The following is a 230,686-nucleotide window of genomic DNA, read 5'->3' on the forward strand; positions in this document are numbered from 1 at the left end:
TCAGCTATAATAGGAGTTGCAGCTTTAATAATATTATTTAAAGTGATTGCAAGTCTTAAGAAAGAATAGATTAGTGAATAAATCATAGAAATGTTAAATTGATTATTTAATTTTTCTATGGTTTATTGTTATGCATAATAAATACTAGTATAAAGAGGTGAATTTAAGTGGTTAAAAATATTATTTTATTTTTAAGCTCTACGTATTATGGAAGTTAAAGAATGGTTATTAAATAAAGATGAATATGAACCAGTTAAAGACAAAGAAAGATTTTTAGATAAAAGTATAATTGGAATTGTAACAATACTTTCAAAAATAAAGCGAGATAATAGTAAAGAAAGTGGAATGATATACAATATAAATCCACTTGTGAAATTATCATCTATGATATTACTTATTATATTTTTATCATTATCTAAGAATATGTTTTTTGTATACATTATGATAGCGTATTCATTAGTATATTTATGTCTTTTAGATGGAGAAGCTATAAAGAAAATATTAGCGGTAAGTTTTATAGTTCCTGTATTTACTTTAATTATCCTATTACCTTCAATATTTTTTATGGGAAATAAACAAAGCAGTATAATGCTAATTTTAAAAATATTTATAACAGTTATTCTTGTTAATATACTTTCATATACAACTAAATGGAGTGATATAACTAAATCACTGAAAATATTTTTTGTGCCAGATATATTTATATTAGTGTTTGATATTACGATAAGGTATATATATGTACTTGGAGATTTTTCATTAAATATGCTATATTCATTGAAATTAAAGTCTGTTGGAAAGAACAAAGAAAAAAGAAATTCATTATCAAGAATTATAGGGAATTTATTTCTAAAGTCTAAAGTAATGGGAGAAGATATGTATTCAGCTATGGAATGTAGGGGTTTTACTGGGGAGTATGTATCATATACAAAATTTAAATTTACAATAATGGATGCATTATATATTATAATCAGTATTTTTATGGTGATTATATTTTTTGTAGTATAGATAGAAAGTAATTTGAAGAAAGAGATGGATTTTATGATAAGATTAGAAAACTTGCAATTTTCATATAAAGATAAGGTGGCGCTTAAAGATATAAATATTAAAATAAATGAAGGTGAATCTGTAGCATTAATTGGACCTAATGGATGTGGCAAATCTACATTATTAAAAATTTTAAATGGAATTTTAATAGCTAAAAAAGGTAAATATATATTCAATGGAGATGAGATTACAGAGAAGAAATTAAATGATAGTAAATTCTCAAAAAAATTTCACAAAAAAATTGGATTTATATTTCAAAATTCCAATGCACAACTTTTCTGTTCAACTGTATATGATGAAATTGCCTTTGGTCCAAGACAAATGGGGGCTAGTGAAGAGGCAGTAAGAAGTAGGGTTATGGATTGCTTAGAGCTATTAGATATAGAAGATATTAAAGATAGGGAGCCATATAATTTAAGTGGAGGAGAAAAGAAAAGGGTTGCAATTGCAAGTGTACTTTCATTAAATCCTGAAGTTCTTGTATTAGATGAACCATTAAATGAGATAGATCCTAAAGGTAAGAGATTTTTAAGAGAACTACTTATAAAACTTAATGAAAGTGGAAAAACAATAATATGTTCTACTCACGAATTTGGATATATAAAAGGAATTTTTAAAAGAGGAATAGTTTTCTCCGAAAATCATGAAGTTATAAGAGATGATGATTTTACAAAAATACTTGATGATGTAGAATTTTTAGAAGAAAATAATATATTATAGTTTGTTAGGAATATAAGTAATCTAAATAGAATACTATATAGTAATACAAATAACCTCATCTTATATTAGGAGATGAGGTTTTATTAATATCAATCTAAATTTTATATTACATAATTAAAATAAGAAAGAGAATGAAAATAGAAGAATAGTAAGGATAAATTAATCTAAAAGCACAATATATAATGATAATCATTTTCAATTAAAGAAGTTTTGTGGTATTATAAGGCCATAGAAATACTTTATATAGGAGGTTTACTATGGAAAAGATGAGAGGCCCAAGATTTAAAATGTGCAGAAGGCTTGGCTTGAATGTAATAGGTCATCCTAAAGCAATGGATCGTGCAGTAAAGGGCAGTAGTAGAGCTGATAAAAAGTTATCAGAATATGGAATAAGATTATTAGAAAAGCAAAGGTTAAGAGCATATTATGGAGTGCTTGAAAAGCAGTTTTGTAGATATGTAGAAAAAGCTTTTAAGTCAAAAGAGCTTCCAGGCGAAGCTTTAATTCAAATGTTAGAATCAAGATTAGATAATATGGTTTATAGAATGGGATTTGCTCCATCAATAAGAGCAGCAAGACAAATGGTTAACCATGGACACTTTTTAGTTAATGGAAAGAAGGTTAATATACCATCATACCAATTATCAGTTGGAGATGAAGTAGTTCTTAGAGAAAAATCAAGAAATACTAATATTTTCAAAGAAACATTTGAAAACAATAGTCTAAATGTATTACCGTATATACATAAAGATATAGAGAGTTTTAAAGCAACCTTTAGCAGAAGACCATTAAGAGAAGAAATTCCAATAGTTATTAATGATAACTTAATTGTTGAGTTTTACTCTAAGTAAAATATTATAAATAGTAAATAAAATAAAGTATATCTTGCCAAAAGATTAAAGGCTATATTAATGTGCAGATTAATATAGCCTTTATTTTTATGTATATAAACTTTAAATATTTAATAAAAGAACTGTAACAATTAATAATGTGTATAGGAATTTCTTATAAAATGTCGAAAATGCATGGTATAATATTTTTAAAATAGATAAAATTTACAATATATATTAAATAGATTAGGGGTAAGAAAATGTTCAAAGAAATTTTATTTGGAATTTCATCTGTAAAGGGGCCAGAATTTATAAAAGAGTTTACTACAGATAATAAGCAATTAGAAGATTTAAAAGAATTAAGTGATAAGGTTAAAAATAATGATAAGAAGAAGTATATTGATAAAGATATAGCTATTTTAAAGTATGGAATAGATGGAGAAAAGAATACAGACTATGAACTTAAAAATTCTTTTATACCAATGTTAATTCTTCATGATATAAGATTAGAATCAGAAGATTATGTAGCTCAGATGGATTATATAATAATAACCAAGTATTTTATTATGATATTAGAAACAAAGAAATTAAGCGGAGACATTTCTATAAATGAATCAGGAGAATTTATAAGAAGTTTTAAAAGTAAATATGGAAAAGTATATAAGAGAGAGGGGATATATAGTCCTGTAACGCAAAATGAAAGACATATAAGAATATTAAAAAAAATACTTAAAGATAATAATGTGTGCAAGAATATTCCTATATATTCATGTATAGTAATGGCTAATCCTAAAAGTATTATAAATAAAAGTAGGGCACCTAAAGATATAAAAGAGCAAATAGTAAAATATGATCAATTAGCTAAGTTTATAAAAGATAAAATAGATTGTGAAAAAAAGAAGAACGATGGAATAGTATTTGATAAGAAAATGTATTCTATTGCAGAGTATCTAAAGACAAATAATAAAGAAGCTAATTTTGATTATATAAAGAAATATTCACTTACAGAAGAAGACTTTAAAGAGCACAATAACAATGAATGTTTAATAGAGAAAGAAATAGATGAGGATATAGAAAAGCTCAAAGAAATAGATAATAAGATCATAAATGATATGATTTATGAAAAAGATTCAAATGAAAATTTTAAGCATGAAGATATAGATAATATTAGAAAACAATTAAAGAAATTTAGACTAGAAATTTCAAAAATTAATAGAATTCCACCTTACTATGTTTTTAATGATGCTACTTTAGAAGAGATACTAGAAAAAATGCCTAAATGCAATGAAGATTTAATTAAGATAAGAGGATTTGGAAAGGTTAAAGTAGAAAAGTATGGCGAAAATATAATAGAAATAGTAAATAGTTAAGCTTAGAAATAGTTTATTAGTATGTATATTCTAGTAAACTATTTTTTTATAAATGAATAAAAATATCAATTTGTAAAGATTCATTATAGTTTCAGTTAAACTTAATTCAAAGATGTTTTTTTATAAAATTATCTTGATATAATATGAGTATAAAAAATATTAAAAATAATAAATTTTTAATTTAGGAGGGTTTTTTTATGAGCAAAAAAAATATTGAAGAATTAAAAGAAGAAATAAAAAATAAGGCTGAAGTAGATCTTAATGTTGTTGATGAAAATAGCAAAAAATATAGAGAAGATCAAAAAGAAGCAGATGTTCTTGGAAAGAAAATAAATCAAGAATTAGATAGAGAAATAAAAGAAGAAGCTTCAATGGAAAAAGAATTTGCAAAAGAATTAGAAGCAGATATGAAATCAAGAAAATAATTATATGCTTTGCATAATATTTTTAAAAGAAAAGTTGAAAGTATTATAGAAAGTATAAGAACTATTAGGATAATCCTAGTAGTTCTTTTTCTTTTAACTTTAAAAAATATATTTTAAATAAGGTTGACTATTAAAATATATTAAAATAGAATATATTTGCGAACGAAAAATATTTTTTTTGGCATTATATTTGCGCACGCAATAATATTAATTATTATAATAAATTATTTGAATTTGAAGAAAATAAAATGTAGGGAGGATAACATATGATAAAAGAAAATAGTAAATCAGAACAAAAATATAATATTTGGCTTATGCTAATTGCAACTTGTTTATTTACATTTATGTCCACTTTAGATGGAAGTATTGTCAATATAGCAATGCCAGTAATATCACAAGATCTATCAATAAATATGAATCAAGCAGAATGGATTGTTTCTTTATATATAGTTGTAATATGTATGCTTTTAATATTCTTCGGAAAAATAAGTGATACAAAAGGAAAAATTAAAGTTTTTAGAATTGGAACAGTTATATTTGTAATAGGATCAATTTTATGTGGTATAAGCAATAGTTTAACTTTTCTTTTAATATCAAGAGCAGTGCAAGCAATTGGTGCTAGTATGACTATGGCAACTAACTATGGAATAATCACAGAGTATTTTCCAAGAGAGATGAGAGGAAAAGGACTTGGAATCCTAGGTAGTTTTGTATCCTTAGGAAGTATTGCAGGACCAGGAATTGGTGGGCTTATAATAGAAAATTATTCATGGCAGTATATATTCTTAATAAACATACCAATTGGAATTTTAGCTATACTTTTAGGGTATTTTGCATTTCCAAAAGAATTTAAAGAAAATATCAAGACTAGAATTGACTATAAAGGATTTATTTTATTCAATATTAGTATAGTTTCATTATTTATGGCTATATTTATAGGACAACAAATTGGGTTTACTAGACTCACAGTTATAATACTATTTGTAATATTTATAGTTTCATTAATTTTATTTATAATAACTGAAAATAGAGTTGATGATCCATTAATTGATATGAAATTATTTAATAATTTCTCATTTTCATTAGGATTATTTTGTGCACTTTTAGTATTTTCATCTAATCTTTTCTTTAATGTTTTAATGCCATTTTATCTTCAAAAAACATTAGGCTTTTCATCACTTACATCAGGATTTATATTGATGTCTGTACCAATTGCAATGATGATTGTTGCGCCTATTAGTGGAAGCCTTTCAGATAGAATGGGATCAGAAATTTTAACATTTATAGGATTAGTAATAGTTACAATAACACAGTTTTTATTTATATTTATGGATCAAAGCACTTCAGTTCCATATTTAGTTTCAATAACAACAATGACAGGAGTTGGGGTAGCACTTTTCCAATCACCTAATAATTCAATTATAATGTCATCTGTAAAGCCAAATAAACTTGGAATAGCAGGAAGTTTAAATTCACTTGCAAGAAATTTAGGTATGATTATTGGTATATCATTATCAACTACAATACTATATATTGCAATGAGCCATAAAGCTGGATTTAAAGTTATAACTTATATAGACAATATGCCTATGTTATTTATATATGGTATGCATGTAGCTTTTGCAGTTTCATTTATATTATGTCTTATTGCTTGTATAATTTCAGCATATAGATTATTTAGAAAATAATAGATTTTATTAAATAAATGTCTTATTATTAAAGTTAAGTAAAGGCTAATAATGGGGGCGTAAATAATGAATGAATTAATTAAATGGATTTCAATAGCTGATAGACATAGTAAAATTTATTTAGATAAAAAGTTAAAAGAAATAGATTTAAATAGTAGTCAGCACTTTTATATAATAAAAATTTTTGAAAATCCCGGAATAACACAAGATAAGTTAATGGATAGTATTCATTTAAATCCAAGTAATATAACAAGAGCTTTATGTCAGTTAGAGAAGCTTAAGTTTATAGAAAGAGTGCCTAAGAAAGAGGATAAAAGAACTTATCATCTATATCTTACAGATAAAGGGAAAAAGGTTTATCCTTTAGTTAACAAAACTATAGATAATTGGTGCAAAGAAATTCTTAGTGATTTTTCAGAGGAAGAATCAAAATGTTTATTAAAATTAATAAAGAAAGTTGCAAATAATTCACTAATTGCAACTGAACTATAAAAACAATAATATTAAATGAAAAAATAGCTATGCATAATATGTATAGCTATTTCTCGTTTAATTATATTTTATAAAGCAATGGGATTTATTAAAGATGATACTAAATATGATAAATCAGAGGAATCTGTATTTATGACAAAGAATATGAAATTTTTAGGCAATTGAATTAATTCGAAAAATATGTATAATATTATTGCAAAATAAAAATTTATCCTTTATGTGAAAATCAATGTAATTTTTATGGAATAATAAGTAAAATAATATGTATATATCTTTTAATTATATTAAAATTATTGTTACATTTATAAGTCACCATTAAGGAGTATTATATAAGTAAGAACTGATTCGACTTTATCTAGTATATATAATATATGGTTTTATGAAGTTTTCTCAATACTACAATAGTAAATACTAATGCACTGATTTTTAACTGCTTTAGGTAAAGTTTAGGAATAGTTTTACAATAAGATTTTGCAATAGGGGAGCAGAATCTTATTTTTTTATGAGAAGAAAGAGTGAAGGAAGATAAGACGGTTGGGTAGATTAAACAATGCACTAACGATGTTGCTTTTACTAAGAAGCAAACAGAAGATGAGTAGGAAAGAACTAGCAGAAAGACTTGAAGTAGACATAAGACAAGTGAGTAGGTATAAAGATGACCTGTGTGCTGCAGGTATATGGATTGAAGAAGAACGTGGAAGATATGGTGGATATATTCTTAAAAGTCCTTCAATATGTTTTGATATTGGACTTAATAAAGATGAGATAAACGCATTAGAGCTTACTGTAAAATTCGTTCAAAATGGTACTTTCCCTTTTAAAAGGGATTTTAGTACAGCGGCAATTAAAATATTATCAAAATATAATAATGTTAACTTCTGGCATGAAAATACATCAGCCCAATATAGAAGAATAAGTAAAGATAATGATGAGATTAAAGAAAAATGGATTAAAATTAATGAATGTATAACTAATAAGAAAAAAATAAAAATAGATTATACAAATCTTAGAGGTGAAAGAAAAAAAAGAACTGTGCATCCATATGCCCTGTATGTTTATGAAGGTGCAAATTATATGGTTGCGTATTGTGAATATAAGAAATCAATAAGAAATTTTAAATTAGTTAGAATTAGTAATATTATAGAAACTAATGATTTGTTTAAGAAAAATGGATTCAATATGAAAAAATATCTTGGAAATAGACTTGGAATATATAGTGATAATAAGAAATTTAAAGTTAAGCTTAAAGTTTATTATCCTTATGCAAGATGTTTTAAAGAACATAAATGGGTATATGAAGAATCAATAATAGATAGTCATAAAGATGGATACTTAATTTATGAAGGATATATTGCAGGTAAAATTGATATTGTTAAATGGATAATGGAAATGGGGAGCTCAGTAGAAGTATTAGAACCAAAGGAAATAAAAGAAGCTGTAGTTAGTGAATTAAAAAATACATTAAAATATTATTCTTAATACCTAAATTAATACATGTTGAATAATAATTCCAATTTTTTAATTATCAATAAACAAACAATTAAATATATATATAAGTACTTTTATTAATTTTCTAAAGGTGTATTATATGAATCAAGGAATAAATTATTTTAGAATTTGGGAGGTACTTATAATGAAAAGATTTATGTGTACAGTATGTGGTTATGTTTATGAAGGAGAAGAAGCACCAGAAAAATGTCCAGTATGTGGAGCTCCAAAAGATAAATTTGTAGAACAAGCTGGAGAAATGGCTTGGGCTGATGAACATAGAGTTGGAGTTGCTAAAGGTGTTGATTCAAGAATAATTGAAGGATTACAAGCTAACTTTACAGGAGAATGTACAGAAGTTGGTATGTATTTAGCAATGTCAAGACAAGCAGATAGAGAAGGATATCCAGAAGTTGCTGAAATGTATAAGAGAGCTGCTTTTGAAGAAGCAGAACATGCTTCAAAATTTGCTGAACTTTTAGGTGAAGTATTAGAAGCAGATACTAAGAAAAACTTAGAAGCTAGAGTTGCTGCTGAATTTGGAGCTTGCCAAGGAAAGAAAGAATTAGCTACTTTAGCTAAACAATTAAACTTAGATGCAATTCATGACACAGTACATGAAATGTGTAAAGATGAAGCTAGACATGGAAGAGCTTTCAAAGGATTATTAGATAGATACTTTGCATAAGAATTTTAAAAAAGCCTTGCAGAAGTTATTTCTGTAAGGCTTTTTTTATATAAAATTAATAACTTTATGATAGCATAGATTATATACTAAATTAAGGAGGAATGATATGAGCTGTATTGGAAATATTATTTGGATTATTTTGGGCGGACTTGTTAATTCTTTAGTATGGCTATTTTGGGGAGTATTATGGTGCTTAACAATAATAGGAATACCTGTAGGATTACAATGTTTTAAGATGGCAAAACTTCAATTAGCCCCATTTGGAAAAGAAGTAGTTAGCACAAATGAAAGTGGAACTAATTTTATTTTGAATATATTATGGATAATCTTTGGGGGATTTTCTCTTTGTATTGCAAATTTAATTAGTGCAGTATTACTTTGTATATCAATAATAGGAATACCATTTGCTATACAAAGTCTAAAAATTGCAAAGCTTTCACTTATGCCTTTTGGTAAGGAAGTAATATAACTAAATTAAACCTAATGAAAGGTCGTTTTATAACGGCTTTTTTATATACAATAAAAATATATATTTTATTAATATGGTTTAATAAAGTTAAAAATATTATAAAAATTATGAAAAATAATAAAGAGATTATTATTTTTTCACAAGAAATTTCTAGCAATTTTTTAAATTAAAGTATATAATACATTAAAAGATAAATTTTACAAGTTCGTATACATATAATGAAAATTAGAGATAATTTTCTAAAATAGATAAAAAATTTTTTAAAAAAGGGTTTACAACGGATAATTATTATTATATAATAATAAATGCAAAGAGGAACAAACAAAAAATAAAAATTAGATTTAAAACAAAATTTAAATATAAATAAAATGTGTGTTGAAAATTAGGAGGAAATTAATTATGAAAAAATTTGTATGTCAAGTATGTGGATATGTATATGAAGGAGAAACTGCACCAGAAAAATGTCCAGTATGTGGAGTAGGTGCTGATAAATTTGTAGAACAAGTTGGAGAAATGGCTTGGGCTGACGAACATAGAATCGGAGTAGCTAAAGATGTAGATCCAAGAATCATAGAAGGATTACAAGCAAACTTCATGGGAGAATGTACAGAAGTTGGAATGTATCTTGCAATGTCAAGACAAGCTGATAGAGAAGGATTCCCAGAAGTTGCAGAAGCTTATAAGAGAATAGCATTTGAAGAAGCAGAACACGCTGCAAAATTTGCAGAACTTTTAGGAGAAGTTGTAGATGCTGATACAAAAGTAAACTTACAAAAGAGAGTAGACGCTGAATATGGAGCTTGCCAAGGAAAGAAAGATTTAGCAACTTTAGCTAAACAATTAAACTTAGATGCAATCCATGATACAGTACATGAAATGTGTAAAGATGAAGCTAGACACGGAAAAGCTTTCAAAGGATTATTAGACAGATACTTTGCTTAATAATAAATAAAAGAAACTCCCAGAGATAGATGGGAGTTTCTTTTTTTTGTAAAAATATAGTTTAAAATTACTTACAAATAACAAAATATTGGTATAATTATGTAAAAGGGGGAGTGACTATGTTATATGTGTATATAATTATAGGAATTATATTAATTATTGCCAGTTATATTTATGAGTATTTTAGAAAGATTAACAAAATAAAGAAGGATATTTTAAATTCTTATGGTAAGAAAGTAGATATAAAGAAGAATAAGACAGATATTAATTATGCTGCAAACTATTTTAAAAATACTAAGGATAATAAAAAATTTTATATAGATGATATTACTTGGAATGATCTTAGCATGGATAAGTTTTTCTTATCTATAAACAATACTAGAACATCAATTGGGGATGAGTTCTTGTATTCAATTTTTAGAAATATATCTTTTAATGTAGATAAACTTAAATGTAGAGATGATTTAATTGAATATTTTAGACAAAATTCTAAAGAGAGATTTGATATTCAATTTATATTAGGTAGACTTGGGAAAAAGGAAAATGCTAATTTATCTTTTTACTTTAAAAATCCTATGGAAGTTCCTAAAAATAGAATTATTTTATATAGAACACTTCAATTATTACCTTTAATACTACTAATTTTAATAGTATTCTATCCACCTACATTTTTCTTGCTTATTATATCGTTAGGTTTTAATATGTGGTTACAAGGAAGACTTAAAAAATATAATGGATATAGAGTAGATGATTATATGTATATGATTGGAATGGCAAATGCAGCTAGAAAAATATATTCACTTAATTTAAAAGAAGTTAATTCTAAATTTCCTAATATAAAAGAAAATCTAAGAAATGTAAAAAATATCAAAAATAAATTTATTAATACTACTCCAGCAGCAGCTAATGGAGAGATAGGTATATATTCTGAATATATGAAAATGTTTTTCCTTAAGGATGTAATAAAGTATGAAAAAATATGTAGAACTGTTATGGAAAATACAAAGGATTTTGAAGAAATATATAAGTTTGTAGGTATGATAGATTCAATGATTGCAATATCTTCATATAGGGATTCTATAAAGAATTATTGTAAACCAGTATTTACTGAAAGCAAAAATTTAAGTTTTACTGAAATATATCATCCATTCATTGAGGAGCCTGTAACAAATGATGGAGTTATAGATAAATCTATACTTATTACAGGTTCTAATGCTTCAGGTAAATCAACATTTTTAAAAACAATAGCATTAAATGCAATAACAGCTCAAAGTATATATACTGTTTTTGCAAAAGAATATAATAGTAATTTTTTTAGGGTATATAGTTCTATGGCACTTAATGATAGTATATTTAAAAAAGAGAGTTATTATATGGTAGAAATTAAATCATTAAAAAGAATAATTGATGCTATTAATTATGATGTTCCGCTTCTTTGTTTTGTTGATGAAATATTAAGAGGAACAAACACGATTGAAAGAATTGCAGCATCTTCTGAGGTTTTAAAATATTTTTCAGCTAGTAATAATTGCATATGTATTGCAGCTACTCATGATATTGAACTTACTCATATTTTAGAAGGACATTTTGATAATTATCATTTCCAAGAAGAAATTAAAAATAATGATATAAAATTTGATTATAAATTCTATAAAGGAAGAGCAACAACTAGGAATGCAATAAAAATTTTAGAATTAATAGGGTATGATAAAAATATAGTAAAAAGTGCTGAGAAGTCAGCTGAAAACTTTATGAAAAATAGTATTTGGAGAAAAATATAAAAATATTTAAAAAAATTCTGAAAAATTTTTTAAAAAGCTTGCTTAATAATAGAAAAGCTGTTATACTAAATATTGTAGTGATACAAAATAATAAATTTTAAAAATTAATTAAAGATAATTAGATTATAACTTTCTCCTTTTAGAGAATTTATAAATTGATTTAAGTCTTTAACAGGAGGAATTAGTATGGATAAAACAATAGTATGTAAAGATTGCAGTAAGGAGTTCATCTTCTCAGAAGGAGAACAAGCATTCTACAAAGAAAAAGGATTCGATAATGAACCAGTAAGATGCCCAGACTGCAGAAGAGCTAGAAAGCAACAAAGAAACAACAGATAGTTTCTTTAGATAAAAGGTTGTAGTTTATGCTACAACTTTTTTATTATATTAAAGCATAGAATAAAAAGCTTGCTTAATAGTATAATAACTGCTACAATTAATATTGTAGCAATAAAAAAATAAATTAATTAAAGATAATTAGATTATAACTTTCTCCTTTTAGAGAATTTATAAATTTTAATGAAGTCTTTAAACAGGAGGAATTAGAATGGATAAAACAATAGTATGTAAAGATTGCGGTAAGGAATTCATATTCACTGAAGGAGAACAAGCATTCTACAAAGAAAAAGGATTTGATAACGATCCAGTAAGATGCCCAGACTGCAGAAGAGCTAGAAAGCAACAAAGAAACAACAGATAGTTTCTTTATAAATTCCACAAAGGTTAAGCCTTTGTGGAATTTTTTTTTGTCTTTAAATTTATTAGTACAAATGATTTATGTAAGTTATATATTGTTATAAGTAGGCAAGTTAATAGAGGTGGATATATGATTACTATAAGTTTATGTATGATAGTTAAAGATGAAGAAAAAACATTAGGTAGATGTTTAGGTTCAGTTAGTGACATAGTAGATGAAATAATTATTGTTGACACAGGTTCAAAAGATAATACAAAAGAAATTGCAAAGTCATTTGGGGCTAAAATTTATGATTTATCTTGGGAGGATAATTTTGCAAAAGCTAGGAACTATTCATTCAGTAAGGCTACTAAAGATTATCAAATGTGGTTAGACGGAGATGACTATATAGATGATTTGAATTGTCAAAAATTAAAGAAATTAAAAGATGAATTAGATAATACTGTAGATTCTATTATGATGACCTATTCTTTAATTAGAAATGAAAATGGAGAAACAACATATTCAACAAGAAGAAATAGAATAGTTAAAAGGGAAAAAGGATTTAGATGGATTGGAAAAGTTCATGAGTATTTAAATGTATATGGGAATATATATCAAAGCGATATAGCTATAAATCATAATAAGCAAAAAGAGTCCACAAATAGAAATTTAATGATATTTAAAAACATGGAAGAGAAGAATGAAGAATTTTCAACAAGAGATCTTTTTTATTATGCAAATGAACTTTATGATAATAACTTGTTTGAAGAGGCAGTTGTAAAATATAAAGAATTCTTAAATCAAGATTTAATTTGGTCTGAAGATTTTAAAAGAGGAACAATAAACCTTTCAAGAGCTTTAAAGTATAGTAACTCATCAGTAGATGAGAGGATTGATGTTATATTTCAAAGTATGAAAAAGTATACTCCAAATGGAGAAACACTTTGTGAACTTTCAAATTGTTTTATGGAAAAAGCTATGTATGATGAAGCAATTATATTTCTAAAATCAGCATTGGATATGGATATAGATGAACTAAATAGCGGTTTTAACAACAGGTTATATAATACATGGATACCAGCTATACAACTATGCGTTTGTTATTCAAACTTAGGAAATTTTGAAAAAGCTTACTATTATAATGAATTAGCCAGTATATATTTAGCGCCTAAGGATAAAGTAGAGTTTAATAGAGAATATCTAAAGGGCAAAATGAAAGATAATAATATTAAATTAGATAAAATTAGGCAAACTTTAGTGTGGGAAAAGTGAAAAATCGCCATAAAAATATATAATTTATAACAAAGGATAAGACTTAGGAATAGAATATATTAAATTGTTTAAGGGTGGTGATTTTTTTGAGCTGCGAAAGTGTTTATAGTACTGGAGATACTTTTGTTATGTCTAAATATCCAAATGAAAATTACAGTAAAGAATATTGTCTTGTAGTAAGTAGGGATATTGATTGTTATGAAGACGTGGTAAATACATTAATTAAATTTGATTTGCCAATGTCTACTTGTAACTGTAAAGTTACGGATGCTGAAATTAGAATATATATTGAAGAGATTAATATACCTCGTGATGAGAAAGGAATATGTATTGATTTATTATATAATTTAGATTTGTTTTATCAAGATTATGTAACTTATAATACAGCACCTTTTGTAAAGCCGAATAAAAAAAATATTTTTATACCAAAATCCTGTGAAGGAAGATATGTGTCTATTGATGTAACAGATTTAATAAGGAATTTCTCTAACAATCAGATAGAAAATAATGGTATAACGTTAGCTGTATCAGAAGAAAGTGTTGGAAGCATCACATTTTCATCTTCAAGAGGGGAAAATAATATAACTTTAAAAGTTTGTTATATTGATAGTTGTAGTCCATCTATTGAGGGACCTCCAGGACCGAGAGGACCAGAAGGTCCAAGAGGAGAAATGGGACCATGTGGTCCAGTTGGACCGGAAGGACCAGAGGGACCAAGGGGACCAGAAGGACCAAGAGGATTAATGGGACCAGAAGGACCATGTGGACCAGAAGGACCAGAAGGACTTATGGGGCCAGTTGGACCTAGAGGATTACAAGGTGTTGAAGGACCGAGAGGAAAAGAAGGACCAGAAGGACCAGAGGGTCCAAGAGGAGAAATGGGTCCAAGAGGTTTTGATGGAATGGCAGGAGAAATTGGACCTATAGGACCTAGAGGGTTAATGGGACCAGAAGGACCGGTTGGACCAACAGGAATTCAAGGACCTCCTGGTATACAAGGAATTATGGGACTAGAAGGGCCAGAGGGACCAGAAGGGCCACAAGGTCCTATAGGAGAAAGGGGTCCAAGAGGAGAGAAAGGAGATCCTGGAGAGCAGGGTCCTAAAGGAGATCCAGGTCAAATGGGAATACAAGGACCAAGAGGACCGAGAGGATTTATGGGACTAGAAGGGCCGTGTGGACCAATTGGACCAGAAGGACCACGAGGAATACAAGGACCGCAAGGGCCAAAAGGTGAAACTGGAGCAACTGGCCCAGAAGGACCAATGGGTTTAATGGGACCAGAGGGACCTATAGGGCCAAGAGGATTTCAAGGAGAAGCAGGACCAGAAGGACCAATGGGACCACAAGGACCAGAAGGACCACAGGGAGAAATGGGATTAATGGGTCCAATGGGACTTGAAGGACCAGAAGGACCAAGAGGATTAGAGGGTCCAGAAGGACCAGAAGGACCACAAGGTGAAAGAGGACCAATGGGGCCTATGGGGCCAGAAGGACCAGAAGGACCTGAGGGGCCAGAGGGACCACAAGGCGAAAGAGGAGAACAAGGACCAAGAGGACCAGTTGGACCAAGAGGGGAAGTTGGACCAAGAGGACCTAAAGGAGATCCAGGAGAATCGGCATGTAATGAGTGTGCATATATAGTGTCTGAAAAATGTGAATGTGTGAGATCAAATGAAGCTATACCATTTAAAGAAAATTTAGTTTTAAGTGAGAATGCAATTTGTCATACTGAAGGATCAAAAATTATAGTATTAGATGAAGAAGGTTACTATTTAATTAATTTCTCAGCATCAGCAAGCCTAGAAAAGGTAGGAATAGTTCAATTAGAACTAAGAGTAAATGGAATAATGTATAGCATAGCTGCTAGTGAAATATTAAAATGTGGAAGCTTAATTAATCTAGCAAGTACAGCCATAGTATTTAATAGCTGTGATGATGAACTAGAAATAGAACTTGTAAATGGAAGCAAGTGTCAGGCAACGTTCTGTTTAACAAGAGTGACAATAGTTAAATTATCATAGGATAATATAAGACATGATTTATTTCATGTCTTATATTAATATTTATAGTATGTTAATTAAATTAATTTTGTATTTGTTGATAGAGTTTTTAAAAGGGGATATAATTATAATATTAACTTAGAAGAAATTAAATTTTAGACAGGAGAAGATTATGGGTATAGTAATAACATTAGGTGTTTTATTAATAATTTTAAATTTAGCATGTGCTTTTTCTATAATATTTATAGAAAGAAAAGACCCTACAACAACTTGGGCTTGGCTTTTAATATTCATATTATTACCTGGTATAGGATTTATAATTTATATTTTAATAGGGCAGAATTTTAGTAGACAAAAATTATTTAAAGAAAAAAGGATTAATGATGTAAACAAAAAGAAAGAGCTAAATAAAATTTCAGGTGATAGTAGTGGTCATGATGGCGGAGAACAATTTAAAGATTTAAGAAGAATGAATTATAACAATTGTGGTGCAAGATATACAGTTGGAAATGATGTTGATATTTTCATAAATGGAGAAGACAAGTTTAAAAAACTTTTAGAAGATATTAAAAATGCAAAAGAATATATTCATATAGAGTATTACATATTCAGAAAAGATCGTATAGGAAAAAAGATTGTAGAGGCTTTAGAGAAAAAACTTGAAGAAGGCGTTGAAGTTAGACTTTTAGTTGATAGTATGGGTTCTTATACTGTAACTAAAAAGAAACTAAAAAGGTATTTAGAACTTGGGGGAAGATTTGCAATATTTTTCCCTGGATTATTGCCTCATATAAATACACGTATAAACTTTAGAAATCATAGAAAGATAGTTGTAATTGATGGAAATGTTGGATATGTTGGAGGATTTAATGTAGGAGATGAGTATGTAAACTTAGATAAAAAGATAGGTTTTTGGAGAGATACTCATATTAGAATAAGAGGTATGGCTGTTAATGATTTAAATGAAAGATTCCTTTTAGATTGGTGCTATGCAGCTAAAGAAGAACTTAATGATTTTGGAATATTCTTACCAAAGAAAGAGTATAGAGGCGGGGATGTTGGTGTACAAATAGTAACAAGTGGTCCTGACCATAATGAAGAATATATTAAAAATGCATATATTAAACTAATTAATAATGCAAAGAAAAATGTATATATAACATCACCATATTTTGTACCTGATGCTCCAGTTCTTGAAGCAATTAGAATAGCAGCTTTATCTGGAGTAGATGTTAGAATATTAGTGCCTGGAAAACCGGATCATAAGTTTATGAAATGGGCAGCAGACTCTTATTTATGTGATTTATTTTCAGCAGGAGTTAAAGTTTATTACTATAGAAAAGGCTTTATTCATTCAAAAACAATTGTAGTAGATGGTTCAGTTGTATCAATTGGTACAGCAAATATGGATATTAGAAGCTTTAGTTTAAACTTTGAAGTTAATGCTTTTATATTTGATGAAGAAAAGGCTAAAGAATGCGAAGATGACTTTATGAATGACTTAAAAGATTCAGTAGAGGTAACGAAGGCAATGTTTGAATCTAGACCTAAGAGAGTGCGTATAGCAGAGTCATTAGTAAGACTTGTATCACCAATATTATAGAATACTTAAGATATAACTTTAATTAATGAAGTTTAAAGTTATATCTTTTTCAATTTATAAAAACATATATTTTGTAATATTAAATTTCTTAATATTAATAAAAATGAGTATAATAAAATAAATTTATTAAAAATAAAGCCAAATAATTAAAAATGTGGTATAATAAGTAAAATTAATTTTGTTAATTAGTTTTGGGGCAATTTATAAAAACTTTATTAATAAAATAATTAAAAATAAGAAATTATTAATGAACAAAAGAAAGTAGAACTCAGGGTAAATTGGGTTCTTTTTTTGTAAATTAATAAAATTTTTAGAGGGGGCTTATAAATGATAGTAATTTTAAAACCGAAAGTAAAAGAAGAAGAAATCAAGAATTTAACTAGGGAGTTAGAGAGTAAAGGTGTGTCTGTTAATCCTGTTATAGGAAAAGATATGAGCATACTTGGACTTGTTGGGGATACAAGGTCATTAGATCCAACACAGATTGAAGCTAATCCAAATGTTGAAAGGGTTATGCATGTACAAGAGCCTTTTAAAAAAGCTAATAGAATGTTCCATCCAGATCCAAGCATTATAGATGTAAATGGAATAAAAATTGGTGGAGAAAAGATAGCAATGATAGCAGGTCCTTGTTCTGTAGAAAATGAAGAACAAATACTTGAAGTTGCTGAAAGCGTAAAAAATTCTGGGGCACAATTTTTAAGAGGTGGTGCATTTAAACCAAGAACTTCTCCATACAGTTTCCAAGGACTTAAATATAATGGTTTAGATCTTTTAAAACTTGCAAGAAAAAATACTGGACTTCCAATAGTAACAGAGATAATGTCACCATATGATGTTGAACGCTTTAATGAAGATGTTGATATTATACAAGTTGGTGCTAGAAATATGCAAAACTTTGATCTTTTAAAAGAGCTTGGAAAGATTAATAAACCAATTCTTTTAAAGAGAGGTTTATCTGCAACAATTGAAGAGCTTTTAATGAGTGCTGAGTATATTATGGCTGAAGGTAATGAAAATGTAATTTTATGTGAAAGAGGTATTAGAACATTTGAGACTTACACTAGAAATACTTTAGATTTAAGTGCTATACCAGCAATTAAGAAATTAAGCCATCTTCCGGTAATAGTTGATCCAAGCCATGCTACTGGCAAGTGGTGGATGGTAGAACCATTATCTAAAGCTGCAATTGCAATTGGAGCAGATGGATTAATTATAGAAGTTCATAATAATCCAGAGAAAGCATTATGTGATGGAGCTCAATCAATAAAGCCAGATGTTTATAATAAATTAATTGAAGATTTAAAACCAATTGCAAAGGCAGTAGGTAGAGTATTATAATTAATAGTTATAAATATAGATTTTAAAGAGGCGGTATAGTATATGAAAAGACTTTTAGTAGATTTAGGAGAAAAATCCTATAATATAGACATAGAAAAAGGAAGTATAAAAGATGTAGCTTCTTATATTAAAAGAGTTTATAATGGCGAAAAAATATTTATATTAACAGACGATAATGTTGATAAATATTACGGAAGTATTGTGAAAAAGTCATTAGAAGATAGTAACTTTAAAGTAGAAAAAATGACTATTAAAGCTGGAGAAGAAAGTAAGTCGTTTAGTTCATTAGAAGAAATATATAATAAACTTTTAGATTTTAAATTAACTAGAAAAGATTTAATTATAACTTTAGGTGGAGGAGTTATAGGAGATCTTGGTGGATTTGTTGCTTCAACATTTTTAAGAGGTGTATCTTTTTATCAAATACCAACTTCACTTTTAGCACAAGTAGATAGTAGTGTTGGAGGAAAAGTTGCTGTTGATTTAAAAAGGGGTAAAAATTTAGTTGGAAGCTTTTATCAACCAAAAGGTGTTCTTATAGATCCAGATGTTTTAAATTCATTAGAAGATAAATTCTTTAAAGATGGAATGGGTGAAGTAATAAAATATGGTTTCATAAGAGATGAAAATCTTTATAATCTTCTAAAATCATTAAATGGTAGAGAAGAAGTAATGAAGCATATTGAAGATATAATCTACACTTGTTGCGATATAAAAAGAGAAATTGTAGAGCGTGATGAAAAAGATCTTGGTGAAAGAATGGTTTTAAATTTTGGTCATACTTTAGGTCATGCAATAGAAACTTTTTATGGATTTAAAACTTATACACATGGAGAATGTGTTGCTATAGGGATGTATCTAATAGCTAAATTATCTTATGAAAAAGGAATAGTTCCTATAGATTATTCAGAGAATATTAAAAGTATTTTAACTTCTTATGGGTTGCCATATGAAGTCAAATTAGAGGATAATGAAGAGATTATAAATATAGTAGCTTTAGATAAGAAAAATATGGGAAGTACATTAAAGATAATTATAATGAAAGAAATCGGAAATGCAGAGATATATAATACAACAATTGATTTCTTTAAATAGAAAAGAGGTGAAGGAATGGGAAGTATAAAAATATATAACAAAAAGCTTAAAGGTGAAGTTAATATTCCGCCTTCAAAAAGTATGGCACACAGAGCAGTTATATGTGCAGCTTTAGCTAAAGGAAAAAGTATTATTAAAAATATAGATTTATCAGATGATATAATTGCAACAATAAATGCAATGAGAGAGTTAGGTGCAACTATAAATATTTTTGATAAACATCTTGAAATAATTGGAGTTTCAGATGATTTAAGAAAGTCAAAAAGATTAATAGATTGTAATGAATCTGGTTCAACACTTAGATTTCTCATTCCTATAGCAGCACTATATGATGGAGAAAATAGATTTATAGGAAAAGGAAATCTAGGGAAAAGACCACTTCAAATTTATTATGATATTTTTGAAAAACAAGGAATTGAATATTCTTATAAAGAATCTGAATTAGATTTAAATGTAAAAGGAACATTATCACCTGGAACTTTTTATGTAAGAGGAGATGTAAGTTCTCAATTTATAACAGGTCTTATGCTATCACTTCCTTTATTAAATGGCGATTCTAAAATAATAATTGAAGGAAAGCTAGAATCAAAGGGTTATTTAGATTTAACTCTTAGTGCAATGAAAGATTTTGGAGTTCATATTGAAAACAAAGATTATAGAGAGTTCATTATAAAAGGTAATCAAAGCTATGAAAAAAGAGAATATAAAGTCTGTGGAGACTACTCTCAAGGGGCATTTTTCTTATGTGCAGATGCTATTTCAAATGAAGTTAAATGTAATGACTTAGAAGAAGATTCTCTTCAAGGAGATAAAGAGGTTGTTTCTATATTAGAAAGAATGGGCGTTGATTTTAAAAGAGATAAAGATTCATTAATAGGAAGTGCTAGTGAACTTGTAGGAACAACTATAGATGCTTCAGGATGTCCTGATATAATACCAATACTTTCAGTAGTTGCATGTTTAGCTAAAGGAAGAACTGAAATTATAAATTGCAAAAGGCTTAGAATAAAAGAATGTGATAGGTTACATGCAATAAATGAAGAGCTTACAAAGCTTGGAGGAATTATTGAAGAAAAAGAAGATTCTTTAATAATTGAAGGTATTAGTAACTTTAAAGGTGGAGTTACTGTTTGGAGTCATAAAGACCATAGAATAGCTATGATGCTTGCAATTGCATCAACTTGCTGCAAGGAACCTATCATATTAAAAGATTTTGAATGTGTAAGCAAATCTTATCCAAACTTTTTTGAAGACTTTAAAATGCTAGGAGGAAATTTTGATGAGTGGAATGTTTGGGAATAACTTAAAAATATCTATTTTTGGTGAATCTCATGGAACAGCTATAGGACTTACAATAGATGGACTTCCATCAGGATTTCAAATAGATTTAGAAAAAGTGAATTTTGAAATGGAAAGAAGAGCTCCAGGAAGAAACAAATTATCTACTGCTAGAAAAGAAGGAGATAATGTAGAAATAATAAGTGGATTATTTAACGGAAAAACTACTGGTACACCTCTTTGTGGAATAATAAAAAATAGCGATAAAAGATCAAAAGACTATAGTAAGTTAAAAGATTTAATGAGACCTGGTCATGCAGATTATACAGGAAATATTAGATACGAAGGTTTTAACGATTATAGAGGTGGAGGACATTTCTCAGGAAGAATTACAGCACCACTTGTATTTGGTGGAGCAATATGTAAGCAAATACTAGAAAGCTATGGAATAAAAATAGTCTCTCATATAAAGCAAATAGGAAATGTTAAAGATGACTTTTTTGATAAAGTAAATATAGACGATAGTTTAATAGATTCTTTAAGAAAAGAAGAATTACCATTAATAAATAAAGATTTAGAAGATAGTATAAGAAACGAAATATTAGATGCAAAAAAAGAAGGGGATTCAGTTGGTGGAATTATTGAATGTGCAATAATAAATGCAATGCCTGGAATAGGTAATCCTTTCTTTGATTCAGTAGAATCAACTTTATCACATTTATTATTTTCAGTTCCAGCAGTTAAGGGTGTTGAATTTGGTGAAGGGTTCAATATGGCAAATCTTAGAGGTTCTAAATGTAATGATGAATTTTATTATGAAGGAGAAAAAGTTAAAACAAGAACTAATAATAATGGTGGAATATTAGGTGGTATAACAAATGGTATGCCAATAGTATTTAGGGTAGTAATTAAACCAACTCCTTCAATATTAAAAGTTCAAGATACAGTTGATATAAATGAGAAAAAGAATTGTAAGCTTCAAATAGAAGGAAGACATGATCCTTGCATAGTTCAAAGGGCACTTCCAGTTATAGAAGCAGTTTCTGCTATAGGGATTTTAGAACTGTTGAAAGGAAGATTTTAATGGATGCTTTAGAAGGCTACAGAGAAGAAATTGATAATATAGATAAAGAAATAACAAGGCTATTTGAAGAAAGAATGAATGTAGTCTTAAAAGTAGCTGAGTATAAAAAAGAAAATAACTTACCTATTTTTCATAAGGGAAGAGAAGAGGTAGTTATTGAAAAAAATATAAATAGACTTAAAAATAAAGATTATAGTTTAGAAATTAGAAAGTTTTATAATAGTTTAATGGAAGTCTCAAGAGAACTTCAAAGTAGGAAATTAAATAGAGAAAGTTCATATCAAGATATTAAAGAACTTAATATTTCTAAAGAAGATATATTAGGATTCCAAGGTGTTAATGGTTCATACAGTGAAGAGGCACTTTTAAAACATTTTGGAAGTGATAATAAAAGATTATTTTTTGAAGAGTTTGAAGACGTGTTTAAAGCTTTAAAGAATGATACAATTAAATACGGAATTTTACCTGTTGAAAATTCTTCAAGTGGTGGAATAAATGAGGTTCACGATCTTTTAATTAAATATGGTTTTTATATAGTTGGAGAAGAGAGTATTAAAATAGAAGAACATCTTCTAGGAACAGAAAATACTACTCTAGAAACAATTAAAGATGTATATTCTCATCCACAAGGATTTATACAAAGTAGTGAATTCTTAAAAAATTATAGTGATTTTAAATTAATTCCGTTTCATAATACAGCAACAAGTGCAAAGTTAGTTAGTGAATTAAATGATACAAGTAATGCTGCAATTGCTGGAGAGAGAGCATCTAAAATATATAATCTTAAAATAATAAAAAGAAATATTAGCAATAATAAAAACAATTGTACAAGATTTATTATAATAGGGAAAGAACTATTAAAGGAAAAAGACGCTAACAAGGTAAGCATTGTATTTTCACTTGAGGATAAGCCGGGAACTCTTTATAAGCTTTTAAAACATTTTGGCGAATATGATTTAAATATGATAAGAATTCAGTCAAGACCAACAAAAGGGGAAAGATGGAAGTATTTCTTGTATATTGATTTTGAAGGAAATCTTCAAAATGAAGGGGAGAAAAAAGCACTAGAATTTATAAAAAATAGTAGTGAATACTTTAGACTTTTAGGTTGGTATAAAAAGAGAATGGAAGTGAAGTAATGGAGTTTTTTGGACTTATCGGAGAAAAGTTATCACATTCTTTATCTTCAGAGATACATGAAGATGTATTTAAATATCTTAATGTAAATTGTGCATATAAATTATTTGAAATAGAGAAAAATAATATAAATAAAATATGGGATGCGTTAAGAGTTTTAAGTATTAGAGGAATTAATGTAACTATTCCATATAAGGAAGTCATAATGGAAGGATTAGATGAAATATCAGAAGAAGCTAAAAAGATAGGGGCAGTTAATACAATTTTCAATAAAAATGGTAAACTTATAGGATATAATACTGATTATTATGGTTTTAAGTATATGCTTCTAGATAAAAATATTAATGTAAAGAACAAAAAAGCAGTTATCTTAGGAACTGGTGGAGCAAGTAAGGCAGTTCTTGCATGCCTTTTAGATTTAGGCGCAGAAGAAGTTATATTAGTAAGTAGAAGCAAAAAAGAGAATAAATATAACGATAAAGTTAAGTATATAACTTATGATGAACTTAAAAGCATAAAAGGAGAAGTTATTATTAATACAACTCCTGTTGGTATGTATCCTAATACATTAGAATCACCAGTTTCAAAAGATATAATAAATAATTTTAATAGCGTAGTTGATATTGTATATAATCCTTTAGAGACAGAATTTTTAAAGTATGGAAGAGAACTTAATAAAGTTACATGTGGTGGACTTATGATGCTTGTAGTTCAAGCGATATATGCAGAAGAAATTTGGCAAGAAAGAAGAATAGATAAAAAGGTTATACTAAACATATATAATAAACTTAGTGAAAAATTTTAGTTCTTAAAATTAAGGAGCACATATGTATGGAAAAGAGAGATAAAATTATATTAATAGGTATGCCAGGTTCAGGTAAAACAACAATTGGAAAGATTCTTGCAAAAGAGCTTAATTATAATTTTTATGATATGGATGATTATATAGAAGAGACTTCTAAAAAATCTATAAAAGAACTATTTGAAAAATCAGAAGATGAATTTAGAAACATTGAAACAGAGGCATGTAGAGAGCTTTCACTTAAAAAGAGATGTGTAATTTCAACTGGTGGTGGAGTAGTTAAAAGGGATATAAATATAGAAATACTAAGAGAAAGTGGTATTATAGTATTTATAAACCGACCAACAGAAAAAATATTAGAAGATGTTGATATTTCAAAAAGGCCACTACTTAAGAATGGGAAAGAGAGATTATATAAATTATATGATGAAAGATTTTATAAATATAAAAATTCTTGTCATATAGAAGTATTAAATGAAGGATTCTTAAGAGACGCTATTGATTTAACCAAATTTAAATTAAAGGGTAAAATTAAGGAGTAAGTAATATGAAGATTATGGTTATAAATGGACCAAATTTAAACATGCTTGGTGTAAGAGAAAAAGAAGTTTATGGAACTAAAGATTTTAAAGAGGTTATAAAATATGTTAAAGAGGAAGGGGAAAAAAGAAATTTAGATATTACTTTTTTCCAAAGTAACATTGAAGGAGAAATAATAAATGCTATTCAAAGAGCTTATTTTGAAAACTTTGATGGCATTATAATTAATCCAGGAGCTTATACCCATTATAGCTATGCAATACATGATGCAATAAAGGGAGTTTCTATAAAAACTGTAGAAGTACATTTATCAAATATTCATTCTAGAGAGGAATTTAGAAAAACTTCAGTTACAGCACCAGCTTGTATTGGACAGATTTCAGGCTTTGGAGAGCTTGGATATGTATTAGCTATGGAAGCTTTATTAGGATAAGTAAATTAGTAAACTAAAGAGTTATAAGTGTAGGATATGAAGTATTGTGGGTGTTAAAAAACAAATAGAGAAATTATATTTTGGAGGATATTTTATGATTATTGTAATGGATCCAAAGGCTAATGAGGACGCAATAAGAAAAGTTAGCCAAGTTGTAGAAGGATTAGGTTTAAAACCTCATCTTTCAATGGGAGAATCCCATATTATTATAGGTGTGGTAGGAGATGCTTCAATATTAGACTCGAATAAATTACTAAGATTTGATGGAGTTTCAAAAGTAGTTAAGGTTGAGGAACCTTTTAAAAAGGCTAACAGATTATTTAAACCAAGTGATACTATAGTAGATGTTTTAGGAAACAAAATTGGTGGAGGCCATATCGGAATAATGGCAGGCCCTTGTTCTGTCGAAAGTGAAGAACAAATTATTCAAATCGCTAAATCAGTTAAAAAATCAGGAGCTAATTTCTTAAGAGGAGGAGCATTTAAACCAAGAACTTCTCCATATAGCTTCCAAGGACTTGAACTTGATGGTTTAGAGCTTTTAAAGAAGGCAAAGGAAGTAACAGGATTACCTATAGTTACAGAACTTATGTCAACTGATTACATCGATGAATTCGTAGAAAATGTTGATGTTATTCAAATAGGTGCAAGAAACATGCAAAACTTTGACCTTTTAAAGCAAGTCGGAAAAACAAAAACTCCTATTCTTTTAAAGAGAGGATTATCAGCAACTATAGAAGAATGGCTTATGTCAGCTGAATATATTATGGCTGGAGGAAATGAAAATGTAATTCTTTGTGAAAGAGGAATTAGAACATTTGAAACTTATACAAGAAACACTTTAGATTTAAGTGCAATTCCAGTTGTTAAAAAGCTAAGTCATCTTCCAGTTATTGTAGATCCAAGTCACGCAGCAGGATATTGGTACTTAGTAGAACCACTTGCTAAAGCTGCAATTATGGCAGGTGCAGATGGACTTATGATAGAAGTTCATAATGATCCAAAGAATGCATTAAGTGACGGACAACAATCAATTAAAGAAGAAAGCTTTGATAAGCTTATGGAAAAAGTTAAAGCAATATGTGAGTTTGAGGGTAAAACTCTTTAATAAATTTTAGGGGGAATATAAAAAGGGTATGAGAATTACAATTGTTGGTCTTGGGGTTATAGGTGGATCCTTCGGGATGGCGCTTAAAAAGAATGGTTATACTGATGTTTATGGTATAGATAAAGATTTAGAAACAATTAAAAAAGCTAAGGAGATTGGAATTATAAAGGAAGGATATTTAGATGGAAAAGAAATTTTAAAGACATCTGATTTAGTTATAATTTCAATATATCCAAAGCTTATATTAGATTTCATAAAAGAAAATAAAGAATTCTTTAAAAAAGGTTCTGTAATTACAGATGCAACTGGAATTAAGGAAATGTTTATTGAAGACATAGTTACTATTCTTCCTAGTGGTGTTGATTTTATTTTTGGACATCCAATGGCAGGAAGAGAGAAAAAAGGGATAGACTATGCAGATGATAAAGTATTTAATGGGGCAAATTATATAATAACCCCTATAAGTATAAATAAAAAAGAGAATATAGAACTTATTGAAAATTTAGCATTTAAACTTGGGTTTAAAAAAGTTAAAAAAATAAGTTCAAAATATCATGATGAGATGATAGCTTTTACTAGTCAATTGCCACACGTTATTGCAGTATCACTTATTAATAGTGATGAAGAGGGTAGAGACACAGGATCATTTATTGGTGATAGCTATAGGGATTTAACTCGTATAGCCAATATAAATGAAGAACTTTGGAGCGAGCTTTTCCTAGGAAATAAGAAAAATTTATTAAAAGCAATAGGGGACTTTAATGAGGAACTCTTAAAGATTAAGAAAGCTATAGAAAATGAAGATACAAATATATTATGTGGACTTTTTAAGAAAGCTACGCATAGAAGAGAACAGTTATAAAAAGGAATTCTAAAAGGTAAATACCTTTTAGAATTCCTTTTTATAACTTAAGTAAACGTTTCACCAACTTTTACACAAAGAAATATATTAGTGCAAAAGTGTGTAATGAATTTACACAGTCAATTATATAAGTGTGTAAAATTTTGCTGAAAAATATCTCCTAGACAAGCGATTAGTAGGTTAATTTCTAAAAATAAAATTAAAAATAGTTTTGGTATGCAAATTGCTATAGATAATAGTGTAAGAAAAATAAATATTAAATAATAAACCAAAGATGCCATATTATTTATAAATGAAATTATAAATAAGGAATTATATTTAAGATATGGTTTATAAGTAATTTGGCAAATAGATAACATAGGAGGAAAGTCAAATGAAAAAATTTATGGACTGGATGGAAGCACACTTTATACCTGTTGCAGCTAAAATTGGAGCTCAAAGACATTTAGTTGCTATTCGTGATGGATTTGTAACTATTATGCCACTAATTATGGCTGGAGCATTTGCAGTATTAATAAATAACTTAGGTTGGGAACCTTATCAAAACTTTATGAATAGTATTTTACCAGCAAATTGGAAGGATTTTGGAGGAGCAATTTGGAACGTTTCCTTTGGATTTATGTCTATCCTTGTTGTTTGTACTATCTCATTCCATTTAGCAAAGAGTTATGATAAAGATGGAGTAACAGCAGCTGTTGTTTCATTAGCATCATTTATGATGTTATATCCACAAGTAGCTTTAGCTAACGATGCAGGATCTGCTTATTCAACTGATGCTATGGGAGCAAAAGGATTATTCGTAGCAATTATCGTAGCACTTATAGCTACAGAAATCTTTGTTAAACTTATTGGTAATCCTAAATTAGTAGTTAAAATGCCAGATGGAGTGCCACCTGCAGTAGCAAGATCATTTGCAGCATTAATACCTTCAATTTTAGTATTAATAATAGCAGCTGCAGCTAAATTCATATTACAAGCAGTAGGAATTTCAAACGTATTTGACTCAGTTTATAATGCAATACAAAGTCCACTTCAAGGGGTTGTAGGTAGCTTCTGGGGTATGATTGTATTAATCTTAATTCAACAATTACTATGGTTCTTCGGATTACATGGTTCAAATATATTAGCACCAGTAATAAATGCAGTATTACTACCATTACTTGAAATGAATATGCTATCAGCTAAATCAGGACAAGCACCACAATACATTTTTAATAGCCAATTCCTAGATTCATATGTAAATCTAGGTGGTTCAGGTACAACAATTGCTTTAATAATTGCTATATATATAGCAGGTAGAAGAAGTAAACAACAAATGATGATTACTAAATTAAGTACAGCGCCAGGATTATTCAACATAAATGAGCCAATGATCTATGGTATGCCACTTGTATTAAATCCAATTTACTTTGTACCATTTGTATTAGCACCACTTGCATCAGCTTCAATTGCATACTTCTTAACAGCAATAGGATTTGTTCCTAAAGTAGCTTATATGGCAACTTGGACAACTCCACCAATTATAGGAGCTGCAATTTCAACTAACTCAATTATGGGTGCAGTTACTGCATTAATCTGTTTAGTAGTTTCAATATGTATTTACTTACCATTTGTAATAATGGCAACAAAACAAGAATTAGACTCAGAAGGAGTTTAAAAATAAAGGCCTTAGGAATTTATCCTAAGGCTTTTTTTATAATATAAATTTAAAGACATAACTATTTTTTGAATATAAATAATCCATTAAGCTAAAGATAATCGTAAGATATTTAATATTTTATATTAACTTTAAGAAGGGAGTTTTTTATTTTGGAAAATTCAATGTTTTGTTATCAATGTGAGCAAACTTTTGGTGGGAAAGGTTGCACTAAGATGGGGGTATGCGGTAAGACCCCAGAAATCGCAGGACTTCAAGATTTACTTATTTATCAATTAAAAGGAATAAGTATTTATGCAAAGGCTTTATTAGATAGAAAAGAAACAATAGATAAAGAAGTAGTTAAGTTTGTTGAAGATAGTCTTTTTACAACTTTAACAAATGTAAACTTTGATGCGGAGGTACACGTTGAACTCCTTAAAAAATCACAAGAAATAAAGGATAAACTTAGAGAACTTTATGGAGAAGAAATATTAAAAGAACAAGCTACATATAGACTAAAAGATAGAAAAGAAGATATGCTTAAAGATGCAGAAGTTGCAGGTATTATGTATGATGAAGATTTAGATCCAGACATTCGTTCATTAAGACAAACAATAATTTATGGACTTAAAGGGATTAGTGCATATGGACATCAAGCAAGATTTTTAAATTATAATTCTGATGAAGTTGATAATTTTTATTTTCTTGCATTAGAATGTACAACAAATGATGATTTAACAGTTGAAGAAATGATAAGAATGACAATGAGAACTGGTGATATGAGTGTTATGGTTATGAAAGTGTTAGATGAAGCTAACACTAAATCATACAAAGATCCAAAGCCACAAAAAGTAAATGTAAATAGAAGAAAGGGACCATTTATTATCGTATCAGGACATGATTTAAAAGATTTAAAAATGCTTTTAGAACAAACAGAAGGAACAGGGGTTAATGTTTATACTCATGGAGAAATGTTACCAGCACATGGTTATCCAGAACTTAATAAGTATGAACATCTTGTAGGTAACTTTGGAAGCGCATGGCAAAATCAACAAAAAGAATTTGATAACATAAATGGATGCATATTAATGACTACAAATTGCTTAATGAGACCTAGAGAAAGTTATAAAGATAGAATTTATTCAACTAATGTTGTTGGATGGGACGGTGTTAAGCACGTAAATACAAAAGAAGATGGAACTAAAGATTTTAGTGAAATAATAGAGCAGGCAATTGAACTTGGTGGATTTAAAGAAGATGAGGAAAAGAAAGAAATAATAGTTGGATTTGCAAGAAATTCAACACTATCTCACGCTGAAGATATAGTTAACTACGTTAAGAATGGTGATATAAGACATTTCTTCTTAATTGGAGGATGTGATGGTGCAAGACCAGGAAGAAACTATTATACAGAAATTGCAGAAAAAGTTCCAAGTGATTGTATTATATTAACTTTAGCTTGTGGAAAATATAGATTCAACAAACTAAAATTTGGTGATATAAATGGAATTCCAAGATTATTAGATGTAGGTCAATGTAATGATGCTTATTCAGCAGTAAGAATAGCAACTACATTAGCAGATGCTTTTGATACTGATGTAAATGGCTTGCCACTTTCTATAGTATTATCTTGGTATGAACAAAAAGCTGTTGCAGACCTTTTAGCTTTATTATCATTAGGTGTAAAAGGAATATATTTAGGTCCAACACTTCCTGCATTTTTAAGTCCAAATGTACTTCAATACTTAGTTGATACTTTTGATTTAAGACCTATAAGCACACCAGATGATGACTTAAATTCAATGCTTAAGCAAGAAGTTTAGGAGGTATGTTAATATGAACTTTGATTATAAAGATGAGAATAAAGATAATGAAAAAGAAGTAGTTAAAAAACATAATAATAGAGAAAAAGATCTTAAAGAGGATGAAATAGATTGGGAACTTATTAGATAAAATTAAGGGTACTTAAAGTACCCTTAATTTTATCTATTTTTATATTCATCTATTAATTCATAAATAGTTTTAGATGTTGTGTCTTCCATTTTATAACCTAATAAATCAAGAATTTTTTTTAGGCTTTCTTCTGATGAAGTTTCTATTTCAATATATGGGAAAGGACAAAAATCCTTATCATTTATATCTATTTCTACTAAGCCGTCTAATACTTTATAGCTTTCTCTATATTTTTTTATTGATTGATAAACATTAAGTCCTAAAGATTTAAAAATACCTTCAGCCATTTTTTTATTATCAACAATAACCTCATTTTCTTCCATTTCTTTAAATTTACCTTGTGAAAGAAGTCTTTTTGTTGTCATAAATATAATTTCTTTATCATTTAAAAGATCATGAACTGTTCTAATTCTAGCGTATCCTTTATTATTTAAAAGTCTACTATCTTCAAAATCATATAAATCATTTATTTGATTTTCAGATTTAATCTTTTTAGCACCAATTGAATTTAATTTATTTCTTAATTTATCTAAATCAATATCAATTATTCTAGTTTCTAATTCCTTAGCCATACTAATATCCTCCTAAAAATATTTATATAATTAATATTACATCAATTTTTACATATTTTAAACAATAGGAAAGTAAATAGGGACAATCTGATAAACATTCTGTAAACAAGCCGTTAAGAAAAGGTTATAAGTATTAACTTTATGAACAAAAGGTTATAATATTATAATAGGTATTAAATTTTCAAACATAAGAAAATAACAATAGAGGTTGGAGGAATAAATAGTGAATATATTAGCAATTATTTCAGGTCTTATTGGAGGACTAGGACTTTTCCTTTTTGGTATGAAACTAATGGGAGATGGTCTTGAAAATGCTGCTGGAGAAAAATTAAAATCAATAATTGAAAAAGTTACAAGCAATAGAATTATTGGTGTTTTAGTTGGAGCATTTGTCACTGCTGTAATTCAAAGTTCAAGTGCAACTACAGTAATGGTAGTTAGTTTTGTTAATGCAGGGCTTATGAATTTAATTCAAGCGGCAAGTATAATAATGGGAGCAAATATTGGGACAACAATAACAGCTCAAATGGTATCTTTCAACTTAGAAGGAATAGCTCCATTAGTTATTGGTATAGGAGTAATAATAACATTAGTTGCTAAAAATAAAAAAGTAAAAGATATAGCAAGTATATTATTAGGTTTTGGTCTTTTATTTTTAGGTATGGGAATGATGTCAGGGGCAATGAAGCCTGTTGCTGACTCAGATATATTTAAACATTTTGTAATTTTAGTTGGTGACAATATATTCTTAGGAATTTTAGCTGGTCTTTTAATGACAGCTTTAGTACAAAGTTCATCAGCTACAACAGGTATACTTATAGCACTTGCGGCATCTGGTGCAATAAAATTAAATGTTGCTTTACCAATAATATTAGGATGTAATATTGGAACATGTATTACAGCATTAATCTCAGCTGTTGGCGTTAGCAAGACAGCAAAGAAAGCTGCAATAATACACTTATTATTTAACGTTATAGGAACTATTATATTTATACCATTTGTAGGAATATTAGTTAATATAGTTCAATCAATAAGTCCAGATAGTGTAACTAGACAGGTTGCAAATGCACATACTATATTTAATATTACAGTTACATTAATACTTTTACCATTTATCAATTTCTTAGTATTAGTTGCTAATAAGATACTTCCAGGGGATGATAAGGTAGAGAAAAAAGATACTATATATTTAGATGATAAATTATTAGAAAACCCTGTTATAGCATCAGTTCAAGCTGAAAAGGAAACTTTAAGAATGGCTGAAAAAGCAAGAGAAAACTTCATACTTTCAATGGAAGCATTTAGAGATAGTTCTCTAGAACATGCAGAAAAAGTTATGAAAAATGAGGAACTTATAAATACATTAGAAAAAGATCTAGCTGATTATTTAATGAAAATATCTCAATCAGAATTATCTGGAGACGTAAATAACTCAGTGACTGCAAACTTCCACGTTATAAGTGACTTAGAAAGAATAGGAGATCATGCTAAAAATATAGCTGAACTTGCTATAGAAAAAGTAAATGGAAAAGTTCATTATGATGAAGAAGAGAAACAAGATTTAAAAGTAATGTACAATACTACATTAGAAGTAGTTGAAATGGCATTTAATACATATGAAAATAAAGATTTAAATAATATAAACTCATTAGCTAAACTTGAAGATGCGATAGATAATATGGAAAAAGAATTAAGAAACAGCCATATAAAGAGATTATCAAGCAAAAAAGGTTCAGCTCATGGTAGTGTAATATTCTTAGATATTATAAGTAATTTAGAAAGAATAGGAGATCATGCAGTAAATATTGCAGAAGTGATTTCAGCAAGATAATATAATTTAATTTATAGAAAAGGTAGTAATAGATTTTAGTTTATTACTACCTTTTCTTATTATTAAGATAATATCTTTTTATAAAAAAATTATTTTTTGTGTTACAATATAAAATGTTATTAAATTGGTGGAGGTAAATATAATAATGGAATATGTAAATGATATTAATATAAATGAAGCTGTTATACATATATTAGATAGTAATGGGGGAGAGCCAGTACTTAATGAATTTACTTTAGATTTAAATGAAGATATATACAAGTTTGTATTTAAACATATAGAAAAATGCTTTAAAGATGAAGAGTTAAAATATGCAAAGTTTAACCAAGGAAGAAGCATAGTAAAAGAAGTTGTTCAGGACTACTTAAATGGAATAGATAATGATCTTATTAACTTATCAAAAGAACTTGCACTGCAAATGTTTGCCATAATGAATGGTAATGTAAATATTCCATCTTGTGATTTAATTGTGGCATCAATAGTAACAGATCAAGGTCCAATGATTGCAATACTAAAAATGGACTATATTAAAAACTTTACTCATCAAGTAGAATTTGTTGAAAATAAAATAGGAATTGGTATAGTACCACAAGCAGCAGGTCTTCCTGGAAGCTCACAAAAGATTCAAAAAGCTGCATTTATTAAGCCAATAAGAGAAGAAGATAAATATAATCTTATGGTTTTGGATAAGCAAAGAAAGAGTAAAAATGAAGATGAATATGGAGCAAATTACTTTATAAATAATTTCTTAGGATGTACGATTGTTGCAAACGAAAGAGATATTACAAAAAACTTTTTAAAAGCGGCAGAAACATGGACTAGAGAAACTTTTGCAGAGGATGCAGATCAAGCAGAGAAAGTACGTAGTACGGTTAAGGCTAAACTTAAAGAAGAGGATGTTATAAATATTGATGAACTTTCAGAAGAGCTATTTAAGCATGAAGGTAACATTAAAGAAAACTTCTCAACATTTATAAAGAGTCAAGGTGCTGAAGAAGTAGAAGTAGATAAGACCTGGGTTGAGAAAAAACTTAAGAGAGTAAGACTTAAAATTGATAAGGAAATAGATCTTTATATAGATGAAGAAGTATATAATGATGAGAGTAAGTTTGAAATAATAAGAAATGGTGACGGAAGTATTAATATGGTTATTAAGCACGTCAAAAACTATATAGAAAAATAAATTATAAGTGCAAATATAAGTGAAAATATTTTATATTTCACTATATATTTGCACTTTTTAATTTAGCTCATTAGCTTAACTAATACTGCTTTTTGAACATGCAATCTATTTTCAGCTTCATCAAATATAGAAGGTGAGTACCTATCTAAAACTTCACTAGAAATTTCTTCACCTCTATGTGCTGGAAGACAATGAAGGACGATTGCATCATCCTTTGCAATGCTCATTAAATCTAAATCAACTGTATAACCTTTAAATGCTTCTTGTCTTTTTTTAGCTTCTTCTTCTTGCCCCATACTTGCCCAAACATCTGTTATAACTATATCAGCATCAACAGCCGCTTCTTTTGGAGAAGTAGTTAGTTTAAATTTAGTACCATTTTCTTTAGAGAGTTCTTCTGAATATTTAATATATTCATCTAATGGTGAATAGTCTTTAGGACAAGCCATTGTAAAATCCATGCCAACTTTAAGACAGCCAACCATAAGTGAATGAGCCATATTATTTCCATCACCAATATAGCAAACTTTAAGATTATCAAAAGAAGTTTTATATTCTCGTATAGTCATTAAATCTGCAAGAACTTGGCATGGATGTTCTAAATCAGTAAGTCCATTAATTATAGGAATATTAGAATAGTTTGCAAGTGAATTAACTTCATCTTGAGAGTAAGTTCTAATCATAATGCAATCTAAATATCTAGATAGAACCCTTGCTGTATCACAAATAGGTTCTCCACGACCTATTTGAAGATCATTTGAGCTTAAAAATAATGGATGTCCTCCAAGATCATTCATACCAACTTCAAAGGAAACTCTTGTACGTGTAGAAGATTTTTCAAAAATCATTCCTAGAGTTTTGCCTTTAAGTAATGGGTGTGGAATACTATGATTTTTTTCATATTTTAATTGATCAGCAAGATTAAGAAGTTCAAGTATATCATTTTTAGTAAGTGATTTCATTGTTAATAAATCTTTTTTCAAAAATAGCCCCCCTTAAATATTAACCTATTATATCTAGTAAAATGTTAGCCCCAATTTCTATTTCTTCAAAACTTATAGTAAGTGGCGGAAGAAGACGGATAGTATTTTCACCAGCTGTTAATACTAAAAGTCCTTTATCTAATGCTTTCTTTTGAATATCAGATGCTTTAAACTTAGTTTCTATTCCAATCATAAGTCCAAGCCCTCTAATATCTAGTATATTTTTAGAAGTTTTTAAAATAGAAAATAATTTTTCACCCTTTTTAGTAACTTCATTTAAAAAGTTATCATTTAATATTTTGTCTACAACAGTAATTGCAGCAGAAGTGCAAAGTGGATTACCACCAAAGGTTGAACCATGATCTCCAGGGGAAAATACATCCTTTAATTTTTCATTGCACATAAAAGCTCCTATAGGAACCCCAGATCCAAGTCCTTTTGCAACTGTAATTATATCCGGAATAACATCAAAATGATTAAATCCAAATACTTTACCTGTTCGACCGATTCCACATTGAACTTCATCAAATATTATTAAAATATCTTTTTCCCTGCAAAGCTTAAAGATTTCTTTAACAAAGTCATAAGATATTGGATTAACGCCACCTTCTCCTTGAATTGCTTCAAGCATTATGGCGCATACATCAGGTGTTAAAGACTCCTTTAGCATTTTTATATCATTAGCTTTTGTATATTTGAATCCTTCAGGAAAAGGAGAGAAGTACTTATGAAATTTTTCTTGTCCTGTTGCTTTTAATGTACATAAAGTCCTTCCATGAAAAGATTTTTCAAGAGTTAGTATAGTGCTTCTCTTTTCAGTTTTATATTTATCATAACTATATTTTCTAGCAAGTTTTATTGCACCTTCATTAGCTTCAGCTCCAGAGTTTGAGAAAAATATTTTACTCATTTTACTTATAGAGCATAACTTATTTGATAATACTGTATTTTTATCATTAAGGAAGATGTTAGATGTGTGTAATAAATTTTTTGCTTGATTTACTATAGTATCAGTAAGATCTTTATCACAATATCCTAATGAATTAACTCCAATTCCACTTGTAAAGTCTAAGTATTTATTATTTAAAGTATCATAAAGATAAGTTCCATAGCCTTTTGTGAAAACAACTTGAAAAGGAGAATAAGTATTCATAAGAGAATTTTTTAGGTAGTTCATAAATATCATATCCCTTCTTAATAAATCATTGTACCAATTCCATCATCTGAGAAAAGTTCGAGTAAAAGCGAATTTTTAACTCTTCCGTCTATAATATGAGCTTTACTAACGCCCATTCTAATTGCTTCAACGCAACAATCAATTTTAGGTATCATACCAGATTTTATAACTCCATCTTGAGTAAGCTTTGGTATTTCATGAAGTCTAAGTTTAGATATTAATGTGTTAGAGTTTTTTATATCAAGCATAACGCCTTCAATATCTGTTAATAAGATTAATTTTTCAGCTTTTAAAGATGCGGCAATTTTGGATGCACAAGTATCTGCATTTATGTTATAAACATTATTACCATCAGGGGAAAGGGCTATGCTTCCAACGATAGGAATATAGTCAGATTTTAGTGCCATTTCTAATACCTCAGTATTGATATTTGTAATTTCTCCGACATATCCCAAATCTTCAGATGAAACATATTTTTTAGCTTCAATTAAAGCACCATCCATTCCACATAAGCCGATAGCTTTTCCACCAAACTTCTGAAATAAGCTAACTAAGTCCTTGTTTACTTTTCCACCTAAAGTCATTTGAACTAAATCTATAACTTCATCGCTTGTATATCTTAAGCCATTAATAAATTTACTTTCTATATTGAGTTTCTTTAAAAATTTAGAAATGTGAGGTCCACCGCCATGTACTACGACAGGATTTATACCAACACATTTTAATAAAATAATATCATTAACTACAGAAGCTCTAAGAGTATCTGAAATCATTGCGTTACCACCATATTTTATTACTATTGTTTTACCAGAGTATTTTTGGATGTAGGGAAGTGCATTAGCTAAAATATCCCCAGTAAATGAACTGTTTGTAGACATAAAATCATAACCTCCCATTAACTTCTATACTCTGCATTTATTTTTACATAGTCATAACTTAAATCACATCCAAAGGAAGTTACTTCATATTCCCCAAGTTTTAGATCAACTATGATAGTTATTTCAGAATCTTTTAATATGTCAGTTGCAATATCCTCATCAAAGGGAAGTGCAAAACCATTTTCACAAACTTTAATTGTTGAGTGAGATTTAAAATATACATCAACTAAATTAGGATTAAATTGAGCCTCACTATAGCCAAGTGCACAAAGAATTCTACCAAAGTTTGCATCCTCTCCAAACATTGCAGTTTTTACAAGAGATGATTTAATAACGCTTTTTGAAAGAAGTTCTGCTGATTCAATAGATGGAGCATTTATAACATTACAAGAAATAAGTTTTGTTGCACCTTCACCATCTTTAGCTATTCTTTTAGCTTGTTTAATATTTAAGGCATTTAAAGCATCTAAAAATTTATAATAATTTTCATCCTTAGAAGATATAATCTCATTTTTAGCTAATCCATTTGCAATAATTAAAACCATGTCATTTGTACTAGTATCTCCATCTACAGATACCCTGTTATAACTTATATTTACACTTTCTTTAAGTGCTTCATCTAAAAGGTTTGGAGTAATTAAAAGGTCAGTTGTTATAAAAGATAGCATTGTCCCCATATTAGGTTCAATCATTCCAGATCCTTTGCAAATAGAGCCAATAGTAATTTTTTTATCGTTAATAAAAAATTCTACTGCACATTCTTTCTTAAAAGTGTCTGTTGTTAAAATAGCAGATGCTGCATTAGAAGAATTTTGACTTAAAGTAGATGTTAGGGTGTTTATACCATTTTCTATTAAATCTATATTAAGTGGAACGCCTATTACTCCAGTTGAAGCAACTAGAACATTATTTTTATCTATATTAAGAGAATCAGAAGTTAAACATGCCATTTTTTCTGCATTCTTTAATCCTTCTTCTCCATTTAATGTATTAGCATTACCACTATTTATTATTATTGCTTGAGCTTTATTATCTTTAAGATGTTCTTTAGTTACATAAATAGGAGCTCCCTTTATTTCGTTTTTTGTATATACACCGCAGGCTGTTCCTATTTCTTTTGAATATATAAGTGCTAAATCTTTTTTATTTTTTTTAAGTCCAACATGTATTCCTGAGGAGAAAAAACCTTCAGGAGAAGTTACACTACCGTTTTCAATAAAATTCATTTTAAAAGCCCCCTTAAGTATAACTTTAGAATGGAGTAGGGATGAGATTAAGTCCACATTTCTCATCAAATCCTAAAGCTATATTCATATTTTGAATTGCTTGTCCGCTTGCTCCCTTAAGCATATTATCTATTGTACTTATAATAATAAGTTCATCTTTTCTATGATTTAAATGAAGAGATATATTGCAATTATTTGATAAAGTTACATCTTTAATTTTTGCAATTTCGTTAAGTGGAAGTATATTTACGAAAGGTTCATTTCTATAGAATTTATCATAAGTTTCGTGTATTTTATCTAAAGATAAATTTTTATCTTTAAGTGTACAGTAGATTGTTGATAATATACCGCGATTTATTGGAAGTAAATGAGGAGTAAAAATTATATTTACATCATCTACAGAAATTTTTGTTAGAGTTTCTTCTATTTCAGGTATATGTCTGTGACATCCGATTTTATAAGGATTAAAATTTTCATTAACATTAGTGTAATGAGAAGATTCAGAAAGTCCTCTTCCAGAGCCTGTAACTCCAGATTTTGAATCACATATTATTTTCTTTGTTTCTATCATATTATTTTTTAGTAGTGGTAATAGTGCAAGTTCTATAGAAGTTGGATAACATCCAGGATTACCTATTATTTTAGAGTTTTTTATCTTCTCTCTATTTAATTCTGGAAGTCCATATACACTATATTTATGAAGTGACTTTTCAGAAAACTTTTTTCCGTACCATTTTTCATAAGAGTCTTCGCTATCTAGTCTAAAATCTGCTCCAAGATCTATTGAGAGTTTACCACTATTAAATGATTTATAAATAATTTCTTCGCTATATCCATGTGGAAGAGCAGTAAATATAACATCACATTCTTTAATAACATCATCAATATCCTCGCATATTAAGTCTGTTACATTAAAAAAGTTTTTATATACATTACTAAGTTTTTCGCCCTTATAGCTTTTTGAACTTATTTTATAAAGCTTAACTTTAGGGTGGGAGAGTAGAAGCCTAGTAAGTTCAGCTCCTACATATCCAGTAGCCCCAATTATACCAACTTTAATCATAAATATAGCCCCCTTTAATTTAGATTAAAATTAATTAATTCATGTTCTTTTATAAAACTTTCTAAAAATTTTAATTGAGTTAATATAGAGTCTTTGCCAGGACCGCCAATAACATTTCTGCCATTTACACAGGCGGAAAGATTAATTGCATCATATACATCTTCCTCAAAAATATGAGAAAATTTTTTAAGTTCTTGTATTGATAGGTCACTCAATCCTTTATTTTCTTTTATACAATATAAAACAGCTTCTCCAACAATGCCGTGTGCTTCTCTAAATGGTGTACCTTTCTTCACCAAGTAATCAGCAAGGTCTGTTGCATTAGTGAATCCAAGTTCAGCGCCAGATTTCATGACATCTTTATTTATTTTCATTGTATCTATCATACCAGTAAAGGTAACAAGAGAAAGTTTTACAGTATCTAATGCATCAAATAAAGCTTCTTTATCTTCTTGCATATCTTTGTTATATGCAAGAGGAATACCTTTCATGACTGTAAGAAGTGTAACTAAATCACCATAAACTCTTCCAGTCTTTCCACGAACAAGTTCAGCAACATCAGGATTTTTTTTCTGTGGCATTATACTGCTTCCAGTACTATATTCATCTGATAATTCAACAAAATTAAATTCGTTAGTACACCAAAGAATTATTTCTTCAGAAAATCTTGAAAGATGCATCATTATAATTGAAAGCACAGATAAAAGCTCTATAACATAATCTCTATCTGATACTGAATCAATACTATTTAAGGTGATTTTATTAAAAGAAAGTTCTTTTGCAACATAGCTTCTATCAATTGGATAAGTGGAAGTTGCTAAAGCACCACTACCTAATGGCATTTCATCTAATCTTATTAAATAATCTTTTATTCTAGAAATATCACGCTTAAACATTTCAGCGTAAGCTAGAATATGATGAGAAAAAGTAATTGGTTGAGCTTTTTGAAGATGAGTATATCCTGGCATTATTGTATCGACATTTTCTGTAGCCTTTGTATATATAACTTTTAAAAGGCTAACTATATCATTAATAAGAAGAGGTACATAACCTTTTAAATAAAGTTTTAAATCTAATGTTACTTGATCATTTCTGCTTCTTCCGGTATGAAGCATTTTCCCAGCATCACCTATATAATAAGTTAATAGCCCTTCAATAAAACTGTGAATATCTTCAGAAGATTCATCTATATCAATAACACCATTTTCTAATCTTTTTAATAATTCATTAAGTCCATCCTCAATTTTTATACATGAGGACCTTGGAATAATATTTTGTTTTTTTAGCATTTTTACATGTGCTATACTTCCTAGAATATCTTCTTTAAACATTCTTTTATCTATTCTTATTGATGAATTAAAATCATTAACATCTTTATTTGTTCCTTCCTTAAATCTTCCGCCCCAAAGTTTCATAAAATTATCTCCTTAAATTTATTTGTCTTTTAAAGACTTTTCCATTAAAGCTTTTACTGTTATCGGTAACCCAAATAAGTTAATAAATCCAGCTGAATCATTTTGATTATATACATTATCTTCTCCAAATGTTGCAAAGTCTTCATTGTATAAAGAATATGGAGAAGTTATACCTGCATTTACAATGTTACCTTTGTATAGTTTAAGTTTTACTGTTCCAGTTACAGTTTCTTGTGTTTTATCAACAAATGCTGAAAGAGCTTCTCGAAGTGGAGTATACCATTGACCGTTATAAACTATATCTGCAAATTTTAAAGATATCATTTGTTTATAGTGTGCAGTTTCTTTATCAAGACATATTGATTCTAAAAGGGAATGTGCTTCATAAAGAATTGTTCCACCAGGAGTTTCATAAACACCTCTTGATTTCATACCAACAAGTCTATTTTCAACCATATCAATTATTCCAATGGCATTTTCTCCACCAATCTCATTAAGTTTTTCAAGAAGAGTTTTACCATCTAAATTTTCACCATTTAAAGATACTGGAATTCCTTTATTAAATTCTAAAGTTATATAAGTTGGTTCATCTTTAGCATCTTCTAATGTTTTAGAAAGTTCTAGAATCTTTTTATAATTAGGTTCATTTTTTGGATCTTCAAGATCTAAACCTTCATGACTTAAATGCCATATATTCTTATCCTTACTATAGTTTGTTTCAGGTGTTATATTTAAAGGAATATTTCTTTCCTTAGCATATTCAATTTCTTCTTCACGAGATTTTATATCCCAAATTCTCCAAGGTGCAATAATATCCATTTCAGGTGCAAATGCTTTTATTGCAAGTTCAAATCTAACTTGGTCATTTCCTTTTCCAGTACAACCATGACAAATAGCTGTTGCCCCATTTTCTTTAGCTATTTCCACAAGTCTTTTTCCCATTAAAGGTCTAGCAAAGGAAGTTCCTAAAAGATATTTACCTTCATAAATTGCTGAAGCTTTTATTGTTTCAAAAATATATTCATTAACAAATTCATCTGTTAAATCTTCTATATATAATTTTGATGCTCCAGTTTTTAATGCTTTTTCTTCTAAGCCATTAAGCTCATCCTTTTGTCCTACATTACAAGCTACTGCAATTACCTCAGAAACTCCATAAGTTTCCTTAAGCCATGGAATAATAATTGAAGTATCAAGTCCTCCTGAATAAGCTAAAACAACCTTTTTATAATTTTTCATAATATAGCCCCCTTTTTATTTAACAAATATTACTAATGAAATTGATTATACTCCTTTAGGTATAATTATGCAAGTGCAAATGCATAATTAACTTGAAAAATAAACTTATGATGTATAATATGCATAAAGCGAGTAAAAATATACAAAAATCGAGTAAAAAATTAAAAGTTTAAAATAAATCTTTTTACAAATAATAAAATGGAAAGCAGTATATAAGGAGTGATAATTATGGCTACATTAAGTTGTGGAGTACGTTCATGTGCTCATAATAAAGATCATCATTGTTGTCTAGAATCAATTGAAGTTGGAGGAAATCATGCAGAAACATCAAGTCAAACTAATTGTAAAAGCTTTGATGAAAAAGATGGTTCAATGTCAAGCATGAATATGGAGATAAATCCTAATATGGCAATAAGGTGTTCAGCAGTAAATTGTATGTATAATGAAAACCAAAGATGTGTATCAAATTATGTTGATATAGAAGGACAAAATTCTTGTACAGAATGTTCAAGTTTTGTACCAAAAGGATATTAAAAATAAAAAGGTTTGCTAAGTTTTTAGCAAACCTTTTTATTATAATATATTACGTAGTTTGGGATTTTGCATTTCTTTTATTCTATTTGAATTATATTTTACAACATGAAGTGAAGCTAATGCATCATTCTTTGTTTTACATTTTACATTAACTGTAACAAGTACTGTATTGTCAACTAATTGGTCTAATTCAACATGATTAATATACATAGAAGATACTAACGATTCATCCTTTAATTTACTTAAAAGGGCTACGGACTCTTCATAAGCTTTATCCCATTTATCTTCATTTATTAATTCTTCAATCTTTTCACTATCTTTATTAATATTATCACAAAGGTCTATCAGTTCATTATGAGCAAAAGAGACAAAGCCAATTACAGTAATAAATAGAATTATAGAAACTATTGTGTTCTTCATTTCTTTTTCTCCTTCTTTTCATATTTATCAAATAGTTGATATTTAAATTTACCACTAGTATCGTACATAGCAATAAGTACTTTTTTTACATCATCTATGCCATGTTTATTCAGTACATTAATTATCCAATCTTTATCCTTATCCATTTTAGTTAATGGGTTCTTATTTATCTTTCCATCAGATACTAATATTTTTGGAAGGTATAATTCTGTATTACTATTTTGGTTAGAAGATTGAGTATTATTGCTACTACTTGGTTCTGAAGGAAAGAATGATATGTGACCATTTGTTTCAAGTATTGCATAAGTAATATCATCTAGATTAAAGTAACCTGATAATCTCATCTCTTCCATAAGTTCATCAATATTTATTTGCTGACTTTTAAGAGCTTTATAATTAATTTTGCTTTTATAAATTAAAATTGATGGTTCACCTTCTACAACTCTTCTAGCAAATTGGCATTTTAATTGTAATTGAGAAAGTAAAATTTTAAGAAGCAAAAGAGTTAAAATTGGAATAATTCCTAAAAGTAATGGTAGCCTACTATCTTGCATTGGTAGTGATGCCAAATCAGAAATCATTATAGTTATTACAAATTCGTATGGCTGAAGTTCGCCTATTTGACGTTTACCCATAAGCCTCATTACTACAACTACTAAAATGTATAATATAGCAGTTCTTATACAAACAATAAACATTATAAACACCTCTCTAATGAATAATATTTGTAGATTTTAAAATTTCTATTCAGCCTAATATATATTTTGTTAGAGGGTTTCAAAAATAGCTTTAAAGAAATATAATAAAAGTAAATCAAAAGGATTTAAGAGAGGAGCAAGAAGGAATTATGAAATTAAATATAACTCTTGAGAATGGCAATATAATTTCAATTGAAAAGGGAAGTACATTTAAAGACATTATAGAAATGTACTATAAGGAGGATATTAAAAATATTGCTCTTTGCACATTAAATGGTAAGTATTATGAACTTGTAAGAGAAGTGCCAGAAAGTGGAGAACTTAAAAAGGTACATTTTGATTGTGATGAGGGGCTTAATGTTTACACAAGGACACTACAATTTATATTTATAAAGGCGGCACTTGATATATTTAAGGATTCAAAAATTACAATAGAACATTCAATTAGTAAAGGTCTTTTTGGAGAAATCCATAAAGAAAAAATATTAAGTGAAGATGATATAAAAAGAATAAAAGAAAGAATGAAGTATCTAATAGATAGTGATTTACCTATAAATAAAATAGAAGTATCAAAAGAAAAGGCAATAAAAGTTTTTAAAGATTATGGAATGGAAGATAAGGTTAAGCTTTTAACTTATATGAATTTTGATACTGTAAAGCTTTATGAATTAGATGGAAGATATGATTATTTCTATGGTCAAATGGCTTATAGTACAGGAGTTATAAAAGCTTGGGATCTTATAAAATATAATACTGGATTTATTTTAAGAAGTCCTAGAGTAGAAGATTTAAATACTCTTCCACCATATAAAGAACAAAAGAGACTTTCAAGTATATTTTATGAAACAGAAAAATGGCTTAACATACTTGGAATAAGCGATGTTGGAACATTAAATGAAAAAATTATGGAAAATGATCTTAAGGATATAGTACTTGTTTCAGAAGCATTACATGAAAAGAAATTTGCAAATATAGCAGATAATATTTCAAATAAAAATGGTGTGAAAATAGTTCTAATTGCAGGACCATCATCATCAGGTAAAACAACTTTTGCAAATAGATTAAGCATTCAGCTTAGAGTTAATGGATTCTATCCAATACCACTTAGCTTAGATGATTATTTTGTAGATAGAGAATTCAGTCCTAGAGATGAAAATGGTGAGTATGACTTTGAATCAATATACTCATTAGATTTAGAAACATTAAATAATCATTTAGAAAAATTATTAAATGGGGAAGAGGTAGAGATCCCAACTTATAACTTTATGAAGGGTAAGAGAGAATGGCTTGGACATAAGGTTAAATTACCTCAAAATGGGGTTTTAATAGTTGAAGGTATACATGCGTTAAATCCAGTTCTAACAAATTTAATAGATGATAAGTATAAATACAAAATATATATATCTGCATTAACACAATTAAATTTAGATAATCATAATAGAATTCCAACTACAGATGTAAGAAAGATTAGAAGAATAGTTAGAGACTACTTATCAAGAGGATATGGTGGAGAAGATACTTTAAGTATGTGGCCTTCAATAAAAAGAGGAGAAAGAAAAAATATATTTATCTATCAAGAAGAAGCAGATGAAATGTTTAACTCAACATTAGTTTATGAACTTTGTGTATTAAAACCTTATGCATTAAAGGAACTTAATAAAATTAGTAAAGATAGTCCAGTTTATAATGAAGCTTCAAGACTTATATCATTTTTAAATTTCTTTAAGGAAATACCAATGGATAAAGTGCCAGAAAACTCAATATTACGTGAGTTTATAGGAGGCAGTTGCTTCTATAAATATTAAATAAAAAAGGCAAAATCATTTTTGATTTTGCCTTTTTTGTTAAAGTCTTGTAATTTTAATTCTATATTTTTTAAAAGTTTCTTCAACAAGGAATTTATTATTTTTACTTACTTTAAATGTAAGTGTAGTTTTATTTGTGAAGACAATAATATTAAATTTATCTTTAACTGGTACTATTTGTACACCTTTTATATTTTTATAATTATAAAATTGTCCTAAGTAGCATATTCCATCTTGGCAGAATGTAAACCTTAATGATAGAACTACTTGATAAATTATAAATATTATTGGTATTAAAATATAAATACTAGATGCATCTAGTATTGTTCCTCCAGAGCTTTTAATAGAGATTATACCAAATACTAAAATAAGTAATACTAAAATAATATTAAAAATAGCAATTCCTGAATAAACACCAATTTTAATATATGGTCCTTTTTTTCTGTGGCTAGTTTCTATATAAACACTTCTTACTATAAAGAATACTACAGCTAAAAGTAAGAGTATTTCAAAGATATGCATTGCGTTCATATAATTTCTCCCCCTTTAATAATAAGTCAATTATATAATAACAAATTTTTATTAGTTAATTGTTTACAGTATGTAAATAATTATATTTTAAATTAATAATAAAATAAAAAAGAACTACTTAAGTAGTTCTTTTTAGCCACATATTTTTACGTTTATACGATTTTCTTTTAAAGTTTTTGATAAGTTTTCTAGTTGTTTTTTTGAGATTTTAAAGTTAAATGAATCCTTTTTACCTTCTATAACAACAGCAGTAGAGAATTTACCTTCTCTCATTAAAACTTTCACTATATTTTTAGCATCTAAATATTGTCCCATACATAGTAAACCTTTATTAAATAGTACTAATCTTGAAGAAGCAAAAGCTTGGAATACAATCATAATTAATATTAATAATATAAATATGTATTTCATTGAGAATAAATTAATACCATTTGCGTTTATAAAAGCAAATGCGAGAATTAAAAGTCCTATGTTTACTAATGTTATACCAGAAAATATAGTAAATTTTGTTGTCTTATTAGAATTCTTTCTGCAAGTATATTCAATATATATTGCTTTACCAATTACAAATAAAAGTGTTAAAACAATTACTATATTTAATACTAATGAAAAATATTTCATAAATTAAGTCCTCCTTAAAAGCTATGTAATAATAATTGTAAATATAAAAAAAGATTTTAGTGTGAATAAAATGTAAATTTTAAATAAAAGAATATAATTCTAAATTATCTATTTAACTTGAGTATTTGAATTAAATGTAGTTAAATTAGTATATAAAAAAAATTAAGAGGTGTGTGTAATGGAAAATAAAGAAGTTCAAGAATATATAAAAAGTATAACAAAAGCATCAGCTTATTTTATATTTAGAAATGGACCAATTAAAGATTTATACAAAGAAGGAAAAATAAATGATGAAGAAATGAAAAATATTCAAGAATATCTTCAAAATCATTTAGCATATCTTTATAATGTGTTATTAGAGGAAAATAATATAAAGAAATTCGATTTAATTACTTCTACAATGAATAAGTTTTATGTAAATGATGATTTAGAAATAAAAATGAATGATGACGGATTTGATAATTTTTACAAAAGTTTATTCGAAGGAAATAAGGGAACTAATGGTGGAATAACATTAAAATAAAAAATAACTTGTAAGCTAAACATAAGGAGCTTACAAGTTATTTTTTTAAATTCTTTCAACATGAATTTTTCTATCTTTTAATACTTCATAAAAATCATCTGCTGAAGGTTTGTTTATTGAAACGTTGAATGTAGTTTTTTCAAATTCAATTTTCAATAAGTAACTGTTTTTAGATTTTTCTTTAAATATAACAGATTTAATATCTGTATATGGAACGTTATAATACATGTAGTAAAGTGATCCATGTGTAAGTAATATTTCTGAATTAACATATGTATTTAGAATCAATATTAATATGATAATTATAAATAATACATTATCAAGAATAGAACCTTCATTAACTAAAAATATGTAAATCAGACCAACAAACAGTAAAAGTACTAATGTTATAATAAATGATAAATTATAATTTCTTATGATTACGAAATGTCCATCTTTTTTTAGTTGGGTTCTTTTAAAATAATTCTTTAGCATAGCAAATGAATATAATATAATAAATGCTATTTCTATAATTAAAAACCAGTCCATGTATGTAATCCTCCTTAATCTTTAACAGTATTTAGTAAATTAAATATAACACCATTGTATGAATAAGAAATTAACATCATATAAAATAATGATTAATGGTGTACAAAAATTTGAAAAATTTCTCTATAGTTATATTTTATTTAAAATTTAAAAATAAATTCTCTTTTATTAAAAACATATGTTGATAAAAGAACTAATAATAGATTAAACTATAGTTAGAAAAAATTTATACAGAGGATAAGGTGAGGTATATGAATAATGTAGGTGTTTTTGACATTTTAGGTCCAGTAATGATTGGTCCATCTAGTTCACATACAGCTGGTGCTGCAAGACTTGGAAAAGTTGCAAGAGCAGTAGCGGGAGATGAAGTAGTAAAAGTAACTTTTTATCTTCATGGCTCATTTGCTAAAACTTATAAAGGCCATGGTACAGATAGAGCATTAGTTGCTGGAATACTTGGAATGGAACCAAGTGATAAGAGATTAAGAGATGCCCTTAAAATTGCTAAAGAAAAAGGATTAGATTTTTCTTTTGTTGAAACCGATTTAGGCGATGTTCATCCTAATACTGTAAAATTTATTATGATTACAAAATCAGGAGAAAAAAGAGAAGTTGTTGGATCTTCAATTGGCGGAGGTAGTATAAAAATAACTGAAGTTAATGGAAATAAAGTCGAATTTACAGGAGACTATCCAACTCTTATAATAGCTCAAAAAGATGTTCCAGGTGTTGTATCTAAAGTTACTAACCTTTTATATGAAAAAGGAATAAATATTGCATTTATGAGTGTGTTTAGAAGACAAAGAGGACAAGGTGCTAACATGGTATTTGAATTAGATCATGGAATAGATAATGATACTTTAAGCAAAATAAGAGAAGTAGATTATATAACAAGAGTTATTATGGTTAATCCTGTAAAGGAAGGTGAAGAGTAATGATCGCAAGAAATGGTGAAGAACTTTTAAAAATTTGTGAAGAAGAAAATATATCTTTAAGTGAATATGCAATAAGAAGTGAAATGGAAAAGTCAGGTGCTTCAAGAGAAGATGTAATAAAGAAGATGAAGATGACTTTAAAAGTTATGATAGATTCTGCAACAGAAGGAATGGAAAATGAAGTTTACTCAGTAAGTGGACTTATTGGAGGAGACGGATATAAAATAAATGAATATTTAAAAAAAGGAGATACTCTTACAGGAACAACAACAGTTATGGCAATGGCAATGGCTCTTTCTTCATCAGAAGTAAATGCTTCAATGGGAAGAATAGTTGCATGTCCTACAGCTGGTTCTTGTGGTATACTTCCAGCTGTAATATTATCTGCTGGAGCTAAGCTTAATAAAACAGAAGATGAACTTGTTATGGCGCTTTTTGCATCTGCTGCAGTTGGAACAATAATTGCAATGAATGCAACAGTATCTGGTGCTGAAGGTGGATGTCAAGCAGAATGTGGATCAGCAGCCGCTATGGGATCTGCTGCTGTAGTATATATGATGGGTGGAACTCCAAAGATGAGTTTAGATGCAGCAGCTATAGTTCTTAAAAATATTTTAGGACTTGTTTGTGACCCTGTTGCTGGACTTGTTGAAATACCATGTGCAAAGAGAAATGCATCCGGTGCTATAAGCGCACTTTGTATGGCAGACCTAGTTATGGCAGGTGTTGAATCTAAGATACCTTTCGATGATACAGTATCTGCAATGTATAAAGTAGGAAGACAATTACCACCTGAACTTAGAGAAACTGCAATGGGTGGAGTTGCAATAACAAAGACAGGAATTGAACTTAAGAAAAAAGTTTTTGGTGATAACTAAGATTTAGGAGAAATTACCGTGCAAATATAGATAAGAGGCTAATATGATTTATGCTCCGGAAGTGCCTAATGCACTCCAGTCCGCTAGTATCATATTACTCTCTCATCTATTTGCACTACTTTATCAGAAAATTGAAGTTAATTGTAAAACTTTTATGTTCTTAATATATAGATTTATAAATATAAAATAAAAAAGAGTGATTAATAAAAAATTTATTAATCACTCTTTTTTATTAATTTTTGAATTTTATCTTTAACTCTTCTTCAACTATGAAAATTGATAGAAGCATTGAAATTACTGAAAACGATAATCCGATTAATGAAATTATTGAAGGATTTAATGAGAAACCTAGTTTTAATATTAATATAAGTGCAGATGATATAATTCCAAATATTACCCATAGTTTTCCGAGATTAGTATTTGCAAATAGCCAAGCTTTTCTAGAGCTCATTGAGCGTTTGCTCCTAAATCCACAGTGTTCATTAATAATATCAGGTGGATTAATTAAAAAAGCACCTCCTAAAATAATCATTATAACTGGAACTAAAAAATCAATATAATATTTTAGAATATTCATAAAATCGCCTCCGTTTTATGTAAAATTATATTCTATCTATATTTATAATATAACATAGAAAAAGCATGTGTGAAAACGTTTTTATAAATTTGTTAAACTGTAATATATTTGTGGATAATTTTATAAAATATTTTAGAATGTGTAGACTATATTAAAAATTTGGTATAGAATTAAATAGAAATAATTAGATATAGAGCTAGGGGAGCCATAAGCTTTTGGCTGAGATTGAAATTTTAATTTCTAAACCCTTATTACCTGATATGGTTAGTACCATCGTAGGGATGCCTTTTGTTTATGAATAAATATATTGATGGATAGAGTGTAACCTTACGTAATTAGGTTATGCTCTTTTTTTAATACTTAAAAAGGGGGATAGTTTATTGTGAGGAAAGAAAATCTAACTTATAAGTTAGCCTTAAGTGGCTTATTGATAGCTGTAGCAACTGTATTTGGTACATTTTCTATACCGATTTTAGGAGCTAGAATTTCACCAATTCAACATTTCATAAATGTAGTTTCAGCAGTAACACTAGGACCTGTATTTTCTATATTGAATGCATTTATAGCATCTCTTATTAGAAATATTTTAGGTACAGGAAGTTTGCTTGCATTTCCAGGAAGTATGATTGGGGCATTACTTGCAGGCTTACTTTATAAAAAGTTTAAGAATACTTTTGTAGCTGTCATTGGTGAAGTTATAGGTACTGGAATAATTGGTGCAATGCTTGCATATCCAGTAGCTTCATTATTTCTTGGGAAAGAAGGGTCATTATTTTTATATATAGTACCATTTTCTTCAAGTTGTATTGTTGGAGCAATTTGTGCCTATATGCTTATAAGTATACCAATTATTAAAAAGACACTTGGAATTTATGAGAAAACATTAATAGAAGATAAAAAATTAATTAATTGAGAGGATGATAATTATGTTTAGAGCATTAACAATTGCAGGATCAGATTGTTCAGGAGGAGCTGGAATTCAAGCAGATTTAAAAAGTTTTTCAGCAAATGGAGTATTTGGAATGAGTGTAATTACTGCAATTACAGCACAGAATACACAAGGAGTTTTTGGAATTCAAGATATAAATGAGGATATGATAAGAGATCAAATAAGAGTTATATTTGATGATATTAGAGTAGATGCAATAAAGATAGGTATGGTTTCAAAAATAGAATCAATTAAAGCAATAGGACAAGCGTTAAAAGAAATAAAGGATATTCCACAAATAGTATTAGATCCAGTTATGGTATCAAAAAGTGGGTTTAAGCTTTTATCAGATAATGCAAAAGAAACATTAATAAATGAACTATTTCCTATAGCAACATTAATAACACCAAACCTTCCAGAAGCAGAAGAAATACTTGGAGTAAGGATTAAAACATTAGATGAAATGAAAGAGGCAGCAGTAAAATTAAAGGAACTTGGACCAAAATATATATTAGTTAAGGGTGGACATTTAGAAGATGATGCAACAGACCTTTTATATGATGGAGAGAATTTTATTTATTATAAACAAGAAAGAATAGATAATAAAAATACTCATGGAACAGGATGTACATTATCATCAGCTATAGCTGCAAATCTTGCTAAGGGAATGAATATAAAAGATGCTGTTAAAGAAGGAAAAAGATACGTAACAGTAGCCATTGAACATGGTATAGAACTTGGTCATGGGGTAGGACCAACTAATCATTTTTATGAATTATATAAATTAGCTAATATAGAATAATCAAAATTTAGGGGGATAGAATTTTGGATATAAGAGAAATTTTAGAAAGAGCGAGTATGGGAAAAGTAAAGGATCCGTTAGTTGATTCAATAACTAATAATGTAACTATGAATGATGTAGCGCAAACGATACTTTCATATGGTGGAAAACCAATGATGATTGACGATATAAGAGAAATAAAAGAAGGTACAAGTATATCTAATTGCTTACATGTAAATATAGGAACAATGGGATATAAGAAAGAAGAAAGCATGATAGTTGGAACTAATGTAGCTAAAGAAAATAATATCCCTGTAGTATTAGATCCAGTTGGAGTACATGTAACAGGCTTAAGAAAAGACTTAATAAAAAATATTTTAAAGATAGGAGTTACTTTAATTAAAGGTAATTTAACTGAAATAAAAAATATTATAGGTCTTAAAAGCGATTTTATTGGAATAGATTCTTTAGATGATGGTGAATATACAGATGAACTTAGAAGAAATTTAAGAAAATATTCTAATGAAAATAATTGCTTAATAGTTGTAACTGGAAAAGAAGATTATATAACTGACGGAAAAAGAGAAATAAGAATAAATAACGGAGTTTCAAACCTTGCATTAGTAACTGGTACTGGATGCATGCTTGGTGGAATGTTATCTGTTGAGTGTGGAAAAAATCTTGGGGATAATTTAATTTTCGGAGTAGCAAAAGCACTATTAACTATGAATATTTCTGGAGAAATTGCAATGGAAAATAATGAAGGCGAAGGGATTTTAGCATTCAAACATAAAACCCTTGATAAGATTTCTTGTATTAGAGATGAAGAGATAATAGAAAGAGGAAAGATAATTTATGAAGAATTTTAATGATAAAAAAGTATATTTAGTTACAGATTATAGATTGCCATTTGAAGAACTTATGGAAAAGGTTGAAAAAGCATTAAAGTCTGGTGTTAAACTTATTCAATATAGAGATAAAAATGTAGATACAAAGATTATGTGTGATAGAGCGTTAAGATTACTTAATTTATGCAAAAAGTATGACGCAACATTTTTAGTAAATGATAGAGTTGATGTAGCACTTGCAGTAGATGCTCATGGAGTACATTTAGGACAAGATGATATGGATTGCGCTATAGCAAGAAAACTCCTTGGAAAGAATAAAATAATTGGAGTATCAACTAAAACTTTAGAAGAAAGTAAAAAAGCTTTAGAAGATGGTGCTGATTATTTAGGATGTGGAGCTATTTATAGTACAAGTACAAAGGATACAAGTGTTATAAGTATAGAAGCATTAAAAGAAATAAAAGAAAATATTCCGTTATTTATTTATGGCATTGGAGGAATAAATACATCTAATATAACAAATGAATTTAAGGAAGTTTTAGATGGAGTAGCTGTTATAACTGCTATATTAAATTCTAATGATATAGAAAAAGAAGTAATAAAGTTTAATGAAATATTAGAGTAACAAGCATTAACTAAGTTGAATAGTAATATAATGAAACAATTCTTCAAGGAGAAAATATGAGTTCTAATGAATGTAATGATTTTGAAGAATTTTTAAAAAACTTTAGTGCTTCATTTAATTTTGGAAATGATAGCAGTACTGAAGAAGGTTGCGAGGATATAAAAGGTGGGTTTCAAGATTTAAATCCTCATATATTTCCTCTTACGGCAGAGTTAGTTGGACATGTTCTTGCAAGCAATTTACCATTTAATGTTCAAAATGCAATAGGAAACTGGTTTGAATTATTAGGACAAATAATATTAACATATAATTCACAACAACAATATTTTCAAGGTGGCCCAGGAAAATATTATGACGTTAGAAATAAAAACATAGGAAATCCTTATTGCACTAAAGGAACATATGATCAAGCTAATGCAAGATCAGGACAAGATGGAATTACACCTGCTAGTAGATCGAATACTAGTAGTAGAGCATCTAGAAATAAATCAAATGACACAGATGAAGATATAGAATCTATGAAAATATGTATTAATAGTATGCTTGAGAAAATTGATATTTTAACTTGTGAAATAAATAATCTAAAAAGACAAATGTAGATAATTCAAAATATATTAGTAATAAAGAGATATAAGGGATGTATTTTCATTATTTGAAAATACATCCCTTAAATATTTCATAAATAATAATATTTACTTTTCTAATTTGATTCATTATAAGAATCATCTTCAGAATAAATTTCTTCGGAATAATCTTCTGCATTAAATTTTATATACACTTCAAAGAAGGTTGAGAAAAATAATGAATCATCACATAGTATTTTATAATCTTTTGAAAGTAACTTAGCATAATAATCACATACATATGGTTTATCAATGTAATTATCAATAGAAGAATGAGTAGTGAATGGTTCTAGGAAAGTAGTAGATTTAACAATGCCATCTGAATCATTTGTTATATAGTGCAGTTTTATTATTTTACAACCAGTTATATATATGAAATCATTATTATGTCCTTCCACCATTTTAACTGAAGAAAGTTTAATTTTTACAAATGTATCTATTATTTTTTCAATGTAGTTATTAGAGTTACAAGCTCCTATAGTTAAAGTATCTATATTAGAAAGAGAGATACATTTAAAGAAATTTTTACTCATAAAAAGATCTCCTTTATATTGCGTTTATATTATAGTATGAAAAAATATTAATATTAGACAATAAAAAACAAAATATGAAACAAAATTTATAAAAATCATAATATAACATGAGAGATTGAATTTTATAAAGAATAACTATATTTTGCAATGGGAATGTAACATTAGGAGGGTAGATAATGAAGGAAATAATAAACGAAAACTATGAATCAATTAATAATGATAAAGATGATTGTGATTGCAAAAGAGAAGAAAAGTGTAAAGATGAATGTATAAGAAAAGAAAGTATATTTTTCTCTGGATTATGTAATCCAAAAGATTTTGATATAGATAATGGACTATGGACAGAAGAAAATGTTTCGGGCTCTGTACATGTTCCATTAAAAAAACCAGAAATAGAAGAGATAGACTCTGTTAATGCAAAAATTGAAATAATAAATAAAAAAGTTATAGTAACTCCAGGTGTTGAAGGGGTAGACATTTATAATTATGAAGGAAAAATAGCTACAGGTAGGAAGTTAATAATAGAAGGACTTGTATGCTTGACTATGTCATATGTATCAAATAGAAAGGATCAAAGCGTCCATAGTTTCCATGGAAAAGTTCCATTTTCAGCATTTATAGTATTACCTAATAAGTGCAAAGAAGAAGATCCGTTAAATAATAACTTTATAGTATCAGCATGTATTGAAGATATATGCATTAAGTCAATATGTGATAGAACAGTAAAATTAACAGTAACATTTGTATTGAAGGCAAATAAAAGTGTAATGTCATGTGATAGGAAGTTCTTATCAGATTCTGGAATTGATTGTAACAAAAATAATTCGGATGATGAAAAAGAATGTAAAGATTGTATTGAAAATAATAAACCTATAATTTCAGGAGTTTGCTCTGAAGAGAAAATAAAGGATCTTTTAAAAGCTAAAAAGGATAAGGATCATATTTCATATCCAAAGTTATGGACTGAAATATCTGTACCAGAAGTTTTAACTATTTCTATGATGAAGCCAGATATTAAACAAATATTATCTGTTAATTCTGAACTAAAAATATTATGTCAAAAAGTTATTAACACTCCAGTATCAGAAGGAGCTAACTTAGGAAATTTAAATTTAACAGGTAAAAAGATAGTAATAGAGGCAGTATTAGAACAAAGAATAACTTATGTTTCTAAATCTAACTGTAATTCAGTTCATGCAGAACATTTTAAACTACCAGTATCAGCTTATATAGTTGCTCCAAAGGGTGTTGAGCTTACTGATAAGTTTAAGATAATTCCATGTATTGAAGACATTTTTGTATGTATATTAAATGATAGACAAATATTTAAAAATATCACTATATTCTTTAAAGCACTTCCTATAAAGTGTGAACAATAATCTAAGGAAAAGAGGGTGGAAATATGAGTTGTAATTGTTCTTTAGAACAAAATTATAAAGTAATAGGACTTTGTGATATTAAAAAAGTTAATGACGGTAAAAAGATAGAGCCAAAGAAATCTTGGGTTCAGATAACTATTCCAGAAATACTAACTATTCCTGAATGTAAACCAACTATAGAAGAGATAGATAAAATATATATATCATCTAAAGTTAACTCAGTAAGAATAATAAAAACACCTAAGTCTCCTAAAAATGATAAGGGTGAGTTTATTCCAGGCAAAGAAGGAACGATATTAACTGGTAGAAAGTTATTAGTAGATGGAAGCCTATGCCAGACTATTGTGTATACAGCTAATAACAGAGCACAAACAGTTCATGCTGCAAATTTTGAAATTCCATTTTGTGTTCATATAGTAATTGATGAAGATGCAAATGCAGAACTTGATAAATATTGTGTAGATATTTGTATTGAAGATGTTTTTGCAACAGTAGTAGATAAAAAAAATATATTTAAAAATGTAACACTATTTTTACAAGCTAAAAAAGAAAAAAATCCACATTGTTAAACCGATAAATAAACTGTACATATACCTGTGTACAGTTTATTTAATTAAATGTTTAAAAAAAGAGAGGTTAAAAATAAAAGCTAATATATGTAAATTTATATTGTAAAATAAAAAATACAAAAAATTCACAATGTATTAAAAATATCACATTTGATATAAATAATATAAAAAGTAATCATTAAAACTAAAAGTTTGTTAAATTATTATCATTAAATTTGAAATAATGATAGTTTATTGAATTATTTATAAGTATTTACCTATATTTATATAAAAAATAGAGATTTGTCTTATATAAGATAGAGGAGTATTATCAAATTGTAATCTTAGTAAATTTCAAGAAATATAGGAGGAGTTTAAATGGGATATAAATTAGAATTTGAAAAAGCAAACAAGCTTTTAGAAGAGCTAAGAAAAGAATACAAAATTTATGCACCAAAAAGATTTAGTAAACAAGGACGATACTCAGATACCGATATAATCAAGTATGGTGAAATAAAAACAGTAGATGAAATAGTTTATAAAGAAAAATCTACATATCCAGCTAAAGAAATAATTACACCTATAAATCAAACACTATATTATTTCACTGAAGATGAATTCAGAGAAAGTAAGCCTATTCATAATAAGAAAATCTTAATATTCGCAAGACCTTGTGATATAAATGCTCAAAAAAGACAAGATAAAATTTATTTAGAAAATGGAAATTTTGAAGATAAGTTCTACAAAAGAATGAGAGATAGAGTAAAATTTATTTGTATGGAATGTACTGAAGGATGGGATACATGTTTCTGTACAACAATGGGAACAAATAAAACAGATAATTATAGTTTAGCTGTAAGATTCTTAGAAGATAGTTTATTACTAAATGTAAACGATAAAGAGTTTGAAAATTACTTTAAAGATGAAGAAAAAGCTGAATTTAATCTTGAATTCATAAAAAAGAATAAGGCAGAAGTTAATCTTCCAAATATAGAAAGCATTGAAGTATTAGAAAAGCTAAAAAAGCATCCTATGTGGGATGAGTACAATAAGAGATGTATAGGTTGTGGAAGTTGTACTGTTGCATGCAGCACTTGCACATGCTATACAACAAGAGATATTGTTTATGATGAAAATGGAAAAGTTGGAGAAAGAAAAAGAGTACAAGCTTCTTGTCAAATTGAAGGTTTTGATGAAATGGCAGGAGGACATAGCTTTAGAAATACAGTAGCTGAAAGAATGAGATATAAAGTTCTTCATAAGATACATGATTATAAAGAAAAATTCGGAGAAAATATGTGTGTTGGTTGTGGAAGATGTACAGATAGATGTCCTGAGGCTATTTCATTTACAGCAACTATAAATAAAGTTACAAAAGCAGTAGAAGAAATAATGGAGGAGATGTAAATGGAAAATATATTAACACCAAAAGCTTGTGAAATTATAAGTGTTACAAAAGAAAGTAAATTAGAATATACATTTAGAGTAAAGACCGATATTAAAGTTAAGCACGGTCAATTTTTACAATTATCAATTCCAAAGGTTGGAGAAGCTCCTATATCAGTAAGTGGATTTGGTGATGGATATTTAGATTTTACAATCCGTTCTGTTGGAAAAGTAACTGATGAAATATTTAAATTAGAAGCTGGAGATACAATTTTCTTAAGAGGTTCATATGGAATTGGATGGCCAGTTGATAAATTTAAGGATAAAAATATTATTATAGTAGCTGGTGGAACAGGAGTAGCACCTGTTAGAAGTATGATAAATAAATTTTATGATGATGAAAACTACGTTAAGAGTTTAAACTTAGTAATTGGATTTAAAGATGAAGACGGAATATTATTTAAAAATGAATTAGAAAAATGGAAAGAAAAATTTAATACTATATACACTCTAGATAAAGGAGAAAAAGAGGGTTGGAGCCAAGGAATGGTTACAAAACATTTAGATAAGTTACCAATAAAAGAATTTGGCGATAATTATGAAGTTGTAATAGTAGGACCGCCAGTAATGATGCATTTTACAGCATTAGAATTTTTAAAACTTGGTGTAAAAGAAGAAAAGATATGGGTTTCTTTTGAAAGAAAGATGTCATGTGCAGTTGGTAAATGTGGACACTGTAGAATTGACGAAACATATGTATGTCTTGAAGGACCAGTATTTAATTATACTAAAGCAAAAACATTATTAGATTAAGGAGTGTTATAAATGAATCATGATATAGATATTAAGAAAGTAAGACTTAATTGCTATCGTCAATCAAAGGTTCCTGGAGAATTTATGCTTCAAATGCGTATTCCAGGTGGATTAGTAAATGCTAAATACTTAAGTACAGTTCAAGAAATAGCGGAAACTTGGGGGAATGGTTCATTCCATGTTGGTATGAGACAAACATTTAATATACCAGGAATTAAGTATGAAGATATAGATAGTGTTAATGCATTTATAAAAAAATATATAAAGACTGTAGAAGTTGATGGATGTCATTGTGATATGGAAGTAGATGATAATGGATATCCTACAATTGGAGCTAGAAATGTAATGGCTTGTATTGGTAATTCACATTGTATAAAAGGTAATGTAAATACAAAGAAGCTAGCTGATAAGATTGAAAAATTAGTATTCCCATCTCACTATCATATAAAAGTTTCAGTTTCAGGATGTCCTAATGATTGTGGTAAGGGACATTTCCAAGACTTTGGTGTTATAGGACAAGCTAGAATGGAATATCATCCAGAAAGATGTATTGGATGTGGGGCTTGTGTTAGAGCATGTAAGCATCATGCAACTAGAGTTCTTAGCTTAAATAATAAAGGATTAGTTGATAAAGATATTTGTTGTTGTGTAGGATGTGGAGAATGTGTTCTTGCTTGCCCAGCAAGTGCGTGGACTAGAAAGCCAGAAAAATATTATAGAATAGTTATTGGAGGAAGAACAGGAAAACAAACTCCAAGAATGGGTAAGACATTTATCAATTTTGCAACAGAAGAAGTTGTTCTTGGTATATTTGGGAATTGGCAAAAATTCTCTGCATGGGCATTAGATTATAAGCCAGAATACTTACATGGTGGACACTTAATTGATAGAGCAGGATATCATAAGTTTAAAGAAATAATTTTAGATGGTGTGGAATTAAATAAAGAAGCATTAGTAGCTGATAATATATTCTGGGCAGAAACTGAATATAGATCAAACTTTAATGTTAAATCAATTGAAGACCATAAAAGTATACCACTTGATAGACCAGTTAGATAAAAATATAAGGGATATTTCATTAATGAAATATCCCTTATATTTTTATTATTTGACTGTAATAATTGAAGATGTAATTCTTAATATAAAAGATTTTGATAGTGGTGGTTTTACAACTCCTCTCACTGAAATAAAGGAACCTTCCTGAGTCTTAGATAAGTCTTCACCTTTTTGGAAAATTACTTCAATATCATTATTTTCTGATTTTAAAACGGCACTATTAGAATCTACTGATATAGATTTAACTTCACCAATAACTTGAATAATATTGTTATTATAGTAATCAGGATCATGAGAATCTAAATTATCTTCAATTTCTGCTGGTGTAAGATATGTAATATCAGCTGGATTAACATTTTTAACTAAATCATCTTCATTTCTAAATTTATCTTTAAAAAAATATATTCCTAAAATAGAAGATATAAAAACAATCAAAAGTACTATAATTAAATTTTTAAATTTCATATAGATACCTCCTAAAGAAATTTTATAATATCCCTATGGTTAGTATTTACATAATTGGGTGAAATATATTCAAAATATTGTTAAATGTATTGCTCTTTTAGTTATAAATATAAAATATGGTATAATGAATTAAAGAATATAAATATTAAAACTAAAGATAAAACCACAGATATATATAAACTTTAGTTATAATATGAAGTTTAAGGAGAGAGAAAAATGAGATATTTTATGGTTGAAGGGCTAATAAAAAATCCAGATTTAATTAATGATGATATTATGAAAGAGCATATGGCTTATTCTCAAAAAGCAATGAATAAAGGATTAATATTAATGTCTTCTCTTAAAGAAGATATGAGCGGTGGACTATTTGTTATGGTAGCAGAATCAATTAAAGACGTAGATGAATATTTATCTAATGAGACATTAAAAGTTCATGGAATACAAGATTATAAAATTACAGAATTTAAACCACATTACTTTAATCAATCATTAGCAAGTGAGTTAGTAAATAATTAATAATGAAATATTTAATTGTTATTTATAAATTTTAGTTTAATGAATAATATAAAATTATATAAATTAAAGGTTAAAGTGGACAGTTAATAACTGTCCACTTTTATTATATTCATTTATAAACATTAGATTAAAATAGAAATAAAAAATAATTATTGACTATAACGTAACGTAATAGCTTAACATAAAGATAGAAATAGGGGAAAGGAGGAAATATATTTTGGAGTATACAGTTAAAGATATTAAGGAAATAGCAAAGGTAAGTGCTAGAACTCTTTATTATTATGATGAAATAGGACTTTTAAAGCCAAGCTTTACTACAGAAGCAGGTTATAGGATATATAACGATAAGGATTTAGAAAGACTTCAACAAATATTATTTTTTAGAGAACTTAACTTTTCTTTAAAAGATATAAAAGAAATATTAGAAAGTGAAGATTTTGATAGAAAGCATGCTCTAGAAAATCAAAGAGAGCTACTTTTAAAAGAGAAAAAGAGAATAGAGTGCATAATAGATACACTAAATAATACATTAATGGATATAGAAGGAGAGAAAATAATGAGTAAAAAAGAAATGTTTAATGGATTTGATATGACTGAAATAGAAAATCATAAAAGAAAGTATGAGAAGGAAGTAAAAGAAAAGTACGGAAATAGTGATGCGTATAAAGAAAGTGTTTTAAAAACATCAAAATATACAAAAGATGATTGGAAAAGTGTTTATGGTGGGATGGAAGAGATATTTAAAGCTATTTCAGAAAACATGGATAAAGGACCAGAAAGTTTAGAAGTTCAAGAATTAGTAGGCAAATGGAGAAACTTTATAAGTGATAATTTTTATAATTGTACTGTAGAAATATTTAGAGGTCTTGGAGAAATGTATGTACAAGATGAGAGATTTACTAAAAATATAGACAAAACAAAAGAAGGACTTAGTGAATTTTTAAATAAAGCTATAGAAATATATTGTAATAATTTAAAATAAGTTAATAAAATTACAACTTTACTTATATAAATATATAAAGAGTTAAAAAATAAATTTTTATTTAGTAAAGGAGTAATGGTAGTGAAAAGACTTATTTTTAATATAATTATATTAATTATTATGATAACTGTCCCATCATTACCATATAAAAAGCAATATGATCCTTGCTTATTTGATGAGGATAAAATAAATTTAGAAGTTGAATATGATGAAAGTGTTGATACTTTAGTAATTACTAAAGGTTCAGGTTATATAAAAAGATATGCTAGTATGAATGATTTAAATAATATAAACGTTTCTGAAATAAAGATAGTCGGAAAAACTCCTTATAAGGAAATATCAAACTATAGAATAAGAAAGTCTGAGAAACGAAGATTTTTTATAAAAGGAGAATTTGTTAAAGGAAATAAAACTCAAGAAATATTAACACTTAATGTAACTGACTGGGCTCCTTTAGATTCAGATGTTAAACTTTTTGAGACTACAGTATGGCATAAATACAATTTAAGTTTATGGACTACGTACTTTGGTTTTATAATAATACTTCATAGTATATATATTTTATGTAAGCCAATATTTAAAGGAAGCGATTCATAGGTCGCTTCCTTTATTTAATAAATTAATATAATAAGCTTTACTCATAATGGAAAGTTAATTATATTATAAGTATAAGAAAAGAGAGAGGGTAGGGCTTATGAATAATACTCAAAGGGCATATTATGCATTAAAAAAGTTTTATGGGTACGATAGTTTTAGAGAAGGCCAGTTAGAGATAATAAATAAAATTTTAAATAAGATAGATTCCTTTATATTAATGCCAACTGGAGGTGGAAAGTCTATATGTTATCAAATTCCATCAATAATTTTTGATGGAATAACATTAGTTATATCACCACTTATTTCCCTTATGAAAGATCAAGTAGATAGTTTAAAAGAAAGTGGTATTAATGGTATATACATAAATAGTTCTTTAAAAAGTGAAGAGATAAAAGAGATTCTAAAAGATGCATCACTTGGACTTTATAAGATAATATATATATCACCAGAAAGACTTGAATCTAATTATTTTAAGAATATAATTAAGGATTTAAATATATGTCATATTGCTATAGATGAAGCTCATTGTGTATCAGAATGGGGGCATGATTTTAGAAAAAGTTATAGGTATATAAAACCTTTTTATGAGAGTTTAAGAAATAGACCAGTTATATCTGCATTTACAGCAACAGCAACTAAAGAAGTAAGGGAAGATGCAATTAAACTCTTAGGACTTAATAACCCATATAAATATTTAGGAGATATAAATAGAAGTAATTTAAATATAAATGTTTTAAAAGAAATAGATAAAGAAGAAGAGCTAAAAACTATTATAAGAAGTCATGAAGATGAATCAGGAATAGTCTATTGTACGTCAAGAAAAGAAGTAGACATAATATATAATAGATTAGCTGATATAGGGTACAGTGTTCTTAAATATCATGCGGGGATGAGAGAAGAAGATAAGGAAAAGTCACAAGAGGATTTTTTATTTGAAAGAAAAAATGTAATGATTGCAACAAATGCTTTTGGAATGGGAATAGATAAATCTAATGTTAGATTTATAGTTCATGCATCAATTCCTAAAAATTTAGAAACTTATTATCAAGAGATAGGTAGAGGAGGAAGAGATGGTGAAAAGTGTGATTGCTATTTATTTTATTCAAGAGATGATATAAGAAGAGTTGAATTTTTAATAAATAAAAGTAGTGCAATAAACAGAAGAGAAATAGCTCTTAGAAAACTTCAAGAAATGATTGAATATGCAGAAACTAAGGATTGCTATAGAAATTATTTATTAAATTATTTTGGAAATAAATACGTAACAGATTTTTGTAATAACTGTTCTAACTGCTTAAATAGTGATGATATAAAAGATTTTACTCGTGAAGCTCAAATAATATTATCAACTATATTTAGAACTAGAGAAAGGTTTGGAATATCCGTATTAATTGATATTTTAAGAGGAATAAAAGGACCAAAGGTTATTAGTTATGAATTAGATAAAATTACGACATATGGTCTTATGAAAGAATATAGTTCAAATTTTATAAAAAGTATAATAAAAAATCTTTTAGAACTAAAATATGTAGATTTAAAGCCAGGAACATATTCTATGCTAATTTTAAATAATAGATCAATAAAGGTCTTAAAATCTGAAGAAAAAGTTTTTATGAAGATTAAGAAAATGGAAGATGAAGTTATAAATAAAGATATATATAATGCTTTAAAATCTTGGAGAAAGATTAAATCAATAAAAGAAAATATAAGACCATATATAATTTTTTCAGATAGAACATTAATAGATATTTCTAATATAAAACCTTACGAGACAGAAAGTCTTATGAATATAAGGGGAATGGGAGAGAAGAAACTTCAAAAATATGGAGAAGAAATATTAGAATTAATAAGAGATATGGATAAAAATTAAAAAGAATCAAAGTAGAAAACTACTTTGATTCTTTTTGACTTTCTTCGAAATAACAAACTACTGGAGTTCCAGCTTCGATATTTTCAAATATTGTTTTTGCAAGTTCAGGTGGACAGTTTACACATCCATGAGAACCACTAGTTTTATAGATATCTCCACCAAATTTATTTCTCCATTTTGCATCATGAAGACCTATACCACCATTAAATGGCATCCAGAAATCAACTGGCGTACTATAATCTTCACCCTTTAAAGTTGCACTCTTTTCCTTATAATTAAGGAAGTAAACTCCAGGTGGGGTATCAGTTTTCTTGCTTATATTTCCTGTAACTACATCACCTTCAGTAACAAGAGAACCATCTTTATAGAACCATAAATGTTGCTTTGATAAATCAATTTCAACATAAGTATCACCTATGTCAGAAGGTCCCATAACTTTAGCTTTTTGAGCATATATAGGTGTTCTCGTAGTGGTTGTCCCTTCTTTTATTAAACTGATTAAACTATTTGTTTCTTCTGAAACATTAATTTTCCATCCGTAAGAACCACCAGATACTTTTACCACCTTACCTGTTGAAGAGTTAAACTCTCTTGTCTTACCAACAGTATTATATTTGTTAGCTAATGAAAGTACGAAGTTATAAACTTTAGAATCACTTACTGTAACATTCATATCCTTACTTACATTAAGCCAATCGTGAATTAATGATCCGTCTACAACTACTGTGTTATCACCAATTTTATAAGTTATATTAGCTGAAACATATTTGTCCAATAAATTTTTAGCATCTAAAACTTCTTGGGATTTAGATGTAAATGTTGGATTTTCATAGCAGTCTATAGCATCTAAATCTAAGCTAGGCTCTCTGTTTACTATTGCGTTAACAACATTGTCATATAAAAGTGAAGTTTTTACTTTATTTCCATAAACCTCAGGAACAATTTCGTAACCGTCATTAGTATATTTAAAGCTTGCATTTTTAGGTTTAACTATATTAGCTTTATCGAAATAAGGTAAATTGTTAAAAGATTTTTTAATTTATCTTTGTTGTAGGAAATAACACCTGGTACTTCATAACTTTCTTTTTTGAATATTGAAATAATCCATCCAAAAGGATTTTGGCAATCCTTTAACTCTTCAATCTTTCCATTTGGACTATATTTAAGGTCAATATCAGATGCCGTTATTTTAGCGTCTATATCATTACGACCTATAAGTTCTAATGAATAAGAGTCAGCGCCATGAGATAATTCCTCTTCAACTTCGCTAACAGTTTTGCAAGATGCATTAACACCATTTATTTTTGTTTTGAAGTAGAAATGGTTAATGAAGTACATTGATACACATAAATAAATTACTACAAGAGTAACTATAAATCCTGTGATACCAAGAAGAATCTTATTGTTAGTAAATTTTTTTATAATGTCTTTTTTCATAATAACAACTCTCTCCACCTATCGATTCAATATAAAGACATATTATTATATTGATTATTAATTATTAATTATAACAGTTACTATATTATCATTTTAATTAGAATTTTTAAACAACAAAATGGTTAAAATAATATAATTTTATGAATATTTAAATTATATATTATTTTTATGGAAATAATGCTAAAATATATAATGTAATTTACAAATAATTCAAGCTAAGATAGGGTATAAAAATAATAATAGCAATTCTATGTGTAGTTCTTTTGGGAAGTATTTATTTTTTTATTATGGGGGATAAAAAAATAAATAATGAAAATGATGAAGATTTTAAAGGTTTAGATGTAGACTTTATTAATAATAAAATTGCTTGTATAGTTGTACCATTTAAATTCAATGAAAACTTTGAAAAAGAAAAGATTATAAGATTTAATTTGAATTAGAAATTAAAAGTTTCTAATTCCTTTTTTTTGTCATAGATTACTAAACGTAGTGAATATATTTTAAATAAAGGGAGGGATTAGTATATGGATTTTAAGGAATTTATTCAAAGCGATAGAGAAAATAGAGAAAAGGAAAGATTTAATGGAACATTCCTAGACTACCTAGAACTAGTTAAGAAAAACCCTGATATTGCTAAGTTATCTCATAAGAGACTTTATGACATAATCAAAAGTATGGGAGTTGAAACTTTAAAAGGAGAAGAGAATCATAAAATAAAAAGAATATATGGAAATGAAGTTATAAGAAAATATGGATTTTTTAAAGATGATTTTTTTGGTATTGATAAGGTATTAATGAAATTAGTTAATTATTTTCACTCTGCAGCAATGAGAGGTGAGGAAGCAAGACAAGTACTTTATTTAGTGGGACCAGTTGGTGCAGGTAAATCTTCTTTAGTTGAATCACTAAAAAAAGCATTAGAATCTTGTGAATCAATTTATACTATAGATGGATGTCCTATGCATGAAGAACCATTGCATCTAATTCCAAAACACTTAAGACCAAAATTTGAAGAACTTTTAGGAGTTAAAATAGAAGGAGATCTTTGCCCGGTATGTAGATATAGACTTATGAATGAGTATAAGGGTAAATATGAAGATATGCCTGTAACTAAAAAGAGTTTTTCAATTAGATCAAGAAAAGGTATTGGGGTAGTACCACCTGTTGATCCAAATAACCAAGATACTTCAATTCTTACTGGATCAATTGATATTTCAAAGATGGATATGTACCCAGAAGATGACCCAAGAATATTCTCATTAAATGGTGCATTTAATGTTGGTAATAGAGGTATGGTTGAGTTTATTGAAGTATTTAAAAATGATGTTGAATATCTTCATACAATAATTACAGCAACTCAAGAAAAATCAATTCCATCACCAGGAAAAGGTTCAATGATTTATTTTGATGGAGTAATTGTTGCACACTCAAATGAAGCTGAATGGAATAAATTTAAAGCAGACCACACTAACGAAGCGATATTAGATAGAATAGTAAAAATAGAAGTTCCGTATTGTTTAGAACTTGATGAAGAAAAGAAAATTTATGAAAAAATACTTAAAAAGAGTAGTTTCGATGCACATATTGCACCTCACACAATTGATATTGCTGCAATGTTTGCAATACTTTCAAGACTCACACCATCAAATAAAGTTGATCCTATAACAAAACTAAAAATTTATAATGGTGAAGAAATAGTTGAAAAAGGATCTACTAAGAGAATTGATATATCAGAACTTCGCGAAGAAGCAGGTTCTTATGAAGGAATGAAAGGAATATCAACAAGATTTATAATTAAAGCTATTGATAATGCACTTTCAAATTCAGAATATAACTGTATAAATCCGCTTAGCATAATGGAAAGTATAATTAAATCAGTTAAAGAACTAGATATAGGAGCTGACGATAAGAAGAGATATTTAGGATTTATACAAGATACAATAAGAAAAGAATATAATAAGATTTTAGAAAAAGAAATAACAAAAGCATTTATACATTCATTTAAAGAACAAGCTGAAAGCTTATTTAATAATTATATTGATAATGCAGAAGCTTTTGTAAATAAGAGCAAAATTAAAGATACTTCAACTGGAGAAGAATTAAATCCTGATGAAGAATTCATGAGAAGTATAGAAGAACAAATAGGAGTTTCAGAATCATCATGTAAAGGCTTTAGAGCTGATGTTACATCTTATATGTTCTATTTAGTTAGAAACGGTGGAATGATAGATTATACATCATATGAGCCTTTAAAAGAAGCAATTGAAAAGAAACTTATGGCATCAGTTAAGGATCTTTCAAGAATAATTACTAAATCAAGAGTAAGAGATAAAGAACAAACTGAAAAATATAATGCTATGGTAGAAGAAATGCAAAAGAATGGTTATTGTCTACATTGTTGTGATGTAATCTTAAAGTATGCAGCTAATAATCTTTGGAAGGATTAATAAAAATTATGGCAATCTTTAGAGATAATACAATAAATCCAATAGATCATGATAGATCAATTGAAGATAGAAGAAGACATAGACAATTAGTAGAGAAATCCATAAAAGAAAATTTAGGTGATATTTTATCAGAAGAGAGCATTATTGGAGAAAGTAAAAATAAAAAATTTAAAATTCCTATAAAAGGTATAAAAGAATATCAGTTTGTTTATGGTAGAAATTCAAAAGGAGTTGCAACTGGTACTGGAAATGAAAAACGTGGAGATAAACTTGGTACGGGAAAACTTGGCCAAGGTAAAAACGGTAAGGGCGCAGGGAATATAGAAGGTGACGAAATTTATGATACTGAAATAACATTAGAAGAACTTTTAGATTATATAGTTGAAGATTTAGATCTTCCGAATTTAGATAGAAAAAAATATTCGGAAATTATAACAGAAAGTTCAGGAAGAAGAGACGGATATCAAAGATACGGTATAAGACCAAGACTTGCTAAAAAGAAGACTGTAATGTCTAAAATAGCTAGAAAACAAGGAAAGAAAAGAGCTTTAATGGAAAAAAATGAAGAGCTTTTGGAAGATACAAGATTTCCGTTTAGAGAAGAAGATTTGAGATATTATAGGATAAAACAAAAGCCAAAAAGAGAAAGCAATGCTGTAATGATTTTTATAATGGATGTATCAGGTTCAATGGATAGTACAAAAAAATATTTAGCTAGATCTTTCTTTTTCGTACTATCAAAATTTTTAAGAAGAAAATATAACAATATAGCTTTTGAATTTGTATCTCATACAACTACAGCAAAAAGAGTGAATGAACATGAATTTTTCCATAAAGCAGAGTCTGGAGGAACTTATATATCAAGTGGACTTGATATGGCACTGGATATAATAAACAAAGATTATCCAAAGGAAATGTGGAATATTTATCCTGTTTACGCAAGTGATGGGGATAACTGGACAGAGGATAACGATAAAGCAATGGAAGCTGTTAAAAAATTATGTTCTATAAGCAATATGTTTGGTTATGCAGAATTACTTCCATCTACGTACTCAACTACAATGTATTATAGATTTAAAAAGGAAATAAAAGAAGAAAATTTTATACCTGTAGTAGTAAAAGAAAAGAAAGATTTATGGGAAGCTTTAAAGATTATGCTTAGCAAGGAAATGGGGGAGGAGAATTAAGTGGAATATAATTTATCTGATTTAAAAGCATGGAATGAGAGGATAGAAGATGAGGCAAATAAGTTAGGACTAAATTATTATCCTCAAGAGTTTGAAGTTATTGGCTTTAATGAAATGATTGGATATGAAGCGTATGTTGGAATGCCATCTAAATATCCTCATTGGAGCTATGGAAAAGCATATGAAAAAAATAAAACATTATATTCTCTAAACCTTACAGGTCTTCCTTATGAAATGGTAATAAACTCAAATCCATGCCTTGCGTATCTTATGAAAGATAATACTTTATTATTACAAATATTAACTATGGCTCATGTGTATGGGCATAATGATTTCTTTAAAAATAATAGACTGTTTAAAGAAGGTACAAATGCAGATAGAGCATTAGAGATGTTTAAGTTAGACGCTGAAATAATAAGAGGATATATAAATGATCCTAATATAGGTTATGAAAAAGTTGAAAAAGTACTAGATGCAGCACATGCAATAAGATATAGCATAGGAAGAAGTATTGGAGTTAAAGAGCTTAGCGACGAGGAAATACGACTTAGAAGAATAAAAGACTATAAAGAGAAAATATCAAATAGAAGTTTTCTTGATATGGATAATGAAATAGAAGAACCTGAAGTTGATAAAATCCCATTAGAACCTAGGGATGATGTTGTAGGATTTATAATAGAACATGGAAAACTAGAAGAGTGGGAAAAAAATATTTTAAGGATAGTAAAGAGAGAAACAGAATATTTTATGCCACAAATAGAAACTAAGACTATGAACGAAGGATGGGCATGTTTTTGCCACTATACAATACTTAAAGAGTTAAATCTAGATGAGGGTTTATATCTTGAGTTTTTGAAAAGACATAATGATGTTGTTTCTCCAATAGAGGGTGGACTTAATCCATATTATATTGGCTTTAAAATTTTTATGGACTTAGAAAAAAGATATGGAAGAGAAAAAATATTTGAAGTTAGAGAAGTTGAAAGGGATTCTTCTTTTATTAGAAGGTACCTTACAAGGGAATTATGTGAAGAACTTAATCTTTTCCAATATGGAAAAAGAAGCTTCGATTTTGTCATAGAAGAGGTGGCAGATGAAGAAGGTTTTGAAAGCATAAGGGATAATTTAGCTAAAACATCTGGAATAGGAAATATCCCCCATATAAGAGTTATAAATTTAAATAAAAGAGACTATACTCTAACTTTAGAGCACGTTTATGATGGTAGAGAACTTGAACTATCATATGCTAAAGAAACTTTAAGGTATATAGGGAGACTTTGGGGTTATAGAGTTAGGCTTGATACTAAGGATAGAAGTGGAGAAGCCTTCGCATTAATATGTGAGAACGGAAAGGTGGCCATTTCTGATAGTAACAGAATAAGATAATAAGAATATTTTATAAATAGGTAATAATTTAATCAAAGAGGAATTCAATGAATTTAAAAGGAAGTAATACAGAAAAAAATCTATATAAGGCATTTGCTGGAGAATCAAGAGCTAGAAATAAATATAATTTATATGCTGAAAAAGCTAGAGAAGAAGGATTTAGATGGGTAGGAGAAATTTTTGATGAAACAGCAAGTAATGAATTTGCCCATGCAAGAGAAGTATTTAGAAGATACTTAAAGAAGGTAGGAACAACAGAAGAAAATTTAATAGAAGCCGCAATGGGTGAGAAAGAAGAAGATGAAAGCATATATAAAGAATTTGAAAGAGTGGCAAATGAAGAAGGCTTTAAAGAAATAGCTACATTTTTTAAAGAGCTTCGTGAAGTTGAAGAAAGTCATGAAGTAAGATTTTTATCATTAGCTGAAAGAATAAGAACTGATAGAATGTTTAAATCTGATAAAGTAACTTTCTGGCAATGTATGAATTGCGGGTATATACATGAAGGGCTAGAGGCTCCAATGATCTGTCCTTTATGTAAATTTAAACAAGAATATTTTATGCCATACTGTAAAAAAGGGTAATGATTTAAGGAGGAGTTTTTATGTATTATAGATTTCCAAATAATAGAGAGTACTTCTTAAATGTTACAAATAGTTTTGATGATAGTATAAATGACTTTATTGAACTTGATGATTATAGAGAAGATAATTTAATGAATAAGAAAGCAAATGATAAATCTAGCTATTTAAAAAAATATTTAAAAGATAATAAAGATTTTTTAAATGATAAAGCTAGATGGGAAATTATTGATAATGAATTTGCAAAAGAAAGTACAGAAAAATAAAAAATTTTAATTATAGTCTAAATGCATTTATTATTTAATACATTTAGACTTTTTCTTTAGAAAATAATATATGGAATAAAAATTAATATTTAGAGTATTATAGACTAAGCAAGTTTTAATATTTAGGAGGAAAATATGCAAAATAAAATTATAGAAGATCATTTCTCAGAACTTGTAAAAATGAGTGGTCTTTTAAAGACTTTAGTAGACTCTTATAGATTATTAATAGCAAGTGCTTCTGATATTAATACTATAGCAATTAGACGAACAAAGGATGTAGAAAAAGCAATAGATAGAGCAGATGAAGTTGGTAAGTTAATAGATGAAATTGTTAAAATAATGGATGATTATGAACATTGTTACATAAAATACAGTAAAGTTAAAAATGAAATTGTATCCTTAACTTATGAAAAGAAGAAACTAAAAAATGAGTTAACAGATGTAATTCAAACTGAAATAGATAAGGAACTTAATTTTTTCAATAATGCAGGGTTTAAAAAAAGGGATGAAGACGCAGAAAAAGATGAAAGAAATGAAGATTAAAAATAAAATGTCCTAGAATTTAAAAAATTCTAGGACATTAAATACCTAATATTTATTATAATTTTTTCAATTTAATATTACTTACCATTAAGTAAGATCCTAAGATCATTAAAATTACTGGTACTATAGTTGGTATTATATCTGATATGTTTGAATCTTTAAGGAAATACGCAACTATAAGAGCAAATAACGCCATAAAACAACCGGCAATTGTTATAGGTATTCCTCTAAATACACCATCAAAATCTGAAGTATTATATCTAGCTAATCTAAATGCACCACAAATTGGGAAAGCTAAAAGTATAGCATATCCAATTAATCCAAAAGGACCAAATTCATTTAGTCTAAATAAAGTAAATGTTAAAACTGAAGGTGCAACTCCAAATGAAACTAAATCAGCTAGTGAATCTAATTCCTTTCCAAGGTCGCTTGATACTTGAAGGAATCTTGCAACTCTTCCATCATATCTATCTACAAGTCCAGCTAATAATATTAGAAAAGCAGATAGAAGATAATTATTATTTAATGTTGATAATAAAGATAATACCCCGCATGATAAATTAATAAAAGTAAATACATTAGGAATACAACTTTTTTTCATATAACCACTCCTAAAAATCATAAATAACTTACAATTAGTAATTATAGCATACAAATGACTATAATATAAGGGAAAAATAATACTTTAAGAAATTTTTAAACGAGTTTTAAGAATTAAAGTAGAAGTGAGTAAGTATAATTATATAATTGTTAAATTGATATAGCATTTTATAGACAATAAGAAAAAGCAAAGGTATAATAAAAATAATGTTACCAAATTAGGAGGAGTAATAAGAATGCAAAAAGTGCGCTTTATTTATAACCCATATTCTGGTGAAAACGCAATCTTAAATGAACTTAATAATGTAATAAAAATTCATCAAAATGCTGGATATCAAATAGTTCCATATATGATAGAAAGAGGACGAGATATAATAGAAGCTTTAGATTGTGTTGATAATAGTTATGCATACATACTTGTAGCTGGGGGAGATGGGACTGTAGATTCAGTTCTAAATGCAATGATGAAAAGAAAAATAAACCTTCCAATAGGAATATTGCCAGTTGGAACTGCAAATGATTTTGGAAAGTTTATAGAAATGCCACAAAATATAACTAAGGCCTGTGAAAGAATTATAAATTCAAAACCACAAAAAGTTGATATAGGAAAAATAAATGAAAAGTATTTTATAAATGTTGCAAGCACAGGTTTATTTACTGATGTATCACAAAAAACAGATGTACATCTTAAAAATGCAATAGGAAAGCTTGCTTACTATATTAAAGGTTTAGAAGAATTACCAAACTTTAGAAAACTTAAGATTAATATAAAATCAAAGCAATACAATTACGATGGAGAAATGTACTTGCTATTAGTTTTTAATGGTAAGACAGCAGGTAACTTAAATTTAGCAACAAAAGCTGATGCACAAGATGGAATGCTTGATTTAATACTATTTAAAGCAGTTCCAGTAATAGAGCTTGTACCATTATTTTTAAAGGTATTAAGAGGAGATCATTTAGATTCAAATAAGGTTGTATACTTTAAAACAGATGATGTATTAATAGAATGTAATGAAGATTTAGTTACTGATATAGATGGAGAAAAAGGTCCAGATTTCCCACTTAGAATACAATGTATAAAAGGTGGAATAGAAGTTCTAGGACTTAAGGAATAATAATATATAATTATTAATAAGTATAGATAATAAATAGATTTTAAGGAGTGTAGGAAAATGAACCTTATATATTATATTATTTTATTATCTATACTTTTTTTTGTTTTATTTTTAATACATAAAACATTAGAAAATGCACCTAAAAAGATAAAGATATTACTAAGTTTATGTCTTATAACAATTATTTTAAGAACAATAGTTTTAATTTCTATGTGCATAATTAAAGATGCATCTTTAATATATTATTTGAAATATTTTACTAATTTAAATTATATATTTGTTCCAGTTATAGTTATGATTTTATATTATATAAATTTTAGATTTGATAATATGAGTTTTAATATAAACTACATTATAGCTTCACTTCTTAGCATATTATATTTAATCTGTATAAAATTAAGTAAAATAATAATTAAAGTTGATTTAAACTTTGGATATGTTATGGAACTTAATAATAAAAAAATTATAAATATAATAGTTATAGTTTTACTTGGAGCATTATTACTTACTGGGGTGCTTTTAATAGATAAGAAAAATTCTAACAAAATAAATATAGTACTTTTAGTATGTTATGTATTTTTAACTATTATTGAGAATGTAGCAATAACTATGAATATTTGGATATTCCCATATAGTATAGTTAATGAAATTTTTCTTATGCTTTTAATAAATAAGTCTCTAAATGGATTTAAAATAAAGTAATTATAAATAAATACTATAAAAATGTTGCCTTTTAAGACTAATAATATATAATATAAGTATAGACAATTTTTATAATTTGAAACAAATCAAGGTTTTGTGTTATACAAAGCCGTTTTTTTCACGTCTAAGAACTATTAAATTAACAAAAAAAGGTGGTGTTTTTAAATGGAGGGTGGACCTCAATTAAGTGAGAATCCAAAACTCAATAACATGTCTTTAGGAGTAATACCTCTGTTTATTAATATTAATCATTAATTATAATAAAGGTTGCGCTCCTTAAGGCATGAGTAGGAGGCAATTATTATGAAACAATTAACAGTGTTTTTATACACAAATATACTAGGAAATAAAATATACGATGAGTTTGGTGATGTTTTAGGAACGCTTAGAGATGTATATGTAACAACAGAAGATGGGTATCCTAGAATAATAGGATATAAAGTTAGAAGAGATGGTTCAATATATCATTATGAATTTAGAGATATTAATTTTTATGATGATGATGGAAAAGTTCTTATAAAGACTAAGGGGAGTAAAGAAATACTTCCAAGAACTTATAGCTACTTATTATCAAGACATCTTTTAGATAAAAAGATAGTTGACATTAATGGTAAACAAGTCGTTAGAGTTGATGATTTAAGAATTGCAAAAATTGCAGGGGAATATAGAGTAGTTGCAGTTGAAACAGGACCTCTTGCTAAATATAGAAGAATGGGACTTGGTTGGGCTGCAAAGTTTATTTATAAGATACTTAGAAAAAGCTATGAAGATACAGTTCTAATGTGGGATGATGTTGAATCATTAGAAATGATAAATAATGATTTAAAGCTTCAAATTCCATATCAAAAACTATCAAAACTTCACCCAGCTGACCTTGCAGATATCTTAGAAGAACTAGATAGTAAATCAAGAAAACAAGTTTTTGAATCTTTAGATGAAGATTTAGCAGCTGATGCATTAGAAGAATTAGACCAAGAATATAAAGGTAAAATTATTAAGGAATTATCAGAAAGTAAAGCAGCAGAACTTTTAGAAAATATGCCAAGTGATGAAATTGCAGACCTTTTAGATGAACTTGATGAAGAAGAAAGAGAAAAGATCTTGGCAAACCTTGAAAAAGAAGATGCAGAAGAAGTTAAAGAACTTCTAGAATATGAAGATGAATCTGTTGGTAGTATAATGGCTAAAGATTTTATTTCACTTAATTTAGATATAACAGTTAAAGAAACTGTTGATATTTTAAAGGAAATGGAACCTGATGAAGAAGACATGTACTATATCTATATAACGGATAATGAAGATAAAGTTCAAGGTATTATTTCTTTAAGAGATCTTATATTAACTCCAGGTGAAAATAAATTAAGAGATGTAATGGATACTAATTTTGAGTATCTTAGAAATTATGATAATATAGAAGAAGCTATAGAGCTTACAACAAAGTATGATTTATTATCTATACCAGTTGTAGATGAAGAAGAAAAATTAGTAGGTATTGTTATTATACATGATATTATAGATGAATATTTACATCCATCATGGAAAAAGAAAAATAGAAAAGTTTAATAAAATAAAAAAATTATTAACTGAAAAAAGTATTGACTTATTAGCGAAGGACATAGAGGTTTAACTATGGACTTCGCTATTTTTATTATATAAATTATAAGTATTTAAAATAAACAATTAATAATAGATTGGTAATTTTTTTGCAAGATTAATAATGAAAAATGTGTTGACAAAAAGATTTATAAGCATATAATAAAAATATAAAGTTTATTAAAATACTCTGAATTAAAAACTATGAAAAAGTAAAGTAGTATAAAGGAAGATTACAGAGAGAAAAGCATAGCTGAAAGCTTTTTATCTAGAATTTATATGAAGTGCGCTTTGGAGTTGATATCCTGAATTTTAAGTAAGGTTATCCGGGTTCTCCCGTTATAGTGATATGGTATAAAATGTACCAAATTTTAAGGTGGAATTAGTCTTTTATCTTACTAATTCAATTAGAGTGGAACCGCGAGAAGTTACTTCGTCTCTATGTAGTAGAGAGGGAGTTTTTTTTTATAAAAATAATTAAATGTATTCTATGGAGGTATAAAAAATGATTTATGAAAGTGTAGTGGAATTAATAGGAAACACACCTATGTTAAAATTAAAAAAAGAAGATGAAAATAGTGCGGATATTTATGTTAAGCTTGAAAAGTTTAATGCAACTGGAAGTGTAAAAGATAGAGCAGCACTTGGTATGATTGAAAAGGCAGAAAAAGATAATCATATAAAACCAGGTGACACTATAGTTGAACCAACAAGTGGAAATACAGGAATTGCACTTGCTATGATTGGAAAGCTTAAAGGTTATAAGGTAATAATAGTAATGCCAGAGACTATGAGTGAAGAAAGAAGATCTTTAATCAAAGCGTATGGTGCAGAACTTATTTTAACTGATGGGAAAAAAGGTATGAAAGGTGCAATTGCAAAAGCAGAAGAACTTTCAAAGAAACCAGGATATTTCATTCCAAGCCAATTTGATAATGAAGCTAATAAAGAAAAACATTATGAAACAACAGCAGAAGAAATATTAAAAGATGTACCAGATGTTGATGTGTTTATTGCAGGAGTAGGAACTGGGGGTACAGTTACTGGAGTTTCTAAAAAATTAAAAGAAAGATTAAAAAACGTAAGAACAATTGCAGCAGAACCTGAAAAATCTAAAGTATTAAGTGGTGGAAGACCAGGTCCACATAGTATACAAGGTATAGGTGCTGGATTTATTCCTTCAATTTATGAAAGTGAAGTTATAGATGAGGTTTTTGCAGTAACTGATGAAGATGCATTTAAAGAAGCTAAGGAATTTGCAGCTAAGGAAGGATTATTAGTTGGTATTTCAACTGGATGTGCACTTAGTGTAGCTAAAAATATTGCCAAGGAAATAGGAAAAGATAAAAAAATTGTTTTAATAGCACCAGATGGTGGAGAAAAGTATATCTCAATGGGTTTATACGACTAAGGAGGAAAGATTGCTGTGTTTAAAAAACTTAATTATGATTTAGATAGAGTATTAAAAGAAGACCCAGCAGCAAGAAGTAAGTTAGAAGTATTTTTGTTATATCCAAGTATAAATGCTTTAATTGTTTATAGAATAGCTCATAAATTATATAATAAAAAGTGTTTCTTTTTAGCAAGATTATTGTCTCAACTAGCAAGATTTTTTACAGGGATAGAAATACATCCAGGAGCTAAAATAGGAAGAGGCTTATTCATTGATCATGGTATGGGAGTTGTAATTGGAGAAACTGCAGAGATTGGAGATAATGTTACAATATATCATGGCGTAACCCTTGGAGGAACTGGAAAAGATAAAGGAAAAAGACACCCTACTGTAAAAGATAATGTTATAATAGGAGCTGGAGCTAAAATATTAGGTCCTATAACAATTGGAAATAATGTAAAAGTAGGAGCAAATTCAGTTGTATTAAAAAATGTACCAGATAACGCTACAGCTGTAGGTATACCTGCTAAAATTATTGTTAAAGATAATAGGAAAAATGATAATAGAGAAGATTGCAAAAAAGATAATATTATTGAAATAAGTTATTATATTTAGAATGATAAAAGGAATAATATAGTGCATGGATAAACAAGAAAAAATTATTGAGTTTTGTAAATCTATAAATCTAGATTTAGTTGGATTTATAAAATGTAGAGAATTTAGTGAACTTAAAGAATTTTATTCTGAAAGAAAAGAATATAAACTTGAGAATGAGTTTGAAGAAGCGGATATTTTAAAGAGGATAAATCCTAAAACTTATATGAAAGATGGAAAAACCATAATTTCAATAGCTTTTCCTTATAATACTAATGAAAATATATGTGATAATGGTTTTTCCATTTATACAAAAGGAATGGATTATCATAATGTAGTTCATAAATATTTAGAAAAAATATGTGAATTTATAAAAAGCTTAGGTGGAGAATGCGTGGCCTTTACTGATAGCAACCATTTACCTGAAAGACATATAGCAGCTTTAGCTGGAGTTGGATTTATTGGAAAAAACAATATGCTAATAACTGAGAAGTATGGGTCATATGTTTTTTTAGGAGAAATAATAACAGATTTAGAAGTATATAATGAAGATAAAACTATATTTTACAATATAAAAGAATATAGTAAATGTGGTGAATGTAGTATTTGTTTTAATGAATGTCCAACTAAGTCTATAAATAATTTTAGAAGAAATCCTAATATATGTGTTTCGTATTTAACTCAAAAGAAAGAATTAAATAATAAAGAGATTGATTTACTAAATGGAAGAATATTTGGATGTGATAGTTGTCAAATGAAATGTTCTTATAATGAAAATGTTAGTTTCACTAATTTAAAAGAATTTGAAGTAAAAGATTTTATGAAAAATGATGATGAAGATTTCATAATAAATATTAATAATTCATTATTTAAAGAAACTTTTAAAACTACATCATGTGGATGGAGAGGAAAAAATACATTAATAAGAAATGCTATGATTAGAAAGAAAAAGTTTAAGAATAAGGAACTCGGAAATATAAAGAGTGAATCTCCATATATAAAAGAGTATATAAATATCTTATCTAAAGAAAATTCTTAATTTAGGTAATTTTATAATGTACCATATAATAGGTGAATAAGCATCTATTATATGGTATTTATTATTTTCTTAAAAAATTAGTTTAAAATAAAATATAAGTAGTATATACTTATATATGCTATTATATAATTTATATTATTTATAAATAATTATCAAAAGAATAATTACAATTATTCTAAATATTTGAATATTAAAATATTATATAATATAATTAATAGTAATTATAGGGATAAAATAGGAAGTAGGTGAAATATCTTATGTTATCACCATTTATGGCAAACGTTATGAAAATATTACCAGAGAACTTAGTAGTATTTGCTGGAAAAAAGATAACAGATAGATACATAAAAAATCATGCAAATATGCACATTGAAGGATATGACAAAATAAAAGATATAAAAAGACCTGTAGTGTTTATATGCAACCATTTAAGTAATTCAGATGGATTGATTTTAAATAAAATATTAAAAAAGGACTTTGATCCATACTTTGTAGCGGGAGTAAAACTTTCAAATGATCCTATAACTAATATAGGAATTAAGATGGTTAAGAATATACCAATAAAACCTAATACTGCAGATAAAGAAGCTATGACTAAAATGGTTAAGGCAGTAAGAGGTGGAGAAAGCCTTCTAATATTCCCAGAAGGAACAAGAAGCAGAACTGGTGCTATGATAGAAGGTAAGAAAGGTGTATTACTTCTTGCTAAAATAAAAAATGCAACAGTTATTCCAATAGGTATAAGTGGAACTGAAAAGTTACTTCCAATATGTCCTGAAGGAGATATGGGAGGAGAGAAGTGGCAAGATGCTGATGTCACTGTAAAATTTGGTGATCCAGTAGAGCTTCCAAGTAAAGAAAAAGAAGAAACTAAGCATGAGCATGATAATAGATGTATGGAAGTTTTAATGAAATCTATAGCTAATCTTTTACCAGAAAGTTATAGAGGAGTATATAAATAAATATAACTAAGACTATAAATTTAATTAATATTAATTGTAATATTAGATTAAAATATAATTAACTCGCTCTTTTTTAGGGCGAGTTTCTTTACAATATAAAATAAAGGGAACATGAATTTATACTAATAAAGTAGACTAGAGGTGGAAAAATGAAAAAAAGAACTAAAGAAATACTTGATATATTAAAAGAAACATATCCGGATGCTAAATGTGAGCTTAATTATGAAACACCGTTTCAATTACTAGTAGCAACTATTTTATCAGCACAAACTACTGATAAGAAGGTAAATGAAGTTACTAAAGATTTATTTAAAGAATATCCAGATGTAGATTCATTTTTAAAGCTAACAAATGAAGAACTAGAAGAAAGAATAAAACAAATAGGTCTATATAGAAATAAAGCTAAAAATTTAGTATTAATGTGTAGACAACTTAAAGAAAAATTTAATGGTGAAGTTCCAAAGACTATGGAAGAGATAATGTCATTAGCTGGTGCTGGAAGAAAGACTGCTAATGTAGTTTTATCTAATGCTTTTGGAGTGCCATCAATAGCAGTAGATACCCATGTGTTTAGAGTATCAAATAGATTAGACTTAGCTCATTCAGAGAATGTATTAGAAGTTGAGAAACAACTTATGAAAGAAATTCCTAAAAAGGAATGGAGCCTTACACATCATCTTTTAATATTCCATGGAAGAAGATGTTGTACTGCTAAGAAACCTAAGTGTTCAGAATGTCCATTAAATCATATATGTAAATGGGACGATAAGAAAAGTTATATGTAAGTTATAAAATATTAAAAAATAGTAGCTTAATTTTTTAAGCTACTATTTTGGTTTTTAACTAGCACTTTTTTGAATTTTATTAGCAACTTTATTGTTATACATAAACATTCCGATAGATGCTATTATTACAATTGCATATCCAACAAAGCTAAATGCTGTAGGTATTTGACCGAAAAGTGTAAATCCAATTAATGCAGTAAATACTATTTGAGTATATGAGTATATAGATATTTCTCTAGCTGGTGCATGTTTGTATGCAGCAGTAAGAGCAAATTGTGCAACAGAAGCTGCAACACCTGCCATTAGTAAGTAAAATAATTGTTCCATGGTAAATGGTTTAAAATCTACTAATACAAATGGTAGAGTTGAAATTATTGAGAAGAAAGAGAAGAAAAATACTATTGTAGGACCTTTTTCTCTTCCACCTAAAAATCTAACAAATGTATAAGCTCCACCAGCAAAAATTGCAGATGATAGACCTATTAACGCAGGTATTATTTCCAAACTAAAAGTAGGTCTTATTATAAATAAACTTCCAACAAATGCTACGATTAGTATTATTATTTGATTCTTTGTAATTTTTTCTCTTAAGAATAGGCTAGAAAAAATAATTGTAAAGAATGGTGAAAGTTGATTTAACATATTAGCATCAGCTAGTATAAGATGCTCTATTGCATAGAAGTTAGCTATGATTCCTATAGTACCTAGCAATGCTCTTCCTATTAAGTATTTTCTATTTTCTGCTTTACCAAATAGACAGTCTCCACTTTTTTTTACTAAGTAAAAGGCTACGATACAGCTTACTACATTTCTAAATAAGCTTTTTTCTATTGAAGGTAAATCACCAGAAAGTTTAACGAAAGTACTCATTATAGCGAAAGAAATCGCTGAAACTATCATTAATATAATTGCTTTATTTTTTTCTTTCATGTCTTAAAATGTCTCCTTATTTTTTTATATGGTTACATTATACCATTATATTTATAAATTCAAAGGATAATAATTATTAGATAGTTTAAATTTACCGAACCACTATTATTAAAAATTTAATAAGTAGTGGTACTTCATTTATTAATGCTATTTATTATAATATTAATATAGGTTAAAATAATAGAGTCAAAAACACATATTTAAAGTGTATAGTTATTTTGGAGGTAAAATATGAAAGTTGGAGTAATAATGGGGGGTATCTCATCAGAAAGAGAGATATCATTAAATAGTGGAGAATCAATCTTAGAAAATATAGATAAAAACAAATATGATGTTGTTAAGATTGTAATAGACAAAAAAGAGGATATAATAAACAAAGTAAGAGAAGAAAAAATAGACTTTGCATTATTAGCTCTTCATGGTCAATTTGGTGAAGATGGAACTGTTCAATCAGTATTACAAGTTTTAGATATACCATACTCAGGATGTGGTCCATTAAGCAGTGCAGCATGCATGGATAAGGATATGTCAAAAAGTCTTTTAAAAGCTGCAGGTATAAGAACAGCACCTTGGATAAACTTAAGAAGTGTTGAAGAAATAGATTATGAAGAAATAGAAAAGTTAGGATATCCAGTCGTTATAAAGCCAACTCATGGTGGATCAAGTGTTGCAACATTTATAATTAAAGAAAAAGATGAAGTATTACATGCAGTAGAAGAAGGTTTTAAATGGGATAGTGAAGTAATGATAGAAAAATTCATCAAAGGTGAAGAAATAACTTGCCCTGTATTTGGTGATGAAATGTATCCTGTAGTTGCTATTAAGCCTAATTCAGAATTCTTTGATTACGAAGCTAAATATAAAGATGGTGGAGCAGATGAATTTGTTATAAATTTAGAAGAAGAACTTCACAATGAAGTAGAAAAAATGGCTCTTGATACTTACAGAGCGTTAAAATGTGCAGTATATGCAAGAGTTGATATGATAATTACAGAAGATAAAGTTCCTTATATATTAGAAGTTAACACTTTACCTGGAATGACTAAGAATAGCCTATTCCCAAAAAGTGCTGCAGGAAAAAATATATCATATAGTGGACTTATAGACGATATAATAGAAGCATCTTTAAAAGAAAAAAGATAATTTAAAAGCCAATCTACATAATAAGTGTAGGTTGGTTTTTATATATGCTAGTATATGTACTAGGGGATATTTATAATTATATGTTTAATTATCTGCATAGTGTGATGTTCTAAATAAATGTTGTTATAGGGTTAAAAGCATTGTGAAATTAAAGTTGGAATATCGCATATTTTGTCGTAGTATGTAGTATTACATTTAAGCAAAGTAGTTGGGAGAATGAATAAATATTAAATGAAATTGCTTGTCCTATACAATCAAATACTTTAAGTAAATATGGAATGGACTAAAAAATTTAAGAACAAAAAATTGCACTTAGAAGTTTTGAAGATATTATTTTGTTTGAGAAAGAATTTTCAAATATATGAACAAACCAATATAGATATGAGTCTAAATATTTGGTAGCAACCCCTTTGAAAAATGCTAACCAAATTCGTAATTTTCTACAAAATAAATTAGTCAAATTACGCAACTCAATTTCCTTTAATTTTGAATATCCTTTTAATTTCATAAGATTTTTATTTAACCTTTTTGATATAGAAATTGCATACCTATCTAAAAATCCTATTACTTGAGATTTGAAGTTTAATTTATCTTTTATTAACCTATAAGATTTCTTTTGATTTAATATATCTTTAGATATTATTTGAGCAAATGAGGTTTTATTTTCATTTACGCATACTGAAATAAATACTTTTTTTCTATTTTGATTAAGTAAATATAAGTTTTTCTTTCCTTTGAAATTTTCATATAAATAAATATTTTTAAATCCAATATAGTTATCTAAATAAATAGATTTGTTGCATATTGGAAGTTTATTTAAAATTTTATGTCTCCATTGAAATGATGTATTTATTGAAATATTTAATTTTGAAGCACATTCACGTATTGTTTTTCCAGAGAACATTAATTTGCAATATTGATACCAATGTTCTGTAGATTTTTTTGAATTATACCAGACTGTATTAGTACAGTCAGAAAAAGTTTTATTACATGATTGATTTTTACACTTATATCTTTGGATTTTATTATATTTTCCATACTTTATAAATTCTGAAGAAGAACAAAATGGACATTCCTTAAATTTTCTCATAAATATTCACCTCATTAAATTATAGACAAAAAAATAGAGATATAAACATAACAACAATTAATTAGAACATTAAGATAAGAGTTATATTTATAATGTGCAAATAGAGATATAATAGGTATATAATTAGTTCTTGATATAATTAGAATTTACATATAAAATGGAGAAAATTAGAATTTAAAGTATAAATTAAAAGTTTAAGAATTTGTTAAGAAAATAATAGCAAATTATTTAAGAAGTGATTTTTATAATTAATATAACACTTTAGTAATAGTGTGAAGGGAGACTATAAATTGAAAAAAGAGAGAATTTTAATAGTAGATGATGAGAAAGAAATAAGAGATTTAGTTGAAATATATTTAAAAGGTGAAGGATATGAAACGCTTAAGGCTAAAGATGGAGAAGAGGCATTATATCTTTTAAAAGGTAATGATATAGATTTAGTTATATTAGATGTTATGATGCCAAAACTTAATGGTATAGAAACATGTTTAAAGATAAGAGAAGAAAGTCAAATTCCTATAATAATGCTTTCAGCTAAATCAGAAGATGTAGATAAGATTTTAGGATTAAACATGGGTGCTGATGATTATTTAAGCAAACCATTTAATACATTAGAACTTATGGCAAGAGTTAAGTCACAACTTAGAAGATACAAGAAATTTAATAACTATCAAAGTAGGGAAGAAAATGAATTAACTGTAGTAATAGATGATCTTGTAATAAAACTAGATACACATGAAGTTTTCCTTGGGGAAAATAGTATTAAATTTACTCCAACAGAGTTTGATATATTAGTTTTACTTGCTAAAAATAGAGGCAAGGTATTCTCTATGGTAAATATATATGAAAGTGTTTGGAATCAAGAATATATGGAATCAGATAATACAGTAATGGTTCATATTAGAAAAATAAGAGAAAAGATAGAGGAAAATCCAAGAAATCCACGATTTATTAAGACTGTTTGGGGGGTTGGATATAAAATTGAAAAATAAAAAAGATGATAAGGATAAAGTGAAATTCAAAATAAAAATAGCTGACATATTTTTAAATAACAAGTTAGCAAGAGTTTTTAAAAAATACTATTATTATATAGAAGAAAGGGTAAAGAAGAGCATAAGATTTGAGCTTGTTATTATATTTGGATTATGTTTTGCTGTATCAGCATTATCTTATATATTTATGAATGACTTATTTAGAAATGAAAAGACTAATGCTGAAATAAGATATGATTATAGTAGAATTGAAAGAAAAGCTCAGCAAGTTGTTGATGATATAGAAGAGCGTAAAAGGTCTAAAGGATTTAATATAAATGATTCAAAAGCTTTTGCTACAGCGTTTGAGGCAAATGGTACTTCAGATAAAATTTATATAACAGATATTGATGGAAAGGTTATTCATAGAAATCAAAATGCTTCAGAAGAAAAAATTGATATATTTAATACTTTAAAAAATGTATCAAGAAATATGAAAAGTGAAGTTGATGGAAGTGAATATACAATAATATATCCTTTAGATATAAATAATGGCAAGTATTATTTGATATACAATGGTATACCACCGGCAGAAATTGAATATGTAAAATATGAAGTATCAAATTCATTTTTAGCATTAAGTTTATCTATCATAATGTTTATTATAATATTCCTTCTTGCAACAAACAAGAAAACAAAATATTTAGATGAAATAGCTAAAGGAATTAAAATAATAGCAGAAGGTGATTTAAGCTATAATATTCCTGTAAAAGGAAATGATGAAATAACTAATATTGCTATAAATGTTAACAATATGGCAGATGAAATAAGCAATAGAATTAATGCACAGAAAATTTCGGAACAAACAAAAGCAGATTTAATTACAAATGTATCGCATGATTTAAGAACTCCTTTAACATCTATAATGGGATATATAGGTCTTGTAAAAGATAAGAAGTATGGAGATGAAAAGACTAGAGATGAGTATTTAAATATTGCGTATAATAAATCAGAAAAGCTTAAAGCATTAATTGAAGACTTGTTTGAATATACAAAACTTAATAATAATGGAATGAAGCTTAATAAAGCAGAAGTAAATCTTGTTGATTTTGTATCACAAGTATCTGAAGAAATGAGACCATATTTTGAAGAAAATAATATAGATCAAATAAAAACTTTAACAGACCAAAAGATAATTGCTAGTATTGATACTGGGAAAATGGTAAGAGTAATTGAAAACTTACTAACAAATGCAGTTAAGTATTCATATAAACCTGGAGCTGTTATTATAGGGGTATATGTAAAGGAAGGATATGCAACTATTGCAGTTAAAAATAGAGGAGAAAATATTCCACAAGCTAAGCTTGATAAATTATTTGACAGATTTTATAGATTAGATGAATCAAGAAGTGCTGAACTTGGAGGTTCAGGTCTAGGTCTTGCAATATCAAAAAATATAGTTGAAATGCATGGTGGGAAAATATGGGGGGAATGTTATGGGAATGATATTAGCTTCTATATTAGGTTAAAAGTGTAAAAGTAACTAAATTTTAATCTTTTAGTAACCATATATTAAATTAGAAAATGTAAATTAAATTTAAAATACAAGTTATAGAATTAAATGTAACCTTATCAAGCATAAATTAATACTTTATATATAGAGAGAGTAAGTATTTTTATGGAGGATTTATGCAAGATAGGAATGAAAATAGTAGATTTGGAATAGATTTGAATGAATATAGCCAAGGTGTCAATTTTGCTGAGCTAGCTAGAAGAATAGACTTTTTATATTTAAGATCTTCTGGATCAGGAAGTGGACGTTTTAGAGTAGATAGAAAGTTTATTGAATTTGCAAGTGAAAGTAGAAAATATGGAATACCTGTTGGAGCATATCATTTTGGAGTTCCATCTATTAACTTATTAAGTGCTGATTCACAATGTGATGATTTTATTGATGTTTTACAACAAGGTTTTGGTACAAAAAAATATGGGGATTTATTTCCAGTATTAGATGTAGAAACACCAATAGAACCAAAAATGGATACAGATGCACTTTTAAAGTGGATAGATAGATTCAGAAAGAGGTTTGAGAAAAAAACAAGAAGAAGATTGATGCTTTATACTGGATTATTCTTTATACAACTTTATAATAACTTTCAATTATCAGATGGAACATATCCATTAAAAAATATGCCTTTATGGATTGCTATGTATACAAATGTTCCTTCTAACCCACCTTATCCACCTAATATAGGAGGTTGGACTAGATGGAGAATATGGCAATATAGTGAATCACAACAAATCACAGGGGTTGCTAATCCAGTCGATGCAAACTGGGGTCCAAATAACTTAGATTTGTTAATGCAACCTGCTCAGGTAAAAGGACTAACAGCTAGTATGGATAATGAAAATATTTATGTTTCATGGAATAAGAATAGTGATGTAGATTTACTTGGATACAATATATTTGTTGATAATTATTGGCTAGGAACAGTTGATAAAGATGATACAAGATTTGTAATTCCATTAAGGAGAATTTATAAACCTAAGAGTAGAGTACTAGATATAAGTATAGAAGCATTTGATTATGATGGAGAGACATCACAAGTTAGAAGTAGAGTTAAATTAGATGGTAGAAAGTCATAAAATAAAGAGGTTTTTTTAGAGTTTTAGAGAATCTTTTATAACAAAGATTCTCTAAAACTTATTTATAACTTTTTATTATAGGCTAATAAATTGTTATTTTTGTAGTAATTTATTAACCTATAATGTATTTTTAGGTTAAATAATAATTATAGTAAAATTGATTGGAGGGAAGTTCTTAGTGAAAAGCGGAGGTCAGAGATCTGCTTCTAATGGGGGAAGTAAAAAGAAAAAGCAATTAATAATTGCAAGTGTTGGACTTATTATATTAATTTTAGGAGGTTTAGGTGCATATACTACATATGTAAGTGGAACCGTAAAAGAATGGAATAATAAAATTTATCCTGGTGTGACAGTTGAGGGAATTGACTTAGGAGGAAAAACAAAAGAAGAAGGAAAATCTATATTAGAAGAGAGTTTTTCAAAAAAAATTCAAGATAAAAAAATACTTGTAAAAGTAAAGAATAAGGATAAAGAATATGATACTGATTATTCAGAATTAGATCCTAAGTTTGAAATTGATAAGGCTGTAGAAGAAGCTTTTAATTATGGTAAAGATAATAATTTATTTAAAAAGAATTCTTTAATAAAAGAAGGAGAATTAAATAAACACGAAATTCAACTTAACTTTACTTATAGTGATGAAAAATTAAACAAGCTAGAGGAGAAAATAATTAAGAAGTTTAATATAGCAGCTAAAAATGCAAAAATAAACATAGATAATAGTGGAAATATTTCAATAACACCTGAAACTATTGGTTATGGAATAAATAAAGAAGAATTAGATAAGAATCTTAAAGAAAAAATAAATGGTGATTTAGATAAAGAAACTTTAGTTGAGTTAGAGTATAAGGAAAATAAACCTAAAGTAACTAAAGAGGAATTATCTAAAATTAATGGTGTTATGGGTTCATTTAGTTCATCATATCAATCATCAGATGCAAATAGATCAGCTAACATAAAAGCAGCAACTGAATTTGTAGATGGAACTCTTTTAATGCCAGGAGAAGTGTTTAGTTATAGTGAAGCAACTCAAAGGGACAAGAGTAAATATAAAGAAGGTAATGTTTATATAAATGATAAAGTAGAAAAGGATATTGGTGGTGGAATATGCCAAGTATCATCAGCACTTTATAGAGCTGTAATGAGAGCAAACTTAAGACCAGCTGAAAGACATAATCACTCAATGACTGTTGGATACGCAAAACCAGGATTAGATGCAACTGTAGCTTGGGGATATTTAGATTTCAAAATTAAAAACACATATAGTACTCCGATTTATATTCAAGGAATAACTCACAATAAAGTAACTGAATTTAAAGTTTATGGTGATGTTAAAGAATTAAAAGGAAGAACTTATGAAATGGAAAATGAAATAATAAAGACAATACCAATAAGAGAAGAAATAATAAAAGATCCAAACTTAAAAGAAGGTACAAGAAAAGTTGAATCTGCTGGAATAACTGGATATGTTGCAAAAGGATATCAAGTCACTTATGAAAATGGAAAAGCTATAAAGAAAGAATTAGTATCAACAGATACTTATAAAATGATTCCGAAAAAAGTAAGAGTTGGAACAAAGAAAAATTAAGAAAAGTTAAAAATAACTTAATTAAATAAATAAAAGTGGAAATTATAGTTAAATTTTCATAAAATATAAATAGAATAAAATGTACTGTAAAACAAGCTATACTTAACTGTATAGCTTGTTTTAATATGTAAATTTTTAATATGTGTAAGTGGAGATGGAGATATGACATATAAGATGGTATGCATTGATATGGATGGAACACTACTTGGAAAAAGAAAATCCATATCAGAAGAAAGTAAGAGGGTAATAAAAGAGGTTAGTAAAAAAGGTATTAAGGTTGTTGTAACTACAGGAAGATTGTATAATAATGCAGCTTATTACTCTGACTTAATTGGTGCATCTGATGCTGTTATTGCTGGAAATGGTGCTGTTATAAAAGAAAAATCAAAAGATGAAGTAATATATAGGAGCAAAATCGATACTGATATATGCAAAGAGTTATTATTGAAAGCTAAAAAGTGTGGTGTAATATTACATTTACATACTATAGATAGAATAATTACAAATAGTTGTATTAGCAATATAATAGCAAAGATAGTTTTGCCAGGCAGAAAATATAAAAGCTTTCCTATATATACTGAAACTATAAAAAATACTGATAGTATAGAGAAAGTTTTAAAAAAATATAATGGTGAAGTTACTAAGTGCATAATGTTCTCAACTTCGGCTAAGAAAACTATAAAATTTAAAGAAGAAATAAAAAATATAGAGGGGATAGTATGCTATCCTTCTGGAGATAAAAGTATTGAAATAAATAAGCTTGGAGTATCAAAAGGAAATGCAGTTAAATTTTTAGGGGAATACTACGGTATAAAGAGAAAAGAGATAATTTGTATAGGAGATAATGAAAATGATATTTCAATGATTGAATATGCAGGACTTGGAATAGCTATGGGAAATGCTATAAAAAAGCTTAAAGAAAAAGCTAATTATATTACAGATACAAATACTAATGATGGCGTTAGAAAAGCACTTGAAAAATTTATATTAAAAGTTAGGTAGTTATAAGGAATTAAAAAAATGAAAATACTACTTTAGGGAGGTGGTTTTATGTTTAAACCATATAAAGTAGTATTTGATGAAAAAGCATTAGAATATAAATTAGGAAAAGAATTATATGATATATTTAAAAAAAGTGACGCAGAAGTTTTAATAAATAAAGGTGGAAGAGTTATAGGAAAAAAAGATGAAAGTGAAATTAAAAAATTTGTTTCATCAAAAAGAACTTTAGTTGTTGGGGTAAGAAAGATTACTGAATTTCAAAGTTGCAGACCATCTGCAAATTATCAGCTTCCCCTTGTAAGTGGATGTAATGGTATGTGTGAATATTGCTATTTAAATACACAACTTGGAAAAAGGCCATACACTAAAAGTATATGTAAATATAGATGAAATACTAAAGAAAGCATTTAAGTACGTTGAGGAAAGAGCTCCTAAGAAAACTATATTTGAAGGTGCAGCAACATCAGATCCAATTCCAACTGAAAGATATACGGGAGCCCTTAGAAAATGTATAGAAAAGTTTGGAGGAAATGAATTAAGCTACTTTAGGTTTGTAACTAAATTCTCAGATGTTGATACACTTATAGGGGCAAAACATAATGGACATACAACTATAAGATTTAGTATAAATACAAAGAAAGTAATAGAAGGGTTTGAAAGAGGAACGGAAAGCTTTCAAAAAAGAATAGAAGCTTCAAAGAAACTTTATGATGATGGATATAATATAGGATTTATAATAGCTCCAGTATTTCTTTATGAAGGATGGAGAGAAGATTATTTAGAGTTAATAAAAACTGTTGGTGAGATTTTCAGTGATAGAGAAAATAAATCTATAGAAATTGAAGTTATATCTCATAGATATACTGAGAGAGCAAAGAATCAAATTTTAAGTGTTTATCCAGATTCCAAGCTTCCTATGGATAAAGAAGATAGAATCCTAAAATATGGTCAATTTGGCTATACAAAATATGTATACAGAAAAGAAAATATTAATGATATAAAAGAATTTTTTGAAGAAAATTTAAGGAAATACATTAAAAATTGTATAATAAAGTATATAATTTAATATAAAGACCATATATAAGATAATAGTATAAGAAGGCTTGAAATATAATACAAAGGCTTTGACTAAAAATAATTACTGTAGTATTATTCTTATTATAACGTAATTTTTAGGCGTATAAGAATTGAGAAAAGATGAATGAAAAATTCATCTTATTTTTCTCTTATTTATCAGTGGAAGGTGATTTTTTGAATTTAAATATAGTAATGTATCAACCAGAGATACCACAAAACACAGGTAATATAGCAAGAACATGCGTTTTAACAGGATCTAAATTACATTTAATAAAACCATTAGGTTTTGATATTAGTTCTAAGCAAGTTAAAAGAGCTGGACTTGATTACTGGAGTGAGTTAGATCTTGAAGTACATGAAAGCTATGAAGACTTTATGAAGAAGTATGGGGAAAATAAAATATATTTAGCAACAACTCATGGTGGAGAACATTATGATGAAGTTGAATTTAAAGAAGGCGACTTCATTATGTTTGGAAGAGAAACATGTGGAGTTCCTGATGATGTACATAATGCTCATGAAGGAATAAGAGTTCCAATGATTAAAACTAGCACAAGAAGTTTAAATCTTTCAAATACTGTTGCAATAATTGCATATGAAGCATTAAGACAATTTGGCTTTCCTAATATGAAATAAAGCAAAAGGGGATGAGGAAATGGAAAAAATTAAGATTATAACAGATAGTACTGTTGATTTACCTAAAGAACTTTTAAGGGAATTAGATGTAGAAGTACTACCAGTTCTTATAAATTTTGGAGAAGAAAGTTACTTAGATGGAATAGAGATAAATAGGGATGAAGTATTTAGAAGAATAGATAATGGAGATGTATTCCCAACAACAGCTCAAATAGTTCCAAATAGATTTGTAGAAACATACGAAAAATACCTAAATCAAGGTTATAAAGTTTTAGCAGTTTTAATGTCATCAGGAATGAGTGGAACATACCAATCAGCATGTCTTGCAAAACAAATGCTAGAAACAGAAGATGTTCAAATTGTTGATTCTCAAACAATAACATCAGGACTTGGAGTACTTGTATTACAAGCAGCTAGACTTAGAGATAAAGGATTAACAATTGAAGAGATAGCTAAAGAGTTAGAGGAAATTAAACCTTATTTAAGAAGCTGTTTAAGCTTTGATTCATTAGATAATCTAGTTAAAGGTGGAAGACTTCCAAAGGCAGTAAGTGTTGTTACAGGAATGCTTGGAATAAAGTTAGTACTTGAAGTTAAGGATGGAGTTATTTCCTTAAAAGGTAAAGTAAGAGGTAGCAAAAAGGCTGTTAAGAAGATTATAAGTGACATGGAAGAGTTTGGAATAAGAAAGGATATACCTGTTATTATAGCAAACGTAAATCATGATGAAGTATGTAACGGATTAAAAGAATACCTAGAAGAACATAATATAGATTATATAGAAGGACCAGTTGGTTGTTCTGTAGGAATACACTCAGGAGATAAAGCTCTTGGAGTATTCTTTGTAAGTGAGAAATTATAATATATTTTTATAAATTGTAAAGAAGCATCAAAATTTTTTGATGCTTCTTTTTTGCATTAAAAAGCTATTCTAGGGGAATATAATAGTAATAATTTATTCTGAGGTGAAAATATATGGATAAGCTAAAGAAAAATAAAGAGATATCAATCTTATTATTAATAATATTTTATTTATACTCAAATTTTGTATTAGTTGGTTGTAATTTATTTAATGAGAAAAGAATGAGTGATACTTTAAAAGTCGGTCTTATATCTGAAAATTTTAATGATTTATCTTTTGGACAGATGTCTAAGAAGGGTATAGAAGAAGCAAAAGAGAAGTATAAAGTTGAGCCAGAATATAAAGAAATAAAAGAAAATAACGATGGAATAGATAAAATATTTAAAGATTTTGCAGAACATAATAATATTACTATTGCAACAGGAGAAGAGCTTAAAACAAATATTCAAAAAATAGCTAGAGAAAGAAGAGATAAAAATTTTGTAATACTAGACGAAGAAGTAAATGAACCTAACGTAAAATCAATTCTTTTTAAGCATGAACAAGGTGCTTTTTTAATGGGAATAATAGCAGGGAATGAAACTAAAACAAACAAAGTTGGATTTATTGGTGGAATGGATAATAAAATAGGAAATGAGTTTTATGCTGGATTTACAGCAGGCGTAAAAACTGTAAACGAAAAAGCCTTAGAAGGCCTAATGTCAAGAAAAATGGTTAGATTTAATGAAAGTTTTTTAGATGAGAAAAAAGCTTATGAGAAAGCAATTGATTTATATGATTCAGGGTGCGATATTATATTCCAAGCAGCAGGAAATGCAGGTATAGGTGTTTTTAAAGCAGCAAAAGAAAAAGGTAAAAAAGCAATTGGGGTAGATACAGACCAAAAAGTTACCGCAAAAGAATACAAAGATGTAATAATATCATCAATGATAAAAAGAACTGATGAAGCAATGCTTAATCTTTGTAAGGAAGCAAGAGAAGGAAGTTTTAAAAGTGGAATAAGAAATAAAGAAGAACTTGGTTTAGCAGAAAATATGTTAGATTATGCACCAACGACTAAAGAAGACGTTAGTAAAAAAACTATGGAAGATTTAGAAAAATATAAGAAAATGGTTATAGAAGAAGTGATTGAAGTTCCCTCTAGATTATTTGAAGTTGTAGGATTTAAAACAATTACATAATAAATTTTCTATGATATAATTATAAAGAAAATAAAGAGGGAAATGAGTGATATTATGAAAATGGAGTATTCTATTAAATTAACTCAAGAACAAAAGTTAATTATGACTCAAGAGATGCAGCTATCAATTAAAATGCTACAAATGTCAGTTAATGATTTAAGAGAATATATAGATAAAGAATATCAAGAAAATCCTATACTTGATATAAAAGATCATAGTCAAGAAAAATCAAGTATATCAGAAGAAAAACCTATGGATAAATATGATTATAAAGAAATGATAAAATACTTTGAATTTGATAATTATGGAGCTCAAAGTTATGGAAGTTATGATAGTGATGATGAAGTATCGCCTTTTAATTTCATATCAGAAAAGAAATCATTAAAAGAGTTTTTAGATGAAGAGCTTATGGAACTTGACATTGATGAGTATACAAAAGAAATAGCTGAATATATTATAGAAAATTTAGATCATAGAGGTTATTTGGAATGTGACCTAAATATTATATGTGAAGAACTTAAAATTCCCCTTGAAAAAGGGGAAGAGGTACTAAAAATAGTACAAGACTTAGAACCATATGGAATTGGAGCTAGAAATATAGAAGAATGTTTACTTATTCAATTGGATAAGCTTGCTTTAGATGATGAAATAATGGTCAAAATAGTAAAAAATCATTTAAATGAAATAGCGGAAAATAGATATACTGCAATTGGAAAAAGTCTTAAAATATCACCAAGAGAAGCGCAAAGGTATGGAGATATAATTAAAAAGTTAGAACCTAAACCATCAAGAGGTTTTTATACTGGAGAAGAAGTTAAATTTATAATTCCAGATGCAGCTATAAGAGAACTTGATGGTGAATATATAATAATAATGAATGATAGTGTGTTACCTAAATTATCTATAAACAAAACATATAAACAAGTTATAAATAGTGATAAAAATAGTGATACATCTAATTATGTAAAAGAAAAATTAAATAAAGCATTATTCTTAATTAAAAGTATTGAGCAAAGAAGAAGTACTTTATATAGAGTATTAGAAAAGATAATTGAAAGACAAAAAGAGTATTTTTCAAAAGGATACAATTACTTAAAACCTATGACATTAAAAGAAATAGCTGAAGATTTAAATGTTCATGAATCAACTATAAGTAGAGCAATAAAGGACAAATACATACTTACAGATAGAGGAACTATTAAAATAAAAGATTTATTTACAACAGCAGTTTCAAATGGAGATGAAGATTTAGGAGTTATAAAAATTAAAAATAGAATTAAAGTTTTAATAGACGAAGAAAATAAAACAAAGCCTTATTCTGATCAATTTATTTGCGATAAATTAAAAGAAGAAGGCATGAATATATCAAGAAGAACTGTGGCAAAATACAGAGAGGAACTTGGAATTAAATCTTCAAGTAAAAGAAAAAGACTTTAGTTAACCTTTGTTAATATAAGGTATGACAGTATATTCATATACTAAATAAGGGATAAAAATCAAAAAAATTTAAATTTAGACTTCCAAAATACTTGAATTTAATTTATAATAGTACCTGTGGGACAAAAAAGAAAAGTATGGGACGTTTTGTGACCAAAGGGGTGTTGAAGTTGCAGGAAATATTAAGATTGCAAAAGAAAATAGTTCCTGAACTTGTAGAGGTACTCGAAAAAAGGTACAATATACTAAGGACTATATTTTTAAACCAACCAATAGGAAGAAGAGTTTTAGCGAATGAACTTGGATTAAGTGAGAGGGTAGTTAGAACGGAGATAAGTTTTCTTAAAGGTCAGGGGTTAATAGAAGTTAATACACCAGGTATGAATGTTACTAAAAGTGGAGAAGAGTTAGTTGATAAGTTAAGTTCATTTATACATGAACTTAGAGGATTATCAGATATTGAAAAAGATATAAAAGAACATCTTCTCTTAAAAAAAGTTATAATAGTTCCTGGAGATGTAGATAGTAATCCAGCTGTTTTAAAAGATATTGGTAAAGCAGCAGCTAATTATTTAAGTAAAATAATTAAAAGTGATTCAATAATTGCTTTAACAGGAGGAAGCTCAGTTAAAGAAGTTGTAGAATCATTTGGGGAGATAAAAAATCTATCTAATGTATTAGTAGTTCCAGCAAGAGGTGGAATGGGAAGAACTGTAGAAATACAAGCAAACACATTAGCTGCATCCCTTGCGAAAAAAGTCCATGGAAGTTATAGAATGCTTCATGTATCTGAAAATGTTAGCTTAGAACTTCTTAAATCATTAAAAGAAGAAAATGACATAAAAGAAGTTGTGCAAAGTATACATAATGCAGATGTATTTTTATATGGAGTGGGTAACGCCTTTGAAATGGCTAAAAAGAGAGGACTTTCTGATGAAAGTATCTTAAAGCTCAAAAAGCTTAAGGCTGTTGGAGAGGCATTTGGATGTTATTTTGATAAAGATTCAAAAGTAGTTTCAAAAAGAACTGCTATTGGAATAAATATTGATGAAGCCAGAAAAATTAACACACATATAGTTGTTGCTGGTGGAAAAAATAAAGTTGAGTCAATTATTGCGACTCAAAGAGGTAACGAAAACGGAGTTTTAGTTACTGATGAAGCTGCTGGAATAGAAATTTTAAAAATTTTAACTGGCAGAGATAATTAAATTTGTTTATAAAAAAATTTTTTATAAAAGCTATTTTTAGGAGGTATTTACAATGGTAAATGTAGCAATTAACGGTTTTGGAAGAATAGGAAGATTAGCATTAAGATTAATGATTAACAACCCTGAATTTAATGTGGTTGCAATCAATGACTTAACAGATGCTAAAATGTTAGCACACTTATTCAAATATGATTCAGCACAAGGAAGATTCGATGGAGAAATCGAAGTTAAAGAAGGAGCTTTCGTAGTTAACGGAAAAGAAATCAAAGTTACTGCAAACGCTAACCCAGCTGAATTACCATGGGGAGAATTAGGAGTAGACATCGTTTTAGAATGTACTGGATTCTTCGCTTCAAAAGAAAAGGCTTCAGCTCACTTAGAAGCAGGTGCTAAGAAAGTTGTTATCTCAGCTCCAGCTGGAAACGACCTTCCAACAGTTGTATTCAACGTAAACAACGAAATATTAAAGGCAGAAGACACAGTTATCTCAGGTGCTTCATGTACAACTAACTGTTTAGCTCCAATGGCTAAAGTATTAAATGATTCATTTGGATTAAAAGAAGGATTCATGACTACAATCCACGCTTACACAAATGACCAAAATACATTAGACGCTCCACACAGAAAAGGAGACTTAAGAAGAGCTAGAGCTGCTGCAGGATCAATCATCCCTAACTCAACAGGAGCTGCTAAAGCAATCGGATTAGTTATCCCAGAATTAGCTGGTAAATTAGACGGAAACGCTCAAAGAGTTCCAGTAATAACTGGTTCATTAACTGAATTAGTATGTGTACTTGACAAGAAAGTAACTGTTGAAGAAGTAAACGCTGCAATGAAAGCTGCTGCTAACGAATCATTCGGATACACTGAAGATCCAATAGTATCATCAGACGTTATCGGAATAAGCTTCGGATCATTATTCGATGCAACTCAAACTAAGATCATGGAAGTTAACGGAGAACAATTAGTTAAAGTTGCTTCATGGTACGACAACGAAATGTCATACACTAACCAATTAATCAGAACTTTAGGATACTTCGCTAACTTAAAGTAGTCTATTAATTAGATAGTAAATAAAAAGTTTTATAAGTCTGGTTTTGTAGTATAAGGCTATAAGGCCAGACTATTTTAAAATACATTTAAATTTATGTAAGAGGTGAAAAGAATGAACTTCAATAAAAAGACTGTAGAAGATATAAACGTAAAAGGTAAAAAAGTCTTAGTAAGATGTGACTTTAACGTACCATTAAAAGACGGTGTTATAACTGATGAAAATAGATTAAACGGAGCACTTCCAACTATAAAATACTTAGTTGATAACGGAGCTAAAGTAATCCTTTGCTCACACATGGGTAAACCAAAGGGAGAACCAAAGCCAGAATTATCATTAGCACCAGTTGCTAAGAGATTAAGCGAAATGCTTGGTAAAGAAGTTGTTTTCGCAGCTGACGACAATGTTGTTGGAGAAAATGCTAAAAAAGCAGTTGCTGAAATGAAAGACGGAGACGTTGTATTACTACAAAATACAAGATACAGAAAAGAAGAAACTAAGAACGGAGAAGAATTCTCAAAAGAATTAGCTTCACTTGCTGAAATCTTCGTAAACGATGCATTCGGAACAGCTCACAGAGCTCACTGCTCAACTGTTGGAGTAACTGATTACTTAGATACAGCTGTATGCGGATATTTAATTCAAAAAGAATTAAAGTTCTTAGGAGATGCTGTTGAAAACCCAGAAAGACCATTCGTTGCAATCTTAGGAGGAGCTAAAGTTTCAGATAAGATAGCTGTTATAAACAACCTTTTAGATAAAGTTGATACTTTAATAATCGGTGGAGGAATGGCTTACACATTCTTAAAAGCTCAAGGATACGAAATCGGAACTTCATTAGTTGAAGAAGATAGAGTTGAATACGCTAAAGAAATGATCGAAAAAGCTAAAGCTAAGGGAGTTAACTTCTTATTACCAGTAGATCACAGAGTAGCACCAGAATTCAAAGATATGGAAGCTACAATAACTGAAGACCAAAACATTCCAGCTGGAAACATGGGACTAGATATCGGACCAAAAACAGAAAAATTATATGCTGATGCAGTAAAAGATGCTAAGACTGTAATCTGGAACGGACCAATGGGAGTATTCGAATTCGAAAACTTCAACAAAGGTACAATTGCAGTAGCTAAAGCTATGGCTGATTCAAATGCAACTACTATAATAGGTGGTGGAGATTCAGCTGCAGCTGTAAACATCTTAGGATTCGGAGATAAGATGACTCACATCTCAACTGGTGGTGGAGCTTCACTTGAATTCTTAGAAGGTAAAGTATTACCTGGAATAGATGCTTTAAATAGCTAATATTTAAGTTTAGCCTAAATAGTTTTTATAAATAAAAAGCCGCTCTTTTAAATTTTAAAGAGTGGCTACCTTATTGAGATACGAACAACAAAATATTTTAGAGGTGATTTTAATGAGAAAAGCAATAATCGCAGGAAACTGGAAAATGAACAAGACTGTAGATGAAGCAGTTGCATTCATAAATGAATTCAAACCATTAGTAAAGGATGCTACTTGTGATGTAGTACTTTGCCCAACTTTCGTATGCCTAGACGCTGCTGTAAAAGCTGCTAAAGGATCAAACGTAAAAATAGCTGCACAAAACATGCACTTTGAAGAAAGCGGAGCTTTCACTGGAGAAGTTTCACCAGTTATGCTTGAAGCTATGGGAATCGAATACGTAGTAATCGGACACAGTGAAAGAAGAGAATACTTCAATGAAACAGATGAAACTTGCAACAAGAAAGTTAAAGCTGCTTTCAAACATAACATAACTCCAATCCTTTGCTGTGGAGAAACTTTAGAACAAAGAGAATCAGGAAAATATGTTGAAGTTTTAGCTGGACAAATCAAAGCTGATTTAGAAGGATTAGCTAAAGAAGAAGCAGAAAAAGTTATAATAGCTTACGAACCAATCTGGGCTATCGGAACAGGAAAAACTGCTACTTCAGAACAAGCTAACGAAACAATAGCTGCAATAAGAAAAGTTGTTGCTGAAATGTTCGGTCAAGAAGTTGCTGATAAAGTAAGAATTCAATACGGTGGATCAGTTAAACCAGCTACAATTAAAGAACAAATGGCACAATCAGATATAGATGGAGCTTTAGTTGGAGGAGCTAGTTTAGTACCTGCAGACTTCGCTCAAATCGTTAATTACTAATATTAATAATAAGATTTATTAATACTAGAATTTAACGTACAAAGCAATAGTTATGATTGAATTAAATGGATTCTTTCAAGCTATTGCTTTTTGTTGTTTATGATTATTTATTGTAGTATAATATAAGAGAAATATTATAAATAATGTAAAAAGAGATTAATTATATTTTTTGTAAACAAATGGAGGTAAAATTATGGCAAAAAAACCAGTAATGTTAATGATACTAGATGGTTTTGGAATAGCAGAAGCTTCAGAAGGTAATGCTGTTTCATTAGCTAAAAAACCAAATTTCGATAGATTAGTAAAGGAATATCCTCATTCAATGCTTCAAGCTTCAGGAATGGCTGTTGGTCTTCCAGAAGGACAAATGGGTAACTCAGAAGTTGGTCATTTAAATATAGGAGCAGGTAGAATAGTATATCAAGAGCTTACTAGAATAACAAAAGCAATAGAAGACGGAGAATTCTTCCAAAATCCAGAACTTCTTAAAGCAATGAAAAATGCTAAAGAAAATAATTCTGCATTACACTTAATGGGATTATTATCAGATGGTGGAGTTCACTCTCATATAGATCACTTAAGAGGTCTTTTAGAATTCGCTAAAAAAGAAGGTCTTCAAAAAGTTTACGTTCATGCATTCATGGATGGTAGAGACGTTGCACCTTCATCAGGTAAAGAATTTATAGAAAAGACAGAAGAAATGATGAAAGAAATTGGAGTAGGAGAAATCGCAACTATAAGCGGAAGATACTACGCAATGGATAGAGATAACAGATGGGAAAGAGTTGAACTTGCATACAATGTAATAGTTAAGGGAACTGGCGAAACTGCAACTAGCGCAGTAGAAGCTATAGAAAACTCATACAATGATAATAAAACTGACGAATTCGTATTACCAACTGTAGTGGAAAAAGATGGACACCCAGTTGCAACAGTTAAATCAGGAGATTCAGTTATATTCTTTAACTTTAGACCAGATAGAGCAAGAGAACTTACAAGAGCATTAACTCAAAAAGATTTTGATGGATTCAATGCTGAAAAGTTAGATTTAGTATTTGTATCAATGACTCAATACGATAAGACATTTGAAGGAGTTAATGTAGCATTTAAAGCTCAAACATTAACAAATACTTTAGGTGAATTCGTTGCAAATAAGGGATTAAACCAATTAAGAATTGCTGAAACTGAAAAATATGCTCACGTAACATTCTTTTTCAATGGTGGAGTTGAAAAACCAAATGAAAATGAAGATAGAGCACTTATTGCATCACCAAAAGTTGCAACTTATGATTTAAAGCCAGAAATGAGTGCATACGAAGTAACTGATGAATTAATAAAGAGATTAGATAGCGATAAATATGATATGATCATATTAAACTACGCAAACCCAGATATGGTAGGACACACTGGAGTAATTCCAGCTGCTGTTAAAGCTATTGAAACTGTAGATGAATGCTTAGGTAAAATCGCAGCTAAAGTTCTTGAAAAAGACGGATCATTATTCGTAACTGCTGACCACGGAAATGCAGAAACAATGATAGATTTCTCAACAGGAACTCCATTTACAGCTCACACAACTGATCCAGTTCCATTTGTATGGGTATCAAACCATACAGAAGGAAAGACTTTGGAAGATGGTAAGTTATCAGATATAGCTCCAACTATGCTTCATGAAATGGGTCTTAAATCACCAGAAGAAATGACTGGACATTGCTTAATAAAATAATTTAATTAAGTTTAAATAAAAAAAGAACTTGTTTAATTACGAGTTCTTTTTTTTATAGAAAAATTTAAGATTTTAGAATTCAGGGTATTTAATTAGATCACGACATGATATAGTATAGTCTCCAATTTTAGATTTAGAAATTATAATTTTATAATCTATATAGATATTTTTATTTAAATTTTCATAAACTAAAAATTTATGATCTATTCCAATAGGATCAGTAAATAAAATATATAGTGAAGTAGAATCTATTTCATTTATAGAGAACTCGGTAGATGCTATTGTAAAAAGTTCAGTAAAATTTGGAGGTAAACTCTTCTTTATATCATGAGTGTTTATATCTTTTGAAAAAAGTTTTACTAAAAAAATATTGTCATCTGTATTATTTAAAACTTTAAATTTAGCTTTTGAGTTTATAGAATCGAAAAACCAAACCATAAAAGAACTCCTAACTATTTATACTTCAGTTATAATATATCTTTATTTTAAATAATTATTACAACTACTTTAACTATAACTAAAACTTATTAAGCATTAAAAAGTTATATAGTAATTATATATACACTTAAAAATGATAATGATAAAATTATAGATAATACTTATTAATAAACAATAAGTATCAATATAAAAAGTAATTAGTATAAGGAGAGAATAAATGAAGAAGTTAATCAACACAGCCTTTATTTATACCATTTTGGCATTAGTAAGTGGAGTTTTTTATCGTGAATTTACAAGGAGTTTAGAGTTTACTGATAAGACAACTTTATCAGTAATGCATGTACATTTATTTGCATTAGGTAGTTTAGTATTTTTATTACTTGTTTTATTTGAAAAAGAATTTAAAATAACTAAGAATAAATCATTTAATAAATTTTTTATTACTTATAATGTAGGTCTTATATTTATGATATCTATGTTTTTATGGAGAGGAATTGACCAAGTGCTAGGATTAAATGGGGGTGCTATGATTTCAGGAATAGCAGGAATTTCACATATTATATTTAGTATCGGAATTATAATGATGTTTATTGTAATAAGAAAAGAAGTTGTGAAAAGTCAAAAAATAAGCTAAAGTTAATCTTTAGCTTATTTTTTTGTTTTATTAAATAACATAAAACATATAATAAGTTTTATAAGATTATCACCATAAAGAATAAGTTTAATAATATATATTGAGAAGAATAATATTTAGGTAGATAATATGAAAGCTAATTATGATTATTCCGTTTGCTTTGACAAAGATACAGAAAAATTATTTAGAGAGAGTAAATATTTAGGGCAAGGCAATAATGGAATAGTATACGACCTCCCAGGAAACAAGATAGTAAAAATATTTCTAAAAGAAAAGATTTGTAAGGCAGAAGGGAATACCTTAAAGAGAACAAAAAAATCAAAACATTTTCCTAAAATATATGTACACGGAAAATTATATATTGTAAGAGAAAAGGTATCAGGAGTACGTCTAGATAAATACATAAAGAGAAACGGAATAGATAAGGATTTAACTATAAAAATATGTAATTTATTAAAAGAATTTAAGAAACTAGGATTTAAAAAATTAGATACAAGATGTAGAGATGTTTATATAACTGAAAGTGGAAAATTAATGTTAATAGATCCTAAAGGATGCTACACAAGAAAGGTAGATTTTCCAAGACATTTAATGAAAAAGCTTAATAGACTCGGAGTATTAGATGATTTTTTAGAATACGTAAGAGAAATTGACAAAGTTAAAGCTAAGTATTGGCAAAAAGAGATAGAAAAATATTTTAAAAAGAAAAATATAGAATATATAAAATAATGAGTAAGTGGTATATATCAGAGAAAAGAATAATAAACTTAGAAAGGTTTAAAAATATATTTAATATTTATTTTTAAACCTTTCTATGCTTATATAGCCATTTTTTTATGTGATTTAACTCAAAAATAATATTAATAAATGGTTTAGAATATTATAAAAATAAGATATATATTAAAAAACTGAAAATAAATATCAATTGATTGAAAATATCAATAAAAAGCTATATAATGTAGTTAGAGAAAATAATAAAAATAATTAATAAAATTTGTTATAAATACAAATAATAATTATTGGTAATTGATTTCCAAAGAGGAGGGTATTAAAAATGAAACAATACGCAGAAATAGTAGATATCGTAGCAAGAGAAATATTAGATTCAAGATCATTCCCAACAGTTGAGGTTGAAGTTTACTTAGAAGATGGAACAGTAGGAAGAGCTGCAGTACCATCAGGAGCATCAACAGGAGTATTTGAAGCTGTAGAACTTAGAGACGGTGATAAAGACAGATTCAACGGAAAAGGTGTCTTAAATGCTGTAAAGAACGTTAATGAAATAATTGCAGATGAACTTATAGGTTTAAATGCATTAGATCAAGTATTTATAGATAAGACATTAATCGAACTTGATGGAACTAAAAACAAAGGAAAATTAGGTGCTAATGCAATACTAGGTGTATCACTTGCAGTAGCTAGAGCAGCAGCAGAATATTTAGGATTACCTTTATATCAATATGTTGGTGGAGTAAATGCTAAAGTATTACCAGTTCCAATGATGAACATTATAAATGGTGGAGAACATGCTGATAACTCAGTAGACCTTCAAGAATTTATGATCATGCCAGTTGGAGCAAGTACATTTGGTGATGCTTTAAGAATGTGTTCTGATGTATATCATGCACTTAAGAAATTATTAAATGAAAAAGGATATTCAACAGGTGTTGGTGATGAAGGTGGATTTGCACCAGATTTAAAATCAAATGAAGAAGCTATTGAAGTTATAATAGAAGCTGTTAAGAAAGCTGGATTAGAACCAGGAAAAGATATCTTTATAGCACTTGACCCAGCTTCATCAGAATTCTTCGAAGATGGTAAGTATGTATTAAAACATGAAGGAAAGACATTATCACCAAAAGAAATGGTTGATTTCTATGAAAACTTAGTTAATAAATATCCAATAATCTCAATCGAAGACGGTATGGCAGAAGAAGATTACGAAGGATGGAAGATAATAACTGAAAGACTTGGAAAGAGAATTCAATTAGTTGGTGATGATTTATTCGTAACTAATACTGAAAGATTAAAGATGGGTATTGAAATGGGAATTGCAAACTCAATTCTTATTAAACTTAACCAAATTGGTACTTTAACAGAAACTTTAAATGCTATAGAAATGGCAAATAGAGCTGGATATACAGCAGTTATTTCACATAGATCAGGTGAAACTGAAGATACAACAATTTCAGATTTAGTTGTTGCTGTTAATGCAGGTCAAATCAAAACAGGTGCACCAGCAAGATCAGAAAGAGTTGCTAAATATAATCAATTACTAAGAATCGCTGAAGAACTTGATGATGTAGCAGAATACAGAGGAATGAATTCATTCTTCAATCTTAAAAAATAATATTTAAATACAATATGATGGTTTTTGGAAATTAATGTTTGATAAAAATTATCCTATATGTTATACTAAATAAGTTAAATAGTATAAAATTTTAAGTGTTTAAATATTAGGAGGTGTTTCCCATGAAAACAGCATTATTTGTTGTTGAAGCTATACTTGGTTTAGTTGTTATAGTATCAATACTAATGCAACCTAGTAAGTCAGATGCGTTAAGTGGACTTATTCAAGGTAGCAACAATGATACATTCTTCTCAAGAAATAAATCAAGAACAAGAGAAGTTATGTTAGAGAGAACAACTGTTATCTCTATGCTACTATTTGTAGTAAATACAATGGCATTAAATATGATTTAGTATTTGTGGGAAGCGCAAATTAGAATTTTAGCCAGTCAATTTATTGACTGGCTTTTTTTTATAAAATCTATTTATTATAATACTTAGGAAGTTTGTTTGAAGTAATAAAAGTAATGGGAATAAAACTAATATACAGTGTATAAAATGATATTAAATTCATAGATTTATATTAGGAGAATAATATAAATTTATGAGGTGTAAAAATGGAATTATTAGCATTACCGTTATTTTGTAGTATTATTTCGTTAATTGTTTTAATTTTTATTGCAAAAGATATTTTGAAAAAAGATCCTGGCAATAAGAAAATGAGGGAAATAGCATCACATATTGAAGAGGGGGCTATGGCTTTTATAAAAAAGGAATATAAATATCTTTCGATTTTTGTAGTATGTATTTTCCTTTTAATTTCTATATTTTTAAGCTATAAGACAGCAATTGCATTTTTAGTCGGTGCAATTTTCTCTATGGTAGCAGGATTTGTTGGTATGAGAATAGCTGTTAAGGCAAATGTAAGATGTGCAAATGCAGCTAAGTCAGGAATCAAAAAAGCATTAGATGTTGCTTTTTCTGGTGGAACTGTAATGGGACTTTGCGTTGTTTCACTTGGAGTAATTGGAGTTACTATGCTTTCAGTAGTATTTGATTTAAATACTGAATACATCACTGGATTTGGTCTTGGTGCTTCATCAATAGCACTTTTTGCAAGAGTTGGTGGAGGTATATATACAAAGGCAGCAGATGTTGGAGCAGATTTAGTTGGGAAGGTTGAAGCTAATATACCAGAAGATGATCCAAGAAATCCAGCTGTTATAGCTGATAATGTTGGAGATAATGTTGGTGATGTATGTGGTATGGGAGCTGATCTTTTTGAATCTTATGTAGGTTCAATAATATCAGCTATAACACTTGGAAGTTTTTTAGTATCAACTGTACTTGGAAGAGAAGCTTTAATATATCCTTTAATACTTGCAGCAATTGGAATTATAGCTTCTATAATAGGAATTTTTGCAGTTAAGATGTATAAAGGTGATAATCCACAAAAAGCACTTAATATAGGAAGTTTTTTATCAGGAATAATAGCTCTTATATTAAGTGGTTTAGCATGCAATTATTTCTTTAAAGATTTAAAATTATTTATACCAATTGTAGTTGGTGTATGCGTTGGACTTTTAATTGGAAAGATTACAGAAATATACACATCATCTGATTATAAATCAGTTAAATATATGGCAGAAGAATGTAAAACAGGTGCTGCAACTAATATAATAGCAGGACTTGCAGTTGGGATGAAATCAACTGTTATGCCAATTATTTTAATTGTTATTGGAATATTAATTTCATACTTTGGAGCAGGCGGAAGTGATAATTCATTAATAGGATTATATAGTATTGCACTTTCAGCTATTGGAATGCTTTCAACTACAGCTATAACAGTAGCTGTTGATGCGTATGGTCCTATTGCAGATAATGCTGGGGGAATAGCTGAAATGAGTGGACTTGATGAAAGTATTAGAGAAATAACAGATAAATTAGATTCAGTAGGTAATACTACAGCTGCCATAGGTAAAGGGTTTGCTATAGGTTCAGCAGCTCTTACTGCACTTGCATTATTTGCATCTTATACTCAAGCAGTAAACTTAGAAGCTATTAATTTATTAAATCCATTAACATTAGTTGGAGTATTAATAGGAGGTATGCTTCCATTTTTATTTGGAGCTTTAACTATGCAATCAGTTGGAAAAGCAGCGGGAGAAATGGTTTCAGAAGTAAGAAGGCAGTTTAAAGAAAAGCCTGGAATATTGGAAGGAACAGAAAAACCAGAATACTCTACATGTGTTGAAATATCAACAAGAGCAGCTTTAAGGGAAATGATAGCCCCTGGAATTATTGCAGTGTTATCACCTCTTGTTGTAGGGATACTACTTGGAAAAGAGGCACTAGCAGGACTTATATGCGGAGGTGTTGTAACAGGTGTTATGATGGCTATTTTAATGTCAAATGCAGGTGGAGCTTGGGATAACACTAAAAAGTATATTGAAAGCGGAGTAAATGGAGGAAAAGGAAGCGATGCTCATAAAGCTGGAGTAATTGGTGATACTGTTGGAGATCCATTTAAGGACACATCAGGACCTTCCATGAATATATTAATTAAGCTTATGACAATAGTTGCAGTTGTATTTGCACCACTTATTGTTGAATTTGGAGGAATATTATTTTAATGTTATATAGATAAACATGGGAGCTATCTTTTTATAATTTAAAAAATATTAAAAAGATAGCTTTTATTATATTTAAATTTATTAAATAATATAAAATCATTAAATTTTTAGAAGATTAAATAACGGTTTTAGGAAAGTTATGTTATTATAGATATAATTTACTTAAATAATAATTATCATTGATGTATAATAGGTATTATATTAAATGAATAGTATAAAGAAATAAAGGAAAGTATATACTAATGATATAAGATTAATAACGGAGGAATAATATGAGAATAAAACATACATTATTACAATTTATGCGTGAAGAAGCATACAAACCAATGACTTTAAGTGAATTGGTTGCAGTTTTTGATATAAGATCAGATGAAATTAGAGCATTTAAAAAAGTACTTAATGCAATGGAGAGAGAAGGATTAATAGTATTAACTAAAAAGGAAAAATACTGTATTCCAGAAAGAGTTGGACTAGTTGCTGGTAGACTTCAAGGACATCAAAGAGGATTTGGTTTTTTAATACCAGAAAATGAAGGCGAAAAAGATGTATTTATACCATCATCATGTATGAATGGGGCTATGAATGGAGATAAGGTTCTAGCACAAATTACTAGGGAAGATAGAAATGGTAAGAAAAGAGAAGGAGAAATTGTAGAAGTAGTTGAAAGAGCAAACAACAAAATAATTGGTGTTTATGAAAATAGCAGAAACTTCGGATTTGTTGTTCCAGAAGATACAAGACTTCATCAAGACATATTCATATCAAAGAAAGATAGAAATGGGGCTAATGACGGAGATGTTGTAATAGTTGAAGTAACTAAATGGCCAGAAAAGAGAAGAAGCCCAGAAGGTGTTATAACAGAAGTTTTAGGTCAAAAGGGAGATAAAGGTCTTGATATACTTACTATAATTAAAAAGTTTGGATTACCAGAAGAATTCCCAGATAAAGTTTTAAATTATGCAGATAAGATAGACGAAGAAATAGAACCTAAAGAATATAAAAGAAGAACAGACTTTAGAAACTTAAAAATGGTTACTATAGACGGTGAAGATGCTAAAGACTTAGATGATGCTGTATCTATAGAAAGATTACCAGACGGCAATTTTAGACTTGGAGTACACATAGCAGACGTAACTCACTATGTTAGAGAAAAAGATCCTCTAGATAAAGAAGCTTTAAAGAGAGGAACATCAGTGTACCTAATAGATAGAGTTATTCCAATGTTACCTAAGAAACTTTCAAATGGAATATGTTCTTTAAATCCTAAAGTTGATAGATTAACACTTAGCTGTATAATGACAATCGACAAAAAAGGTAAGGTAATAGATCATTCAATACATGAAGGTATTATTAGAACTAATGAAAGAATGACATATACAGATGTTACTAAGATTCTTGTAGATAAAGACGAAGAATTAATTAAGAAATACGATTATTTATATGAAGATTTTAAGGCTATGGAAGAGCTTGCTATGATTTTAAGAGGTAGAAGAATGAAGAGGGGAGCTATAGACTTCGAATTTGAAGAAGCTAAAATAACTCTTAATTCTTTAGGAAAACCGGTTGAAATAAAACCTTATCCAAGAGAAATTTCAAATAGAATTATAGAAGAATTCATGCTTGTATGTAATGAAACAATAGCTGAATATATGTACTGGACTAACTTACCATTTGTTTATAGAGTTCACGAAGATCCAGATGAAGAAAAGCTTATTAAATTCAGAGAATTTATTTATAATCTAGGATATACAATGAAATGGGGTCAAGAAATCCACCCAGGAACTCTTCAGGAAGTTTTAGATAAAGTTAAAGGTAAGAAAGAAGAAACAGTTGTAAGTACTCTACTTTTAAGATCAATGATGAAAGCTAGATATTCACCAGAAAGTTTAGGTCACTTTGGTTTAGCAGCTAGATACTACTGTCACTTCACATCACCAATTAGAAGATATCCAGACCTTCAAATTCATAGAATTATAAAAGAACAAATCAATGGAAAGATTGATGGTGGAAGAGCTAAGAAACTTATAGGAATAGTTGATTATGCATCAAAGCAATCTTCTGAAACAGAAAGAGTTGCACAAGAAGCTGAAAGAGAAGTTGATGATTTAAAGAAAGCAGAATACATGCAAGAAAGAATTGGTCAAGAATTCGAAGGAATTGTTTCATCAGTTACTTCATTTGGTATGTTTGTAGAACTTCCAAGCACAATCGAAGGATTGGTTCATATAACTGCACTTGAAGATGACTACTATGTATATGATGAAAATCATTTAGCTTTAATTGGAGAAAGAACTAAGAATATTTATAGACTTGGTGATGAAGTTAAGGTTAAATGTAGTAAAGTTGATATAGAAAATAGAGAAATTTATTTTGATTTAATTTCTGATGAAGAAGATGAAGATATTAAAGAAGAAGCTTTAAAAGAATTAAATGAAAAAATTCCTCAAGTTAAAAAGGAATTAAAAGAAGTATTAGCACAATCAGAAGATATAATAGAAGAATAGATTTCTAAAGGCAATCTCTTTTGAGATTGCTTTTTTACTGTTAAGTCTAGAATAATTGCGAATTTCTATAACTTATATTATAATTTTACTAAGTTATATAGGTTTAAATAAGAAGTAGGTGATAAAATTGGTAAGAAAGAAAAATTCAAATTCTTTAGCAGAAAATAGAAAAGCTAGACACGATTATTTTATAGAAGAAACTATTGAAGCAGGTCTTGTACTTGTTGGAACAGAAGTTAAATCAATTAGAAACGGAAGAGTTAATCTTAAGGATTGCTATGGGGAAGTTAGAAATGGTGAAATATTTATAAGAGGAATGCATATAAGTCCATATGAACAAGGAAATATATTTAATGTAGACCCATTAAGAGATAGAAAGCTACTTCTTCATAAAGAACAAATAGGAAGACTTGCAGGATTAGTATCAAAAGAAGGATTAACACTTGTACCTCTTTCATTATATCTTAAAGAGGGAAGAGTAAAGGTTGCACTTGGAGTTTGTAAGGGTAAGAAAAATTACGATAAGAGAGATTCACTTCTTGAAAAAGCCCATAATAGAGAAATGCAAAGAGCAATTAAAAATAAAAACAGATATTAAGTTTAAGGCTATCTAAAAGGATTTTAAAATTTGATTTTAGATAGTCTTATTTTGTTTATGAAAACACGAAGTTTGTAAATTAATTGTAAATACATAAATAAATTTCTAGGAATGGTATTATAATGTATTTATAAAACACTACTAGATAAAAGAGATGGATAATAGGGGGAAGTTTCTCATGGGTTTTGATAAGAGAATTTTAAATTCACATAAAAGAAGTAAGGAATATGGTATAAAAATAGATAGTAAAAGTTCCAATAAAACGCTAAATAATGATGAACTTCAAAATGTATTAAAAGAAAATTCTGAGTTAATAAGTATAGCGAAAGTATACATGGATATGTTTAATGAAGTATTAAAAAACGAAGAGTTTATAATAGTTCTAACAGATAAAGATGGATGTATCTTAAGAGTAACCGGTAAGGAAAATACAGTTAAAGAATATGAAAAATTAAATATAAAGACAGGCATGTATATGGATGAGAAAAATATAGGTACAAATGCTATGGCAGTAGCTTTAGAAGAAGATAGAGCTGTACAACTTACAGCAGAAGAGCATTACATAAATATATTTAAAAGGCTTACATGTTCAGCGGCACCGATACATGGTAAAAGTGGCAACATTATAGGAACACTTAATTTAACTTCTGAATGGATGAATAAACATCCTCATTCACTTGGATTAGTTATATTTTGTGTTAAGGCAATAGAAAAAGAACTTGAAAAAAGACATATAAACAATATATTAAAGGAAGCTTATAACTATGTAGGAAGTGTTATGGATAATGTGGACAAAGGCATAATAATTGTTGATTCAGATGGGAAAATTACCAATGTAAATAGTCTTGCTTGTGAAATATTAAATATTCTAGGAGAAGATTTAATAGATGAAAAGATAGATACTATAATTCCAGGATGGAAAAACATAGCTTTAAGTTTTGAAAAGGATAATTATAAAACATATATAAAAGAAATAAAGTTATTAAGTGATACAAATAACAGAACATTAATAACAGTAAAACCTATTAAGTTAAATGAAAAGGTTGTAGGTGCAGTAGTTACTTTAAGTAAAAAGACAGAAATGCAGGACAACATGTATACATCACGTTCAGCTTATAAAACTTTTGATGATATTTTAGGAGAAAGTGATGCAATATTAAATGTTATAACTAATTGTAAGATAATAGCTAATAGTCCTTCAACTGTGCTTATTCAAGGAGAAAGTGGGACAGGTAAAGAAATTTTAGCCCAAGCAATTCACAATTTTAGCTATAGAAGAGACAAAAAATTTGTTGCTATAAATTGTGGTGCAATTCCTAAAAACTTAATAGAAAGTGAACTATTTGGATATGAGGAAGGTGCATTTACTGGAGCAAAAAAAGGCGGTAAACTTGGAAAGTTTGAAGTAGCAAATGGAGGAACAGTATTTTTAGATGAAATTGGTGAAATGCCACTAGAGATGCAAGTACATTTATTAAGAGTAATACAAGAAGGAAGAATAACTAGAATAGGAAGTGAAAAAGAAATTCCTATAGATGTTAGAATTATAGCAGCTACAAATAAAGATTTAAAAGAAGAGATTAAAAATGGAACATTTAGAGAAGATCTTTTCTATAGATTAAGCGTAATTCCAATATATCTTCCTCCTCTTAGAGAAAGAAAAGGGGATGTTGAAAAATTAATAGAGCATTTTTTAAGAATTAAAGCATTTAAGCTTAATAAAAATGTTCCTAAAATTGATGAGAATTTATATAACAAATTAATAAATTACTCATGGCCGGGGAATGTACGTGAACTTGAAAATTGCATTGAAAATATAGTGAATTTAGATGGAAAAATATCATATCAGTTTGAAGATGATATGGAAGATAAAAATATAGAAGAAATAAAAGATAAACATAAAGAATGTGAAGTAAATGACAAAGAAGATAGAGGAATATATATAGAATTAGGTAATGATTTTAAGATAAAGGATATAGAGAAAGTTTTAATAGAAAAAGCAATTAAGTACAATCAATATAATATGAGTAGAACGGCTAAATCTCTTGGAATTAGTAGAAATACTTTATACTATAAATTAGATAAATATAATATATATTAGTTGTACTAAAAAAATACAGTGTAATAAAATAGGACAATAAAATTAGGCATATGTATTAAAATAATACATATGTCTTTTTCTATATATTTTACAGAAATGTATAAAGAATGAGATTATTACTAGGATATTGTTAAAATTATAACAGTTGGCACGGAATTTGCTAATATTTATTAGTGTAGAAATGAATACATAAAAAAAGGAGCTGCGAGTTTGATATGTATAAAATAGTTTCAAAAAGAGAATTAACAAACAATATATATTTAATGGACATAGAAGCAAAAAGAGTTGCACATTCTGCAAAGCCAGGACAATTTATAATTGTTAAAACTGATGAAAAAGGTGAAAGAGTGCCTTTAACAATTGCAGATTTTGATAAAGAAAAAGGAACAGTATCTATAGTGTTCCAAGTAGTTGGAGAAGCAACAAAAGAACTTGAAAGATTAAATGTAGGTGACTATGTAAGTGATTTTGTTGGACCTCTTGGAAGAGAAAGTGAATTTGTTACAGAAAATATTGAAGATTTAAAAAAGAAAAAATATATCTTTATAGCAGGTGGAGTAGGTGCTGCTCCTGTATATCCTCAAGTTAAGTGGATGAAAGAACATGGCATAGATGTTGATGTAATTATAGGAAGTAGAACTAAAGATCTTTTAATATTAGAAGATGAAATGAGAGAAGTTTCTAAAAATCTTTATATTTCAACAGATGATGGATCATATGGATTTAATGGTAGAGTTACTGACTTATTAACTCATTTAGTTAAAGATGAAGGAAAACACTATGATGAAGCTGTAGTTATAGGTCCTATGATAATGATGAAATTTATGTGTATGTTAACTAAAGAACTTGGAATAAAGACAACTGTTAGTTTAAATCCAATAATGGTTGATGGAACTGGTATGTGTGGTGCATGTAGAGTAACAGTTGGAGATGAAGTTAAATTTGCATGTGTTGATGGACCAGAATTTGATGGACATCTAGTTAATTTTGATGAAGCAATGAGAAGACAAACTATGTATAAGACAGAAGAAGGAAGAGCAATCCTTAAGGAAAGAGAAGGAGACACTCATCATGGTGGCTGTGGACATTGCGGAGGTGATAAATAATGAATATGGAAGAAAGATTAAAAAGAGTTCCAGTACGTGAACAAGATCCAAAAGAAAGAGCTAAAAATTTTAAAGAAGTTTGTTTAGGATATAACGAAGATGAAGCTGTAAGAGAAGCTAAAAGATGTTTAAATTGTAAAAATCCAAGATGTGTAGAAGGTTGCCCAGTATCAATAGATATACCTGGATTTGTTAAAGAAGTATCAGAAGGTAATTTTGAAGAAGCAGCTAAAGTTATTTCAAAATATAGTGCACTTCCAGCTGTATGTGGAAGAGTTTGCCCTCAAGAAAGTCAATGTGAAGGTAAATGTGTACTAGGAATAAAAGGTGATGCTTTATCAATTGGTAAACTTGAAAGATTTACTGCTGATTGGAGCATGGAAAATGATGTAGACCTTTCAGAAAAAGAACCTAAAAATGGAAAGAAAGTTGCTGTAATAGGAAGTGGTCCTGCAGGTCTTACATGTGCTGGAGATTTAGCTAAAAAAGGCTATGATGTAACTATTTTTGAAGCACTTCATAAAGCTGGTGGAGTTTTAGTTTATGGAATTCCAGAATTTAGACTTCCAAAAGATAAGATTGTTAAAAAAGAAATTGAAAACATAAAAAAACTTGGAGTAAAAATTGAAACCAATGTAATTATAGGAAGAACAATAACAATAGATGAACTATTAGAAAACGAAGATTTTGATGCTGTATTTATAGGATCAGGTGCTGGACTTCCAAGATTTATGGGAATAAAAGGAGAAAATGCAAACGGAGTATTTTCTGCAAATGAATTCTTAACAAGAGTTAATTTAATGAAAGCTTTTAAAGAAGATTACAAAACTCCTGTAAAACTAGGTAAAAAAGTTGCTGTTGTAGGTGGCGGAAATGTTGCTATGGATGCTGCAAGAACAGCATTAAGATTAGGTAGTGAAACTCATATAGTTTATAGAAGAGGAGAAGAAGAACTTCCAGCAAGAATTGAAGAAGTTCATCATGCAAAGGAAGAAGGTATAATATTTGACCTTTTAACTAATCCAACTGAAATATTAACTGATGAAAATGGATGGGTTACTGGAATGAAATGTGTAAGAATGGAACTTTCAGAACCAGATGAATCAGGTAGAAGAAGACCAGTAGAAATAAAGGGATCAGAATTTATAATGGATGTTGACACTGTAATAATGTCACTTGGAACATCACCAAATCCATTAATATCACATACAACAAAAGGTCTTGATATAAATAAGAGAAAATGTATTGTAGCTGAAGAACACACAGGTAAAACTTCAAGAGAAGGAGTTTATGCAGGTGGTGATGCAGTAACTGGGGCTGCAACTGTAATACTTGCTATGGGTGCAGGTAAAGATGCAGCTAAAGCAATTGATGAGTATTTAAAAGACAAATAAATATAATTTTTATATAAATTTTTACATGGGAATTAGGAGGAATATTTTATGGCAAGATTTACATTACCAAGAGACATTTATCATGGAAAAGGATCAATTGATGTTTTAAAGAATATTGAAGGTAAGAAAGCAATGATAGTTATGGGTGGAGGCTCAATGAAAAGATTTGGTTTCTTACAAAAAATTGAAGATAATTTAAAAGAAGCAGGTCTTGAAGTTAGAGTATTTGATGGAGTTGAATCAGATCCATCTGTTGAAACTGTTATGAAAGGTGCAGAGGCAATGAGAGACTTTGAACCTGATTGGATAGTTGGTCTTGGTGGAGGATCACCAATTGATGCAGCTAAAGCTATGTGGATATTCTACGAACATCCAGACTTTACTTTTAAAGAAGCAATAGTACCATTTGGGTTACCAAAGCTTAGAAATAAAGCTAAATTTATAGCTATAGCTTCAACTAGTGGTACAGCTACAGAAGTAACAGCATTCTCAGTTATAACTGATTATGGTGAAAAGATTAAATATCCTTTAGCTGATTTTGAAATAACACCAGATATAGCAATAGTTGATCCAGAACTTGCAGAAACTATGCCAAAAAAATTAGTAGCTTATACAGGTATGGATGCTATGACACATGCAATAGAAGCATATGTATCAACAATAGCAGATAACTTTACTGATCCATTAGCTTTAAAGGCTATAGATATGGTTAGAACTTATATAAAAAGATCATATGAAGGAGACATGGATGCAAGAGCTGAAATGCACGATGCTCAATGTTTAGCTGGTATGGCATTTAGTAATGTATCCCTTGGAATAGTTCATTCAATGGCTCATAAAATAGGGGGAGTATTCCATGTGCCTCATGGATGTGCAAATGCAATTTTACTTCCAGCAGTAATACAATTTAATAAAGTTACTGCTAAAGATAGATTTGTAGAAATAGCTAAGATGTTACACCTTAGTGGAAACAATGATGATGAATTAGTAGATTCATTAGTTATGGTTATAAGAAACTTAAATGAAGAACTTAATATACCAAAAACATTTAAAGAATATGGTGTTGATGAAGAAGAATTTAAAGCAAATGTTAAATACATGTCTAAAAATGCAGTTATAGATGCATGTACAGTAACTAATCCAAGAAAAGTTGATGAAGATTTAATTGAAGCAATTTATAAAGCTGCATACTATGGAGAAGATGTTAACTTCTAGTAAATAAAAATAAGTTTAGAAATTCCCTTATCTACATTTAATTGTGGATAAGGGAATTTATTTATTTTTATTTTTATTTTTATTTTTATTTTTATTTTTTTATGTGACTAAAATGTAAACAATTGATAAAATATAAGAAAAGTATAAGAATTTATAGTAAAATAGTAAGGTGACTTCTTTATGTAAACCTTAGCAAAAAAGAAGATATAATGAATTACGAAAGGAAGGATTAAATGAACAATAAGAAAAAAGGAATTTCACTTGTATTAATTGCAACATTATTCTGGGGAATGATGGGCGTAACTAGTAGAACACTAGCTAATGCAGGAATAAATTCTATGAGTATTTCATTTTTTAGATGCTTAATTGCAGCTATAGGATTTAGTATATTTTTATTTATATTTAATAAAAACGCCTTTAAGATTGATTTAAAAGGAATTATAGTTAGCGCTTTATATGGTATAGTAACATTTGGATTATCATTCACTACATTTAATATTGCAGTTGAAAGAGTACCAATAGCAGTTGCTACAGTACTTATGTTTACAAACCCAATATGGGTAACAATTTTTAATGCAATATTCTTTAAAGAAAAAATTACAGCAAAAAAGGCAATAGTAATTTTACTTGCTATTACAGGTTGTATTTTAATTTCAAATATATTTGGAGTTGGATTTGAAAACTTAGATATAATTGGATTATTAATTGGACTTTCAACAGGAGTACTTTTTGCGCTTCAACTTGTTATACCAAGATTTTTCGATGGAAAATATTCAAAAGACAGTATGCTTATATACGGATTTATAGCAAGTGCAATAGTTTTAGCATTCTTTACTGATTTTAGTGGAGTAAACACAGCTATTACAACAAATGCACAACCTATATTTGTTGTACTTAATATATTATCAATTGGTGTACTTTCAACATTCATTGCAAATATAGCATATGTTAAATCAACAGATTACATAGATTCAGGAATTGCATCAGTATTAGTTGCATTAGAACCTGTACTTGGAAGTTTATTTGCTTACTTAGTATATGGAGAAACATTAACAGCACTTCAATTACTTGGAGGACTTATAATAGTATTTGCAGCTATTTGGCTTGCAAGATCATCAAATTAGTATTAAAAGACGTTTTAATTTAAAACGTCTTTTTTGTTAATAGGAGGTTAATAAAGATAGTATATAATTATTTAAAATACTTAAAAAGGAGAAGAAATATTGGAGGAAAAAGATAAACAAAAGACATTTAGTTTAATTAATTTAATTAAGAGAACGTTTATAGATTTCAAATTTAATTTGTTTGGATGCACGTATTTTGAAATTTGTTATAGAATACTTACAGCCTTTATATTTGCACCAGTATTATATTTTATATTTAGATATTTCCTGCGCAATGAAGGTTTAGAGACAATTGCAAATAAGAGTATAATTTCCTTTTGTTTAAGTATAGAGGGAATTATATGTATATTAATATTAGTAATATTAGCCTTTTGTCTTGTATTTATAGAGATTGGAGCTTTGACTTATATTGGAGTAAAGTCATATAGAAGAGAGAAGGTTAAAGCACTTGATGGAATATTTAATATGATAGGTGTATTAAAAGATACATTTGATAGAGGGATAATTCCTTTAATAATAATAACTGGTGTAATTGGACCACTTACAGGAATAGGGCTTTGTAGCTCATTAATAAAAAATTACTCAATTCCACCATTTATAACTATAGAATTATCAAAGACACTTTGGGGGAAAGCATTATATGCATTAATTATAATAACAGTAGTAATATTTTTATTAAGATGGGTTTTATCAATACCTATAGTAGTTATAGAAAAGGTAAAAGGGAGACAAGCTGTAAGAAAAAGCTATACTATATATAAAAATAATAAGTGGAAGTTACTTAAAGCTATAATACTATGGACTATAATTATAAGTTTAATTGAATTTTTACTAGTTATTTTAACACTTGGCTTTGGAATGGGTATATCAAAATATGTTTTAGGCTCAAAAAGTGTTATGAGTAAAGTTTTCTTAAATTGTTTACTAGCAATTTTTTATGCTGGGTTTACTATAGTTTCAATTATAACTACACCACTTTTTGTTTCATTCTTAGTAGAACTTTATTATAAACTTAGAGATGAAGAGAATGTTGTAGAGAGAGAATTTAAATGTTTTTATGATTACAAAAATAATTTAGTATATAAATTTTTTAAAAGATTCTCTAAAATTTTTGTAGTTATACTTACTATAATTTTTATAGTATATAGTGGTTTTATTGGATATGGTATAGTAAGTCATAAAATAAAATGTAGTAAAACATTAATAACTGCTCATAGGGGAGCAAGTACGTTAGCACCAGAAAATACTTTATCTGCAATAAAAGAAGCTGAAAAAGAAAAAGCAAATTATGCTGAAATTGATGTACAAACTACTAAAGATAATAAAGTAATATTACTTCATGATAGTACATTTAGACGTACAGCTAAGGAAGGAAAAGCTCCTAGACAAATGACTTTAGATGAAATAAGAAAACTTGATAATGGATCATTTTTCTCAAAAGACTTTAAGGGGGAAAAGGTTCCAACACTAGATGAAGTATTAAAAGAAGCAAAGGGAAAAATAAAATTAAATATAGAACTTAAGCCAAAAGGAAAAAATGATGAGTTAGTTAAAAAGGTTAGTGAATTAATAGATAAAAATAAGATGGATAATGATGTTATGATATCTTCAAATAATTTTGAAGTTCTTCAAGAAATGAAGAGAATAAATCCTAAATTAAAGGTTGGTTATATTGTAATTGCAGCATTTGGTGATTTTCAAAAATTAAATGTTGATTTCTTCTGTTTAGACTCATCACTTGTAAATGAAAAAACAGTATATGCACTTCATGCACTAGGTAAAAAGGTAGATGTATTTACGATAAATAGTAAAGATCTTGCAGAAAAGATGTTATATTTAGGAGTAGATAATATAATAACAGATAATGTACCAATGGTTAGAAAAACTCAGGAAGAATTAGAAAAAAGTGATACTCATGATTATACACATTCTTTTTATGAATCTATATTAAGTATAATAAATTATGATAAAATTTAAAAAAGTAGTTGCATTTTTCTGAAAAAGTAATATTATAATAATATAAACAATAAAAAATTGATAATCCGTTGATAAGGAAGAGTAAGTAAGTTAAGCTTCATTAAAGAGAGCTAAGGGTGGTGAGATCTTAGCAAGAAGAGATTTATTGAATGGACCTTGTAGGAATAAAACGAAATCTATTTTTAGAGAGTAGCATTTATGGTGGGCTGCACCTTATAGCAGATAGAGTATGATAGTACTTGAATTGAGGTGGTGTTTAATTTATTACATATATAATTAGACACAAATTAGGTGGCAACGCGGAAAGTATATAATCCGTCCTATGTTTTAGCATAGGACGGTTTTTTTATTATAAAAATTTAAGGAGGTGATCTAAGTGGTATGAAATGATGAGTTATTAGGAGAGTGGAAAATTAAAATTATGAATATTAAAGGAGAATGGAATTATATGAATAGAAATGAAAACACAAAAAATATGATAATGAATGCTTTATTACTAGGAATAGGAGCTCTGCTTCATCAAATTACACCAGCACTTGGATTACCAATGCAACCGGATTTTGCACTTGCAATGCTTTTTATAATAATGATATTAAATAGAGGAAAATATAAAACATGTTTAGTAGCTGCAATTGTAACTGGACTATTTACTGCAATGACAACTAAGTTTCCAGGTGGACAAGTACCAAATATGATAGATAAACTAGTAACAGTTAATGTTGTATTCTTAGTTATGATGATTATGAATAAGATAAATGTAATAAAGTCAATGACAGAAAGTAAAAGAAGAAAAGTAGAAAGTTTAGTTGTATTTCCAATAGGAACTTTAGTAAGTGGATTAACATTTTTAGGATCAGCAAGTTTAATAGTTGGATTACCAGCAGGATTTACTAGTTTATTTGTAGCTGTAGTTATACCAGCTATAGGTTTAAATTTAGTTGGGGGTATGTTTTTATTTAAGATTATAAGTACTTCAATGAAGAGAGCTTTTGCAAATTAAATAGTATAGTAAGAAAGTCACTTGAAAAATAAGTGGCTTTTTACTATATATGGGATAAAGTGTAATATTTTTTTACAAAATCAATTAAAATTAAACAAATTTTGAATAATTCATTGAAAAGTGAAAATCTTTACCATATAATAAGCTTGTTAATAAAAATTAATTAAAAGTTAACTAAATTTTAATATTTTTAATTTATATGAGTATTGAGGAGGAGTTTATTGAATGAATAGAAGAAAGTTAAATGCAATTATTAAAGCAACAGCAGTTATAATTGCAGTATCAATAGGAACAATATTCTCTGGAGGAATAAAGGCACATGCAAGTACAAATCTTGAAAGAGAATTTAAATCAGTAATAGATAAATATAATAAAAATGAAGTAGTTATTGAAAATGGTATATCTTTAAGAAAAGGAGAAACTCTAGATTTATCTAAATACCCAGGGTGGGATATGTCTAATAAAAATACAGTATCAATTAACGATAAAGGTATTGTAACACCTAAAAATGAAGGAACTGTTTATTTAAGCAAAAAAATAGGTGATAAGGTTCATATAGTTGAAGTTTATGTACCAAATAGTAGTACAAGCTATTCAATTAAACCTTTCTCTAATACTGTAGATAGAAATTACTATAAAGTATTTATAGATCCAGGTCATGGAGGATATGATGATGGATCATCAGGAAATGGATTATTAGAAGATGAATTAAATCTTCAAATTGGATTAAAACTTCAAAAGAAGCTAGAAGCTAGAGGTATAGAAGTTAAAATGAGTAGAACAACAGATGAATATCTTTCATTAGGTGAAAGAGCTGAGATGGCAAATGAGTATGGAGCTGACATATTTGTATCTAATCATATAAATTCATTTGACCAAGCAAGTGCTAATGGAATAGAAACGTATTATCATAGAGATAAATCAAGTCATAAACCATTAAGTGATGATATTCAAAATAATGCTATAAAGCAAACTGGTGCAGTAAATAGAGGGGTAAAGAATGCAAACTTTGCTGTTTTAAGAGAAAGCACAATGCCTTCTTCATTATTTGAAGCTGGATTTATTTCAAATAAGGCAGAAGCAAGCAAACTTGGAAGTGACGCATATCAAGATAAATTAGCTACTGCTCTTGCTGATGGAATAGAAAAATATTTAAAAGATAATATTAAATTAAATGGAGTAGAAGAAAAGCCTGAAAATAAACCAGAAGAAAAACCTGAGCAAAAACCTGAAGAAAAGCCAGAGGCAACAATTAAAACAGGAACAGTAAATGCAAGTGCATTAAATGTAAGAAGCGGAGCATCAACAAGTAGTTCAATAATAGGAAGCTTAAACAGAGGAGCAAAGGTTGAAATAGTATCAACATCAAATGGATGGCACAAAATAAAATATAAAAATGGCTATGGATACGTATCAGCAGATTATATAAAGGTTGATTCGCAAAATACAAATAAGCCAGAGGCTAAACCAGAAGAAAAGCCAGATGTAAAACCAGAAGCAACAACAAAGACAGGAACAGTAAATGCAAGTGCATTAAATGTAAGAAGTGGTGCTTCAACAAGTAGCTCAGTAATAGGAAGCTTAAATAGGGGAGCAAAAGTTGAAATAGTATCAACATCAGGTAAATGGCACAAAATAAAATATAAAAATGGATACGGATATGTATCAGCAGATTATATAAAGATTAATTCATCAAATACAAGTAAGCCAGAATCTAAACCAGAACAAAAGCCAGATACAAAACCAGAAGCAACAACAAAAACAGGAACAGTAAATGCAAGCTCACTAAATGTAAGAAGCGGAGCATCAACAAAGAATTCAGTAATAGGAAGCTTAAATAGAGGAGCAAAAGTTGAAATAGTATCAACATCAAATGGATGGCACAAGATAAAATTCAAAAATGGATATGGATATGTATCAGCAGATTATATAAAGGTTAATTCATCAAATACAAGTAAGCCAGAAAATAAACCAGAACAAAAGCCAGATACAAAACCAGAAGCAACAACAAAGACTGGATCAGTAAATGCAAGCTCATTAAATGTAAGAAGCGGAGCATCAACAAAGAATTCAGTAATAGGAAGCTTAAGTAGAGGAGCAAAAGTTGAAATAGTATCAACATCAAATGGATGGCACAAAATAAAATTCAAGAATGGCTATGGATACGTATCAGCAGATTATATAAAAGTCAATGGATCATCTACTTCAAATAATAATTCTTCTGTTTCAGAAAGAATAGGAAAAGTAAATGCAAGTGCATTAAATGTAAGAAGTAACCCTTCAATAAGAAACTCAGTAATAGGAACCCTAAGTAGAGGATCAAAAGTAACTATAGTATCAACATCAAACGGATGGCATAAAATAAAATATAAAAATGGTTATGGATATGTATCAGCAGATTATATAACTTTATAGGATAAAATAATATTTTAAATTAAGACTACTAAAACTTTAATTAATATAAAGTTTCGGTAGTCTTCTTTTTAAAAAATAGTTTATAAGTCTAAAAATTAGAAAATAATATTATTAAACTTAAGCATAATTAAATAATTAGGTATCTAATAAGATAGGCAAACAGTCTATCTTATTTTTTATCATAATCATGTGAAATATTAACTGCATCTGCTAATGTAGTTTGTTTATTTGTTTGTACTCTCGGATTAGTATAAGATAATATTTCTTCATTTGAAAATCTATCATTGATTTTAATATTATCTAGATCTTTATTAAGAGAAGTTATCATATCTGCGTCACTAGATTCAGTTACATTAGTTTTTAATATGTGAGCTAACACACCTATAGGATTTCCATTTTCATCTTTCATCCAAATTACCTCCTTACCTTTAAATGTATTATCTGCATTAATGAATGTTTAATTCATGGGAAATTGAGTAGAAAGCTTAGTATTATATCAAGAATAGGTACTTATAGAGATATTGAAAAGACTCTTTTATAGATAATAAATAAAAATATAAATAATATCAAAAAATAGGTAAATAATATTAAATGATATTAATTTATATAAGTAATATTTAAGTATAGAAGGGAGATTAATATAAAATATGAGTGAAACAATTAGAGAAAAATTAGAGGGTCGCGTGAGTTACCATGACTCTGTTGAAGAGATGTTAAAGAGAATACAAAATGATGGACTTTCAAGTGTATTTTCAAGATGGAAACCACAAGAAAAAATAAGGTGTAAATTCTGTCTTGAAGGATTAAGTTGTCAATTATGTACACAAGGTCCTTGTAGAATTAATGAAAAAACAGGAGCTGATAAGGGCGTTTGTGGTATCGGAGCAGATGCCATGGCTATGAGAAATTTTCTTATGAGAAATATAATGGGTGCAGCTACATATGCACATCATGCATTTGAAGCTTTTAGAACACTTAGATCTACTGGTGAAGGTAAATCTCCATTTAAAATAAAAGATGAAGCTAAATTGAAATGGATGTGTGAAAAAGTAGGAATAGATACTAATCAAGATATTAATAAACTTGCTGTTCAATTAGCTGATTTTCTTGACAAAGAGATGAAAGTTAGTCCTGATCAATCTAGTATAATGACAGAAGTCTTTGCTCCGCAAAAAAGAAAACCAGTATGGAAAAAACTTCACATTTATCCTTCTGGTGTTGAACATGAAGTTCAAAACTCAATTGCAAGCTGTTTAACAAATGTGGATGGAGATTATGTATCACTTGCTACAAAAGCTCTTAGATTAGGACTATCTACAATATATACAGCACAAATAGGCCTTGAAATGGTACAAGATATTTTATTTGGAACTCCTATGCCTCATGAAGTTAATGTTGACTTAGGTATAATGGATCCTGACTATGTAAATATAGTATTTAATGGACATCAACCTTGGATAGGGGCAATTACAATAGAAAAACTTAGAAAAGGTGAATATAAAGATGAAGCTATAGCGGCAGGAGCTAAAGGTATTAGAGTAGTTGGTTCTATTGAAACAGGGCAAGAGTTACTGCAAAGATACGAAGTTGATGATGTATTTGTTGGTCTTATGGGGAATTGGCTAGCTATAGAACCACTCTTAGCTACTGGTACAGTAGATGCAATCGCTATGGACGAAAACTGTTCACCTCCAGCTATAGATCAATACGCTGAAAAATATCAAATAGCATTAGTTAGTATAAGCACAATAATAGGTGTACCTGGTGCTGAACATAAGATTCCATATTATCCAGAAAAGGCTAATGAAATGTCAGATAATTTAATTAAGATAGCAATAAATAACTTTAAGAAAAGACATGGTAAAATTGAACCTATGGTTCCTAAATATGTTACAAAAGCTATATCAGGATTTTCAACAGAAGCTGTTTTAAGTGCTCTTGGAGGTAAAATTGATCCATTAGTTGATGTAATTGCAGCAGGTAAAATAAAAGGTGTGGTTGCACTTGCAAACTGTTCTACTTTAAGAAACGGTCCTCAAGATTGGAATACAGTTAATATAACAAAAGAATTAATAAAAAGAGATATATTAGTAGTGGCTGGAGGTTGTGGTAATCACGCTCTTGAAGTAGCAGGATTATGCAACTTAGATTCTGTAGAAAAATATGCAGGAGAAGGTTTAAAGGAAATATGTAATATGCTTAAAATACCTCCTATATTAAGCTTTGGTACTTGTACTGATACAGGTAGAATATCAATGCTTGTTACGGCATTAGCAGATCATCTTAATGTTGATATTCCAGACCTTCCTATAGCAGTTACTGCTCCAGAATGGATGGAACAAAAAGCTACTATAGATGGTATATTTGCAGTAGCATATGGAGCATATACACATTTATCTCCTACTCCATTTGTTACTGGTGCCCCTAAATTAGTAAAACTTCTTACAGAAGATGTTGAGGGGTTAACAGGTGGCAAAGTAGCTTTAGGAGATGATCCAGTTGAAGCGGCAAAGGCGATAGAAGCTCATATAATAAACAAAAGAAAAAAACTTGGACTTAAATAATATTTTTAATAAATTTGCTATGTTTTAATAAAGTTAGGTTTTGAATAACTAATACTTACAATAGCTACTTTATTATATTTTAGTATTTGTGCACACCCTTTAGTGAAATTTTCGCTAGGAGGTGTGTATTTTATTATTAAAATACAATTTATGTAAAATATGAAAATATGTTTTTTAATTATAATAGGACATATGATATCAGAAAATAAATATGAAGTTGTTAAGTTATTAAATGAAATTTTGAAAAAATAATGTATTTAAGGTAAGTTTAAAAAATATTAAAATCTTTTGGCTTAATATGAATTAGTTTCAGCATGTAGGTAAGTTGACAGTGAAGAATATGTGCTATATAATTAGTTCATAAAACAAAATTGAATAGTGCGTTTTACAAAATCAAATTTACCTAACATGGGGATGTTTTGGCTTCGACGGGGGTAAGTGAGGTTTGGTAAGCGAGCCGAGGGAAGCATGGTGCCTCGATAATAAAGTATGCATTAAAGATAAACGCAGAAGACAATTTTGCATTAGCAGCTTAATATAGACTGCTCATCAGCCCTAGATTGCCCACGGTCTAGGATCCTGGTGTCATTATTAGTGGGGAACCGAGCTTAGCAAAGCTTTGAGCTAGGAACGGAACTTATGAAGCTAGCGGTCTAGTTACCTGTCTGTAGGTGTTCTAGAAAGCGAAATTTAATATACAGACTACGCTCGTAGAAAGCTGGACGGAGCTACTTTCGGACACGGGTTCGACACCCGTCATCTCCACCAATAGATTAAGAGAAAGAGATAATAAATTTATATTTATTATCTCTTTTTTATTTGTTATATATACATTAAAGGATTAAGAGATGTATGTAATATACTTATAGCGACTTATAGTGTAACTAAGTGTTAGGTTAAGAAATATTATTAGACTATATATTAACAATATTAACCTTATATAATATGATAAGAATCTTAGAAATTAAGAATAAGATATAATCAGTAACAATTAAAAATAATTAATCTGAATAGTCTATTTTACCATATTAGTAAACGTAAATTGATACAATAAAATAACAAGATATTAGAAAATAAGGAAGTGTTATTGTCCTCTTGTAAGGAGAATTAAGTTAAAAAGGGGAAGTTTAAGAGAGGATGTATTATTTTCTATAAATTCCTACTTATGAATAATGTTGCTTAAAAGTCTATATTATTATTATTATTTATAGTGTAAAATAATATAGAGAGTTTATATATATAGTATATTTGAAAGGATGGGTTTTTATGAGAAGAAAAATTAAAGGTAGAATAGTTACGGTTGATGATAAAACTATAAAAATAGTAGAAGATTTAAACATATGGGGGGCTAAGTTACCTAAGAAAGATGATATACAAGATGGAACATTTATAGATATAATGAATGATATGTTGAATATATCTATAGGGGATTATGTTATTTTATGGAAAAGATGCTTCTAAACAGACTGGTGAGAGTAAATTTTATGGAATTTATCGAGCTATTTCAGATGCATATATTGATGAGGAGAAGTTTGAATTCGAGGAACAAGGAAAGAGTGAATATCCATTTAGAATAAAATTAGAGAAGGCTTATGATTTTAAAGAACCAATAAATGAATATGACCTTATCAATGATCCTAATATAAAGAATGATATATGGACTATTATAGGAAAAAAAGTAAGGGCAAAGGGAAAGGGAAGAGCAAGTACACCAATAACAGATGAGATAATATCTATTTTTATTAAAAAGTTTATTGATTTAAATGAGAATTGGAGATTTATAGAATATAGTGGAGAAAATATAGAAGTTTCTAATAAGATTGAGTTTAGATTAACTAAAAAAGAAATTACAGAAAAATTTATAGAAAATTATAATATTGAAGCAATACAGTTACTTGATAATGATGAAAGAAAGGTTAGATTTGAGCTAGTTTTATACGGCTTATTTAATCAATATATAAATAACGAACTCAATGGTAATAATGAAACCGATATTTTAGAGAAACTAGGAATAAAGGGAAAATGTATAAAGTGGTATGCTAATTATTTACCTTATGGAATAGAGGGTACTGAAATAGATTTTATGATAAGTATATCAGAGGATGGAGAGAATACGAGTGAAATTAAAGTTATAGAGTTTCAAAGAAAAGAAATTGATAAAGATCATTTAAAAAGAGTATGCAAATATACAAATTGGGTGAATAAAGTATTGTGTAAAGATTCTAATATAGCAAGTGCTGTATTAATAGGATATGATGGTAAAATGAAGGTGAAAGCAGAAGAAATAAAAGAGATGAAAAGGATATATAATATAAAAAAAATGGATGTTTTTAGTTATTTTGTAGAAGATGAAAAGTTAGAATTAAAAAAAATAAGAATTGAAGAATAAGTTTATTGACAACGTTAAAAAAAACATGTAAACTAGACATACAAGTTTAGGGAGGAATATGTCTATGAAGTTTTTTACAATAAAAGAAGTTGCAGATATTAGTGGTAAGAGTCAAAAGACTATAAGAAGACATATCGCAGCAGGATTACTAAAATACGATAAAGTGAGCAATAAGTACAGGATATATGAGGATGATTTTAATGAATGGATGGCAAGTGCACCTAAGTTAGATGAAATTGCACTTGGTTTAGAAGAAGATAATAACTTTTTATTAAAGAAAAATGGAATAAAGAAAGTTGATGATATTAAATATATTGATATATCAGATTTATGGTATAGAAATTTTTGGAATAACAAGAATGATGGTAATGGATTAACATTTGTAGATTTATTTGCAGGTGCAGGAGGATTATCATTAGGTTTTGTTGAAGCAGGTTTTACGCCATTAGCTAGTGTAGAAATAAATAAATTTGCGGTTGAGACATATAAGTATAATTTTATTGAAAAAAGAGGCTTTGATGAGTTTGTAGAAACAAGAGATATACGAGAGGATGCGGTAAAACAATATTTATATGATCATTTGAAAGATAAAAAAGTTGACGTTATTTGTGGGGGATTTCCTTGTCAAGGTTTTAGTATGAGTGGAAATAGGATTGTAACTGATGACAGGAATAGTTTATATAAAGAAATGTTAGAAATAGTAAAAGAAATAAAGCCAGATTTTGTAGTAATGGAAAATGTAGTAGGATTAAGAACTATGCTAGATGGAAAAATAGAAGCAAAAATAATACAGGATTATAATGAAGCGGGATATGATGTAAATGTAACTGTATTGTCTTCAGCTGATTATTTTGTTCCTCAAATAAGACAACGTGTTATTTTTATATGTAATAGAATAGGAGCAGTTAATTATCATCCAAAACCATTGTTAGATAAAGAAAATTATGTAACTATTAAAGATGCAATAGAAGATTTGATGGATAGACCTGATGATAAAGATATAAATCATGTAAGAACTAGACATAAAACTGATATGATTGAAAGACTAGGAAAGGTTGAAGAAGGAAAAAGTTTATATGAAAATTATTCAGATTCATGGAAGAAATGTCATTGGAATAAGCCATCATGTACCATTAAAGAGAATCATGGCGCAGTAAATATACATCCGAGAAGACCTAGAGTTATTACAGCTAGAGAAATGGCTAGGCTACAATCATTTCCAGATGATTTTATTTTTAAGGGGGCTAAGAAATGGCAACTTGTACAGTTAGGAAATGCAGTACCACCATTATTAGGAAAAGCAATAGCGTTAGCAGTTGAAAAAAGTTTAAAAAGCAAATAACTATAAAAAGCACCATAACTATAATTTATGGTGTTTTTGTAGTATAACTAAAGATACTAAAAATTATTAGAAAAGGGGAGAAAAAATGAATAATGCAATTAAAGGAATGATGATTCAAGCTGAAATTTGCAGAAGATACAATTTATCTTTAAATGAAAAAGCTAGAGAAAATTTTAAAAAAAGTAAAGAACTAATTTCAGTAAAGTTAATAGAAAATATTGTAGACGAGATATTGAATAAAGTTAAAGATGTTCCAATAGAATTAACTACATTTAATAAAGATAAGAATAATAACAGTATTCCATACAATTTTAAATTGAAATCAGGAAGAACATTATCGATTAGAACAAATAAAAACGGGGCCAAAGTAGCACCTAGAATTGTAGGACAAGCTGGATATAAAGTTTTAAATGAGTATTTTGGAGATTTTGTTAATTTTAAAATAGAAAATCAAGAAGATATAAAGGAGTTAGTATTAACGCAAATTAATAAAATGCTACCGATATTCATAGAAAATTTTTTTAGTGCAGATTTAACTGTATGGGTAACAGAGAGTGATGAAATAAAAATCATAGAAAAATGGGAGGCACCTGATATGATTTTTAAAAAAGAAGATTTGACTTTCACTAAGAAAACTAAATCAACTTGGAATGAGAGTACTACATTAAAGTATAAAGGATTATCATTTGCAGAAATACAAGTTCATAAAGAGAGAACATTTAAATTTAGATTTAATATGAAGGTAATATGCGAATGGTTAAAAAAGCAAAAAAATAATAATGAAACGTTTGGAATGACAGCAGAAAAAACAATATGTGATCTATTTAACCTAAAAAGAGAAGGGCATCTTGCTTCTAGAAGTAATTTTGAAATTGAACAAAAGATATATCCAGTATTAGAAGATGCGTTTAGATATCTACCAAAAGCCATACAACATACGGGGTCTTTAAAAGGAGAAAGAGGTGGTACTAGCAAATGCTCATATGATTTTATATTAGAAGGAAATAAAACATTATCTTTAAAAACTAATTATGGAAAAATGGTATGTCCTCCTGAAGTTGGACAACCTGGAAATAAAACTTTTTTAAAATATTTTGGAGAAGTTTTTAATATAAATGAAATTAATAATGATATATTTAAAAGAATAGTTTTAACTGAGGGTGACAGGTTATTGCCAATTTATTTAGAGCATTTACTAGATTCAGATTATTTATTATGGATATATAAAGAAAAGGATGAGTTTAAGTATCAAATAATAAATTCAGAAAAATATAGAAAATTTGAGTTTGAAAAAAATTCTATAACATTTTCAAGAAATACTATTGAAGAGTGGAATTCATCAAATACAATAAAATATAAAGGAATATCATTAGGCGAATTTCAAGTGCATAATAATAGAATATGCTATAAATTTAGATTTAATATGAAGAATTTATTACAAGTTTTAAATGGTTATGAAAATAAAGAAGTAGAACTTTTAATAGCTGAACAAAAATAAGTATATATCAAAAAGAAAAAAATATAGGAAAATTTATGGATATATAGTAATAATTGCTTTATATAGTGCTATGAGAAATAAAGAAAGTTGTAAAAGTATTTATAAGAATAGAGGTATTTTAATATTAGATTTTACTATGTAAAGTAATGTATAATTTGTTTGATAAGGATTTATAGTTAATTAATATATAATGAAAATCTATCAGTAAGAGTTACGATAAGATAATTTCAAACATACTGTTAGTGGTTCAGCTGTTAGGTGTAAAATCAGTAAAGTGTATATAGGAGTTAATGTTTATTCACTATTAAGTGTTTGCTCTAAGATGATTTCTATTGTCTCTGCAATATATTCTGAGAAAATAGAATTTGAGTGCAGAGTGACGGTTAGGGGTGAAAATATTGATGAGAAGATTTTAGCTCCGTGTGGAAACTGTAGACAATTACCTAATACTTATATGTCTTATGGTGATGTTGTAAGTAATACGTCAGAAGCAGTTATGAAAGTAAAGGTATAAGAATTATTACTATATGCACATTATGTTAAAAATTAATAATAATTAAAAATATATTAGGAGAGCTAGATATAGCTCTCTTTTATTGAAATAAATTCATTAATATAAAGTAGATAAGAAAAAAGAAGACTGATATAATGTCTTTAGAATATTTACAAAGGAGTTATTAAATGAAATACTATTTAGCACCAATGGAAGGAATTACGGGATACATATATAGAAATCCTTATGAAAAATACTTTGGTAATATTGATAAATACTTTACACCTTTTATTGTTCCAAATAACAGTAGAAGTTTAAAAACTAAAGAATTAAGAGATGTTCTACCTGAAAATAATGAAGGAATGAATATAGTTCCACAAATACTTACTAACGATGCAGAAGGATTTATTTTTACGGCTAAAAAATTAAAACAATTAGGTTATAATGAGATTAATTTAAATTTAGGATGTCCTGCTGGAACAGTTGTTTCAAAAAATAGAGGTTCAGGATTTCTAGCAAAAAGAGAGGAACTTGATAAGTTTTTAGATGAAATATATAAAATAGATGATATGAAAATTTCTATAAAGACTAGAATAGGAAAAGATAGTCCAGAGGAATTTTATGAATTAATAAAAATTTATAATAAATATCCTTTAGAAGAACTAATTATTCATCCTAGAACTCAAAAAGATTTTTATGGAAACAAGCCTAATTTAGAAGTATTCAAAGATGCATTATCTTTAAGCAATAATACAATATGTTATAACGGTGATATTTTTACAAAAGATGATCATGACAAATTAATAAAAGAGTTTCCTAAAGTAGATAAAATAATGCTTGGAAGAGGAATACTTGCTAATCCAGGATTAATGAATGAGATTAAAAATAATATTTTCATAGATAAAAATACATTAAAAGATTTCCATGATGAAATTTTTAATGAATATAGAGAATTATTTAATGAAGACAGAAATGCGATATTTAGAATGAAGGAATTATGGGGGTATATGATTCACATATTCTCAGATAATAAGAAGTATGCTAAAAAAATAAAAAAAGCACAAAAGTTAGATGCTTATAATGATGCTATTTCAAGTTTATTTGAAGAGCAAGAAATTATAAAAGGAGCTGGATTATTTACTAATCAAGATTAAGTTATATGAGTAAGGAAATGAATATATTTAAAGTTTCAAATTATGATAAGTTTAAGTGTATAGCTGATAAATGCAAATTTACATGTTGCGTGGGTTGGGATATTAACATAGATACTAATACTTATAATAAATGGACAAAGGTGAATGATGATTCAAAATATCTTTTAAGAAATGTAAAACTAAAGAAATGTGAAAATAAAGATATGTATTTTATAAATAAAGAAAATCATGAAGCATGTCCTTTTTTAGATAAACAAGGGTTATGTTATGTAGTAAAGAAACATGGGGAAGAGTACTTATCTTCAACATGTCATATGTTCCCTAGAATCGAGAATGTTTTTGATTGTAGGAAGGAACTTTCATTATCATGTTCTTGCCCAGAAGTAGTAGAAATTATAAGTAATATGGATGGAAAGATAAATATATATTCAGAAGATAGCACTAATTTCGAAAATAATCCACTAGAGTTAGAAACAAGAGAAGTTTTACTTAATATTATCCAGAAAGAAAATTTAAGTTTAGAACACAAGCTAATTATTGGTTTTGAAATGTTATTATCCATTTTAGAAAATGAAAGCTTTAGTAGAGAAGATATATTATTAGAAGAATTAGAAAAGTATAAAGATAGAGATTACATAAAAAATCTTGCTTCTGCATATAGAGAGATTGACTTAAACATAGAAGATTCAATTGAAGAGATTAATAATTTATTTTTAGATATTATAGAAAATTATAAGGAAGTTTCCATGTTTGATAATCTTTTAAGTGATATTTCATCCTTTGTAGAAGAGATTGAAATTGAAAGCATTTCAGTAAAATGGAACTCTTATAAAGAATCGCTTAATAAATATAATGATTTAATTGAAAACTGCATTGTATCTAAGATTTTAAGTAATTGTGTAAGTAATGATATTGAGGATATGATAATATCTTACCAAATGATTGTACTTGATTATTTATTAGTAAGGTTTGCTTTGTTTTTAAAATATTGCATGAATGAAGAGAAGATAAATATTGAAGAAATAAAAGACTATATTGTAGCTTTCTCAAGAATTATTGGAAATAATACTGAGGCAGTTAAAGAATTCCTAGAAGATGGATTTGGTGATGCTATCTTAGAACTTGGATATTTATGTTTTATAAGTTTATTTTAATAGACTTAATAAATCAAAATTTTAAAAGGAACAATATAAAAGCTATATTGTTCCTTTTAGTTTTATAAAGTTATATTAAGTTAACATAATACTCTTTAAGAAGGTTGACTATAGATTTATCAGGTAAAGTTTCAGTAATAATACTATTAAAATCAATTGCATTAGCAAAAGGGAAACTACCAGTTATTTCGAATTTCTCATTTAACATTATTAAAAATAATTCTTTTGATATACTCATGATAGCACTTTTTGTTGATGCATCTTCTGAAAGAGAAGTGCTTATAGCACCATCTTTAAGATCAATTCCACTACATCCTAGAAATGCCTTATTGCAACGATATTTCTTTATTTGTTCAATAGAATAAGAACCGATACTACCACCAACAAATGCATTATAATCTCCACCTATAAAAATAAAGTGAGTTTTTGATTTTTCAGGAATTAATGATGATATTTCAAACATATTTGTAATTAAAGTTATATGTTTATCATTTTCAACTATTAATTTTGCAATCATATAAGAAATAGTTGATGCATCTAAAAAGATCGTATCATTATCATTTATTTGTTCAAATGCTTTTCTTGCAACTATCTTCTTTAAGTCAATATTTTTCTCAATACGTGTATTAAAGCTTTCGCAATTAACAAATGTATGCTTGATACTAATAGCGCCTCCATAAGTGCGCTTAAGTAAATTGTTTTTTTCTAAAGTTTTAAGATCTTTTCTGATCATACTTTCACTTATATTGAATTCTTTACTTAGATCTTTAACTAAAACTTTTCCTTGGATATCTAATAAATCTAAAATATATTTATAACGTTCTTCAATAAACATTTTATATCTCCTTAAAATTCTCATTTATAGCTATTATATTATAAATTTATTATTATTTCAATTGACTAATGAGAATAAATGATATAAAATGAGAATAAACAGGAAGGTGGAGGAGAGATTTATGAAAAAAGCAATATTCTTAGATATAGATGGGACATTATTAGATTGTTTTGGGGGAATAACAGATATTACTCCAAAAGTAAAGGCTGTAATTCGTGCTCTTCAAGCAAAAGGGGATTATGTGTTTATTGCAACAGGTAGACCATATGCATTTTTGAGCCAAGCTATATTAGACTTTGGTTTTGATGGATTTATATTAGCAAATGGGGCACAAGTTATAATAGATGGTAAAACTATTTATAGTAATCCTATGGATAAAGAGTATGTAAAGAAAATGGCATCTGAACTTGAAAAACTTAATGTTCAATATATTTTAGAGGGTGGAACTTACTCATATATGAAGGAAGAGTTTAAAGACTTTTTTGCATTTTATGATGAGGTTGGAGTTTCAAGAGACAATATAAAATGCAATTATGATATTGAAGAAATTGATATACATAAAATAGAAATGTTATGCCAAAGTGATGAAGATGCGAAGTTATGTTTAAACTTAATAACTAGCGATCCAGATTATGATTACTTTGCTAGTATAAGCAAAAATGCATTTGAATTATATTTAAAGAAAAACACTAAGGCAACTGGAATTTTAAAAGCAATAGAATATTTAAATATTCCAATTGAAAATACTTATGCTTTTGGAGATGGAAAAAATGATATAGAAATGCTATCAACAGTTGGTTGTGGTATAGCAATGGGTAACGCTTGCGATGAAGTTAAAGGTTACGCAAACAAAGTTACTGATACAGTTCACAATGACGGGGTAGCTGTAGGAATTGAAAATTATATTCTTTGTTAGTATAAATTGATAATAAAAGAGTCCACGATATATTATTGTGGACTTTTCTTTTTTTATAAAATTTCTAAAATTTCTACTGTGTATTTATCTCCTGGAGCTTCTACTGTAACTACATCTCCAACCTTTTTACCAGATAACGCTTTTCCAAGATCTGATTCTACACTTATAAGCATGTTTTCAGGATCTAAATCCATTGTTGTTACAAGAGTTACAACAACTTCATCATCATCTTCTACAAACTTAATTCTAGCTTTACTATTAATTCCAAGTGTTGATTTATCTGAGCTTTCATCATCTACTACTGTAGCTGTTGAAATCATAGTTAATAAGTATTGGATTCTATTATCATTTTCTCTATAGTTTGCACAAGCTTCCTTGTATTCTGCATTTTCAGATCTATCTCCATGTGCAGCAGCAACTAATTTTTCTTTAGCGATTTCAGCTCTTTTTACAGTCATTCTATATTCTAATTCATCTCTTAATTTTTTGATATTTTCTTCTGTTAGTTGATTATGCATAATAAACTAAACCTCCCCAAAAATATATTATGTTATTATTATATAATATATAGAAAAAATTTAAATGGTAAAAGAGTATTTACTTAAATAAAGGTTACTAAAATTAGATATTTAAATATTTAAAAATCTGTTTCTTATGGTAAAATGTTGATTAAATATACAAAATTTACAAAAACAAAAGGGGTAGAGGGTTTGCTTAGAAATGTTAAATTTAATATATTTCAATTGATTCTAGTATTTTTATTCTTATTTCATGGAATTATAGCAATTTTTAATAGTCAAGATCAACTTATATATTTTGTTCTTGCATCACTTATTTATGTATCTTTATTTACGTTAATTACAACCTACAGAGTTAGTAGTACTTTTTTAAAAAAACGATTATCAAGATTTTTATTTTCAATTGTTATGGGTGTCATTTCATTTTATGCATCAATTTCAATATACTTTGTAATATTGGGGTTATACATAGCTAAAACTTCTTAAATAAAATAGTATTTATGACTTTTCTTTTAGAAAATAACCTTAAAATGGAATTATATTTACTTTATTCAAAATTTTGGAGATAATATAAAGTGTAATAAAAAATATATATAATTAAGGGGTTTTGGAGGTAAATATGGTAGAAAAGGTAATTAAAAGGTTTAATGAAACTGAACAGAAAGAATTTAAAACTACAGAAGATAATTTACAATTACAAATGATGGCACTTGCAATACAAACTAAAAGAAAGTTAGAAAATGCTATAGATGAGGATATTGATTTTTCAATAAAGAGCTTAGGACATATTGATGACTTTTTAGAATCACTTCATAAAGAATATACTAAAGAAGGTTCAGATTTTGACGATGATTTACACACAGGAATATGTTTTGGAGTTGGAGCTTATATTGGAGAAACTATAAGAAATATGATAGATGTTAACTGGGCTATGGGAGGAGACGGAATACCATGCTTAGAATTTAAAAGTAATGATGGTATGTGGAATAGTTTTCCTATACGTAAAGTTGCTAAAAGGTTAAGTAATGGTGAAGAAGATAATATTCAAGGATTTGCTATTACAACATTAGAATATGCTAAAGAGTACTTATAAATATATGTATAAAAAAGCTTACCTTAAAGGTAAGCTTTTTTATTTACTCAATATAATGAAGAATATTTAAATATTGCGAATATTTACGGATATATTGAATAATATGAAAATATATGTATTATTAATATGTAAGAAATATTACTTATGAAAAATTAAATATCGGGGGAAACATATGATTAAACAAAGAAGCTTTATTACTTATTTACTATTATCAATCATTACTCTAGGAATATACTCAATAATATTTATGTACAGCTATACGAAAGACTTAAATAGAGTATGTGATGGAGTTGGAAAGCCTAGTCCAAATTACATAGTAGTAATATTATTAACAATTATAACTTGTGGAATATATTATTATGTATGGTTATATCAGATTGGTAATAGGATTAATCAAAAAGGTTATGAATATGGAGTTAATATTCAAGAAACAGGTTCAACAATAGTATTATGGAATCTATTAGGAAGTCTTTTATGTGGAATAGGAAGATTTGTTGGACAATACTTACTTATAAAAAATATGAATGTATTAGCAGAACAATATAATGCTAGATTAATATAAAAATATATAAAAGCTATATGAAGTATATAAAAAAGTATATTTCATATAGTCTTTTTTTATTTAGAAATATATAATAATATCTTTATGTGGAATAAAATGGATGGTATACTAAATATAGATGTAAAAGATTACTGTTTAATTTATAGACAATAAAAAACGTCAATTTAACAAAGCTGGAGGTATGGGGATATGGTTGAAGAAAGAAAAGATGAGATAGGAAAAGAATTTTTATTAAAAGAAGAAATTTGCATGGAAGAATTAAAAAAATTAGAAATTCAAGAAATAAATTTTTTAATTCAAACAGCACAATATTTTATAGATAATAAAAAATATGAAGAGATAGATTTTAATAAAAGGATTGAAATATTTACAAATATATTAATAGATAAGATAAAGGAATCTAATGAATTATATATTGCATACGATAAAATTACTAACTATCCTTATATAGATTCTTTTGGTAAAGCGTGGCTTTTTTCAAAAGAAGAGTTTGCTAAAAATGCTGAAGACTATTTTAGTAAGCAACTTATAATGCTTGATATGAAGAAAATAACTTCAGAAGAAATAATGAATGTATTTTATAATTGCCACCTACTAGGTATAGAAAAATTAACTGTAGATAATGGCGAGTACTATGCAGATATAAATAGAGATGATATATTACCACCACCTGATTTAAGTGATGTACCAGAAATAAATATTCCAGTTACAAATCCAAAATTGCAAAATGCGATGGTTAGATTTTTCCAAAGATTATATTCTAAAAATAATTATGAAGGGAAAGAAAGAGACCTTCAAAAATTAGAAGATAAAATGTTTGATGAAGTAATTGATGCAAAGTATTTATTACCTATGCAACTTAAAGGAGTAGATGCAGAAGATCAAAAAAAAGAAGGCGAAGTAAAATTAAATAAAGGGGCAATAATGGAATTTGCAGCTTTAGCTGATAATAATAATGAAGAGTGGGCAGCAGCATTTACTGATTGGGTTGAATTTGAAAAGGCATATGATAAAAATATATGGAAAGGTAATATTGTAACTTATGATGACTTACTTTTTATATCTAAGGAAATGAAAGGTATAGTTATAAATTATAGAGGAATACCTCTTCGTTTAAATGATCAAAATAAAAAAATAATTGAAGAATATAGAAAGCGTAGAAATAATAAAGACACGAAATTAAAAGAAGAGGTTATGGAAAAAGGAACGAAAATTATAATAGGAGAACCTAAGGAATATCCTAGTGAAATGATAGAAGCTATCAAAAAATATATGAAAAAAGAAAAAAGTATAACGAAAGCATACTTAAGACTTATGATAAAAGATAATATTCAAAGTTATTTAATAATTGTTGATTTTAATGGAAATAAAGATGTTGTATTTAGAGGAATTGCAAATATAGCAGTTAACCATTCGAATGGTATGTTTGTTGATATAGTAGATGCAAATGGATTTAAAGATACCATAAAAGATATTGAGCCATTTTATAAAAGAAAAAGATTTGGATTATTCTCTTAATGGTAGTTAATTAAAGGAATGATTTATTAAAATAGAAGGTTTAATCAGTAATGATTAAGCCTTTATTTATTTTAAAGGAAAAAATATATTTATTTTTTTAAATTATGAAAGTTTTTTGTTTTATTTACGATTATACTGATGAAGGGAGCTCTTAACAAAGGGAAGAGGGGGAAGAGAATTGGCAGAAATAAATAAAGAGAACTATATAAAGGCTTTAAGAGAAAAAAATATAGAAGCATTAGATTTTATAATGGATACATACTCTAACCTTATTTTTAAGGTAGCCTATAAAGTTTTAAATAGAAGGGAATTATCAGAAGAATGTATAAATGATGTTTTTCTAAAGGTTTGGAATAATATAGATAGATTTAATAAAGAAGATGATAAATTCAAAAATTGGATATGCACAATAACTAAATATACAGCAATTGATATGCTTAGAAGCGAGAAAAAACATAGTAATAATTTAAGTATAGAAGAAGAAGTTTTAAATTCAAAAAGTGAGTTAGAGAAAGATTTTCAAAATGATAATGATTTACTAATAATAAAAAATGAAATAAATTCTATGGATAAAATAGATAGGGAAATATTCATAAGGCGTTTTTATTATGGAGAAAAGATAAAGGCAATTAGTGAAAAGTTAGGTATGACGGATAATGCTATTAACCTAAGAATATTAAGAGGTAGAAAGAGATTAAGCGAGAAAATTAGAGAGGGGAAAATATAATGAGTAAAGAAAAAGACTATTTAGATATGATAGAAGAATTTGATGAAAATAATTTACCTGATATAGATATAAATAGCGAAGAACTTAAAAGAGTTAAGGGAAAAGTATTTAGCATAATAGAAAAGTTAAAAAATGGTAATAAATCATTAGACTTTAATATAACTCTTGATGAAGCTTTAAAACTTAAAGAAAGATTAGGAGATAATGCAGATAAGGCAATTTATGGAGTTAAAAGTGCAAAGCTTATGAGAGGTATTATGATTGAAACGATAAAGGAGAATGAAGGGCTTAAAGATGAAGATATTGTAGATGAGTTACTTAGAGATATTAATGCACATTATTGGTGGAGAGGGGGAGCAGTTTGTTATAAATTATTTTTAACTAAAGATAAACTTATAATATATTCCTTTGATTCACATTATAAAATTTTTAGTAATTATAAGCTAAGATTAGATGAAATTATAGAGGCAGGAAAAGCTGGAAAAGCAAAATGTATGATGGATGAAGATGAACAAATTATTGTGTTAAAAGATAAAGTAATATACTTTGATCCTAAATATGGAGGTAAGGAATCGGATTTATTAAGATTTATGGAATCTTTAAAAAAAGCTGGCGTTAAGGACGTAGATAGAAGTAAATTTCCTTGGAAAATTTTCCTTATGAAATGTACTTGGGTACTGTGTGCATGTGTTATAATATATTTGATTTTTATGGTATTAAATTTATAAGTTAAAACACCTCATTTAGTATTTTATAAAAGGTTATGGAAAAGAATTAAGTAATGATACAAAAAGTGAAATTCGCAAGAAAATATATAGTTTATTATATTCATTAATAGATTCATATGTTTGGTAGTAGAATATGATAATAATGAATTAAGGTTAGAAAATAAAGAAAAGTCATTAAAGCTAGTTAAGGAATTATTAAAATAGTATATTAGTTAAAAGTTGTGCTTAATAATATTTTATGAGTACAACTTTTTTATTTTTATAAATGTGAAGATTGTTATATTTTATGCCAGTATATTTATAGAATAGTATGTCCCATAAATTTAAAATAAATATATAGATAAATATATTTATTAATAAAGGGGAGTGTAAGTATGGTTAATAGAATTGTATTGAATGAAACTTCTTATCATGGAGCAGGAGCTATTAAGGAAATTGTTACAGAAGTAAAAGGAAGAGGTTTTAAGAAAGCTTTCTTATGTTCTGATCCAGATTTAGTTAAGTTTGGAGTGACAGGAAAGGTTACTTCTATATTAGATGAAGCCAATCTTAGCTATGAATTATATTCAAATATTAAAGCTAATCCAACAATAGAAAATGTAAAAAGTGGTGTAGAGGCATATAAAGAATCAGGTGCAGATTATATTATTGCAGTTGGTGGTGGATCATCAATGGATACTGCAAAAGCAATAGGAATTATTATTAATAATAAAGAATTTGAAGATGTAGTAAGTTTAGAAGGAGTTGCACCAACTAAGAATAAATGTGTTCCAATTATTGCTGTTCCAACAACAGCTGGTACAGCAGCAGAAGTAACTATAAATTATGTTATTACTGATGTTCAAAAAAATAGAAAGTTTGTATGTGTAGATACTCATGATATACCAGTAGTAGCAATTATTGATCCTGAAATGATGCAAAGTATGCCAAAAGGACTTACAGCTGCAACTGGTATGGATGCATTAACTCATGCAATAGAAGGATATATAACAGGGGCTGCATGGGAAATGACAGATATGTTCCACTTAAAGGCTATTGAATTAATTTCAAAACATTTAAGAGGAGCAGTAGAAAATACACCAGAAGGAAGAGAAGGAATGGCATTAGGTCAATATATTGCAGGAATGGGATTCTCAAATGTTGGACTTGGTATAGTTCACTCTATGGCGCATTCATTAGGTGCTGTTTATGATACACCTCATGGAGTTGCAAATGCAATTATTCTTCCAACTGTTATGGAATATAATGCAGATGAAACAGGAGATAAATATAAATATATTGCAGCTGCTATGGGAGTTGAAAACACAGAAAATATGACAGTTGAAGAATATAGAAAAGCAGCAGTAGATGCAGTTAAAAAGCTTTCAGAAGATGTAGGAATACCAGCTAATCTTAAATATATAGTTAAAAAAGAAGATATAAGATTTTTAGCTGAATCTGCTTATAATGATGCTTGTAGACCAGGAAATCCAAAAGAAACATCTGTTGAAGATATAATTAGTTTATATGAATCTTTAATGTAAAAGTAAAAAATACCTCCTTAGTGAATCGATTTCATTTAAGGGGGTATTTTTATTATATTCAATTTATTAAATTAGGCTTGTCTAGTGACTTTAAATATTTTTTTGGTGTTAAACCTTTATATTTTTTAAAAGTTTTAATAAAGTAACTTACATCATTAAATCCACAGTTTAAAGCAATTTCAGTAATAGAAAGCTCGGTTGCAAGGAGCTGTTCACAAGCAATTTCAATACGATAGTAATTTAAATATTCTATAGGTGTTTTGTTACTCATCTCATGGAAAAATCGACAAAAATATTTTGGGGACATCCCAGAAGCTCTTGATAAATCTTCAAGAGTTAAAGGATTTTGATATTCATTTTCTATCAAGGTTATAACATTTTTAAACTGAAGGAATCTCTCTTTAGTTTTTTTCGTATGGTTATCATTTTTCATATATAATTTATTTTCTAATATAGTACCAATTAGATAATATAAAGAACCTTGGGTTATAAATTCATAACCTATATTTTTAAGTCTCATAGATTCAAATAATGATGTACAACAAGTATTTAAATCTTTTATGTTTGAAGGTAATTTAGGTGCTATGACTTTATTATGATTTATAATGTCATATATTTGTTTTGTACAGGCATGATTATCCTTTAAAAATAATTTCATATCAAAAACGATACATTCATAAATACAATTATTAGGTAAACCACCATGAAATATTCCACCATGAATAAAAAGTAGATCATTCTTTCGTGCAACTATCTTGTCTTCATCAATAAACAGTATAAATTCTCCCTCTAGAATTCTAATTATCTCACACTCAGTATGCCAATGATAAGGCATGTTGTATCTAGAATGACTAGGAGTAACGTGATAAAACTCTATTGGAAAATCAAAAGTTCCATGTTGCTTATTCTCTTTATAATCAAAATATTTCATAAACCCCTCCCTGTATGAAAAGTGAATATTATTATATTTTTTGACTATTATAACACAAGAAAACGTTTATATAAATATATATAATTGAATTAAAGTTAAAATTAAACAAATAAGTTATAAATTTAATGGGAATTAGGAGGTAATCATTATGGCAAAAAATAGATTAATAGGAGAATATCCTGTAATAGGAATAAGACCAACTATTGATGGTAGAAGAGGAATACTTGATGTGAGAGGTTCTTTAGAAGAACAAACAATGAATATGGCAAAATCAGCAGCTAAACTTTTAGAAGAAAATTTAAAATATTCAAATGGAGAAAAAGTAAAGGTTGTTATATCAGATACTACAATTGGAAGAGTAGCAGAAGCTGCAGCTTGTGCCGATAAATTTAAAAGAGAAGGTGTAGATATAACACTTACAGTTACTCCATGTTGGTGCTATGGTGCAGAAACTATGGACATGGACCCTATGACTATAAAAGGGGTATGGGGATTTAATGGAACTGAAAGACCAGGAGCAGTTTATTTAGCATCAGTTTTAGCGACTCATGCTCAAAAGGGACTTCCTGCCTTTGGTATATATGGACATGATGTTCAAAATGCGGATGATACTGAAATACCAGAAGATGTAAAAGAAAAAATATTAAGATTTGGAAGAAGTGCAGTTGCAGCAGCATCTATGAGAGGAAAATCTTATCTTCAAATTGGATCAATATGTATGGGAATAGGTGGCTCTATTATAGATCCAAACTTTATAGAAGAATATTTAGGTATGAGAGTAGAATCTGTTGATGAAGTAGAAATTATAAGAAGAATGACTGAAGAAATATATGATAAAGATGAATTTGAAAGAGCTTTAAAATGGACTAAGGAAAAATGTAAAGAAGGTTTTGATAAAAATCCTGAAAATGTTCAAAAGACAAGAGAAGAAAAGGATGCTGACTGGGAATTTGTAGTTAAAATGATGTGTATTATAAAAGATTTAATGAATGGAAATGAAAAGTTACCAGATGGATGTGAAGAAGAAAAATTAGGACATAATGCAATAGCTGCAGGTTTCCAAGGACAAAGACAATGGACTGATTTTTATCCAAATTGTGATTTCCCAGAAGCATTACTTAACACTTCATTTGACTGGGATGGTGCTAGAGAACCTTATATATTAGCAACTGAAAATGATGTTTTAAATGGATTAGGTATGCTTTTTGGAAAGTTACTTACAAACAAAGCACAAATATTTGCTGATGTTAGAACTTACTGGAGTCCTGATGCAGTTAAGAAAGCTACAGGATATGAATTAGAAGGAGTAGCAAAAGAATCAGATGGATTTATACACTTAATAAATTCTGGTGCAGCTTGTCTTGATGCATGTGGCCAAGCTAAAGATGAAAACGGAAATGGAACAATGAAAGCTTGGTATGATGTTACAGAAGAAGATCAAGAAGCAATCCTTAAAGCAACTACATGGAATGCGGCTGATAACGGCTATTTTAGAGGCGGTGGATATTCTTCAAGATTCTTAACAGAAGCAGAAATGCCAGTAACAATGATGCGTTTAAATTTAGTAAAAGGACTTGGACCAGTTGTTCAATTAGTTGAAGGATATTCTGTAAAACTTCCAGATGAAGTATCAGATAAGTTATGGAAGAGAACAGATTATACTTGGCCTTGTACTTGGTTTGCTCCAAGACTTACAGGAGAAGGTGCATTTAAATCAGCTTATGATGTAATGAATAATTGGGGAGCTAATCATGGGGCTATAAGTCATGGACACATAGGTGCAGATATAATTACTTTATGTTCTATCTTAAGAATACCTGTAAGCATGCACAATGTACCAGAAGAAAAGATATTTAGACCAGCAGCATGGAATGCATTTGGAATGGATAAAGAGGGACAAGATTACAGAGCTTGTATGGCTTATGGTCCAATGTATAAATAAAAAACTTAGCAGGTGATACTATGGAAAATAAAAACTTAAAAGGTAAAGTATTAGCCTTCGATTTTGGTGGATCAAGCGGTAGGGCTATGCTTGGAAGTTTTGATGGAAAGAAAATAAATATAAAGGAAATTCATAGATTTTCAAATGACCCTGTATTTATAAATGGAACTATGTACTGGGATGTTTTAAGATTATTTTTTGAAATAAAGCAAAGTCTTATAAAAGCAAAACAGTTTGGTGAAATTGATAGTATTGGAATAGACACATGGGGAGTTGATTTTGCTCTGTTAGATAAGGATGGACAGTTAATTGAAAATCCAGTTCACTATAGGGATGAAAGAACATTTGGAATGATAGAAAAGAGTTTTGAAAAAATATCAAAGGATGAATTTTATAGTATAACCGGTAATCAATTTATGGAAATAAATACTGTATTTCAGTTATTAGCATTAAAAGAAAAGAGATCACATCTGCTTGAAAGGGCAGATGTGATGCTCCTAATGCCAGATTTATTTAATTATTTATTGACAGGTAAAATGGTTACTGAAAATTCTATAGCATCAACAACACAGTTATTTGATGCTAAAAAGAGAACTTGGTCAGATAAAGTAATAAATGATTTAGGTCTTCCAAGAAAGATATTTACTGAAATAGTTCCAAGTGGAACTTTAATAGGAGATATATCAGAAAATATATGTGAAGAGCTTAAAATAGAAAAATGCAAAGTTATTGCAGTTGCAGGACATGATACTCAAAGTGCATTAGTATCTGTTCCAACTACAGAAAAAGATTTTGTATTCTTAAGTTGTGGAACATGGTCTTTACTTGGAACAGAACTTGATGATCCAATTATTAATGAGAAATCAAGTAAGTATAATATTACAAATGAAGGTGGGTATGAAAATAAAGCATCATTCCTTAAAAATATTATTGGCTTGTGGTTAATTCAAGAAAGTAAGAGGCAATGGGAAAGGGAAGGAAAAGATTATAATTTCTCAACTTTAGAAGAAATGGCAAGAGAGTCTAAACCTTTCAAATGCTTTATAGATCCAGATGATCCTATATTTGTACAAGCTGGAGATATTCCTAGTAGAATAAGGGATTATTGTTTAAAAACTAATCAAGAAGTTCCTAAAAGTGATGGAGAAGTTGTTAGATGTATAAATGAAAGTTTAGCTATGAAGTATAGATATTCTTTAGAAGAGATAAAGGATTGCACTAATAAAAACTATGAAGCTATTTATATGCTTGGTGGTGGAACTCAAAGCAAATTATTATGTCAGATGACTGCAAATGCATGCAATTCTAAAGTTTCAGCAGGACCTATTGAGGCAACTGTTTATGGAAATATAGCAATACAACTTATGGCCACAAGGAAAATAGAGAATTTATATAAGGCACGTGAAATTATAAAAAATTCTAATGATATGAATTATTACGAACCTCAAAATTACGAATTATGGGATAGTGAATATGAAAGATTTAAAAATGTAATTAAATCTAGGGAGGTAATAAAATGTTAAAAGGAATACCACAAATATTATCACCAGAATTACTTAAAGTATTATGTGAAATGGGACATAGTGATCAAATAGTAATTGCAGATGGAAATTTTCCAACAGAGAGTATGGGAAAAGAATGTATAGTTATTAGATGTGATGGTCATGGAATACCAGAATTATTAGATGCAATATTAGAAGTATTTCCACTTGATACTTATGTTGAAAACCCAGTAAATTTAATGGAAGTTATGAAAGGTGATAATGTTAAGACTCCTATTTGGGATGAATATAAAAATATTATAGAAAAACACGATGATCGTGGAAGTAATACAGTTTCAACTATAGAAAGATTTAAATTTTATGAAGAGGCAAAAAAGGCTTATGCAATAATTGCAACAGGAGAAAAAGCTTTATATGCAAACGTTATACTACAAAAAGGTGTAGTAATTTAGTGAAGGACATAGCTTGGAGGTAATTATAATGGAAAATACAAATAAATTAAAATACATGGAAATAAGAGAGCAAATATGTGATGTATGCCACAAAATGTGGCAATTAGGTTGGGTAGCAGCAAATGATGGGAATGTAACAGTAAAGTTAGAAGACGGTACATTTTTAGCAACACCAACTGGAATTAGTAAAAGTTTTATAACACCAGAAAAGTTAGTCCATATTGATGAAAATGGGGAAGTGCTTGATGGACCAGAAGGTGCAAAACCTTCTTCAGAAATAAAAATGCACTTAAGATGCTATAAAGAAAGAGAAGATGTTGGAGCCGTTGTTCACGCACATCCACCAACTGCAACAGGATTTGCAGTAGCTCATCTTGATTTAGACAGATACACAATGATAGAAACTGTAATTGCAATTGGTTCAATTCCAATAACTCCTTATGGAACACCATCAACTTATGAAGTTCCAGATTCAATAGCACCATATCTTCAAGAACATGATGTTTTATTATTAGAAAATCATGGAGCATTAACAGTTGGAGCTGATTTAATAACAGCTTATTATAGAATGGAAACATTAGAGTTATACGCAAAAATAAGTTTAACAGCACATCTTTTAGGTGGAGAAAAAGAAATATCAAGAAAAAATATTGATAGATTAATAGGTATGAGAAAAGATTATGGAGTAAGTGGAAGACACCCTGGATTTAAGCGATATAGAAAAGAAGAATAAGTATTAGAGGAGTGTTTATTGTGGAGAAAATGAGTAATATTGACCAAACATCTATTGTACCTAAGAGATATAGAATGCATTTTATAATGCTTATATCATGTTTTGTACTTTGGGGTCTTTTAAATAATATGACTGATAACCTTGTTCCTGCATTTGGGAAAATATTCATGTTAGAAGCTGCTGATTCATCTTTAGTTCAAGTAGCTTTCTATGGATCATATGCCGTACTTGCATTACCTGCTGCAATCCTTATTAAAAAATATTCATATAGAAATGGAGTATTAGTAGGACTTGGATTATATATAATTGGAGCTATGGGATATATACCAGCTGCAATGCTACAAAACTTTAATTTATTCTTAGTATCAGTTTTCATTTTAGCTGGTGGACTTTCAATATTAGAAACTACTTGTAATCCATATGTAATCTCTTTAGGAAGTGAAGAGACAAGCGTTCGTCGTTTAAACTTAGCACAAGCATTTAATCCTATTGGTTCATTAACAGGTATTATAATGGCTAAATATTTAATATTAGGAAATTTAAATCCAGCAACTTATGAAGAGAGAGTTGCAATGGGACCAGATGCTTTAAGTAAAATACAAAATAATGAATTAATATGGGTATGTGTACCATATGTTAGTTTAGTTGTTATAGCTATAATAATATGGTGTTTCTTTAAGAGAAGTAAAGGCTCAGAAAAAGATAATTCAGGAGAACTTAATATAGTTGAATCAATAAAGAAACTAGTAAAAATTCCACGTTATGCTTTTGGAGTAGTTGCACAATTCTTCTACGTTGGAGTTCAAATAGCTGTTTGGACTTGGACTATAAAATATGTAATGGTTACTGTTGGGATAGATGAAGCATCTGCTGCTAAATATTATCTTATTGCTATGGTTGGATTTATAGTATGTCGTTGGATATGTACAGCACTTATGAAATATATAGAACCAGCTGTTATGATGGCTATATTTGCAGTACTTGGAATACTATGTAGCTTAGGAACAATATTCTTACCTACAAGTGTATCTGTTTGGTGCTTAGTTTTAATTTCAGCATGTATGTCATTAATGTTCCCAACAATTTATGGTATAGCACTTGAAGGCTTAGGTAAAGAAGTAAAAGTTGGTGCGGCAGGTCTTATAATGGCTATATTAGGTGGTGCAGTAATAACACCTATAATGGGAGGATTCATTGACAGTGGAAGATTATCAAGTTTAGTTACATCATATCAAGGTGCAGAAGCTGCAGTTCGTTCAGCATTCTTCATACCAGTAGTTTGTTTTGCAGTTGTTCTTATTTACTCATTATGCTTTAGAAAGAAAAAAGCAGCATAAATTTTTAAAATTATATATTTATATAAAGTGCAATTTGTTATAATTGCACTTTTTTATTGTATTTGGAAAACCACTTGCTATGCAAGTGTGTTCAGATAAGCTTTAGCGATGTATTACGCAAAAAAACCTCCATTTGTTAAAATAGAATTAGGTTCGCAGCCAAATTCAATAACAAAAGGAGGCATCCATAATGGATAGTAATAGTTTATCACATACAAAATGGAATTGTAAATATCACATAGTTTTTGCGCCAAAATACAGGAGAAAAGAGATATATGGAGAAAAGAAAGTTGAGATTGGAAAGATATTAAGACAACTTTGTGAATGGAAGGGTGTTGAGATAATCGAAGCGCATGCTTGCGTTGATCACATACATATGTTGGTTGAGATTCCACCTAAAATTAGTGTATCAAGTTTTGTGGGTTTTTTAAAAGGTAAAAGTAGCTTGATGATTTTTGAGAGATTTTCTAATTTAAAATATAAATATGGAAGCAGGCATTTTTGGTGTAGAGGTTTTTATGTTGATACAGTAGGAAGAAATAAAAAAGCGATTGAAGAATATATAAGAAACCAAGAAAGAGAAGATATGATAGCAGATCAGATAAGTATAAAAGAATATATTGACCCTTTCAAGGGTAGCAAGTAACAGAAAACATGCGGCTGGCGGACCTTTTTAGCGTCTTAAGACGCAATTGCAAGTAAGGTGCCCTTATAGGGCTTAGGAAATACCACCAGCTAAGCTGGTGGATTTTTATTGTTTTATAGAATTCTTAGAAATATTTATAGAAAAATAAAGTATATTTTTAGTTGGATGAGTATATATGTAAAAGACTATAAATTTTAATATTTTATTTATGAAATTTATTGCATGCTAAAGGAGTGTTTTTATGTATGGGATTATAGAAAAAATAGTTGATGAAATGAAGGAGAAAATAATTGATTATAGAAGAGATTTTCATAAATACCCAGAGCTTGCTTGGACAGAGTTTAGAACTGCTTCATTAATTGGGAAAACATTAATAGATAATGGATACAAAATTAAAGTTGGAAAAGAAATTATAAATGATAAGTATAGGATGAACATTCCTTCTAGATATGAATTAGAAGAAAATTATAAAAGAGCTATAAAGCAAGGTGCATACGAAAATATATGTAAATTAATGAATGGTGGATACACGGCAGTTGTTGGGATTTTAGAAAATGGAGAAGGTCCAACTATATCATTAAGATTTGATATGGATGGAGTTAGAATAAAAGAAAGTGATAGTTATAATCATAGACCATGTTCTGAAGGTTTTTCATCAGTAAATGATGGTGTAACCCATGCTTGTGGTCATGATGGACATATAGCTATAGGTCTTGGAGTTGCAGAAATAATTTCAAAGATGAAAAAACATTTTAAAGGAACAATCAAACTTATATTTCAACCAGCAGAAGAAGGAGTAAGTGGAGCAAGAGCTATAGCAGAGACTAGTTTATTAGATGATGTAGACTATATAATTAGTGGACACATAGGAATAAAGGCAAGAAAATCAGGAGAAATAATTTGTGGTACAAATGGATTTCTAGCAACATCAAAAATTAATGCTGAGTTTAAAGGAAAATCATCTCATGCAGGGGTAGCACCAGAGAAAGGTCATAATGCTCTTTTATCAGCTGCAACAGCAGTATTAAACTTAGATGCTATACCGAGAAGTGGCAAAGGTGATACGAGAATAAATGTTGGTAAATTAATAGCTGGTAGTGGAAGAAATGTAATTCCAGGAAGAGCATTTATGGAGATAGAAACTAGAGGAGAGACTACTGAATTAAATAGATATATGGAAGTATATGCAAAAAGAATATTAAAAGCTTCAGCAGAAATGCATGATACTCATGTTGATATAAACTGTGTAGGAAAATCTATAAGTGCAGAAAGTGATAGAGAATTAATAAAATTAATTAAAAATATTGCAAGTAATATAAAAAGTTATAATGATATTAAAGATGTTGAAAGTTTTGGAGCAAGTGAAGATATGTGTTATATGATGAATAAAGTTCAAATACATGGAGGAAAAGCATCGTATATTATGTTTGGAAGTAATTTAGAGGCTGAACATCATTCACCAATGTTTGATTTTAATGAAGATGATATGATAAGTGCAGTAAAATTATATATTGGACTTATAGTGAATTTATCTATTAATAATAAAAAAAGTTAATTATATTTAGTTAAAGTACCGTATTTTTATATATAAAGTATGGTACTTTTTATATATTTTATAATTGTAACTAACAGGATGTAATGATATTATAAAAATAATTGTGTAAACATAGTATTTATTTTAGATAATAAATAAGGAGAAATAATATGAAGCTTAGAAAATCAGTTAATGAAGATATTAATAACATAATGCAAATTATAGATGAAGCTAAAGAAGCTTTAAAAGAACAAGGAATTGATCAGTGGCAGAATGGATACCCTAATGCTGATGTTATAAGAAATGATATTTTAAATAATGATAGTTATGTTTTTATAAAAAATAATGAAATTGTAGCTACTTCAGCAGTTTCATTTGATGGAGAAAAGACTTATGATAAAATCTATGATGGAAACTGGGTTAGTAATGATGAATTTGCAGTTATCCATAGAATTGCAATAACTAGTAAGTATAAGGGAACAGGTATAGCATCTGAAATTATAAAAATGATAGAAGCTATGTGTTTAGATAAAGATATTCATAGTATTAAAGTTGATACTCATGAATTTAATATACCTATGCAAAAATTACTTAAGAAGAATGATTTTAAATATTGTGGTGTTATATATTTAGAAGATAAGAGTAAAAGAGTAGCTTTTGAAAAAATATTTTAAAAGTTTAAATTTACATAAACTAAAAAAGAAAGAGAGAAAATGATGGATAAACAATTAATAGATGTAGTATTTATAAATAACTTAGGAGCAGAAGAGCTTTTAAATGAATTATATGGAAAGAAGTTAAATTCAAAAAAGACTATATTAGAATATATAGAACTTACAAGTGTATTTAAGCAAGAAGATGTAGAACCTGAAAAGATACAAGAGACATACAATTATATTTATAACAGCATAGAAAGTATAGGAAGCACAATTAAGCCTAACACAATGATGCATTTAAAAAATCAACTTAAAAGTAAGCTTGGTAAATTAGTTAAAGATAAAGATCCTAAGAAAGAAAGTACTTTTATTAAATTCTTTAAAGAAGCATATCCTGCAAAGGAAAGAAGAAAGAGCTTTACGTTTGCCCTTATGGATATAAATAATATAAAAGATGATCAAATATGGACTACATTAACTTATATAAATAGAGAAATATTAAAAAACAATCTTAAATTATCTAATGCAGAGACAAAAGATATAATAGAAATGATAAATAAGTTAATAAGCAAGCAAAATATTAAGTATATAAATCAAGTAAAAAGTATGGAAAAGTTAACTAATGCATTAAAAATAAAAATAGTTAATAAAAAAGGCAGTTTTAAAGTAGAGAAGAGATAAAACCTATAATAAAAAATAATTTTTTTATTGGAGGAAGAAAATGAATTTTATTGCAATAGATTTTGAGACTGCTAATGAGAAAAGAAATAGTCCGTGTTCTATAGGTATAGTTGTTGTTAAAAATGGAGAAGTAATTGAGAAAGTACATCATTTAATAAAGCCAAAGGAAATGAGATTTATGCCAATAAACATTGGTATTCATGGAATAAGACCTAAAATGGTTGAAAATGAATTAGAATTTGATAAGATATGGGAAAAAATAAAGCATTATTTTGATAATAACCTAATAATAGCCCATAATGCTGCATTTGATATATCTGTTTTAAGAAATACTTTGGCTTTATATAAGATTGAAGCTCCAAATTTTAATTATATATGTACCATGAAACTTGCAAAGAATTTTTATAGAGGGATTAGTAACTCTAAATTAAATACAGTAAATAAATTTTTAGGCTATAAATTTAAGCACCATGATGCTTTAGCTGATGCACTTGCGTGTAGTAATATACTTCTAAATATATCAGAAGAATTAGAAAGTAAGGATATTAGTTACATATCAAGTTCTTTAGGAGTAACTCTTGGAAGTGTAGACTGTAATGGGTACAAGCCTTCTTCAAGTAAAGGAAGAATTTTAAAAATATCAAGTAGAGAACCCGTAGAAGATGAGTTTGATATATTTAAAAATTTAAATAGTGGTGCATTTGATAATGAGGTAGTTGTATTTACCGGTGGACTATCCTCTATGACAAGAGTTGAAGCTATGATGTTAGTTAGAAAACTTGGAGGAAGTGTAGGTAGTTCAGTAACTAAAAAAACAACATATGTAGTAACTAATATGAAAAATATTAAAGATTTAACTATAGATGAAATGAGTACAAAGCTTAGAAAAGCAACAACTTTAATTAATAAAGGACAGAATATAAAAGTTTTAAATGAAGAAGAATTTTTAGAAATGATAAAAAAAGCTAATTAGGCTTAGTATATTGATAAAATTATTTCTTTTAATAAATATAAGTAAAAAATACATGCTTTAATTAGCATGTATTTTTTTATAATTAACTTTTCTAAAGTACATATACTATTTGTATAAAATTTTAGGAGAAGTATTATGAGAAAAATATTAGTACCACAAAAAGCTAAAGTAACTCCAAAGGAAGTACTAGAAGAGATTAGCAAATTTAATTACATTAATAAAAGTCCATATAGCCTAAGTTATTATAATGTTCCAAATGTCACTTGGGATTATAAGCCTGAGGGAAGTCTTAGAATTTCAGATCATTGGAATTTTATATCCCATGGTGAGAAACATTGTATCTTAGAAGGAGTAGAAGAGAAAGTAGAAAATAATTGGATGTTAGCTAAATATATAGATGGAAAGTATCATGTATTAAAAGAATTTGGAGAAAATGTTTCAGGCTATAGGTTTACGGAAATAAATAAAAATGAATTAGAGCTACTTAAAGATTTATATAATTTAGGTGGCATAGTTAATTCTAAAGAATGGCATAAAAAACATAAGGAAAAGACTTATACAATAAAAGAAACACATATAAAAAATAGGAAGAAAGTATTAAGAGATATTAATCCTGATAAATTAAAGGAATTTAAAGAAAAAAATAAGAAGGTTAAGAAAATAGCTTATATTAGAGAAGTGGATTTACATAATATAAAATTAGCATTAAGTTTATATGAAGCAAGTAGAGAATTTGATGAGTTATGTAAAAGTAAAGAGGGAATCAGTGAATTAATAAATACATATAAAGGATATAGACTCAGCGCAGGAGAGATTGAATCTTTTGAAGAGAAGTACATCTTAGTATTAGATAATAAAATGGCTATTGATTTTAGCGTAGAATATTTAGAAGAGATAAGTAACACCATTTTTAAATGAATTATATTATAAATTAATAGTATTTTTTAGGAGTTATAAATGGAGGATAGAAAAGATAAAAACAGATATATGACAACAAATGAAGGGGAGCCGATTTATAATGACACTAACGTATTAACAGTAGGGGAAAATGGTCCTATATTATTAAAAGACCAACAATTCATAGATAAAATAGCACATATAACAAGAGAAAGAATGCCTCCAAGAGTTGTTCATGCAAAAGGTTCTGGTGCAAAAGGACATTTTAAAGTTTTTAATAGTATGAAAAAGTATACTAAAGCTGATGTATTTACTGATACAAGTTGTGAGACAAAAGTATTAGTAAGATTCTCTTTAGTTGGAGGGGAAATTGGATCCCCAGAGACAGCAAGAGATGGTAGGGGCTTCGCAGTTAAGTTTTATACAAAAGAAGGTAACTATGATATAGTTGGTTTAGATTTTCCAGTATTTTTTATTAAGGATGCAATAAGATTTCCAGATTTAGTACATGCATTTAAAAATGCTCCTGCAACTAATCTTCCAGATTTAAATATGTTCTGGGACTTTATTGCAAGTGCTCCGGAATCTACTCAAGTTGTTTTACATTTATTTAGCGATAGAGGAACACGTAAAAGTTATATAAAGATGCCTGGATATGGGATAAACACATATCAATGGGTAAACAAGTTAGGGGAGAGATTTTACATTAAATATCACTGGAAGCCACTTGCAGGAGATGAGACAATTTCAGCTGAAGAAGCTATAAGATTAGCAGGAGAAAATCCAAATGTTGCAACACAAGAACTTTATGATACATTAAATAGTGGAAAGAAAGTAGAATATGATTTATATGTTCAAATAATGAGACCTTCGGAAGGAAAGACATTACCATTTAATCCATTAGATCCAACCAAAAAGTGGCCTGAAGAAGATTTTCCATTGAAATTAGTTGGAAGATTAACATTAACAGACGGACCAGATAATTTTTATGAAGAAATAGAACAAGCTGCATTTAGTCCATCTAATTTAGTGCCTGGAATAGAAGTATCCAACGATAAATTATTACAGGGTAGACTATTTGCATATCATGATGCTCAAAGATATAGAATAGGAACTAATTTTCAGCAGCTTCCTATAAATAGACCTATTAAAAAAGTAATAAACAATGAACGTGATGGACAGATGCAATTTGAAAAGCATAAAGGAATAGCATATAGTCCTAATATATTAAATAATAATCAGCCAAGAGTTACACCTGAGAAGTATCCTACTTGTGGGGAATATGTTGAAGGACATGAGGTAAGAAAGCCTATAAGCAACAGGAAAGAAGATGATTTCACTCAAGCTGGACGATTCTTTAGATCTCTTTCAAAGAGAGAACGTGAGACTATAATAAAGAATTTAGTAGATGGATTAACTGGTATTGATGAAAGAATATTAGATGTTGTTTTAGGGTATTTTACTAAGGCTGATAAATTCTTAGGACAAATATTAAAAAATGAATTAAAAAAGAAATGTTAAATATTAAGCTAAAAAATCATAGATTAATTTCTATGATTTTTTAGCTATTTAAAAGGATTAAATTTAATTGATGCATATTGAAGTGGTAAATAGTGCTTATTAAAAGCTATGGGGAATTCACTATTTTTATAAATAGCTTCTTCTACTAAGTAAAATTGTTTTCCAGAAGAAAGCGGATGATTTTTAGTTACAAAACTACCGGCTGTTGAAAATTTTATATTTGAAGAAACGTTACTGCATTTATTATAAATATCTTCTTCTACAACTTTTAAAAGTTCTTCTTTGTTATTTAAATCAATATTAAGATCAGATATTGTCTCTATTGGCATTATAGTAAATGTATAAGAGATAAAATCATCTTTATGTTTAAACCATCTATCTATAGTAACAACAGCTACAGTTTTCTTACCTAAAATTTTAGTGTAATAATCTGATGGAGGAACTATTTTAAAGTCTATCTCAACAGCTGAAATATCGACCTCTAAACATTTATAAACAACATGTCCTATTTTTTCTAAACCTACATCTTTCTTAGGTGTATCTTTTATTATGTAATTTCCTTTACCACGAATATTTTTTATTAAACCATCATCTTGCAGAAGTGCTAGTGCTTGACGAAGAGTTGTTCTACTTACACCTAATTGTTTAGCAAGGTCAGGCTCAGATGGAAGTCTACTACCTTCAGGGAAATTACCTTCATTTATCTTTTTAAATAGTTTGTCATATACTGTTACATATCTTAATTCTTTTGTTTTATCTATTATTGTAATATTATTACTCATTTTAATACACCTTTCTAATAAATAAACAAGTTTAATACAAGTTACACAAATTTATTTACTTGTTCATATAAATTATAGAGTATTTTTAGAAAATAACCAAATATAAAAAATGAAAAAATATGTAAACGATTGACAAAAATTGAATTACGGTGTATTATTTAGTCATACATAAAGTAGACAACATAATAGACAAGTTCTAGTTGTATTTAAAGTTGATTAGGAGGTACAAAGATGAAATATTCACAAAATAATAAAGAATATCACATAAACGTAGCAAAGGGGGAAGTTGGAAAATATGTAATTATGCCAGGAGACCCAAAAAGATGCGCAAAGATTGCTAAATACTTTGATAATGCAGAACTTGTTGCAGATAATAGAGAATATGTAACATACACAGGTTACTTAGACGGAGTGAAGGTAAGCGTTACATCAACAGGTATTGGTGGACCATCAGCTGCTATAGCTTTAGAAGAATTAGTTAACTGTGGAGCAGATACATTTATAAGAGTAGGTACATGTGGTGGTATGGACCTTGACGTAAAAGGTGGAGATATAGTTGTAGCTACAGGTGCTATAAGAGCGGAAGGAACTACAAGAGAATATGTTCCAATAGAATTCCCAGCAGTTGCAAATTTAGATGTAGTAAACTCATTAGTACAAGCAGCAAAAAATTTAAATGAAACATATCATGCTGGTGTTGTTCAATCAAAAGATTCATTCTACGGACAACATTCACCAGAAACAAAGCCAGTATCATATGAATTATTAAACAAATGGGATGCATGGGTTAAATGTGGATGTCTTGCATCAGAAATGGAAGGAGCTGCATTATTTATAGTTGGAAGCTACTTAAAAGTAAGAGTTGGAGCAGTATTCCTAGCTATAGCTAACCAAGAAAGAGAAAAAGCAGGATTAGATAATCCTCAAGCTCATGATACAGAAGGTGCAATAAAAGTTGCAGTTGAAGCTATAAGAAACTTAATAAAATTAGACAAAGAAAAATAAACTAGTGTAGAATAGTATTACAATAGAAATGGGAGGTTCAAATATGAGTAAATATAAAAGAATTTTTACTATAGTAATTGATTCACTTGGCGTTGGAGCATTAGAAGATTCAAAAGAATATGGTGATGTTAATGTTGATACTTTAGGTCACATATCAGAATCAGTAGAAAGCTTTAATATACCAAACCTACAAAAAATGGGTATTGCTAATTTACACAAAGTAAAGCATGTAGATCCAGTTGAAAAACCATTAGGTTACCAAATGAAAATGAAAGAAGCTAGTGTAGGAAAAGATACAATGACAGGTCATTGGGAAATGATGGGCCTACATATTACAAAGCCTTTCCAAACATTCACTGATACAGGATTCCCTAAGGAATTATTAGATGAATTAACTAAAAGAACAGGTCATAATATTGTAGGAAATAAGAGTGCTAGTGGAACAGAAATATTAGATGAACTTGGTGAACATCAAATGAAGACTGGAGATATGATAGTTTATACATCAGCAGATTCAGTTTTACAAATTTGTGGTCATGAAGAAACATTTGGATTAGATGAATTATATAGATGCTGTGAAATTGCAAGAGAACTAACACTTAAAGATGAGTGGAAAGTTGGAAGAATTATTGCAAGACCATATGTAGGAAATAAAAAAGGTGAATTCAAACGTACAAGTAACAGACATGATTATGCCTTAAAGCCATATGGAAGAACTGTTCTTAATGAATTAAAGGATAATAACTTTGATGTTATATCTGTAGGTAAAATTAAGGATATATTCGATGGAGAAGGAATTACAGAAGGACATAAGTCAAAGAGCTCTGTTCATGGAATGGAACAAACATTAGAATTAATGGATAAAGATTTCAATGGTTTATGTTTTGTAAACTTAGTTGACTTTGATGCTTTATGGGGACATAGAAGAAATCCTCAAGGTTATGCAGAAGAATTAGAAAAGTTTGATGTTAACTTAGGTAAAGTTTTAGATAAGTTAAATGATGATGATTTATTAATAATAACTGCTGACCATGGTAATGATCCAACTTACACAGGAACAGATCATACAAGAGAACATGTACCATTCTTAGCATACTCACCATCAATGAAAGAAAATGGTAAACTTGAAACAGCTAAGACATTTGCTAATATAGGTGCAACAATTGCAGATAACTTTGGTATAAAAATGCCAGAAGGAACTATAGGTGAATCAGTTTTAGAAGAACTTAAATAATAAAAAGGATAGGCTTATATTTTAAGTCTATCCTTTTTTATTTTAAACATTTATAACTTCACCAGTAGATATACTATTTATTTTATCTTTAAGTATTCCTTTTAGTATATTAAAAGGCTTATATGCAGTACAGTGACAAGTATAAAAATCTATATATAAAGAACTTGGATTTATATATGGAATTCCAGCTATAGTTGGTATTATACATGTATTAATAGGAATGAAGATGTTTAGAGTAATTTTACTACATCCTTATTATCATATATGGATATCACTATCAGTATTTGGAGTAATATATTTACTATACTATTTCATTACAGTTAAGCTATATAAAAATATCGTATTACCAAAAAGAGATTAAAACATAAAAAAGGGAAGATTTTAATAATCTTCTCTTTTTCTTTTATGAGAAATTCTTAATTGAAATATTGTAAGAAAAAATATAAGTAACATGTTAAAGATGTTATTTATATAATAATTATAGAGTTATATATAGGGAGGAATCTATGAGTAAACATAGATCAAAGAAAAAGTATAACAATGAGATAAAAGGAAAATATACTACTAATAATGTTGGTGGTCCTGTAACAGATGATAGTAATTCATTAACTGTTGGAAAGAATGGACCAGTTTTAATGCAAGATATAAACTTAATAGAAAAGTTAGCTAGTTTTGATAGAGAGAGAATTCCAGAAAGAGTTGTTCATGCAAAGGGTGCTGGTGCAAAGGGATACTTTGAATTAACGAATTCAATGAAGAAATATACTAAGGCGAAAGTATTTAATGAAGTTTCAGTCAAAACACCAGTTACTGTTAGATTTTCAACTGTTATTGGCTTTAGAGGTTCTGCAGATACTTTAAGAGATCCAAGAGGGTTTGCAACTAAATTTTATACTTCTGAAGGAAATCTAGATATAGTAGGTAACCATCTTCCAGTATTTTTTATAAGAGATGCTATGAAATTTCCAGATATGGTTCATTCTTTTAAGCCTTCACCAGATAATAATGTAACAGATAAAAATAGGTTTTGGGACTTTATATCAAGTAGCCCTGAATCTACTCATATGATAACATTTTTATTTTCAGATTTAGGAACAGTTAAAAGTTATAGAACTATAGAAGGATTTGGAGTAAATACTTACGTTTGGGTAAATGAAGAAGGAAGAAGAGTATTTATAAAATATCACTGGATTCCACTACTTGGGGTTAAAACTATAGATAGGCATGAAGCTGAATTACTTGCAGGACTAGACCCAGATGTTGCAACAAGAGACTTGTATGATGCTATAGAAAATGGTGAAGTTGTTCAATATAAATTAAAAGTTCAAGTAATGGAACCAGATATGAAAGATAAGCTTGACTTTGATCCATTAGATGCAACGAAAACTTGGCCTGAAGATAAATTCCCATTAATCGAAGTAGGAATGATGACATTAAATGAAAATCCAACAAACTTTTTTGGAGAAATTGAACAAATAGCATTTTGTCCATCAAATTTAATCCCAGGTATTGAACTTTCGGATGATAAACTATTACAAGGAAGAGGATTTGCATATAAAGATACTCAAAGACATAGAATAGGAGCTAACTTTCAGCAGTTACCTATAAATAGACCAAGGGTTGAAGTTGTAAATTATACTCAAGATGGACCTATGAGGTATAACTACAATAAAGGAAGTGTTAATTATAAACCTAATACATTAAATAATAATGAGCCTAAAGATTATCCTAAAGGTAAAGTAAAACCAATTCATGTTGAAGGTAATATAGTAAGTGAAGTTATTGATAAGGAAAATAACTTTAAACAGGCAGGGGATAGGTTTAGGGCTATGAGCTATAAAGAAAAAAATACATTGATTGATAATATAGCAGCTGATATGTGGGAAGTAAATAGGGATATTCAATTAAGGGCAATAGAGAATTTCACTAAAGCCGATGCTGAATTTGGGAAAGGTTTAAAGAGAAAGCTAAATATTAAATGATGGATAAATGCTAAAAAATTATAGATAGTTAAAAAAAGTGGACTTTTTAGTCTGCTTTTTCTTTTAGTTTGAATATAGTAAATATGGACAAAGTATATTTAATACTATATAATTGATAATAATTATCAATTAAGGAGGGGTGAAAATGAATAATGTAATGGTAGCTTTTATATTAACTTTGATTGCAGGATTAGCTACTGGTATAGGAAGTCTTATAGCTTTCTTTGCTAAGAAAACTAATAAAAAATTCCTTTGTATTAGTTTAGGTTTTTCTGCAGGAGTAATGATTTACGTTTCTATGGTAGAAATGTTTCAACAAGCTAAAGATTCATTAGTAGCAGAAATGGGAATGAAGACTGGAAGTTTAGTGACAGTAATTTCATTTTTTGCTGGAATAGCTATTATAGCTATTATAGATAAATTAGTTCCAAGTGCGGAAAATCCTCATGAAGTTAAAACAATGGATGATGTAGAAAATAATAATTTTCTTGAAGATAAAAAACTTTTAAGAACAGGAATGTTTACTGCTTTAGTTATAGCAATTCATAATTTTCCAGAAGGTTTAGCAACATTTGTATCAGCTTTAGGGGATGCTAGTATAGCAATTCCAATAACTATAGCAATAGCAATTCATAATATACCAGAAGGAATATCTGTATCAGTTCCTATTTATTATGCAACAGGAGATAAGAAAAAAGCATTTTTATATTCTTTCTTTTCAGGGATGTCAGAACCTATAGGTGCGGTGATTGGTTATGTTTTATTAAGAAATATTCTTAATGATATAACACTTGGAGTATTGCTTGCTGGTGTAGCTGGAATTATGGTATTTATATCAATTGATGAGCTTTTACCAACAGCTAGAAAATATGGGGAGCACCATCTGTCTATATATGGATTAATAGCTGGAATGCTAGTTATGGCAATTAGCTTATTATTGTTTATATAAAATATACTTATAAATTAAAAATTGGAGTATTAATTTTAACTAAGAATAAAATTTTAATGAAGTAAATTGACTTTAAAAAAATAAGGATTATAATAAGTTTATAAGTTAAAAAAAGAATCCGACGAAGAGGAAGAGTAATTAAATTTAGGTTCGCTAAAGAGAACTAGGGATGGTGGAATCCTAGTGAGAAAGGATTTAATGAATGGGCCTTGGAGGAATGAGGAGAAATCTTAAATAATATTTATTTTTGAGAGTATCTAATTGGGAATTTTGCACCTTATAGCAAATAGAGTATGTTAGTACTTGAAGATAAGTGGCGTTATTTATAAATATTATTATTTTATTTAACGCAATTTAGGTGGCACCACGGAGATATTATATCCGTCCTATTTTTATAGGACGGATTTTTTTATTTTTATATAAAAAGGAGATAGATAAAATGAAAAAAGAAATAATACTTACAGGAGATAGACCAACAGGAAAATTGCATTTAGGACATTATGTTGGTTCTTTAAAAAGAAGAGTAGAGCTTCAAAATTCAGGTGAATATGAAAGTTATATTATGATAGCAGATCAACAAGCTTTAACTGATAATGCTAGAGATCCAGAGAAAATTAGAAGAAGTTTAATTGAAGTTGCATTAGATTATTTAGCTGTTGGAATAGATCCAAATAAATCAACAATATTTGTTCAATCACAAGTACCAGAACTTAATGAGATTACAATGCATTATTTAAATTTAGTTACAGTATCTAGGTTAAATAGAAATCCTACTGTAAAAGATGAAATAAAACAGAAAAACTTTGAAAGTAGTATACCAGCAGGATTTTTAATATATCCAGTAAGTCAGGCTGCTGATATTACTGCATTTAAGGCAAAGTTTATTCCAGTTGGTGAAGATCAGCTGCCTATGATAGAACAAACTAGAGAAATAGTTAGATCTTTTAATTCAATTTATGGAGATTTATTAGTTGAACCAGAAGCCATAATTTCAAATTCAAGAAGTTCACGTCTTCCTGGAATAGATGGAAAAGCGAAGATGAGTAAATCATTAAATAATGGAATATACATATCAGATGAAGCTGATGTTATAGAAAAGAAAATAATGAGTATGTATACAGATCCAAATCATATTAAAGTTTCTGATCCGGGAAAAGTAGAAGGTAATACTGTATTTACATATTTAGATGTTTTCTGTAAGGATAAAGAGTATTTAGAAAAATTAAAAAATGAATACAGAAAAGGTGGACTTGGAGATGTAAAAATAAAAAAATATTTAAATGAAATAATACAGGCGGAATTAGAACCTATTAGAAAAAGAAGAAAAGAGCTTGAACAAAATAAAGATGAGGTATATAAGATTCTTAAAGAGGGTAGCGAAAAGGCTAGAAAGGTAGCAGCTAAAACATTAAAGGAAATTAGAGAAGCAATTGGTATAGAATATTTTGAAAATTAAACCTAAAATTGTATTACTTAAATGATAGAGTTTTAATAATATTAATATTTCATTTAGAATATTGTAATTTTTTAAATATATCAAAATCAAAACGTTTTAATTATTAATATTGTAATGAAAATGTTGACAGTAATTTCGGTAGCGTTTACAATAAGAATACAAATAGATATTTTCTAAAAGAGCATTGGGGGGTAATTTTATTAGTTTTTAGAGTAGCTAAATATACTTTAAAACTGTATTAGGGAGGTTATATATTATGAAAATACTTGTAATTAACTGTGGTAGTTCATCATTAAAATATCAATTAATTGATATGGAAAATGAAACAAAAATAGCTCAAGGTTTAGTTGAAAGAATAGGTATTGATGGATCTAGATTAGTTCATAAAAGACAAGATCTAGAAAAACATATTATAGAATCTAAAGTTAGTGAGCATAAAGATGCTATAGAACTAGTATTAGGTACATTATTAGATGAAAAAATAGGTGTGATTTCTAGTATGGATGAAATTACAGCTGTAGGGCATAGAGTTGTTCATGGTGGTGAAAAATATTCAGAATCAGTAATTGTAGATGAAGAAGTTATTTCTTATTTAGAAGAGTGCTCAAAGCTTGCACCACTTCATAATCCATGTAACATAACTGGTATAAAAGAATGCAAAAAGCTTATGAAAGATACTCCTATGATAGCAGTATTCGACACAGCTTTCCATCAAACATTACCAGAGAAAGCTTATATATATCCAATAGATTATAATCTTTACAAAGAATACAAAATAAGAAAGTATGGGTTCCATGGTACTTCTCATAAATATGTTTCTATGAAACTTGCAGAAGCAATGGGAAAAGATATTAAAGATTTAAAAATAATAACTTGTCATTTAGGTAATGGAGCAAGCATTGCAGCCGTTAAAAATGGTAAATGTATAGATACTACAATGGGCTTTACACCACTTGCAGGAATACCTATGGGAACTAGATCTGGTAATATTGATCCATCTATAATTCCATATTTAATTGAGGAATGTGGATACACTATTGAAGAAGTTAGCAAATCATTAAATAATAGTTCTGGAGTTCTTGGAATTTCAGGTGTAAGCTCTGATTTTAGAGATATTGAAGAGGCAGCAAATGATGATGATAAAAGAGCTAAACTTGCACTTGATATTTTCCATTATAGAATCAGAGAAGTTATAGGATCATATATAGTAGCAATGGAAGGCGTAGATGCAATAGTATTTACTGCTGGAGTTGGAGAAAATTCTCCAGAAACTAGGGAAGAATGTCTAAAGAATCTAGAATTTTTAGGAATAGAATTTGATGAAGAAAAGAATAAAGTAAGAGGAAAATTAAGAGAAATTTCTAAGGAAAATTCTAAAGTTAAAGCATATGTAATTCCAACAAACGAAGAACTTATGATTGCAAAAGAAACTGTTAATTTATTAAAAAAATAAATTTTTTATTTTAAAAGGATACTTTTTTAGGTATCCTTTTTTAGCATTAATTTCAAATGTTTACCGTTGTAATTTTATTTATATTAATATATAATTAAAAAAACTAAATATATATAAATAATAGGTTTCTAAAATTTATATTTTAGTAAAAGGGAAAGTGGTTAGAATCCATTACAGCCCCCGCTACTGTAATAGCAGATGAATCTCAATATATCCACTGGTTTTTATACTGGGAAGGAAGAGAGGAGGATGAAGCTTAAGTCAGGATACCTACCTATTATTGATTAAATCCGTACTTCGGAGGGAAGTTAGGGAATAATTTAAAAGGTACTTATTAGATAATGTAATCATTTTAATAGATTAATCTAATAATGTTTTTTTGCGTTTTGAATATTCTAGCATCCTTAAATAAGGGTGCTTTTTTATTGGCGATAAATAAAATTTAACATAAATAAAAATAAGTCGTTAAGGAGTAGATATATGAAAAAAGCAATCGTTGTAGTTAGCTTTGGAACAAGCTACGAAGAACCTTTGAAAAATTCAATTGAAAAAATAGAAAATAGAATTAGAGATAAGTTTAGTGATTATGAAGTACATAGGGCTTTTACATCTCATATGATTATTAGAAAAATCGAAAAGGTTCAAGGAATTAAAATTCCAACACCTGAAGAAAAGCTTCAAGAATTATATGAAAATGGAGTAAAAGAAGTAGTAATGCAGCCGCTACATATAATTCCAGGTGAAGAATATGAATACATACAAAAAGTTCAATCAGATTTTGAAGATAAGTTTGATGTAATTAAACTTGGAAGACCAATATTTTATTATCAAGGAGTAGAAGATGTTCCAGACGACTATACGTTATTTATAAAATCAATAGAACATATTTTAAAAGAAAATGAAAATGTAGTTATGTTTGGTCATGGAACAGCACATCCAGCTGGTTCAGTTTATGGATGTATTCAAGCTGTATTACAAGATGAAGGTTATGATAATGTCTTTGTTGGTACTGTTGAAGGATATCCAAGTTTTGATAATGTATTAAAAAGACTTAAGAAAAAGAATATAAAAGAAATATTATTAATGCCACTTATGGTTGTAGCAGGAGATCATGTTATAAATGATATGGCATCAGATGAAGAAGATTCTTGGAAATCTTTATTTGAAGCAGAAGGTATAAAAGTAAATCTTTATATGAAAGGTCTTGGAGAGATAGATTCATTTAATGATTTATATATGAATAGAGTAGATGATTTAATTAATGATAGATATGTCGGTATAGGACATACAAAAAAGGGGAAAAGAGATGAAGACACTAATTGTTTCGTCAAACTGTAGTGGTGGAGGAAAAACCACAGTAACATTAGGATTACTTAAAGCATTAAAAAATAGAAACTATGATATTCAAAGTTTTAAAGTAGGACCAGATTATATTGATACTGGATTCCATAGTGAAATAACTAACAAGCCTTCAAGAAATTTAGACCTTCACTTAATGGGAGAAGATGGCGTTTTAGCATCATTTTCAAGAGGTTGTGGAGATTTAGCTTTAGTTGAAGGGGTTATGGGATTATATGATGGAAAAGGAGTAACATGTGAATGTTCAACTTATTCTGTTTCAAAGACATTAAATAATGCACCAATAGTATTAGTTATAACTCCTAAAGCTCAAAGTATAACATTATGTGCTGAGTTAAATGGAATAAAGAATTTTAAAGATGCAAATATTTGTGGAGTAATTTTGAATTGTATAAGTAAAAGTTACTATGTTTTACTTAAAAAACTTATTGAAGATAATTGTAATCTTAAAGTTTTTGGTTACATTCCAAAAGATGAAAAACTTAAATTAGAAAGTAGACATTTAGGTTTAGTACAAAGTGTAGAAATAGATAATATTAAAGAAAAGATAGAACACTGTGCAAATTTAATTGAAGAATATGTTGATTTAGACAGTCTTATAAATTGCTTTAAGGATGTAGAGCAAATAAAGGATAATTTTCATATAAAAAATTACAATAAAAAAATAGCAGTAGCTTTTGATGAAGCTTTTAGATTTTATTATAAAGAAAATCTAGAATTATTAAAAGAAGCTGGCGAGGTTATATACTTTAGTCCTTTAAATGATGAAAAACTCCCAGAAGATGTGGATTTTATATATATAGGTGGGGGATACCCAGAAGTTTTTAAAGAGAGATTAAGTGCAAACAAGACAATGCTAAACAGTATAAAAACTGCACTCCAAAATGGTGTAAATTGTTATGCTGAATGTGGTGGACTTATGTATTTAACAGAAAGTATAGACTCAGCAAAAATGGTTGGTTTCTTTAATGGTGAAAGTGTTATGACAGGACGATTAAATAGATTCGGATATGCTAAAGTTTCGTTTGATAATATTGAAGTTAACTGTCATGAGTTTCATAAATCTAAAGTTGAACTAGAAGAAGATACTTTATACAAGATAGAAAAATTAAATTATAAGGGTGATATAAAAACTTGGGAGTGTGGATATAAAAAGAAAAATACATTAGCAGGTTACCCACATATACATTTCTTTGGAAACTTAGAATTTTTAAAATATATTTTAGAGAAAGAAGATGAATAATGATGGATTACATTAAAAATCCTATGGCAATAGAAAATAGAAGTTTTGAAATAATTGGAGAAGAAATGGGACCACATAACTTCACTGAAGAGGAGTTACAAATCGTTAAGAGAGTAATACATACAACAGCTGATTTTGAGTATGCAGATTTAATAGAAATCAGTAAAGATGCTATAGAAGCAGCAAAAGAAGCTTTTAAAAATAATCCTAAAATCTATACAGATACTAATATGGCTTTATCAGGAATAAATAAAAGAGCACTTAGTAAGTTAAATGGGGAAGCTATATGTTATGTAAACTTAGAAGAAGTTCATAAAGAAGCTAAAGAAAAAGGAATAACAAGATCAATGGCAGCAGTTTCTAAAGCAGCTAGTGATAATGTTGATATTTTTGTTTTTGGTAATGCACCAACAGCACTTTTCAAATTAAAAGAACTTATAGCAGAAAAGAAAGTAAATCCAAAACTTATAATTGCAGTACCAGTTGGATTCGTTGGAGCAGCTGAAAGTAAGGAAAATCTAGAAGAATTAAATATACCTTATATAACAGTTAAAGGAAGAAAAGGTGGAAGTACAGTAGCAGCAGCTATTATGAATGCGTTAATGTATGGATCAGTTGAAAGGGGATAACAAAATGCTAGACCTTTATGTTGAAAGTGGAGGCAAAAAGTTAAGATGTGGTTATACAACTGGATCATGTGCAGCTGCAGCTTCAAAAGCAGCAACATTTATGTTATTTAATGATACTGATTTAGAAGAGATAGAAATTAATACACCTAAGGGAATTAAACTTTCAATAAAAATTAACTCTATTGAAAGAGGAGAAGACTATGTAAAAGTATCTGTTTTAAAAGATGGTGGAGACGATATTGATGCTACAGACGGAATAGAAATATTCTCAAAGGCAGAAAAGTCTAAAGAAAAATATAGTCTTACAGGTGGTATTGGAGTTGGAATTGTAACTAAAGATGGATTATCAATAAAAAAAGGCGAATATGCCATTAATCCAGTACCAAGAAAGATGATTAAAGAAGAAGTTTTAAAAGTACTTCCAGAAAATGAAGGAGTTAAAATTTCAATTTCTATACCAGAAGGTGTTGAATGTGCTAAAAAAACATTTAATCCAAGACTTGGGATAGAAGGTGGGATTTCAGTACTTGGAACAACAGGAATTGTATATCCAATGTCAGAAGATGCGCTTAAAGCTTCAATAAAGATTGAAATAAAACAAAAAGCAATTGGAAGAGATAGATTAGTATTAACTTTTGGAAATATCGGTGAAAGATGTGCTAAAAGCTTAGGCTTTAAAGAAGAAGAAATAGTAATCACTTCAAACTTTGTTGGTTTTGCACTTGAATGTTTAAGTAGTGAAAATATAAAAAAAGTAATTATAGTAGGTCATATTGGTAAGCTTAGTAAAATAGCTTATGGATGCTTTAATACTCATAGTAGAGTTAGTGATGTAAGACTTGAAGTTATGGCATTAGAACTTGCACTTCTTGGATATGATATATCTCTTGTAAAAGAAGTATTAAATCAAAAAACTTCTGAAGGTGCTGTAGAATTTTTAGGAAGTGGATATGAAGATTTATATAAAAACATTGGAAGAAAAATCATAAATAGGCTTAAGATTTATACTTATGATGAGGTAGAATGTGATGCTATAATGTATCATGGATTCTCAGATTATAAAGTTTTATATAATTCTTTAGAGGAGAAATAATATGGTTTATATAGTTGGACTTGGTCCAGGAAGTAGAGAATACATATTAAAAAAAGCAGAAGATACATTATTAAATAGTGATTTAATTGTTGGATTTGAGAGAGCTTTAAATTCATTAAGTTTTATTGATAAAAAAATGATTAAAGTTAAAACATTAAAGGAAATATTAAATATAATTGAAACTTCAGATGATACTTTAAATATATCTATAGTAGCATCAGGAGATCCATTATTTTATGGAATTTCAAATTATATAAATAAAAATTCAACAAAAGAAATTAAAATAATACCAGGTATAAGTTCATTCCAATATTTAATGTGTAAAATAAATACACCTTGGAACAATGCTTATACAGGAAGTCTTCATGGTAGAGAAGATGAATTTATAGAGAAAGTTAAAAGTAATGAGATAAGCATTTGGCTTTGTGATAACAAGAATTCTCCTAGCTTTCTTTGTGAAAATCTAATCAATCACAATGTTGATTGTAGTGTAACAGTTGGAGAAAACCTTTCTTATGAAGATGAGAGAATAGTTACTGGAGATCCTAAAGATATTAAAGAGTTAGTATTTAATAATTTATCAATAATTGTAGTTCATAGAAAGTTATAGGTGAGAAAATGATTTTAATAAAGGACAGTGAATTCATCAGAGGAAATTGCCCAATGACAAAGGAAGATGTTAGGGCTTTATCAATTTGGAAAATGGACTTAAATAATGATTCAAAAGTTTTAGATATTGGTTCTGGAACAGGAACTATATCAGTTCAAGCAGCAAAGCTTGCTAAAGAAGGTTTAGTTTATTCTATAGAAAAAGATGATGATGCATTTTTAGTATCAAAAAAGAATATAGAAAAATTTAATTGCAGTAATATAAATCTTACTAAAGGTGATGCAAGAGAAGTATTAGATAAATATGTAGAAGAAGGGTTAAGATTTGACTCAATATTTATAGGGGGTTCTGGTGGAGGCCTTGAAAATATTATAGAAAAATCAAATGTATTACTTAAAGATAATGGTGTTATTGTTATGAACTTTATTACATTAAATAATGCTTATAAAGGTATTGAAAAGGCAAAAGAATTAAATTATAAAGCTGATATATCAATGGTTAATATAAGCAAAAATAAAGGCGAAAGTTACATGATGATAGCTAATAACCCAATTTATATAGTTAAATGTGTAAGAAAAGAGGATGAATAAATGGCAACTTTATATGGAATAGGTGTAGGGCCTGGAGATAAAGAATTAATAACAGTTAAAGCAGTTAGAGTTATAGAAAATAGTGATGTTATAGTTGCTCCAAGTGCAATGGAAGGCGGAACAAGTATAGCACTTGAAACTGTAAGAGAATATATCAAAGAAGGAACAGAAGTTGTTGTTAAACAATTTCCTATGGGAGGTAAAAATCAAGAAGCTAAGATTAAGGAAGCTTATGATTTTATAGAACAAAGATTAAGAGAAGGCAAAAATGTTTGTTTTTTAACAATTGGAGATCCATTTGTATATAGCACATATATATATTTATTAAATAATATTAAAGAAAAACATTTTAATGTTGAAACTGTACCAGGAATAACATCTTTCTGTGCAGCAGCTAGTATTGTTGAAAGAACTTTAGTAATTGGAGACAATAGATTAACTATTCTTCCAGCTTCAAAAGTTAAAGAAATAACAGATGAAAAATATGTTGTTATTATGAAAGTTTATAAACGTGAAGAAGAAGTTTTAGATATTTTAGAAAGTAAGGGATTTGACTACATCTATGTAAGTAGAGCAGGTAGAGAAGGTCAATTAACTTTAACAGATAGAGAAGAAATATTAAAGTGTAGAGACTACATGTCATTAATTTTAGCGAGCAAAGAATAGGGAGGCAGTAAAAATGGTTTATTTTATAGGAGCAGGTCCAGGAGATGTTGATTTAATCACAGTTAAAGGAAGAGAAATTTTAAGTAAAGCTGATATAGTAATTTATGCAGGTTCATTAGTTGCAAAAGAACATATGGACTTTTGTAAAGAAGGAGTAGAAATACATAATTCAGCTAGCATGACTTTAGATGAAGTTATTGAAGTTATAAAAAATAATAAAGATAAATTAATAGTAAGACTTCATACAGGAGATCCGTCAATATATGGAGCTATAAAGGAACAAATGGATGAATTAGATAAGTACGGTATAGAATATAAAGTTGTTCCAGGTGTAAGTTCTTTCGTTGCAGCAGCTTCATCAATTAAAAAAGAATTTACTCTACCATCTGTTACTCAAACAGTTATATTAACTAGAGTTGAAGGTAGAACTAAAGTTCCAGAAACAGAAGATTTAGAAAAGTTAGCTTCAGTTGGAGCTTCAATGGCAATATTCTTATCAATATCAATGATTGATAAAGTAACAGAAAAGCTAAGAAAAGGATACGGAAGAAATGTTCCAATAGCAGTTGTAGCTAGAGCAACTTGGGAAGATGAAAAAATAATTATAGGTACATTAGATGATATCGGAGAAAAGGTAAAGGCTGAAGGTATTAATAAGTGTGCACAAATATTAGTTGGAGATTTCATTGATTGTGAATATGAAAAGAGTCTTTTATATGATAAGACATTCACTCATATGTTTAGAGAAGGAATCAAATAATTATGATAAGCATAATTAGTGTTACCGAAAAAGGTGATGAAATAGCTTATAAGCTTAAAGAAAACTTTGATTCAGATATATATTTAAAATCTAAATTAAAAGATTTTAAATTAGATAATATAACAAAAGAATGCTTTAAGAAATATAAAGCTATAGTATTTTTAAGTTCAACAGGAATTGCAGTTAGGGCAATCTCAAAATATTTAAAAGGAAAAGATGTAGACCCAGCTGTTATTGTAGTAGATGTTTGTAATAACTTTACTATAAGTTTAGTATCAGGTCACTTAGGTGGTGCAAACAAATTAACTTATGAAATTTCTAATGTATTAGGGAATATTCCAGTAATAACAACAGCTACAGATAATATGGATTTAATAGCACCAGATATTCTTGCTAAAAACAATAATTTAATTATTGAAGACTTAAAAAAAGCAAAAGTTATTGCAGGAAGACTTGTAAATAAAGAAACAGTATATTTTAAAGATGATGAAAAGAAGATAGATTGTCCTAAAGGATATATAGAAACTGAAGAAGTTAAAGATAATACTGTTTGGATTACTAATAATTTAAAAGAAAAAGATAATGTATTAAAGCTAATTAGAAAAAACATAATTTTAGGTATTGGTTGTAGAAAAGATACTGATTCTAAAAAGTTAAGTGATTTTGTAAGCAATGTGCTATTAGAAAATAACTTAGATAAAAGAAGTGTTAAATTAATAGCTTCAATAGATGTTAAGAAAAATGAAAAGGCTATATTAGATTTAGCAAAAGAGTTAAATTCAAAGCTTAAATTTTATACAAAAGAAGAAATAATGACTGTTGAAGAAAAATATGAAGGCAGTGCTTTTGTTAAAGCTACAGTTGGAGTAAGTTCTGTAAGTGAACCAGTTGTTGATCTTTCTTCTGGAGAAATTATTATAGAAAAAATAAAAAATAGTGGAATGACTTTAACGGTTGGAATAGAAAAATAAAGGAGAAATAAAATATGGGAAAATTATATGTAATAGGAATTGGGCCAGGTGGTCTAGATCATATGACTTTAAAAGCAAAAGAAGCTATAGAAAAAAGTGATGTAATAGTTGGATATACAAAATATATCGATATGATAAAACCTCTTATAGAAGATAAAGAAGTGTTTATGACAGGTATGAGAGGGGAAGAAGCTAGATGTAAGGAAGCTTTAAGACTTTCTAAAGATAAAGATGTAGCTTTAGTAAGTACTGGTGATTCAGGAATATACGGAATGGCAGGACTTATATTAGAACTTAGAGAAGATGAAGATGTAGAAGTTATACCAGGATTAACAGCTTCAAGTGCGGCAGGTTCAGTTATTGGAGCTCCACTTATGCATGATAACTGTAATATAAGTTTAAGTGATTTAATGACTCCTTACGAATTAATAAAAAAGAGAGTTAAAATGGCTGCAGATGGTGATTTCATAATTTCATTATATAACCCAAGAAGTAAGGGAAGAGCTAATTACTTAAGAGAATGTATAGATATAATAAGAGAATTTAGAGATGACAATACTCCAGTTGCAGTAGTAAGACACGCATTAAGAGAAGGTCAAGAAGTTAAATTATTTAATATAGGAAACTTTGATGATACTGTAGTTGATATGTTCTCAATAGTTATAGTTGGAAATTCTCAAAGTTATATAAAGGGTGGCAAATTCATAACGCCAAGAGGATATAAGATATGATAGGTTTCGTACTTGGAACATCAGAAGGTAAAAAAATATTAGAAGAAGTTAATAAGTTTACAGATGATATTTTTGTATCTACATCAACTAAGTATGGATCAGAATTATTAGAGAAGTATAGTATAAAACATTTAAATTCTAAGCCTTTAAATTATGAGGGATTTAAAGAAGTAATAGAAAATTTTAATATAGAGATTTTTGTAGATGCAACTCATCCTTATGCAAAGGAAGTATCAGAGACTCTTATTAAGGTGTGTACAGATTTAGATGTAAAGTACATTAGATATGAGAGAAAGAGTTATTTTGATGAAATAGAAAATAATGAAAATATTATAAGAATAGATGATTATAGTGAACTTAAAGATGTTTTGGAAAATATTGATGGAACTATATTAAATACTACAGGAAGTAATAATGTAGATACTATTAATAATTTAAATTTAAAAAACAGATTAATTCACAGAATACTTCCATCTCATACAATATTGAAAAGATTAATAGAAAATGGAACTAAAATAGAAGATATAATCGCAATTAAAGGTCCATTTGGAAGAGCTATTAATGATGGAATTATTAAAGAATATAATATAAAAGCGATTATAACAAAAGATAGTGGACTCGAAGGTGGAGTAAAAGAAAAGGTTGAATCTGCATTAGAAAATAATGCAAAGGTGATTTTATTAAATAAACCAAAAGTCCAATATGGAGTAAGTTTTAATAATATCAAAAATTTAATTTATATAATAAAAAAAGAACTGGGGGAATAAAGTTTTGAAGAAATTAAGTTTTATTTTATTTGCATTTGTATTAGCAGTTTGTATTCCAATGAATGCATACGCAATGCATATTGCTGAAGGAGCAATTTCATTAAATTGGTGTTTATTTTATTTTGTAGTTGCAGCGCCATTTGTAGTAGTAAGTATAAAGGAGCTTAGAAAATGTATTAAGAGAAATAGTGACATTAAGATGTTACTTGGACTTATGGCTGCATTTATATTTATGATGTCAGCGATGAAATTACCATCAGTTACAGGTAGTTCATCACATCCAACTGGTACAGGTCTTGGAGCAATAATTTTTGGACCAAGCGTAGTTGTTATATTATCAGTAGTAGTTTTATTATTCCAAGCTTTATTATTAGCTCATGGTGGATTAACTACTTTAGGTGCTAATGTTTTATCAATGGGTATTGTAGGACCTCTTGTAGCATTTGGTATTTATAAATTATTTAAGAAAAAGAATACTACAATTGCAGTATTTTTAGCATGTGCACTTGGAGATTTAGCTACATATGTTGTAACTTCAATACAATTAGCACTTGCATATCCGTCAAGTGTTGGAGGATTTGTAGCATCAGCTGTTAAATTCATGGGAATATTCGCTGTTACTCAAATACCACTTGCAATAGTAGAAGGTATTATATCAGTAATAATATATGATTTTGTAAAGAAACATTGTAAAGCAGAACTTTCAGAAATCGAGGAGGGATTACTATAATGAAAAAGAGAAATTTAGTTTTAATAATAATATGTATAGCATTAATAGTAATGCCTTTTGTAGTTAATAGACATGGGGAATTTGCAGGAGCAGATGATCAAGCTGATACGCTTATTGGAGAAATAGATCCAAATTATGAACCATGGTTTGAAAGTTTATGGACTCCACCATCAGGAGAAGTTGAAAGCTTCTTATTTGCTGCTCAAGCTGCTATAGGGGCAGGATTTATAGGATACTTTGTAGGTAAAAAAAGAGGACAAAGTGATAAGGCTAATAAATCTGTACAGCAATAATAGTAGACTAAAAACAATACATCCTATTGAAAAATTATTACTTATATTAATTTCTTTAGTAGGATGTAGTTACACAAAAAATATTTATATAATAATTTTAAATATTTTTTTGTTTGCAGTATTAAATATAATTGCAAAAAATCCATTTGTTATAGTTAAAAAATTTATAGGTGTAGCACTGCTTTTTACAGTGACTACATCTATTACAATGTTATGGCAGGGGCAATCAAAAGATTTAATACTTTTAGTTGTATTAAGAGGAATGAATGGAGCTTTAACATTAAGTTTTTTAGCATTAACAACTCCTATAAATCACATAGTAGCAGTCATGAGTAGATTTGAGTATACAAAAGATATAGCAGATATAATAAATCAAATGGAGAGATTTATTATGTTATTAGAAGATGATGTTAGCTTAACATTTAAAGCTATAAGATGTAGAGCCGGATTTGGTTCTTTTAAAAAAAGTATAAAAGATTATGGGATGGGTTTTGGAGTAATATTTAAAAATCTAATTTCTAGATGGAAAGAGATTAATACGTCTCTAAAAAATAGATGTTACAGAGGAAAACATAATTATAGTTTCAAATTTAAATTCAATAAAATAATATTAAGTTTAGTATGTATTTATTTGATATTATTAGTTGGATTTATTGTTATTTATAAGTAATTAAATAAAAGGGGTGCAATATGATAAATAATATAGTTAATGAGATAAAACCATTAAATGGGGAAATGATGAAAAAGACTAGAGAAAAGGTTGATTCATTAGCAAAACCACTTGGAAGTCTTGGAAAGTTAGAAGATATAGTTGTAAAGTTATCAGGTATTACAGGAGAAATGTATAATGATATCAATAAGAAAGGTATCATCATAATGTCAGCTGATAATGGAGTTGTTGAAGAAGGAGTAGGTTCTGCACCACAATATGTAACACTTGCACAAACAAGAAATTTTATTAAAGGAAAGACAGGAGTTGCATCACTAGCTAAAGCAAACAATACTGACTTAATAGTTATAGATGTTGGAATAAATAGTGATGAAGAAATAGAAGGCGTTATAAATAAAAAGATAAGAAAAGGAACAAATAATCTTTATAAAGAAGCTGCAATGAGTAGAGATGAGGCTATTAAAGCAATAAATATAGGAATTGAAGCAGCTAAAGATGCTAAAGATAATGGATATAGCATAATTGGTGTAGGTGAAATGGGGATTGGAAATACAACAACATCTTCAGCTATTTTACTAGCTATGCTTGATTGCAAATTAGAAGATGTAGTAGGAAAAGGTGGAGGAATAACTAGAGATTCTTTTGAAAAGAAAAAGAAAATAGTTAAAGAATCACTTGAAATAAACAAAGTAAATCCAGATGATCCTATAGATGTTTTATCTAAAGTTGGTGGATTTGATATAGCAGCAATGGCAGGAGTTTTCTTAGGATGTGCATATTATAGATTACCTGTTGTAGTTGATGGATTCATATCAGCAGTTTCTGCCTTAGTTGCAAGTAGAATAAATCCAATGGTTAAGGATTTCTTATTCTCATCTCATAAGTCACTTGAAATAGGATATAACGTTATAATGGAAGAATTAGAGTTAGACCCAATGTTAGATTTAAATATGAGACTTGGTGAAGGTAGTGGATGTCCTATGGCATTTTCAATAGTTGAATTTGCAATATCAATGCTTAAAAATATGTCTACATTCAAGCAAGCTGATATTGATGATAGCTATATTGATGAAATTAGAGGAGAAGAAAATTATATAGTTTAAGGAGAAATATTTTATGGAACTTGGATTAATTCATATTTATTGTGGCGATGGTAAAGGTAAAACTACAGCTGCTATGGGACTTGGAATGAGAGCTGCTGGAAGAAGTAAAAAAGTTTTACTTACACAATTTTTAAAAAGTAATAAGACAGGGGAATTAAACTCAATTGAAAAGTTATCAGAATTTTTTCATGTAGTAAAAGGTGTACCTGCTAAAAAGTTTGTGTGGAATATGAACGAAGAAGAAAAATTAGAAGTTAAAAAAGAACATACAAATAGATTTAGAGAAGTAACTAAAAAAGCTATAGAAGAAGAGTATGACCTTTTAATATTAGATGAAATTATAGCAACAATAAATAGAGATTTCGTTATGCTTAGTGAAGTAATTGATTTTCTAAAGAATAAGCCAAAAGGTTTAGAAGTAGTTATGACTGGAAGAAATCCAAAGGAAGAACTTATAGAACTTGCAGATTATGTATCAGAAATAAAAGCAATAAAACACCCTTATAATAAAGGAATAAAATCAAGAGTTGGTATAGAAATATGATTATATTTATAAGTGGTGGGTCTAAAAGTGGAAAATCAAAAATTGCAGAATTATGGTCAAGTAAATTAAATAGTAAAGATGAAAGATTAGTTTATTTAGCAACTATGAAACCTTATGATAATGAGGACTTGAAAAGAATAGAAAAACATATAGAAAATAGAGAAAAATACAATTTTATAACATATGAAATACATAATAATATAGAAAATGTAGTTAATAATTTAAAGAAAGATGACACTGTACTTTTAGATAGTGTTACTTCATTAGTTACAAACGAGATGTTTTCAAAAGAAGAAGTGAATTTTAACGTTATAGATAAGATATTAAAAGGAATATATGAAATTTCTAAAAGTGTAAAAAATTTAGTTGTTGTTTCTGATTATGTTTTTGGTGATAGCATAGTATATGACAAGTTTACAGAAGGTTTTAGGAAAAATCTTGGAGTTATAAATAGAGAAATAGCAACGAAGTCAGATATAGTTTGTGAGAGTTTATACGAAAATATAATTATATACAAGGGAGAGGAGCTTTTAAAATATGAAAAGCTTATATAATGCAGTTAATATGGCTATAGGTATGTTTTCAATAATTCCACCATTTAAAAAAGTATGGTGCGAAAAGTCTGCAAAACATATAATGAAGATGTTTCCTATAATAGGATTTATAATAGGACTTATATGGTATGGTGTAAGTATTTTATTAGAGAAATTTAATGTTCCAATAATGATTTCATCAGCTATATTACTTAGTGTACCTTTTATTCTTACAGGTTTTCTTCATTTAGATGGATTTATGGACATGTGTGATGCACTTTTGTCTAGAAGACCTAAAGAAGAAAAAATAAGAATACTTAAAGATTCAACAGTTGGTGCTTTTTCAGTAATATCACTAGTTCTTGTATTTTTTATAGAGTTTTCAGCAATTAATTCAATACTTCAAGAAAGAAAAAATACAGCATTTTTAATATTGATTCCGGTTATATCAAGAAGTTTAGTTGCGTATTTTTTAATTACTAAAAAATCAATTAAAGAAAGCTATTTTGGAAAGTTATATAAAGAAGGAACAGGAATAGTAGATAAGATAATATTAATAGGTATATATGTTATTGCACTAATTGTAGGATTTTTTATTAATCATGTATTAGGAATTTCAATTAGTCTAGCTATGGCAATAATAGCAATAATATTAGTTAAAAAAGCCGAAAAAGAATTAGGCGGAGTTAATGGTGATGTATCAGGGTATATAGTTACTTTATCAGAATTAACTGCTTTAATTATTTTAGCAATTATTTAGGAGTTGATAACACTTGGATATTTATTTTGGTGGTGCTTATAACGGAAAACTTAATTATGTAAAAGAAAAATATAAAATAGAAGATAAAGATATTTTTTATTGTAAAGATTCAGAAATAGATTTTTCTAAAAGAGTAATATGTGGAATACATAAATTTATATATTATAATGCTTTAAATAATAAAGAATCAGTTGAGTATTTTAAAACTAACATAGAGAAGTTTAAAGATAAGATAATAATTTGTGATGAAATATCATCAGGTATTGTTCCAATAAAAAAAGAAGAAAGATTATGGAGAGAAGAGACAGGAAAGGTTATGAAGCTTCTTACTCACGAAAGTAATTTAGTCTGTAAAATTTTCTTTGGAATTCCAATGGTGATAAAAAATGAGTAGTATAATTTTATATTTAATAAGGCATGGAAAAACATTTTGTAATGAAAAAAGATTATATTGTGGAAGTAGTGATATAAATTTAAGTGATAAAGGAATAGAGGAACTTAAAGAAAAAAAGAAAACTACTAATTATCCAATATGTAAATTAAATTACACGAGTGGTGCAAAAAGAGCAAATGAAACATTTGAAATTATATATGAAAATTCAAATTATGTTATAAAAGATGAATTTTTTGAATATGATTTTGGTGATTTTGAACTAAAATCTTATGAAGATTTAAAAGAAGATAATAGGTATATAGAGTGGATAATGGATAAGAGCTTAAATGTTTCTTGCCCAAATGGTGAATCCAAAACACAATTTAGAAAAAGAATTAAAGAAGGTCTTATAAAGCTAATTAAAGAAATAAAAGAAAAGAACGAAAATGAAGCTTTAATTCTTTGTCATGGTGGAACAATCGGAACTTTATTAGAGATTTTTTTGAAAGAAAAGGATTTTTATAGTTATCAGCCAAGCTGTGGTGGTGGATACAAATTAAAGATAGATTATACAGAAGATTTAGAAGAAAATATTAAAATAGAAATATTAGAGGAGCTTTAAATAGATGATAGCATTAACACTAGGATTTATTTTAGACTGGATTATAGGAGAACCTAATAATCCATTTCATCCAGTAAGGATTATTGGAAGTTTTGCATGCTTTATTGAAAAAGTTTTTAGAAAAATATTTCCTAAAAATTTAAAAGTTGCAGGATTTTTAGCATGGATTTTTATTGTAATACCAACGTTTTTAGTAGCAACATTAATAGTACATATTTGCAAAGATATAAATAATATATTTGGAATAATAATTGAAGGTATATTAATTTATTTTTGTATATCATCTAAAGGTCTTAAAAGAGAAGGATTAAAGGTTATTAAAATATTAAAAACTGGTGATATAAAAGAAGCAAGAAAGAGACTTTCTTATATAGTTGGAAGAGATACTGAAAACTTAGATGAAAAGGCAATTGTAAGAGCTGTTATTGAAACTGTAGCTGAGAATATGTCAGACGGAATAATAGCACCATTAATATTTATAGGTTTAGGTGGTGCCCCATTAGGACTTTTCTATAAGGCAGTAAATACTTGTGATTCAATGTTTGGATATAAAAATGATAAGTATATTGATTTTGGATATGCATCTGCAAAGTTAGATGATGTATTTAATTATATTCCAGCAAGAATTACGGCATATTTTATAGTAATAGCATCATTTATATTAAGATTAGATACTAAAGAATGTTATAAAATTTACAAGAGAGATAGATATAATCATACAAGTCCAAATAGTGCACATCCAGAAGCAGCTGTAGCTGGTGCATTAAATATTAGACTTGGTGGTGCAAACTATTATTTTGGAAAGTTAGTAGTTAAACCTACTATTGGGGATAGTATAAGAGAAATTCAAATTAAAGATGTAGATAATACTAATAATATATTACTTATAGTTAGTATTTTAGGATACCTTTTTGCTATGCTTATAACTTATATTGAAGGAGTGATTTTATGAATTTAGGTCATGGTGGAAATATAGAAGAAATAGCAAGAACTTATAATATAAAAGAAGAAGACATAATAGATTTTTCTGCAAATATAAATCCTGTTGGGATAAATAAAAATGTAAAAAATGCAATGATAGAAGCGTTAGACAAAGTAGAAAGATATCCAGATATAACGTATCATAACTTAAAAAAAGAAATCAGTACTTTTGAAAATATAGATTATAATAATATAATTCTTGGAAATGGCGCGGCAGAAGTAATTTTTAATATATCTAGAGGATTAAAGCCTAAGAATGCATTAATTATGGCACCAACTTTTGGAGAGTATGAAGATAGTTTAAGATCAGTTGATTGTAATATAAAGTATCATATGCTAAAAGAAAAATTTAAATTAGATGATACTCTATTAAAAGAAATAAATAATGATATTGACATAATATTTATATGTAATCCTAATAATCCAACTGGAGTACTTACTAAAAAAGAATATATAAAAGATGTACTAGAAGTTAGCACAAAGAATAATGTAACTGTAGTTATTGATGAGTCATTTTTAGATTTTGTAGAAAATAAAAATGATTATTCAGTTATAGATTTAACTTCTAAATACAATAATTTAATTATAGTAAAGTCATTAACTAAAGTATTTGCTTTTCCTGGGATTAGAATAGGCTATGGAATTACAGGAAACAATGACTATATAAATTTAATAAATAAGGTAAGTATACCTTGGTCAATTAATGTTGTTGCAAATAATGGTGCAATTTGTGCGTTAAGAGAAAAAGATTATATAAAAGATACGGTTAAGTACGTTAAAGAAGAAAATGACTTTTTATATAAAAACTTAAGAGAGTTTAATTGTCTTAAAGTTTATAAAGGGGCTGTTAATTTTATATTATTTAAAATAGATAAGGATATAGATTTAAAATATGAATTATTAAAATATGGAATTTTAATAAGAAGTTGTAGTAATTATAATGGATTAGATGAAAAATATTATAGAGTTGCAGTTAGAACTAGAAAAGAAAATGAGAAGTTAATAGATTCATTAAAAAAGGTACTATAAAAATGAAAGAAGTTTTAATAATATTAGATGGTTTAATGGAAGAGGCACTTGAAAAAGAAGACTTAAAGAATTTAATACTTGGAAAGTTTTCAAAAGAAGCTACTATAGAGATGACAAACTATACAACTAAAAACAAACAAGTAGATAGCTTAAATTGTATTTTTAAAATATTAGGATATCCTCCAAATGAATATGATTTGGGGGATAGAGCATATTATGAAGCTTTATCTAAAGGTATAAAACTTAAAGAGAATGAAACAATTTTAAGATGTAATATTGTTAAAAAGAATAATGATATATTAGAAGATTTTACAGGTGGAAACTTAGTAGATAATTTAGAAAAAGTTTTAAATAAAATTAATATTAAAGACGGAAGAGTTATACACTGCGATAATTATAAAAATCTTTTAATAATAAAAGATCAAGATTTAAGTATATTAAATAGTAAATGCTATGAACCACATTTTAATGTTAGTAAAAAGATAGAAGATATTATTCCAAATAATAATTTATTAAGAGAAATAATATATAATTCAGCAAGTTATTTTAATAAGAATAATTTAGAAAATAGAATTCTTTGGCCATGGGGACCTTGCAGAAAAGTTAATATAGAATCATTTAAAGATAAACATAAAAAGACAGGTACATTAATTAGTGGAATTGATTTAGTTTGTGGAATGGGAATTGCACTAAATATGAATTCAATTAAACCTAAAGGGTGTAACGGATATTCTAATACATCACTTACTTCAAAACTTAAAGAAGGTCTTAAAGCTTTAGAAAAAGATGATATTGTAATTATTCATGTAAATGGACTTGATGAATTAGCACATACAAAAAATTATTATAAAAAATTAAAATTTATGGAAAAGATACAATCAGAATTAATAATACCTATGATAGAGAGCTTAAAAAATAAAGGTAATTATAATATGATAATTACTTGTGATCATAGAACAGATTCATCTACAGGTAATCATGAATCATTAGATGTACCTAGAATAAATATTAAAATTTAAATTTTAAAATGGGAGAAGAAATTATGACTAAAAAAATTATGCTACTTGGAACAGCATCCTCTGTTGGGAAAAGTACTATTGCCACAGCATTTTGTAGATATTTTAAAGAAAAAGGATATAATGTTGCACCATATAAAGCATTAAATATTTCATTAAATTCATTTGTTACAGAAGAGGGAGACGAGATAGGAAGATCTCAAGTTGTTCAAGCTGAAGCGTGTAATATTAAACCAAAGGAATATATGAATCCTATTCTAATGAAACCTAGTGGAAACTTTAAAACTCAAGTTATAGTAAGAGGAAAAGTATATTGCAATATGGATGCTTATAAATACGAAGATTTAAATAAGTATTTAAAAGAAGCTGCAAAGGAAGCTTTTATAGATATAAGTAAAGACCATGATTTAATAGTGCTTGAAGGATCAGGAAGTTGTTCTGAGATAAATTTAAAGAAAACAGATATAGCAAATATGCATACAGCAAAAGTTACAGACTCAAATGTAATATTAGTAGCAGATATAGATAGAGGTGGAGTTTTTGCATCAATAGTTGGAACTTTAAATGTATTAAGTGAAGATGAAAGAAAAAGAGTTAAAGGTATTATAGTTAATAAATTTAGAGGAAAGAAAGAATACTTTAAAGGTGCTATGAAGCAAATAGAAGAAATGACTGGAGTTAAAGTATTAGGAGTTATGCCACACTTTAAATTAGATATTGAAGAAGAAGATGGTGCTACAGATAACATAAAAAACACTAAAGGAGAAGGTGTTGATATAGCTGTTATAAGACTTCCTCATATGTCTAATTTTACTGACTTTAATTCATTAGCTATAATGGAAAATGTTAATGTTAGATATGTAGATAATATAGCTGATTTAGAAGGTGCTAACATGATTATTATTCCAGGAAGTAAAAATACAATTGAAGATTTAAAATTTATTAAAGAGAATGGATTTAATCATGCAATAAACTATTTTAAGCATAGAGGATCATTAATATTTGGTATATGTGGCGGATACCAAATTCTTGGTGATGTTATAAAAGATCCACTAGAAGTTGAAGGAAAGGCTTCAGAAGAAGAAGGTCTTAAATTACTAGATATGTGGACATACTTTGAGAAAGAGAAAACTACTAAGCAAGTTAATACAAAAGATATATACGGAAATGAAGTTTCAGGATATGAAATACATAATGGAGTAAGTATATGTACAAATGAAGCTAATGTATGGATTAGAGATAATGAAGGAAATGTAGTTGGAATGAAGAATGAAGACTCTACAGTATATGGAACATATCTTCATGGAATATTTGATGAAGGAAACTTTAGAGTAAATATAATAAATAAACTTAAAGAAAAGTTAGATATTAAAAAAGATAATGATATTGACTATGCAAGTTATAAAATAAAGCAATATGACAAGTTATGTGAAATATTAAAAGAAAATATAGATATGGAATATGTAGAAAGCATACTATAAATTAAAATAGCTAAGTATAATTTTAAAATTATACTTAGCTATTTTTTAGTTTATATGGTCACTTTGGAAACCTTCACGTTTAATAGAATGTTTCTTATTTGTTCTATTATGATTTTTACCTTCTTCGCTTGTTAAAGGTGTTTGATGATTGCATTTTGCCATTCTAACACTCTTTTTATCAACTTGACTATCTTTTGCCATATTTTCACCTCCAGTAACTTAGTTACTTTTAGTATTAGTAAATATGAAGAAAAAAACACAAGAAAAGAAAGGGAAAAATTAATTATCTACTTGTCTTATAAATGGTCTTTTACTTAATGTAAGCCATAAGCTTAAACTAATTAATGTAACTATAATATACATAGTTCCAATTGCAATTATTTTATTTCCAACATTTAAAGTTATAAGTATCATACCTATACTTCCCATAATAGTGTTAGTAAAACTAAGAAGTGATGATGCAGAACCTATATTATCATCTTGTTGTGCAAGCATTAATGTTGTACTAGGTGGTTTAAGCATATTACCAAAGAACATGGCTGGTATTATTGATAATGCAAACGCTAGTGGTGAATGATTACCAAATACAATTAAAAGAATACCACTTAATAGTACAATTAAAAAATCAACAGTAATAATTGTACGACTTTTAAATTTATTTGATAACTTTACATAGAACATAGGTCCTAGAACTAAAAATATAGCTGTTGATGAATAGAAATAACTATATAATTGGTCATTTAAATGAAATCCATCAATGTAAATGTATGATGATGTACTTATATAAGCCATCATTGGAAGCGCAGTAATTGTAAAGATTAAAACTAAAAGTGAAAAACCTGGGTTTTTAGAAACAGTTTTAAGCTTTGAAAAGACTTCTAAAATATTTCCATCATTATAATTAGTTAAAGTCTCAGTAACTAGAATACTACCTATTATACCTAAAATACTAACTATAGATAATACCCAGAATATTCCGTGCCATGATGTATATTTTAATATTAATGATCCTATAGTTGGAGCAATAACTGGTGTTGTCATTGCAATTGATTGAACTAATGCAAGCATTGCAGTTAGCTTTTTACCTGTATAAACATCTTTCATCATAGCAGTTGATACAGAAACTGCAGAACCACTACCTAGTGCTTGAATGATACGTGATATTACAAGGGTTTCTACACTATTTGAACATGCACATAAAAAGCTACCAATACAGTAAGTTATCATTCCAATTAATAATATACGCTTTCTTCCATATTTATCGCTTAAAGGTCCCCAAAAAAGCATACCAATAGCATAAAAAATAAAGAAAAAAGTTATAGTTAAATTTAAAATCTGCTCAGTTGTATGAAATGTTGTTATCATTTTAGGTAGAGCAGGTAAGTAAAGGTCAGTAGACATAGGAACAAAGGCACTTAAAAATCCTATAAAGATAATGAATCCTTTATTACCTAATATCTTTTGCTTAATACTTAAATCATTTTTTTCTTTTGTATCCATTAGATCTCCTTTAATTATCTAATTAAAAGCATATTACATATTAAAAATAAATAATAAATTTATAGCATAAAGAAATGATAATATTAATTAAGTTAAAATGTCAATGGAATGAAAAGTATATTTGTATTTATGTAGTTTTATGTAAAAATATTCAATTAATTTACATAAATCCGAATAAAAATAGAATTTATTATTAAAATATATTTATAGATGAGTTATTTTGATATATACTGTTATGTGTCTAAACTTTTTATAATGAAAATATTATATAAAATAAATGAAAAGGGGAGAAAGAAATGAGTGAATTTAATCATGAACTTGGACTAATAGCATTAGAAAGTTGTAAAGAATTAGGTAATGCTGTTGATAAGTACATCCAAAATAAAAGAAACTTTGATAAAACATATTTAATACCAACAAATGAAGTAAGATTCTCTAATGGAGAAGGTAAAGTTAAGATTTCAGAAAGTGTTAGAGGAAAAGACATTTACATATTATGTGATATTGGAAACTATAGCTGCACATATAAAATGTTCGGTTTTACAAATCACAAAGGTCCAGATGAGCATTTCCAAGACATTAAAAGAACTATATCAGCTATAAAAGGAAAAGCTGCAAGAATAACTGTAATAATGCCACTTTTATATGAATCAAGACAACATAGACGTAAAGGAAGAGAATCTCTTGATTGCGCTTTAGCACTTAGAGAACTTGAAAGCTTAGGTGTTGATGAAATAATCACATTTGACGTTCATGATCCTAATGTACAAAATGCAGTACCATTACTATCATTTGAAAACATATATCCAACATACGATATAGTAAAATCACTTATTTCAAACGAAGCCACTTTAGAGCTAGATAAAGAAAAATTACTTGTTATAAGCCCAGATACTGGAGCTATGGATAGAGCAATCTATTACTCAAGCGTATTAGGAGTTGACGTTGGATTATTCTACAAGAGAAGAGACCATTCTTTAGTAGTTAACGGTAAGAACCCAATAGTTGAACATGAATACATGGGAAGAGACGTAGCAGGAAAAGATGTATTAATAGTTGATGATATGATAGCATCAGGTGAATCAGTACTTGATATAGCAGTAGAATTAAAGAAAAGAAATGCTAGAAACGTATATGTTGCTACAACTTTTGCATTCTTTACAGAAGGACTTAATAAATTTAAGGACTACTATGAAAAAGGAATAATAGCAAAAGTATATTCAACTAACTTAACATATGTACCAAAAGATTTAAGAGAATCTAAATGGTTCAATGCTGTTGATATGTCAGAGTTCTTAGCTAGAATTATAAATAGATTAAATCATGGACAATCAATTGCTAAGTATATGGATGCAACTGAAGTAATTAATAAGTTATTACAAGAAAATAAGCTATAATATACTAAGTAAAAGCCACGAATTTTATAAATTCGTGGCTTTTATTTGTATTTGGAAAACCACTTGCTATGCAAGTGTGTTCAGATAAGCTTTAGCGATGTATTACGCAAAAAAACCTCCATTTGTTAAAATAGAATTAGGTTCGCAGCCAAATTCAATAACAAAAGGAGGCATCCATAATGGATAGTAATAGTTTATCACATACAAAATGGAATTGTAAATATCACATAGTTTTTGCGCCAAAATACAGGAGAAAAGAGATATATGGAGAAAAGAAAGTTGAGATTGGAAAGATATTAAGACAACTTTGTGAATGGAAGGGTGTTGAGATAATCGAAGCGCATGCTTGCGTTGATCACATACATATGTTGGTTGAGATTCCACCTAAAATTAGTGTATCAAGTTTTGTGGGTTTTTTAAAAGGTAAAAGTAGCTTGATGATTTTTGAGAGATTTTCTAATTTAAAATATAAATATGGAAGCAGGCATTTTTGGTGTAGAGGTTTTTATGTTGATACAGTAGGAAGAAATAAAAAAGCGATTGAAGAATATATAAGAAACCAAGAAAGAGAAGATATGATAGCAGATCAGATAAGTATAAAAGAATATATTGACCCTTTCAAGGGTAGCAAGTAACAGAAAACATGCGGCTGGCGGACCTTTTTAGCGTCTTAAGACGCAATTGCAAGTAAGGTGCCCTTATAGGGCTTAGGAAATACCACCAGCTAAGCTGGTGGATTTTTATTATAAATTTAAATACATAAAGATACCTAACTTAAATTAGATATTAAAAATCTTTATATTATATAAAATAATGCTATTTCTCATAAAAAAAATATATTTGTATAATTAAATTGTTTTTAATATTAGCAAAGAATAATTACACAAACTGGAGATGAGAGAGATTAATTATGTAGTTTTTAAAGACTTAATTAAAAGATACAAAGGAAGTAACAAAAATGTTATAGAGAATTTTAATTTATCTATAAATAAGGGTGAGTTTATTGTAATTGTTGGTTCAAGTGGAAGTGGAAAATCTACTCTTTTAGAAATGATATGTGGTTTTGAAGAGATAACAGAAGGAACAATATCAATAGATAATAAAATTATAAATGATATAGAGCCAAAGGATAGAAATTTATCTATGGTATTTCAAAATTATGCATTATTACCTCACTTAACTACATATGAAAATATAGCTTTTGGAATGAAAATTAGAAAGGTAGCTAAAGAGGAAATACATAAAAAGGTAATGTGGGCAGCTAAGATTCTACATTTAGAAGAATACTTAAATGTAAAGCCAAAGAAATTATCTGGAGGACAAAGACAGAGAATAGCATTAGCTCGTGCAATTGTTAGGGAACCAAAGTTATTTTTAATGGATGAACCACTTTCAAATTTAGATGCAAAATTAAGAAATGAAACTTGTAATGAGATAGTATCATTACATAAAAAGATAAATGCAACAACAATTTATGTTACTCATGATCAAACAGAAGCATTAACGATGGCAGATAGAATAGTTGTTTTAAATGATGGCATGGTTGAACAAGTAGGAACGCCTAAGCAGCTATATATGAATCCAAGTAGCATATTTGTAGCAACATTTCTTGGTAAGCCTAAAATGAATTTATTTAATATGAAAATAAAAGATAATAGGTTAATATTAGAAAATACTATTGATATAGGTTATTTTAATCAATTTGATATATCAAATAAAGATGAATATATAATTGGATTTAGAGCCGAAGATATACTAATTAGTGGAGAGCATGATTCATCTATAAAGGCCAAAATTAAGAAGATAGAGTATTTAGGAAGTGAAACAATTCTTTATTTAGATTACAAAGGAATAGAATTTACAACTAAAACTTATAAAATAAAAGACTTTAAACTAGAAGAAGAAATTAATATTAGCTTTAATTTAGAAAATGCTAATATTTTTAATAAATATACTAAAAGGAACATAAGGGGAGAAGAATATGAAGAAAAAGATAATTAGCATGATGATAATGCTACCACTTTTACTTACAGGGTGTGCAAAAGAAAAAACTACTACAGATGGGGAAATAGGAGGAACTATTACAGTAATTACAAGTAGAACTGATGCTGATAAGTTATTTGAAGAAATGGAAGCAGAGTTTAAAAAACTGCATCCTAAAGTAGAAGATATAATTTTTGAATCATCAAGTGATTATGATAATTACATAACAACACGTATGAATACAAAAAATTACGGAGATGTTTTATTTGTACCATTTAGTATGAATGCAACTCCAAATGAATATGAAAATTACTTTGAACCTTTAGGTAAAGTTGATGAATTAGAAAAGAAATACATAGATGTAACAGAAGCTGATTATAATGGTGTATCTTATGGTATACCAGCAGCACTTAATTCTCTAGGAATTATATACAATGAAGATGTGTTAAAAAAAGCTGGAGTAGAAAAGATGCCAACATCATTAGAAGAAATGGTTGAAGTATGTGAAAAAATTAAAAAGAATACTGATGCAATTCCATTCTATACAAACTACAACAACACACTTGGAGTTTGGGGAGGAGCTTTAACTTCTTATGGTGGAGAGCAATATAGATCAGAAATGCTTAAAAAAGGAACAGCATTTAAAGAAGGACAACCTATAAGACAAGTTATGGATTTATTCTATACATTATCTTCAAAAGGTCTTACTGAAAAAGATCCAATTACAGGAGATTATGCTAAGTCACAACAAATGCTTGCAGATGGAAAAGTTGCAATGTTTATGATGGGATCACAAGAATTACCGGATATCGAAAAGTTAGTTACAAACGGAAATAAAATAAATATAGCACCATTCCCAGTAAAATTTAATGGACAAACAAGTATTCCATTTGGAGCGCCAGCTGTAGTTGGAGTTAATAAAAATAGTGAAAATAAAGCTACTGCAAAAGCTTTCTTAGAATTTTTAGTATCTGATAAAAGTGGATATGCAAAAGAGTTTGGCGGAATGTCACCAAATAAGGAAGATTTAAATGAAGAACAACAAAAAATCTTCAAAGAAAATAATGTAATATTAACAGTTCCAACAGAAAAACCAGAAGATGATAAGTTATATAGTACTATAGCTAATGAAGTTGGAGTAGGAAGACTTACAGATGTATTACAAAAAACAATAAATATAGGTTTATATCCAAATCAAAATGAAAGTTATGATGAATATATAAATAAATTAGAAGCAAAATGGGAAAAAGCTATAAAGAATAATGAGAAATAGTACTCTAAAAAAAGAAAGAAAGATTATTTTTATCTTTCTTTTTTTTCCAATCTTATTATTAATTTTATTTGGATTTTTGCCTATAATATCTTTAATTAGCTATAGTTTTACTTCGTGGAATGGATTATCAACTACAAAAGAATTTGTTGGATTTGATAATTTTTTTAAGATACTTACAGATTCTAGTTATTTAGAAGTATTTAAAAATAGTTTTTATTACTTTATATCTGGTGTGTTACAAATCATAATTGGATTAAGCTTTGCAATAATATTATCTTTTAAGGTTAAATTTAAAGGATTTTTTAAAGCAGCATTTGTATTTCCTTGCCTTATAAGTGGTGTTGCAATATCTATGATGTTTAGAGTTTTTTTCTCACCAGATGGAACTTTTGATCAAATATTAACTTCTTTAGGACTTGCAGATATTATTCATTTTTGGCTTGGTGATCCAAGGTTTGTAAACTATACTTTAGCAAGTATATCATTATGGAGATTTACTGGAATGAGCTTTATTATGTATTTTGGAGCAATTCAGTCTATACCTAAAGAATATTTAAAGTGTGCTGAAATTGAAGGAGCATCAATTTTACAAAAAATTAGATATGTTATATTACCAAACATACACACAGTAATAAAGATAAATTTTATTCTTCTAATTGTAGGATCAATTTCTGTATTTGAAATACCTATGATAATGACAAATGGATCAAATGGGACAAGTACATTTTTACTTATGACAATGAAGACGGCATTTGAAAATAAGCAAATAGGTCTTGCATCTAGCATGGCGGTTATAATAACTATTTTAATTGTAGTTATGACTCTAATACAAAAGAGGGTGTATAGAAATGATGAAGATGAATATTAAGAAAGTAAGTTTAAAAATAATTAAATATATTGCCTTGATTTTATGGTTACTTATTTTATTTACACCTATTATAACTGTATTCTTTGGTTCTTTTAAAACTTATAATGAGTTTACTAATACAGCAGGAATAACGCCACCTGAGAACTTTTTTAATTTCTCAAATTATAAAGAAGCATTTATAAATGGAAAGATGTTAGTTGGATTTTTTAATACATTTATATTAATTCTTTTTGGAGTAGGTGGAAGTGTAATAATTGGGTCAATGGTAGCCTTTGCCATAAATAGATTTGATTTTAGAGGTAAAAAAATAATTTTATTTATGTATTTATTAGTATCAATTGTTCCGATGGAAATATCACAAGTTGCAACTTTTAAGATTATTGATGCAATGGGAATATATAATACAAGACTTGCACCTATAGTTCTATATTTAGGAGCAGATGTTCTTATGGTGTATATATATCTTCAAATGCTTGAAAAAATTCCAAAAGATATAGATAAAGCAGCAAGGATTGAGGGAGCAAGTTATTTTAAGATATACTGGAAAGTTATTTTTCCATTACTTAAGCCAGCAACAGCAACGGCTTGTATGATAAAGATAATTTCTATATATAATGATTTTTATATACCGTTTCTTTATATGCCTGGAGAAAAATTAAATACAGTATCTACAACTCTATTTAGATTTATTGGACCATCTAGGACAGATTGGCAAATTATATGTGCTGCAATAGTAATTAGTATGATACCTATGATTATATTCTTTTGTTTTCTTCAAAAGCATATATATGGGGGCATAACATCAGGGAGTATTAAATAATGAGAGAAAATAATTTTTTAAAAAGAGTATACACAGTGATGGAAGTGAGAACTGGTTTTGCAACTGGACTACCTGTTTTAAGTGGTGGCTTATTTGGAGCTTATCTAGCTGGAAAATTAGATATAGTATTATTAGTCCTTATGTTTATATCAGGATTTAGTTTTAATATAGTATCAAATATAGCAAACGAAATAAGAGCGTACTTAAAAAATGAAGAAAGTGAAGAAACAATAACAGGACATAAAGGAAGTGAAGGACTTGTTAGGGGAGATGCTAAGCTTAAAGATGCAGTTATTGCTCTTATATTTATGCTTGGACTTGGAGGAACATCGGGTCTTCTTATAGTTTTTATAACTAAAAATTTAGTTATATTGTTAATAGGAGTTTTAAGTGTGTTAGCAGCTATATGTTATTCTCTAGGACCTAAGCCATACATTATATACCCAGTAGGAGAACTTGTATCTGGAACTTTTGTTGGGTTTATAAGTTGTTTTGTGTCTAGTTACATTCAAAGTGGAAAAGTAAGTATAGAGATAATACTTTATGCATTTATTGCAATGATAATGACCATATTTTTAATGTCTACTAACAATACGTCAGATTATGATAAAGATATGGGAAGTAGAACTACTCTTCCTCACGTTATTGGGTTTAGAAATTCAATTAAGATAATAATACCAGAGGCAATAGTTATGATAATTTTTTGGTGCGTACTATTTTTTATAGGAAGTGTACCATTTATAATGTTTCTTACAGGGCTTATAACTTTTTATTACTATGGATATATACGTTGGTATAAGGATTATTACAAAATAAAAGAAGTTTATAAGGAGATGGGAAGAGAATGGGGGCCAAGACCCTTATTATTAATATATAGTTTTCATATATTAATTTCATTAGAATTTTTAATTATGATAATAAAAAAATAGGAGAAATTATGAGTGCAATTAATTTAAGTTTAATAAAGAAAAATCCATTAACTTTACAAGCTATTATTGCAAAGAAGATGGGGATATTTGAAAAGTATGGTGTAGAGGTTAATTTAAATATACAGGAAGATTTTAATTTCGGAGGCAAGAATCCATTTTTAGAAGGAGAGTCTCATGCTTTAATGGGAGATATAACTTTCTTTTTTTACATGCTTAAAAGAGGAAAGAAGTCAGTTATAACTTCTAATTTAACTCGTACAATAAGTCTTTTAATAAGCAAAGATGCACCGAAAGACTTAAAGGGGTTAAGAGTTGGCGTAAATAGAGCTGGGATGTTTAAATTATTTTTAGAAAATGACTTAAAAGATAAATTAGAAGATGTAGAAATTGTTTGGATTAATAATACTTATGATAGAATCAAAGCACTAGAAGAAGGCAAAATTGATGCTTTAGTTGCTATTGAGCCTTTTATTGATGAACTTATAGATAAAGGGCATAAAAAAATGTGGAGTTTAAGAGAAAGTGATAAAAATTTAGTTATGTGGTGCTTTGAAGAATCATTTTATAAAAGAAATAAAGAATCAGTAAAGAACTTTCATAAAGCTTTAGAAGAAGCTAAAAGAATATTTAATGAATCTAGCAAAGAAGAAAAAATAAACATAGCTACAGAATGTGCAGGATATAATTTAGAGGCAGCTAAAAGATTAGGATATTTTAGTTTTGAAAAATGCGAAGCATTTAGGGAAGAGGACTTTAATCTTTGTCAGGAATGGATGTACAGAGAAAAAGATATTGATAAACTATATGATGCTAAAGAGTTAATAATTAAAGATACATTTATTTAAACTAATAAGACCAAAGCAGAATTTGAGAATTTGCTTTGGTCTTTTATAATATAAATTTAATCAAATTTTAAATAAGATATTTTATTTAAATGAGATAATAAATAGTTTGCAGATATCCCAACAAATATTCCAGTACCTATTCCAGCTATTGATAATATAGGTAGGTAAAGAAATACTCCTATATTTTTAAGAATAAGTGATGCGACTATAAGTTGACCTATATTATGAAATACAGCAGCTGCTGCACTTACCCCTATTATGGATACGTATTTTCCTCCAAGTTCTTTAACAATAATAATTATAATAAAGCTTAAAATACCTCCAGAAGCACTATACATAAGAGTTGAAAGACTACCTCCTAGCATAGTTGAAAGTAATAATCTTAAAAATAGTACAGTAAAAGCTTCTTTATAACTACCTAAGGTATATACAGCTATCATTATAACAAGGTTTGCAAGACCAAGTTTTGCACCAGGCGTTATAAATGGCATAGGAATCATACCTTCAATAATAAATAGTATTAAGGCCATTCCAACAAGTAAAGACATATAAATCATTTTATTAGTTTTATTAAGCTTCATAGTTTTTAATGTGAAAGTATAATGTCATCATCATTACTTTCATCTCCTTTTATTTCTATTATTAATTCATGTGGCAGACATACTAAAGTTTGAGATACTTTAGAGATTTCACCTTGCTTTATACAAAGTTCATCTTTGCAATCTGCATCTATTATTTTAATAGTATTATTTCTTATTAATATTTTATTAGTCCCCTTAGAAGTAGTTATATCAATTATTTTCTCTCCTTTAAATGATGAAAGTGGAATGTTTTTATAAAGTTTTCCCGAAACTTTAATACTTGCATAAGTTGAAGAATAGTTTTTATAAAGTTTACTTCCTAATATAAAATGTGGAGTAAAAGACAAAATAATAAGAAATATTATAATAACAATATCTAATTTCTTGAAAATCTTCATAGAAAATTTCTCCTAAGTAATATAATTGAACTTTTTAAAAAGTTATAATTAGATTTTAAAATATAAGAAAAGAAAGGGGTAATAGAAAAAAATTATACTGTATAAAAAAGATATATTAATATTAAAGTAGTATTTCAGTGTATAATCCATCTTGAAATGATTATAAATTTTTTATGTTTTTTAGGAGGATAAGTTATGAAAAGAAGATTAGTAGCAATATTATGTACAGCAGTATTATCATTATCACTTGTAGCTTGTGGTTCAGGTGAAGAAAAGAAAGATACATCAAAAGAAGGAACTACAACAAGCACTGAGTTAAAAGATGGTACTTATGAAGCTGAAACTAAAGAAGCTGATAAAAATGGTGGAACAGCTAAAGTTAAAGTTGTTATTAAAGATGGAAAGATAACAGAAGCTAACTACAACGAAATGACTAAAGACGGAAATAAGAGAGAAGACGAAGCATACAACAAAATGATGCAAGAACAAGCTGGTACTAGCCCTTCAAAATATGAAGTTGAAATAGAAAAGAAAGTTGTTGAAAAGCAATCAGCTGATTTCGATGCAGTAACAGGAGCAACTTCATCATCAGATAAAGCTAAGCAATTATTTAATGCAGCTTTAGATAATGCTAAAGCAGGAAAAACTGAAAAAGCATCAGTAGAAATAAAAGAAGCTAAATAATTTAATTTATAAATATTAAGCCATGAATGTAATTATGATTACATTTATGGCTTTTTTGTTTTAAATAAATAAAAGTATAGTTAAAAATTTAACTATATATCAAAATTTCCAAAAAAAGAAACAAAATTGTTGAAAAATGGTGATAAAATATATAAAATATAAAATAAGTATGAAAATTGTTAATAAAGTATAAATAAAATTAATGATTAATTTTTCAAATATTAATAAACGAGGGGGAAGAGGTTTATGAAGAAAAAAGTAATTTCTTTTTTTGTAGCTATTTTATTAGTTTTTTCTTTTATAGGATGCACAGAGAAGAAAAAAGCTGAACCTATTTATAGAACAGAGCTATTTATGGGAACGGCTATAAAAGTTACTATTTATGATAAACAAGATGAAGAAATATTAGACAAGGTATTTAAACGTATTATTGAGATAGAAGATTTAGTAAGTATAAACAAAGATAATACTGAAATAACTAATCTTAATAAAAATGCAGGCATAAAAGGAGTAAAGTTAAGCGAGGATAGTTTTAATATAATAAAAAAGGGCTTAGAATATTCAAAATTATCTAATGGTGGATATGATGTTTCAATAGGTCCATTAGTTAAGCTTTGGAGTATTGGGTTACCAGAAGCTAAAGTTCCAAATAAAGAGGAAATAAAAAATGTAATAAATAAAATTGACTATAAAAAGGTAAAAGTAAATGATGAAACTAAAGAAGTATTTTTAGAAGATAAAGGCATGATGCTTGATCTTGGAAGTATAGCTAAAGGATACGCTGCAGATGAGATTGTAAAGGTTCTTAAAGAGAATAATGTTAAACAAGCTATTATTGACCTTGGAGGAAATATATATGCTTTAGGACTAAAAGATGGGGACAAGGATTGGAAAGTTGGAATACAAGATCCATTTACTGAAAGAGGAAATGTAGTTGGATCAGTTGAAGTATCTAACAAGTCAGTAGTAACTACTGGCATTTATGAAAGATTTATAGAGAAGGATGGAATTAAGTATCATCATATTTTAAATCCAAAAGATGGGTATCCATATAAAACAGATATTGCAGGTGTATCTATAATTGCAGATAAATCTGTAGATGCAGATGGATTATCAACTCTTGTATTTACTAAAGGACTTGATGATGGAATTAAATTTATAGAAGACTTAGATGGCGTTGATGCAATCTTTATAACTAATGATAGAAAAGTTTACACAACTAAAGGTATAAAAGATAATTTTAAAATGATTAATGAAAGTTTCACACTTTCTAATTAAAACGGAGGAAAAAAAGATGCAAATAGATAGCTTAAAATATTTTTATGAAGTAGCAGAACTAAAAAGTATATCAAAGGTGGCAAATAATTCTCATATATCACAACCAGCACTTAGTCATCAATTGTCCAAGCTTGAAAAGGAGCTTGGAGCAAAACTTTTTGAGAGAAGTAATAGAGGAGTTGAGCTTACAAGTCAAGGTCAAATATTATATAACTACGCTAAAGAGATAATATCATCTCATAACAATTTATTAGAGGAAATAAATGCACTTAGTAATAATAATGAAGAAATTAGGATAACAAATTCAAGTGTATATGCAAACCTTTTAGTAATAAATATGGTTAAAGACATAAATAAAATATTTAAAAATCATAATATAAACATAAACAATCACTTTGAAAGTAATGATCAGTCATTACTTCTTCATAATAAATGTGATGTTATAGTAGGATGTAATTTAATACATGATGTAGACTTAGCATCTAATTATATAGGAAGTGATAAATTAATACTTGTATGCAGTGAAGATTCGAAAGATATTAATATAGATAAATTATCAATAGCATTTTTAAATGATAAATTATATTCATGCAAAAGTCTTTTAGATAAAATAGATAAGTCAAAAATCGCTTTAAAAACGAATTCAATAGAAGCTATAAAAGAGTACTTAAAAAATCCAAATACAGCAGCTATAGTACCTATGAATGCAGTAAGAAGAGAATTAGAGGCTGGAAATTTAATAGATTTAAAGTGTAAAGACTATGAAAAAGAATATGAGCTTTTTATAACTCATAGAAAAGATATTGAAAATCCTTTAAAGAAAAAAATAAATTTATTTAAAAAGGAACTAGAAGTAGCTTTAAGCAAGGAAAATTTTAAGCTAGCGATATAATGGAGGACTTATGAGCATTGAATCTTTTATAAATTTTGTTGAACTGCCGACTAAAATAGCAAGTGTAGTGCCATTTTTAGTAGGGAGTATGTATAGTTTATATAGATATGGAGAAATTAAATTAGTTAATTTAATAATAATGTTTATATCTATGATAACTTTTGATATGGCAACAACAGCTATAAATAATTATTGTGACTATCAAAATGAACTTAAGCATTTAAAGAATGAGTATAGTGGAAGAAATCCAATGTTTGTTCATGGAATTTCTAAAAAAATAGGATTAATTACTATAGGGACTTTATTATTTATAGCAACATTATTTGGAATAATATTAACTATTAGAACTAATCCATTAGTTTTAGTAATAGGGGTTATATGTTTCGTTGTTGGAATATTTTATACATTTGGTCCTATACCAATTTCAAGAATGCCTCTTGGAGAGATTTTTTCTGGTGTATTTATGGGGCTTTTTATAACCTTTATCACTATTTATGTAAATATATATGATAAAGATTATTTTGGAATATATTTATATGGTGATACTATAGTAGCTAAATTTAATATTATAGAGGCTTTAGTAATATTATTAATTTCTATACCGTTAATTACAGGTATAGCTAATATTATGTTATCTAATAATATATGCGATCTAGAAGAGGATATAAAGGTTAATAGATTTACATTGCCATATTATTTAGGAAAAGATATTGGAATTATTATGTATGAGGTTTTGTATTACATTGGATATACAGCAATAGTAATAGGAGTATTAACTAGAATTCTACCAATTACATCAGCATTATGTATACTTACACTAATTCCAGTTATAAAAAATATTAATTCATTTAAAGAGAATCAGATAAAATCAAAGACATTTATTCTCTCTATTAAGAATTTTATAATACTAAGCGTAGTTTATATATTAAGTATTGTGTGTGCTATAATATAAAGCTTTTAGTGGTATACAAAATTGTTATGGTTGATTTAAAAAACTTATAACAAATCCTTAAAAAGTTAATTGTTAAATAATTAATAAATGGCTAAATATAGAGATTTATAGAGGTTTGAAGCTAAAAATTTATACCTATAAATTATTAATATTAGCTAATAAATGGTGGTAGACAGGTATTACTATTAACTATAGAATAAACATGCAAAATAACTTTTGATAATGTTTAACAAAGGATTATTATTCTGTAAATAAGAAAGAAAAGAGGGAGTTATATGTCAACTAAAATAGTTATTTTAGGGGCTGGTTATGCAGGTGTACATGCAGCCAAGAAATTATCAAAAAAGTATAAGAAAAATAAAGAGGTAGAGATTACTTTAATAGATAAGAATCCTTACCACACATTAATGACTGAGTTACATGAAGTTGCAGGGGGAAGAGTCCCAGAAGATTCAGTAAAGATTGAACTTTCTAGAATATTCCACAGAACTAAAGTTAATGTAGTTGTAGACTATATAGAAAATGTAGATAGTGATAAAAATATAGTTAAAACAAAACAAGGCGAATTTGAGTATGACTATTTAATAATAGGAACTGGAAGTGAGCCAGCATTCTTTGGAGTTCCAGGAGTAAAGGAAAATGGATTTACACTATGGTCTCTTGAAGATGCACTTAGAATAAAAGCTCATATTAAAAACAGAGTTAAAGAAGCTTCCTTTGAAAGAAATGCTGAAAAGAGAAAGAGAATGCTTACATTTGTAGTTGCAGGTTCAGGATTTACTGGAATAGAAATGGCTGGGGAGCTATTAGAATGGAAGACAACTTTAGCTAAAGAATATAGAGTAGATGAAAAAGAAATTAAATTATTAGTAGTTGAAGCTATGTCAACTATACTTAATATGTTAGATAGAAAACAAGCTGATAAAGCTGAAAAGTATATGGTAAAGCATGGAGTAGAGATATTAAAGGACTCTCCAATAGTTGAAGTAACTAAAAACACTATAAAATTAAAGAGTGGAAAAATAATTCCAACAGAAACTTTAATTTGGACATGTGGTGTACAAGCTAATCAAGATTTAAATGAAATGGATATTGAAAAAGGAAGAGCTGGAAGATACACTGCAAACAAATATATGCAAGCAGTAGGAAAAGAAAATATATATGTTGTTGGTGACGTGGCTTATGTTGAAGAGGAGCCAGGAAAGGGAAATCCTCAAATAGTAGAAGCTGCTGAACAAACTGCAGTAACAGCTGTTAAAAACATAATAGCATCTATAGAAAATAAAGAAAAAGTAGAATTTAAATCAAATTATCATGGATTTATGGTATCAATAGGTGGAAGATACGGTGTTGCAAATCTAATGGGAATAAAGCTTTCAGGATTCTTTGCAATGGTAATGAAACACCTTATAAATATGGTTTACTTATTCAGTGTTAATAATGTTCATGCTGTCTATAATTATCTTCAACATGAATTCTTCTCTATGAAAGAGAGAAGATGTATTATGAGAGGACATCTTTCATCTAAAGGAAATAGATTATGGCTTGTTCCGTTAAGAGTTTATATAGGTTTCCTTTGGTTAATTGAAGGTCTTAAAAAGTTAGTTGGTGAAGAAACTTGGACAAATGCATTTGATTCAGCATCAAAAGCTTCAGATGCTGCAGGCGGAAGTATAAGTGCTTACATTGACAGTTTAGGTAGTAATTTAACAGTTGGTTGGGATAGCTGGATGAAGATGGGTAATGTTAAAATGCCATTCTCATGGCTTCAAGATACAGTTTCAGGTGCATCACAAGCTACTGATGCTGCTGCAGCTAATATGCCTACACCAATATTTAAGAGCATGCCAAAATTCTATGAATCAATAATGGAAATTTTCATGCCAAATCCTGATGTTGCAGTTTGGTTCCAAAGAATCGTTGTTTTAACTGAAATTGCAATAGGATTATGTTTAATAGCTGGATTATTTACATTCTTAGCATCAGCTGCATCAGCATTTATGACAGTTAACTTTATATTCTCAGCAATGGCTGGATGGGATATATTATGGTTCACATTCGGTAGTGTAGCGTTAATGTCAGGTGCTGGAAGAACATTTGGATTAGATTATTATGTAATGCCATGGATTAATAAACTTGCCCATAATTTCTGGATGGGAAAAAGAGAACCAATATATGATATACATGGTGGTAATGCATAATATAAAAAATAAAAAAGCAGGAAGTAATTCCTGCTTTTTAAAAAATATTATTTGAAGGAGATAACGAGGGGGATAAATATGAGTAAATTTTGGAGCAACTATCCTATAATTAATAAAGAAATTGAAAAAGTTAAAGCACAAATTAATAAAAATGCAAAATGTAAAGATAAAATTATAGAAAAGAGTATATTAGAGCTTCTAAATTCAGGTGGAAAGATGTTAAGACCTGCATTTACTGTTATAGCTTCAAAATTTGGAGATTATAATGAAGAAAGAGTAATAGCACTTGCTGCTGTAATAGAAATGTTCCATATGGCAACTCTTGTACATGATGATGTTATAGATGATGCTAAGCTTAGACGTGGAGCTGAAACTGTGCAATCTAAGTATGGAAAAAACTATGCAGTTTATATAGGAGATTATCTTTTCTGTCTATGTTTTAGAACTTTAGCCACAACTTCTTCTATAGAAAGAGGAGTAGATATTGATACAAAAGTTATGTCTAGAATATGCTTAGGTGAAGTTGAACAATTAAACTCTAGATTTAAAAAAGATGTGTCAGTTAAAGAATATTTAAAAAGAATATCTGGTAAAACAGCTGAGTTATTTTCTTTAAGTCTTTATATAGGTGCTGCAGAAAGCTCATGTGATAAAAAAACTTGTAGACTATTTTGGGAAATTGGGCATAACATAGGAATGGCCTTTCAAATAATAGATGATATATTAGATTATGTTGGTACTGATGAAGAAATAGGAAAGAAATCTGGTAATGATTTAAAAGAAGGTATATATACATTACCTCTTATACTTGCAATGAAAAAAAATCCAGAAGCGTTTAAAATACCACTAGATAAAGAAAAATATGAAGATAGCGATATAAAAAATATAATTAATCTTGTAAAAGAAAATGAAGGAATAGATTCTTCTATAGAACTTGCAAAGAAATATTCAAAAAAAGCTTTTAGAGATATAAATAAATTACCTGACAATGAATATAAGCAAATACTTTTAGAGGTAACAAGAAAGCTTTTAGAGAGAAAATATTAATAAAAAGACTTATGCGTAATAAGATTAGCATAAGTCTTTTGAAAATTAAAAATGATTACTTATCTCTTCTCTTTGAATTCTTTTTAGATCTTTAAGTCTTAAATTAGTTTCATCCATAATTTTTTCAAAAGTTTCACCATCAATGATCATTTGTTTAGCTTTATCATGCGCAGAATTATTATCCATAAAAACTACCTCCTATAATTGAAATCAATATTTATTTTGCGATTATAGGAGAAATATATACATCTAATTTATAAAATCGAGTTCAATTAATGGGTTATATAAATGTTTAAAGTACATTATGAAAATATAGGGAATATTATATATTAATTAACAAAAGATTGCTTTAGGATGTGATATATATGGAAAATAAAAAGGTAGTTATATGTGTAATTAATGAGAAAAATGAATATATAGATAAATGCTGTGTAAGATTGAAAAATGAAGAAAAAATATATAAAGGTTTTACAAATAAAAATGGAATGGTGAAGTTTTATATTCCTAGTGGTGTATATGAATTGGAGTTGGATAAAATTGGATACAAGAGCAAGTGCTATAGAATAAATGTGAATAGATGCTATAATTTTAAAATAGTTAGATTATGTAAAGAAAATTATGAGGATGTAATTATTAATTTAGTGGATGATAAAATGAACCCTATAGTAAATGGTGAAATTAATATAACTAATAATAAGAATAAGTATACAGGATATACAGATAAATGTGGTATTGCTATGTTAAGTATATATCATGGTTATTATAAGCTAAATATTATAGTAAAAGGATACGAAAAGATTTCATGGATTGTTCTTTTTGACGAAGTAGAGAGTTTTACTAGAATAGTAGTTAAAAAAAAGCCGATACCAGATGGAACAGTTATTGGAAAGATAAATGTTCAAGATACTATGGATTTAAAAGATATTGCAGTAATACTATATTCAGTTGATGAAAATAATAAAGAAGAACCAATAAAATATACGTACACTAACGAGAATGGAGAATACTCTTTTGATAATATAGATAGTGGTAAGTATTTAGTTAAAGCAACAAAATAAAAAAATAGACAAACCATAATATGGTTTGTCTAAAATTTAAAATTAAGCAGGTATATTATTAGTTGCAGTTACATAGTAATTTCTAGCCGCTACATCACTAGGAACTATGAAAGTGTAGTATCCATCAGCGTTAGTTTTAGTATAGGCTTGAGCAACACCAGATGGTGATGTTCCTAAAAATAGCATAACTGATGTGTTAGCTAAAGCTACACCAGTATCATCACTAGCTACACCTTGAATTAAGCTAGAAGTTGTAGTAACTACTGGTGTAGTAGATAAATCAGGAAGAATTGTGAATGTTCCTGTTCCAAAGCTTATTACAAGTTCAGCTGGATTTAATGCTGATGTTACTCCAATAATTTTATAAGTCTTTGTTCCATCTAATCCTACAAAAGCATAATTACCATCAGAATTAGTTACTGTCACACCAGCAATTACTGGAGTTAGTGGATTAGTTATATCTAATAGTGTAATTATGCCATCATTTACTGGAGAACTATCAGAAGCAAGTTTAAATAATCCAAGAACCGCTTTTTTATTAGAATTTAATTCAGAGTCAGCACTTAAAACTGTAGTTCCCATATCAGAATATGATGCAGATGTTACAGCAATTGAATCAGTTGTACTTACATCATATCCAGGAGTTAAAATATTTAGTTGATAATTAGTAGCTGCTGGTGCGGTAATAGAATAAGCACCGTTAATATCTGTTTGAACCATATAAACATTTGTTCCAGTTGAAGGTTTAAGGGCAACATAAGCATTTGCGATTGGGTTAGTACCATCACTAACCATTCCAACAACTCCTCCATCTGTTATAGTGTAAGGAGTTGATAAATTAAAAGGATCTAAATCTAAAAATTTATTGTTTCCAAGAACTAATTCTCCTAAACTACCTGTAGTTAAAGGGTATACTTTTTTATCTAAATAAGACATATAAAATGTCCTCCTTTATTATTAAAATTTAGAGAAAAACTCTATAATTTATAGTATGATTATTTTACTAATTTGACATAAATATTTTTAAGTATATAAAAAAATATTATATAAATGTTAGAAAAAATTATCAATTTTGTGTACAATTAAATATAATTAATTATAATTTGTTAATTATTTAAAACTAAGGAGGGAGAGAATTAATGAAGCTAATTTTACATTATTTAAAAAGATATAAGGTTTTATTTGCATTAAATGTAATTTCAGTATTTGGATTTGCATTAGTTGAACTTGGTATACCAACTATAATGGCTAAAATCATTGATGTTGGTATATTAAATAATGACATACCTTATATTAAAAAAATGGGACTAATTATTATTGCTATTTCTTTAATTGGATCATGTGGAACTATATTACTTGGATATTGTTCATCTAAAATCTCAACAAGTATAACAAGAGATATTAGAAATGATATATTTGAAAAAGCTCAGAAGTTTTCACATAGTGAATATGATAAGTTTGGAATATCATCTATGATAACTAGAACAACTAATGATGCTTTTCAGCTACAACAGTTTGTAAATACTATTTTAAGAGCTGCACTTATAACACCTATAATGTTTATTGTAAGTTTAGTCATGATAGTTAGAACAAATCTTAAATTATCTGTAGTACTTGGGGTTACAATTCCATTTATAATCGTAGGGGTTTATGTAATAGCAAAAGTATCTCATCCAATGTCAGAAAAACAACAAAAAGGATTAGATAAATTAAATAGAATTTTAAGAGAAAATTTAACTGGTATTAGAGTTATTAGAGCTTTTGGAAATGATGATCATGAAGCCAAAAGATTTAAAGAAACAAATGATCAATATGCAACTGTTTCAAAGAAGCTAAATAAACTTATGTCTATATCACAACCTACTTTTTTCTTCTTACTTAATATAGCAATAATCGCAATATTTTGGATTTCAAGTAAAATGATAAATGCAGGTACTTTAGAAGTAGGTCAATTAGTTGCATTTATTGAATATTTATTCCATGCAATGTTCTCTATTATGTTATTCTCTCTTGTATTTGTAATGTATCCAAGAGCAGAAGTATCAGCAAATAGAATAAGTGAATTATTAGAAGAAGAACCTTTAATAAAGAGTCCAGAAAATGGAGTTAAAGTAACTACAAATAAAGGAATAATTGAATTTGATAATGTTACATTTACTTATCCAGATGGAGAAGAACCTGTACTTAAAGATATATCATTTATAGCTAAAAAAGGTGAGACTATAGCCTTTATAGGAAGTACAGGAAGTGGAAAGAGTACATTAATAAATTTAATACCAAGATTTTATGATGTTACAAAGGGATCGATAAAGATAAATGGAATAGATGTAAGAGATTACGATCTTAGTGCTTTAAGAAAGAAAATAGGATTTATTCCACAAAAGACTTTATTATTTACAGGAAGTATTGCTCATAATATTAAATTTGGTAAAAAGAATGCTAAAGATGAAGAAGTAGAGCATTCAGCAAAAATTGCACAGGCTTATGATTTTATTACAAAGAAACCTAATAGGTTTAATGAAAAAATAAGTGAAGGCGGTTCAAATGTATCAGGTGGTCAAAAGCAAAGACTTTCTATTGCAAGAGCTATAGTTAGAAATCCAGAGATTTATATTTTTGATGATAGTTTCTCAGCATTAGATTTTAAAACTGATGCTATTTTAAGAAGAAAACTAAAAGATGAAACTAAAGAATCTATTGTTTTAATAGTAGCACAAAGAGTAAGTTCAATTATTGATGCTGATAAGATAATAGTTTTAAATGAAGGAGAAGTAGTTGGAAGTGGAACTCACAAAGAATTACTTAAGACATGTGAGATATACAAAGAAATTGCTTCATCACAACTTACAGAGGAGGAACTTTTAAATGAATAGATTTAATAATTTAAAAAGAACAATTAATAAGCTTTCTCCATTTGTAAAACCATATAAAATAGGATTTATATGTTCAATACTATTTATAGTTGGAGCAGTAGCCTTAAGTGCAATTTCACCAGTAGTTGAAGGACTTATAATTTCAAGGCTTACAGAAGATGTTATAGACATTACAAAGGGGATTAAAGGTGCTTCAGTAAACTTTAATTATATTTTAAAAATACTAATTATATTAGCTTGTATTTATACTGTTTATACATTGTTGGTTTATGCAGCAAACTTCTTATTAACTAATGCGATTCAAAATACAATGAGAGATTTAAGAAATGCAGTCCAAGATAAAATAAGAAGACTACCAATTAAGTATTTTGATTCAAACAGTTACGGAGATGTATTAAGTCGTGTTTCTAATGATATAGATACAATATCAAATGCACTTCAACAAAGTTTTAGTCAAGTTATTAACTCAATACTTGCAATTATTTTTGCAATTACAATGATGTTTATTATAAATGTAAAAATGGCACTTATTGCAATTTTAATTATTCCAGCGAGCTTTTTAATATCAAAGTTTATTGTAAGTAAATCACAAAGACTTTTTAACAATCAACAAAAAGCACTTGGTAAATTAAATGGTGCAGTTCAAGAGATGTATACTGGATTTAATGAAATTAAATTATATGGAAAGCAAGAAGATGCAATAGAGGAATTTAAGGAAATAAATAATGAACTTTGTACTAATGGATTTAAGGCTCAGTTTGTTTCAGGACTTATGTCGCCACTTATATCTTTAGTAACTTATCTTGGAATTGCAGCAATGGCACTTATAGGACCTATATATGTTATAAGAGGTATAATCTCAGTTGGTAATCTTCAAGCATTTATACGTTATATATGGCAAATAAATCAACCACTTTCTCAAATGACACAATTATCATCAACAATACAGTCAGCATTTGCAGCAGTAAATCGTGTATTTGAAATATTAGATGAAAAAGAACAAACAAAAGATCCAGAAAATCCAGTTAAATTAGAAAATGTACGTGGAGATGTTACATTTGAAAATGTAAAGTTTGGATATAGTGATGATAAAATATTAATCGAGAATTTAAGTGCAAACATTAAAAGCGGTCAGATGGTTGCAATTGTTGGGCCAACGGGAGCAGGTAAAACTACATTAATAAATCTTTTAATGAGATTTTATGATATACAAGGTGGTTCTATAAAAATTGATGGTGTAGATACTAGAGATATGAAACGTGAAGATTTACGTAGTATGTTTGGTATGGTTCTTCAAGACACTTGGCTATTTAATGGAACAATATATGAAAATATAGAGTATGGAAGATTTGGAGCAACAAAAGAAGAGATAGTAAATGCAGCTAAAATTGCAAATGTACATCACTTCATAAAAACACTTCCAGATGGATATGATATGTTCCTAAACGAAGAAGCATCTAATATATCACAAGGTGAGAAACAATTGCTTACAATTGCAAGAGCTATTATTTCAGATCCTAAAATATTAATACTAGATGAAGCAACAAGTTCTGTAGATACTAGACTTGAATTATTACTTCAAAAAGCTATGCAAAATGTAATGAAGGGAAGAACAAGCTTTGTTATAGCACATAGATTATCAACTATTCGTAATGCAGATTTAATACTAGTTATTAATGAAGGAAATATTATAGAACAAGGTAATCATGAAGAGCTTATGAAAAAAGGTGGATTCTACGAAAAACTTTATAATAGCCAATTTGCAAATAAAGAAGCTAATTAGGAAGAAATAGAAATTTAAATGAATAATCTATTCTCATGTTTTGAGGATAGATTATTTTTAGTTTTAAAATATTTAACATGTTGAATACTTAAGTGTTCATAAAAATAATATTAGTAATTGGTATAATTAGTATATAAAAATATGGGATGGGAGAAGGGGATGTTATGTCTAACTCTTTAAAAACAAAACACGCACTTGCAAATTCATTAAAAACTTTAATGAAAAAAACAGAACTAAATAAGATATCGGTAAAGAATATAGTAGATGAATGTAATCTTAATAGACAAACATTTTATTATCATTTTGAAGATATTTATGATTTAATTGATTGGATATATAAGACAGAGGCATTAAATAGTATAAAAGAATGTGATGATTATGAACATTGGACAGATGGGCTTATTATAATATTTAAGTATATTGAGAAAAATAAAGAATTTTGCTTAAATACATTAAATTCTTTAGGAAGAAGTCATTTAAATAATTATTTATATTTAGTAACTAATGAACTCATTAGTGGGGTTATAGATGAACTTTCTATTGATATGAATGTAAAAAAGGAAGATAAAGAGTTTATGTCAAGCTTTTATACTGTTGCATTTAAAGGGCTCATAATTAAATGGATGGATGATGGTATGAAAGAAAAACCTGAAAAAGTAGTTACAAAATTAAATGAATTAATTGATGGAAATTTTTTAAGAGCATTAAAAAGATATAATGATAAATAAAAGAGGTTATATTAAATATTTCTAGAATAATAAAATAAAAAGAATTATTTTTAGGAGAAATATGTAAGTGAATTTTAAAGATTTTAAACTAATTTTTAGAATAATAATACTTTTAGGAATTTCTTATTTTTATATAGAATCTGATAAGCCTGCTTTTTTCTTTATAACATATATACTAATAAATCTAATATTTTCAATAATACAAAGTTTAGCTAAAAAGGAATATGAAAAATATATATTAAAAATAATTGTTTTTATAAATATTATATATATACTTATAGGATTTAAAATTGCAGTAATTTTTTTAACACAAATTATAATTGAAGAAAGTGTTAAAAGTAATATAAGATTGTTTGGAGTAAGTATATTTATAATTACATATAGTTTTATTTTTAATAGTGAAAATTATATTTTGTTTTATTTATACTTAATGATAATATCTATTTTTTTATATTTAATAGTAAATAGAAGTTTTTCTAGATTAAATATATTAGAAGCTAAACTTGATGAAGAAAGAAAATATATAAATAAAATAAAGTTAAAAATGGAAAATGAAGCAGAATACTATAAAAATAGTATAGCTTATGCAAAGCTTGAGGAAAGAAATAAAATATCAAGACGAATGCATAATGAGGTAGGACATATTATTGCAGCATCAATACTTAGATTAGAAGCTGCAACAATTGTATTGGATTCTGATTTAGAAAAGGGAAAAGAAATGGTAGAAGAAATAACAGAGCACTTAAGAAAAGGTATGAATGATATAAGAAATACTATTCATGAAATTACGCCAGAAAGTGAAGAGATTGGATTAAATAGGCTAAAAACTTTAATAGAAAATAAATTTAAAAATAGTAATATAATAGCCAAAATAAGATGCAGTGGAGACATTGAGAAAATTAATAGTAAGCAATGGATAATAATTAATGAATCTATAAAGGAATTATCAACTAACACCTTAAAATATTCAAACTGTGAAAGAGTATATATTATAATTGATGTTTTAAATAAACTTATAAAAGTAAATTTTAAAGATGATGGTATAGGAAAAGAAAAGATAGTTAAAGGATATGGACTTAAGAAAATAGAGGAAAGGCTTATTGAGAATAATGGGGACTTAATATTAAATGGAAAAGATGGATTTTCGGCTATATTACTTTTAAAAATAGATTAGAAAGGGGATTATAAATTTTGACTATAAGGGTTGTTATTGGTGAAGATGATAATTTAATTAGAGAGAGTTTAGGCATAATACTTGGAGCAGATAAGGATATTGATGTAGTAGGAACATTTTCTAATGGAAGAGAAGTAGTTGAATTTATTTATAAAAATAAAGCAGATATAATTTTATTAGATGTAAGAATGCCAGTATTAAATGGCGTACTAGCTACTAAAGAAATTAGAAAAGTAAGTAGTGCAAAAGTTATTATACTTACTACATTTGACGAAGATGAATATATACAAAAGGCAATATCTTTTGGAGCAAAAGGGTATTTACTTAAAAATACTAAGCCAAATAAAATAATTGAAGCTATTAAAATGGTACATGCAGGTAACTCTGTAATACAAGAAGAAGTTCTAAATAAAATATCAAAAAATATTTTAAATGATAATAACACTAAAGATCTCAGTATTTTTACAGAAAGAGAGCTAGAAATAATAAAGGAAATATGCAAAGGATCTAGCAATAAAGAAATAAGTAATAATTTATTTATATCAGAAGGAACAGTCAAAAATTATATTACATCTATTTTACAAAAAACTAATTTAAATCATAGAACGCAAATAGCTATAAATTATTTAAATAGCTTTTAAAAATAAACATATGACTTTTGTCATAGAGAAAAAATGACCTTTTCTACATTAAAGTAGAAGGTCTTTTTTTTATAATATTATAAGAAGGTTAAATTTAGGGGGATTAAAAATGTATGTAATAGAAATTAAAGAATTAGTGAAGAAATATGGTGACTTTTTAGCTGTTGATAATATATCGCTTAACATAGAGAAAGGAAAGATATATGGACTTTTAGGGCCAAATGGTGCAGGAAAAAGTACTACTATAAATATTCTTTGTGGACTTTTAAAAAGTACGTCTGGAACAATAAAAGTTAATGGTATTGATATAACAAAATCAATGAAAAATCAAAATAAAATAATGGGAGTAGTTCCTCAAGAAATATCTCTTTATAAATGTTTTACGGCAGAAGAAAATTTAAAATTATTTGGTGAAATATATGGGTTAAGAGGAAAAAAGCTTAAAGAAGGTATAGAATATGCTCTAGACTTTACAGGGCTTACAGATGTTAGAGGGAAATTAGCAAAGGAATTTTCAGGTGGGATGCTTAGAAGACTTAATATAGCTTGTGCTCTTGTACACAGACCAGAAATAATTATAATGGATGAACCGACAGTTGGTATTGATCCACAATCTAGAAATCATATTTTAGATTCAGTAAAAAAACTTAAAAATGAAGGAATTACAATTATTTATACAACTCATTATATGGAAGAAGCAGAAATACTTTGTGATGAAATAGCAATAATTGATAATGGAAAAGTAATTGTAAAGGGAAGCACAGATGAGCTTAAAAATATTGTAAGTGATAAAAGCAGTCTTAAACTTACAGTTAATGATATAAGTTTAATTTCAGTAGAAAATATAAAAAGCATACCAGGAGTTCAAAATTTATTAATAGAAGAAAACACTATAAATATAGATTCAAATAAAGATATTAATAATTTAAGTAAAATAATAGATAAAATAAATGAACAAGGAGCAAAAATTTTAGATATAGGATATAAGGAAATAACATTACAAACTGTATTTTTAACACTTACGGGTAGAAGTTTAAGAGATTAATGGGGGATATAAAAATGAGAGCTGTAATAAAAAGTGTGCTACTTAAAACTATAAGAGAACCAAGTTATTTAGTATTTTTAATGTTATTTCCAATTTTTCTTATACTTTTAATAGGAGGATTACTTGGAAATTATTTTGAAAAAAACACTTTTAAATTAGATGCGAGAACAATATATTATTTAAATGAAAATAAAGAAAATGATCTTATTAAAATATTAGAAACAGAAGTAAAAAGAATTAATAAGGAATTTAGTCTAGAAAGTATAAATACAAAAGAAGATGGTATATCAAAGGTTAAAAATGATGGAGATATATTTATAGATTTTAATAAAGATAAACTAGATATATATATTTTAAATGGTAATCAATTATATTATTCATATTTAAGTTCAATAATTAAAGGGATAGATAGTACAATAAATAGTACAAAAATTTTATATTCAATTAATCCAAAAGAAGCTGAAAATATAGTAAAAAAAGAAAAAGTTTCTCCTAAAGTAGAGCTTTTAAGTAGAAAAAAAGCGCCTACATCATTTGATTATTATGCAGTTGCGGAAATAACAATGATGACATTATATATAATGTTATTTCCATTTGAAAAATTATATGGTGATAAGAAGCGAAAGTTATATGAAAGAATGAAACTAATGGGAATATCAGATAGTAAGTATTATATAGGTTCAGTAATTGGATATTTTCTTTTATCATTTTTAGTAACAGCGCCAGGATTTTTATTTTCTAAATATATACTTAAAACTAATTGGGGAGATAATCCAATTATAATATATGGTTCTATTCAAGTTTTATCATTATCTTCAATAATAGTTGGAATAGCACTAGCTAAGTATGTTAAAAATGAAGAGAAAGTTATGTTATTAGTTCAAAGTATTATATTCCCGGCTCTATCTTTCTTAGGTGGGGCTTATATAAGTTTATCTGATGATGTAGGTGGAGTTTTTCAAGTAATTACAAATTTATCTCCAATAAGATGGATTAATAGGGGAATATTTAGGAATATATTTGTAGGAGATTCTTCACTTCTTTTAAAAGCCACATTGTTAAATATAGGAATAATATGTGTATCTTTAGTATTTATAACTTATAAAAGAAAGGAAGATAGGATATGAGAAATTTATTTGTTATGATAAAAAACAATTTAAATATAATGATCTTAAAAAAGCCTGCTTTCTTTATCATAAGTATCCTAGCACCTATTTTAATAGTTACATTTATTGGAGAATTCATGTATGCAGATCAAAAGCCTATAAATATAGGTATAGTAGGAGAAGATACGAATTTAATAAATAAAGTAATAGAAGATTCTATAAAAAATAACGATAGTATTAATGTAGTTAATTTAGAAGAAAATGATATTAGAAGTAAAATAGGAGAAAAATCTATAGATGTAGCTATTGTATTAGATAATGATATTTATAGTAAATTATCTAAAGGGGAAACAGATTGTGTAAAAATAATAGGTAAAGAGGAAGATAGCACAGTAGATTTAGTAAAAGGAATTATTTCATTAGAATTAAATAATATAAATATGCTAATAAAGGGAAGTAAGGATGAATCTAGTTTTTATGAAGCTTTAGAAAATTATAATAAGAAAAATATGAAAATAGAAAAAGGAATTTTACAAAATAAAGAAATAGATAATGAAATATCAGGAATATTTGTAGGTTTTATAATTATGTTTATGTTCTACAAAGCAACTTTAGGGGCTGGTAGAATAAATAATGATAAATATGATAAAGTTTATGAAAGATTTTTTGTATCAGGAATAAAGGTATGGCAATATTATTTAGGTAATATTATAGCAAGTTTAATTTCTTTGTTAATTCAGATAATACTAACTCTTTTATGTCTTAATATATTTACCAATATAAATTTAGGAATGAGTAATTTAAATATGTTTATAGTATTATTTTTAGTTTCAATACTTGCAGTATCTATAGGAACTTTTTGTATTGCAATTACAAAAAACTCACAAGCAGCTTCAATTTTAAGTAATATTTTAATTATGAGTTTATCAATGATTGGAGGATGTTTTGTACCAATAGAATTATTTCCAGAGTTTATTAATAAAATATCGAAGTTTTTTCCAACTAGATGGGCTATGGATATGGTTTTCGAATTTCAAAATGGTGCTTTAGTAAGTGAACTTTGGAGAAACATAGTAGTAATATTATTATTTTCAATAACATTTTTCTTATTAGCAGCATATAAAACTAAGTTCTCAGAAAAAAGAATAAATATATAGATAGAAAAAGGAGCTTTTAAAGCTTCTTTTTTAGAATACTTAATATTTTTTCATCAAATAATAAATATTAAAAGGATTGAGGTGAAAGGATATGTCATTAGTTTTAGTTAATGGATTAAGGAAATGGTATGGAGATAGACTTATTTTAGATATAGATAAGTTTGAAATAAATAGGGGAGATAGAATTGGGATAATTGGAGAAAACGGAGTAGGGAAAAGTACTCTTCTAAAAATACTTATAGGTGAAGAAGAGTACTCAGAAGGTACAATAGATATAACTGATAGTTATTCATATATAAGTCAAATGGAAGAAGCATATGTAGAATGTTTTAGCTCTAAAGAAAAAAGTCTCTTTGATCTTCCAGATACATATAATAATTTTCTATCTGGTGGTGAAAAAGAGAAATATAGAATTGCTAGAGCATTAAATGAAAATAAAAGTTTAATAATTGCAGATGAGCCAACTTCTAATTTAGATAGTAAAAGTGTTATTTTATTAGAAAATATGCTGAAAAAATATAAAGGTGCATTACTTATAGTATCTCACGATAGAGAATTTTTAAATAATGTATGTAATAAAATAGCTTTATTAGAAAATGGGAAGTTAGAAACATATGATGGTAATTATAATAATTTTATTAATTTAAAGAATGAAAAAAATAAAAGAAAAGAAAAAGAGTATGAAGAGTATAAAAAAGAGAAAGAAAGATTAAAAAATGCAATTGTAAAGAAGAGAGAACTTAGAGACAGAATTAAGAAAGCACCTAAAGGAATGGGAAAATCAGAAGCTAAAACTATAAAAATGGGTGATCAAAAAGGTAAAAAGAATATTGATGATAATATAAAGTGTATAGAAAACAGAATTAAACATTTAGAAGTTAAAGAAAAGCCAAAAAAAGAAACTGAAATAATAATAGAAGTTAAAGATGATATTAAAATAGAATGTAAAAATCTTATAGAGGTAAAAGGTATAAATATAAGATTTAATGATAAAGATTTAATAAGTGATGGAAATTTTAAAATAAAAAATGGCAAAAAGATTGCGTTAATTGGGAGCAATGGTAGTGGAAAGACTACTCTTTTAAAAGAAATAATTAAAGGGCAAAATGAGAGCATAATTATAAATAAAAATGTAATTATAGGGTATTTTGATCAAAGTCAAAATATTTTAGATGAGGATAAAAGCATTTTAGAAAATATTAAAAAAGATTCATACTACGATGAAAGTTTTATAAGAATGAATCTAAGCCATTTTGGATTTATGGGGGATGATGTTAAAAAGATTGTAAAAGATTTAAGTGGTGGAGAAAAGGTTAAATCAGCTCTTTGTAAAGTACTTTTAACTGATAATAATTTTTTGATACTAGATGAACCAACTAATTACTTGGATATAAAAGCATTAGAGGCTTTAGAAAATGCACTTAAAAATACTAATAAAACGATATTATTAGTTTCACATGATAGAAGTATTTTAAATAATGTTTGTAACTATGTAATAGAAATAGAAAATAATAAAATAAAAGAGTACGATCTTACATATAGTGAATATATAAATATAAAAAATAAACCAAAAGAAAGTAAAGAAGAGAAGAAAACGCATGAAGAACTTTTAATTTTAGAAAATAGATTAACTGAAATTATTTCACTTTTATCTATAGAAAAAGATGAAAATAAAAAATTAGAGCTTGATAAAGAATATAATAATATTCTTAAATTAGTGAATGAACATAAGAAACTGTAGTATATTTAATTTACTACAGTTTTAATTATGTGAATATATTACTAATTTAAATTAAGATTAAATTAAATTGCCCTAATAGGTAAAATGATGTAACATAGAATTAAAAAGGGAGGAATTTTAAAATGAAAATTGAGTTAAATATAATAGAGCTTGGAAAGCTTTTAAAGCAAATAGGAAATGAATATAGATTAGAGATGATGGCCAAAATCAAATTAAGTGGCGGATGGATGACACTTCAAGGAGAAGCTATAGTTGAAAAGATACCAGAAGAGGGGGGAAAAGGTAATATTATATCTATAAGACTTACTAATGGAGAAGAATTAGGTAGTTTAATTAATATTACAGGTAATAAAACAGGAAAATTTACTGTTGATGTTTCAAAGGGTAAATATAAAGAAATAAGACCAGGAAAGTTAAATATAGACACAGTTAAAGTTAATGAAGATCAATGCAAATTAAGAATTGATGATGATATTATATTTAAGATAGAAACACCAATAAATAGAATCATGGATATTATAGAGAGCTTATAATAGTAAACATTATAAAAATTTATAATGTCTAATTAGAAAGAGAGGAAAAAATGAAGATTAATTGGAACACGAAATATAATACTATTTCTGTTTATACATTTATTGTTGTATGTGCTATTATAGCATTTTACTTATCTATATCTCAGATGAGTGTATTAATGAATAAAATAAGCCATATAATAGTTATTCTTAAACCATTTATTATGGGATTTGCAATAGCTTATCTTTTAGATTTTGTGTTAAGATTTTATGAAAATGTTGTATTTGAAACAAAGTTTTTTAAAAAGTTTAATATAAAATCAAAGAGAGGTCTTGGATTATTATTTACTTATGTAACAGCATTCTTATTTATAGGATTATTTATTCATTTTGTATTACCACAGCTTATAGATAGTATTGTAGGGCTTGTTAATGATATACCACTTTATATACAAGATACGACTAATTTTATAAATGGCTTAATAGATAATTTAAATTTAGGTGAACAATACCAAGGAGTAATAAATGAGAATTTTAATAATCTTATAGATTATATAATTAAGGTAGCTACTAATTTACTTCCTATGCTTGGAGGATTTTTAACTACATTATTATCAAGTATATGGAATATAGTTTTAGGGTTAATAATCTCTATTTATCTTTTAATAGAAAAAGAAAGATTTTTTGCACTAAATAAAAAGATAACATATGCTATTTTACCTAAAAGAGCAGCAGTTAAAACTATAGAATTAACACATAGAAGTAATGATACATTTGGGAAATTTTTAAGTGGAAAAATATTAGATTCCTTTATAATTGGAATACTAACATTTGTTGTATTAACTATATTCAATATGCCATATACATTACTAATATCAGTAATTGTTGGCATAACAAATATAATACCGTTCTTTGGACCATTTATAGGTGCAATACCTTCAGTTATAATAATACTCTTTGTATCTCCTATAAAAGCATTTTGGTTCCTTGTAATAATTTTAATTATTCAACAAATAGATGGTAATATTATAGGTCCTAAAATATTAGGAGATTCAATAGGTATTTCAGCATTTTGGATACTATTTTCAATATTAGTTGCAGGTAAGTTCCTAGGACTTGTTGGAATGATTATAGGAGTTCCTTTATTTGCAATTGTTTATTCTATAATTAAAGAAATTATAGAAGATAAGTTAGAAAAAAAGGGTCTTAAGACAGAAACAGAAGATTATATGTAAAAAAATAAAAGTCAATCTTTATTAAAATAAAGACTGACTTTTATTATTTAAACAGAAATTAAGCTTTGTTTACTGAACCGAATAATTCCATTTTTTCTTTAACCATATCTTTGATAGCTTCAAATCCTGGTGCAAGAAGTTTTCTTGGATCGAATCCTTTTCCTTCTAAATCTTTTCCTTCTTCAATGTACTTTCTTGTAGCTTCTTGGAATGCTAATTGACATTCAGTGTTAACATTGATTTTTGAAACTCCAAGTGAGATAGCTTCCTTGATCATGTCAGCAGGAATTCCAGTACCTCCGTGTAATACTAATGGCATTGGAGTAGTTGCTTCATTTATAGCTTTTAATGCAGCAAAGTCTAATCCTTTCCAGTTTTCTGGGTATTTTCCGTGGATATTACCGATACCAGCAGCTAACATTGTAACTCCTAAATCAGCGATTTTCTTACATTCTTGAGGATCTGCGATTTCACCAGCTCCAACAACTCCGTCTTCTTCTCCACCGATTGATCCAACTTCAGCTTCTAATGAGATTCCTTTTTCAGAAGTTAATTTAACTAATTCTGAAGTTTTTTCTATATTTTCAGCTAATGGGTAGTGTGATCCGTCAAACATAACTGATGAGAATCCAGCTGCCATAGCTTTCTTAGCTCCTTCATAACTACCGTGGTCTAAGTGTAATGCAACAGGAACTGTTATGTTTAATTCTTCTAACATTCCGTTAACCATTCCAACTACAGTTTTGTAACCACACATATATTTTCCTGCACCTTCTGATACTCCTAAGATAACAGGTGAATTATTTTCTTGAGCAGTTAATAGAATAGCTTTAGTCCATTCTAAGTTGTTTATGTTGAATTGTCCAACTGCGTATTTGCCTTCTCTAGCTTTATTTAGCATTTCTTTTGCTGAAACTAACATGTGCAAAACCTCCATATACTTATATAATTATTATTATTATTATTTTTGAGAAGTAAATGCTTTTGACATATATTTCTCTCTACCTAGTAGTATAACCCAAAATCATAATTATGAAAATAGCAAAATATATAAATTTAAATAATTAGCATATATTAATGCTAATATGAAAAAAAATTTAAGTATATATGTACAAAAAGTTAAAAGTATATGAATTGACAATTTTGTTTCCAAATTTTAATCATTTGCTGTGAGCTAAAGAGTAGAATATTGAAGTATAAATGAAATAAAAACAAAAAGGAAGAGAAAAATGGAAAACAACAGAAGATTAAAGAGAAGACAAAGAATTAAAAGAAGAAGAATTACTTTAATTGTTGCACTAGTTATTATAATTGGTATTGGTTTTGGAGCATATGAAATATTTTCTCACAAAGACAATACTGTAAAAGCAACAGCAAATGAAGGACAAGCTTCTAAAGACAATTCAGAAGCTAAGGCTAAAGAGGAGGAGAAACCATCTCCAAATGAAATTATGCCAGGTCAAAATATAATATATTCAGCGGATTCATATGCAGTACCTGCAAATAAAGTTTTTGATATGTTAACATCTTCAAAATCTGTAAATAATGAAAAAGAAGTATTTTTAACATTTGATGATGGTCCAAGTGAAAATACTGAAGCTATACTTAAAATATTAAAAGATGAAGATGTACATGCAACATTCTTTGTATTAGGATCACAACTTAAATCAGATGAAAAAAATAAGCAATTATTAAAGGATGAAATAGAAAGTGGTAATGCAATAGCAAACCATACAATGAGCCATGATTATCATAAATTATATCCAGGAAATAGTGTAAATGTAGAAAGATTTATGAAAGAAATTAATGAAAATAACGAACTTATGAAAAGTATTTTAGGTAATAATTTTAATACAACTGTTATTAGAATGCCAGGTGGATACATGTCTAGAAGATATTATAGAGATCCACACTTAAAAGCATTAAATGAGGCATTTAAAGAACAAGGAATATATTCAATAGACTGGGATGCAGAAACTGGAGATGCAGAATCAAATACTTATTCAGTAGAACATTTAGTAAATAGAGCAAAAGCATACATGAAGACAGAAAAGCACATGATATTATTAATGCACGATGCAGCTGCTAAAAAGTCAACAGTAAAAGCATTACCAACTATAATAAAATTATTAAAAGAAAATGGATATAAATTTAAAGTAATAAAGAATGCTCCTATTGATAACGGAAATAGTAATTCACAAGATAATACTAATTCACAAAATAGCAATGAAAATAAATAATATAAGTAAAAAAAAGTCTAGCAAAATTTTGCTAGACTTTTTTTTACTTATATAAAATATCTTTTATAGTATCATTGTAATATGGTGAACTTGGATATGAATTTTCAATATGTTGAGCATATTTTTTAGCTTCTTCTTTATTACCAGTTCCGTTATAATACTCAGCTAATTTATATAATATTTCAGGTGTATACATATCTGAATGTGGGAATTTTTCTAAATATTCTTTGTAATATTTAACTGCATCTTCTGGTTTATTTAATCCAGCATTTGCTGCACCTATAAAGTATATTATATGTGGTTGTAAATAAGTACCGTCACAGAATGCATAAGCTTTATTTAAGTTATTTAATGCATCTTCATATTTTTTATCTTTCATATTTTGTAAGCCAGCATCATAGAAGTTTTGAACTCCATTTTCTTGCATAAGTTTAGTAGCTTCTGAATAAATTTTTTCATCATCAGCAGGTATTTTTAATCCTTTTGCTTCGCTTAATAAGTTATATAGATCTTCATAATTTTTGTCATTAACTGCCTTAGTTAAAGAATTATTAAAATCGGCTGGCAGTTCTTTAGTTTGTTCGTTAATTTGTTGTTCTTGTTTTTGTGGAGCATCATTTTTATTAGAGTAATATTTTACTCCGCTATATGCAGCTAATACGACAACTACACCACAGGCTGCTAAAATAGCTATATTTCTATTTTTATTAGAAGTCTTTTTCTTATTTGATTCCACTTTATCAGTATTATCTGAAGTAGTAGGAGTAGCTTCTGTACTTTCCTTTTCTGTAGTATCAGTATCTTTATGTTGTTTAGCATTAGCTTCCTTTTCTCTAGCCTCAGCTTCCTTAGCTTGTTTTTCTCTAGCTTCTTTTTCTTTAGTCTCAGCTTCCTTAGCTTGTTTCTCTCTAGCTTCCTTTTCTCTAGCCTCAGCTTCTTTAGCTTGTTTCTCTCTAGCTTCCTTTTCTCTAGCCTCAGCTTCTTTAGCTTGTTTCTCTCTAGCTTCCTTTTCTCTGGCTTCAGCTTCCTTAGCTTGTCTCTCTTTAGCTTCTTGTTCCTTGGCTTCCTTTTCCTTAGCCTCGGCTTCTTGCGCAGCTAATATAGCAGCAAGTTCAGCTTGTAGAGTATCACTACTTATAGTATTGAAATTATCGTAGCTTAATGCTTTTTCTTTAGTAGATTTGTCCGTTTCTGCAAGACGCATTTTAGCTGTTGGATTATTATTATATTCAGCATTTATTTTCCAATTTAAAATTGCCTCGTCAATTTTACCAAGCTTATAAAATATTTCTCCTTCAAGTTCTAATGCTTTTTCATTATTATATTGTTTAGCTAACACCTTATCACAAATTCTTAAAGCTTCTTTATAATGTTTTTTCTTATAATAATTTTCTGCCTTTTCTAATTTTTTATCAAAATTACTCATAGTTCCTCCTTAGTTAATCTATACATTACTTATATTTTAATACATAATGACAACTAAATTATTTCAAAAGTATTTCTTTTATAATAAATTATAAAAAATTTATATAAGGATATTATAATACATAGATATATTTAAAAAGTAAAATATTTTAATTTTCTTAATTTTAATATATAACTAAATTTTGGATAATGAGTGCTAATAATGTGAATATTAGATTAATAAATTGTAATTTTAATAATATTAATTTAAATTAAATAAAAATTATTAATAAAAGGTATTTACAATAATTGATTTAAGGAATATTATTTAAATATAAAGATTAATGGATAAATATTATTAAATAATATTTATTTACAAATGGAGGATTTAATATGAAAGTAATAGTTGTAGGTTGTACACATGCAGGAACTGCTGCTGTAGCAAATTTAAAAGAATTATATCCAGATTGTGATGTAACAATATATGAAAGAAATGATAATATATCATTTTTATCTTGTGGTATAGCCCTTCATGTAGCTGATGTTGTTAAGGATTTAAATGACATGTTTTATAATTCACCAGAAGGTTTAGCAAAACTTGGTGTTAAAACAAATATGAAACATGATGTTTTAAATATTGATTTTGATAATAAAAAAGTAAATGTTAAAAATTTAGTAACTGGTGAAGAATTCGCTGATAGTTATGATAAATTAGTTTTAACTGTTGGTTCATGGCCAATAGTTCCTAAATTTGAAGGTGGAGATTTAGATAATATTCTTCTTTGTAAAAACTATAATCAAGCAAAAGTTATTACTGAAAAAGGTAAGGATGCTAAAAATGTAGTTATTATAGGAGCTGGATATATTGGAGTTGAACTTGCTGAGGCTTTTGAAGTTTTAGGTAAGAAAGTTACTTTAGTTGATGCTGAAGATAGAATAATGGCTAAATATTTAGATAAAGAATTTACAGATATAGCTGAAAATGAATTTAAAGAACATGGAGTTAATCTAGTTCTAGGAGAAAAGGTTAAGTGCTTCGAAGGTGAAAATGGAAAAGTTAAAAAGGTTGTTACTGATAAAGGAGCTTATGAAGGTGATTTAGTAGTTCTTTGTATTGGATTTAGACCGAATACTACTTTAGTAGATGGTAAATTAGATACATTACCAAATGGTGCAATAATAATTGATGAATATATGAGAACAAGCAGAGAAGATGTTTTTGCAGCAGGAGATTGTTGTGTTGTAAAATATAATCCAACTGGTGAAGATAGATATATTCCTCTTGCTACAAATGCAGTAAGAATGGGAACATTAGTTGCAAGAAATATTAATGGACCAAAGATTAAATACATGGGAACTCAAGGAACATCAGGAATTAAGATTTATGATGAATGTATAGCTTCAACTGGTTTAACAGAAGAAGGAGCTAAGATGGTTCAAGGTATAAATGTAGGAACATCAACAATTGAAGATAATTATAGACCAGAATTCATGCCAACATATGAAAAAGCAATGGTTAAGATAGTATTTGATAAAGATACAAGAAGAGTACTTGGAGGACAAATAATATCAAAAGCAGATTTAACTCAATTTATGAATACTTTATCAGTAGTTATTCAAAATAAGATGACAGTTGAAGAACTTGCTATGACAGATTTCTTCTTCCAACCACACTTTAATAAACCATGGAGCTTATTAAATTTAGTAGCACTTAAAGCACTTTAATAGTATTTTATAAAGATGTAAGAAAGCTTGGCTTCCTTACATCTTATTTTTTTGAAATAATTTCATCTATTATAAATATTGATATGAAGTAATTATATGATAATATTATTTTATATAATAAAATAAAGGAGAAAAAATGGTAGATATAGACATTATAAAAAATAGAAAAAATGATCATATAAAATACTCATTAGAATCATATTTAGATAAAGATTATTTTAAAGATATAAAATTATTTAATAATTCTATTCCAGAAATTAATTATGATGATATATGTTTAGAGACAAAATTTCTAGGAAAAAAGATTGCAATGCCAGTTATGATTAACGCTATGACTGGAGGATCTGATGAAAGTTTTAAAATAAATAATGATTTAAGCAAAATAGCAAGTGAATTTAATATTCCAATTGCAGTTGGATCTCAATCAATAATGCTTAAAAACAAATCGGTAGAAAAATCTTTTAAAATAGTTAGAGAAAACAATAAAGATGGAATAGTTATTTCTAATTTAAGTGCACTAAGCTCATTAGATAATGTAAAAAGAGCAGTAGATAGTATTGAGGCTAATGCTATTCAGCTTCATATGAATGCATCGCAAGAATTTGTAATGAATGAAGGCGATAGGGATTTTAAAGGAATGCTAAAAAATATAGAGCATGTAATTAATAATATAAATGTACCTGTTATATTGAAAGAAGTAGGTAGTGGAGTAAGCTATGATACTTGCAAGTTATTAAGTAGTATTGGAGCAGAATATATTGATGTATCAGGAAAAGGTGGAACTAGCTTTATAAAAGTTGAGGACTTAAGAAATGGTAGCAATTTTTATGAAGAATTAGAACAGATAGAAATAAAAACTCCACACTCAATTATCTTTTGTAGAGAAGCTAATAAAAATATAAATATAATTTCATCTGGAGGTATTAATAGAAGTAGCCAAGTAATTAAATCATTAGCACTTGGAGCTAATATAACTGCAATTGCAGGGGGAATACTTAGGAATTATATTTATGGAGGCAGAGAAGAAACTAAAAAGTATATTATAGATTTAGAAATGAATATGAAAAAGCTTATGGGATGTTTAGGATGCGAAACCATAGAAGACATTAAGAACTTAAAATACTATTATGCAGATGAAGATAATATAAAAAAATATATTAATTATTAGGCAAAAAAGCTATTTAAGGGACAAATAGTATGGAAGATATGGTTAGAGTATGTTATAATTTCTATGTTATTCTTTAATAATGGAGGAGTAAGTATATGAAACATATAAAGACAATAAACAAAACTAACATCAAAAATAGTTTAAAGAAACCAGGCTGCAAAGAGTGTGCTAACTCATGCCAATCAGCATGTAAGACTTCATGCACAGTTGCAAACTTAGAGTGCGAAAACTAATAAATAAGCAGTAACTTAAATTAAGTTACTGCTTAATTATTAATGTAATTTTAGGAGGAATTTAAAAAATGGCATTAATACATAAATTTAAACAAGGAGACAATGCATTTGTCTTAGATGTAAATACAGGAGCAGTTCACATTGTTGATGACTTAGTTTATGACTTAGTTGATGATAATGGATTAAGAGATAAAGACGTAATAATAAATGAATTAAAAGATAAATACGATGAAAAAGAAATAAGCGAAGCTTATGATGAAATAAAACAATTAGTTGATGATGAGATGCTTTATACAAAAGATATGTATGAAGATATAGCTCATAGCTCAATGGATGATAGAGATTACATAAAAGCAGTATGCCTAAATATAATCCATGGATGTAACTTAAGATGTAAATATTGTTTTGCAGATGAAGGAGAATATCATGGACACAAAGGTGTTATGGATATAGAAACTGCAAAGAAAGCAATAGACTATGTTGTTAAAAGAAGTGGTCCTAGAAGAAATATAGAAATAGACCTTTTCGGTGGAGAACCAACTTTAATAATGGATACTATTAAAGAAATAATAGCTTATGCTAGAGAAAATGAAAAGAAGTGGAATAAAAATATAAGATTCACTATGACTACAAATGCTACTCTTTTAAATGATGAAATGATGGATTATATGGATAAAGAAATGGGAAATATAATTCTTTCATTAGATGGAAGACAAGAAGTTAATGATAATGTAAGAATTAAAGTTGACGGTTCAGGATCATATGACGATATACTTCCAAACATTAAGAAAATGGTAGCTAAAAGAAATAAGGACAAGATGTTCTATGTAAGAGGAACATTCACAAGAGCAAATACAGACTTCTATGAAGATGTTATGGCTATGGCAAACGAAGGCTTTAGAGAAATTTCAATAGAACCTGTAGTTTTACCAGATGAACATCCACTTTCATTAAGAGAAGAAGATCTTCCTACAATATTTGAAAACTATGATAAGCTATATGATGAAATGGCTAGAAGAAAGAGAGAAGGAGACGAATTTAGATTCTATCACTTCAATGTAGATTTAAACGGTGGACCATGCGTTTATAAGAGAATTTCAGGTTGTGGAGCAGGATTTGAATATGTTGCAATAACACCACAAGGTGAAGTTTACCCATGTCACCAATTCGTTGGGAAAGAAGAATATAAGCTTGGAACAATATATGATGATAGCTATGATAAAGATTTAGCTAAGAAATTTAAAATGGCTCACATATACAATAAGCCAAAATGTAGAGATTGTTGGGCTAGATTCTACTGTAGTGGTGGATGCCAAGCTAACAATATAAACTTTAATGGAGATATTAACGTTCCTTATGAAATAGGATGTAAAATGCAAAAGAAGAGAATTGAATGTGCTATAGCTTTAAAAGCAGAGGAGTAGATTCTTTTGAAAAAGCATGTCCTAAAAAACGGAGTAAAGTTAATATATAAAAAAGTTACATCTAGTCTTACATCAATATGTGTTTCATTAGATGCTGGAGCTTTAAGAGATGGTGAAAAGCTAGGAATAGCACATGTAACTGAACATATGGTTTATAAAGGAACTAAAAAAAGAAGTGAAGAAAAGATTAATAAAGAAATTAGTGAAATATTTGGATTTTCTAATGCTATGACAAACTACCCATATGTTATTTATTATGGAACACTTTTAGGAGAAGATCTTGATAAAGGTATGGACCTTTTTAGTGATATAATAATTAATCCAGTGTTTAATAAAAATGGATTTAAGGAAGAAATGGATGTTATTTTAGAAGAATTAAAAGAATGGGATGAGGAACTTGAACAATATGTTGAAGATAAATTATTTTTAAATTCTTTTAATAAGAGAAGAATAAAATATCCAATAATCGGAACAGTTGACTCTTTAAACTCTATAAGATTAGAAGATGTAAAAGAATTTTATAATAAAATGTATTTCCCAAGCAATACTGTAATATCTATAATAACACCATTAGATTTTGATGAAGTATTAAAGATTACAGAAAAATATTTTGGAACTTGGAATAAAAAAAGCGATAATTTAGATAATATACAATATGAAGTTTGTAATGGAAATAAATTTATAGAAAATAAAGAAGGTATAAAAACTAGTAAAGTACAGATAGTTTATGATATTAGTAGCTTAAGTTTCAAGGAAGTTAAGGCACTTAGAATCTTTAATGAATATTTTGGAGAAGGAATAAATTCTAAGTTATTTGATATTTTGAGAACAAAAAATGGATTAGTTTATGATGTTTTAACTAGGGTTTGTCATGAAAATGGAATAAAGTTATATAAAATAACTTTTAGTACATCAAAAGATAAAGTAGATAAGGCATTAGAACTAATAAGTAAATGTATAGATGAAGTTTTAATGTTAGATAACTTTAATGATGAATATATAGAGAAATTTAAAAAGAGTTTTAAACTTAGAAGATTATTTAGAGAAGAGCAGAGTATAGTGTTAGCTAAAGAATTGTCTACATATGAAACTATGTTCTTAGACTATAATATTTATGTAGATGAAAGTGAAATGTTAGACGATATTAATTCTAAATTAATATTAGATACTGCAAAAAAAGTACTTAAGAATAGTTTGATACAAATAGTTAAATAAAAAAAGTCCTGTCAAAATGGCAGGATTTTTTATTATTAAAAATTATTTTGACGGATAGAATAAGTATAATAATTCGTATAAACATACAAGCTATAGTTTGCAAATAAAGGAGAGAATGAAATATGGATAAATTACCATTATTAAATTGTCTTATGGATTATCATAAAGAAAATAATTTAATTTTATCAATGCCAGGGAATAAGTGTGGAAAAGCTTTTTTAAGAGATGAAATTGGAAGACAATTCGTAGAAAAATTAGGATTTTTAGATATAACAGAAAATGATCCTTTAGATAATCTTCATAATCCTCAAGGTGTAATAAAAGAAGCAGAAGAACTACTTGCTAAAACTTATGGAGGAAATAGAGCTTTCTTTATGGTTAATGGTAGTTCAGGTGGAAATATAATTTCTATATTTTCAGCTTTTAATGAAGGTGATGAAGTTTTAGTAGAAAGAAATTGTCATAAATCTGTATATAATGGACTAATTTTAAGAAGGCTTAAGGTAACTTATATAGATCCAATTTTAGATGAGGAACATGGTATTTTTATGCCACCTAATAAAGAAAAGATATATGAAGCATTAAAAAAGAGTAAGAATGCTAAAGGAATTATATTAACATCACCTAATTACTATGGAATAAGTTATAAATTAATTGATGAACTTATTAAAGAATTAAAAGAAAGAGGTTTAAAAATAATAATAGATGCTGCACATGGAGCACACTTTGGAATGTGTAAAAAACTACCTAAGAAAATTAGTAATTTAGCAGATTACACAATATTAAGTGCTCATAAAACAATTCCATCATTAACACAAGGTGGATATTTAATAGTAAATGAAAAGCAAAGTGATGTAGATTTTTATTTTAATTCATTTATAACAACTTCTCCATCTTACTTGATTATGGCATCATTAGATTATGGTAGATATTATTTAGAACAGTATGGGGAAGAAGATTATAGTAAGTTAATTAATATAGCAAATGCTTTTAAAGAAAAAATAAATAAATTAGATAAAGTTTATATAATAGGAAACGAAGATTTAATTTGTGATTACGAAGAAGATAAAAGTAGATATATAATGACAGTAAAAGAAGGATTTAGTGGACATAAGCTGTTTGATTATTTAAGAAAAGAGAATATACAATGTGAAATGAGTTTTGAAAGAGGAGTAGTTTTAATATTATCGCCAATTAATACAAAAGAAGATTTCGAAAAAATATATAAAGCTATAGATAAACTTAATATGGATATTATAAAAGAAAATAATAAAATTAAATTTTCGTTTATTAAACCAGAGAAAGTATTAGAGCCATATGAAGTATTTAAAAAAGAATATGAGATATTAAATTTTGAGGAATGTGAAGGTAAAATAGCAAAAGAATCAATAATACCATATCCACCTGGAATACCTCTAATATGTGCAGGAGAAGTTATAACAAAGGATAGTATAAGCATAATAAAAGAATATTTAGATAATAAAAAGGATGTCATAGGTGTTTCTCATAATAAGATTAAGGTTATAAAAATGATTTTGTAGAATAAAGTCGTAAAATTAGTACCAAAACTTACAAAATACCATATATTATACTATAAGATAAAAATTAGGTAAACAGAAGAGAGGTATGTGGGTTATGGAAAGATGTAACAACAGAAATAATAGATGTAACAACAAATGTGATAATAGATGGGATAATATTGGACCAATCAGAGAAAATAAATGCAGAAAAATTGAAAACTGCGCAGAAGATTTAGCTGACGTGAACGAAGAATTACTAGAATGTGTAGAAAAAAAATTAAGAGATATCGTATGCTTACAAAAAGAAGCTAGAGAACTTTTAGCAAAAGCTAAATGCGTTAACGATAAAGCAGAAGCAAAAACAAGAGAAGTTCAAATGATAGTTAGAAAACTTTCTGATATGGTTGAAAGGGCAAACGAATTATTCAGAAGAGCTGTAGATTGTAATAAGAGAAACTGTAGAAATAACAGATTCTGTCCAGATGAACACAGATGTTGTAGAGTATTCCCAGGTGGAAGTCTTCCTGAAAGAGATGACAGAGACGAAAAATGCGATAGAGATAGGGATAGAGAAGACAGATGTGAAGATCTACTAAGAGATAGAGACGACAGATGCGATAGAGACGACAGAAGAGACAGAGACGATAAATTTGATTGTTTCTGGGAATAGATATTTTAAAGAGAGACTATGAAAATAGTCTCTTTTTTATATGTTAAAAAATATTATATTATTTTATTATTATAATAAAATAATAGTACAAATAATAAAAAAGTATAGACTTATTTGGAAAATTTATGATATAATAATAAAAAAGCTTGGAGGATGATTATGAGTACAACAATTAATAAATTAGCAAAATTAAATAGCATTAATTTCTTTAGCTACTTTAGATAGAGGTTGTATTTATGAATTATCATAGATACAAACCTTACTTAAAAGGATGTATCTATGGTGGCTAAGTTTTAAAAGTATGTAAATAATAAGCCGCATAGATTTATACTATGGGGCTTTTTCTTAAAGTTTAAAGTCTCATAGCATATACTATGGGGCTTTAATTTTTGAGGAGGTTTATATGAGTAAAAGGGAAAATTTTAAGAGTAGTAAAGGATTCATTCTATCCTGTATTGGAGCTGCTATAGGGTTAGGTAACATATGGATGTTCCCTTATAGAATGGGAAGTAATGGAGGAGCAGTATTTTTAATACCATATCTTTTCTTCGTTTTAGTTTTAGGAACAACTGGACTTATAACAGAATTTTCTTTTGGAAGAATGTTTGGAAAAGGAAATCTAGAAGGGACTAGAATAAGTTTTGAAAAGGAAAAATTGAAATTTGGAAGAATTGTTGGGTTGATCCCCGTCATAGGTCTATTTGGAATATTCATGTTTTATAATGTAGTTGTTGGATGGATTATAAAATACTTTACTGTAGGCGCAGTAGGAATGTTTAATAAAGTAGATTTAAGTAATTATTTTGAAAGCTTTGCGGGAAGTCCTGAAAGTATAATATGGAATCTTTTAGCTATAATTATAACTGTATTAATAGTTTGTTTTGGAGTTTCAAGTGGAATAGAAAAAATAAATAAAATAATTATGCCAATGATGTTTTTAATATTAATTTTACTTTCAATTAGCTCATTAACTCTTGATGGAGCTATGGAAGGAGTTAAATTTTTATTAGTGCCAAAGTGGGAATATTTATTAAAGGCATCAACATGGATCAATGCATTAGGACAGGCATTCTTTACAGTTTCAATTACAGGATGTTGCTTAGTTGTTTATGGAAGTTATACAAAGAAAGAGTTTAATATACCAAGGGCTGCAATATACACTGCAATATTTGATACATTAGCAGCTCTTTTAGCAGGGTTTGTTATAATGCCAGCTGTATTTGCTTGTAATTTAGATCCATTAGCAGGACCACCTTTATTATTTATAACAGTACCAACTATATTTGCTAAGATTCCAGGTGGACAAATCCTTGGAGCAATATTCTTTTTCAGCATATTCTTAGCTGCTATAAGTTCTTCAATTGCTATGCTTGAAGGTCCAGCTGAAGCTTTAATGTCTCAAACTAAGTTTGATAGGAAAAAAAGCGTAATACTTATTGCTGCAATAGGTTTTATACTTTCAATTCCATTAGATTTAAACATGGATGTTTTTAATAATTTTACCAACTTTATAACAATTATACTTTCTCCAATAGGTGCTTTAATTACAATGATTGTATTTTATTATGTTTTAAAGAAAGATGATGTCTTAGCTGAAATAAATACTGGTGCAACTAAAAAATTAGGAGATAAATTTTACTATTTTGCTAAATATGCGTTTGTTATTATAACTATAGTTGTAATAATACTTGGGATATTATTAGGTGGAATAGGTTAATTAAATAGAATAGGTAAAAAGCCTAAATATATATTTAGGCTTTTTATCTTTAAGTTATATAGAATCTATTATGTTAAGTTTCCATTCTTTAGCTAAATCCATAGCCAGTACCGTAGATTCACCATAAATTTCGTCTGGAGAATGAGCATCAGAAGAAACTAATACTCTTATGTTTTCCTTTTGAACTTTATCCCAGAATTTTTTATGAGGATATCTATATCTTGGGCCATCACAAAAATCTATAATTCCGTGTCTAATACCGTTTGCATTAACTTCTAAGATTGAGTTATTTCTTTTTGCTGCATTAATGATTATTTCACATGCTTTTT

General features: G+C 27.9%; 225 protein-coding genes, 1 other RNA gene, 2 pseudogenes, 2 riboswitches and 3 other annotated features (2 of these 233 cut by a window edge). Of the genes and pseudogenes, 191 read left to right on the forward strand and 37 right to left on the reverse strand.

The annotated features are described in order from the left end of the window. The 30 genes from cbiM to hcp form a co-directional block, all read left to right on the forward strand. Window positions 1–69: the final stretch of a cobalt transporter CbiM gene (gene cbiM, locus ACZ5TJ_RS03735; protein ID WP_464201400.1), read on the forward strand. Its footprint begins 903 nt before the window's first position; the window shows 69 of its 972 coding nt (coding positions 904–972); its start codon lies beyond the left edge, outside the window; the stop codon is at window positions 67–69. Window positions 70–207: 138 nt separating this feature from the next. Further along, window positions 208–1,005, forward strand: coding sequence for an energy-coupling factor transporter transmembrane component T (locus ACZ5TJ_RS03740; protein WP_464201402.1), 798 nt, complete (start codon window positions 208–210; stop codon window positions 1,003–1,005). A 33-nt stretch (window positions 1,006–1,038) separates the two neighbouring features. Continuing rightward, window positions 1,039–1,764 (forward strand): energy-coupling factor ABC transporter ATP-binding protein, encoded by a 726-nt coding sequence (locus ACZ5TJ_RS03745; protein ID WP_464201404.1) that lies wholly within the window; start codon window positions 1,039–1,041, stop codon window positions 1,762–1,764. A gap of 257 nt (window positions 1,765–2,021) precedes the next feature. After that, a complete protein-coding gene (gene rpsD / locus ACZ5TJ_RS03750) occupies window positions 2,022–2,615 on the forward strand; it encodes a 30S ribosomal protein S4 (protein ID WP_464201406.1) in 594 nt (197 codons plus the stop codon). 239 nt (window positions 2,616–2,854) lie between these two features. Then, complete coding sequence (locus tag ACZ5TJ_RS03755; RefSeq protein ID WP_464201407.1) at window positions 2,855–3,964, forward strand: HRDC domain-containing protein; 1,110 nt, start codon at window positions 2,855–2,857, stop codon at window positions 3,962–3,964. Window positions 3,965–4,161: 197 nt separating this feature from the next. Then, entirely contained in the window at window positions 4,162–4,389 is a 228-nt protein-coding gene (locus ACZ5TJ_RS03760) for a hypothetical protein (protein ID WP_464201408.1), read from the forward strand. 266 nt (window positions 4,390–4,655) lie between these two features. Continuing rightward, window positions 4,656–6,077, forward strand: a complete 1,422-nt coding sequence (locus ACZ5TJ_RS03765) for an MFS transporter (RefSeq protein WP_464201410.1) — start codon at window positions 4,656–4,658, stop codon at window positions 6,075–6,077. Window positions 6,078–6,143: 66 nt separating this feature from the next. Further along, window positions 6,144–6,569, forward strand: coding sequence for a MarR family winged helix-turn-helix transcriptional regulator (locus tag ACZ5TJ_RS03770; protein WP_464201412.1), 426 nt, complete (start codon window positions 6,144–6,146; stop codon window positions 6,567–6,569). Between the two features lie 591 nt (window positions 6,570–7,160). Further along, window positions 7,161–8,048 (forward strand): helix-turn-helix transcriptional regulator, encoded by an 888-nt coding sequence (locus tag ACZ5TJ_RS03775; RefSeq protein WP_464201414.1) that lies wholly within the window; start codon window positions 7,161–7,163, stop codon window positions 8,046–8,048. Window positions 8,049–8,202: 154 nt separating this feature from the next. Continuing rightward, complete coding sequence (locus ACZ5TJ_RS03780; RefSeq protein WP_045724680.1) at window positions 8,203–8,745, forward strand: NADH peroxidase; 543 nt, start codon at window positions 8,203–8,205, stop codon at window positions 8,743–8,745. A gap of 106 nt (window positions 8,746–8,851) precedes the next feature. Continuing rightward, window positions 8,852–9,214 (forward strand): YccF domain-containing protein, encoded by a 363-nt coding sequence (locus ACZ5TJ_RS03785; protein ID WP_464201417.1) that lies wholly within the window; start codon window positions 8,852–8,854, stop codon window positions 9,212–9,214. A gap of 399 nt (window positions 9,215–9,613) precedes the next feature. Beyond that, complete coding sequence (locus ACZ5TJ_RS03790) at window positions 9,614–10,156, forward strand: NADH peroxidase (RefSeq protein ID WP_079286033.1); 543 nt, start codon at window positions 9,614–9,616, stop codon at window positions 10,154–10,156. A gap of 119 nt (window positions 10,157–10,275) precedes the next feature. Beyond that, window positions 10,276–11,937 (forward strand): MutS-related protein, encoded by a 1,662-nt coding sequence (locus ACZ5TJ_RS03795; RefSeq protein ID WP_464201421.1) that lies wholly within the window; start codon window positions 10,276–10,278, stop codon window positions 11,935–11,937. 186 nt (window positions 11,938–12,123) lie between these two features. Next, on the forward strand, window positions 12,124–12,276 hold the full coding sequence (locus ACZ5TJ_RS03800; protein ID WP_039311273.1) for a zinc-ribbon domain-containing protein: 153 nt from the start codon (window positions 12,124–12,126) through the stop codon (window positions 12,274–12,276). Window positions 12,277–12,484: 208 nt separating this feature from the next. Continuing rightward, entirely contained in the window at window positions 12,485–12,637 is a 153-nt protein-coding gene (locus tag ACZ5TJ_RS03805) for a zinc-ribbon domain-containing protein (protein WP_039311271.1), read from the forward strand. 126 nt (window positions 12,638–12,763) lie between these two features. Further along, a complete protein-coding gene (locus ACZ5TJ_RS03810; RefSeq protein WP_464201425.1) occupies window positions 12,764–13,888 on the forward strand; it encodes a glycosyltransferase family 2 protein in 1,125 nt (374 codons plus the stop codon). A gap of 86 nt (window positions 13,889–13,974) precedes the next feature. Next, window positions 13,975–15,912, forward strand: a complete 1,938-nt coding sequence (locus tag ACZ5TJ_RS03815; RefSeq protein ID WP_464201427.1) for a DNRLRE domain-containing protein — start codon at window positions 13,975–13,977, stop codon at window positions 15,910–15,912. A gap of 151 nt (window positions 15,913–16,063) precedes the next feature. Then, complete coding sequence (gene cls, locus ACZ5TJ_RS03820; RefSeq protein ID WP_464201429.1) at window positions 16,064–17,494, forward strand: cardiolipin synthase; 1,431 nt, start codon at window positions 16,064–16,066, stop codon at window positions 17,492–17,494. Window positions 17,495–17,821: 327 nt separating this feature from the next. Further along, window positions 17,822–18,835, forward strand: a complete 1,014-nt coding sequence (gene aroF / locus ACZ5TJ_RS03825) for a 3-deoxy-7-phosphoheptulonate synthase (protein ID WP_464201430.1) — start codon at window positions 17,822–17,824, stop codon at window positions 18,833–18,835. A 42-nt stretch (window positions 18,836–18,877) separates the two neighbouring features. Further along, on the forward strand, window positions 18,878–19,930 hold the full coding sequence (gene aroB, locus ACZ5TJ_RS03830) for a 3-dehydroquinate synthase (protein WP_464201431.1): 1,053 nt from the start codon (window positions 18,878–18,880) through the stop codon (window positions 19,928–19,930). 15 nt (window positions 19,931–19,945) lie between these two features. Next, window positions 19,946–21,232 carry a 3-phosphoshikimate 1-carboxyvinyltransferase gene (aroA, locus tag ACZ5TJ_RS03835; protein ID WP_464201432.1) on the forward strand — a complete coding sequence of 429 codons (1,287 nt, stop codon included), beginning with the start codon at window positions 19,946–19,948 and terminating at the stop codon, window positions 21,230–21,232. After that, window positions 21,210–22,292: a chorismate synthase gene (aroC, locus tag ACZ5TJ_RS03840; RefSeq protein ID WP_464202269.1), complete on the forward strand. Its 1,083-nt coding sequence runs from the start codon at window positions 21,210–21,212 to the stop codon at window positions 22,290–22,292. The genes aroA and aroC overlap by 23 nt, the downstream gene beginning before the upstream one ends. Beyond that, on the forward strand, window positions 22,292–23,431 hold the full coding sequence (locus tag ACZ5TJ_RS03845) for a chorismate mutase (protein WP_464201434.1): 1,140 nt from the start codon (window positions 22,292–22,294) through the stop codon (window positions 23,429–23,431). Before aroC ends, ACZ5TJ_RS03845 begins: the two co-directional genes overlap by 1 nt. Beyond that, window positions 23,431–24,234, forward strand: coding sequence for a shikimate dehydrogenase (gene aroE, locus ACZ5TJ_RS03850; RefSeq protein WP_464201435.1), 804 nt, complete (start codon window positions 23,431–23,433; stop codon window positions 24,232–24,234). The genes ACZ5TJ_RS03845 and aroE overlap by 1 nt, the downstream gene beginning before the upstream one ends. Window positions 24,235–24,260: 26 nt before the next feature. Beyond that, window positions 24,261–24,773, forward strand: coding sequence for a shikimate kinase (locus tag ACZ5TJ_RS03855; RefSeq protein ID WP_464201437.1), 513 nt, complete (start codon window positions 24,261–24,263; stop codon window positions 24,771–24,773). Between the two features lie 5 nt (window positions 24,774–24,778). Continuing rightward, the gene (gene aroQ / locus ACZ5TJ_RS03860) at window positions 24,779–25,204 is read left to right on the forward strand and encodes a type II 3-dehydroquinate dehydratase (protein ID WP_390480556.1); all 426 of its coding nucleotides are present in this window, start codon (window positions 24,779–24,781) and stop codon (window positions 25,202–25,204) included. 94 nt (window positions 25,205–25,298) lie between these two features. Beyond that, a complete protein-coding gene (aroF, locus tag ACZ5TJ_RS03865) occupies window positions 25,299–26,312 on the forward strand; it encodes a 3-deoxy-7-phosphoheptulonate synthase (protein ID WP_054199203.1) in 1,014 nt (337 codons plus the stop codon). 28 nt (window positions 26,313–26,340) lie between these two features. Continuing rightward, entirely contained in the window at window positions 26,341–27,174 is an 834-nt protein-coding gene (locus tag ACZ5TJ_RS03870) for a prephenate dehydrogenase (protein WP_464201440.1), read from the forward strand. Between the two features lie 373 nt (window positions 27,175–27,547). Then, window positions 27,548–28,831 (forward strand): PTS sugar transporter subunit IIC, encoded by a 1,284-nt coding sequence (locus ACZ5TJ_RS03875; protein ID WP_464201441.1) that lies wholly within the window; start codon window positions 27,548–27,550, stop codon window positions 28,829–28,831. 164 nt (window positions 28,832–28,995) lie between these two features. Beyond that, entirely contained in the window at window positions 28,996–30,636 is a 1,641-nt protein-coding gene (hcp, locus tag ACZ5TJ_RS03880; protein WP_464202271.1) for a hydroxylamine reductase, read from the forward strand. Window positions 30,637–30,795: 159 nt separating this feature from the next. On the opposite strand, the gene ACZ5TJ_RS03885 is transcribed toward hcp, so the two are convergent. Next, the gene (locus ACZ5TJ_RS03885; protein WP_464201443.1) at window positions 30,796–31,338 is read right to left on the reverse strand and encodes a class IV adenylate cyclase; all 543 of its coding nucleotides are present in this window, start codon (window positions 31,336–31,338) and stop codon (window positions 30,796–30,798) included. Window positions 31,339–31,561: 223 nt separating this feature from the next. Here ACZ5TJ_RS03885 and ACZ5TJ_RS03890 point away from each other — a divergent pair, with 223 nt between their 5' ends. Further along, window positions 31,562–33,169 (forward strand): Na/Pi cotransporter family protein, encoded by a 1,608-nt coding sequence (locus tag ACZ5TJ_RS03890; protein WP_464201445.1) that lies wholly within the window; start codon window positions 31,562–31,564, stop codon window positions 33,167–33,169. Between the two features lie 145 nt (window positions 33,170–33,314). Continuing rightward, the gene (locus ACZ5TJ_RS03895; protein WP_464201446.1) at window positions 33,315–34,352 is read left to right on the forward strand and encodes a nucleoid-associated protein; all 1,038 of its coding nucleotides are present in this window, start codon (window positions 33,315–33,317) and stop codon (window positions 34,350–34,352) included. A 62-nt stretch (window positions 34,353–34,414) separates the two neighbouring features. Here ACZ5TJ_RS03895 and argF read toward each other — a convergent pair whose 3' ends face one another. The 7 genes from argF to ACZ5TJ_RS03930 are packed head-to-tail and all read right to left on the reverse strand — an operon-like array spanning window position 34,415 to window position 42,333. After that, a complete protein-coding gene (gene argF, locus ACZ5TJ_RS03900; RefSeq protein ID WP_464201448.1) occupies window positions 34,415–35,335 on the reverse strand; it encodes an ornithine carbamoyltransferase in 921 nt (306 codons plus the stop codon). A 19-nt stretch (window positions 35,336–35,354) separates the two neighbouring features. Further along, a complete protein-coding gene (locus ACZ5TJ_RS03905) occupies window positions 35,355–36,521 on the reverse strand; it encodes an acetylornithine/succinylornithine family transaminase (RefSeq protein ID WP_464201450.1) in 1,167 nt (388 codons plus the stop codon). Window positions 36,522–36,529: 8 nt separating this feature from the next. Next, window positions 36,530–37,390 carry an acetylglutamate kinase gene (gene argB, locus ACZ5TJ_RS03910; RefSeq protein ID WP_224167755.1) on the reverse strand — a complete coding sequence of 287 codons (861 nt, stop codon included), beginning with the start codon at window positions 37,388–37,390 and terminating at the stop codon, window positions 36,530–36,532. 17 nt (window positions 37,391–37,407) lie between these two features. Then, window positions 37,408–38,616: a bifunctional glutamate N-acetyltransferase/amino-acid acetyltransferase ArgJ gene (gene argJ, locus ACZ5TJ_RS03915; RefSeq protein WP_464201454.1), complete on the reverse strand. Its 1,209-nt coding sequence runs from the start codon at window positions 38,614–38,616 to the stop codon at window positions 37,408–37,410. A 25-nt stretch (window positions 38,617–38,641) separates the two neighbouring features. Then, window positions 38,642–39,679: an N-acetyl-gamma-glutamyl-phosphate reductase gene (gene argC, locus ACZ5TJ_RS03920; RefSeq protein WP_464201456.1), complete on the reverse strand. Its 1,038-nt coding sequence runs from the start codon at window positions 39,677–39,679 to the stop codon at window positions 38,642–38,644. A 14-nt stretch (window positions 39,680–39,693) separates the two neighbouring features. Next, window positions 39,694–41,094 carry an argininosuccinate lyase gene (gene argH / locus ACZ5TJ_RS03925; RefSeq protein ID WP_464201458.1) on the reverse strand — a complete coding sequence of 467 codons (1,401 nt, stop codon included), beginning with the start codon at window positions 41,092–41,094 and terminating at the stop codon, window positions 39,694–39,696. A gap of 18 nt (window positions 41,095–41,112) precedes the next feature. Then, a complete protein-coding gene (locus ACZ5TJ_RS03930; RefSeq protein WP_464201460.1) occupies window positions 41,113–42,333 on the reverse strand; it encodes an argininosuccinate synthase in 1,221 nt (406 codons plus the stop codon). Window positions 42,334–42,561: 228 nt separating this feature from the next. Here ACZ5TJ_RS03930 and ACZ5TJ_RS03935 point away from each other — a divergent pair, with 228 nt between their 5' ends. After that, on the forward strand, window positions 42,562–42,867 hold the full coding sequence (locus ACZ5TJ_RS03935; RefSeq protein ID WP_464201462.1) for a DUF1540 domain-containing protein: 306 nt from the start codon (window positions 42,562–42,564) through the stop codon (window positions 42,865–42,867). A gap of 39 nt (window positions 42,868–42,906) precedes the next feature. On the opposite strand, the gene ACZ5TJ_RS03940 is transcribed toward ACZ5TJ_RS03935, so the two are convergent. Next, window positions 42,907–43,287: a DUF4363 family protein gene (locus tag ACZ5TJ_RS03940; protein WP_464201464.1), complete on the reverse strand. Its 381-nt coding sequence runs from the start codon at window positions 43,285–43,287 to the stop codon at window positions 42,907–42,909. Beyond that, window positions 43,284–43,985, reverse strand: coding sequence for a YetF domain-containing protein (locus ACZ5TJ_RS03945; protein ID WP_464201465.1), 702 nt, complete (start codon window positions 43,983–43,985; stop codon window positions 43,284–43,286). The genes ACZ5TJ_RS03940 and ACZ5TJ_RS03945 overlap by 4 nt, the downstream gene beginning before the upstream one ends. A 149-nt stretch (window positions 43,986–44,134) precedes the next feature. Here ACZ5TJ_RS03945 and ACZ5TJ_RS03950 point away from each other — a divergent pair, with 149 nt between their 5' ends. After that, entirely contained in the window at window positions 44,135–45,790 is a 1,656-nt protein-coding gene (locus ACZ5TJ_RS03950) for a nucleoside kinase (RefSeq protein ID WP_464201467.1), read from the forward strand. 39 nt (window positions 45,791–45,829) lie between these two features. On the opposite strand, the gene ACZ5TJ_RS03955 is transcribed toward ACZ5TJ_RS03950, so the two are convergent. Next, window positions 45,830–46,321 (reverse strand): hypothetical protein, encoded by a 492-nt coding sequence (locus ACZ5TJ_RS03955; protein WP_464201468.1) that lies wholly within the window; start codon window positions 46,319–46,321, stop codon window positions 45,830–45,832. A gap of 132 nt (window positions 46,322–46,453) precedes the next feature. Further along, a complete protein-coding gene (locus tag ACZ5TJ_RS03960; RefSeq protein WP_464201469.1) occupies window positions 46,454–46,942 on the reverse strand; it encodes a hypothetical protein in 489 nt (162 codons plus the stop codon). Between the two features lie 178 nt (window positions 46,943–47,120). Here ACZ5TJ_RS03960 and ACZ5TJ_RS03965 point away from each other — a divergent pair, with 178 nt between their 5' ends. Beyond that, entirely contained in the window at window positions 47,121–47,465 is a 345-nt protein-coding gene (locus ACZ5TJ_RS03965) for a hypothetical protein (RefSeq protein WP_464201471.1), read from the forward strand. Window positions 47,466–47,510: 45 nt separating this feature from the next. Here the strand turns inward: ACZ5TJ_RS03965 and ACZ5TJ_RS03970 are convergent, their stop codons facing one another. Then, window positions 47,511–47,993, reverse strand: coding sequence for a hypothetical protein (locus ACZ5TJ_RS03970; RefSeq protein WP_464201472.1), 483 nt, complete (start codon window positions 47,991–47,993; stop codon window positions 47,511–47,513). A 251-nt stretch (window positions 47,994–48,244) separates the two neighbouring features. On the opposite strand from ACZ5TJ_RS03970, the gene sdaAB reads away from it, so the two are divergent. Further along, a complete protein-coding gene (gene sdaAB, locus ACZ5TJ_RS03975; protein WP_464201474.1) occupies window positions 48,245–48,928 on the forward strand; it encodes an L-serine ammonia-lyase, iron-sulfur-dependent subunit beta in 684 nt (227 codons plus the stop codon). Then, complete coding sequence (gene sdaAA / locus ACZ5TJ_RS03980) at window positions 48,928–49,806, forward strand: L-serine ammonia-lyase, iron-sulfur-dependent, subunit alpha (protein WP_045725869.1); 879 nt, start codon at window positions 48,928–48,930, stop codon at window positions 49,804–49,806. The genes sdaAB and sdaAA overlap by 1 nt, the downstream gene beginning before the upstream one ends. Window positions 49,807–50,038: 232 nt before the next feature. On the opposite strand, the gene ACZ5TJ_RS03985 is transcribed toward sdaAA, so the two are convergent. After that, entirely contained in the window at window positions 50,039–50,383 is a 345-nt protein-coding gene (locus ACZ5TJ_RS03985) for an SdpI family protein (RefSeq protein ID WP_464201476.1), read from the reverse strand. A gap of 188 nt (window positions 50,384–50,571) precedes the next feature. Next, a riboswitch (TPP riboswitch) is annotated at window positions 50,572–50,682 on the forward strand. 83 nt (window positions 50,683–50,765) lie between these two features. On the opposite strand from ACZ5TJ_RS03985, the gene thiW reads away from it, so the two are divergent. From thiW to ACZ5TJ_RS04010, 5 genes are read left to right on the forward strand one after another with little or no spacing between them, the layout of a single operon-like run. After that, window positions 50,766–51,296 (forward strand): energy coupling factor transporter S component ThiW, encoded by a 531-nt coding sequence (gene thiW, locus ACZ5TJ_RS03990; RefSeq protein WP_464201478.1) that lies wholly within the window; start codon window positions 50,766–50,768, stop codon window positions 51,294–51,296. Window positions 51,297–51,309: 13 nt separating this feature from the next. Next, window positions 51,310–52,113: a bifunctional hydroxymethylpyrimidine kinase/phosphomethylpyrimidine kinase gene (gene thiD, locus ACZ5TJ_RS03995; RefSeq protein WP_464201480.1), complete on the forward strand. Its 804-nt coding sequence runs from the start codon at window positions 51,310–51,312 to the stop codon at window positions 52,111–52,113. A gap of 23 nt (window positions 52,114–52,136) precedes the next feature. Beyond that, the gene (thiM, locus tag ACZ5TJ_RS04000) at window positions 52,137–52,961 is read left to right on the forward strand and encodes a hydroxyethylthiazole kinase (RefSeq protein WP_464201482.1); all 825 of its coding nucleotides are present in this window, start codon (window positions 52,137–52,139) and stop codon (window positions 52,959–52,961) included. Further along, on the forward strand, window positions 52,948–53,565 hold the full coding sequence (gene thiE, locus ACZ5TJ_RS04005) for a thiamine phosphate synthase (RefSeq protein ID WP_464201484.1): 618 nt from the start codon (window positions 52,948–52,950) through the stop codon (window positions 53,563–53,565). The genes thiM and thiE overlap by 14 nt, the downstream gene beginning before the upstream one ends. Before the next feature lie 56 nt (window positions 53,566–53,621). Then, window positions 53,622–54,164, forward strand: a complete 543-nt coding sequence (locus tag ACZ5TJ_RS04010) for a hypothetical protein (protein ID WP_464201486.1) — start codon at window positions 53,622–53,624, stop codon at window positions 54,162–54,164. A gap of 101 nt (window positions 54,165–54,265) precedes the next feature. Here the strand turns inward: ACZ5TJ_RS04010 and ACZ5TJ_RS04015 are convergent, their stop codons facing one another. Then, entirely contained in the window at window positions 54,266–54,721 is a 456-nt protein-coding gene (locus ACZ5TJ_RS04015) for a hypothetical protein (protein ID WP_464201488.1), read from the reverse strand. A 176-nt stretch (window positions 54,722–54,897) separates the two neighbouring features. On the opposite strand from ACZ5TJ_RS04015, the gene ACZ5TJ_RS04020 reads away from it, so the two are divergent. The 5 genes from ACZ5TJ_RS04020 (at window position 54,898) to asrC (ending at window position 59,906) form a co-directional block, all read left to right on the forward strand. Next, window positions 54,898–56,100, forward strand: a complete 1,203-nt coding sequence (locus tag ACZ5TJ_RS04020) for a DUF3794 domain-containing protein (protein ID WP_464201489.1) — start codon at window positions 54,898–54,900, stop codon at window positions 56,098–56,100. Window positions 56,101–56,123: 23 nt separating this feature from the next. Further along, entirely contained in the window at window positions 56,124–56,669 is a 546-nt protein-coding gene (locus ACZ5TJ_RS04025; protein ID WP_464201491.1) for a DUF3794 domain-containing protein, read from the forward strand. Between the two features lie 357 nt (window positions 56,670–57,026). Next, entirely contained in the window at window positions 57,027–58,055 is a 1,029-nt protein-coding gene (gene asrA, locus ACZ5TJ_RS04030) for an anaerobic sulfite reductase subunit AsrA (protein ID WP_464201493.1), read from the forward strand. Next, entirely contained in the window at window positions 58,056–58,847 is a 792-nt protein-coding gene (gene asrB / locus ACZ5TJ_RS04035) for an anaerobic sulfite reductase subunit AsrB (RefSeq protein ID WP_464201494.1), read from the forward strand. It abuts the gene before it with no gap. Window positions 58,848–58,859: 12 nt separating this feature from the next. Next, window positions 58,860–59,906 (forward strand): sulfite reductase subunit C, encoded by a 1,047-nt coding sequence (gene asrC / locus ACZ5TJ_RS04040; RefSeq protein WP_055208062.1) that lies wholly within the window; start codon window positions 58,860–58,862, stop codon window positions 59,904–59,906. Between the two features lie 45 nt (window positions 59,907–59,951). Here the strand turns inward: asrC and ACZ5TJ_RS04045 are convergent, their stop codons facing one another. After that, window positions 59,952–60,368: a hypothetical protein gene (locus ACZ5TJ_RS04045; protein ID WP_464201497.1), complete on the reverse strand. Its 417-nt coding sequence runs from the start codon at window positions 60,366–60,368 to the stop codon at window positions 59,952–59,954. A gap of 216 nt (window positions 60,369–60,584) precedes the next feature. Between ACZ5TJ_RS04045 and ACZ5TJ_RS04050 the strand changes: the two genes are divergently transcribed. The 4 genes from ACZ5TJ_RS04050 to recQ all read left to right on the forward strand — a co-directional run bounded on the left by ACZ5TJ_RS04050 (window position 60,585) and on the right by recQ (window position 64,333). Further along, complete coding sequence (locus tag ACZ5TJ_RS04050) at window positions 60,585–60,884, forward strand: YciI family protein (RefSeq protein WP_464201498.1); 300 nt, start codon at window positions 60,585–60,587, stop codon at window positions 60,882–60,884. A gap of 217 nt (window positions 60,885–61,101) precedes the next feature. Next, window positions 61,102–61,866 (forward strand): MerR family transcriptional regulator, encoded by a 765-nt coding sequence (locus tag ACZ5TJ_RS04055; protein ID WP_464201500.1) that lies wholly within the window; start codon window positions 61,102–61,104, stop codon window positions 61,864–61,866. A gap of 81 nt (window positions 61,867–61,947) precedes the next feature. Next, window positions 61,948–62,463 carry a hypothetical protein gene (locus ACZ5TJ_RS04060; protein WP_464201501.1) on the forward strand — a complete coding sequence of 172 codons (516 nt, stop codon included), beginning with the start codon at window positions 61,948–61,950 and terminating at the stop codon, window positions 62,461–62,463. Between the two features lie 97 nt (window positions 62,464–62,560). After that, the gene (gene recQ, locus ACZ5TJ_RS04065; protein ID WP_464201502.1) at window positions 62,561–64,333 is read left to right on the forward strand and encodes a DNA helicase RecQ; all 1,773 of its coding nucleotides are present in this window, start codon (window positions 62,561–62,563) and stop codon (window positions 64,331–64,333) included. Between the two features lie 19 nt (window positions 64,334–64,352). Here the strand turns inward: recQ and ACZ5TJ_RS04070 are convergent, their stop codons facing one another. From ACZ5TJ_RS04070 to ACZ5TJ_RS04080, 3 genes and pseudogenes are all read right to left on the reverse strand, one after another. Continuing rightward, entirely contained in the window at window positions 64,353–65,108 is a 756-nt protein-coding gene (locus ACZ5TJ_RS04070; RefSeq protein WP_464201503.1) for a L,D-transpeptidase family protein, read from the reverse strand. Between the two features lie 147 nt (window positions 65,109–65,255). Then, window positions 65,256–65,372: pseudogene (locus ACZ5TJ_RS04075) on the reverse strand (peptidoglycan binding domain-containing protein); the annotation flags it as partial. Next, window positions 65,324–65,770: a hypothetical protein gene (locus tag ACZ5TJ_RS04080; protein WP_464201504.1), complete on the reverse strand. Its 447-nt coding sequence runs from the start codon at window positions 65,768–65,770 to the stop codon at window positions 65,324–65,326. The gene ACZ5TJ_RS04080 and the pseudogene ACZ5TJ_RS04075, both read right to left, overlap by 49 nt. A gap of 263 nt (window positions 65,771–66,033) precedes the next feature. Between ACZ5TJ_RS04080 and ACZ5TJ_RS04085 the strand changes: the two genes are divergently transcribed. The 7 genes from ACZ5TJ_RS04085 to ACZ5TJ_RS04115 all read left to right on the forward strand — a co-directional run bounded on the left by ACZ5TJ_RS04085 (window position 66,034) and on the right by ACZ5TJ_RS04115 (window position 72,180). Further along, entirely contained in the window at window positions 66,034–66,210 is a 177-nt protein-coding gene (locus ACZ5TJ_RS04085; RefSeq protein ID WP_464201505.1) for a hypothetical protein, read from the forward strand. An 84-nt stretch (window positions 66,211–66,294) separates the two neighbouring features. Continuing rightward, on the forward strand, window positions 66,295–68,217 hold the full coding sequence (locus ACZ5TJ_RS04090) for a PrkA family serine protein kinase (protein WP_464201507.1): 1,923 nt from the start codon (window positions 66,295–66,297) through the stop codon (window positions 68,215–68,217). Window positions 68,218–68,225: 8 nt separating this feature from the next. Next, a complete protein-coding gene (yhbH, locus tag ACZ5TJ_RS04095) occupies window positions 68,226–69,404 on the forward strand; it encodes a sporulation protein YhbH (protein WP_464201508.1) in 1,179 nt (392 codons plus the stop codon). Continuing rightward, on the forward strand, window positions 69,405–70,790 hold the full coding sequence (locus tag ACZ5TJ_RS04100; RefSeq protein ID WP_464201509.1) for a SpoVR family protein: 1,386 nt from the start codon (window positions 69,405–69,407) through the stop codon (window positions 70,788–70,790). Between the two features lie 47 nt (window positions 70,791–70,837). After that, complete coding sequence (locus ACZ5TJ_RS04105) at window positions 70,838–71,374, forward strand: rubrerythrin family protein (RefSeq protein ID WP_464201510.1); 537 nt, start codon at window positions 70,838–70,840, stop codon at window positions 71,372–71,374. A 20-nt stretch (window positions 71,375–71,394) separates the two neighbouring features. Further along, window positions 71,395–71,637, forward strand: a complete 243-nt coding sequence (locus tag ACZ5TJ_RS04110) for a hypothetical protein (protein ID WP_464201512.1) — start codon at window positions 71,395–71,397, stop codon at window positions 71,635–71,637. 135 nt (window positions 71,638–71,772) lie between these two features. Beyond that, a complete protein-coding gene (locus ACZ5TJ_RS04115) occupies window positions 71,773–72,180 on the forward strand; it encodes a hypothetical protein (RefSeq protein WP_464201513.1) in 408 nt (135 codons plus the stop codon). Between the two features lie 55 nt (window positions 72,181–72,235). Here ACZ5TJ_RS04115 and pssA read toward each other — a convergent pair whose 3' ends face one another. Beyond that, on the reverse strand, window positions 72,236–72,781 hold the full coding sequence (pssA, locus tag ACZ5TJ_RS04120) for a CDP-diacylglycerol--serine O-phosphatidyltransferase (protein ID WP_464201515.1): 546 nt from the start codon (window positions 72,779–72,781) through the stop codon (window positions 72,236–72,238). A 235-nt stretch (window positions 72,782–73,016) separates the two neighbouring features. Here pssA and ACZ5TJ_RS04125 point away from each other — a divergent pair, with 235 nt between their 5' ends. From ACZ5TJ_RS04125 to nth, 8 genes are all read left to right on the forward strand, one after another. Further along, the gene (locus tag ACZ5TJ_RS04125; RefSeq protein WP_464201516.1) at window positions 73,017–73,898 is read left to right on the forward strand and encodes a YegS/Rv2252/BmrU family lipid kinase; all 882 of its coding nucleotides are present in this window, start codon (window positions 73,017–73,019) and stop codon (window positions 73,896–73,898) included. A gap of 57 nt (window positions 73,899–73,955) precedes the next feature. Continuing rightward, a complete protein-coding gene (locus ACZ5TJ_RS04130) occupies window positions 73,956–74,600 on the forward strand; it encodes a hypothetical protein (protein ID WP_464201517.1) in 645 nt (214 codons plus the stop codon). A gap of 303 nt (window positions 74,601–74,903) precedes the next feature. Then, on the forward strand, window positions 74,904–76,163 hold the full coding sequence (locus tag ACZ5TJ_RS04135; RefSeq protein WP_464201518.1) for a magnesium transporter: 1,260 nt from the start codon (window positions 74,904–74,906) through the stop codon (window positions 76,161–76,163). A gap of 225 nt (window positions 76,164–76,388) precedes the next feature. Then, window positions 76,389–76,637 (forward strand) — a binding site (T-box leader). A 61-nt stretch (window positions 76,638–76,698) separates the two neighbouring features. Further along, complete coding sequence (gene cysK, locus ACZ5TJ_RS04140; RefSeq protein WP_464201519.1) at window positions 76,699–77,604, forward strand: cysteine synthase A; 906 nt, start codon at window positions 76,699–76,701, stop codon at window positions 77,602–77,604. 15 nt (window positions 77,605–77,619) lie between these two features. Then, complete coding sequence (gene epsC, locus ACZ5TJ_RS04145) at window positions 77,620–78,201, forward strand: serine O-acetyltransferase EpsC (protein WP_464201520.1); 582 nt, start codon at window positions 77,620–77,622, stop codon at window positions 78,199–78,201. A 25-nt stretch (window positions 78,202–78,226) separates the two neighbouring features. Next, window positions 78,227–79,219 carry a tRNA epoxyqueuosine(34) reductase QueG gene (gene queG / locus ACZ5TJ_RS04150; protein WP_464201522.1) on the forward strand — a complete coding sequence of 331 codons (993 nt, stop codon included), beginning with the start codon at window positions 78,227–78,229 and terminating at the stop codon, window positions 79,217–79,219. Between the two features lie 257 nt (window positions 79,220–79,476). Next, complete coding sequence (locus ACZ5TJ_RS04155; RefSeq protein ID WP_464201523.1) at window positions 79,477–80,181, forward strand: lysophospholipid acyltransferase family protein; 705 nt, start codon at window positions 79,477–79,479, stop codon at window positions 80,179–80,181. A 149-nt stretch (window positions 80,182–80,330) separates the two neighbouring features. After that, window positions 80,331–80,966: an endonuclease III gene (nth, locus tag ACZ5TJ_RS04160; RefSeq protein WP_464201524.1), complete on the forward strand. Its 636-nt coding sequence runs from the start codon at window positions 80,331–80,333 to the stop codon at window positions 80,964–80,966. A 54-nt stretch (window positions 80,967–81,020) separates the two neighbouring features. On the opposite strand, the gene ACZ5TJ_RS04165 is transcribed toward nth, so the two are convergent. After that, window positions 81,021–81,896, reverse strand: a complete 876-nt coding sequence (locus ACZ5TJ_RS04165) for a DMT family transporter (protein WP_045725826.1) — start codon at window positions 81,894–81,896, stop codon at window positions 81,021–81,023. A 231-nt stretch (window positions 81,897–82,127) separates the two neighbouring features. Between ACZ5TJ_RS04165 and ACZ5TJ_RS04170 the strand changes: the two genes are divergently transcribed. After that, a complete protein-coding gene (locus ACZ5TJ_RS04170) occupies window positions 82,128–83,039 on the forward strand; it encodes a D-alanine--D-alanine ligase (protein ID WP_464201526.1) in 912 nt (303 codons plus the stop codon). A gap of 292 nt (window positions 83,040–83,331) precedes the next feature. Here the strand turns inward: ACZ5TJ_RS04170 and ACZ5TJ_RS04175 are convergent, their stop codons facing one another. Then, window positions 83,332–84,129, reverse strand: coding sequence for a transposase-like zinc-binding domain-containing protein (locus tag ACZ5TJ_RS04175; RefSeq protein ID WP_464201527.1), 798 nt, complete (start codon window positions 84,127–84,129; stop codon window positions 83,332–83,334). Between the two features lie 290 nt (window positions 84,130–84,419). On the opposite strand from ACZ5TJ_RS04175, the gene ACZ5TJ_RS04180 reads away from it, so the two are divergent. The 15 genes and pseudogenes from ACZ5TJ_RS04180 (at window position 84,420) to gpmI (ending at window position 101,678) form a co-directional block, all read left to right on the forward strand. After that, window positions 84,420–85,121, forward strand: coding sequence for a response regulator transcription factor (locus ACZ5TJ_RS04180; RefSeq protein ID WP_039311201.1), 702 nt, complete (start codon window positions 84,420–84,422; stop codon window positions 85,119–85,121). After that, window positions 85,111–86,637, forward strand: a complete 1,527-nt coding sequence (locus ACZ5TJ_RS04185; RefSeq protein ID WP_464201528.1) for a sensor histidine kinase — start codon at window positions 85,111–85,113, stop codon at window positions 86,635–86,637. Before ACZ5TJ_RS04180 ends, ACZ5TJ_RS04185 begins: the two co-directional genes overlap by 11 nt. Before the next feature lie 152 nt (window positions 86,638–86,789). Further along, window positions 86,790–87,746, forward strand: a complete 957-nt coding sequence (locus tag ACZ5TJ_RS04190; protein WP_464201530.1) for a glycoside hydrolase family 25 protein — start codon at window positions 86,790–86,792, stop codon at window positions 87,744–87,746. A 178-nt stretch (window positions 87,747–87,924) separates the two neighbouring features. Then, window positions 87,925–89,334, forward strand: coding sequence for a VanW family protein (locus ACZ5TJ_RS04195; RefSeq protein ID WP_464201532.1), 1,410 nt, complete (start codon window positions 87,925–87,927; stop codon window positions 89,332–89,334). A 162-nt stretch (window positions 89,335–89,496) separates the two neighbouring features. After that, window positions 89,497–90,336: a Cof-type HAD-IIB family hydrolase gene (locus ACZ5TJ_RS04200; RefSeq protein WP_464201533.1), complete on the forward strand. Its 840-nt coding sequence runs from the start codon at window positions 89,497–89,499 to the stop codon at window positions 90,334–90,336. A 48-nt stretch (window positions 90,337–90,384) separates the two neighbouring features. Beyond that, window positions 90,385–91,402, forward strand: a pseudogene (splB, locus tag ACZ5TJ_RS04205) (spore photoproduct lyase). Between the two features lie 185 nt (window positions 91,403–91,587). After that, window positions 91,588–92,049, forward strand: a complete 462-nt coding sequence (locus tag ACZ5TJ_RS04210; RefSeq protein WP_464201534.1) for a tRNA (cytidine(34)-2'-O)-methyltransferase — start codon at window positions 91,588–91,590, stop codon at window positions 92,047–92,049. Window positions 92,050–92,068: 19 nt separating this feature from the next. Beyond that, window positions 92,069–92,911, forward strand: a complete 843-nt coding sequence (locus tag ACZ5TJ_RS04215; RefSeq protein WP_464201535.1) for a DegV family protein — start codon at window positions 92,069–92,071, stop codon at window positions 92,909–92,911. 113 nt (window positions 92,912–93,024) lie between these two features. Beyond that, window positions 93,025–94,092, forward strand: coding sequence for a BMP family lipoprotein (locus ACZ5TJ_RS04220; RefSeq protein WP_464201536.1), 1,068 nt, complete (start codon window positions 93,025–93,027; stop codon window positions 94,090–94,092). 54 nt (window positions 94,093–94,146) lie between these two features. Further along, window positions 94,147–95,529, forward strand: coding sequence for an RNA polymerase factor sigma-54 (rpoN, locus tag ACZ5TJ_RS04225; RefSeq protein WP_464201537.1), 1,383 nt, complete (start codon window positions 94,147–94,149; stop codon window positions 95,527–95,529). A 137-nt stretch (window positions 95,530–95,666) separates the two neighbouring features. Next, on the forward strand, window positions 95,667–96,737 hold the full coding sequence (locus ACZ5TJ_RS04230; protein ID WP_196296502.1) for a sugar-binding transcriptional regulator: 1,071 nt from the start codon (window positions 95,667–95,669) through the stop codon (window positions 96,735–96,737). A 52-nt stretch (window positions 96,738–96,789) separates the two neighbouring features. Next, on the forward strand, window positions 96,790–97,791 hold the full coding sequence (gene gap / locus ACZ5TJ_RS04235) for a type I glyceraldehyde-3-phosphate dehydrogenase (protein ID WP_464201538.1): 1,002 nt from the start codon (window positions 96,790–96,792) through the stop codon (window positions 97,789–97,791). A gap of 111 nt (window positions 97,792–97,902) precedes the next feature. Then, complete coding sequence (locus ACZ5TJ_RS04240) at window positions 97,903–99,093, forward strand: phosphoglycerate kinase (protein ID WP_045725815.1); 1,191 nt, start codon at window positions 97,903–97,905, stop codon at window positions 99,091–99,093. 112 nt (window positions 99,094–99,205) lie between these two features. After that, window positions 99,206–99,952 (forward strand): triose-phosphate isomerase, encoded by a 747-nt coding sequence (tpiA, locus tag ACZ5TJ_RS04245; protein WP_045725814.1) that lies wholly within the window; start codon window positions 99,206–99,208, stop codon window positions 99,950–99,952. A 193-nt stretch (window positions 99,953–100,145) separates the two neighbouring features. After that, the gene (gene gpmI / locus ACZ5TJ_RS04250; RefSeq protein WP_464201540.1) at window positions 100,146–101,678 is read left to right on the forward strand and encodes a 2,3-bisphosphoglycerate-independent phosphoglycerate mutase; all 1,533 of its coding nucleotides are present in this window, start codon (window positions 100,146–100,148) and stop codon (window positions 101,676–101,678) included. A 72-nt stretch (window positions 101,679–101,750) separates the two neighbouring features. On the opposite strand, the gene ACZ5TJ_RS04255 is transcribed toward gpmI, so the two are convergent. Further along, window positions 101,751–102,116, reverse strand: coding sequence for a hypothetical protein (locus ACZ5TJ_RS04255; protein ID WP_464201541.1), 366 nt, complete (start codon window positions 102,114–102,116; stop codon window positions 101,751–101,753). A 217-nt stretch (window positions 102,117–102,333) separates the two neighbouring features. On the opposite strand from ACZ5TJ_RS04255, the gene ACZ5TJ_RS04260 reads away from it, so the two are divergent. The 15 genes from ACZ5TJ_RS04260 to ACZ5TJ_RS04330 all read left to right on the forward strand — a co-directional run bounded on the left by ACZ5TJ_RS04260 (window position 102,334) and on the right by ACZ5TJ_RS04330 (window position 123,106). Next, a complete protein-coding gene (locus ACZ5TJ_RS04260) occupies window positions 102,334–102,750 on the forward strand; it encodes a DUF2871 domain-containing protein (RefSeq protein WP_464201542.1) in 417 nt (138 codons plus the stop codon). A gap of 129 nt (window positions 102,751–102,879) precedes the next feature. After that, entirely contained in the window at window positions 102,880–103,479 is a 600-nt protein-coding gene (locus ACZ5TJ_RS04265; protein ID WP_464201543.1) for a protein kinase, read from the forward strand. Window positions 103,480–103,804: 325 nt separating this feature from the next. Next, window positions 103,805–105,100 (forward strand): phosphopyruvate hydratase, encoded by a 1,296-nt coding sequence (gene eno / locus ACZ5TJ_RS04270; protein ID WP_464201544.1) that lies wholly within the window; start codon window positions 103,805–103,807, stop codon window positions 105,098–105,100. A gap of 122 nt (window positions 105,101–105,222) precedes the next feature. After that, a complete protein-coding gene (gene secG, locus ACZ5TJ_RS04275) occupies window positions 105,223–105,453 on the forward strand; it encodes a preprotein translocase subunit SecG (protein ID WP_039311177.1) in 231 nt (76 codons plus the stop codon). Window positions 105,454–105,656: 203 nt separating this feature from the next. After that, window positions 105,657–107,672 carry a sodium-translocating pyrophosphatase gene (locus ACZ5TJ_RS04280; RefSeq protein WP_464201546.1) on the forward strand — a complete coding sequence of 672 codons (2,016 nt, stop codon included), beginning with the start codon at window positions 105,657–105,659 and terminating at the stop codon, window positions 107,670–107,672. Window positions 107,673–107,944: 272 nt separating this feature from the next. Further along, window positions 107,945–110,176, forward strand: coding sequence for a ribonuclease R (gene rnr / locus ACZ5TJ_RS04285; RefSeq protein WP_464201547.1), 2,232 nt, complete (start codon window positions 107,945–107,947; stop codon window positions 110,174–110,176). Window positions 110,177–110,303: 127 nt separating this feature from the next. Beyond that, window positions 110,304–110,774 carry an SsrA-binding protein SmpB gene (gene smpB, locus ACZ5TJ_RS04290; protein ID WP_054199260.1) on the forward strand — a complete coding sequence of 157 codons (471 nt, stop codon included), beginning with the start codon at window positions 110,304–110,306 and terminating at the stop codon, window positions 110,772–110,774. Between the two features lie 178 nt (window positions 110,775–110,952). Beyond that, on the forward strand, window positions 110,953–112,875 hold the full coding sequence (locus tag ACZ5TJ_RS04295; RefSeq protein WP_464201549.1) for a sigma-54-dependent Fis family transcriptional regulator: 1,923 nt from the start codon (window positions 110,953–110,955) through the stop codon (window positions 112,873–112,875). Between the two features lie 215 nt (window positions 112,876–113,090). Beyond that, window positions 113,091–113,981 carry a sulfide/dihydroorotate dehydrogenase-like FAD/NAD-binding protein gene (locus tag ACZ5TJ_RS04300; protein ID WP_464201550.1) on the forward strand — a complete coding sequence of 297 codons (891 nt, stop codon included), beginning with the start codon at window positions 113,091–113,093 and terminating at the stop codon, window positions 113,979–113,981. Continuing rightward, window positions 113,981–115,375, forward strand: a complete 1,395-nt coding sequence (gene gltA / locus ACZ5TJ_RS04305; RefSeq protein WP_464201551.1) for an NADPH-dependent glutamate synthase — start codon at window positions 113,981–113,983, stop codon at window positions 115,373–115,375. The genes ACZ5TJ_RS04300 and gltA overlap by 1 nt, the downstream gene beginning before the upstream one ends. 48 nt (window positions 115,376–115,423) lie before the next feature. Next, on the forward strand, window positions 115,424–116,590 hold the full coding sequence (locus ACZ5TJ_RS04310; RefSeq protein WP_464201552.1) for an iron-containing alcohol dehydrogenase: 1,167 nt from the start codon (window positions 115,424–115,426) through the stop codon (window positions 116,588–116,590). A gap of 233 nt (window positions 116,591–116,823) precedes the next feature. Next, window positions 116,824–117,714 (forward strand): DMT family transporter, encoded by an 891-nt coding sequence (locus ACZ5TJ_RS04315; RefSeq protein WP_464201553.1) that lies wholly within the window; start codon window positions 116,824–116,826, stop codon window positions 117,712–117,714. Window positions 117,715–117,813: 99 nt separating this feature from the next. After that, window positions 117,814–119,691: a glycerophosphoryl diester phosphodiesterase membrane domain-containing protein gene (locus tag ACZ5TJ_RS04320; RefSeq protein ID WP_464201554.1), complete on the forward strand. Its 1,878-nt coding sequence runs from the start codon at window positions 117,814–117,816 to the stop codon at window positions 119,689–119,691. A 59-nt stretch (window positions 119,692–119,750) separates the two neighbouring features. Continuing rightward, window positions 119,751–120,017, forward strand: a binding site (T-box leader). 122 nt (window positions 120,018–120,139) lie between these two features. Continuing rightward, complete coding sequence (locus ACZ5TJ_RS04325; RefSeq protein ID WP_464201556.1) at window positions 120,140–120,691, forward strand: tryptophan transporter; 552 nt, start codon at window positions 120,140–120,142, stop codon at window positions 120,689–120,691. A gap of 225 nt (window positions 120,692–120,916) precedes the next feature. Further along, on the forward strand, window positions 120,917–123,106 hold the full coding sequence (locus tag ACZ5TJ_RS04330) for an SH3 domain-containing protein (protein ID WP_464201558.1): 2,190 nt from the start codon (window positions 120,917–120,919) through the stop codon (window positions 123,104–123,106). Window positions 123,107–123,275: 169 nt separating this feature from the next. Here the strand turns inward: ACZ5TJ_RS04330 and ACZ5TJ_RS04335 are convergent, their stop codons facing one another. After that, window positions 123,276–123,515 carry a hypothetical protein gene (locus ACZ5TJ_RS04335; protein ID WP_464201559.1) on the reverse strand — a complete coding sequence of 80 codons (240 nt, stop codon included), beginning with the start codon at window positions 123,513–123,515 and terminating at the stop codon, window positions 123,276–123,278. Between the two features lie 238 nt (window positions 123,516–123,753). Here ACZ5TJ_RS04335 and cooS point away from each other — a divergent pair, with 238 nt between their 5' ends. The 9 genes from cooS (at window position 123,754) to fliB (ending at window position 133,700) form a co-directional block, all read left to right on the forward strand. Further along, window positions 123,754–125,670 carry an anaerobic carbon-monoxide dehydrogenase catalytic subunit gene (gene cooS / locus ACZ5TJ_RS04340; RefSeq protein ID WP_464201561.1) on the forward strand — a complete coding sequence of 639 codons (1,917 nt, stop codon included), beginning with the start codon at window positions 123,754–123,756 and terminating at the stop codon, window positions 125,668–125,670. A 410-nt stretch (window positions 125,671–126,080) separates the two neighbouring features. Next, window positions 126,081–126,438, forward strand: a transfer-messenger RNA (tmRNA) gene (ssrA, locus tag ACZ5TJ_RS04345). A 498-nt stretch (window positions 126,439–126,936) separates the two neighbouring features. Then, complete coding sequence (locus ACZ5TJ_RS04350; RefSeq protein ID WP_464201562.1) at window positions 126,937–127,131, forward strand: hypothetical protein; 195 nt, start codon at window positions 126,937–126,939, stop codon at window positions 127,129–127,131. Next, window positions 127,103–128,059 (forward strand): EVE domain-containing protein, encoded by a 957-nt coding sequence (locus ACZ5TJ_RS04355; protein WP_464201564.1) that lies wholly within the window; start codon window positions 127,103–127,105, stop codon window positions 128,057–128,059. The genes ACZ5TJ_RS04350 and ACZ5TJ_RS04355 overlap by 29 nt, the downstream gene beginning before the upstream one ends. A gap of 64 nt (window positions 128,060–128,123) precedes the next feature. After that, on the forward strand, window positions 128,124–129,401 hold the full coding sequence (locus tag ACZ5TJ_RS04360; RefSeq protein ID WP_464201565.1) for a DNA cytosine methyltransferase: 1,278 nt from the start codon (window positions 128,124–128,126) through the stop codon (window positions 129,399–129,401). A gap of 85 nt (window positions 129,402–129,486) precedes the next feature. Then, window positions 129,487–130,899 carry a hypothetical protein gene (locus ACZ5TJ_RS04365; protein WP_464201566.1) on the forward strand — a complete coding sequence of 471 codons (1,413 nt, stop codon included), beginning with the start codon at window positions 129,487–129,489 and terminating at the stop codon, window positions 130,897–130,899. 274 nt (window positions 130,900–131,173) lie between these two features. Next, window positions 131,174–131,413 carry a cytidine/deoxycytidylate deaminase family protein gene (locus tag ACZ5TJ_RS04370; protein ID WP_464201567.1) on the forward strand — a complete coding sequence of 80 codons (240 nt, stop codon included), beginning with the start codon at window positions 131,174–131,176 and terminating at the stop codon, window positions 131,411–131,413. Between the two features lie 167 nt (window positions 131,414–131,580). Then, a complete protein-coding gene (locus ACZ5TJ_RS04375) occupies window positions 131,581–132,546 on the forward strand; it encodes a tRNA dihydrouridine synthase (RefSeq protein ID WP_464201569.1) in 966 nt (321 codons plus the stop codon). Between the two features lie 5 nt (window positions 132,547–132,551). After that, window positions 132,552–133,700 (forward strand): flagellin lysine-N-methylase, encoded by a 1,149-nt coding sequence (fliB, locus tag ACZ5TJ_RS04380; RefSeq protein WP_464201571.1) that lies wholly within the window; start codon window positions 132,552–132,554, stop codon window positions 133,698–133,700. A 70-nt stretch (window positions 133,701–133,770) separates the two neighbouring features. Here the strand turns inward: fliB and ACZ5TJ_RS04385 are convergent, their stop codons facing one another. After that, the gene (locus tag ACZ5TJ_RS04385) at window positions 133,771–134,535 is read right to left on the reverse strand and encodes a DeoR/GlpR family DNA-binding transcription regulator (protein ID WP_464201573.1); all 765 of its coding nucleotides are present in this window, start codon (window positions 134,533–134,535) and stop codon (window positions 133,771–133,773) included. A gap of 121 nt (window positions 134,536–134,656) precedes the next feature. Between ACZ5TJ_RS04385 and ACZ5TJ_RS04390 the strand changes: the two genes are divergently transcribed. After that, entirely contained in the window at window positions 134,657–135,451 is a 795-nt protein-coding gene (locus ACZ5TJ_RS04390) for an HAD family hydrolase (protein ID WP_464201575.1), read from the forward strand. 53 nt (window positions 135,452–135,504) lie between these two features. Here the strand turns inward: ACZ5TJ_RS04390 and ACZ5TJ_RS04395 are convergent, their stop codons facing one another. After that, the gene (locus ACZ5TJ_RS04395) at window positions 135,505–135,969 is read right to left on the reverse strand and encodes a GreA/GreB family elongation factor (protein WP_464201576.1); all 465 of its coding nucleotides are present in this window, start codon (window positions 135,967–135,969) and stop codon (window positions 135,505–135,507) included. Window positions 135,970–136,161: 192 nt separating this feature from the next. Here ACZ5TJ_RS04395 and ACZ5TJ_RS04400 point away from each other — a divergent pair, with 192 nt between their 5' ends. The 7 genes from ACZ5TJ_RS04400 (at window position 136,162) to fucO (ending at window position 142,120) form a co-directional block, all read left to right on the forward strand. Next, window positions 136,162–136,455, forward strand: a complete 294-nt coding sequence (locus ACZ5TJ_RS04400; protein WP_464201578.1) for a hypothetical protein — start codon at window positions 136,162–136,164, stop codon at window positions 136,453–136,455. Window positions 136,456–136,588: 133 nt separating this feature from the next. Beyond that, on the forward strand, window positions 136,589–137,062 hold the full coding sequence (locus ACZ5TJ_RS04405; protein WP_464201580.1) for a hypothetical protein: 474 nt from the start codon (window positions 136,589–136,591) through the stop codon (window positions 137,060–137,062). 172 nt (window positions 137,063–137,234) lie between these two features. Continuing rightward, window positions 137,235–137,624, forward strand: a complete 390-nt coding sequence (locus tag ACZ5TJ_RS04410) for a DUF4234 domain-containing protein (protein ID WP_464201581.1) — start codon at window positions 137,235–137,237, stop codon at window positions 137,622–137,624. 189 nt (window positions 137,625–137,813) lie between these two features. Next, window positions 137,814–139,142 carry an enhanced serine sensitivity protein SseB gene (locus tag ACZ5TJ_RS04415; protein WP_464201582.1) on the forward strand — a complete coding sequence of 443 codons (1,329 nt, stop codon included), beginning with the start codon at window positions 137,814–137,816 and terminating at the stop codon, window positions 139,140–139,142. A 178-nt stretch (window positions 139,143–139,320) separates the two neighbouring features. Next, window positions 139,321–139,869 (forward strand): sigma-70 family RNA polymerase sigma factor, encoded by a 549-nt coding sequence (locus ACZ5TJ_RS04420; protein ID WP_464201584.1) that lies wholly within the window; start codon window positions 139,321–139,323, stop codon window positions 139,867–139,869. Next, a complete protein-coding gene (locus ACZ5TJ_RS04425; protein ID WP_464201585.1) occupies window positions 139,869–140,597 on the forward strand; it encodes a hypothetical protein in 729 nt (242 codons plus the stop codon). Before ACZ5TJ_RS04420 ends, ACZ5TJ_RS04425 begins: the two co-directional genes overlap by 1 nt. 374 nt (window positions 140,598–140,971) lie before the next feature. Continuing rightward, entirely contained in the window at window positions 140,972–142,120 is a 1,149-nt protein-coding gene (gene fucO, locus ACZ5TJ_RS04430) for a lactaldehyde reductase (protein WP_464201586.1), read from the forward strand. A 58-nt stretch (window positions 142,121–142,178) separates the two neighbouring features. Here the strand turns inward: fucO and ACZ5TJ_RS04435 are convergent, their stop codons facing one another. Beyond that, complete coding sequence (locus ACZ5TJ_RS04435; RefSeq protein WP_464201587.1) at window positions 142,179–143,051, reverse strand: AraC family transcriptional regulator; 873 nt, start codon at window positions 143,049–143,051, stop codon at window positions 142,179–142,181. A gap of 148 nt (window positions 143,052–143,199) precedes the next feature. Here ACZ5TJ_RS04435 and ACZ5TJ_RS04440 point away from each other — a divergent pair, with 148 nt between their 5' ends. From ACZ5TJ_RS04440 to ACZ5TJ_RS04495, 12 genes are all read left to right on the forward strand, one after another. Beyond that, window positions 143,200–144,993 (forward strand): L-fucose isomerase, encoded by a 1,794-nt coding sequence (locus tag ACZ5TJ_RS04440; RefSeq protein WP_464201588.1) that lies wholly within the window; start codon window positions 143,200–143,202, stop codon window positions 144,991–144,993. Window positions 144,994–145,013: 20 nt separating this feature from the next. Continuing rightward, window positions 145,014–146,516: a rhamnulokinase gene (locus ACZ5TJ_RS04445; RefSeq protein WP_464201589.1), complete on the forward strand. Its 1,503-nt coding sequence runs from the start codon at window positions 145,014–145,016 to the stop codon at window positions 146,514–146,516. Further along, entirely contained in the window at window positions 146,510–146,947 is a 438-nt protein-coding gene (locus ACZ5TJ_RS04450) for an RbsD/FucU family protein (protein ID WP_464201590.1), read from the forward strand. The genes ACZ5TJ_RS04445 and ACZ5TJ_RS04450 overlap by 7 nt, the downstream gene beginning before the upstream one ends. A gap of 28 nt (window positions 146,948–146,975) precedes the next feature. Next, on the forward strand, window positions 146,976–147,680 hold the full coding sequence (locus ACZ5TJ_RS04455) for a class II aldolase/adducin family protein (protein WP_224167782.1): 705 nt from the start codon (window positions 146,976–146,978) through the stop codon (window positions 147,678–147,680). Window positions 147,681–147,709: 29 nt separating this feature from the next. Next, on the forward strand, window positions 147,710–149,017 hold the full coding sequence (gene fucP / locus ACZ5TJ_RS04460; protein WP_320683123.1) for an L-fucose:H+ symporter permease: 1,308 nt from the start codon (window positions 147,710–147,712) through the stop codon (window positions 149,015–149,017). A gap of 190 nt (window positions 149,018–149,207) precedes the next feature. Then, window positions 149,208–149,663 (forward strand): IS200/IS605 family transposase, encoded by a 456-nt coding sequence (gene tnpA / locus ACZ5TJ_RS04465; protein ID WP_464200147.1) that lies wholly within the window; start codon window positions 149,208–149,210, stop codon window positions 149,661–149,663. Between the two features lie 241 nt (window positions 149,664–149,904). Then, window positions 149,905–151,218, forward strand: a complete 1,314-nt coding sequence (locus ACZ5TJ_RS04470) for an amidohydrolase (RefSeq protein WP_464201591.1) — start codon at window positions 149,905–149,907, stop codon at window positions 151,216–151,218. A 149-nt stretch (window positions 151,219–151,367) separates the two neighbouring features. Next, window positions 151,368–151,871: a GNAT family N-acetyltransferase gene (locus ACZ5TJ_RS04475; RefSeq protein WP_464201593.1), complete on the forward strand. Its 504-nt coding sequence runs from the start codon at window positions 151,368–151,370 to the stop codon at window positions 151,869–151,871. Between the two features lie 42 nt (window positions 151,872–151,913). After that, a complete protein-coding gene (locus tag ACZ5TJ_RS04480; protein WP_464202273.1) occupies window positions 151,914–152,534 on the forward strand; it encodes a hypothetical protein in 621 nt (206 codons plus the stop codon). Between the two features lie 40 nt (window positions 152,535–152,574). Then, the gene (locus ACZ5TJ_RS04485; protein ID WP_464201595.1) at window positions 152,575–153,507 is read left to right on the forward strand and encodes an exonuclease domain-containing protein; all 933 of its coding nucleotides are present in this window, start codon (window positions 152,575–152,577) and stop codon (window positions 153,505–153,507) included. Between the two features lie 135 nt (window positions 153,508–153,642). Further along, on the forward strand, window positions 153,643–154,425 hold the full coding sequence (locus ACZ5TJ_RS04490) for a hypothetical protein (RefSeq protein ID WP_464201596.1): 783 nt from the start codon (window positions 153,643–153,645) through the stop codon (window positions 154,423–154,425). Window positions 154,426–154,464: 39 nt separating this feature from the next. Continuing rightward, entirely contained in the window at window positions 154,465–155,925 is a 1,461-nt protein-coding gene (locus ACZ5TJ_RS04495; protein WP_464201598.1) for a catalase, read from the forward strand. A gap of 44 nt (window positions 155,926–155,969) precedes the next feature. Here the strand turns inward: ACZ5TJ_RS04495 and ACZ5TJ_RS04500 are convergent, their stop codons facing one another. Continuing rightward, the gene (locus tag ACZ5TJ_RS04500) at window positions 155,970–156,707 is read right to left on the reverse strand and encodes a GntR family transcriptional regulator (protein ID WP_464201599.1); all 738 of its coding nucleotides are present in this window, start codon (window positions 156,705–156,707) and stop codon (window positions 155,970–155,972) included. Window positions 156,708–156,938: 231 nt separating this feature from the next. Between ACZ5TJ_RS04500 and udp the strand changes: the two genes are divergently transcribed. From udp to ACZ5TJ_RS04650, 30 genes are all read left to right on the forward strand, one after another. Continuing rightward, a complete protein-coding gene (gene udp / locus ACZ5TJ_RS04505; RefSeq protein WP_055207981.1) occupies window positions 156,939–157,712 on the forward strand; it encodes a uridine phosphorylase in 774 nt (257 codons plus the stop codon). Between the two features lie 43 nt (window positions 157,713–157,755). After that, window positions 157,756–158,946, forward strand: coding sequence for a phosphopentomutase (locus ACZ5TJ_RS04510; protein WP_055207980.1), 1,191 nt, complete (start codon window positions 157,756–157,758; stop codon window positions 158,944–158,946). Between the two features lie 506 nt (window positions 158,947–159,452). Continuing rightward, window positions 159,453–160,928 (forward strand): catalase, encoded by a 1,476-nt coding sequence (locus tag ACZ5TJ_RS04515; protein WP_464201602.1) that lies wholly within the window; start codon window positions 159,453–159,455, stop codon window positions 160,926–160,928. A 145-nt stretch (window positions 160,929–161,073) separates the two neighbouring features. Continuing rightward, window positions 161,074–161,877, forward strand: coding sequence for a zinc transporter ZupT (gene zupT, locus ACZ5TJ_RS04520; protein ID WP_464201604.1), 804 nt, complete (start codon window positions 161,074–161,076; stop codon window positions 161,875–161,877). 112 nt (window positions 161,878–161,989) lie between these two features. Next, window positions 161,990–162,269, forward strand: a binding site (T-box leader). 47 nt (window positions 162,270–162,316) lie between these two features. Beyond that, on the forward strand, window positions 162,317–163,333 hold the full coding sequence (trpS, locus tag ACZ5TJ_RS04525; protein WP_464201605.1) for a tryptophan--tRNA ligase: 1,017 nt from the start codon (window positions 162,317–162,319) through the stop codon (window positions 163,331–163,333). A 256-nt stretch (window positions 163,334–163,589) separates the two neighbouring features. After that, window positions 163,590–164,786 (forward strand): acetate/propionate family kinase, encoded by a 1,197-nt coding sequence (locus ACZ5TJ_RS04530; protein ID WP_464201607.1) that lies wholly within the window; start codon window positions 163,590–163,592, stop codon window positions 164,784–164,786. 105 nt (window positions 164,787–164,891) lie between these two features. After that, window positions 164,892–165,078: riboswitch (cobalamin riboswitch) on the forward strand. 188 nt (window positions 165,079–165,266) lie between these two features. Continuing rightward, window positions 165,267–166,124: a sirohydrochlorin cobaltochelatase gene (locus tag ACZ5TJ_RS04535; protein WP_464201609.1), complete on the forward strand. Its 858-nt coding sequence runs from the start codon at window positions 165,267–165,269 to the stop codon at window positions 166,122–166,124. Continuing rightward, the gene (locus ACZ5TJ_RS04540; RefSeq protein WP_464201610.1) at window positions 166,093–167,388 is read left to right on the forward strand and encodes a cobyrinate a,c-diamide synthase; all 1,296 of its coding nucleotides are present in this window, start codon (window positions 166,093–166,095) and stop codon (window positions 167,386–167,388) included. The genes ACZ5TJ_RS04535 and ACZ5TJ_RS04540 overlap by 32 nt, the downstream gene beginning before the upstream one ends. 2 nt (window positions 167,389–167,390) lie before the next feature. Next, window positions 167,391–168,017, forward strand: coding sequence for a precorrin-8X methylmutase (locus tag ACZ5TJ_RS04545; protein ID WP_464202275.1), 627 nt, complete (start codon window positions 167,391–167,393; stop codon window positions 168,015–168,017). Window positions 168,018–168,021: 4 nt separating this feature from the next. Next, complete coding sequence (gene cbiD / locus ACZ5TJ_RS04550) at window positions 168,022–169,110, forward strand: cobalt-precorrin-5B (C(1))-methyltransferase CbiD (RefSeq protein WP_464201611.1); 1,089 nt, start codon at window positions 168,022–168,024, stop codon at window positions 169,108–169,110. 1 nt (window position 169,111) lies between these two features. Continuing rightward, window positions 169,112–169,720, forward strand: a complete 609-nt coding sequence (gene cbiE, locus ACZ5TJ_RS04555) for a precorrin-6y C5,15-methyltransferase (decarboxylating) subunit CbiE (RefSeq protein WP_464201613.1) — start codon at window positions 169,112–169,114, stop codon at window positions 169,718–169,720. 8 nt (window positions 169,721–169,728) lie between these two features. Next, window positions 169,729–170,310: a precorrin-6Y C5,15-methyltransferase (decarboxylating) subunit CbiT gene (cbiT, locus tag ACZ5TJ_RS04560; protein ID WP_464201614.1), complete on the forward strand. Its 582-nt coding sequence runs from the start codon at window positions 169,729–169,731 to the stop codon at window positions 170,308–170,310. After that, window positions 170,311–170,976, forward strand: coding sequence for a cobalt-factor II C(20)-methyltransferase (locus tag ACZ5TJ_RS04565; protein WP_045725755.1), 666 nt, complete (start codon window positions 170,311–170,313; stop codon window positions 170,974–170,976). It abuts the gene before it with no gap. A gap of 13 nt (window positions 170,977–170,989) precedes the next feature. After that, complete coding sequence (cobM, locus tag ACZ5TJ_RS04570) at window positions 170,990–171,736, forward strand: precorrin-4 C(11)-methyltransferase (RefSeq protein WP_077230383.1); 747 nt, start codon at window positions 170,990–170,992, stop codon at window positions 171,734–171,736. A 2-nt stretch (window positions 171,737–171,738) separates the two neighbouring features. Beyond that, window positions 171,739–172,707, forward strand: coding sequence for a cobalt-precorrin 5A hydrolase (gene cbiG / locus ACZ5TJ_RS04575; RefSeq protein ID WP_464201615.1), 969 nt, complete (start codon window positions 171,739–171,741; stop codon window positions 172,705–172,707). A gap of 14 nt (window positions 172,708–172,721) precedes the next feature. Continuing rightward, the gene (gene cobJ / locus ACZ5TJ_RS04580; RefSeq protein WP_464201616.1) at window positions 172,722–173,438 is read left to right on the forward strand and encodes a precorrin-3B C(17)-methyltransferase; all 717 of its coding nucleotides are present in this window, start codon (window positions 172,722–172,724) and stop codon (window positions 173,436–173,438) included. Beyond that, window positions 173,435–174,205 (forward strand): cobalt-precorrin-6A reductase, encoded by a 771-nt coding sequence (locus ACZ5TJ_RS04585; RefSeq protein WP_464201617.1) that lies wholly within the window; start codon window positions 173,435–173,437, stop codon window positions 174,203–174,205. The genes cobJ and ACZ5TJ_RS04585 overlap by 4 nt, the downstream gene beginning before the upstream one ends. A 4-nt stretch (window positions 174,206–174,209) precedes the next feature. After that, on the forward strand, window positions 174,210–174,935 hold the full coding sequence (locus ACZ5TJ_RS04590; protein WP_464201618.1) for an energy-coupling factor ABC transporter permease: 726 nt from the start codon (window positions 174,210–174,212) through the stop codon (window positions 174,933–174,935). Further along, the gene (locus tag ACZ5TJ_RS04595) at window positions 174,935–175,228 is read left to right on the forward strand and encodes an energy-coupling factor ABC transporter substrate-binding protein (RefSeq protein ID WP_464201619.1); all 294 of its coding nucleotides are present in this window, start codon (window positions 174,935–174,937) and stop codon (window positions 175,226–175,228) included. The genes ACZ5TJ_RS04590 and ACZ5TJ_RS04595 overlap by 1 nt, the downstream gene beginning before the upstream one ends. Next, window positions 175,197–175,898, forward strand: a complete 702-nt coding sequence (locus ACZ5TJ_RS04600) for an energy-coupling factor transporter transmembrane component T family protein (RefSeq protein ID WP_464201620.1) — start codon at window positions 175,197–175,199, stop codon at window positions 175,896–175,898. The genes ACZ5TJ_RS04595 and ACZ5TJ_RS04600 overlap by 32 nt, the downstream gene beginning before the upstream one ends. Before the next feature lie 20 nt (window positions 175,899–175,918). Continuing rightward, window positions 175,919–177,001, forward strand: coding sequence for a nicotinate-nucleotide--dimethylbenzimidazole phosphoribosyltransferase (cobT, locus tag ACZ5TJ_RS04605; RefSeq protein WP_464201621.1), 1,083 nt, complete (start codon window positions 175,919–175,921; stop codon window positions 176,999–177,001). Between the two features lie 13 nt (window positions 177,002–177,014). Next, a complete protein-coding gene (locus tag ACZ5TJ_RS04610) occupies window positions 177,015–177,545 on the forward strand; it encodes a cob(I)yrinic acid a,c-diamide adenosyltransferase (RefSeq protein ID WP_464201622.1) in 531 nt (176 codons plus the stop codon). Next, complete coding sequence (locus ACZ5TJ_RS04615) at window positions 177,542–178,099, forward strand: bifunctional adenosylcobinamide kinase/adenosylcobinamide-phosphate guanylyltransferase (RefSeq protein ID WP_464201623.1); 558 nt, start codon at window positions 177,542–177,544, stop codon at window positions 178,097–178,099. The genes ACZ5TJ_RS04610 and ACZ5TJ_RS04615 overlap by 4 nt, the downstream gene beginning before the upstream one ends. Further along, window positions 178,083–178,838 (forward strand): adenosylcobinamide-GDP ribazoletransferase, encoded by a 756-nt coding sequence (locus ACZ5TJ_RS04620; protein WP_464201624.1) that lies wholly within the window; start codon window positions 178,083–178,085, stop codon window positions 178,836–178,838. The genes ACZ5TJ_RS04615 and ACZ5TJ_RS04620 overlap by 17 nt, the downstream gene beginning before the upstream one ends. Window positions 178,839–178,851: 13 nt before the next feature. Then, a complete protein-coding gene (locus tag ACZ5TJ_RS04625) occupies window positions 178,852–179,232 on the forward strand; it encodes a bifunctional adenosylcobinamide kinase/adenosylcobinamide-phosphate guanylyltransferase (protein WP_464201625.1) in 381 nt (126 codons plus the stop codon). Beyond that, window positions 179,225–179,833, forward strand: a complete 609-nt coding sequence (locus ACZ5TJ_RS04630) for a histidine phosphatase family protein (RefSeq protein ID WP_464201626.1) — start codon at window positions 179,225–179,227, stop codon at window positions 179,831–179,833. The genes ACZ5TJ_RS04625 and ACZ5TJ_RS04630 overlap by 8 nt, the downstream gene beginning before the upstream one ends. 4 nt (window positions 179,834–179,837) lie before the next feature. Then, window positions 179,838–180,785: an adenosylcobinamide-phosphate synthase CbiB gene (gene cbiB / locus ACZ5TJ_RS04635; RefSeq protein WP_464201627.1), complete on the forward strand. Its 948-nt coding sequence runs from the start codon at window positions 179,838–179,840 to the stop codon at window positions 180,783–180,785. Further along, window positions 180,782–181,843 carry a threonine-phosphate decarboxylase CobD gene (gene cobD / locus ACZ5TJ_RS04640; protein ID WP_464201628.1) on the forward strand — a complete coding sequence of 354 codons (1,062 nt, stop codon included), beginning with the start codon at window positions 180,782–180,784 and terminating at the stop codon, window positions 181,841–181,843. Before cbiB ends, cobD begins: the two co-directional genes overlap by 4 nt. Before the next feature lie 2 nt (window positions 181,844–181,845). Beyond that, window positions 181,846–182,862, forward strand: coding sequence for a hypothetical protein (locus ACZ5TJ_RS04645; protein WP_464201629.1), 1,017 nt, complete (start codon window positions 181,846–181,848; stop codon window positions 182,860–182,862). A gap of 23 nt (window positions 182,863–182,885) precedes the next feature. Then, window positions 182,886–184,340 carry a cobyric acid synthase gene (locus ACZ5TJ_RS04650; protein ID WP_464201630.1) on the forward strand — a complete coding sequence of 485 codons (1,455 nt, stop codon included), beginning with the start codon at window positions 182,886–182,888 and terminating at the stop codon, window positions 184,338–184,340. A gap of 45 nt (window positions 184,341–184,385) precedes the next feature. Here the strand turns inward: ACZ5TJ_RS04650 and ACZ5TJ_RS04655 are convergent, their stop codons facing one another. Both ACZ5TJ_RS04655 and ACZ5TJ_RS04660 read right to left on the reverse strand, forming a co-directional pair. After that, window positions 184,386–184,541, reverse strand: a complete 156-nt coding sequence (locus ACZ5TJ_RS04655; RefSeq protein WP_171991972.1) for a hypothetical protein — start codon at window positions 184,539–184,541, stop codon at window positions 184,386–184,388. Between the two features lie 78 nt (window positions 184,542–184,619). Continuing rightward, window positions 184,620–185,840: a multidrug effflux MFS transporter gene (locus tag ACZ5TJ_RS04660; RefSeq protein WP_464201631.1), complete on the reverse strand. Its 1,221-nt coding sequence runs from the start codon at window positions 185,838–185,840 to the stop codon at window positions 184,620–184,622. Between the two features lie 296 nt (window positions 185,841–186,136). Between ACZ5TJ_RS04660 and ACZ5TJ_RS04665 the strand changes: the two genes are divergently transcribed. From ACZ5TJ_RS04665 to ACZ5TJ_RS04700, 8 genes are all read left to right on the forward strand, one after another. Then, window positions 186,137–187,237 carry a ribose-phosphate pyrophosphokinase gene (locus ACZ5TJ_RS04665; RefSeq protein ID WP_464201633.1) on the forward strand — a complete coding sequence of 367 codons (1,101 nt, stop codon included), beginning with the start codon at window positions 186,137–186,139 and terminating at the stop codon, window positions 187,235–187,237. Between the two features lie 179 nt (window positions 187,238–187,416). After that, window positions 187,417–187,872, forward strand: coding sequence for an IS200/IS605 family transposase (gene tnpA, locus ACZ5TJ_RS04670; RefSeq protein WP_464200147.1), 456 nt, complete (start codon window positions 187,417–187,419; stop codon window positions 187,870–187,872). Between the two features lie 259 nt (window positions 187,873–188,131). Next, window positions 188,132–189,238 (forward strand): ABC transporter ATP-binding protein, encoded by a 1,107-nt coding sequence (locus ACZ5TJ_RS04675; protein WP_464201634.1) that lies wholly within the window; start codon window positions 188,132–188,134, stop codon window positions 189,236–189,238. Further along, window positions 189,219–190,493 carry an ABC transporter substrate-binding protein gene (locus ACZ5TJ_RS04680; protein ID WP_464201635.1) on the forward strand — a complete coding sequence of 425 codons (1,275 nt, stop codon included), beginning with the start codon at window positions 189,219–189,221 and terminating at the stop codon, window positions 190,491–190,493. Before ACZ5TJ_RS04675 ends, ACZ5TJ_RS04680 begins: the two co-directional genes overlap by 20 nt. 76 nt (window positions 190,494–190,569) lie before the next feature. After that, entirely contained in the window at window positions 190,570–191,361 is a 792-nt protein-coding gene (locus ACZ5TJ_RS04685) for a carbohydrate ABC transporter permease (protein WP_464201636.1), read from the forward strand. Beyond that, window positions 191,342–192,181: a carbohydrate ABC transporter permease gene (locus ACZ5TJ_RS04690; protein WP_464201637.1), complete on the forward strand. Its 840-nt coding sequence runs from the start codon at window positions 191,342–191,344 to the stop codon at window positions 192,179–192,181. The genes ACZ5TJ_RS04685 and ACZ5TJ_RS04690 overlap by 20 nt, the downstream gene beginning before the upstream one ends. Further along, on the forward strand, window positions 192,181–193,110 hold the full coding sequence (locus ACZ5TJ_RS04695) for a UbiA family prenyltransferase (RefSeq protein ID WP_464201638.1): 930 nt from the start codon (window positions 192,181–192,183) through the stop codon (window positions 193,108–193,110). The genes ACZ5TJ_RS04690 and ACZ5TJ_RS04695 overlap by 1 nt, the downstream gene beginning before the upstream one ends. Window positions 193,111–193,118: 8 nt before the next feature. Then, window positions 193,119–193,955: an ABC transporter substrate-binding protein gene (locus ACZ5TJ_RS04700; protein ID WP_464201639.1), complete on the forward strand. Its 837-nt coding sequence runs from the start codon at window positions 193,119–193,121 to the stop codon at window positions 193,953–193,955. Between the two features lie 56 nt (window positions 193,956–194,011). On the opposite strand, the gene ACZ5TJ_RS04705 is transcribed toward ACZ5TJ_RS04700, so the two are convergent. Both ACZ5TJ_RS04705 and ACZ5TJ_RS04710 read right to left on the reverse strand, forming a co-directional pair. Next, the gene (locus ACZ5TJ_RS04705; protein ID WP_464201640.1) at window positions 194,012–194,503 is read right to left on the reverse strand and encodes a Gx transporter family protein; all 492 of its coding nucleotides are present in this window, start codon (window positions 194,501–194,503) and stop codon (window positions 194,012–194,014) included. A gap of 38 nt (window positions 194,504–194,541) precedes the next feature. Next, window positions 194,542–194,934 (reverse strand): NusG domain II-containing protein, encoded by a 393-nt coding sequence (locus tag ACZ5TJ_RS04710; RefSeq protein WP_464201641.1) that lies wholly within the window; start codon window positions 194,932–194,934, stop codon window positions 194,542–194,544. Window positions 194,935–195,129: 195 nt separating this feature from the next. Here ACZ5TJ_RS04710 and ACZ5TJ_RS04715 point away from each other — a divergent pair, with 195 nt between their 5' ends. The 6 genes from ACZ5TJ_RS04715 to ACZ5TJ_RS04740 all read left to right on the forward strand — a co-directional run bounded on the left by ACZ5TJ_RS04715 (window position 195,130) and on the right by ACZ5TJ_RS04740 (window position 201,988). After that, window positions 195,130–195,618 carry an FMN-binding protein gene (locus tag ACZ5TJ_RS04715; protein WP_464201642.1) on the forward strand — a complete coding sequence of 163 codons (489 nt, stop codon included), beginning with the start codon at window positions 195,130–195,132 and terminating at the stop codon, window positions 195,616–195,618. 246 nt (window positions 195,619–195,864) lie between these two features. Beyond that, window positions 195,865–196,896 carry an FAD:protein FMN transferase gene (locus ACZ5TJ_RS04720; protein WP_464201643.1) on the forward strand — a complete coding sequence of 344 codons (1,032 nt, stop codon included), beginning with the start codon at window positions 195,865–195,867 and terminating at the stop codon, window positions 196,894–196,896. A gap of 16 nt (window positions 196,897–196,912) precedes the next feature. Next, entirely contained in the window at window positions 196,913–197,788 is an 876-nt protein-coding gene (locus ACZ5TJ_RS04725; RefSeq protein ID WP_464201644.1) for a LysR family transcriptional regulator, read from the forward strand. A 10-nt stretch (window positions 197,789–197,798) separates the two neighbouring features. Beyond that, entirely contained in the window at window positions 197,799–198,740 is a 942-nt protein-coding gene (locus tag ACZ5TJ_RS04730) for a 1,4-dihydroxy-2-naphthoate polyprenyltransferase (protein WP_464201645.1), read from the forward strand. A gap of 275 nt (window positions 198,741–199,015) precedes the next feature. Beyond that, complete coding sequence (locus ACZ5TJ_RS04735) at window positions 199,016–200,941, forward strand: FAD-dependent oxidoreductase (RefSeq protein ID WP_464201646.1); 1,926 nt, start codon at window positions 199,016–199,018, stop codon at window positions 200,939–200,941. A 78-nt stretch (window positions 200,942–201,019) separates the two neighbouring features. Continuing rightward, window positions 201,020–201,988: a polyprenyl synthetase family protein gene (locus tag ACZ5TJ_RS04740; protein ID WP_464201647.1), complete on the forward strand. Its 969-nt coding sequence runs from the start codon at window positions 201,020–201,022 to the stop codon at window positions 201,986–201,988. A gap of 45 nt (window positions 201,989–202,033) precedes the next feature. Here ACZ5TJ_RS04740 and ACZ5TJ_RS04745 read toward each other — a convergent pair whose 3' ends face one another. Beyond that, window positions 202,034–202,174: a hypothetical protein gene (locus ACZ5TJ_RS04745; RefSeq protein ID WP_172678935.1), complete on the reverse strand. Its 141-nt coding sequence runs from the start codon at window positions 202,172–202,174 to the stop codon at window positions 202,034–202,036. A 179-nt stretch (window positions 202,175–202,353) separates the two neighbouring features. On the opposite strand from ACZ5TJ_RS04745, the gene ACZ5TJ_RS04750 reads away from it, so the two are divergent. Next, window positions 202,354–203,046 carry a peptidase associated/transthyretin-like domain-containing protein gene (locus tag ACZ5TJ_RS04750; protein WP_464201648.1) on the forward strand — a complete coding sequence of 231 codons (693 nt, stop codon included), beginning with the start codon at window positions 202,354–202,356 and terminating at the stop codon, window positions 203,044–203,046. Window positions 203,047–203,088: 42 nt separating this feature from the next. Here the strand turns inward: ACZ5TJ_RS04750 and ACZ5TJ_RS04755 are convergent, their stop codons facing one another. Continuing rightward, window positions 203,089–203,982, reverse strand: coding sequence for a carboxypeptidase-like regulatory domain-containing protein (locus tag ACZ5TJ_RS04755; RefSeq protein WP_464201649.1), 894 nt, complete (start codon window positions 203,980–203,982; stop codon window positions 203,089–203,091). A 203-nt stretch (window positions 203,983–204,185) separates the two neighbouring features. Here ACZ5TJ_RS04755 and ACZ5TJ_RS04760 point away from each other — a divergent pair, with 203 nt between their 5' ends. The 11 genes from ACZ5TJ_RS04760 (at window position 204,186) to ACZ5TJ_RS04810 (ending at window position 217,041) form a co-directional block, all read left to right on the forward strand. Then, a complete protein-coding gene (locus ACZ5TJ_RS04760) occupies window positions 204,186–205,919 on the forward strand; it encodes an ABC transporter ATP-binding protein (protein WP_464201650.1) in 1,734 nt (577 codons plus the stop codon). Beyond that, window positions 205,912–207,702, forward strand: a complete 1,791-nt coding sequence (locus tag ACZ5TJ_RS04765; protein WP_464201652.1) for an ABC transporter ATP-binding protein — start codon at window positions 205,912–205,914, stop codon at window positions 207,700–207,702. The genes ACZ5TJ_RS04760 and ACZ5TJ_RS04765 overlap by 8 nt, the downstream gene beginning before the upstream one ends. 164 nt (window positions 207,703–207,866) lie before the next feature. After that, window positions 207,867–208,430, forward strand: coding sequence for a TetR-like C-terminal domain-containing protein (locus ACZ5TJ_RS04770; protein WP_464201654.1), 564 nt, complete (start codon window positions 207,867–207,869; stop codon window positions 208,428–208,430). A 67-nt stretch (window positions 208,431–208,497) separates the two neighbouring features. Continuing rightward, window positions 208,498–209,604: a sensor histidine kinase gene (locus ACZ5TJ_RS04775; protein ID WP_464201656.1), complete on the forward strand. Its 1,107-nt coding sequence runs from the start codon at window positions 208,498–208,500 to the stop codon at window positions 209,602–209,604. Between the two features lie 17 nt (window positions 209,605–209,621). Continuing rightward, window positions 209,622–210,245 (forward strand): response regulator, encoded by a 624-nt coding sequence (locus ACZ5TJ_RS04780; RefSeq protein WP_464201658.1) that lies wholly within the window; start codon window positions 209,622–209,624, stop codon window positions 210,243–210,245. Between the two features lie 109 nt (window positions 210,246–210,354). Next, window positions 210,355–211,290: an ABC transporter ATP-binding protein gene (locus tag ACZ5TJ_RS04785; RefSeq protein ID WP_464201659.1), complete on the forward strand. Its 936-nt coding sequence runs from the start codon at window positions 210,355–210,357 to the stop codon at window positions 211,288–211,290. Window positions 211,291–211,304: 14 nt separating this feature from the next. After that, complete coding sequence (locus ACZ5TJ_RS04790; protein ID WP_464201661.1) at window positions 211,305–212,417, forward strand: ABC transporter permease; 1,113 nt, start codon at window positions 211,305–211,307, stop codon at window positions 212,415–212,417. Further along, window positions 212,414–213,553, forward strand: coding sequence for an ABC transporter permease (locus tag ACZ5TJ_RS04795; protein WP_464201663.1), 1,140 nt, complete (start codon window positions 212,414–212,416; stop codon window positions 213,551–213,553). The genes ACZ5TJ_RS04790 and ACZ5TJ_RS04795 overlap by 4 nt, the downstream gene beginning before the upstream one ends. Before the next feature lie 91 nt (window positions 213,554–213,644). Beyond that, entirely contained in the window at window positions 213,645–215,294 is a 1,650-nt protein-coding gene (gene cplR, locus ACZ5TJ_RS04800) for an ABC-F type ribosomal protection protein CplR (protein WP_464201664.1), read from the forward strand. Window positions 215,295–215,416: 122 nt separating this feature from the next. Continuing rightward, window positions 215,417–215,827, forward strand: a complete 411-nt coding sequence (locus ACZ5TJ_RS04805) for a UDP-N-acetylglucosamine pyrophosphorylase (protein ID WP_464201665.1) — start codon at window positions 215,417–215,419, stop codon at window positions 215,825–215,827. Window positions 215,828–215,877: 50 nt separating this feature from the next. Then, entirely contained in the window at window positions 215,878–217,041 is a 1,164-nt protein-coding gene (locus tag ACZ5TJ_RS04810; protein ID WP_464201666.1) for an AI-2E family transporter, read from the forward strand. 58 nt (window positions 217,042–217,099) lie between these two features. Here ACZ5TJ_RS04810 and fba read toward each other — a convergent pair whose 3' ends face one another. Continuing rightward, window positions 217,100–217,963, reverse strand: a complete 864-nt coding sequence (fba, locus tag ACZ5TJ_RS04815; protein WP_045725721.1) for a class II fructose-1,6-bisphosphate aldolase — start codon at window positions 217,961–217,963, stop codon at window positions 217,100–217,102. Window positions 217,964–218,270: 307 nt separating this feature from the next. On the opposite strand from fba, the gene ACZ5TJ_RS04820 reads away from it, so the two are divergent. After that, window positions 218,271–219,281 (forward strand): polysaccharide deacetylase family protein, encoded by a 1,011-nt coding sequence (locus tag ACZ5TJ_RS04820; RefSeq protein ID WP_464201667.1) that lies wholly within the window; start codon window positions 218,271–218,273, stop codon window positions 219,279–219,281. Window positions 219,282–219,324: 43 nt separating this feature from the next. On the opposite strand, the gene ACZ5TJ_RS04825 is transcribed toward ACZ5TJ_RS04820, so the two are convergent. Beyond that, window positions 219,325–220,707, reverse strand: coding sequence for a hypothetical protein (locus tag ACZ5TJ_RS04825; protein ID WP_464201669.1), 1,383 nt, complete (start codon window positions 220,705–220,707; stop codon window positions 219,325–219,327). A gap of 371 nt (window positions 220,708–221,078) precedes the next feature. Here ACZ5TJ_RS04825 and ACZ5TJ_RS04830 point away from each other — a divergent pair, with 371 nt between their 5' ends. From ACZ5TJ_RS04830 to ACZ5TJ_RS04865, 8 genes are all read left to right on the forward strand, one after another. Beyond that, a complete protein-coding gene (locus tag ACZ5TJ_RS04830) occupies window positions 221,079–222,410 on the forward strand; it encodes an FAD-dependent oxidoreductase (RefSeq protein ID WP_464201670.1) in 1,332 nt (443 codons plus the stop codon). 136 nt (window positions 222,411–222,546) lie between these two features. Continuing rightward, window positions 222,547–223,578: a type 2 isopentenyl-diphosphate Delta-isomerase gene (gene fni / locus ACZ5TJ_RS04835; RefSeq protein WP_464201671.1), complete on the forward strand. Its 1,032-nt coding sequence runs from the start codon at window positions 222,547–222,549 to the stop codon at window positions 223,576–223,578. 95 nt (window positions 223,579–223,673) lie between these two features. Further along, a complete protein-coding gene (gene scfA / locus ACZ5TJ_RS04840; protein WP_035279055.1) occupies window positions 223,674–223,811 on the forward strand; it encodes a six-cysteine ranthipeptide SCIFF in 138 nt (45 codons plus the stop codon). A 68-nt stretch (window positions 223,812–223,879) separates the two neighbouring features. Further along, on the forward strand, window positions 223,880–225,235 hold the full coding sequence (gene scfB, locus ACZ5TJ_RS04845; protein ID WP_464201674.1) for a thioether cross-link-forming SCIFF peptide maturase: 1,356 nt from the start codon (window positions 223,880–223,882) through the stop codon (window positions 225,233–225,235). Window positions 225,236–225,241: 6 nt separating this feature from the next. Further along, the gene (locus ACZ5TJ_RS04850) at window positions 225,242–226,450 is read left to right on the forward strand and encodes a M16 family metallopeptidase (RefSeq protein WP_464201676.1); all 1,209 of its coding nucleotides are present in this window, start codon (window positions 225,242–225,244) and stop codon (window positions 226,448–226,450) included. A 122-nt stretch (window positions 226,451–226,572) separates the two neighbouring features. After that, window positions 226,573–227,991, forward strand: a complete 1,419-nt coding sequence (locus tag ACZ5TJ_RS04855) for an aminotransferase class I/II-fold pyridoxal phosphate-dependent enzyme (protein ID WP_464201678.1) — start codon at window positions 226,573–226,575, stop codon at window positions 227,989–227,991. 94 nt (window positions 227,992–228,085) lie between these two features. Continuing rightward, window positions 228,086–228,640: a hypothetical protein gene (locus ACZ5TJ_RS04860; RefSeq protein WP_464201679.1), complete on the forward strand. Its 555-nt coding sequence runs from the start codon at window positions 228,086–228,088 to the stop codon at window positions 228,638–228,640. A gap of 403 nt (window positions 228,641–229,043) precedes the next feature. Beyond that, entirely contained in the window at window positions 229,044–230,357 is a 1,314-nt protein-coding gene (locus ACZ5TJ_RS04865; protein WP_464201681.1) for a sodium-dependent transporter, read from the forward strand. Window positions 230,358–230,411: 54 nt separating this feature from the next. Here the strand turns inward: ACZ5TJ_RS04865 and ACZ5TJ_RS04870 are convergent, their stop codons facing one another. Next, on the reverse strand, window positions 230,412–230,686 hold the 3' end of the coding sequence (locus ACZ5TJ_RS04870) for a histidinol-phosphatase (protein ID WP_464201682.1). It continues 496 nt past the right edge of the window; only the last 275 of its 771 coding nucleotides appear in the window; its start codon lies beyond the right edge, outside the window — the gene reads right to left on this strand; its stop codon occupies window positions 230,412–230,414.

Source organism: Clostridium budayi (assembly GCF_055396605.1).

Bases quoted from the DNA above. Each gene is read 5' to 3' on its own strand.
- fucP (WP_320683123.1), top strand. From the start codon at position 147,710: ATGAGTAATATTGACCAAACATCTATTGTACCTAAGAGATATAGAATG.
- ACZ5TJ_RS03955 (WP_464201468.1), bottom strand. From the start codon at position 46,321: ATGAACGCAATGCATATCTTTGAAATACTCTTACTTTTAGCTGTAGTA.
- ACZ5TJ_RS03745 (WP_464201404.1), top strand. From the start codon at position 1,039: ATGATAAGATTAGAAAACTTGCAATTTTCATATAAAGATAAGGTGGCG.
- hcp (WP_464202271.1), top strand. From the start codon at position 28,996: ATGTTTTGTTATCAATGTGAGCAAACTTTTGGTGGGAAAGGTTGCACT.
- asrA (WP_464201493.1), top strand. From the start codon at position 57,027: ATGGGATATAAATTAGAATTTGAAAAAGCAAACAAGCTTTTAGAAGAG.
- pssA (WP_464201515.1), bottom strand. From the start codon at position 72,781: ATGAAAAAAAGTTGTATTCCTAATGTATTTACTTTTATTAATTTATCA.
- ACZ5TJ_RS04455 (WP_224167782.1), top strand. From the start codon at position 146,976: ATGGAAAATACAAATAAATTAAAATACATGGAAATAAGAGAGCAAATA.
- ACZ5TJ_RS04820 (WP_464201667.1), top strand. From the start codon at position 218,271: ATGGAAAACAACAGAAGATTAAAGAGAAGACAAAGAATTAAAAGAAGA.
- ACZ5TJ_RS04090 (WP_464201507.1), top strand. From the start codon at position 66,295: ATGGATTTTAAGGAATTTATTCAAAGCGATAGAGAAAATAGAGAAAAG.
- cooS (WP_464201561.1), top strand. From the start codon at position 123,754: ATGAGTGAAACAATTAGAGAAAAATTAGAGGGTCGCGTGAGTTACCAT.
- ACZ5TJ_RS03785 (WP_464201417.1), top strand. From the start codon at position 8,852: ATGAGCTGTATTGGAAATATTATTTGGATTATTTTGGGCGGACTTGTT.
- ACZ5TJ_RS03770 (WP_464201412.1), top strand. From the start codon at position 6,144: ATGAATGAATTAATTAAATGGATTTCAATAGCTGATAGACATAGTAAA.
- ACZ5TJ_RS04135 (WP_464201518.1), top strand. From the start codon at position 74,904: ATGAAACAATTAACAGTGTTTTTATACACAAATATACTAGGAAATAAA.
- ACZ5TJ_RS04315 (WP_464201553.1), top strand. From the start codon at position 116,824: ATGAACAATAAGAAAAAAGGAATTTCACTTGTATTAATTGCAACATTA.
- ACZ5TJ_RS04280 (WP_464201546.1), top strand. From the start codon at position 105,657: ATGGAATTATTAGCATTACCGTTATTTTGTAGTATTATTTCGTTAATT.
- ACZ5TJ_RS04655 (WP_171991972.1), bottom strand. From the start codon at position 184,541: ATGGCAAAAGATAGTCAAGTTGATAAAAAGAGTGTTAGAATGGCAAAA.
- ACZ5TJ_RS04130 (WP_464201517.1), top strand. From the start codon at position 73,956: ATGAACCTTATATATTATATTATTTTATTATCTATACTTTTTTTTGTT.
- ACZ5TJ_RS04865 (WP_464201681.1), top strand. From the start codon at position 229,044: ATGAGTAAAAGGGAAAATTTTAAGAGTAGTAAAGGATTCATTCTATCC.
- ACZ5TJ_RS04805 (WP_464201665.1), top strand. From the start codon at position 215,417: ATGAAAATTGAGTTAAATATAATAGAGCTTGGAAAGCTTTTAAAGCAA.
- ACZ5TJ_RS03800 (WP_039311273.1), top strand. From the start codon at position 12,124: ATGGATAAAACAATAGTATGTAAAGATTGCAGTAAGGAGTTCATCTTC.
- aroB (WP_464201431.1), top strand. From the start codon at position 18,878: ATGAAAAGACTTTTAGTAGATTTAGGAGAAAAATCCTATAATATAGAC.
- ACZ5TJ_RS04515 (WP_464201602.1), top strand. From the start codon at position 159,453: ATGAGTAAACATAGATCAAAGAAAAAGTATAACAATGAGATAAAAGGA.
- ACZ5TJ_RS04440 (WP_464201588.1), top strand. From the start codon at position 143,200: ATGGCAAAAAATAGATTAATAGGAGAATATCCTGTAATAGGAATAAGA.
- ACZ5TJ_RS04855 (WP_464201678.1), top strand. From the start codon at position 226,573: ATGGATAAATTACCATTATTAAATTGTCTTATGGATTATCATAAAGAA.
- nth (WP_464201524.1), top strand. From the start codon at position 80,331: ATGAAAAAAAGAACTAAAGAAATACTTGATATATTAAAAGAAACATAT.
- udp (WP_055207981.1), top strand. From the start codon at position 156,939: ATGAAATATTCACAAAATAATAAAGAATATCACATAAACGTAGCAAAG.
- ACZ5TJ_RS03765 (WP_464201410.1), top strand. From the start codon at position 4,656: ATGATAAAAGAAAATAGTAAATCAGAACAAAAATATAATATTTGGCTT.
- ACZ5TJ_RS04480 (WP_464202273.1), top strand. From the start codon at position 151,914: ATGGATAAACAATTAATAGATGTAGTATTTATAAATAACTTAGGAGCA.
- ACZ5TJ_RS04215 (WP_464201535.1), top strand. From the start codon at position 92,069: ATGGAAAAAATTAAGATTATAACAGATAGTACTGTTGATTTACCTAAA.
- ACZ5TJ_RS04375 (WP_464201569.1), top strand. From the start codon at position 131,581: ATGAAATACTATTTAGCACCAATGGAAGGAATTACGGGATACATATAT.
- ACZ5TJ_RS04115 (WP_464201513.1), top strand. From the start codon at position 71,773: ATGCAAAATAAAATTATAGAAGATCATTTCTCAGAACTTGTAAAAATG.
- secG (WP_039311177.1), top strand. From the start codon at position 105,223: ATGAAAACAGCATTATTTGTTGTTGAAGCTATACTTGGTTTAGTTGTT.
- argB (WP_224167755.1), bottom strand. From the start codon at position 37,390: ATGTCTACAAACAGTTCATTTACTGGGGATATTTTAGCTAATGCACTT.
- ACZ5TJ_RS04125 (WP_464201516.1), top strand. From the start codon at position 73,017: ATGCAAAAAGTGCGCTTTATTTATAACCCATATTCTGGTGAAAACGCA.
- ACZ5TJ_RS04025 (WP_464201491.1), top strand. From the start codon at position 56,124: ATGAGTTGTAATTGTTCTTTAGAACAAAATTATAAAGTAATAGGACTT.
- scfA (WP_035279055.1), top strand. From the start codon at position 223,674: ATGAAACATATAAAGACAATAAACAAAACTAACATCAAAAATAGTTTA.
- ACZ5TJ_RS04825 (WP_464201669.1), bottom strand. From the start codon at position 220,707: ATGAGTAATTTTGATAAAAAATTAGAAAAGGCAGAAAATTATTATAAG.
- ACZ5TJ_RS04390 (WP_464201575.1), top strand. From the start codon at position 134,657: ATGAAAAAAGCAATATTCTTAGATATAGATGGGACATTATTAGATTGT.
- ACZ5TJ_RS04330 (WP_464201558.1), top strand. From the start codon at position 120,917: ATGAATAGAAGAAAGTTAAATGCAATTATTAAAGCAACAGCAGTTATA.
- zupT (WP_464201604.1), top strand. From the start codon at position 161,074: ATGAATAATGTAATGGTAGCTTTTATATTAACTTTGATTGCAGGATTA.
- thiE (WP_464201484.1), top strand. From the start codon at position 52,948: ATGAAGAATTTTAATGATAAAAAAGTATATTTAGTTACAGATTATAGA.
- asrB (WP_464201494.1), top strand. From the start codon at position 58,056: ATGGAAAATATATTAACACCAAAAGCTTGTGAAATTATAAGTGTTACA.
- ACZ5TJ_RS03870 (WP_464201440.1), top strand. From the start codon at position 26,341: ATGAGAATTACAATTGTTGGTCTTGGGGTTATAGGTGGATCCTTCGGG.
- ACZ5TJ_RS03985 (WP_464201476.1), bottom strand. From the start codon at position 50,383: ATGAATATTCTAAAATATTATATTGATTTTTTAGTTCCAGTTATAATG.
- ACZ5TJ_RS04445 (WP_464201589.1), top strand. From the start codon at position 145,014: ATGGAAAATAAAAACTTAAAAGGTAAAGTATTAGCCTTCGATTTTGGT.
- fba (WP_045725721.1), bottom strand. From the start codon at position 217,963: ATGTTAGTTTCAGCAAAAGAAATGCTAAATAAAGCTAGAGAAGGCAAA.
- ACZ5TJ_RS04020 (WP_464201489.1), top strand. From the start codon at position 54,898: ATGAAGGAAATAATAAACGAAAACTATGAATCAATTAATAATGATAAA.
- ACZ5TJ_RS04475 (WP_464201593.1), top strand. From the start codon at position 151,368: ATGAAGCTTAGAAAATCAGTTAATGAAGATATTAATAACATAATGCAA.
- ACZ5TJ_RS03885 (WP_464201443.1), bottom strand. From the start codon at position 31,338: ATGGCTAAGGAATTAGAAACTAGAATAATTGATATTGATTTAGATAAA.
- ACZ5TJ_RS03740 (WP_464201402.1), top strand. From the start codon at position 208: ATGGAAGTTAAAGAATGGTTATTAAATAAAGATGAATATGAACCAGTT.
- ACZ5TJ_RS03945 (WP_464201465.1), bottom strand. From the start codon at position 43,985: ATGTTTATTGTTTGTATAAGAACTGCTATATTATACATTTTAGTAGTT.
- ACZ5TJ_RS04415 (WP_464201582.1), top strand. From the start codon at position 137,814: ATGGTTGAAGAAAGAAAAGATGAGATAGGAAAAGAATTTTTATTAAAA.
- ACZ5TJ_RS03965 (WP_464201471.1), top strand. From the start codon at position 47,121: ATGGAAAATAAAGAAGTTCAAGAATATATAAAAAGTATAACAAAAGCA.
- ACZ5TJ_RS04405 (WP_464201580.1), top strand. From the start codon at position 136,589: ATGGTAGAAAAGGTAATTAAAAGGTTTAATGAAACTGAACAGAAAGAA.
- cbiD (WP_464201611.1), top strand. From the start codon at position 168,022: ATGCTAGACCTTTATGTTGAAAGTGGAGGCAAAAAGTTAAGATGTGGT.
- ACZ5TJ_RS03970 (WP_464201472.1), bottom strand. From the start codon at position 47,993: ATGGACTGGTTTTTAATTATAGAAATAGCATTTATTATATTATATTCA.
- ACZ5TJ_RS04360 (WP_464201565.1), top strand. From the start codon at position 128,124: ATGAAGTTTTTTACAATAAAAGAAGTTGCAGATATTAGTGGTAAGAGT.
- ACZ5TJ_RS04690 (WP_464201637.1), top strand. From the start codon at position 191,342: ATGATGAAGATGAATATTAAGAAAGTAAGTTTAAAAATAATTAAATAT.
- ACZ5TJ_RS04295 (WP_464201549.1), top strand. From the start codon at position 110,953: ATGGGTTTTGATAAGAGAATTTTAAATTCACATAAAAGAAGTAAGGAA.
- ACZ5TJ_RS04425 (WP_464201585.1), top strand. From the start codon at position 139,869: ATGAGTAAAGAAAAAGACTATTTAGATATGATAGAAGAATTTGATGAA.
- ACZ5TJ_RS04255 (WP_464201541.1), bottom strand. From the start codon at position 102,116: ATGGTTTGGTTTTTCGATTCTATAAACTCAAAAGCTAAATTTAAAGTT.
- ACZ5TJ_RS04660 (WP_464201631.1), bottom strand. From the start codon at position 185,840: ATGGATACAAAAGAAAAAAATGATTTAAGTATTAAGCAAAAGATATTA.
- sdaAA (WP_045725869.1), top strand. From the start codon at position 48,928: ATGATCGCAAGAAATGGTGAAGAACTTTTAAAAATTTGTGAAGAAGAA.
- ACZ5TJ_RS03755 (WP_464201407.1), top strand. From the start codon at position 2,855: ATGTTCAAAGAAATTTTATTTGGAATTTCATCTGTAAAGGGGCCAGAA.
- ACZ5TJ_RS03935 (WP_464201462.1), top strand. From the start codon at position 42,562: ATGGCTACATTAAGTTGTGGAGTACGTTCATGTGCTCATAATAAAGAT.
- ACZ5TJ_RS04695 (WP_464201638.1), top strand. From the start codon at position 192,181: ATGAGAGAAAATAATTTTTTAAAAAGAGTATACACAGTGATGGAAGTG.
- gap (WP_464201538.1), top strand. From the start codon at position 96,790: ATGGTAAATGTAGCAATTAACGGTTTTGGAAGAATAGGAAGATTAGCA.
- ACZ5TJ_RS03805 (WP_039311271.1), top strand. From the start codon at position 12,485: ATGGATAAAACAATAGTATGTAAAGATTGCGGTAAGGAATTCATATTC.
- thiD (WP_464201480.1), top strand. From the start codon at position 51,310: ATGTTTAGAGCATTAACAATTGCAGGATCAGATTGTTCAGGAGGAGCT.
- ACZ5TJ_RS04860 (WP_464201679.1), top strand. From the start codon at position 228,086: ATGGAAAGATGTAACAACAGAAATAATAGATGTAACAACAAATGTGAT.
- cbiG (WP_464201615.1), top strand. From the start codon at position 171,739: ATGATAAGCATAATTAGTGTTACCGAAAAAGGTGATGAAATAGCTTAT.
- tpiA (WP_045725814.1), top strand. From the start codon at position 99,206: ATGAGAAAAGCAATAATCGCAGGAAACTGGAAAATGAACAAGACTGTA.
- ACZ5TJ_RS04495 (WP_464201598.1), top strand. From the start codon at position 154,465: ATGGAGGATAGAAAAGATAAAAACAGATATATGACAACAAATGAAGGG.
- asrC (WP_055208062.1), top strand. From the start codon at position 58,860: ATGAATCATGATATAGATATTAAGAAAGTAAGACTTAATTGCTATCGT.
- ACZ5TJ_RS03855 (WP_464201437.1), top strand. From the start codon at position 24,261: ATGGAAAAGAGAGATAAAATTATATTAATAGGTATGCCAGGTTCAGGT.
- ACZ5TJ_RS04170 (WP_464201526.1), top strand. From the start codon at position 82,128: ATGAAAGTTGGAGTAATAATGGGGGGTATCTCATCAGAAAGAGAGATA.
- scfB (WP_464201674.1), top strand. From the start codon at position 223,880: ATGGCATTAATACATAAATTTAAACAAGGAGACAATGCATTTGTCTTA.
- ACZ5TJ_RS04645 (WP_464201629.1), top strand. From the start codon at position 181,846: ATGAAAGAAGTTTTAATAATATTAGATGGTTTAATGGAAGAGGCACTT.
- ACZ5TJ_RS04565 (WP_045725755.1), top strand. From the start codon at position 170,311: ATGGCAACTTTATATGGAATAGGTGTAGGGCCTGGAGATAAAGAATTA.
- ACZ5TJ_RS04540 (WP_464201610.1), top strand. From the start codon at position 166,093: ATGAAGACACTAATTGTTTCGTCAAACTGTAGTGGTGGAGGAAAAACC.
- ACZ5TJ_RS04105 (WP_464201510.1), top strand. From the start codon at position 70,838: ATGAATTTAAAAGGAAGTAATACAGAAAAAAATCTATATAAGGCATTT.
- ACZ5TJ_RS04260 (WP_464201542.1), top strand. From the start codon at position 102,334: ATGAAGAAGTTAATCAACACAGCCTTTATTTATACCATTTTGGCATTA.
- ACZ5TJ_RS04410 (WP_464201581.1), top strand. From the start codon at position 137,235: ATGATTAAACAAAGAAGCTTTATTACTTATTTACTATTATCAATCATT.
- ACZ5TJ_RS03940 (WP_464201464.1), bottom strand. From the start codon at position 43,287: ATGAAGAACACAATAGTTTCTATAATTCTATTTATTACTGTAATTGGC.
- ACZ5TJ_RS03790 (WP_079286033.1), top strand. From the start codon at position 9,614: ATGAAAAAATTTGTATGTCAAGTATGTGGATATGTATATGAAGGAGAA.
- cbiE (WP_464201613.1), top strand. From the start codon at position 169,112: ATGGTTTATATAGTTGGACTTGGTCCAGGAAGTAGAGAATACATATTA.
- ACZ5TJ_RS04735 (WP_464201646.1), top strand. From the start codon at position 199,016: ATGTCAACTAAAATAGTTATTTTAGGGGCTGGTTATGCAGGTGTACAT.
- trpS (WP_464201605.1), top strand. From the start codon at position 162,317: ATGAAAAAAGAAATAATACTTACAGGAGATAGACCAACAGGAAAATTG.
- tnpA (WP_464200147.1), top strand. From the start codon at position 187,417: ATGGATAGTAATAGTTTATCACATACAAAATGGAATTGTAAATATCAC.
- ACZ5TJ_RS04500 (WP_464201599.1), bottom strand. From the start codon at position 156,707: ATGAGTAATAATATTACAATAATAGATAAAACAAAAGAATTAAGATAT.
- ACZ5TJ_RS04710 (WP_464201641.1), bottom strand. From the start codon at position 194,934: ATGAAGATTTTCAAGAAATTAGATATTGTTATTATAATATTTCTTATT.
- ACZ5TJ_RS04165 (WP_045725826.1), bottom strand. From the start codon at position 81,896: ATGAAAGAAAAAAATAAAGCAATTATATTAATGATAGTTTCAGCGATT.
- ACZ5TJ_RS04365 (WP_464201566.1), top strand. From the start codon at position 129,487: ATGAATAATGCAATTAAAGGAATGATGATTCAAGCTGAAATTTGCAGA.
- cobM (WP_077230383.1), top strand. From the start codon at position 170,990: ATGGTTTATTTTATAGGAGCAGGTCCAGGAGATGTTGATTTAATCACA.
- ACZ5TJ_RS04050 (WP_464201498.1), top strand. From the start codon at position 60,585: ATGAGATATTTTATGGTTGAAGGGCTAATAAAAAATCCAGATTTAATT.
- ACZ5TJ_RS03895 (WP_464201446.1), top strand. From the start codon at position 33,315: ATGGAATATGTAAATGATATTAATATAAATGAAGCTGTTATACATATA.
- ACZ5TJ_RS04335 (WP_464201559.1), bottom strand. From the start codon at position 123,515: ATGAAAGATGAAAATGGAAATCCTATAGGTGTGTTAGCTCACATATTA.
- fni (WP_464201671.1), top strand. From the start codon at position 222,547: ATGGTAGATATAGACATTATAAAAAATAGAAAAAATGATCATATAAAA.
- cysK (WP_464201519.1), top strand. From the start codon at position 76,699: ATGATTTATGAAAGTGTAGTGGAATTAATAGGAAACACACCTATGTTA.
- ACZ5TJ_RS04830 (WP_464201670.1), top strand. From the start codon at position 221,079: ATGAAAGTAATAGTTGTAGGTTGTACACATGCAGGAACTGCTGCTGTA.
- ACZ5TJ_RS04730 (WP_464201645.1), top strand. From the start codon at position 197,799: ATGAGCATTGAATCTTTTATAAATTTTGTTGAACTGCCGACTAAAATA.
- cbiT (WP_464201614.1), top strand. From the start codon at position 169,729: ATGATTTTAATAAAGGACAGTGAATTCATCAGAGGAAATTGCCCAATG.
- ACZ5TJ_RS04010 (WP_464201486.1), top strand. From the start codon at position 53,622: ATGAGTTCTAATGAATGTAATGATTTTGAAGAATTTTTAAAAAACTTT.
- ACZ5TJ_RS04700 (WP_464201639.1), top strand. From the start codon at position 193,119: ATGAGTGCAATTAATTTAAGTTTAATAAAGAAAAATCCATTAACTTTA.
- argJ (WP_464201454.1), bottom strand. From the start codon at position 38,616: ATGAATTTTATTGAAAACGGTAGTGTAACTTCTCCTGAAGGTTTTTTC.
- cobT (WP_464201621.1), top strand. From the start codon at position 175,919: ATGATAAATAATATAGTTAATGAGATAAAACCATTAAATGGGGAAATG.
- ACZ5TJ_RS04665 (WP_464201633.1), top strand. From the start codon at position 186,137: ATGAGTGAATTTAATCATGAACTTGGACTAATAGCATTAGAAAGTTGT.
- ACZ5TJ_RS04785 (WP_464201659.1), top strand. From the start codon at position 210,355: ATGTATGTAATAGAAATTAAAGAATTAGTGAAGAAATATGGTGACTTT.
- ACZ5TJ_RS04310 (WP_464201552.1), top strand. From the start codon at position 115,424: ATGGCAAGATTTACATTACCAAGAGACATTTATCATGGAAAAGGATCA.
- ACZ5TJ_RS03950 (WP_464201467.1), top strand. From the start codon at position 44,135: ATGAAATTAAATATAACTCTTGAGAATGGCAATATAATTTCAATTGAA.
- ACZ5TJ_RS04240 (WP_045725815.1), top strand. From the start codon at position 97,903: ATGAACTTCAATAAAAAGACTGTAGAAGATATAAACGTAAAAGGTAAA.
- ACZ5TJ_RS04265 (WP_464201543.1), top strand. From the start codon at position 102,880: ATGAAAGCTAATTATGATTATTCCGTTTGCTTTGACAAAGATACAGAA.
- ACZ5TJ_RS04745 (WP_172678935.1), bottom strand. From the start codon at position 202,174: ATGGATAATAATTCTGCGCATGATAAAGCTAAACAAATGATCATTGAT.
- ACZ5TJ_RS04615 (WP_464201623.1), top strand. From the start codon at position 177,542: ATGATTATATTTATAAGTGGTGGGTCTAAAAGTGGAAAATCAAAAATT.
- ACZ5TJ_RS04435 (WP_464201587.1), bottom strand. From the start codon at position 143,051: ATGAAATATTTTGATTATAAAGAGAATAAGCAACATGGAACTTTTGAT.
- ACZ5TJ_RS04740 (WP_464201647.1), top strand. From the start codon at position 201,020: ATGAGTAAATTTTGGAGCAACTATCCTATAATTAATAAAGAAATTGAA.
- ACZ5TJ_RS04355 (WP_464201564.1), top strand. From the start codon at position 127,103: ATGTTATTTTATGGAAAAGATGCTTCTAAACAGACTGGTGAGAGTAAA.
- ACZ5TJ_RS03760 (WP_464201408.1), top strand. From the start codon at position 4,162: ATGAGCAAAAAAAATATTGAAGAATTAAAAGAAGAAATAAAAAATAAG.
- ACZ5TJ_RS04530 (WP_464201607.1), top strand. From the start codon at position 163,590: ATGAAAATACTTGTAATTAACTGTGGTAGTTCATCATTAAAATATCAA.
- ACZ5TJ_RS04715 (WP_464201642.1), top strand. From the start codon at position 195,130: ATGAAAAGAAGATTAGTAGCAATATTATGTACAGCAGTATTATCATTA.
- ACZ5TJ_RS04490 (WP_464201596.1), top strand. From the start codon at position 153,643: ATGAGAAAAATATTAGTACCACAAAAAGCTAAAGTAACTCCAAAGGAA.
- ACZ5TJ_RS03960 (WP_464201469.1), bottom strand. From the start codon at position 46,942: ATGAAATATTTTTCATTAGTATTAAATATAGTAATTGTTTTAACACTT.
- ACZ5TJ_RS03905 (WP_464201450.1), bottom strand. From the start codon at position 36,521: ATGATATTTATGAACTACCTAAAAAATTCTCTTATGAATACTTATTCT.
- eno (WP_464201544.1), top strand. From the start codon at position 103,805: ATGAAACAATACGCAGAAATAGTAGATATCGTAGCAAGAGAAATATTA.
- rpoN (WP_464201537.1), top strand. From the start codon at position 94,147: ATGAAAATGGAGTATTCTATTAAATTAACTCAAGAACAAAAGTTAATT.
- sdaAB (WP_464201474.1), top strand. From the start codon at position 48,245: ATGAATAATGTAGGTGTTTTTGACATTTTAGGTCCAGTAATGATTGGT.
- aroE (WP_464201435.1), top strand. From the start codon at position 23,431: ATGGAGTTTTTTGGACTTATCGGAGAAAAGTTATCACATTCTTTATCT.
- ACZ5TJ_RS04190 (WP_464201530.1), top strand. From the start codon at position 86,790: ATGCAAGATAGGAATGAAAATAGTAGATTTGGAATAGATTTGAATGAA.
- ACZ5TJ_RS04750 (WP_464201648.1), top strand. From the start codon at position 202,354: ATGGAAAATAAAAAGGTAGTTATATGTGTAATTAATGAGAAAAATGAA.
- ACZ5TJ_RS03775 (WP_464201414.1), top strand. From the start codon at position 7,161: ATGAGTAGGAAAGAACTAGCAGAAAGACTTGAAGTAGACATAAGACAA.
- ACZ5TJ_RS04045 (WP_464201497.1), bottom strand. From the start codon at position 60,368: ATGAAATTTAAAAATTTAATTATAGTACTTTTGATTGTTTTTATATCT.
- cplR (WP_464201664.1), top strand. From the start codon at position 213,645: ATGTCATTAGTTTTAGTTAATGGATTAAGGAAATGGTATGGAGATAGA.
- ACZ5TJ_RS04385 (WP_464201573.1), bottom strand. From the start codon at position 134,535: ATGTTTATTGAAGAACGTTATAAATATATTTTAGATTTATTAGATATC.
- ACZ5TJ_RS04230 (WP_196296502.1), top strand. From the start codon at position 95,667: ATGGGACGTTTTGTGACCAAAGGGGTGTTGAAGTTGCAGGAAATATTA.
- ACZ5TJ_RS04015 (WP_464201488.1), bottom strand. From the start codon at position 54,721: ATGAGTAAAAATTTCTTTAAATGTATCTCTCTTTCTAATATAGATACT.
- ACZ5TJ_RS04485 (WP_464201595.1), top strand. From the start codon at position 152,575: ATGAATTTTATTGCAATAGATTTTGAGACTGCTAATGAGAAAAGAAAT.
- ACZ5TJ_RS03845 (WP_464201434.1), top strand. From the start codon at position 22,292: ATGGATGCTTTAGAAGGCTACAGAGAAGAAATTGATAATATAGATAAA.
- ACZ5TJ_RS04760 (WP_464201650.1), top strand. From the start codon at position 204,186: ATGAAGCTAATTTTACATTATTTAAAAAGATATAAGGTTTTATTTGCA.
- ACZ5TJ_RS04795 (WP_464201663.1), top strand. From the start codon at position 212,414: ATGAGAAATTTATTTGTTATGATAAAAAACAATTTAAATATAATGATC.
- ACZ5TJ_RS04220 (WP_464201536.1), top strand. From the start codon at position 93,025: ATGGATAAGCTAAAGAAAAATAAAGAGATATCAATCTTATTATTAATA.
- cobD (WP_464201628.1), top strand. From the start codon at position 180,782: ATGAATTTAGGTCATGGTGGAAATATAGAAGAAATAGCAAGAACTTAT.
- ACZ5TJ_RS04350 (WP_464201562.1), top strand. From the start codon at position 126,937: ATGAGAAGAAAAATTAAAGGTAGAATAGTTACGGTTGATGATAAAACT.
- fucO (WP_464201586.1), top strand. From the start codon at position 140,972: ATGGTTAATAGAATTGTATTGAATGAAACTTCTTATCATGGAGCAGGA.
- ACZ5TJ_RS03810 (WP_464201425.1), top strand. From the start codon at position 12,764: ATGATTACTATAAGTTTATGTATGATAGTTAAAGATGAAGAAAAAACA.
- argC (WP_464201456.1), bottom strand. From the start codon at position 39,679: ATGATTAAAGTTGGTATAATTGGGGCTACTGGATATGTAGGAGCTGAA.
- cbiB (WP_464201627.1), top strand. From the start codon at position 179,838: ATGATAGCATTAACACTAGGATTTATTTTAGACTGGATTATAGGAGAA.
- ACZ5TJ_RS04080 (WP_464201504.1), bottom strand. From the start codon at position 65,770: ATGAAAAAAGACATTATAAAAAAATTTACTAACAATAAGATTCTTCTT.
- aroF (WP_464201430.1), top strand. From the start codon at position 17,822: ATGATAGTAATTTTAAAACCGAAAGTAAAAGAAGAAGAAATCAAGAAT.
- aroA (WP_464201432.1), top strand. From the start codon at position 19,946: ATGGGAAGTATAAAAATATATAACAAAAAGCTTAAAGGTGAAGTTAAT.
- ACZ5TJ_RS04510 (WP_055207980.1), top strand. From the start codon at position 157,756: ATGAGTAAATATAAAAGAATTTTTACTATAGTAATTGATTCACTTGGC.
- recQ (WP_464201502.1), top strand. From the start codon at position 62,561: ATGAATAATACTCAAAGGGCATATTATGCATTAAAAAAGTTTTATGGG.
- ACZ5TJ_RS04395 (WP_464201576.1), bottom strand. From the start codon at position 135,969: ATGCATAATCAACTAACAGAAGAAAATATCAAAAAATTAAGAGATGAA.
- cobJ (WP_464201616.1), top strand. From the start codon at position 172,722: ATGGGAAAATTATATGTAATAGGAATTGGGCCAGGTGGTCTAGATCAT.
- ACZ5TJ_RS04175 (WP_464201527.1), bottom strand. From the start codon at position 84,129: ATGAGAAAATTTAAGGAATGTCCATTTTGTTCTTCTTCAGAATTTATA.
- aroF (WP_054199203.1), top strand. From the start codon at position 25,299: ATGATTATTGTAATGGATCCAAAGGCTAATGAGGACGCAATAAGAAAA.
- fliB (WP_464201571.1), top strand. From the start codon at position 132,552: ATGAGTAAGGAAATGAATATATTTAAAGTTTCAAATTATGATAAGTTT.
- tnpA (WP_464200147.1), top strand. From the start codon at position 149,208: ATGGATAGTAATAGTTTATCACATACAAAATGGAATTGTAAATATCAC.
- ACZ5TJ_RS04325 (WP_464201556.1), top strand. From the start codon at position 120,140: ATGAATAGAAATGAAAACACAAAAAATATGATAATGAATGCTTTATTA.
- ACZ5TJ_RS04300 (WP_464201550.1), top strand. From the start codon at position 113,091: ATGTATAAAATAGTTTCAAAAAGAGAATTAACAAACAATATATATTTA.
- ACZ5TJ_RS04725 (WP_464201644.1), top strand. From the start codon at position 196,913: ATGCAAATAGATAGCTTAAAATATTTTTATGAAGTAGCAGAACTAAAA.
- queG (WP_464201522.1), top strand. From the start codon at position 78,227: ATGGATAAACAAGAAAAAATTATTGAGTTTTGTAAATCTATAAATCTA.
- aroQ (WP_390480556.1), top strand. From the start codon at position 24,779: ATGAAGATTATGGTTATAAATGGACCAAATTTAAACATGCTTGGTGTA.
- rnr (WP_464201547.1), top strand. From the start codon at position 107,945: ATGAGAATAAAACATACATTATTACAATTTATGCGTGAAGAAGCATAC.
- ACZ5TJ_RS04535 (WP_464201609.1), top strand. From the start codon at position 165,267: ATGAAAAAAGCAATCGTTGTAGTTAGCTTTGGAACAAGCTACGAAGAA.
- aroC (WP_464202269.1), top strand. From the start codon at position 21,210: ATGAGTGGAATGTTTGGGAATAACTTAAAAATATCTATTTTTGGTGAA.
- ACZ5TJ_RS04790 (WP_464201661.1), top strand. From the start codon at position 211,305: ATGAGAGCTGTAATAAAAAGTGTGCTACTTAAAACTATAAGAGAACCA.
- cls (WP_464201429.1), top strand. From the start codon at position 16,064: ATGGGTATAGTAATAACATTAGGTGTTTTATTAATAATTTTAAATTTA.
- ACZ5TJ_RS04765 (WP_464201652.1), top strand. From the start codon at position 205,912: ATGAATAGATTTAATAATTTAAAAAGAACAATTAATAAGCTTTCTCCA.
- ACZ5TJ_RS04110 (WP_464201512.1), top strand. From the start codon at position 71,395: ATGTATTATAGATTTCCAAATAATAGAGAGTACTTCTTAAATGTTACA.
- gltA (WP_464201551.1), top strand. From the start codon at position 113,981: ATGAATATGGAAGAAAGATTAAAAAGAGTTCCAGTACGTGAACAAGAT.
- ACZ5TJ_RS04620 (WP_464201624.1), top strand. From the start codon at position 178,083: ATGAAAAGCTTATATAATGCAGTTAATATGGCTATAGGTATGTTTTCA.
- ACZ5TJ_RS04155 (WP_464201523.1), top strand. From the start codon at position 79,477: ATGTTATCACCATTTATGGCAAACGTTATGAAAATATTACCAGAGAAC.
- ACZ5TJ_RS04810 (WP_464201666.1), top strand. From the start codon at position 215,878: ATGAAGATTAATTGGAACACGAAATATAATACTATTTCTGTTTATACA.
- ACZ5TJ_RS04770 (WP_464201654.1), top strand. From the start codon at position 207,867: ATGTCTAACTCTTTAAAAACAAAACACGCACTTGCAAATTCATTAAAA.
- ACZ5TJ_RS04470 (WP_464201591.1), top strand. From the start codon at position 149,905: ATGTATGGGATTATAGAAAAAATAGTTGATGAAATGAAGGAGAAAATA.
- ACZ5TJ_RS03875 (WP_464201441.1), top strand. From the start codon at position 27,548: ATGAAAAAATTTATGGACTGGATGGAAGCACACTTTATACCTGTTGCA.
- ACZ5TJ_RS04450 (WP_464201590.1), top strand. From the start codon at position 146,510: ATGTTAAAAGGAATACCACAAATATTATCACCAGAATTACTTAAAGTA.
- ACZ5TJ_RS04630 (WP_464201626.1), top strand. From the start codon at position 179,225: ATGAGTAGTATAATTTTATATTTAATAAGGCATGGAAAAACATTTTGT.
- ACZ5TJ_RS04650 (WP_464201630.1), top strand. From the start codon at position 182,886: ATGACTAAAAAAATTATGCTACTTGGAACAGCATCCTCTGTTGGGAAA.
- ACZ5TJ_RS03795 (WP_464201421.1), top strand. From the start codon at position 10,276: ATGTTATATGTGTATATAATTATAGGAATTATATTAATTATTGCCAGT.
- ACZ5TJ_RS03780 (WP_045724680.1), top strand. From the start codon at position 8,203: ATGAAAAGATTTATGTGTACAGTATGTGGTTATGTTTATGAAGGAGAA.
- ACZ5TJ_RS04755 (WP_464201649.1), bottom strand. From the start codon at position 203,982: ATGTCTTATTTAGATAAAAAAGTATACCCTTTAACTACAGGTAGTTTA.
- ACZ5TJ_RS04595 (WP_464201619.1), top strand. From the start codon at position 174,935: ATGAAAAAGAGAAATTTAGTTTTAATAATAATATGTATAGCATTAATA.
- ACZ5TJ_RS04200 (WP_464201533.1), top strand. From the start codon at position 89,497: ATGACATATAAGATGGTATGCATTGATATGGATGGAACACTACTTGGA.
- ACZ5TJ_RS03930 (WP_464201460.1), bottom strand. From the start codon at position 42,333: ATGAAAAATTATAAAAAGGTTGTTTTAGCTTATTCAGGAGGACTTGAT.
- gpmI (WP_464201540.1), top strand. From the start codon at position 100,146: ATGGCAAAAAAACCAGTAATGTTAATGATACTAGATGGTTTTGGAATA.
- ACZ5TJ_RS04585 (WP_464201617.1), top strand. From the start codon at position 173,435: ATGATAGGTTTCGTACTTGGAACATCAGAAGGTAAAAAAATATTAGAA.
- ACZ5TJ_RS04675 (WP_464201634.1), top strand. From the start codon at position 188,132: ATGAGAGAGATTAATTATGTAGTTTTTAAAGACTTAATTAAAAGATAC.
- yhbH (WP_464201508.1), top strand. From the start codon at position 68,226: ATGGCAATCTTTAGAGATAATACAATAAATCCAATAGATCATGATAGA.
- ACZ5TJ_RS04680 (WP_464201635.1), top strand. From the start codon at position 189,219: ATGAAGAAAAAGATAATTAGCATGATGATAATGCTACCACTTTTACTT.
- rpsD (WP_464201406.1), top strand. From the start codon at position 2,022: ATGGAAAAGATGAGAGGCCCAAGATTTAAAATGTGCAGAAGGCTTGGC.
- argH (WP_464201458.1), bottom strand. From the start codon at position 41,094: ATGAAACTTTGGGGCGGAAGATTTAAGGAAGGAACAAATAAAGATGTT.
- ACZ5TJ_RS04610 (WP_464201622.1), top strand. From the start codon at position 177,015: ATGGAACTTGGATTAATTCATATTTATTGTGGCGATGGTAAAGGTAAA.
- ACZ5TJ_RS04720 (WP_464201643.1), top strand. From the start codon at position 195,865: ATGAAGAAAAAAGTAATTTCTTTTTTTGTAGCTATTTTATTAGTTTTT.
- ACZ5TJ_RS04705 (WP_464201640.1), bottom strand. From the start codon at position 194,503: ATGTCTTTACTTGTTGGAATGGCCTTAATACTATTTATTATTGAAGGT.
- ACZ5TJ_RS04545 (WP_464202275.1), top strand. From the start codon at position 167,391: ATGGATTACATTAAAAATCCTATGGCAATAGAAAATAGAAGTTTTGAA.